General features: G+C 32.1%; 254 protein-coding genes, 8 tRNA genes and 2 rRNA genes (2 of these 264 only partly in view). 116 read left to right on the forward strand and 148 right to left on the reverse strand.

Features of this window, described 5'->3' with window-relative positions; all coding sequences use genetic code 11:
* Positions 1 to 122 carry the 3' portion of a high light inducible protein gene (locus EW14_RS00545; RefSeq protein ID WP_012006908.1) on the forward strand. The gene continues 25 nt to the left of window position 1, outside the view, so only the last 122 of its 147 coding nucleotides appear in the window; its start codon lies off the left edge, out of view; its stop codon occupies positions 120 to 122.
* A gap of 4 nt (positions 123 to 126) precedes the next feature.
* Here EW14_RS00545 and EW14_RS00550 read toward each other — a convergent pair whose 3' ends face one another.
* The 5 genes from EW14_RS00550 to EW14_RS00570 all read right to left on the reverse strand — a co-directional run bounded on the left by EW14_RS00550 (position 127) and on the right by EW14_RS00570 (position 5,121).
* Positions 127 to 468: a hypothetical protein gene (locus tag EW14_RS00550; RefSeq protein ID WP_042849581.1), complete on the reverse strand. Its 342-nt coding sequence runs from the start codon at positions 466 to 468 to the stop codon at positions 127 to 129.
* Positions 469 to 479: 11 nt separating this feature from the next.
* Positions 480 to 1,394 (reverse strand): YihY/virulence factor BrkB family protein, encoded by a 915-nt coding sequence (locus EW14_RS00555; protein WP_042849582.1) that lies wholly within the window; start codon positions 1,392 to 1,394, stop codon positions 480 to 482.
* A gap of 91 nt (positions 1,395 to 1,485) precedes the next feature.
* A complete protein-coding gene (locus EW14_RS00560) occupies positions 1,486 to 2,286 on the reverse strand; it encodes an inositol monophosphatase family protein (protein ID WP_042849583.1) in 801 nt (266 codons plus the stop codon).
* A gap of 2 nt (positions 2,287 to 2,288) precedes the next feature.
* Complete coding sequence (locus tag EW14_RS00565; RefSeq protein ID WP_042849584.1) at positions 2,289 to 3,716, reverse strand: TolC family protein; 1,428 nt, start codon at positions 3,714 to 3,716, stop codon at positions 2,289 to 2,291.
* A 25-nt stretch (positions 3,717 to 3,741) separates the two neighbouring features.
* Complete coding sequence (locus EW14_RS00570) at positions 3,742 to 5,121, reverse strand: TIGR03279 family radical SAM protein (RefSeq protein ID WP_042849585.1); 1,380 nt, start codon at positions 5,119 to 5,121, stop codon at positions 3,742 to 3,744.
* 178 nt (positions 5,122 to 5,299) lie between these two features.
* On the opposite strand from EW14_RS00570, the gene EW14_RS00575 reads away from it, so the two are divergent.
* Both EW14_RS00575 and nadB read left to right on the forward strand, forming a co-directional pair.
* Positions 5,300 to 6,067, forward strand: coding sequence for a DUF3120 domain-containing protein (locus tag EW14_RS00575; protein ID WP_042849586.1), 768 nt, complete (start codon positions 5,300 to 5,302; stop codon positions 6,065 to 6,067).
* Positions 6,067 to 7,734 (forward strand): L-aspartate oxidase, encoded by a 1,668-nt coding sequence (nadB, locus tag EW14_RS00580; RefSeq protein WP_042849587.1) that lies wholly within the window; start codon positions 6,067 to 6,069, stop codon positions 7,732 to 7,734. The genes EW14_RS00575 and nadB overlap by 1 nt, the downstream gene beginning before the upstream one ends.
* On the opposite strand, the gene EW14_RS00585 is transcribed toward nadB, so the two are convergent.
* Positions 7,724 to 8,659 carry a vitamin K epoxide reductase family protein gene (locus tag EW14_RS00585; RefSeq protein WP_042849588.1) on the reverse strand — a complete coding sequence of 312 codons (936 nt, stop codon included), beginning with the start codon at positions 8,657 to 8,659 and terminating at the stop codon, positions 7,724 to 7,726. The genes nadB and EW14_RS00585 overlap by 11 nt on opposite strands.
* A gap of 105 nt (positions 8,660 to 8,764) precedes the next feature.
* Here EW14_RS00585 and rimO point away from each other — a divergent pair, with 105 nt between their 5' ends.
* Entirely contained in the window at positions 8,765 to 10,120 is a 1,356-nt protein-coding gene (gene rimO / locus EW14_RS00590) for a 30S ribosomal protein S12 methylthiotransferase RimO (RefSeq protein ID WP_042849589.1), read from the forward strand.
* Positions 10,121 to 10,655: 535 nt separating this feature from the next.
* On the opposite strand, the gene EW14_RS00600 is transcribed toward rimO, so the two are convergent.
* The 4 genes from EW14_RS00600 to EW14_RS00615 form a co-directional block, all read right to left on the reverse strand.
* Entirely contained in the window at positions 10,656 to 11,042 is a 387-nt protein-coding gene (locus EW14_RS00600; RefSeq protein ID WP_042849590.1) for a DUF4346 domain-containing protein, read from the reverse strand.
* 61 nt (positions 11,043 to 11,103) lie between these two features.
* Positions 11,104 to 12,258 (reverse strand): GNAT family N-acetyltransferase, encoded by a 1,155-nt coding sequence (locus EW14_RS00605; RefSeq protein ID WP_042849591.1) that lies wholly within the window; start codon positions 12,256 to 12,258, stop codon positions 11,104 to 11,106.
* A gap of 17 nt (positions 12,259 to 12,275) precedes the next feature.
* Positions 12,276 to 12,926 (reverse strand): dihydrofolate reductase family protein, encoded by a 651-nt coding sequence (locus tag EW14_RS00610; RefSeq protein ID WP_042849592.1) that lies wholly within the window; start codon positions 12,924 to 12,926, stop codon positions 12,276 to 12,278.
* A complete protein-coding gene (locus EW14_RS00615) occupies positions 12,923 to 13,849 on the reverse strand; it encodes a 6-carboxytetrahydropterin synthase (RefSeq protein WP_042849594.1) in 927 nt (308 codons plus the stop codon). Before EW14_RS00615 ends, EW14_RS00610 begins: the two co-directional genes overlap by 4 nt.
* 50 nt (positions 13,850 to 13,899) lie before the next feature.
* On the opposite strand from EW14_RS00615, the gene EW14_RS00620 reads away from it, so the two are divergent.
* Entirely contained in the window at positions 13,900 to 14,457 is a 558-nt protein-coding gene (locus tag EW14_RS00620) for a shikimate kinase (protein ID WP_042849595.1), read from the forward strand.
* On the opposite strand, the gene EW14_RS00625 is transcribed toward EW14_RS00620, so the two are convergent.
* Positions 14,454 to 14,711, reverse strand: coding sequence for a chlororespiratory reduction protein 7 (locus EW14_RS00625; protein ID WP_042849597.1), 258 nt, complete (start codon positions 14,709 to 14,711; stop codon positions 14,454 to 14,456). The genes EW14_RS00620 and EW14_RS00625 overlap by 4 nt on opposite strands.
* A gap of 1 nt (position 14,712) precedes the next feature.
* Here EW14_RS00625 and EW14_RS00630 point away from each other — a divergent pair, with 1 nt between their 5' ends.
* Positions 14,713 to 15,426, forward strand: a complete 714-nt coding sequence (locus tag EW14_RS00630; RefSeq protein ID WP_042849598.1) for a DUF6816 family protein — start codon at positions 14,713 to 14,715, stop codon at positions 15,424 to 15,426.
* Here the strand turns inward: EW14_RS00630 and EW14_RS00635 are convergent.
* Positions 15,407 to 16,132 (reverse strand): glutathione S-transferase family protein, encoded by a 726-nt coding sequence (locus EW14_RS00635; protein WP_042849600.1) that lies wholly within the window; start codon positions 16,130 to 16,132, stop codon positions 15,407 to 15,409. The genes EW14_RS00630 and EW14_RS00635 overlap by 20 nt on opposite strands.
* A gap of 54 nt (positions 16,133 to 16,186) precedes the next feature.
* Here EW14_RS00635 and EW14_RS00640 point away from each other — a divergent pair, with 54 nt between their 5' ends.
* The 3 genes from EW14_RS00640 to EW14_RS00650 are packed head-to-tail and all read left to right on the forward strand — an operon-like array spanning position 16,187 to position 17,572.
* On the forward strand, positions 16,187 to 16,396 hold the full coding sequence (locus EW14_RS00640) for a DUF751 family protein (RefSeq protein ID WP_002806502.1): 210 nt from the start codon (positions 16,187 to 16,189) through the stop codon (positions 16,394 to 16,396).
* The gene (gene rbfA, locus EW14_RS00645) at positions 16,396 to 16,788 is read left to right on the forward strand and encodes a 30S ribosome-binding factor RbfA (RefSeq protein WP_042849601.1); all 393 of its coding nucleotides are present in this window, start codon (positions 16,396 to 16,398) and stop codon (positions 16,786 to 16,788) included. The genes EW14_RS00640 and rbfA overlap by 1 nt, the downstream gene beginning before the upstream one ends.
* Positions 16,775 to 17,572, forward strand: a complete 798-nt coding sequence (locus EW14_RS00650) for a uroporphyrinogen-III synthase (protein WP_042849602.1) — start codon at positions 16,775 to 16,777, stop codon at positions 17,570 to 17,572. Before rbfA ends, EW14_RS00650 begins: the two co-directional genes overlap by 14 nt.
* Here EW14_RS00650 and EW14_RS00655 read toward each other — a convergent pair.
* Positions 17,565 to 18,035: an SRPBCC family protein gene (locus EW14_RS00655; RefSeq protein ID WP_042849603.1), complete on the reverse strand. Its 471-nt coding sequence runs from the start codon at positions 18,033 to 18,035 to the stop codon at positions 17,565 to 17,567. The genes EW14_RS00650 and EW14_RS00655 overlap by 8 nt on opposite strands.
* A 3-nt stretch (positions 18,036 to 18,038) precedes the next feature.
* Entirely contained in the window at positions 18,039 to 19,493 is a 1,455-nt protein-coding gene (zds, locus tag EW14_RS00660; protein WP_042849604.1) for a 9,9'-di-cis-zeta-carotene desaturase, read from the reverse strand.
* A gap of 99 nt (positions 19,494 to 19,592) precedes the next feature.
* On the opposite strand from zds, the gene EW14_RS00665 reads away from it, so the two are divergent.
* The 4 genes from EW14_RS00665 to EW14_RS10540 are packed head-to-tail and all read left to right on the forward strand — an operon-like array spanning position 19,593 to position 21,886.
* On the forward strand, positions 19,593 to 19,985 hold the full coding sequence (locus EW14_RS00665) for an iron-sulfur cluster assembly accessory protein (protein ID WP_025941176.1): 393 nt from the start codon (positions 19,593 to 19,595) through the stop codon (positions 19,983 to 19,985).
* A gap of 6 nt (positions 19,986 to 19,991) precedes the next feature.
* Entirely contained in the window at positions 19,992 to 20,420 is a 429-nt protein-coding gene (locus tag EW14_RS00670) for a tetratricopeptide repeat protein (protein WP_042849605.1), read from the forward strand.
* Position 20,421: 1 nt separating this feature from the next.
* On the forward strand, positions 20,422 to 21,624 hold the full coding sequence (locus EW14_RS00675) for a lipid-A-disaccharide synthase-related protein (RefSeq protein ID WP_042849606.1): 1,203 nt from the start codon (positions 20,422 to 20,424) through the stop codon (positions 21,622 to 21,624).
* Positions 21,617 to 21,886, forward strand: a complete 270-nt coding sequence (locus EW14_RS10540; protein WP_025890277.1) for a hypothetical protein — start codon at positions 21,617 to 21,619, stop codon at positions 21,884 to 21,886. The genes EW14_RS00675 and EW14_RS10540 overlap by 8 nt, the downstream gene beginning before the upstream one ends.
* Here the strand turns inward: EW14_RS10540 and EW14_RS00685 are convergent.
* Positions 21,837 to 22,763, reverse strand: coding sequence for a TIGR01777 family oxidoreductase (locus EW14_RS00685; protein WP_042849607.1), 927 nt, complete (start codon positions 22,761 to 22,763; stop codon positions 21,837 to 21,839). The genes EW14_RS10540 and EW14_RS00685 overlap by 50 nt on opposite strands.
* 136 nt (positions 22,764 to 22,899) lie before the next feature.
* Here EW14_RS00685 and EW14_RS00690 point away from each other — a divergent pair, with 136 nt between their 5' ends.
* Positions 22,900 to 23,136 carry an NAD(P)H-quinone oxidoreductase subunit O gene (locus EW14_RS00690; RefSeq protein WP_025890279.1) on the forward strand — a complete coding sequence of 79 codons (237 nt, stop codon included), beginning with the start codon at positions 22,900 to 22,902 and terminating at the stop codon, positions 23,134 to 23,136.
* An 11-nt stretch (positions 23,137 to 23,147) separates the two neighbouring features.
* Here EW14_RS00690 and EW14_RS00695 read toward each other — a convergent pair whose 3' ends face one another.
* Together EW14_RS00695 and cysK are read right to left on the reverse strand one after the other, a co-directional pair.
* Positions 23,148 to 23,825 (reverse strand): DnaJ domain-containing protein, encoded by a 678-nt coding sequence (locus EW14_RS00695; protein WP_042849608.1) that lies wholly within the window; start codon positions 23,823 to 23,825, stop codon positions 23,148 to 23,150.
* A 16-nt stretch (positions 23,826 to 23,841) separates the two neighbouring features.
* Positions 23,842 to 24,810 (reverse strand): cysteine synthase A, encoded by a 969-nt coding sequence (cysK, locus tag EW14_RS00700; protein ID WP_042851269.1) that lies wholly within the window; start codon positions 24,808 to 24,810, stop codon positions 23,842 to 23,844.
* Between the two features lie 150 nt (positions 24,811 to 24,960).
* On the opposite strand from cysK, the gene EW14_RS00705 reads away from it, so the two are divergent.
* From EW14_RS00705 to EW14_RS00715, 3 genes are all read left to right on the forward strand, one after another.
* Positions 24,961 to 25,233 (forward strand): hypothetical protein, encoded by a 273-nt coding sequence (locus tag EW14_RS00705; RefSeq protein ID WP_042849609.1) that lies wholly within the window; start codon positions 24,961 to 24,963, stop codon positions 25,231 to 25,233.
* An 8-nt stretch (positions 25,234 to 25,241) separates the two neighbouring features.
* Positions 25,242 to 25,916, forward strand: a complete 675-nt coding sequence (locus EW14_RS00710) for an ABC transporter ATP-binding protein (RefSeq protein ID WP_042851270.1) — start codon at positions 25,242 to 25,244, stop codon at positions 25,914 to 25,916.
* Between the two features lie 49 nt (positions 25,917 to 25,965).
* Positions 25,966 to 26,037 (forward strand) — tRNA-Asn (locus tag EW14_RS00715).
* Between the two features lie 179 nt (positions 26,038 to 26,216).
* On the opposite strand, the gene EW14_RS09995 is transcribed toward EW14_RS00715, so the two are convergent.
* From EW14_RS09995 to EW14_RS00760, 10 genes are all read right to left on the reverse strand, one after another.
* Entirely contained in the window at positions 26,217 to 26,372 is a 156-nt protein-coding gene (locus tag EW14_RS09995) for a hypothetical protein (RefSeq protein ID WP_156095650.1), read from the reverse strand.
* Positions 26,369 to 26,548 (reverse strand): hypothetical protein, encoded by a 180-nt coding sequence (locus EW14_RS00720; RefSeq protein ID WP_042849610.1) that lies wholly within the window; start codon positions 26,546 to 26,548, stop codon positions 26,369 to 26,371. Before EW14_RS00720 ends, EW14_RS09995 begins: the two co-directional genes overlap by 4 nt.
* The gene (locus EW14_RS00725) at positions 26,545 to 26,748 is read right to left on the reverse strand and encodes a hypothetical protein (protein ID WP_042849612.1); all 204 of its coding nucleotides are present in this window, start codon (positions 26,746 to 26,748) and stop codon (positions 26,545 to 26,547) included. The genes EW14_RS00720 and EW14_RS00725 overlap by 4 nt, the downstream gene beginning before the upstream one ends.
* The gene (locus EW14_RS00730; protein ID WP_042849613.1) at positions 26,745 to 27,362 is read right to left on the reverse strand and encodes a recombinase family protein; all 618 of its coding nucleotides are present in this window, start codon (positions 27,360 to 27,362) and stop codon (positions 26,745 to 26,747) included. Before EW14_RS00730 ends, EW14_RS00725 begins: the two co-directional genes overlap by 4 nt.
* 132 nt (positions 27,363 to 27,494) lie before the next feature.
* Entirely contained in the window at positions 27,495 to 27,962 is a 468-nt protein-coding gene (locus tag EW14_RS00735; protein ID WP_042849614.1) for a hypothetical protein, read from the reverse strand.
* 82 nt (positions 27,963 to 28,044) lie between these two features.
* Positions 28,045 to 28,305 (reverse strand): hypothetical protein, encoded by a 261-nt coding sequence (locus tag EW14_RS00740; RefSeq protein ID WP_042849615.1) that lies wholly within the window; start codon positions 28,303 to 28,305, stop codon positions 28,045 to 28,047.
* Between the two features lie 48 nt (positions 28,306 to 28,353).
* Positions 28,354 to 28,830: a hypothetical protein gene (locus EW14_RS00745; protein ID WP_042849616.1), complete on the reverse strand. Its 477-nt coding sequence runs from the start codon at positions 28,828 to 28,830 to the stop codon at positions 28,354 to 28,356.
* Positions 28,831 to 28,849: 19 nt separating this feature from the next.
* Positions 28,850 to 29,452: a hypothetical protein gene (locus EW14_RS00750; protein WP_042849617.1), complete on the reverse strand. Its 603-nt coding sequence runs from the start codon at positions 29,450 to 29,452 to the stop codon at positions 28,850 to 28,852.
* Positions 29,453 to 29,698 carry a hypothetical protein gene (locus tag EW14_RS00755; RefSeq protein ID WP_042849618.1) on the reverse strand — a complete coding sequence of 82 codons (246 nt, stop codon included), beginning with the start codon at positions 29,696 to 29,698 and terminating at the stop codon, positions 29,453 to 29,455.
* A gap of 131 nt (positions 29,699 to 29,829) precedes the next feature.
* Entirely contained in the window at positions 29,830 to 30,297 is a 468-nt protein-coding gene (locus EW14_RS00760) for a hypothetical protein (RefSeq protein WP_071840788.1), read from the reverse strand.
* Between the two features lie 263 nt (positions 30,298 to 30,560).
* On the opposite strand from EW14_RS00760, the gene EW14_RS10000 reads away from it, so the two are divergent.
* Together EW14_RS10000 and EW14_RS00765 are read left to right on the forward strand one after the other, a co-directional pair.
* Positions 30,561 to 30,740 carry a hypothetical protein gene (locus EW14_RS10000; protein WP_156095651.1) on the forward strand — a complete coding sequence of 60 codons (180 nt, stop codon included), beginning with the start codon at positions 30,561 to 30,563 and terminating at the stop codon, positions 30,738 to 30,740.
* Positions 30,737 to 30,982 carry a hypothetical protein gene (locus tag EW14_RS00765; RefSeq protein WP_042849619.1) on the forward strand — a complete coding sequence of 82 codons (246 nt, stop codon included), beginning with the start codon at positions 30,737 to 30,739 and terminating at the stop codon, positions 30,980 to 30,982. Before EW14_RS10000 ends, EW14_RS00765 begins: the two co-directional genes overlap by 4 nt.
* 319 nt (positions 30,983 to 31,301) lie before the next feature.
* Here the strand turns inward: EW14_RS00765 and EW14_RS00770 are convergent, their stop codons facing one another.
* The 4 genes from EW14_RS00770 to EW14_RS10590 form a co-directional block, all read right to left on the reverse strand.
* On the reverse strand, positions 31,302 to 32,588 hold the full coding sequence (locus EW14_RS00770) for a hypothetical protein (RefSeq protein WP_197049599.1): 1,287 nt from the start codon (positions 32,586 to 32,588) through the stop codon (positions 31,302 to 31,304).
* Positions 32,588 to 32,800: an AlpA family transcriptional regulator gene (locus EW14_RS10170; protein ID WP_197049600.1), complete on the reverse strand. Its 213-nt coding sequence runs from the start codon at positions 32,798 to 32,800 to the stop codon at positions 32,588 to 32,590. Before EW14_RS10170 ends, EW14_RS00770 begins: the two co-directional genes overlap by 1 nt.
* 520 nt (positions 32,801 to 33,320) lie before the next feature.
* The gene (locus tag EW14_RS00780) at positions 33,321 to 33,563 is read right to left on the reverse strand and encodes a hypothetical protein (protein ID WP_042849623.1); all 243 of its coding nucleotides are present in this window, start codon (positions 33,561 to 33,563) and stop codon (positions 33,321 to 33,323) included.
* A gap of 379 nt (positions 33,564 to 33,942) precedes the next feature.
* A complete protein-coding gene (locus tag EW14_RS10590; RefSeq protein ID WP_255347396.1) occupies positions 33,943 to 34,071 on the reverse strand; it encodes a hypothetical protein in 129 nt (42 codons plus the stop codon).
* 113 nt (positions 34,072 to 34,184) lie between these two features.
* Between EW14_RS10590 and EW14_RS00785 the strand changes: the two genes are divergently transcribed.
* A complete protein-coding gene (locus tag EW14_RS00785; RefSeq protein WP_042849624.1) occupies positions 34,185 to 35,054 on the forward strand; it encodes an SHOCT domain-containing protein in 870 nt (289 codons plus the stop codon).
* A 534-nt stretch (positions 35,055 to 35,588) separates the two neighbouring features.
* Here the strand turns inward: EW14_RS00785 and EW14_RS00790 are convergent.
* Positions 35,589 to 35,948: a hypothetical protein gene (locus tag EW14_RS00790; protein WP_042849625.1), complete on the reverse strand. Its 360-nt coding sequence runs from the start codon at positions 35,946 to 35,948 to the stop codon at positions 35,589 to 35,591.
* Between the two features lie 403 nt (positions 35,949 to 36,351).
* On the opposite strand from EW14_RS00790, the gene EW14_RS00795 reads away from it, so the two are divergent.
* Complete coding sequence (locus EW14_RS00795) at positions 36,352 to 37,134, forward strand: response regulator transcription factor (RefSeq protein ID WP_042849626.1); 783 nt, start codon at positions 36,352 to 36,354, stop codon at positions 37,132 to 37,134.
* A gap of 2 nt (positions 37,135 to 37,136) precedes the next feature.
* Here the strand turns inward: EW14_RS00795 and EW14_RS00800 are convergent, their stop codons facing one another.
* The 3 genes from EW14_RS00800 to EW14_RS00810 are packed head-to-tail and all read right to left on the reverse strand — an operon-like array spanning position 37,137 to position 41,029.
* Entirely contained in the window at positions 37,137 to 38,099 is a 963-nt protein-coding gene (locus EW14_RS00800; RefSeq protein ID WP_042849627.1) for a DNA polymerase III subunit delta', read from the reverse strand.
* Complete coding sequence (gene tmk, locus EW14_RS00805; RefSeq protein ID WP_042849628.1) at positions 38,096 to 38,734, reverse strand: dTMP kinase; 639 nt, start codon at positions 38,732 to 38,734, stop codon at positions 38,096 to 38,098. The genes EW14_RS00800 and tmk overlap by 4 nt, the downstream gene beginning before the upstream one ends.
* The gene (locus tag EW14_RS00810; RefSeq protein WP_042849629.1) at positions 38,735 to 41,029 is read right to left on the reverse strand and encodes a cation-translocating P-type ATPase; all 2,295 of its coding nucleotides are present in this window, start codon (positions 41,027 to 41,029) and stop codon (positions 38,735 to 38,737) included.
* A gap of 118 nt (positions 41,030 to 41,147) precedes the next feature.
* Between EW14_RS00810 and EW14_RS00815 the strand changes: the two genes are divergently transcribed.
* On the forward strand, positions 41,148 to 41,669 hold the full coding sequence (locus EW14_RS00815; RefSeq protein ID WP_042849631.1) for a photosystem I assembly protein Ycf3: 522 nt from the start codon (positions 41,148 to 41,150) through the stop codon (positions 41,667 to 41,669).
* 5 nt (positions 41,670 to 41,674) lie between these two features.
* Here the strand turns inward: EW14_RS00815 and radA are convergent, their stop codons facing one another.
* Entirely contained in the window at positions 41,675 to 43,036 is a 1,362-nt protein-coding gene (gene radA / locus EW14_RS00820) for a DNA repair protein RadA (protein WP_042849632.1), read from the reverse strand.
* Between the two features lie 107 nt (positions 43,037 to 43,143).
* On the opposite strand from radA, the gene rpaB reads away from it, so the two are divergent.
* Genes rpaB through EW14_RS00845 form a run of 5 tightly spaced genes read left to right on the forward strand, consistent with a single transcriptional unit; the run spans position 43,144 to position 47,908 of the window.
* The gene (gene rpaB, locus EW14_RS00825) at positions 43,144 to 43,890 is read left to right on the forward strand and encodes a response regulator transcription factor RpaB (RefSeq protein WP_042849633.1); all 747 of its coding nucleotides are present in this window, start codon (positions 43,144 to 43,146) and stop codon (positions 43,888 to 43,890) included.
* Positions 43,891 to 45,309 carry a phosphate acyltransferase PlsX gene (gene plsX / locus EW14_RS00830; protein ID WP_042849634.1) on the forward strand — a complete coding sequence of 473 codons (1,419 nt, stop codon included), beginning with the start codon at positions 43,891 to 43,893 and terminating at the stop codon, positions 45,307 to 45,309.
* 53 nt (positions 45,310 to 45,362) lie between these two features.
* The gene (locus tag EW14_RS00835; protein WP_042849635.1) at positions 45,363 to 46,370 is read left to right on the forward strand and encodes a beta-ketoacyl-ACP synthase III; all 1,008 of its coding nucleotides are present in this window, start codon (positions 45,363 to 45,365) and stop codon (positions 46,368 to 46,370) included.
* A 15-nt stretch (positions 46,371 to 46,385) separates the two neighbouring features.
* On the forward strand, positions 46,386 to 47,282 hold the full coding sequence (gene fabD / locus EW14_RS00840; protein ID WP_042849636.1) for an ACP S-malonyltransferase: 897 nt from the start codon (positions 46,386 to 46,388) through the stop codon (positions 47,280 to 47,282).
* A gap of 5 nt (positions 47,283 to 47,287) precedes the next feature.
* Positions 47,288 to 47,908 (forward strand): 1-acyl-sn-glycerol-3-phosphate acyltransferase, encoded by a 621-nt coding sequence (locus EW14_RS00845; protein WP_042849637.1) that lies wholly within the window; start codon positions 47,288 to 47,290, stop codon positions 47,906 to 47,908.
* 4 nt (positions 47,909 to 47,912) lie between these two features.
* Here EW14_RS00845 and EW14_RS00850 read toward each other — a convergent pair whose 3' ends face one another.
* Positions 47,913 to 48,566 carry a molecular chaperone gene (locus tag EW14_RS00850; protein ID WP_042849638.1) on the reverse strand — a complete coding sequence of 218 codons (654 nt, stop codon included), beginning with the start codon at positions 48,564 to 48,566 and terminating at the stop codon, positions 47,913 to 47,915.
* Between the two features lie 9 nt (positions 48,567 to 48,575).
* Positions 48,576 to 48,827, reverse strand: coding sequence for a Ycf34 family protein (locus EW14_RS00855; RefSeq protein WP_042849639.1), 252 nt, complete (start codon positions 48,825 to 48,827; stop codon positions 48,576 to 48,578).
* 13 nt (positions 48,828 to 48,840) lie between these two features.
* Here EW14_RS00855 and EW14_RS00860 point away from each other — a divergent pair, with 13 nt between their 5' ends.
* Together EW14_RS00860 and EW14_RS00865 are read left to right on the forward strand one after the other, a co-directional pair.
* Positions 48,841 to 50,058, forward strand: coding sequence for a CCA tRNA nucleotidyltransferase (locus tag EW14_RS00860; RefSeq protein WP_042849640.1), 1,218 nt, complete (start codon positions 48,841 to 48,843; stop codon positions 50,056 to 50,058).
* A 58-nt stretch (positions 50,059 to 50,116) separates the two neighbouring features.
* Complete coding sequence (locus tag EW14_RS00865) at positions 50,117 to 50,536, forward strand: RNA-binding protein (protein WP_042849641.1); 420 nt, start codon at positions 50,117 to 50,119, stop codon at positions 50,534 to 50,536.
* Here EW14_RS00865 and EW14_RS00870 read toward each other — a convergent pair whose 3' ends face one another.
* Together EW14_RS00870 and pds are read right to left on the reverse strand one after the other, a co-directional pair.
* Complete coding sequence (locus EW14_RS00870) at positions 50,537 to 51,445, reverse strand: phytoene synthase (protein WP_042849642.1); 909 nt, start codon at positions 51,443 to 51,445, stop codon at positions 50,537 to 50,539.
* A 38-nt stretch (positions 51,446 to 51,483) separates the two neighbouring features.
* On the reverse strand, positions 51,484 to 52,881 hold the full coding sequence (pds, locus tag EW14_RS00875) for a 15-cis-phytoene desaturase (RefSeq protein ID WP_042849643.1): 1,398 nt from the start codon (positions 52,879 to 52,881) through the stop codon (positions 51,484 to 51,486).
* 90 nt (positions 52,882 to 52,971) lie between these two features.
* Here pds and ndhM point away from each other — a divergent pair, with 90 nt between their 5' ends.
* Both ndhM and EW14_RS00885 read left to right on the forward strand, forming a co-directional pair.
* Positions 52,972 to 53,319: an NAD(P)H-quinone oxidoreductase subunit M gene (gene ndhM / locus EW14_RS00880; protein WP_042849644.1), complete on the forward strand. Its 348-nt coding sequence runs from the start codon at positions 52,972 to 52,974 to the stop codon at positions 53,317 to 53,319.
* Positions 53,320 to 53,390: 71 nt separating this feature from the next.
* A complete protein-coding gene (locus tag EW14_RS00885) occupies positions 53,391 to 53,939 on the forward strand; it encodes a DUF3172 domain-containing protein (RefSeq protein ID WP_225866649.1) in 549 nt (182 codons plus the stop codon).
* 5 nt (positions 53,940 to 53,944) lie between these two features.
* On the opposite strand, the gene EW14_RS00890 is transcribed toward EW14_RS00885, so the two are convergent.
* Positions 53,945 to 54,889, reverse strand: coding sequence for a LysR family transcriptional regulator (locus EW14_RS00890; protein WP_042849647.1), 945 nt, complete (start codon positions 54,887 to 54,889; stop codon positions 53,945 to 53,947).
* An 83-nt stretch (positions 54,890 to 54,972) separates the two neighbouring features.
* On the opposite strand from EW14_RS00890, the gene EW14_RS00895 reads away from it, so the two are divergent.
* The 5 genes from EW14_RS00895 (at position 54,973) to EW14_RS00915 (ending at position 61,653) form a co-directional block, all read left to right on the forward strand.
* Positions 54,973 to 55,701 carry an NnrU family protein gene (locus tag EW14_RS00895; RefSeq protein WP_042849648.1) on the forward strand — a complete coding sequence of 243 codons (729 nt, stop codon included), beginning with the start codon at positions 54,973 to 54,975 and terminating at the stop codon, positions 55,699 to 55,701.
* 33 nt (positions 55,702 to 55,734) lie between these two features.
* A complete protein-coding gene (locus EW14_RS00900) occupies positions 55,735 to 57,756 on the forward strand; it encodes an NAD(P)H-quinone oxidoreductase subunit 5 (RefSeq protein ID WP_042849649.1) in 2,022 nt (673 codons plus the stop codon).
* Positions 57,757 to 57,877: 121 nt separating this feature from the next.
* Positions 57,878 to 59,482, forward strand: a complete 1,605-nt coding sequence (locus tag EW14_RS00905; RefSeq protein ID WP_042849650.1) for an NAD(P)H-quinone oxidoreductase subunit 4 — start codon at positions 57,878 to 57,880, stop codon at positions 59,480 to 59,482.
* Positions 59,483 to 59,605: 123 nt separating this feature from the next.
* A complete protein-coding gene (locus EW14_RS00910) occupies positions 59,606 to 60,430 on the forward strand; it encodes a segregation/condensation protein A (protein WP_042849651.1) in 825 nt (274 codons plus the stop codon).
* 44 nt (positions 60,431 to 60,474) lie between these two features.
* The gene (locus EW14_RS00915; protein WP_042849652.1) at positions 60,475 to 61,653 is read left to right on the forward strand and encodes an NDP-sugar synthase; all 1,179 of its coding nucleotides are present in this window, start codon (positions 60,475 to 60,477) and stop codon (positions 61,651 to 61,653) included.
* Here the strand turns inward: EW14_RS00915 and EW14_RS00920 are convergent.
* The gene (locus EW14_RS00920) at positions 61,637 to 62,527 is read right to left on the reverse strand and encodes a methylenetetrahydrofolate reductase (protein ID WP_042849653.1); all 891 of its coding nucleotides are present in this window, start codon (positions 62,525 to 62,527) and stop codon (positions 61,637 to 61,639) included. The genes EW14_RS00915 and EW14_RS00920 overlap by 17 nt on opposite strands.
* A 77-nt stretch (positions 62,528 to 62,604) precedes the next feature.
* Here EW14_RS00920 and EW14_RS00925 point away from each other — a divergent pair, with 77 nt between their 5' ends.
* On the forward strand, positions 62,605 to 62,883 hold the full coding sequence (locus EW14_RS00925; RefSeq protein ID WP_025922768.1) for a helix-turn-helix transcriptional regulator: 279 nt from the start codon (positions 62,605 to 62,607) through the stop codon (positions 62,881 to 62,883).
* A gap of 241 nt (positions 62,884 to 63,124) precedes the next feature.
* Here the strand turns inward: EW14_RS00925 and EW14_RS00930 are convergent, their stop codons facing one another.
* The 8 genes from EW14_RS00930 to EW14_RS00965 all read right to left on the reverse strand — a co-directional run bounded on the left by EW14_RS00930 (position 63,125) and on the right by EW14_RS00965 (position 70,091).
* Positions 63,125 to 63,598, reverse strand: a complete 474-nt coding sequence (locus EW14_RS00930; protein ID WP_042849655.1) for a CYTH domain-containing protein — start codon at positions 63,596 to 63,598, stop codon at positions 63,125 to 63,127.
* Entirely contained in the window at positions 63,599 to 64,510 is a 912-nt protein-coding gene (locus EW14_RS00935; protein ID WP_042849656.1) for an NAD(+) kinase, read from the reverse strand.
* 9 nt (positions 64,511 to 64,519) lie between these two features.
* Positions 64,520 to 64,840, reverse strand: a complete 321-nt coding sequence (gene nuoK, locus EW14_RS00940) for an NADH-quinone oxidoreductase subunit NuoK (protein WP_032567656.1) — start codon at positions 64,838 to 64,840, stop codon at positions 64,520 to 64,522.
* A gap of 18 nt (positions 64,841 to 64,858) precedes the next feature.
* Positions 64,859 to 65,458: an NADH-quinone oxidoreductase subunit J gene (locus EW14_RS00945; RefSeq protein ID WP_042849659.1), complete on the reverse strand. Its 600-nt coding sequence runs from the start codon at positions 65,456 to 65,458 to the stop codon at positions 64,859 to 64,861.
* A 13-nt stretch (positions 65,459 to 65,471) separates the two neighbouring features.
* Positions 65,472 to 66,098 carry an NAD(P)H-quinone oxidoreductase subunit I gene (gene ndhI / locus EW14_RS00950; RefSeq protein ID WP_042849660.1) on the reverse strand — a complete coding sequence of 209 codons (627 nt, stop codon included), beginning with the start codon at positions 66,096 to 66,098 and terminating at the stop codon, positions 65,472 to 65,474.
* Between the two features lie 68 nt (positions 66,099 to 66,166).
* Positions 66,167 to 67,285 carry an NADH-quinone oxidoreductase subunit NuoH gene (nuoH, locus tag EW14_RS00955; RefSeq protein ID WP_042849661.1) on the reverse strand — a complete coding sequence of 373 codons (1,119 nt, stop codon included), beginning with the start codon at positions 67,283 to 67,285 and terminating at the stop codon, positions 66,167 to 66,169.
* Between the two features lie 75 nt (positions 67,286 to 67,360).
* Positions 67,361 to 68,506 carry a citrate synthase gene (locus tag EW14_RS00960; RefSeq protein ID WP_042849662.1) on the reverse strand — a complete coding sequence of 382 codons (1,146 nt, stop codon included), beginning with the start codon at positions 68,504 to 68,506 and terminating at the stop codon, positions 67,361 to 67,363.
* Between the two features lie 124 nt (positions 68,507 to 68,630).
* A complete protein-coding gene (locus EW14_RS00965; RefSeq protein ID WP_042849663.1) occupies positions 68,631 to 70,091 on the reverse strand; it encodes a hypothetical protein in 1,461 nt (486 codons plus the stop codon).
* 89 nt (positions 70,092 to 70,180) lie between these two features.
* Between EW14_RS00965 and EW14_RS00970 the strand changes: the two genes are divergently transcribed.
* Positions 70,181 to 70,531, forward strand: coding sequence for a rhodanese-like domain-containing protein (locus tag EW14_RS00970; RefSeq protein ID WP_042849664.1), 351 nt, complete (start codon positions 70,181 to 70,183; stop codon positions 70,529 to 70,531).
* On the opposite strand, the gene trpB is transcribed toward EW14_RS00970, so the two are convergent.
* Entirely contained in the window at positions 70,532 to 71,776 is a 1,245-nt protein-coding gene (trpB, locus tag EW14_RS00975; RefSeq protein ID WP_042849666.1) for a tryptophan synthase subunit beta, read from the reverse strand.
* A gap of 48 nt (positions 71,777 to 71,824) precedes the next feature.
* Between trpB and EW14_RS00980 the strand changes: the two genes are divergently transcribed.
* The gene (locus tag EW14_RS00980) at positions 71,825 to 72,136 is read left to right on the forward strand and encodes a translation initiation factor SUI1 (RefSeq protein WP_042849667.1); all 312 of its coding nucleotides are present in this window, start codon (positions 71,825 to 71,827) and stop codon (positions 72,134 to 72,136) included.
* A gap of 42 nt (positions 72,137 to 72,178) precedes the next feature.
* Entirely contained in the window at positions 72,179 to 72,802 is a 624-nt protein-coding gene (gene cysC / locus EW14_RS00985) for an adenylyl-sulfate kinase (protein WP_042849668.1), read from the forward strand.
* Positions 72,803 to 72,817: 15 nt separating this feature from the next.
* Here the strand turns inward: cysC and purE are convergent, their stop codons facing one another.
* On the reverse strand, positions 72,818 to 73,354 hold the full coding sequence (gene purE, locus EW14_RS00990) for a 5-(carboxyamino)imidazole ribonucleotide mutase (RefSeq protein ID WP_042849669.1): 537 nt from the start codon (positions 73,352 to 73,354) through the stop codon (positions 72,818 to 72,820).
* Between the two features lie 89 nt (positions 73,355 to 73,443).
* Between purE and bchM the strand changes: the two genes are divergently transcribed.
* Positions 73,444 to 74,145 (forward strand): magnesium protoporphyrin IX methyltransferase, encoded by a 702-nt coding sequence (gene bchM / locus EW14_RS00995; RefSeq protein ID WP_042849670.1) that lies wholly within the window; start codon positions 73,444 to 73,446, stop codon positions 74,143 to 74,145.
* Position 74,146: 1 nt separating this feature from the next.
* Here the strand turns inward: bchM and EW14_RS01000 are convergent, their stop codons facing one another.
* Positions 74,147 to 74,875: a response regulator transcription factor gene (locus EW14_RS01000; protein ID WP_042849671.1), complete on the reverse strand. Its 729-nt coding sequence runs from the start codon at positions 74,873 to 74,875 to the stop codon at positions 74,147 to 74,149.
* A 59-nt stretch (positions 74,876 to 74,934) separates the two neighbouring features.
* On the opposite strand from EW14_RS01000, the gene EW14_RS01005 reads away from it, so the two are divergent.
* Positions 74,935 to 76,080 (forward strand): cysteine desulfurase family protein, encoded by a 1,146-nt coding sequence (locus EW14_RS01005; protein WP_042849672.1) that lies wholly within the window; start codon positions 74,935 to 74,937, stop codon positions 76,078 to 76,080.
* A gap of 13 nt (positions 76,081 to 76,093) precedes the next feature.
* Here EW14_RS01005 and rsmH read toward each other — a convergent pair whose 3' ends face one another.
* Positions 76,094 to 76,996, reverse strand: coding sequence for a 16S rRNA (cytosine(1402)-N(4))-methyltransferase RsmH (gene rsmH / locus EW14_RS01010; protein ID WP_042849673.1), 903 nt, complete (start codon positions 76,994 to 76,996; stop codon positions 76,094 to 76,096).
* A 38-nt stretch (positions 76,997 to 77,034) separates the two neighbouring features.
* Here rsmH and EW14_RS01015 point away from each other — a divergent pair, with 38 nt between their 5' ends.
* Entirely contained in the window at positions 77,035 to 78,222 is a 1,188-nt protein-coding gene (locus tag EW14_RS01015) for an NAD(P)H-quinone oxidoreductase subunit H (protein ID WP_042849674.1), read from the forward strand.
* A 9-nt stretch (positions 78,223 to 78,231) separates the two neighbouring features.
* Positions 78,232 to 78,684, forward strand: a complete 453-nt coding sequence (locus EW14_RS01020) for a thioesterase family protein (RefSeq protein WP_042849675.1) — start codon at positions 78,232 to 78,234, stop codon at positions 78,682 to 78,684.
* 3 nt (positions 78,685 to 78,687) lie between these two features.
* Here the strand turns inward: EW14_RS01020 and EW14_RS01025 are convergent, their stop codons facing one another.
* From EW14_RS01025 to menA, 3 genes are read right to left on the reverse strand one after another with little or no spacing between them, the layout of a single operon-like run.
* Complete coding sequence (locus EW14_RS01025; RefSeq protein ID WP_042849676.1) at positions 78,688 to 79,890, reverse strand: AMP-binding protein; 1,203 nt, start codon at positions 79,888 to 79,890, stop codon at positions 78,688 to 78,690.
* Positions 79,887 to 80,849: an o-succinylbenzoate synthase gene (locus EW14_RS01030; RefSeq protein ID WP_042849677.1), complete on the reverse strand. Its 963-nt coding sequence runs from the start codon at positions 80,847 to 80,849 to the stop codon at positions 79,887 to 79,889. The genes EW14_RS01025 and EW14_RS01030 overlap by 4 nt, the downstream gene beginning before the upstream one ends.
* A complete protein-coding gene (gene menA / locus EW14_RS01035) occupies positions 80,846 to 81,763 on the reverse strand; it encodes a 2-carboxy-1,4-naphthoquinone phytyltransferase (RefSeq protein WP_042849678.1) in 918 nt (305 codons plus the stop codon). Before menA ends, EW14_RS01030 begins: the two co-directional genes overlap by 4 nt.
* Positions 81,764 to 81,864: 101 nt before the next feature.
* On the opposite strand from menA, the gene EW14_RS01040 reads away from it, so the two are divergent.
* Positions 81,865 to 83,277, forward strand: a complete 1,413-nt coding sequence (locus tag EW14_RS01040) for a chorismate-binding protein (RefSeq protein WP_042849679.1) — start codon at positions 81,865 to 81,867, stop codon at positions 83,275 to 83,277.
* Here the strand turns inward: EW14_RS01040 and gshB are convergent.
* A complete protein-coding gene (gene gshB, locus EW14_RS01045; protein WP_042849680.1) occupies positions 83,270 to 84,193 on the reverse strand; it encodes a glutathione synthase in 924 nt (307 codons plus the stop codon). The genes EW14_RS01040 and gshB overlap by 8 nt on opposite strands.
* A gap of 5 nt (positions 84,194 to 84,198) precedes the next feature.
* On the reverse strand, positions 84,199 to 84,453 hold the full coding sequence (gene grxC / locus EW14_RS01050) for a glutaredoxin 3 (protein WP_011817672.1): 255 nt from the start codon (positions 84,451 to 84,453) through the stop codon (positions 84,199 to 84,201).
* A gap of 76 nt (positions 84,454 to 84,529) precedes the next feature.
* Between grxC and prfB the strand changes: the two genes are divergently transcribed.
* The 6 genes from prfB (at position 84,530) to EW14_RS01080 (ending at position 88,157) form a co-directional block, all read left to right on the forward strand.
* Positions 84,530 to 85,652, forward strand: a protein-coding gene (gene prfB / locus EW14_RS01055; RefSeq protein ID WP_156095652.1) for a peptide chain release factor 2 whose coding sequence is annotated in 2 segments (ribosomal slippage) — positions 84,530 to 84,604 and positions 84,606 to 85,652 — 1,122 coding nt in all. Because the reading frame shifts where the segments join, the coding sequence is not laid out codon by codon here.
* Between the two features lie 3 nt (positions 85,653 to 85,655).
* Positions 85,656 to 85,838 carry a DUF3285 domain-containing protein gene (locus EW14_RS01060; protein WP_042849682.1) on the forward strand — a complete coding sequence of 61 codons (183 nt, stop codon included), beginning with the start codon at positions 85,656 to 85,658 and terminating at the stop codon, positions 85,836 to 85,838.
* Positions 85,839 to 85,844: 6 nt separating this feature from the next.
* A complete protein-coding gene (gene ybeY / locus EW14_RS01065) occupies positions 85,845 to 86,384 on the forward strand; it encodes an rRNA maturation RNase YbeY (RefSeq protein ID WP_042849683.1) in 540 nt (179 codons plus the stop codon).
* A 6-nt stretch (positions 86,385 to 86,390) separates the two neighbouring features.
* A complete protein-coding gene (locus EW14_RS01070) occupies positions 86,391 to 86,801 on the forward strand; it encodes a diacylglycerol kinase family protein (RefSeq protein WP_042849684.1) in 411 nt (136 codons plus the stop codon).
* Positions 86,802 to 86,813: 12 nt separating this feature from the next.
* Positions 86,814 to 87,410: an aminodeoxychorismate/anthranilate synthase component II gene (locus EW14_RS01075; protein WP_042849685.1), complete on the forward strand. Its 597-nt coding sequence runs from the start codon at positions 86,814 to 86,816 to the stop codon at positions 87,408 to 87,410.
* Positions 87,411 to 87,431: 21 nt separating this feature from the next.
* A complete protein-coding gene (locus tag EW14_RS01080; RefSeq protein WP_042849686.1) occupies positions 87,432 to 88,157 on the forward strand; it encodes an MBL fold metallo-hydrolase in 726 nt (241 codons plus the stop codon).
* Here EW14_RS01080 and EW14_RS01085 read toward each other — a convergent pair.
* The 4 genes from EW14_RS01085 to mnmE form a co-directional block, all read right to left on the reverse strand.
* Positions 88,154 to 89,263 (reverse strand): histidinol-phosphate transaminase, encoded by a 1,110-nt coding sequence (locus tag EW14_RS01085; protein ID WP_042849687.1) that lies wholly within the window; start codon positions 89,261 to 89,263, stop codon positions 88,154 to 88,156. The genes EW14_RS01080 and EW14_RS01085 overlap by 4 nt on opposite strands.
* Entirely contained in the window at positions 89,263 to 91,077 is a 1,815-nt protein-coding gene (gene argS / locus EW14_RS01090) for an arginine--tRNA ligase (RefSeq protein WP_042849688.1), read from the reverse strand. Before argS ends, EW14_RS01085 begins: the two co-directional genes overlap by 1 nt.
* 27 nt (positions 91,078 to 91,104) lie before the next feature.
* On the reverse strand, positions 91,105 to 91,971 hold the full coding sequence (gene nadC, locus EW14_RS01095) for a carboxylating nicotinate-nucleotide diphosphorylase (protein WP_042849689.1): 867 nt from the start codon (positions 91,969 to 91,971) through the stop codon (positions 91,105 to 91,107).
* Between the two features lie 82 nt (positions 91,972 to 92,053).
* Positions 92,054 to 93,436 (reverse strand): tRNA uridine-5-carboxymethylaminomethyl(34) synthesis GTPase MnmE, encoded by a 1,383-nt coding sequence (gene mnmE / locus EW14_RS01100; protein WP_042849690.1) that lies wholly within the window; start codon positions 93,434 to 93,436, stop codon positions 92,054 to 92,056.
* Between the two features lie 66 nt (positions 93,437 to 93,502).
* Here mnmE and EW14_RS01105 point away from each other — a divergent pair, with 66 nt between their 5' ends.
* Entirely contained in the window at positions 93,503 to 93,946 is a 444-nt protein-coding gene (locus EW14_RS01105; RefSeq protein WP_042849691.1) for a DUF2062 domain-containing protein, read from the forward strand.
* Positions 93,947 to 93,964: 18 nt separating this feature from the next.
* Here the strand turns inward: EW14_RS01105 and EW14_RS01110 are convergent, their stop codons facing one another.
* The gene (locus EW14_RS01110; RefSeq protein WP_042849692.1) at positions 93,965 to 96,274 is read right to left on the reverse strand and encodes a bifunctional (p)ppGpp synthetase/guanosine-3',5'-bis(diphosphate) 3'-pyrophosphohydrolase; all 2,310 of its coding nucleotides are present in this window, start codon (positions 96,272 to 96,274) and stop codon (positions 93,965 to 93,967) included.
* A 54-nt stretch (positions 96,275 to 96,328) separates the two neighbouring features.
* Between EW14_RS01110 and EW14_RS01115 the strand changes: the two genes are divergently transcribed.
* Positions 96,329 to 97,927, forward strand: a complete 1,599-nt coding sequence (locus EW14_RS01115; RefSeq protein ID WP_042849693.1) for an ABC transporter ATP-binding protein — start codon at positions 96,329 to 96,331, stop codon at positions 97,925 to 97,927.
* Here the strand turns inward: EW14_RS01115 and EW14_RS01120 are convergent.
* Together EW14_RS01120 and ylqF are read right to left on the reverse strand one after the other, a co-directional pair.
* Positions 97,920 to 98,879, reverse strand: coding sequence for an RluA family pseudouridine synthase (locus EW14_RS01120; RefSeq protein ID WP_042849694.1), 960 nt, complete (start codon positions 98,877 to 98,879; stop codon positions 97,920 to 97,922). The genes EW14_RS01115 and EW14_RS01120 overlap by 8 nt on opposite strands.
* Entirely contained in the window at positions 98,870 to 99,742 is an 873-nt protein-coding gene (gene ylqF, locus EW14_RS01125; RefSeq protein WP_042849695.1) for a ribosome biogenesis GTPase YlqF, read from the reverse strand. The genes EW14_RS01120 and ylqF overlap by 10 nt, the downstream gene beginning before the upstream one ends.
* A 213-nt stretch (positions 99,743 to 99,955) precedes the next feature.
* Between ylqF and pgk the strand changes: the two genes are divergently transcribed.
* Positions 99,956 to 101,164 carry a phosphoglycerate kinase gene (gene pgk, locus EW14_RS01130; RefSeq protein WP_042849696.1) on the forward strand — a complete coding sequence of 403 codons (1,209 nt, stop codon included), beginning with the start codon at positions 99,956 to 99,958 and terminating at the stop codon, positions 101,162 to 101,164.
* A 1-nt stretch (position 101,165) separates the two neighbouring features.
* On the opposite strand, the gene EW14_RS01135 is transcribed toward pgk, so the two are convergent.
* Positions 101,166 to 101,891, reverse strand: coding sequence for a hypothetical protein (locus EW14_RS01135; RefSeq protein WP_042849697.1), 726 nt, complete (start codon positions 101,889 to 101,891; stop codon positions 101,166 to 101,168).
* 40 nt (positions 101,892 to 101,931) lie between these two features.
* On the opposite strand from EW14_RS01135, the gene EW14_RS01140 reads away from it, so the two are divergent.
* The gene (locus tag EW14_RS01140) at positions 101,932 to 103,023 is read left to right on the forward strand and encodes a glycosyltransferase (protein WP_042849698.1); all 1,092 of its coding nucleotides are present in this window, start codon (positions 101,932 to 101,934) and stop codon (positions 103,021 to 103,023) included.
* On the opposite strand, the gene EW14_RS01145 is transcribed toward EW14_RS01140, so the two are convergent.
* The 10 genes from EW14_RS01145 to EW14_RS01190 form a co-directional block, all read right to left on the reverse strand.
* Positions 103,002 to 104,087: a histidinol-phosphate transaminase gene (locus EW14_RS01145; RefSeq protein WP_369794284.1), complete on the reverse strand. Its 1,086-nt coding sequence runs from the start codon at positions 104,085 to 104,087 to the stop codon at positions 103,002 to 103,004. The genes EW14_RS01140 and EW14_RS01145 overlap by 22 nt on opposite strands.
* Before the next feature lie 45 nt (positions 104,088 to 104,132).
* Positions 104,133 to 105,302: a quinone-dependent dihydroorotate dehydrogenase gene (locus tag EW14_RS01150; RefSeq protein WP_042849700.1), complete on the reverse strand. Its 1,170-nt coding sequence runs from the start codon at positions 105,300 to 105,302 to the stop codon at positions 104,133 to 104,135.
* Positions 105,303 to 105,308: 6 nt separating this feature from the next.
* The gene (gene rnhA / locus EW14_RS01155) at positions 105,309 to 106,028 is read right to left on the reverse strand and encodes a ribonuclease HI (protein WP_042849701.1); all 720 of its coding nucleotides are present in this window, start codon (positions 106,026 to 106,028) and stop codon (positions 105,309 to 105,311) included.
* Between the two features lie 48 nt (positions 106,029 to 106,076).
* Positions 106,077 to 106,472: a 50S ribosomal protein L7/L12 gene (gene rplL / locus EW14_RS01160; RefSeq protein ID WP_011817694.1), complete on the reverse strand. Its 396-nt coding sequence runs from the start codon at positions 106,470 to 106,472 to the stop codon at positions 106,077 to 106,079.
* 28 nt (positions 106,473 to 106,500) lie between these two features.
* The gene (gene rplJ / locus EW14_RS01165) at positions 106,501 to 107,028 is read right to left on the reverse strand and encodes a 50S ribosomal protein L10 (protein ID WP_042849702.1); all 528 of its coding nucleotides are present in this window, start codon (positions 107,026 to 107,028) and stop codon (positions 106,501 to 106,503) included.
* Between the two features lie 192 nt (positions 107,029 to 107,220).
* Positions 107,221 to 107,928 carry a 50S ribosomal protein L1 gene (gene rplA / locus EW14_RS01170; protein WP_042849703.1) on the reverse strand — a complete coding sequence of 236 codons (708 nt, stop codon included), beginning with the start codon at positions 107,926 to 107,928 and terminating at the stop codon, positions 107,221 to 107,223.
* 66 nt (positions 107,929 to 107,994) lie between these two features.
* Positions 107,995 to 108,420 (reverse strand): 50S ribosomal protein L11, encoded by a 426-nt coding sequence (gene rplK, locus EW14_RS01175; RefSeq protein WP_002805232.1) that lies wholly within the window; start codon positions 108,418 to 108,420, stop codon positions 107,995 to 107,997.
* A gap of 67 nt (positions 108,421 to 108,487) precedes the next feature.
* Positions 108,488 to 109,099 (reverse strand): transcription termination/antitermination protein NusG, encoded by a 612-nt coding sequence (nusG, locus tag EW14_RS01180; protein WP_042849704.1) that lies wholly within the window; start codon positions 109,097 to 109,099, stop codon positions 108,488 to 108,490.
* Positions 109,100 to 109,156: 57 nt separating this feature from the next.
* Positions 109,157 to 109,399, reverse strand: coding sequence for a preprotein translocase subunit SecE (secE, locus tag EW14_RS01185; RefSeq protein ID WP_042849705.1), 243 nt, complete (start codon positions 109,397 to 109,399; stop codon positions 109,157 to 109,159).
* A 59-nt stretch (positions 109,400 to 109,458) separates the two neighbouring features.
* A complete protein-coding gene (locus EW14_RS01190) occupies positions 109,459 to 112,215 on the reverse strand; it encodes an ATP-dependent Clp protease ATP-binding subunit (protein WP_042849706.1) in 2,757 nt (918 codons plus the stop codon).
* A gap of 261 nt (positions 112,216 to 112,476) precedes the next feature.
* On the opposite strand from EW14_RS01190, the gene eno reads away from it, so the two are divergent.
* Entirely contained in the window at positions 112,477 to 113,769 is a 1,293-nt protein-coding gene (eno, locus tag EW14_RS01195; protein ID WP_042849707.1) for a phosphopyruvate hydratase, read from the forward strand.
* Positions 113,770 to 113,773: 4 nt separating this feature from the next.
* Here the strand turns inward: eno and EW14_RS01200 are convergent, their stop codons facing one another.
* Positions 113,774 to 115,441, reverse strand: a complete 1,668-nt coding sequence (locus EW14_RS01200; protein WP_042849708.1) for an AarF/ABC1/UbiB kinase family protein — start codon at positions 115,439 to 115,441, stop codon at positions 113,774 to 113,776.
* Positions 115,438 to 115,755: a hypothetical protein gene (locus EW14_RS01205; RefSeq protein WP_042849709.1), complete on the reverse strand. Its 318-nt coding sequence runs from the start codon at positions 115,753 to 115,755 to the stop codon at positions 115,438 to 115,440. Before EW14_RS01205 ends, EW14_RS01200 begins: the two co-directional genes overlap by 4 nt.
* 255 nt (positions 115,756 to 116,010) lie before the next feature.
* On the opposite strand from EW14_RS01205, the gene EW14_RS01210 reads away from it, so the two are divergent.
* On the forward strand, positions 116,011 to 116,967 hold the full coding sequence (locus EW14_RS01210; RefSeq protein ID WP_042849710.1) for an NAD(P)/FAD-dependent oxidoreductase: 957 nt from the start codon (positions 116,011 to 116,013) through the stop codon (positions 116,965 to 116,967).
* A 22-nt stretch (positions 116,968 to 116,989) separates the two neighbouring features.
* Here EW14_RS01210 and EW14_RS01215 read toward each other — a convergent pair whose 3' ends face one another.
* Genes EW14_RS01215 through EW14_RS01225 form a run of 3 tightly spaced genes read right to left on the reverse strand, consistent with a single transcriptional unit; the run spans position 116,990 to position 119,931 of the window.
* A complete protein-coding gene (locus EW14_RS01215) occupies positions 116,990 to 117,271 on the reverse strand; it encodes a nitrogen regulatory protein P-II (GlnB, GlnK) (RefSeq protein WP_002805886.1) in 282 nt (93 codons plus the stop codon).
* 2 nt (positions 117,272 to 117,273) lie between these two features.
* The gene (locus EW14_RS01220) at positions 117,274 to 118,272 is read right to left on the reverse strand and encodes a sodium-dependent bicarbonate transport family permease (protein WP_042849711.1); all 999 of its coding nucleotides are present in this window, start codon (positions 118,270 to 118,272) and stop codon (positions 117,274 to 117,276) included.
* Between the two features lie 6 nt (positions 118,273 to 118,278).
* Positions 118,279 to 119,931: a SulP family inorganic anion transporter gene (locus tag EW14_RS01225; RefSeq protein WP_042849712.1), complete on the reverse strand. Its 1,653-nt coding sequence runs from the start codon at positions 119,929 to 119,931 to the stop codon at positions 118,279 to 118,281.
* A 222-nt stretch (positions 119,932 to 120,153) separates the two neighbouring features.
* On the opposite strand from EW14_RS01225, the gene hemB reads away from it, so the two are divergent.
* The 5 genes from hemB to EW14_RS01250 all read left to right on the forward strand — a co-directional run bounded on the left by hemB (position 120,154) and on the right by EW14_RS01250 (position 125,323).
* On the forward strand, positions 120,154 to 121,155 hold the full coding sequence (gene hemB, locus EW14_RS01230; protein WP_042849713.1) for a porphobilinogen synthase: 1,002 nt from the start codon (positions 120,154 to 120,156) through the stop codon (positions 121,153 to 121,155).
* 62 nt (positions 121,156 to 121,217) lie between these two features.
* On the forward strand, positions 121,218 to 121,604 hold the full coding sequence (locus tag EW14_RS01235; protein ID WP_042849715.1) for a VOC family protein: 387 nt from the start codon (positions 121,218 to 121,220) through the stop codon (positions 121,602 to 121,604).
* A gap of 14 nt (positions 121,605 to 121,618) precedes the next feature.
* Positions 121,619 to 124,030 (forward strand): endonuclease MutS2, encoded by a 2,412-nt coding sequence (locus EW14_RS01240; RefSeq protein WP_042849716.1) that lies wholly within the window; start codon positions 121,619 to 121,621, stop codon positions 124,028 to 124,030.
* 40 nt (positions 124,031 to 124,070) lie between these two features.
* Positions 124,071 to 125,054: an Obg family GTPase CgtA gene (gene cgtA, locus EW14_RS01245; RefSeq protein ID WP_042849717.1), complete on the forward strand. Its 984-nt coding sequence runs from the start codon at positions 124,071 to 124,073 to the stop codon at positions 125,052 to 125,054.
* Positions 125,055 to 125,140: 86 nt separating this feature from the next.
* The gene (locus EW14_RS01250; protein WP_042849718.1) at positions 125,141 to 125,323 is read left to right on the forward strand and encodes a hypothetical protein; all 183 of its coding nucleotides are present in this window, start codon (positions 125,141 to 125,143) and stop codon (positions 125,321 to 125,323) included.
* Positions 125,324 to 125,393: 70 nt separating this feature from the next.
* On the opposite strand, the gene EW14_RS01255 is transcribed toward EW14_RS01250, so the two are convergent.
* Entirely contained in the window at positions 125,394 to 125,612 is a 219-nt protein-coding gene (locus tag EW14_RS01255) for a CP12 domain-containing protein (RefSeq protein ID WP_011817713.1), read from the reverse strand.
* 120 nt (positions 125,613 to 125,732) lie between these two features.
* Positions 125,733 to 126,686: a glutathione S-transferase family protein gene (locus tag EW14_RS01260; RefSeq protein WP_042849719.1), complete on the reverse strand. Its 954-nt coding sequence runs from the start codon at positions 126,684 to 126,686 to the stop codon at positions 125,733 to 125,735.
* A 23-nt stretch (positions 126,687 to 126,709) separates the two neighbouring features.
* Here EW14_RS01260 and EW14_RS01265 point away from each other — a divergent pair, with 23 nt between their 5' ends.
* Complete coding sequence (locus EW14_RS01265; protein ID WP_042849720.1) at positions 126,710 to 127,615, forward strand: aspartoacylase; 906 nt, start codon at positions 126,710 to 126,712, stop codon at positions 127,613 to 127,615.
* Between the two features lie 117 nt (positions 127,616 to 127,732).
* Here EW14_RS01265 and EW14_RS10595 read toward each other — a convergent pair whose 3' ends face one another.
* Positions 127,733 to 127,861, reverse strand: a complete 129-nt coding sequence (locus tag EW14_RS10595; protein WP_011817716.1) for a hypothetical protein — start codon at positions 127,859 to 127,861, stop codon at positions 127,733 to 127,735.
* A gap of 189 nt (positions 127,862 to 128,050) precedes the next feature.
* Between EW14_RS10595 and psbA the strand changes: the two genes are divergently transcribed.
* Both psbA and aroC read left to right on the forward strand, forming a co-directional pair.
* Positions 128,051 to 129,133, forward strand: a complete 1,083-nt coding sequence (psbA, locus tag EW14_RS01270; RefSeq protein ID WP_002805533.1) for a photosystem II q(b) protein — start codon at positions 128,051 to 128,053, stop codon at positions 129,131 to 129,133.
* 108 nt (positions 129,134 to 129,241) lie between these two features.
* Entirely contained in the window at positions 129,242 to 130,339 is a 1,098-nt protein-coding gene (gene aroC / locus EW14_RS01275) for a chorismate synthase (RefSeq protein ID WP_042849721.1), read from the forward strand.
* A gap of 33 nt (positions 130,340 to 130,372) precedes the next feature.
* Here aroC and EW14_RS01280 read toward each other — a convergent pair whose 3' ends face one another.
* The 6 genes from EW14_RS01280 to EW14_RS01305 all read right to left on the reverse strand — a co-directional run bounded on the left by EW14_RS01280 (position 130,373) and on the right by EW14_RS01305 (position 136,644).
* Complete coding sequence (locus EW14_RS01280) at positions 130,373 to 130,999, reverse strand: bifunctional 4-hydroxy-2-oxoglutarate aldolase/2-dehydro-3-deoxy-phosphogluconate aldolase (protein WP_042849722.1); 627 nt, start codon at positions 130,997 to 130,999, stop codon at positions 130,373 to 130,375.
* A gap of 18 nt (positions 131,000 to 131,017) precedes the next feature.
* Entirely contained in the window at positions 131,018 to 132,871 is a 1,854-nt protein-coding gene (gene ftsH, locus EW14_RS01285) for an ATP-dependent zinc metalloprotease FtsH (protein ID WP_042849723.1), read from the reverse strand.
* A 46-nt stretch (positions 132,872 to 132,917) separates the two neighbouring features.
* Complete coding sequence (gene sat / locus EW14_RS01290; protein WP_042849724.1) at positions 132,918 to 134,093, reverse strand: sulfate adenylyltransferase; 1,176 nt, start codon at positions 134,091 to 134,093, stop codon at positions 132,918 to 132,920.
* 71 nt (positions 134,094 to 134,164) lie between these two features.
* Positions 134,165 to 134,959 carry a photosystem II manganese-stabilizing polypeptide gene (locus EW14_RS01295; RefSeq protein ID WP_042849726.1) on the reverse strand — a complete coding sequence of 265 codons (795 nt, stop codon included), beginning with the start codon at positions 134,957 to 134,959 and terminating at the stop codon, positions 134,165 to 134,167.
* Positions 134,960 to 135,185: 226 nt separating this feature from the next.
* Positions 135,186 to 136,433 (reverse strand): bifunctional phosphopantothenoylcysteine decarboxylase/phosphopantothenate--cysteine ligase CoaBC, encoded by a 1,248-nt coding sequence (gene coaBC / locus EW14_RS01300; RefSeq protein WP_042849727.1) that lies wholly within the window; start codon positions 136,431 to 136,433, stop codon positions 135,186 to 135,188.
* Entirely contained in the window at positions 136,423 to 136,644 is a 222-nt protein-coding gene (locus EW14_RS01305; protein WP_042849729.1) for a DUF2555 domain-containing protein, read from the reverse strand. Before EW14_RS01305 ends, coaBC begins: the two co-directional genes overlap by 11 nt.
* A 219-nt stretch (positions 136,645 to 136,863) precedes the next feature.
* Here EW14_RS01305 and EW14_RS01310 point away from each other — a divergent pair, with 219 nt between their 5' ends.
* Together EW14_RS01310 and EW14_RS01315 are read left to right on the forward strand one after the other, a co-directional pair.
* Positions 136,864 to 137,064, forward strand: coding sequence for a hypothetical protein (locus tag EW14_RS01310; protein ID WP_042849730.1), 201 nt, complete (start codon positions 136,864 to 136,866; stop codon positions 137,062 to 137,064).
* Positions 137,065 to 137,075: 11 nt separating this feature from the next.
* The gene (locus EW14_RS01315; protein ID WP_042849731.1) at positions 137,076 to 137,417 is read left to right on the forward strand and encodes a DUF565 domain-containing protein; all 342 of its coding nucleotides are present in this window, start codon (positions 137,076 to 137,078) and stop codon (positions 137,415 to 137,417) included.
* Here EW14_RS01315 and EW14_RS01320 read toward each other — a convergent pair.
* Both EW14_RS01320 and EW14_RS01325 read right to left on the reverse strand, forming a co-directional pair.
* A complete protein-coding gene (locus EW14_RS01320) occupies positions 137,412 to 138,434 on the reverse strand; it encodes an aspartate carbamoyltransferase catalytic subunit (RefSeq protein ID WP_042849732.1) in 1,023 nt (340 codons plus the stop codon). The two genes, EW14_RS01315 and EW14_RS01320, sit on opposite strands and share 6 nt — an antisense overlap.
* A gap of 21 nt (positions 138,435 to 138,455) precedes the next feature.
* A complete protein-coding gene (locus EW14_RS01325; RefSeq protein WP_071840791.1) occupies positions 138,456 to 139,040 on the reverse strand; it encodes a DNA-3-methyladenine glycosylase in 585 nt (194 codons plus the stop codon).
* Between the two features lie 172 nt (positions 139,041 to 139,212).
* Between EW14_RS01325 and gatC the strand changes: the two genes are divergently transcribed.
* Complete coding sequence (gene gatC / locus EW14_RS01330; RefSeq protein ID WP_042849734.1) at positions 139,213 to 139,506, forward strand: Asp-tRNA(Asn)/Glu-tRNA(Gln) amidotransferase subunit GatC; 294 nt, start codon at positions 139,213 to 139,215, stop codon at positions 139,504 to 139,506.
* A 1-nt stretch (position 139,507) separates the two neighbouring features.
* Here the strand turns inward: gatC and EW14_RS01335 are convergent, their stop codons facing one another.
* A complete protein-coding gene (locus EW14_RS01335; protein ID WP_225866636.1) occupies positions 139,508 to 140,458 on the reverse strand; it encodes a fatty acid desaturase in 951 nt (316 codons plus the stop codon).
* Positions 140,459 to 140,695: 237 nt separating this feature from the next.
* On the opposite strand from EW14_RS01335, the gene EW14_RS01340 reads away from it, so the two are divergent.
* The 3 genes from EW14_RS01340 to ileS all read left to right on the forward strand — a co-directional run bounded on the left by EW14_RS01340 (position 140,696) and on the right by ileS (position 144,323).
* Positions 140,696 to 140,777 (forward strand) — tRNA-Leu (locus EW14_RS01340).
* A 72-nt stretch (positions 140,778 to 140,849) separates the two neighbouring features.
* A complete protein-coding gene (locus tag EW14_RS01345; protein ID WP_042849736.1) occupies positions 140,850 to 141,299 on the forward strand; it encodes a hypothetical protein in 450 nt (149 codons plus the stop codon).
* 117 nt (positions 141,300 to 141,416) lie between these two features.
* Positions 141,417 to 144,323: an isoleucine--tRNA ligase gene (gene ileS, locus EW14_RS01350; protein WP_042849737.1), complete on the forward strand. Its 2,907-nt coding sequence runs from the start codon at positions 141,417 to 141,419 to the stop codon at positions 144,321 to 144,323.
* Here the strand turns inward: ileS and EW14_RS01355 are convergent.
* Positions 144,320 to 144,655, reverse strand: coding sequence for a hypothetical protein (locus tag EW14_RS01355; RefSeq protein WP_042849738.1), 336 nt, complete (start codon positions 144,653 to 144,655; stop codon positions 144,320 to 144,322). The two genes, ileS and EW14_RS01355, sit on opposite strands and share 4 nt — an antisense overlap.
* Positions 144,615 to 145,238 carry a DUF3177 family protein gene (locus EW14_RS01360; RefSeq protein WP_042849739.1) on the reverse strand — a complete coding sequence of 208 codons (624 nt, stop codon included), beginning with the start codon at positions 145,236 to 145,238 and terminating at the stop codon, positions 144,615 to 144,617. The genes EW14_RS01355 and EW14_RS01360 overlap by 41 nt, the downstream gene beginning before the upstream one ends.
* 118 nt (positions 145,239 to 145,356) lie before the next feature.
* On the opposite strand from EW14_RS01360, the gene trmB reads away from it, so the two are divergent.
* On the forward strand, positions 145,357 to 145,986 hold the full coding sequence (trmB, locus tag EW14_RS01365) for a tRNA (guanosine(46)-N7)-methyltransferase TrmB (RefSeq protein WP_042849741.1): 630 nt from the start codon (positions 145,357 to 145,359) through the stop codon (positions 145,984 to 145,986).
* Between the two features lie 7 nt (positions 145,987 to 145,993).
* Here the strand turns inward: trmB and EW14_RS01370 are convergent, their stop codons facing one another.
* Complete coding sequence (locus tag EW14_RS01370; protein ID WP_042849742.1) at positions 145,994 to 147,346, reverse strand: phosphoglucosamine mutase; 1,353 nt, start codon at positions 147,344 to 147,346, stop codon at positions 145,994 to 145,996.
* 133 nt (positions 147,347 to 147,479) lie between these two features.
* Between EW14_RS01370 and EW14_RS01375 the strand changes: the two genes are divergently transcribed.
* The gene (locus tag EW14_RS01375; RefSeq protein WP_042849743.1) at positions 147,480 to 148,025 is read left to right on the forward strand and encodes a thioredoxin domain-containing protein; all 546 of its coding nucleotides are present in this window, start codon (positions 147,480 to 147,482) and stop codon (positions 148,023 to 148,025) included.
* Between the two features lie 3 nt (positions 148,026 to 148,028).
* Here EW14_RS01375 and thyX read toward each other — a convergent pair whose 3' ends face one another.
* The 3 genes from thyX to EW14_RS01390 are packed head-to-tail and all read right to left on the reverse strand — an operon-like array spanning position 148,029 to position 149,842.
* Positions 148,029 to 148,661, reverse strand: a complete 633-nt coding sequence (gene thyX / locus EW14_RS01380; protein WP_042849744.1) for an FAD-dependent thymidylate synthase — start codon at positions 148,659 to 148,661, stop codon at positions 148,029 to 148,031.
* 1 nt (position 148,662) lies between these two features.
* Entirely contained in the window at positions 148,663 to 149,256 is a 594-nt protein-coding gene (gene dcd, locus EW14_RS01385) for a dCTP deaminase (RefSeq protein WP_042849745.1), read from the reverse strand.
* Positions 149,257 to 149,260: 4 nt separating this feature from the next.
* Entirely contained in the window at positions 149,261 to 149,842 is a 582-nt protein-coding gene (locus EW14_RS01390) for a cob(I)yrinic acid a,c-diamide adenosyltransferase (RefSeq protein ID WP_042851273.1), read from the reverse strand.
* A gap of 198 nt (positions 149,843 to 150,040) precedes the next feature.
* On the opposite strand from EW14_RS01390, the gene ntcA reads away from it, so the two are divergent.
* The 3 genes from ntcA to EW14_RS01405 are packed head-to-tail and all read left to right on the forward strand — an operon-like array spanning position 150,041 to position 152,218.
* Complete coding sequence (ntcA, locus tag EW14_RS01395; protein WP_042849746.1) at positions 150,041 to 150,775, forward strand: global nitrogen regulator NtcA; 735 nt, start codon at positions 150,041 to 150,043, stop codon at positions 150,773 to 150,775.
* A 39-nt stretch (positions 150,776 to 150,814) separates the two neighbouring features.
* The gene (locus EW14_RS01400; RefSeq protein WP_042849747.1) at positions 150,815 to 151,780 is read left to right on the forward strand and encodes a DUF3084 domain-containing protein; all 966 of its coding nucleotides are present in this window, start codon (positions 150,815 to 150,817) and stop codon (positions 151,778 to 151,780) included.
* Positions 151,781 to 152,218, forward strand: a complete 438-nt coding sequence (locus tag EW14_RS01405; protein ID WP_042849748.1) for a hypothetical protein — start codon at positions 151,781 to 151,783, stop codon at positions 152,216 to 152,218. It begins immediately after the preceding gene.
* Here EW14_RS01405 and EW14_RS01410 read toward each other — a convergent pair.
* From EW14_RS01410 to psbH, 3 genes are all read right to left on the reverse strand, one after another.
* The gene (locus tag EW14_RS01410; protein ID WP_042849749.1) at positions 152,199 to 152,456 is read right to left on the reverse strand and encodes a DUF3146 family protein; all 258 of its coding nucleotides are present in this window, start codon (positions 152,454 to 152,456) and stop codon (positions 152,199 to 152,201) included. The genes EW14_RS01405 and EW14_RS01410 overlap by 20 nt on opposite strands.
* Positions 152,457 to 152,459: 3 nt before the next feature.
* A complete protein-coding gene (pth, locus tag EW14_RS01415) occupies positions 152,460 to 153,062 on the reverse strand; it encodes an aminoacyl-tRNA hydrolase (protein WP_042849750.1) in 603 nt (200 codons plus the stop codon).
* A 142-nt stretch (positions 153,063 to 153,204) separates the two neighbouring features.
* The gene (gene psbH / locus EW14_RS01420; protein ID WP_002805661.1) at positions 153,205 to 153,405 is read right to left on the reverse strand and encodes a photosystem II reaction center phosphoprotein PsbH; all 201 of its coding nucleotides are present in this window, start codon (positions 153,403 to 153,405) and stop codon (positions 153,205 to 153,207) included.
* Positions 153,406 to 153,485: 80 nt separating this feature from the next.
* Here psbH and psbN point away from each other — a divergent pair, with 80 nt between their 5' ends.
* The 3 genes from psbN (at position 153,486) to EW14_RS01435 (ending at position 155,897) form a co-directional block, all read left to right on the forward strand.
* Complete coding sequence (psbN, locus tag EW14_RS01425; RefSeq protein WP_011817745.1) at positions 153,486 to 153,638, forward strand: photosystem II reaction center protein PsbN; 153 nt, start codon at positions 153,486 to 153,488, stop codon at positions 153,636 to 153,638.
* Positions 153,639 to 153,746: 108 nt separating this feature from the next.
* Positions 153,747 to 153,875, forward strand: coding sequence for a photosystem II reaction center protein I (locus EW14_RS01430; RefSeq protein WP_002805124.1), 129 nt, complete (start codon positions 153,747 to 153,749; stop codon positions 153,873 to 153,875).
* A 21-nt stretch (positions 153,876 to 153,896) separates the two neighbouring features.
* On the forward strand, positions 153,897 to 155,897 hold the full coding sequence (locus EW14_RS01435; protein ID WP_042849751.1) for a DUF3769 domain-containing protein: 2,001 nt from the start codon (positions 153,897 to 153,899) through the stop codon (positions 155,895 to 155,897).
* On the opposite strand, the gene leuD is transcribed toward EW14_RS01435, so the two are convergent.
* The 5 genes from leuD to EW14_RS01460 all read right to left on the reverse strand — a co-directional run bounded on the left by leuD (position 155,898) and on the right by EW14_RS01460 (position 160,634).
* Positions 155,898 to 156,521 (reverse strand): 3-isopropylmalate dehydratase small subunit, encoded by a 624-nt coding sequence (gene leuD / locus EW14_RS01440; protein WP_042849753.1) that lies wholly within the window; start codon positions 156,519 to 156,521, stop codon positions 155,898 to 155,900. It abuts the gene before it with no gap.
* Complete coding sequence (gene leuC / locus EW14_RS01445; RefSeq protein WP_042849754.1) at positions 156,521 to 157,927, reverse strand: 3-isopropylmalate dehydratase large subunit; 1,407 nt, start codon at positions 157,925 to 157,927, stop codon at positions 156,521 to 156,523. The genes leuD and leuC overlap by 1 nt, the downstream gene beginning before the upstream one ends.
* Before the next feature lie 13 nt (positions 157,928 to 157,940).
* On the reverse strand, positions 157,941 to 159,215 hold the full coding sequence (locus tag EW14_RS01450; protein ID WP_042849755.1) for a competence/damage-inducible protein A: 1,275 nt from the start codon (positions 159,213 to 159,215) through the stop codon (positions 157,941 to 157,943).
* Positions 159,212 to 160,483 (reverse strand): serine hydroxymethyltransferase, encoded by a 1,272-nt coding sequence (gene glyA / locus EW14_RS01455; RefSeq protein ID WP_042849756.1) that lies wholly within the window; start codon positions 160,481 to 160,483, stop codon positions 159,212 to 159,214. Before glyA ends, EW14_RS01450 begins: the two co-directional genes overlap by 4 nt.
* A gap of 77 nt (positions 160,484 to 160,560) precedes the next feature.
* Positions 160,561 to 160,634: transfer RNA gene (locus EW14_RS01460), tRNA-Arg, on the reverse strand.
* An 86-nt stretch (positions 160,635 to 160,720) separates the two neighbouring features.
* Between EW14_RS01460 and EW14_RS01465 the strand changes: the two genes are divergently transcribed.
* Both EW14_RS01465 and EW14_RS01470 read left to right on the forward strand, forming a co-directional pair.
* The gene (locus EW14_RS01465; protein WP_042849757.1) at positions 160,721 to 160,972 is read left to right on the forward strand and encodes a hypothetical protein; all 252 of its coding nucleotides are present in this window, start codon (positions 160,721 to 160,723) and stop codon (positions 160,970 to 160,972) included.
* Positions 160,973 to 160,986: 14 nt separating this feature from the next.
* Positions 160,987 to 161,277 (forward strand): DUF3181 family protein, encoded by a 291-nt coding sequence (locus tag EW14_RS01470; protein ID WP_042849758.1) that lies wholly within the window; start codon positions 160,987 to 160,989, stop codon positions 161,275 to 161,277.
* On the opposite strand, the gene murJ is transcribed toward EW14_RS01470, so the two are convergent.
* Positions 161,274 to 162,857, reverse strand: coding sequence for a murein biosynthesis integral membrane protein MurJ (gene murJ / locus EW14_RS01475; protein ID WP_042851274.1), 1,584 nt, complete (start codon positions 162,855 to 162,857; stop codon positions 161,274 to 161,276). The two genes, EW14_RS01470 and murJ, sit on opposite strands and share 4 nt — an antisense overlap.
* 70 nt (positions 162,858 to 162,927) lie before the next feature.
* On the opposite strand from murJ, the gene sfsA reads away from it, so the two are divergent.
* The 4 genes from sfsA (at position 162,928) to EW14_RS01495 (ending at position 167,259) form a co-directional block, all read left to right on the forward strand.
* Complete coding sequence (gene sfsA / locus EW14_RS01480; protein ID WP_042849759.1) at positions 162,928 to 163,668, forward strand: DNA/RNA nuclease SfsA; 741 nt, start codon at positions 162,928 to 162,930, stop codon at positions 163,666 to 163,668.
* A gap of 179 nt (positions 163,669 to 163,847) precedes the next feature.
* Positions 163,848 to 165,308: an ammonium transporter gene (locus EW14_RS01485; protein WP_011862304.1), complete on the forward strand. Its 1,461-nt coding sequence runs from the start codon at positions 163,848 to 163,850 to the stop codon at positions 165,306 to 165,308.
* An 89-nt stretch (positions 165,309 to 165,397) separates the two neighbouring features.
* Positions 165,398 to 166,594 (forward strand): 4-hydroxy-3-methylbut-2-enyl diphosphate reductase, encoded by a 1,197-nt coding sequence (locus EW14_RS01490; protein ID WP_042849761.1) that lies wholly within the window; start codon positions 165,398 to 165,400, stop codon positions 166,592 to 166,594.
* A 104-nt stretch (positions 166,595 to 166,698) separates the two neighbouring features.
* Positions 166,699 to 167,259, forward strand: coding sequence for a DoxX family protein (locus EW14_RS01495; protein ID WP_042849762.1), 561 nt, complete (start codon positions 166,699 to 166,701; stop codon positions 167,257 to 167,259).
* A gap of 1 nt (position 167,260) precedes the next feature.
* On the opposite strand, the gene purH is transcribed toward EW14_RS01495, so the two are convergent.
* On the reverse strand, positions 167,261 to 168,814 hold the full coding sequence (gene purH / locus EW14_RS01500) for a bifunctional phosphoribosylaminoimidazolecarboxamide formyltransferase/IMP cyclohydrolase (RefSeq protein ID WP_042849763.1): 1,554 nt from the start codon (positions 168,812 to 168,814) through the stop codon (positions 167,261 to 167,263).
* Positions 168,815 to 168,847: 33 nt separating this feature from the next.
* Between purH and EW14_RS01505 the strand changes: the two genes are divergently transcribed.
* Positions 168,848 to 169,465 carry an alpha/beta hydrolase gene (locus EW14_RS01505; protein ID WP_042849764.1) on the forward strand — a complete coding sequence of 206 codons (618 nt, stop codon included), beginning with the start codon at positions 168,848 to 168,850 and terminating at the stop codon, positions 169,463 to 169,465.
* Here EW14_RS01505 and EW14_RS01510 read toward each other — a convergent pair.
* Entirely contained in the window at positions 169,462 to 169,830 is a 369-nt protein-coding gene (locus EW14_RS01510) for a DUF3155 domain-containing protein (protein ID WP_011817760.1), read from the reverse strand. The genes EW14_RS01505 and EW14_RS01510 overlap by 4 nt on opposite strands.
* Before the next feature lie 252 nt (positions 169,831 to 170,082).
* Between EW14_RS01510 and EW14_RS01515 the strand changes: the two genes are divergently transcribed.
* Positions 170,083 to 171,219 carry a sensor histidine kinase KdpD gene (locus EW14_RS01515; protein WP_042849765.1) on the forward strand — a complete coding sequence of 379 codons (1,137 nt, stop codon included), beginning with the start codon at positions 170,083 to 170,085 and terminating at the stop codon, positions 171,217 to 171,219.
* Here the strand turns inward: EW14_RS01515 and EW14_RS01520 are convergent.
* Positions 171,197 to 171,937: an adenosylcobinamide-GDP ribazoletransferase gene (locus EW14_RS01520; RefSeq protein ID WP_042849767.1), complete on the reverse strand. Its 741-nt coding sequence runs from the start codon at positions 171,935 to 171,937 to the stop codon at positions 171,197 to 171,199. The genes EW14_RS01515 and EW14_RS01520 overlap by 23 nt on opposite strands.
* Positions 171,938 to 172,041: 104 nt before the next feature.
* On the opposite strand from EW14_RS01520, the gene tgt reads away from it, so the two are divergent.
* Both tgt and EW14_RS01530 read left to right on the forward strand, forming a co-directional pair.
* Positions 172,042 to 173,160, forward strand: a complete 1,119-nt coding sequence (gene tgt / locus EW14_RS01525) for a tRNA guanosine(34) transglycosylase Tgt (RefSeq protein WP_042849768.1) — start codon at positions 172,042 to 172,044, stop codon at positions 173,158 to 173,160.
* A 33-nt stretch (positions 173,161 to 173,193) separates the two neighbouring features.
* Positions 173,194 to 173,334 carry a photosystem II reaction center protein K gene (locus tag EW14_RS01530; protein WP_011375837.1) on the forward strand — a complete coding sequence of 47 codons (141 nt, stop codon included), beginning with the start codon at positions 173,194 to 173,196 and terminating at the stop codon, positions 173,332 to 173,334.
* 26 nt (positions 173,335 to 173,360) lie between these two features.
* Here the strand turns inward: EW14_RS01530 and EW14_RS01535 are convergent, their stop codons facing one another.
* The 3 genes from EW14_RS01535 to EW14_RS01545 form a co-directional block, all read right to left on the reverse strand.
* Positions 173,361 to 174,365: a Gfo/Idh/MocA family protein gene (locus EW14_RS01535; RefSeq protein WP_042849769.1), complete on the reverse strand. Its 1,005-nt coding sequence runs from the start codon at positions 174,363 to 174,365 to the stop codon at positions 173,361 to 173,363.
* Positions 174,366 to 174,415: 50 nt separating this feature from the next.
* The gene (locus EW14_RS01540) at positions 174,416 to 175,684 is read right to left on the reverse strand and encodes a hemolysin family protein (protein WP_042849770.1); all 1,269 of its coding nucleotides are present in this window, start codon (positions 175,682 to 175,684) and stop codon (positions 174,416 to 174,418) included.
* 18 nt (positions 175,685 to 175,702) lie between these two features.
* Positions 175,703 to 175,775: transfer RNA gene (locus EW14_RS01545), tRNA-Ile, on the reverse strand.
* Positions 175,776 to 175,916: 141 nt separating this feature from the next.
* On the opposite strand from EW14_RS01545, the gene pyrE reads away from it, so the two are divergent.
* Together pyrE and EW14_RS01555 are read left to right on the forward strand one after the other, a co-directional pair.
* Positions 175,917 to 176,477, forward strand: coding sequence for an orotate phosphoribosyltransferase (pyrE, locus tag EW14_RS01550; protein ID WP_042849771.1), 561 nt, complete (start codon positions 175,917 to 175,919; stop codon positions 176,475 to 176,477).
* Between the two features lie 10 nt (positions 176,478 to 176,487).
* A complete protein-coding gene (locus EW14_RS01555) occupies positions 176,488 to 177,324 on the forward strand; it encodes a folate-binding protein YgfZ (RefSeq protein WP_042849772.1) in 837 nt (278 codons plus the stop codon).
* Here EW14_RS01555 and EW14_RS01560 read toward each other — a convergent pair.
* Positions 177,310 to 178,728: a TM0106 family RecB-like putative nuclease gene (locus EW14_RS01560; protein ID WP_042849773.1), complete on the reverse strand. Its 1,419-nt coding sequence runs from the start codon at positions 178,726 to 178,728 to the stop codon at positions 177,310 to 177,312. The two genes, EW14_RS01555 and EW14_RS01560, sit on opposite strands and share 15 nt — an antisense overlap.
* Before the next feature lie 80 nt (positions 178,729 to 178,808).
* Between EW14_RS01560 and EW14_RS01565 the strand changes: the two genes are divergently transcribed.
* Both EW14_RS01565 and rdgB read left to right on the forward strand, forming a co-directional pair.
* Positions 178,809 to 180,263, forward strand: coding sequence for a phosphoglucomutase/phosphomannomutase family protein (locus EW14_RS01565; protein WP_042849774.1), 1,455 nt, complete (start codon positions 178,809 to 178,811; stop codon positions 180,261 to 180,263).
* Positions 180,264 to 180,265: 2 nt separating this feature from the next.
* Entirely contained in the window at positions 180,266 to 180,841 is a 576-nt protein-coding gene (gene rdgB / locus EW14_RS01570; protein ID WP_042849775.1) for an RdgB/HAM1 family non-canonical purine NTP pyrophosphatase, read from the forward strand.
* A gap of 2 nt (positions 180,842 to 180,843) precedes the next feature.
* Here rdgB and EW14_RS01575 read toward each other — a convergent pair whose 3' ends face one another.
* From EW14_RS01575 to fabI, 3 genes are all read right to left on the reverse strand, one after another.
* The gene (locus EW14_RS01575) at positions 180,844 to 182,328 is read right to left on the reverse strand and encodes a carotenoid oxygenase family protein (RefSeq protein WP_042849776.1); all 1,485 of its coding nucleotides are present in this window, start codon (positions 182,326 to 182,328) and stop codon (positions 180,844 to 180,846) included.
* Between the two features lie 72 nt (positions 182,329 to 182,400).
* Entirely contained in the window at positions 182,401 to 183,006 is a 606-nt protein-coding gene (gene hisB, locus EW14_RS01580) for an imidazoleglycerol-phosphate dehydratase HisB (protein ID WP_042849777.1), read from the reverse strand.
* A 20-nt stretch (positions 183,007 to 183,026) separates the two neighbouring features.
* Positions 183,027 to 183,809 carry an enoyl-ACP reductase FabI gene (gene fabI / locus EW14_RS01585; protein ID WP_042849778.1) on the reverse strand — a complete coding sequence of 261 codons (783 nt, stop codon included), beginning with the start codon at positions 183,807 to 183,809 and terminating at the stop codon, positions 183,027 to 183,029.
* 105 nt (positions 183,810 to 183,914) lie between these two features.
* Between fabI and EW14_RS01590 the strand changes: the two genes are divergently transcribed.
* Together EW14_RS01590 and EW14_RS01595 are read left to right on the forward strand one after the other, a co-directional pair.
* A complete protein-coding gene (locus EW14_RS01590; RefSeq protein ID WP_042849779.1) occupies positions 183,915 to 184,508 on the forward strand; it encodes a thioredoxin family protein in 594 nt (197 codons plus the stop codon).
* Between the two features lie 53 nt (positions 184,509 to 184,561).
* Positions 184,562 to 185,767, forward strand: coding sequence for a DegT/DnrJ/EryC1/StrS aminotransferase family protein (locus EW14_RS01595; protein WP_042849780.1), 1,206 nt, complete (start codon positions 184,562 to 184,564; stop codon positions 185,765 to 185,767).
* Here EW14_RS01595 and EW14_RS01600 read toward each other — a convergent pair.
* The 3 genes from EW14_RS01600 to folK are packed head-to-tail and all read right to left on the reverse strand — an operon-like array spanning position 185,752 to position 188,362.
* Positions 185,752 to 187,188, reverse strand: a complete 1,437-nt coding sequence (locus tag EW14_RS01600) for a deoxyribodipyrimidine photo-lyase (protein WP_042849782.1) — start codon at positions 187,186 to 187,188, stop codon at positions 185,752 to 185,754. The genes EW14_RS01595 and EW14_RS01600 overlap by 16 nt on opposite strands.
* A complete protein-coding gene (locus EW14_RS01605) occupies positions 187,185 to 187,748 on the reverse strand; it encodes an NUDIX hydrolase (RefSeq protein WP_042849783.1) in 564 nt (187 codons plus the stop codon). The genes EW14_RS01600 and EW14_RS01605 overlap by 4 nt, the downstream gene beginning before the upstream one ends.
* 47 nt (positions 187,749 to 187,795) lie before the next feature.
* Positions 187,796 to 188,362, reverse strand: a complete 567-nt coding sequence (gene folK / locus EW14_RS01610) for a 2-amino-4-hydroxy-6-hydroxymethyldihydropteridine diphosphokinase (protein ID WP_042851276.1) — start codon at positions 188,360 to 188,362, stop codon at positions 187,796 to 187,798.
* 48 nt (positions 188,363 to 188,410) lie between these two features.
* Between folK and bchD the strand changes: the two genes are divergently transcribed.
* Positions 188,411 to 190,582 (forward strand): magnesium chelatase ATPase subunit D, encoded by a 2,172-nt coding sequence (bchD, locus tag EW14_RS01615; RefSeq protein WP_042849785.1) that lies wholly within the window; start codon positions 188,411 to 188,413, stop codon positions 190,580 to 190,582.
* A 7-nt stretch (positions 190,583 to 190,589) separates the two neighbouring features.
* On the opposite strand, the gene EW14_RS01620 is transcribed toward bchD, so the two are convergent.
* Positions 190,590 to 191,435: an MlaD family protein gene (locus EW14_RS01620; protein WP_042849786.1), complete on the reverse strand. Its 846-nt coding sequence runs from the start codon at positions 191,433 to 191,435 to the stop codon at positions 190,590 to 190,592.
* Between the two features lie 5 nt (positions 191,436 to 191,440).
* Positions 191,441 to 192,226 (reverse strand): ABC transporter ATP-binding protein, encoded by a 786-nt coding sequence (locus EW14_RS01625; protein WP_071840792.1) that lies wholly within the window; start codon positions 192,224 to 192,226, stop codon positions 191,441 to 191,443.
* 130 nt (positions 192,227 to 192,356) lie between these two features.
* On the opposite strand from EW14_RS01625, the gene yvcK reads away from it, so the two are divergent.
* Positions 192,357 to 193,742: a gluconeogenesis factor YvcK family protein gene (gene yvcK / locus EW14_RS01630; RefSeq protein ID WP_042849789.1), complete on the forward strand. Its 1,386-nt coding sequence runs from the start codon at positions 192,357 to 192,359 to the stop codon at positions 193,740 to 193,742.
* Here the strand turns inward: yvcK and EW14_RS01635 are convergent.
* Genes EW14_RS01635 through EW14_RS01645 form a run of 3 tightly spaced genes read right to left on the reverse strand, consistent with a single transcriptional unit; the run spans position 193,739 to position 195,370 of the window.
* Entirely contained in the window at positions 193,739 to 194,269 is a 531-nt protein-coding gene (locus EW14_RS01635) for an NAD(P)H-quinone oxidoreductase subunit J (RefSeq protein WP_042849790.1), read from the reverse strand. The genes yvcK and EW14_RS01635 overlap by 4 nt on opposite strands.
* Positions 194,269 to 195,003, reverse strand: a complete 735-nt coding sequence (locus EW14_RS01640) for an NADH dehydrogenase subunit K (RefSeq protein WP_042849791.1) — start codon at positions 195,001 to 195,003, stop codon at positions 194,269 to 194,271. Before EW14_RS01640 ends, EW14_RS01635 begins: the two co-directional genes overlap by 1 nt.
* Positions 195,004 to 195,007: 4 nt before the next feature.
* Complete coding sequence (locus tag EW14_RS01645; protein WP_011375859.1) at positions 195,008 to 195,370, reverse strand: NAD(P)H-quinone oxidoreductase subunit 3; 363 nt, start codon at positions 195,368 to 195,370, stop codon at positions 195,008 to 195,010.
* Positions 195,371 to 195,446: 76 nt separating this feature from the next.
* Between EW14_RS01645 and EW14_RS01650 the strand changes: the two genes are divergently transcribed.
* From EW14_RS01650 to EW14_RS01670, 6 genes are all read left to right on the forward strand, one after another.
* Entirely contained in the window at positions 195,447 to 195,875 is a 429-nt protein-coding gene (locus EW14_RS01650) for a rubredoxin (RefSeq protein WP_042849792.1), read from the forward strand.
* 9 nt (positions 195,876 to 195,884) lie between these two features.
* A complete protein-coding gene (locus EW14_RS01655) occupies positions 195,885 to 196,898 on the forward strand; it encodes a photosynthesis system II assembly factor Ycf48 (RefSeq protein ID WP_042849793.1) in 1,014 nt (337 codons plus the stop codon).
* Positions 196,899 to 197,034: 136 nt separating this feature from the next.
* Positions 197,035 to 197,283 (forward strand): cytochrome b559 subunit alpha, encoded by a 249-nt coding sequence (gene psbE, locus EW14_RS01660; protein ID WP_002806020.1) that lies wholly within the window; start codon positions 197,035 to 197,037, stop codon positions 197,281 to 197,283.
* A gap of 2 nt (positions 197,284 to 197,285) precedes the next feature.
* Positions 197,286 to 197,432, forward strand: a complete 147-nt coding sequence (gene psbF, locus EW14_RS01665) for a cytochrome b559 subunit beta (RefSeq protein WP_011375863.1) — start codon at positions 197,286 to 197,288, stop codon at positions 197,430 to 197,432.
* An 11-nt stretch (positions 197,433 to 197,443) separates the two neighbouring features.
* On the forward strand, positions 197,444 to 197,563 hold the full coding sequence (locus tag EW14_RS09795; protein WP_002806119.1) for a photosystem II reaction center protein L: 120 nt from the start codon (positions 197,444 to 197,446) through the stop codon (positions 197,561 to 197,563).
* 9 nt (positions 197,564 to 197,572) lie between these two features.
* On the forward strand, positions 197,573 to 197,770 hold the full coding sequence (locus tag EW14_RS01670; RefSeq protein WP_011375864.1) for a photosystem II reaction center protein J: 198 nt from the start codon (positions 197,573 to 197,575) through the stop codon (positions 197,768 to 197,770).
* 43 nt (positions 197,771 to 197,813) lie between these two features.
* Here the strand turns inward: EW14_RS01670 and mtnP are convergent, their stop codons facing one another.
* Complete coding sequence (mtnP, locus tag EW14_RS01675) at positions 197,814 to 198,707, reverse strand: S-methyl-5'-thioadenosine phosphorylase (RefSeq protein WP_042849795.1); 894 nt, start codon at positions 198,705 to 198,707, stop codon at positions 197,814 to 197,816.
* Positions 198,708 to 198,717: 10 nt separating this feature from the next.
* On the opposite strand from mtnP, the gene EW14_RS01680 reads away from it, so the two are divergent.
* Positions 198,718 to 200,889 (forward strand): selenide, water dikinase, encoded by a 2,172-nt coding sequence (locus tag EW14_RS01680; protein ID WP_042849796.1) that lies wholly within the window; start codon positions 198,718 to 198,720, stop codon positions 200,887 to 200,889.
* Here the strand turns inward: EW14_RS01680 and EW14_RS01685 are convergent, their stop codons facing one another.
* The 3 genes from EW14_RS01685 to EW14_RS01695 are packed head-to-tail and all read right to left on the reverse strand — an operon-like array spanning position 200,890 to position 204,780.
* Entirely contained in the window at positions 200,890 to 202,137 is a 1,248-nt protein-coding gene (locus tag EW14_RS01685) for a CCA tRNA nucleotidyltransferase (RefSeq protein WP_042849797.1), read from the reverse strand. It abuts the gene before it with no gap.
* A gap of 5 nt (positions 202,138 to 202,142) precedes the next feature.
* Entirely contained in the window at positions 202,143 to 204,551 is a 2,409-nt protein-coding gene (locus tag EW14_RS01690) for a UvrD-helicase domain-containing protein (RefSeq protein ID WP_042849798.1), read from the reverse strand.
* A gap of 22 nt (positions 204,552 to 204,573) precedes the next feature.
* Positions 204,574 to 204,780, reverse strand: a complete 207-nt coding sequence (locus EW14_RS01695; RefSeq protein ID WP_025955192.1) for a hypothetical protein — start codon at positions 204,778 to 204,780, stop codon at positions 204,574 to 204,576.
* A 179-nt stretch (positions 204,781 to 204,959) separates the two neighbouring features.
* Here EW14_RS01695 and EW14_RS01700 point away from each other — a divergent pair, with 179 nt between their 5' ends.
* Positions 204,960 to 205,472, forward strand: a complete 513-nt coding sequence (locus EW14_RS01700) for an R-phycoerythrin subunit beta (protein WP_042849801.1) — start codon at positions 204,960 to 204,962, stop codon at positions 205,470 to 205,472.
* Here EW14_RS01700 and EW14_RS01705 read toward each other — a convergent pair.
* The 3 genes from EW14_RS01705 to EW14_RS01715 all read right to left on the reverse strand — a co-directional run bounded on the left by EW14_RS01705 (position 205,456) and on the right by EW14_RS01715 (position 206,914).
* The gene (locus tag EW14_RS01705; protein ID WP_042849802.1) at positions 205,456 to 206,007 is read right to left on the reverse strand and encodes a phycobiliprotein lyase; all 552 of its coding nucleotides are present in this window, start codon (positions 206,005 to 206,007) and stop codon (positions 205,456 to 205,458) included. The genes EW14_RS01700 and EW14_RS01705 overlap by 17 nt on opposite strands.
* Positions 205,982 to 206,161 (reverse strand): hypothetical protein, encoded by a 180-nt coding sequence (locus EW14_RS01710; protein WP_042849803.1) that lies wholly within the window; start codon positions 206,159 to 206,161, stop codon positions 205,982 to 205,984. The genes EW14_RS01705 and EW14_RS01710 overlap by 26 nt, the downstream gene beginning before the upstream one ends.
* A gap of 117 nt (positions 206,162 to 206,278) precedes the next feature.
* Positions 206,279 to 206,914 carry a TVP38/TMEM64 family protein gene (locus tag EW14_RS01715; RefSeq protein ID WP_025880420.1) on the reverse strand — a complete coding sequence of 212 codons (636 nt, stop codon included), beginning with the start codon at positions 206,912 to 206,914 and terminating at the stop codon, positions 206,279 to 206,281.
* A 146-nt stretch (positions 206,915 to 207,060) separates the two neighbouring features.
* On the opposite strand from EW14_RS01715, the gene EW14_RS01720 reads away from it, so the two are divergent.
* The gene (locus tag EW14_RS01720; protein WP_042849804.1) at positions 207,061 to 207,480 is read left to right on the forward strand and encodes a hypothetical protein; all 420 of its coding nucleotides are present in this window, start codon (positions 207,061 to 207,063) and stop codon (positions 207,478 to 207,480) included.
* A 90-nt stretch (positions 207,481 to 207,570) separates the two neighbouring features.
* Here EW14_RS01720 and EW14_RS01725 read toward each other — a convergent pair.
* From EW14_RS01725 to psbB, 7 genes are all read right to left on the reverse strand, one after another.
* A tRNA-Phe gene (locus EW14_RS01725) sits at positions 207,571 to 207,643 on the reverse strand.
* 90 nt (positions 207,644 to 207,733) lie between these two features.
* The gene (locus EW14_RS01730; protein WP_042849805.1) at positions 207,734 to 208,963 is read right to left on the reverse strand and encodes an FGGY-family carbohydrate kinase; all 1,230 of its coding nucleotides are present in this window, start codon (positions 208,961 to 208,963) and stop codon (positions 207,734 to 207,736) included.
* Between the two features lie 14 nt (positions 208,964 to 208,977).
* Entirely contained in the window at positions 208,978 to 210,216 is a 1,239-nt protein-coding gene (gene metK / locus EW14_RS01735) for a methionine adenosyltransferase (protein WP_042849806.1), read from the reverse strand.
* Positions 210,217 to 210,350: 134 nt separating this feature from the next.
* Positions 210,351 to 211,442, reverse strand: a complete 1,092-nt coding sequence (locus EW14_RS01740; RefSeq protein WP_042849807.1) for a 30S ribosomal protein S1 — start codon at positions 211,440 to 211,442, stop codon at positions 210,351 to 210,353.
* A 109-nt stretch (positions 211,443 to 211,551) separates the two neighbouring features.
* Positions 211,552 to 212,031, reverse strand: coding sequence for a transcriptional regulator NrdR (gene nrdR / locus EW14_RS01745; RefSeq protein WP_025922898.1), 480 nt, complete (start codon positions 212,029 to 212,031; stop codon positions 211,552 to 211,554).
* A gap of 96 nt (positions 212,032 to 212,127) precedes the next feature.
* A complete protein-coding gene (locus EW14_RS01750; protein ID WP_032527597.1) occupies positions 212,128 to 212,226 on the reverse strand; it encodes a photosystem II reaction center protein T in 99 nt (32 codons plus the stop codon).
* A gap of 23 nt (positions 212,227 to 212,249) precedes the next feature.
* A complete protein-coding gene (psbB, locus tag EW14_RS01755) occupies positions 212,250 to 213,773 on the reverse strand; it encodes a photosystem II chlorophyll-binding protein CP47 (protein ID WP_042849808.1) in 1,524 nt (507 codons plus the stop codon).
* A 222-nt stretch (positions 213,774 to 213,995) separates the two neighbouring features.
* Between psbB and EW14_RS01760 the strand changes: the two genes are divergently transcribed.
* From EW14_RS01760 to EW14_RS01775, 4 genes are all read left to right on the forward strand, one after another.
* The gene (locus tag EW14_RS01760) at positions 213,996 to 214,358 is read left to right on the forward strand and encodes a 2Fe-2S iron-sulfur cluster-binding protein (protein ID WP_042849811.1); all 363 of its coding nucleotides are present in this window, start codon (positions 213,996 to 213,998) and stop codon (positions 214,356 to 214,358) included.
* A gap of 102 nt (positions 214,359 to 214,460) precedes the next feature.
* Complete coding sequence (gene psbM, locus EW14_RS01765; protein ID WP_042849813.1) at positions 214,461 to 214,613, forward strand: photosystem II reaction center protein PsbM; 153 nt, start codon at positions 214,461 to 214,463, stop codon at positions 214,611 to 214,613.
* Positions 214,614 to 214,624: 11 nt separating this feature from the next.
* Entirely contained in the window at positions 214,625 to 215,494 is an 870-nt protein-coding gene (prmC, locus tag EW14_RS01770) for a peptide chain release factor N(5)-glutamine methyltransferase (RefSeq protein ID WP_042849814.1), read from the forward strand.
* A gap of 22 nt (positions 215,495 to 215,516) precedes the next feature.
* Positions 215,517 to 216,098 carry an L-threonylcarbamoyladenylate synthase gene (locus EW14_RS01775; RefSeq protein ID WP_042851278.1) on the forward strand — a complete coding sequence of 194 codons (582 nt, stop codon included), beginning with the start codon at positions 215,517 to 215,519 and terminating at the stop codon, positions 216,096 to 216,098.
* A 178-nt stretch (positions 216,099 to 216,276) separates the two neighbouring features.
* On the opposite strand, the gene EW14_RS01780 is transcribed toward EW14_RS01775, so the two are convergent.
* The 6 genes from EW14_RS01780 to ctpZ all read right to left on the reverse strand — a co-directional run bounded on the left by EW14_RS01780 (position 216,277) and on the right by ctpZ (position 220,930).
* Positions 216,277 to 216,348: transfer RNA gene (locus tag EW14_RS01780), tRNA-Thr, on the reverse strand.
* 65 nt (positions 216,349 to 216,413) lie between these two features.
* Positions 216,414 to 216,749, reverse strand: a complete 336-nt coding sequence (gene minE, locus EW14_RS01785; RefSeq protein ID WP_042849815.1) for a cell division topological specificity factor MinE — start codon at positions 216,747 to 216,749, stop codon at positions 216,414 to 216,416.
* A gap of 1 nt (position 216,750) precedes the next feature.
* Positions 216,751 to 217,566 carry a septum site-determining protein MinD gene (gene minD / locus EW14_RS01790; RefSeq protein ID WP_042849816.1) on the reverse strand — a complete coding sequence of 272 codons (816 nt, stop codon included), beginning with the start codon at positions 217,564 to 217,566 and terminating at the stop codon, positions 216,751 to 216,753.
* 111 nt (positions 217,567 to 217,677) lie between these two features.
* Positions 217,678 to 218,340 (reverse strand): septum site-determining protein MinC, encoded by a 663-nt coding sequence (locus tag EW14_RS01795; protein ID WP_042849817.1) that lies wholly within the window; start codon positions 218,338 to 218,340, stop codon positions 217,678 to 217,680.
* A gap of 10 nt (positions 218,341 to 218,350) precedes the next feature.
* Positions 218,351 to 219,607, reverse strand: a complete 1,257-nt coding sequence (locus EW14_RS01800; RefSeq protein ID WP_042851279.1) for an HD domain-containing protein — start codon at positions 219,605 to 219,607, stop codon at positions 218,351 to 218,353.
* 27 nt (positions 219,608 to 219,634) lie between these two features.
* A complete protein-coding gene (ctpZ, locus tag EW14_RS01805; protein ID WP_042849818.1) occupies positions 219,635 to 220,930 on the reverse strand; it encodes a carboxyl-terminal processing protease CtpZ in 1,296 nt (431 codons plus the stop codon).
* A gap of 71 nt (positions 220,931 to 221,001) precedes the next feature.
* On the opposite strand from ctpZ, the gene petB reads away from it, so the two are divergent.
* Positions 221,002 to 221,658, forward strand: a complete 657-nt coding sequence (petB, locus tag EW14_RS01810; RefSeq protein WP_012007118.1) for a cytochrome b6 — start codon at positions 221,002 to 221,004, stop codon at positions 221,656 to 221,658.
* 33 nt (positions 221,659 to 221,691) lie between these two features.
* A complete protein-coding gene (petD, locus tag EW14_RS01815) occupies positions 221,692 to 222,174 on the forward strand; it encodes a cytochrome b6-f complex subunit IV (protein ID WP_002808353.1) in 483 nt (160 codons plus the stop codon).
* A gap of 2 nt (positions 222,175 to 222,176) precedes the next feature.
* Here the strand turns inward: petD and EW14_RS01820 are convergent, their stop codons facing one another.
* Complete coding sequence (locus EW14_RS01820) at positions 222,177 to 223,616, reverse strand: glycoside hydrolase 100 family protein (RefSeq protein WP_011817813.1); 1,440 nt, start codon at positions 223,614 to 223,616, stop codon at positions 222,177 to 222,179.
* A gap of 599 nt (positions 223,617 to 224,215) precedes the next feature.
* Between EW14_RS01820 and EW14_RS01825 the strand changes: the two genes are divergently transcribed.
* From EW14_RS01825 to EW14_RS01840, 4 genes are all read left to right on the forward strand, one after another.
* Positions 224,216 to 225,700 (forward strand): 16S ribosomal RNA (locus EW14_RS01825).
* 125 nt (positions 225,701 to 225,825) lie between these two features.
* Positions 225,826 to 225,899 (forward strand) — tRNA-Ile (locus tag EW14_RS01830).
* Positions 225,900 to 225,911: 12 nt separating this feature from the next.
* Positions 225,912 to 225,984 (forward strand) — tRNA-Ala (locus EW14_RS01835).
* A 254-nt stretch (positions 225,985 to 226,238) separates the two neighbouring features.
* A 23S ribosomal RNA gene (locus EW14_RS01840) occupies positions 226,239 to 226,252 on the forward strand; it runs 2,862 nt beyond the window's last position.
* The 16S and 23S rRNA genes sit together here with 2 tRNA genes alongside, the layout of an rRNA operon.

A 226,252-nucleotide genomic window follows, 5' to 3' on the forward strand; every position in this document is an offset into this window, starting at 1 on the left:
TTGGCTTTGTAAATTTTGCAGAGACTTGGAATGGTCGTATGGCAATGATGGGTATTTTGATTGGTCTTGGTACTGAATTAATTACAGGACAAAGTATTCTTCGACAAATTGGAATCGGTTAATATTTTACTTTACTTCTTCTGCTTTCACTTCAATGGTACTTTCACTAGGCTTTTTATCTAATTGATTAATCCTACTTATATTTTCTAAATTTGCACCACAATTCATGCAGGTTTCACTCAAACCTAATGATATTGCACCACAATTACTACATGTATTAATTTTAGATTTATATGAGTTAAAACCTATAAACACTAAAACTAATAATAAAAGAGGAATTAAAAATAAAAGAAGTAGAATATTTCCAACAAAGCTAATGAAAAAGTTAAATCCAAAAATCGGAATAACGATAAGTATGATTAATGAGTAGGTCAGAAGATTTTTATTAGCTTTAAGAAAATAATTCATCTTGGTTATTCTTATTTATATTTTCTTTTTTTGTTTACTAAGGTCATACTAGCAATAACGACGCTCCAACACTGTCCAAAATATAAAATAACTCCCAATAGCCATACCCACAAAGTAAGTACAAGGAAACCTCCAATAAAACCATATGCTTGAAATCTTACTCCAAGTGAGAGAATACTTTTACTCACTGCTAGGTTCAAAGTGGTTAGGCCAATCCCAATAAGAAAAGATCCTGGTAAAAGTGGTTTCAATGGAACTTTTCTACTCGGTAAAAGTGCTTGCAATAATAGAGCCATTAAAGAAAAGCCAATTAGTGGTATTGCAAATTGACCAACTTGTAATAGCGGCAGCTTTAATAATAAATCAGAAATAAGATTATTAGATTGTGAAAGATTTTCTAAAACGTTACTTGGGATCATTCTAAGATTTGCACTAATTTGATCTAGTACCATTAAGAAACCAATAAAGAATACTATTAAGAAGGCTTCAACTCTATTTCGGAGAAACTTCGAAGCTTGTACTCTCCATGCAGCATTTACCTTTTTAGAAGGAATTTCGTCTTCCCAAAGCCTATCCGAACCTCTTTGAAGAGATAGATATGCATTTCCTGCTGTGAAAAGCAAAAACATAGCTCCTAAAATACCTGCCCCAAAACCTTGATCTATCAGATTAAATAATGTTGTTTCTACTAACTCAACTACTGAAGGAGGTAAAAGCTGAGCAGCAATAGCAATTATTTGTTGGTCTAATCCTTCTTGTTTTCCTAGAAACCATGAAGCTATTGAAAGAGAAATTAGAAGGATAGGAAAAAATGATTGAAGTGTGTAATATGCAAATGCAGCGCTTAAATCAACACAATCAGATTTGCTCCATCGCTCACAAGCTCCCCATAAACTTTTTAGTATCCATTTTGAACTTCTCTGCATATTAATTTTATTCAAATATTTTGTTTATTTACTTAATTTTTATTGTATCTGATTAAGAAATTTTTCAAGTAATTTTTTATTTATGATGCAACTATTTTGCTAATAATAAATTGCCCCATGGCTTTAAAATTTCAAATTTTTCAATAGATCTACAAGCGATTAACGGAAAATTAACATCGCTCAAGTCTTCTCCTGAAACTAAATTTAAAGGATCCGTTTCTAACCACTCTATAGAACAATTGAGTTCTTCTAATAACAGCCAGGCGGCTGCAATATCCCATATCTTAGGCGTTGATTCTATTGCTCCGAAAGTTTGTCCCATCGCTACACTCGTAAGATTTAAACTCGATACACCTAAGAGTCTGATTTTGCCAGGAAATACTGAGTTTGGTTTTTTTTGTAAAATTTTTATTGATCTACTACACAAAGAAATGCATTCACTTTGACGATTATTTTGGCTAGGATCAATTTTCTTGTTATTTAACCAAACCCCTTTCCCTTTAATGGATAAAAACTTTTTTTTCAATGTAGGAATTATTAAAAAAGAAGATTGTGGTTTACCATCAACGAACCTTGCTACAGATATAGACCAGTAAGGAATACCGGCAGCAAAATTTGTTGTCCCATCGAGTGGATCGACCACCCAATAAGCTTTTGAATTTGGAATTAACTTTTGCCCTTCTTCACTAAGGACGCCTTCACCTGGAGCTATTGAAGCTAAGCCATCTACGATTGTTTTGTCACTCCATAAATCACAACTTGTTAATAATGATCCATCTGCTTTATTGCTGGCGCTAATATTTCCAAAATCTTTTGTTTGACGTTGACTAACCAATTCAAATAAGGAATATAATTCACGTAGTTGCTTATTAGTTAAATTTGCTGGATTCATCTTTATATATTGCAAATAGAGTTTTTATCCTTAATTCTAGTATTATTACTACTCAAACAATTTTTACTTTTATCAAGGAAAGTTAATCTTTCTAATTCATCTATATTCAGATTGTAATTATATATTGCATTAATATTTTTTGATTTTGCATTACTTAATTCACTTTGCCTAACAAGAACATCTTTTAGAGTTGATATTCCGACATCATATCTAAGCCTGGAAAGCCTTACAGACTCTATGCTAGATTCAATTTCTTTAAGAGAAGAGATTATTTTTTCTTCATTTAATTTAAGATTTAAATAGGCTTTACTAATACTTGTGGTTAAAACATTTTTTAGATTTTCATAGGCATATTTTTCGGATTCTGCATCTGCAATTTTTGATTTATAGGAGTTTTTATTTTGTCCGCCATCAAAAATACTCCATGCAAAATTTAGACTTATGGTATTCGTATAATTAGATCCAGATTTTTCAGAGTCGATATTAGTTGCTAGAGAGTCACCCTTTGAAAATGTACTAGATAATGAATTACTGATATAGATATTTGGCTTATTTTGAGCTAAAAATCTCTCTGCTTGGCTCTTTTTGCTTGATTTTTGAAGAATAAGGTTTTGTAAGGAAAGATTTTTATCCAAACCCTCATTAATATTCTTATTCAATTTATGATTCCAAAACCCTATAAGATTTTGCTCTTTATTAGTTTCGAAATCTTCCTTAACATTAAGAATCTCTTTAAGAGAAATTTTATTAATTTCATGTTCTATTTTCTTTTCATTAAGTGATTGTTGATCTCGAGATAATTGAGCTTCTGCTTCAAGAACTTCAAATTTTGTACCAATTCCTGCATCTAGCTTCGCTTTAGCATTTTCTAAACTTGTAATTGATAAATCAAGTGTGAATTTTTTATTTTGAATATCTTGATATGACTTTTTGTATTTGTGATATCTGATTCTTGCTTCTTGAATTAAATCTTTTTTCTTAATCTCATAATTATTTTCTGCAATTTTGTAATTTGTTTTGGCAATTTTAATTTCAGATCCTCTTAGCGGGGCAATTACATCCCATTTAATATTCAGGGAGGGATTAGCCGTAAATTGTGATGTTTTTAAAGTAGGCGAATTGCTATTGTACTTTTTACCTGCGACATATTTTGGTAACCCATTGACTTGAAAATCCAAGGATGGGTATCTTTTGGCAATTTGACTGGAAAGATTAAAGCTTGCAGAGGCTACTAGGTTTTGTAATGATTTTAATTCTTGATTATTTAATACAAGGTTTTCTATTTCTTGATAATCAACAAAAGTAATATTTGATTTTTCTTCTAAAACATTATCAATGTTATTTTTTGTTTCGCTCGATAGAACATTAAAGGTATTCATACTAAGAGTAAGCGGTAAAAATAAGAAAGGATTTATTACTCTTCTAAGCATGTTTTATAGTTTCGAAAATATTCGATTAGCCAATCAAAGTATTAATAATATCATTTGAATCATCAAGAACGTGAATTTTAGTATTTATTTGATTCTCAACTTCTTGAATATTTTTATCATCTAAAAATAAATCAGTATTAATTTTTAACATAATAGATGGTATGTAAACAGCTTCTCCTAAATCCTTATTTTTCAGCCCGTAAATTAGATCTTCTCCAGTAAGAAGGCCTGTAACAACTTGATCTTGACCCCAATAAATACTTGGCAAACCATATAAATTAATTGTTAATCCATTAATTAAGTTTAATTTCTTAACTGTAGGAATTAGGGCTTCATAAACTAACTTACCAACAATCCAACTAACTTTTTTTGGCTTTTTTACTTTTTGGGGTAGGTTTTGAGTCTTCTCTCTTAATACTTCTAGAAAGTTTCTAATAGTCCCAACTCCATTAGATTCTTGTGGCATATTTTCGTAGGTTTTGTAACTAGGCAAATTTGTACCAGCAATTAAATACCATTCGTCTGCTAGCCAACAAAAACGAGTTCCAAGAGTATTTTGTAGAGAGGCTTGAATTCTCTCTACTTGTTTAATAGTTTTTTTTGCGTATTCTGGGCTTATTGATCGCAATCCATCATTTTCAGGTCTAAATTTTGTAAGTCCTACAGGAACTATTGCGACTGAAAGTACTGTTTGAGAGGTTTTTTTATAGAATTCAGCAAGTTCCAAAATTGATTTCTCAAGAATATTCCCATCATTTATATCTGGACAAACAACAATTTGAGCATGTATTTGAATAGAGTTTTTTTCAAACCACGAAATTTGATCAAGTATCACTCCTGCTTTTTTATTTTTTAATAATTTTTCTCTTGTATCGGGATCAGTAGCATGAACTGAAATAAAAAGTGGGGATAGTTTTTGCATAGCAATTCTTTCCCAGTCTTCTTTTTTTAAATTCGTAAGAGTTAAATAAGAGCCATATAGGAAACTTAATCTATAATCATCATCTTTTATATAAAGGCTTTTTCTTTTACCACTCGGCTGTTGATCAATAAAACAAAATGGACATCTATTATTGCATTGCTTTATTGAATCAAATAATGCATCTTTAAAATTTATACCTAAATTAACGTCTTGATCTTTTTCAATATTTATATTGTGAATCTCATGATTTTTATCTAAAACTGATATGTCTAAAATTTCTTCACTAATCAGAATCTGATAATCAATTAAATCTCTTGGTTTTTTCCCATTAATGCTAATAATTGAATCACCGGATTCAAATCCTATTTCTTCAGCAATAGAATTAGCTTCAACACTTTCAATTTCTGCGGGGTTTATTTTATAAGTAATATTAGGAACCAAAAGATCAGTGAGATCTTCCGTGTAATTAATTTCTTGCCACACAATTTAAGGCCAAATACTCTTATTTATATTTATTCTAAACTTATATATGACTCAAAGTGTATTAAATTCTTTTAAAAAACTAAATATAGGTGTGAAATTATGGCCCTTTGATTTATTAAAATATGGCATTCGCAGTTTTCTAAAACACGATTTAGATTAATTAAAATAAAATTTTTCATTGAAAGAATTAATTACAAAAAATTTAGAAGTAAAAGATAAATTCAACTATGAATCCCATAAGACAGTTGATTCATACGAAAATAGTTTTTTCTCAAATCCTATATCTTTAAGATTGTGGTCTTCTTTTTTTGTAATTTTACCTATTTTTGTTCAAGCCCCTTGGGTTAGATTAGAACCAATAAGTGCTCTTTGTTTTACTTTTGTTATTGTCTTAGTGGCAATTGTTTTGAATCAGAAAGGATCAAATAAGTGGTTTATTGTCAGTTCATTATTACTTGGAATATCAGGTAGTTGGCTTGGTGGATGTTTGTTCTGGGGATGGTTAAGCCCATTTCCTATCCTACACATACCTGTTGAAGCTGTAGTCCTCCCATTAGCTTTAATTGGATTAGGTACTAATTGGAAAATAGGTTCAAGTTTTTATATCTCTTCTTTATTTGGAACTGCAGTTACCGACATTACAATATTTTTGATCGGAATCATGGATCAATGGAAGCAGGTAATTACAGCAGATTCTGAAAATGCACCCATGATTCTTCAAAAAACTTCAGAGAGTCTTATTCAAATAAAATCATTATCTATTATCATTTTTGTTGCTCTTATACTTTGGTTTATTTCAAAAGAAATTTTAGATTCTGGCACAATTAATACTACTAGTGGTAAAGCACTCTTAGTTTCTGGTTACGTAATTCAAACTACATTAATTGTTGATGGTATTTTTATTCTTTTAGCAATTCTGCAACCAACTCTAAGTGGATTGGTTTAATGTTAAGACCTCCATTTTCGCAAGAACCGATACCTATAAATAATTGGGATGTAATCGTTATAGGTGCTGGAGCTGCTGGCCTTATGACTTGTCTTGAATTGCCCTCAAATTTAAAAGTGCTTCTTTTAAATAGAAATACTAGTAAGGTATCTTCCAGTAGATGGGCTCAAGGTGGAATTGCATCTGTTGTTAGACAAGATGATTCATTTGATCTGCATGCTGAGGATACTTTAAAAGCAGGTGATGGACTATGTGATTTTCAGGCTGTAGAAATGCTAGTTAAAGAAGCTCCAGGTTGTGTAGAAAGGTTGCAGAATTTAGGGATGATTTTTGATCAAAGTTCTGATCAACTAGCTACTACCTTGGAAGCAGCCCATTCACGAAGAAGAGTCTTACATGTTAAAGATCGTACTGGACGAGCATTAGTTGAAGTTCTAGAAGATCATATTGAGAATCAAAAAAATATTCTTCACTGCAGGGGTGTAAGAGTAACTGAACTTCTCATTCAAAATAAAGAATGTAGAGGAGTTCAGGTTCTTGATGGAGCAAATTTATATTGGATTAAATCTAGAGCTGTAGTTTTGGCTACAGGTGGGGGTGGGCACTTATTTACAAATACAACTAATCCTGCTCAATCCTCTGGTGAAGGGATTGCTCTTGCATGGAAAGCAGGAGCTGCTATCGAAGATTTAGAGTTCGTGCAATTTCATCCAACAGCTTTAAAATTTTATGGTGCACCTTGCTTCTTAATATCTGAGGCACTTAGAGGGGAAGGAGCGATCTTAGTTGATAAAAATGGTGAAAGTCCAGTTAAAAATCTTGAAAATCGTGATCTAGCTACTAGAGATCAGGTAAGTAGAGCAATTATGAAAAATATGCATGATAATAATGTAGACCATGTTGGCTTAGATCTTCGGTATATTGACCCAGAAAAAATTGTAGAGCGCTTCCCCACGATATTAAGTCGATGTCAGGATTATGGCGTTAACCCTTTAAATGAGGTTATCCCCGTAGCTCCTGCAGCTCATTATTGGATGGGAGGTGTTAAAACTGATTTAAATGCATCTTCAACAAGAAAAGGATTATATGCCGTTGGAGAAGTTGCTTCTACAGGTGTGCATGGTGCTAATAGACTGGCAAGTAATTCACTGATGGAGTGTCTTGTTTTCGCAAGAAAAATGTCTTCAATTGTTTTAAATGACCTTTCTAACTTTGAAAAATTTGATAGATCATTTCAAGAGTTTGATATTGAAGATCCTAAAGAAGATCAAATTTCTATAATTGCTGAAAAAATTGATGAACTAAGAAAACTATGTTGGTTAAATTTAGGTGTATCTCGAAATAAGGTAAATATGAGTAAATTTTTAAATTACATTCAAAATGATGTAGATAAATTAAATAAAAATGATTTACTAAATAGTCTTGAAAAAATAAAATTTGATCAAAAAATAAAACTCAGTGAACGTAATAGAAGAGCATTAAATCTTTTACTTGATTTAAAGAATAGACAAATAACCACCATAACTTTATTAAAAGCTTGTTTATTTAGAGAAGAAAGTAGAGGAGGGCATTATAGAGATGATTTTCCTGATAAAGATAAAAATTGGGAATGCCATACTAGACAACAGTTAGATCAAAAAATTCAAAAAAGATTTATTAAAAATTAAGATCTCCCTGATAGTCGGTTTTTGTTGCTAACTCATTTAAGTCACGCGTACCACTAATAATTTCTCCATTTATTTCCCAAGAAGGAAATCCACTGATTCCTTTATTTTGGCATAGCTCATACTCATTATCTTTACCATCTTTAGCACACTCAACTATTTTTAATTCTTTAACTGCTTCCTTACCAAATAATTGTTTTTGATCGTGGCAATGCGGGCACCAGTATGCACTATACATAACAATATTGTTTTCATTTAAAAATTTTGCAAACTTTACCTTCTGGGGAGAGCTTGAAGTGGTAATTATTGGCGATACATTATCAGTGGGATTTGCAACATCAATAGCATTAGAGGGGTCAACGTTTGTTGACCAAATTAGCCCCCCCAGCAGGACACTAATGGCTACAATGAAACCTCTAAAAATCATAGTTTCTCTACTTTCGAACTTTGCTCCAATCATAGAAATTATAAAGATAGAAAACGATAAAATTGCTGAAAGTATACAAAAAAAACAATATGCTTGAATCTTAAAAAACATTATGTTAATCAATAAAAAGCTAAATGTTGATGACGCACAAGAAATTAGAAATACTAACCACCATAAAAACTTATTTAGTTTTTCTTTTGGGGAAATTAAATTAAGCGAAAGTATTAGTGTGATACCTAATATTGATAAATATGTTATAAATCCAGCTAATGATAGAGGTATATTAACTTGATTATTTTCAAATAAAGTACCCCAAGGACTATTTAAAACTGTTTCACAACCATTTTTTATCCCTGGGCATGAAAGTGAAGTAAATAATCCCAAGTTTTTTAAAGTAATCGAACCTGTGTCAACTATGCCTATAGTGCTAAGAATTGCGATTATGATTTTTGGCCATTTCAAATCTTTTTTATTTCTTCTGTTTAAAGTCTTAAGGGCCATACAAAATGAAAGTTTGTTATTTACATTATCTATCCTAATATTATCTTGGCATGAGAGTTATATACGAAATGCTGTGTAAATCTTTTAATTCTTATTTTTCAAATTGTGAAACAAAATACTCTCAAAGTAAAAGAAAAAAAACTACCTAAGATTGCATTTAGTCATGTTGGTTGCGAGAAAAATCTTGTTGATACTGAACATATGCAAGGCTTATTAGATAATGAGGGTTATGAAGTTGACAGCAATATAAATGATGCAAATGTTGTTGTTGTAAATACTTGCAGTTTTATTGAAACAGCTAGAGAAGAATCTATTAGAAAAATTCTAGAATATACCAATCAAGGAAAGGAAGTAATAGTTGCAGGCTGTATGGCTCAGCATTTTAAAGATGAACTTCTAAAAGAAATACCTGAAATAAAAGCTTTGGTTGGAACAGGAGATTATCAAAAGATAGCAAAGGTTTTAGACAGAGTTAAAAAAGGTGAAATCGTTAATGAAGTTTCAAAAATACCGGAATTCATTGCAGATGAGGAAATACCTCGTTTTGTAGATAAAAACAAATTTGTTGCTTATCTTCGTATTGCCGAAGGCTGCAACTATAATTGCGCTTTTTGTATTATTCCTAAGTTGAGAGGTCCGCAAAGAAGTAGAACAATAGAATCTATAGTTTCAGAAGCAAAAAGTCTTGCAAAACAGGGTATTCAAGAAATTATATTAATTAGTCAAATAACAACTAATTATGGTCAAGATATTTATGGAAAACCATCATTAGCCAAACTTTTGAATGAGCTTTCTAAAGTTCCAATTCCTTGGATAAGGATACATTATGCTTATCCAACGGGTTTAACTAATGAAGTTATTAGAGCTTTTAAAGATTCAAAGAATATTGTGCCTTACTTTGATTTACCACTTCAGCATAGTCATCCAGATGTGTTGAAGAGTATGAATAGACCTTGGCAGGCTTCTCTGAATGAATCAATTTTGGAGAAAATTAGAGAAGAAATTCCATCTGCTGTATTAAGAACTAGTCTCATTGTTGGTTTCCCTGGAGAAAAGAAAGAACATTTTGAACATCTTCTCGATTTTTTGGATAGGCACAAATTTGATCATGTGGGAGTGTTTATTTTTTCTCCTGAGGAAGGAACTGCAGCTTTTCATTTGCCAAATAAAGTTTCCCTCGAGGTTGCAGAGGCAAGAAAAGATAACGTTATTTCAGTTCAACAAAATATCTCCAAAGATAAAAATCAGTCATATGTTGGTTCAAAAATGAAGATTTTGGTAGAAAAAATATCAGATAATAACGAATTAATAGGTCGGTCCTATAATTTTGCCCCTGAAATTGACGGAACAGTAATTTTATCTGTTAAGGATAAAATTGATTTGAAAAATTATATTGGTAAATTTGTTGAAGCAAATATTTCCTTTGCGGATGAATATGATTTATACGGCGAAATAGTATAATTTAGCCTAGATACATTTTAGAAATAAATCTATAACTGGCTTATTTACAATTAAAACTAGCGATCCGTAAGCAGATTAGATAAATTTATAGGATCGATAATATACATCCGTGCGGATGTCATTATTTTTGATTCTAATAGTTTTCAATGTACTGGAGAGTTTTAAATAAAACGCCTACTACGCCCACTACTAGCTAACTAAAAACTTTTGATTTATAAATATATACCGTGAAATAAAAAAACAAATAATTATTGTTTTCTCAAAATCCGTTTAGTAAATTTATATTTAAATCTTAAAAAGCATTGCAACTTCTATATTTATATTGTGATACTAATAAATATGATTTGTATGAGGAGACTATTAAAATTTTATAGTTTTTTAAATTAATTTAACCGCTCTTAAGAGCTTATCTAATGCGAAAGCAGCTCCAAACCCAAAACCAATAAATGCAAAATAGAAAATGATGTTCATTAATTTTTTTACTTTTATTTAATTTAACATCAGATGAAAAGATTAGATTTTTTCGTTTAATTTCTTAATCTTGGATATATGGTAATTTTTTGTATAAACATTCTTCTGCTTTTTGCAGTTCCCGGCCTAAATATAGAGCATGATCGAATCTGGTTATTAAGTCATTTCTTTCTTCAGTGATCAATATTCCAAGTTGTTTCGCACTAATACCTTTAAAAACTTCATTGCTAACTCTTTTATTTTGAGAGTCGCATTTAATTGGTTCATTTGTTTCTGGGTCAAGCGCATATCCGTCATCATTAATATTATTTAGAAAGTGCTCTAAAATTATTTTATTTTCTTCTAAATCTACTTTGATAATAAAATATCCGTTTGGATCTAAGTCTATATATCGGTTGGATAGATTATTATCAATCTTAATTTTTTCATCTAAACTTTTACTAGATTTCATTCTGAGAAGTTAATGGAAAACTATATTACTAATATAATCATTGTTAAAGCCGAATAATTTTTTATTTAAAGGGTATAGATTTATTTTCAAAAACAATCTCTATCTCGGTTTGTTTATTCACTTCATTTAGCCAAGGACTAATTATATTTTCCATATTTTTGTCAAACCACTTATGCATGCTAACGGTGCTTTTTGCAAAAAAACCTCTTCGTCTTTTATGTTTACCACCTGCTCCAGGATCAAACAAATGGATACTATTTTTTATTGCCCATTCAATTGGCTGGTAATAGCATAATTCAAAATGTAAATTAGATATTTCTTCTTGACTACCCCAATATCTACCCCATAAGTTACTTTGATTTTTAACGCACATAGACATAGCAAAAATTTCATTTGAATCATGTTTTGATGCACTAAAAAGTAAAAGATTTTTTTTATTATCAACCAGTGTTTCGAAAAATGTAGATGTTAGATATTTACTTCCCCAAACTCCCCACCTTGAACAATGCTGTTCATAAAAATTATGCATTTTTTTGAGGATTTCTTGGTTGATATTATCATCATTAAAAATTTCTACTTTAATATCTTGTTTAGTAATTGATTTCCTCTCTTTTTTTATATTTTTTCTCTGATTAGAGTTAAATCTAGAAAGAAAATCATCAAATGTTTTTTCTCCATTACTCCTCCATTCACTGCTAGAATTTATCCATTCATAGTATCCCAAAGATTTAAGATGGTTGCCCCAGCTTTCATCAATATATAAAAAATTACAACTTAGAATTTTATTTGTAATCGCAAAGCTTTCGATATGGTTTATAAGTAAATTTGTAATTTCTTTCTTGTCTTTATTTTTTTTATAAAGAAATTGATATCCATTTACAGGACTATAAGGACTCATTCCAATTAATTTAGGGTAATAATTTAAATTCAGCTCTTGTGCCAATCTTGCAAATGATTGGTCAAAAATGAATTCTCCATAGCTATGATTTTTTAAAAAAAGTGGGGCAATTCCTAATATCTCTTCATTTTTAGACGCAACAAAATATAGTGGTTGCCAGCCAGTTTCTCTTGAAACACTTTTTGATATCTCAAGGTTTTTAATCCAAGTCCATTCATAAAATGGATTATTAATTTCATTTGCTAATTCATTCCATATCTCCTTGGAGATTTCCTTAATTGACAATTTGACTTCAACTTTATGTATTGTTTGGTTCATTTATTATTGAATATATTTTAAATTTTTTTGTAATGAATATGGATTTCATTATTCATTAAATTTTTCATTGATTTTATTTCCCATAGTCTTTCGAGATTAAAAATAGCATTCGTTTGTTCTAGAGGGATCCATGTATATCTCCCTCCAATAATTCGTGGAATTATTGTAATTTTTATATCTGTTATAAGATCCTCTTTTATAAATGAATTTATAAGTTTTGCACCTCCTAAAAGAGCTAAATCATTTATCCCTTGTTTTTTGAGTGAAATTAAAGTTTTTTTCCATGAATCTTCGAAAAAGAGTTCTTTTTCGAATTGATTATTCGACGAATTATCAACTTTACTTGAGCTTATTAGCCATCTTCTAATTGGTTGACGAAAGTATTTCCAATTACTATTAAATTTTTTGCTATTTGATGCAACTATAGAAATTGGTTGGCTTTTTGATATATTTACTTCGTCATTATCAATGACATTTTTAACTAGGTAAGTTGATTGATGAGCTATTAAAGTACCTAAACCAAAAATGGTGGCGTCAACCATTGATAAGTTTTGATTTAATATTTTTTTATCTTCATCGCTTCCAAGATGAGATTCTCCACCTCCAGGAAATGCAATTCTCCCATCAAGACTTGATGCTATAACAATTATTACTCTTGGGATACTCAAGTTTGCGTGACTAAACTATTTTCAAATTTCAACTTCAATGAATTGGTTAACTTTTGATCAACATAAATTTCTGCAGCATTATTTGGGCTCTCCTGGAGTCTTATTTTGTGTAATGTTGCACCAAGTTGATGTATTGGTTTTTTAAGAATATCAGAAATATATAAAGCTATATTTTCAGCAGTTGGAACACAATTATGGAAAAATTCGATGTCTTTATTAAGAAAAGTATGATCTAGTTGTTCAACAACTAAATCGTTAATTATCTCTTGGAGGGCAGATAAGTCGCAAACCATTCCTGTTCTTTTATCAATGTCTCCTTTTACAGTTATATCGACAAGATAGTTATGACCATGTCCATTGACTCTGGCACATTTTCCATAGATTTTTTTATTTTCATCAAAGGATATCTCTTCTTTTGCAAGTCTATGAGCGGCTGCAAAATGAGTTTGTACTGTTAAAAATGCTTCCATGTTTTTTCCAAAATAATCTGCCCATAAATTTGGGTTTTCATAAAGTCTTAGACTTGTAAGAGGTAAATCATCCTTTAGACGACTCCAAATGACCTTTACCAATGCTTCAGTTGTGGGAAGTATACCCTCTTGATTATTAACATTAAATTCAGGCCAGACATCATTTAAAAAACGAAAATCTAATTGTCCAGTAACCTTATCTTTAATAGAGTGTTTTACATCAGAGAGATTAAGCACCATTCCATCAGAGTCTAGTTCTCCACCCATTGAAACAATAAGTTCATAATTATGACCATGACCTGGTGCAATACTGCACTTTCCAAAAAGAGATAAATTTTCTTTTGGGCTTTTTTCAGGAAGCCAATAACGGTGACTAGAACTAAAGCAGGCACGTCGAGTTATGACGCATTCACGTCCTTTTCCATGTAATGGTTTGGATTGTGTAGAAGTCATACCTGTCTGCGATAATACTATCTTAAGGTTTTAAACACGCTTTTGTCTTTATGGACCAATCCATTATCGAAAAAACACTTCATACTATTAAGGGCAGAAGCATATTTTTAATAGGAATGATGGGTTGTGGTAAGTCACAAACAGGTTTGAAGCTAGCTGAATTATTGAAGTATAAATACATTGATTTAGATTCTTTAATAGAGAAGTTGGCACAAAAATCTATCAATCAAATTTTTAATGATGAAGGAGAAGATAATTTTCGTGAATTAGAAGCAAACTGCCTTAAAGAAACTATCAAAATTCCTTCATTAGTAATCTCAACTGGGGGAGGAATAGTTACCAAATCGGAAAATTGGGGAATCTTAAGACAGGGAATAATTGCTTGGATAGATCTCGACAAAGATATAGCAATTGAAAGATTGAAAAATGAAATTGAAAATAGGCCACTTCTTCAGGGAAAGAATCTAAATGATATATATATGAGCATTTTTCAATCTAGAGAAAATTTGTATTCTCAAGCAGATTTAAGAATTCAAGTAAAAAAAGAAAATATTGAAGAAGTTGCTATGAAAATAATTAATGCAATTCATAAAGAAATAATTAGTTAATCTGGTTCAATTCTTACTGCAAACCATTTGATAACGTATCCTAATTTTATTTCTAATTCATAAGTGCTTTCCAAAAATTCTTCAAAAAATTCCTGATCAGGATCTTCTATATTTTGATATATTGTTTGTGTTTCTGTCTTACTAAGCCAATTCTTCAACCATAAAATTGCTTCTTGCTTTGATACAATTTTTTCTTTTGAATCTGGCTCTAATAATACATAATGATCTGAAGCTCTTATTAGTGGATTTGACATAATGAAAATTCTTCTTGGATTAATTCTTTGCTTGATTATTCAAGTAATTTTTATAGAAAGTTCTTTTTCTCTAGTAAATTCTAACGTACGAGAGTTTTTGGAAAATCGTGTAAATAAATGGCCAGAATTATATTTGCCAAATTTTAAATTATCTGATACTTCTAAGGATTTAATTTATCCTAAATGGTTTGAGGGGAATTGGCTTGTCACTTCTCAAGATATAGTTAATGATTCAGAAGAGCCAGTTATTTATAAAGTAAATTTCTTTAAAAATGATTCAGATTTAATTGTTGGAAATCGTGCAAAAAATTCTGAATCTATTGGAAAAGCAATATTTGGTGAAACCTTAATCAAGGTTGTAAATGATCCTCAATCTATTAATAATCAAATTATTTATTTAAAAGATGATTTTTATATCGATTCAAGAATTACAGGGCGAAATCAGATCCAAGATGATGATATTTTTTTCGCAGATGAACTTGTTATACAAACAGCACATAAACCAGGAGCTTCAAGGATTAATCAGGTAGAGACCATTAGTAAATTTCAAAAATGTTCCGAAGAAATATTGGAAGTTGATAATTCAATAAAACCATCAATTTGTGGCGTGCAATATGTTGCTTCTTATGGTTCAAAAGTTGGTGATACTTCTATTCATGCTATAAAAACAAATAAATATAAATTGAAGTTTGAATTTATTGAGAGTGAGCACTAAAAAGATACTCTTCTAAGTTGTTCCTCCAAATGAAAAGATTTTCTAAATAAGGGTTGTTTATGTATTCTTGGCTCCCCTCTCCTGAAAGAATTGGTCCTGCAGACTTTGGAAATTTAAGAAGGGATAATTGAGCAGCAATTGAAATATCTGCAATTGATAAACTATCTCCAACTAAATATTTCTTGTTGATCAAGGATTTTGATAAAGCTTCCAGTAATTTTTGGAGTTCTAAATTATCTTTAGAAGACAAAACTACATTAGAAATTTTACTAAGATTTTCAAAAGGTAATTTATCAACAATACTTTTAACTGAAGAAGGTATTTCATCTGGAAGTAATGCAGTTCTTAGCCGTGGATTTTCTATCGCAGATTTTATTAAAGCTTTTCTACAAGTTGTAGCCATTGTAGTATCTGCCCAGTCTTCAATAAGTTTGGATTGTGCAAATAATATTGGATCCTCCGGAAAAAGTGGATTGTGTTCATTTTTTTTATCTATATATTCGCAAATAGTTGAAGAGTCATTAATAACTTGATCATTACTATCGACTATTACAGGTACTTGTTTTTGACCTGATAATTTAAAGATTTCAAATTGGCCAATTCCAGGTGTTACTTCTTCAACTCGATATTGTAGTTTTTTTGCATGAAGAGCCATTCTTGTTTTTAAACAAAAAGCACTATGCCTAAATTGATATAATGTAATCATGCTGTTTAATGTTTGTTAAAACTTAGCTAAAAAAGTAATCTATTTGTGGAGCTGATGGGCGAATTTTTCTCTAATGTTGCGAGATATCCAAAGTATTTGATATCTATCATTGTTGGGGGACTTGTTGCTTTGCTTGAACCTTTATTCAAGAATAGATCAAATCCACTCACAATAGTAGGTTTGATATCCTCTGTCTTAAGTGCTTTCATAACTGTTTATTTTGTCTTGCAAGCGATGACAAACCCAATAAATTTACAACCATAATGCCAAATAATTACCGTCTTGCAAAAGTTTCTTCTCTTTTGAAGAAAGAAATAACCCTTATTTTGCAGAATGATTTAGAAAATGATCTTATTAGAGATTATTTCGTCAATATTTCTAAGATTGATTTATCAGGTGATTTGCAACACTGTAAAATTTACATAAATTCAACTGCTCAAGAGAAAGTGAGGAAAGAGATTGTTGAAAACTTGAATACTGCTAAAAGCTCTATAAGGCATAGTTTAGGAAAAAGAATTGAGATGAGAAGAGTTCCAGAGATAATTTTTAAAGACGACGTTGTTCTTGATAAAGGATTATCAGTCTTGAAACTTCTCGATGAATTAAAAAATCAAAATCAAAATCACAATGTTGAGGATAAGGATGCCAAAAGTTGATCTACCTCTTGATCAAAGAAATATAATTATTACTCGATCAAAAGAAGGGATATTGGATATAAAAAAGATATTCACAAGCAAGGGTGCTAATGTATTTGATTTACCTGCAATAAGTATTGCTGATCCTGATGATTTGAATCCTCTTGACGAAGCATTAAATCAAATAAATGATTTTCATTGGATTATTTTTTCCAGTAGTAATGGGATCAAATTTGTGGATAAAAGACTTAGATACTTTAATAGTTCATTAAAAGAATGTTCTAAAAAAACAAAAATCGCCGTAGTCGGAGAAAAAACCTCAAAAACTCTTGAAGATTTTGGGATTAAGGCTGATTTCATACCTCCAGAATTTGTTGCGGAAAGTTTAATTGATAATTTCCCAGTATCTGGTTACGGACTTCGAGTTTTTGTACCAAGAGTTCAAACAGGTGGTAGGGATTTAATTGCAGATCAATTTAGAAAGGCTGGTTCTCGTGTATTTGAGGTTGCTGCATATGAAACTAGATGTCCTGAATCAATTCCAGAAGAAACAATTGATATTATTTCTAATCGAAAAGTCGATGCAATTATTTTCTCAAGCGGTAAAACCGTAGTAAATGCTGCTTTTTTACTAGAAAAAAAACTTGGTAAACAATGGTTAGAATATTTTGATCAAATTAAGTTACTAACTATTGGACCTCAGACAACAAAAATATGTAACAAGATTTTTGGAAGAGTTGATAGTCAGGCAAAAAAATATACTTTTGAAGGACTACTAGATGTAGCAATTAATATTTTTAATTAGAAAAATTTTTTGTATAGTTCTTTTCAACTAAATCTTTGAACCTATCAATATTGGCCTGTAATTCGTTTGTAACCATTTTGCCTAAAATATTTTCTTCCATAAACCGAGCAATCATTTTTGGTAGTTCATAAGTTATTGCTAAATTTACCGTTGTTATTTCATCAGTTTTACTTTCGAAAACTACTGATCCCTCAGTTGGTAAACCTCCTATTGATTTCCATTTAAGTTTGCTTTTTTCAACCCTTTCAGTAATTTGAGCTTTCCATTTAAACCTAAAGCCATTTGCAGCTAAAGTCCATTCTGTTAAATCTGGTAACGTATTAGTTTCTTCGTCAACTGTTTTTACAGATTCAATCCAGCTCATCCAAAGTGACATAGAGTCCAAATCGCTCCATGTGTCCCATACATTTTCAAGAGGCGCATTAACAACTGTTATTACGTCATGTTTTAACCAAGTACCCATTGATTAACTTACTGCAAGATTTTTTGCTAATTCGACTTTCTTCTCTAAAATTGCGGCGGCAGCTAAATGACCACTCATTGTAGCTCCCTCCATAGAATCTATATAATCTTGTTTTGTATAACTACCAGCCATGAAGAAATTAGATATAGATGTTTTCTGATCTGGTCTGAAAGGTTCCATACCAGGAGCTTCTCTATAGAGTGATTGTGGAATTTGTACCACGTTACTCCAAAGCAATTTAAGGTTTTTTGAGGATGGGAATAGACGGCGAACCTCTTTATCAATTTCTTTTGTAATTCTTTCTGTGGATCTTCCCATCCATCTATCACCAGGAGTTAAAACACATTGGAGAAGCGATCCCATATCTTTTTTTCTATAGTCAGCTGGACTTGCTAGTGCTAAATCTGCAAAACAACTGAAAGAGGCATCAGCAGAATAAAGAAGGTTATCTAGTCCAATTGGTTCGTTTCCAGTATTATCTTTTTGTAATTCAGTAACCCAACCGTCATATCTTAATTGGATTGTGGCAACTGCTACAGCTCTAAGTTTTTTTAAACCTTCAAATTCTTTAAATTGATACCATTCTTTTGGAATTATTTTTTTTATTCCAGGAACATCACAGGCAGCTAGAAATTTATCTGCAAACACTGCCTTAATTCCTTCAGGAGAAGATATTTTTAATTGATTTACTGAATAAGAGGAAGATTCCTTTTCATAAATGATTTCTTCTACCTTATGGTTAAGATGTATTTTTGCTCCTTTGTTTGTGATGTAGTCGACGATAGGTTGCGTTAACCACTTATGTGGGGAACCTTTTAAAAGATTAAGTTTTGAGGCTTCTGTTTTTGAAGCAAACATCATGAATATTGTTAGCATGCATCTTGCTGAAATATCTTTGCAATTAATAAAACCTAAAGCATATGCAATAGGATCCCACATTCTTTCTAAACTTTTTTCACTTCCACCATGGCTTAAAAACCATTCTTTAAAACTAATTCTATCTAGATCTCTAATTATTTTCATTGCTCCTTCATAGTCTATCAATCCTCTAACGATTGGACTTGTCCCTAAAGCCAAGGCATTTCTGAATTTATCTACCCAAGTAAGTTGTTCGGTGGTAAAAAAAGCTTTAAGTCCGTTAAATGGAGCACCTAAAGGGAATCTGAAATCTAACGATTTTAAATTACCACCATTATTGATAAATAGATGAGTATGGTCTTTCGGGAGTAAATTGTCTAGAGCTCCCACTTTTTTCATTAATTTAAAAAGATTTGCATAATTGTAAAAAAATACATGTAAACCCATTTCTATGTGGTTGCCATCCTTATCTTCCCAACTTCCTACTTTACCTCCCCAAAATGACCTGCTCTCGTAAATTTCTACTTCGTGACCTTCATCAACTAAATTGACTGCTGCTGTAAGACCAGCTAATCCAGAACCAACTATTGCAATTTTCACTTTTTCTTAGAATTATAACAAATCAAGTTTGGATAACGTTTGTTCTATGCATCCTATTGATTAAGTTTTTATATTATAAATAGTAGAAATCCCTTGTTTATGGAAAATGTAGAAGTTAAACAGGAAATTAAAAATTCTGATGATGGCAAAGGTATCTTAATTACGAATGATGCTATAGAACAAATTTCAAATTTATTGAAGGGCCAAAGTGATAAAAAAGCACTAAGGGTAGGAGTAAGATCTGGCGGTTGTAGTGGGATGAGTTATACGATGGATTTTATAGGTACTGATGAAATAAATCCTGATGATAAAGTTTATGATTATTCATTAAAAGCTGATCAAAGCTTTCAAGTTGTTTGTGATCCTAAAAGTCTTTTGTATATTTATGGAATGCAGCTAGATTTTAGTAAGGAATTAATTGGAGGTGGCTTTAATTTTGTAAATCCCAATGCCTCTCAAACTTGCGGCTGTGGAAGTTCTTTTGCAGTTTAATAAATAATGAATAACGAAATTAATCCCATCGAAGAGGATTTTAATGCTGCTTTATCAAGATATAAAGCAGGGCAAGATTTAATTCCAATCGTTCAAGATTTTCAAAAAATCATACAGCAAATACCAAATCATTTTGCTGCTTGGACTTGTCTATCATGGCTTCAATTACTGTTGAAAAATAATGAAGAAGCCTTGGCGGCTGCAAGACAAGCTGTTCGATTAAATCAGCAAGATCCACAAGCAAGAATGAATTTGTCTTTAGCTCTTTTGGCTACCAATAATAAAGGTGTTAGGGATCATATTGAATTAATAAAAAAAATGTCTATTATGATGCCTGATGTGAAAAGTGAGTTGAAAGAATCTGTTGAAGACGGATTAAGTAGATATCCAGATTGGCCTGAGTTAACTAAAGTTAAAAAATGGTTGGAATTTTAAATTGTTTAAAATTTTAATATTAAGTAATGGGCATGGAGAAGATCTATCTGGGAGTTTAATAGCTAGGCAATTAGCAAAAAGTGGTTATACTGTTCATGCTTTGCCAATTGTTGGTAAAGGAAACCATTACGCAAAAGAAAAAATTAAGGTTATTGGAAAAACCAAAGAATTTAGTACTGGAGGAATTGGTTATAATACTTTCAAGGGAAGACTAACTGAGATATTTGGAGGGGAATTATTTTATCTTATAAAAAGATTATATTTAACTTATAAAATAAGAAAAAAATATGATTACTTTTTTGTAGTTGGAGATATTGTGTCAGTTTTTTTTGCATGGATTTGTAAGAAAGATTTTTTTACATATCTAGTTGCTTACTCTAGTCATTATGAAGGGAAGTTAAAATTGCCATGGCCCTCTAAATTTTTCTTGCTCTCCAAGAAGTCAAAAAAAATATATACCAGAGATTTAATGACAGCGAATGATTTAACTTTTCAATTAAAGAAAAAAGTATCTTTTTTGGGAAATCCATTTATGGATAAGTTTTTTTCGAGAGATAAAAAACAAATGGAATCTGAATTTAGTATTGGATTATTTCCAGGAAGTAGATTCCCTGAGATTTTAGATAATTTTGTTTTGATTTTGGAGGTACTAGAGAAATTGTCAGATTTGAGATATTTCCAAAAAATTCAGTTTAATTTTGCAATAGTTAATGCTCTATCTTCATCAAAAATAAAGGAGATATTTCAAAAAAGAGGATGGTTAAAAATAGAAAATATAAAAGATAATAATCTCTTGAAATTTCAATATAAATTTTTAGAAGTGAATATATATTGGAATAATTTTGACAAAATATTATTGAAAAGTAGATGCTGTATTAGCATGGCAGGAACAGCAGCAGAGCAAGCGATTGGATTAGGAAAACCGGTTATTCAGATTGAAGGTAAAGGTCCACAATTTACAAAAACTTTTGCAGAAGCGCAAAGACGTTTGCTTGGAAAATATGTTTTTTGTGCCAGTAATTATAAAGACAAAAATGATCAAATCAATCAAACAATTAAATTGATCATAAAAATAATATACCTTATACAGCTAAATAAGAAGTTTATGATCTCATGTAATGAAAATGCTAAAAAAAGACTGGGTGAAAACAAAGCTTGTCTTAAAATGGTTGATGATATGAATGTTGTTATAAAAAATGACTAAGGAGAATAATCAAAATAAGTTAAAACAAATTATCGATAATTTGTTATTAATAAATTTATTTACAGTCATTTTTTTTGCAATATTTTTTATTTTTGCAATCATCATGCAATTTAATGGGATATTTATTTTTATTAATTTTATTCAGATAGTTTGGAATCCTCTTGTAGTTCCATTGATAACAATTCTTATTATTGGTGCTTTAGTAAACGGTATTAATTCTTGGTGGAGGCGTAAATTGCTTTCTCAAGAAGAGGATATTTAAAATTATAATTTTTGATTTTACTGCTAATTACTTTTTGTCCTTCTAAAACAACTTTCGCTCCATCTCCTAACAATATTTTCAAAACAGCTCCAGGCACTGGAAGTAAATTAGGTCTATTCAGACATTTGCCTAAAGTCTGAGAAAATTCTCTCATTAATACTGGATTTGGTGCAACAGCATTAAATACTCCCGAATATTTTTTATCAACTAATGCTTGAATAATTAATGCACATAAATCAGTTCTATGAATCCAACTCATCCATTGCTTCCCATCTCCAATTGGCCCACCTAATCCAACTTTAAATATAGGGAGCATTTTTCCTAATGCACCTCCGTCTTTCTCTAGAACAATTCCAATTCTAAAAATAACTAACCTTGAGAAAAATGGTTTTTCAGCAGCGACCGCTTCCCATTTTTTGCAAAGATTAGATAAAAAGTCTTTTCCTCCAGGACTATTTTCAGTGAATTCACTAGACAAACTTGTACCGTAATAACCTATAGCTGATCCATTTATAATGACTTTTGGGTTTATTTTTAAATTTTTAAGGGTCTTCATCATAAATTTCGTGGTCTTAATACGACTATTTTCAATCTCCTGTTTTTGTTCAGAAGTCCATTTTTTTTCTGCTATTGGTTCTCCCATCAAGTTAATAATTCCATCTGTTTCTCTTAAAATATTTATAAGATTTTCGTTATTCCAGTTTTTTTCTTTTGATAAATCTATTTGAAAAAATTTAAACTTATTGAAATCTAAATCAAGCTTTAATTTACTAATGGGTTTTCTACTTACAATGTATATTTCGTGATTTTCATTGAGTAGTGTTGGTACTAATTCTTTACCAACAAATCCAGTGCAGCCAAGTAGTAAAAGACGCATATTTTATAGATGTTTATCATTTAAGGCTATTAAATTTTTTAGACGTTTGTAATTATTATTCCGGTATAAATTTTTTTCAATAGTTTTCAAACAAGTTTTTGTATAATGGATTTCAAATAACTTTCTTGAATTTATTATGACAGATTCTATTCCAAAGAAACCTCTCAAGAAAGGCAGCTTAGTTTTTGTCGATAGAGAAAATTATATAAAAAGTATCGAAGCGCTAGCCAGTGATGATGATCTACCTAATTACGTCTTTGAAGGTCCTGGAGAGATTCTTTCAGTCAAAGACGAATATGCCCAAGTTCGATGGCGCAGACCTGTTCCAGATGTTTGGTTGAAATTAGATCAACTTAAAGAATATACTCAATAAAATTTTTATATCTAAAAGTTTTTATTTTTTTTCTCTATAGACATCTTTGATTGTATTCTTTTTGCTTCTTTTATCATTTCTTTGCCATCAAATAAATAATTATCTACGTATCCTTGTGTATATCTATCAAATTCTGATAGCGCATCTTTAACTTGTGAAAAACAATGATAAAGATCGAGGCCTAAAGCTGAAATAGACTTTGGAACTATTTTTTTGTTATAAATTTTTTCAACTTTTTCTATTTTCTTTTGTGAAAGACTTATGTAAATGCAAAAATTTTCCATTAGTTTGTCATCATATGGGTCCGCAGATAGTTCTTTTATTTCGGTTTTCAAAGGTTTAATTATTTGACTAATTAATCTATTGATTGGAGTGTAAATTTCTTTAATCCATGTTTCAATTTCTTTATCTTTGATTGAAGAATTATATTTTTTTGAATTAAATTTCTCTTCCCAATTTTCATTTAATGAATCAAAAGATGTATTAGAAGAGAAGAAACTGCTATCATAATGTTTTTTTTTGATAGGGTCGTTTAGAATTTCCCAGGCATTTTGTATTGCAAGAAATCGTTCTTTTTCGCCTCCTGCATCAGGATGATGTTGCTTAACTAAAGAGCGATATGAAGATTTGATTTCAATTTTGGTTGCATTTTTTTTGAGACCTAATATTTCATATAAATTTTTTTCCATTTTTATAAATTATGCATTAGAGATAACCATCTTTTCTGGCTTGAATTGAGGTATTCGATTCAAACATTGCTGTTGATAAATATCTTTCTCCAAAACTTGGAAGAATAACTATTAATCTCTTATTCATTAGTTCTTTTCTTTTGCCAATCTTAATGGTTGCTGCTAAAGCAGCACCGCTGCTGATGCCAGATAAAAGACCTTCCAATCGAGCTAATAAACGGCCATAATAAAATGCTTCATCGTCATCTATTTTTATGATTTCATCAATTAATTTAGTATTAAGTACTTTCGGTATGAAACCTGCTCCTATTCCTTGAATCGAATGAGATCCTGCTTTTTCTCCTGAAATCACAGCACTTTGTTTGGGCTCTACAGCATAAATTTTGCAATCTGGATTAACTTTTTTCAAAAAACGTGCGCAACCAGTAATTGTTCCTCCCGTGCCTACTCCTGTAACTAGTCCATCTAAATTGTTATTGGATTGAGACCATATTTCTTGAGCAGTTGTTTTTTCATGAATATCTGGATTAGCAAAGTTTTCAAACTGATTAAATTGATAGCTATATTCGATGGTTGAAGATAACTCATTAGCTAAATCCAAAGCTCCTTTCATTCCGTCTTTACCTGGCGTTAGCTGTAATTCAGCTCCATATGCTCTCAACATTGCCCTTCTCTCAATACTCATCGTATCAGGCATAGTTAATATCAATTTATAGCCTTTTGCTGCAGCAACCATTGCTAATGCGATGCCAGTATTCCCACTTGTTGCTTCAATTAACGTTGTTTTATCTGGTGTTATTAATCCTTCCTTTTCAGCTTTACATAACATCGAATAAGCGATCCGATCCTTAACGGAAGCTGATGGATTGAAACTTTCTAGTTTAGCTATTATTTCTGGATAACAATCAAAATACTTTCTGATTCGATTTAATTTAACTAACGGTGTATTTCCAACTAGAGAAGTTATATCATTTGCTATTTCCATGAAATTATTTTTTAAATGCAAAATACAATCTCCTATATTCATAATAATTGTATTTAAAGATCTTTTATATAATTTTCTCAAAAGAATTTAATTTAAATAACTTCGTATGTAAAAACATTTATTATTATATTAAGTAGTCACATAATTATTATGTATTCGCTGGAACTAAGTCTGAGATATTCACCTTTTCCAATTTCAATTCAGAAGAAAGAATTTGACGATGTGAAACAAATTTATGATGAAATAAAAAGTTCTATGAATGAAACTTTAGAAGCCTCAAACTTGATCGAACTAAGATGTGACAAAGTACAAGATAAATTAATTGCTGTTAGAGCTAACGAAATCATTTCTGTTCAGATATATGAAAAATCTTCAGTAGCAGGAGGAGCTAAAAGACCAGGTTTTTCTCTCAACATAGATTGATAGAATTAATGCGAAATGCCCTTGAAAATGAAATAGCTCATATAAAATTTAAAGATGTTTCTTTTTCATATCCTGGGAAAAAAGAAAATTTAATTTTTAAATGTAACTTCTCAATAAAAAAACCTGGATTTTGGATGGTCGTAGGTAAAAACGGAAGCGGCAAAAGTACTCTTTTAAAATTAATCAATGGAATAATCAAACCCCAAAATGGTGTCATTGATTTGAATGCAAATATTGGCATGGTGTTTCAAAACCCTGATCATCAAATATTGATGCCAAATTGCAGGAGTGAACTTCTGATAAACATTAATCAAAATATAAGTCAAAATGAAATTAATAAAAAAATTGCATATGTACTTGATCAGGTAGGAATGAATGGTTTTGAAAAAAGGCCAGTTCATACTTTGAGCGGTGGACAAAAACAACGCTTAACTATTGCATGCGCTCTTATTAGTAACAGAAATTTTATTCTTTTAGATGAGCCTACAGCATTACTTGATCAAACTAGCCAATTAAAAGTTTTACAAACTATTAAAAATCTTACAAGTGACCCAGAAAAACCCTTATCAGCTTTGTGGATTACTCATCGTTATGAAGAATTAACTTATGCTGATGCAGTAGCAGAGTTGAAAGATGGTTTTTTATCTAGCTGGCATGAACCATCAAAATTTCAATATAATTAACCTTTGTACTTGTCATAAGGTACTTTAAAGAGCTAAATTCATCTTATATTCCTCGGTAGCTCAGCGGTAGAGCGATCGACTGTTAATCGATTGGTCGCAGGTTCGAATCCCGCCCGGGGAGTTTCTTTCGGTTGAATCTTATCTATGGTAGACATCATGTGATTTCATATGATGTCTTTTTTAGTGCTGATCTGGCTTTTGTAGAAAAAGGATAAATCATACGTTTTCAGGTTACACCATATTCTCCTTTTTAATGGTCGGGAAATGGTCGGGAAATGACTTTTCATGGTCGGGAAGATCTCAACTTCTAATCTTTTTCCATCTATGGTACATATAACCCATATAGATTCCTTGCATATAATTCTTTGCACCATTTTCTAATATATTCTTTGAAAATTTATTATTGAACTTTCTACTTTCTAGTAGTTCTTTTTTCCAATCTATTTCTTCTTTCATTGCTGTTGCTGCTCTTGTGCTTTCTTCAATCTTTCGTATTCAACATGTAGAACACCTAAACGCCAAGCATCTTTTAATCCTTTAACACCACCCATTAAGAGTTTTGCATCTGAAGGCGAATGAGATTTCATATTCAAGAACTCTTTCTGCCAAGATTTGTCATTCCATTTAGTCATGCTTTTTCTCCATATTTTTTAAACTCATCCAAAGAATTCACAACTATGCTCTTGTAATCCTCTGGGAACCTTGACTTCATTATTGCAGGAATTTCCAAGCAATCTGGATAGGGATTATGCAAATAAAAGATCACTTCCTTCTCTTCTTTCAAAACAATGTAATTAGATAATCCACCTGCATAATTATGTTCTTTCTTCATTTCCTTAATGCCTCAACTTGTTCTGATTGTTCAAGTAATGCATCTCTATCGGCAATAATTCTTCTTATAGTTGCTAATCCTAAACCAGTTTGCTCTCTTATACCTCTATAACTTTCTCCTTCATCTCTTAATCTAAGAACTAATTTTTCTTTTTTCTCACTTGTTTTTGGTCTACCTCCAAGATCTCCTCCTGTTTTTCTTCTGAACTCTACTGAAGCATTGACTCTCTCAGTTATTAAATCTCTCTCTACCTCATTTAATCCTGTTAATAACCCAATCAAGATAGGTGCGAACTTACCAAGTGCTTCAGTATTAACTAAACCATCAAGCGTAACTAAGTTAATACCCTCTGCCTGTAAGTCATTTAATCTGTTTATGACCTCTCTTTGGGTTCTCCCGATTCTGCTGAGAGTTGCAATTTTCAAGGTATCTCCCTTTCTAAGTGATGCTAGGCATTTCATTAGTTCTGGTCTTTCTTGTTCCGCCTTCCTAGTGCTTATTGTTTCAGAAAAGATAAGATCACATCCACTCTCTTTTAGTTTCTCAACTTGAGCATCTACTGTCTGAGTTCCACTCGCAGAACTAACTCTTGCATAACCTATTACTTTGTTCATTTGTTTCAGTTACCATTACTGTTACTGAAATTATAACATATAAGCAACCGAACACCCTTTCTGAACATTAAATTAATCACAAAAGTGTAATAATGCCATGTTTTAGGAATAGTAAATTCTGTTTCCATTACCTTAAGGTTGTTGAAACAGAATTTCCCAGTTGTCTTTTCTTTCTTCTTTGAACTTTTCGCTTGGTTCAAAATGTCTTATACCTTTATCTATTCTTTGACCTCCATCTTTCTTGGGAGTATTCATATATTCTTTTAATGTTTCTTTTATACAATTACTCACTTCAGAACTTTTAAAAATAAAAAAGTTAGGCAATACATCATTTGCTCCTATTTCTACTACTACATACCAAAGATTCTTATGTATTTGCTCATTTTTTCTTCCCATCATCCAAGAACTTTTCCTACCATCAATTGTTCTTGTTTTAACTTGTATATTTACTGTGCTTAGATTCTCTGGATTAGTTGCTATGACATCTATTAATGTTGTCCCATCATCTGTTTTACCTGCGATATAACCCCTCTGTGCTAACTGTGCTAATACATAAAATTCACCTGCATTTCCTAGATTCTTATTTTTATTTGCTTCCATAAAAAAAGGAGCTAGTTGCCCCTTATTTTAGATCGACTGTCAATCGTATTTAATATAGCGGTGCAAGTAATAAGCGTTTCATTTATTCAACAAGCTCAATTGAATATACAGTATCCTTACAATTATTTTTTTTATCCCATTCTTTCGCTTCATCTGATGACATTTCAGTACAAAGTGCATCCATATCTAAGACGTTCATAAGTAAATGAGATTTATGCTCGCCAGCTTGGACGAACTCATATTCTGACACTACTTCCTTACCCATAGCTGTTATAAATCCAGTAACGTCGGTTTTAAATTCTTCAAATGTGCAGCTAAAAGTTGAAATTATGAGTGTGTTCATAAAAATAGAGGGTTTTATCCCTCTAATTTTAGATCGACTGTCAATTAATTAATTAATTAATTTATCTACTTCTGCTCGAATCTCATCAAACCTAATACCTTCTCCATAAAGTTTTTTAAAAGGGATTAGAGAAATAGATTCGCTCTCAGGAAGGTCTTTAGTAGCGACAACCCAGAAAATCCATTCAGACATATCAAGTGGATCAGGTTCTCTTCTTGTGATCCAATCATCTTCTTGACCTAACAAACAGAAAACAAATCCAGCTCCATTTCTTTGTTTCTTAGGTGTAGGAAAAACAATTGAAGGTTTCTTTTGTTCCCATCTTTGAAAATAAGCAGCTGCCTTAACTTCTAATCCTGTGTTTTTGTATGAGACATCAAACTCAGCCCAAGGATAACGATGCTCTCCTGTATCGATTCCTAAAGCATGATGAATTAACCACTCAGCGTATGGACCACGAACAATATTCTGAAGAACATCTCCAGAGTTCCAATGGCTAAATTCACTTATTTTAAGTTTGGTCATTCAAGTAGTAAGCGTTTCATTAATTACATCTAGGTTTATTTTTCCAAACAGGAGAATCGCAATTAATATTTCCTATCTTCCCTTTTTTCTCATTAGTAGTTTTTTTCATAAAATCGATAATCAAGGGGTTTTCATATGGGTTCAAACCTCCATCTCTACCTTGAGTATCTTGAGGTCCTTGACTGTTAGGTAATTTATAATTTGGAATAGGTCTGCCATCTTGATCTACCCATCTCATCAAAGCTCTTGAGAAATCTTTTTGAGCTTTGCTATTAGCAAAAAGGAACAATGCTTCTCTTTTGATGCCATTCTTAGAGGTATAGGTAATGTAGTTATAGTGTTCACCACTGCCAAATAAAGCTTGATTTGGTCGATCAGTATCATATCGGTAGTTCGTAAATTGATCTAAATATATACCTCCAACTCCTTCTACCCACATAGCGTTTCCCTGAAATCTTATTCTACATTCGTTATTTAGAAACCTACACCACCCATCGTGATAGCTTTTTGGACCATCTAGAAAATAATTCTCGGGAAAACTAGCTTCTCCAAAATCAGCTTTTACCAAATTACCCAAAGGGGAAAATAAAGCTAAGCTTGCAAGAAGAATAAAACGCTTCATTTATTTTCCTTTAACGCAAACGTAACCTCTTGCCTTTGTACCGATTGTATTTGGATATTGACCATTTAAAAACTTCTGACCAGCAAATTCACATTCTTGTTCTGAATTTGTTGGAATAGCCCAATTATGTGCAGTAGAACCAGCTGCTTGATTGAATTTACCTGCAGCCATTAACCACCAAGTTTCAGCATTAACAGCAGTAGGTAAAGCAAGACCAGCTAATAAAGGTATTAATAATTTACGCATTAAATAAAGAGTGTCTTATCCCTCCAATTTTAGATCGACTGTCAATTAAGTTAAAGGTTTCAGTTCTGAGGTTCTATAAATATTAATCCCGCAAAATTATTACGGAAAAGATAATCACTATTGCGGAGCAGTTACGGATTAGTTGGTCGGCATCCTAAATCAGGACTCTCACCAGTGACTCTTATGAATGAAGTTTGCGTCTTTACATCCAACTTATCTTCAAAGGTTCTTCTTTTTTTGGGTTTTCTATCTTCATAAGGCACTCTGTTTTTAATGCCTTTCCATTTATCGGTATAAGTTGTTTGCCATCTTGCTTGCCTCCATCTATCAAATATGTCCCCTCCTCCATACCTTTTAATTACTTCGTGAAGGACTAAACCTCCTTTGTTGTCACATATATCAACTGGACAAAGTAAAACAAAGGTATCTCTATCCCTTGAACGTCCAAATATTGCCTTCTTCTTTTGACAGCAAGGGCATTGAACGAGGTATGCAGAGTAATTATTAACCTCTCTTACCCTCTTACCATTGAATTGTTGAACCATTTCAAGGAAGAATGGTTCTTCTATTGATTGTTCTGTGTGAAACTTGTATCCCATAATAATGATTAATTGTTAGCGTTTGTAAACGAGATCTGATATTTGATGTGCAATTTATATAGATAGAGTGGGTTGATATAACACACTCAATTCCCTTAAAGAACAGAACACCTGAGAGTACCTATTGGGGAAATACTCAAGAAACATATAAATAAAGGTAATTAAATACATTTAAAACTAGGAACTGTTTTGTTGTCTTAGAGCGTTATGACTAGATAGTGGTTCTTTCAGGTTTTTCTTTATCACCAATTAAGGAGTAATTTATGGACACCGTATTAGATAAACCAATCTATTCCAAGAGACATATATCCATACCTCAAAGAGAGGTAGAACTTATAGACAAGATGAGTTCTAAATTGATGAACTACTACGGATACACCTATTCACAGTTACATCGGTCATTAGTCAGAGATGAGTACAAAAGGAGAATGGAACTTCTATGACAATTAAAGTGAATATAGAAAATGGAGTTCTGGAACAGAAACTCAATAAGGCAATTACTGAGATACCAAAGAGTAAGAGACCAAATCCATTTAATGAAACTACGGCTAAGAGAAGGTTTATTGAACTGGCGATTGAGAATTACATTAAAATCAATTATTCAGGATTAACAATCATTGAACAGGCAGAAAGAGAAGTTGCTGCTCAATGGGAAGCAATGCTTAGAAGAAGTGCAGTTACCTAGTACGTCCTCCCTTAAAACTGCACGAACAATTAATTAAAAGAGGCAATTCTTATTCCTTATGATTCATAGGATAAGTAAAGACAAGGTTGGGAGAGGAGCGTCATGCAGAAACCATACTTGCTATTGCCTTTTAAACTCTCCTTTAAAACTGGCATGAACAATACATGAACACCGTTTTAACATCCATAATCAGATCTAAACTATAAAGTGTTACCCAAAGGTGCAATAAATAAAAGGGGTACTCCTGATTAATCTGTTTCAAAAATAATCCCCAGAATAAAATTGGGGTAGAGGTTTTTATCCCTCTACCTCATTTTTTTTAAATAATTAATCCCTCCTGAATAAGGGATTTAGACCACCATTTCATAAACTCCTTTCTCTTTTCTAGAAGTGTTGAACGATCATAATGACCCCTAGTTCCATTTAGATGACCTTTTCTTCCTAATTGACGATCAATTACTTCATAATCAAGATCTGATCTTTCAATTCCTAATGTTGTAATCACACTTCTCCATTGATGAGCAGTTTGTTTACCTTTCCAACCTAGATTTCTGAAATGGTTGTTGATAGTTGATTCTCCTAAGTGAGGATTCTTTTGCCCACCCAATGAAGGAAAGCAATACTTTTGCCATCCAGTTTCTGCTTTTAGTTTCTTCATCAGTTGATTGATTTCAGGTGTCGAAGGAATAATGTGTTTTTCACAAGATCCACTTTCAAGTTGTTCTCTCTTATTCTTCAATCCTTTACATTCAGGAGGAATGACCCATTGATCTTCTTCAGGGTCATACCAATCCCATTCCAAACACACAATTACCGCTGATCGGATACACATAAGAAGATGTGCTTTAGTTGCTAAGTCAGTAACTACAGATCCATTACATTCGTTTGCATTAACTGTCTTAAGGAACTTAGGAAGCATCCCCCAGGATTTTGATGTGATTGTATCAGCGAATGTTTTTTCTGAAACTCTCCTTTTAGTACCTGTTTCCCAATCAAATTTAATGTATAGAGGATTTTGGTCTTGTTGGATGTATTCTTCCCTTTCTGCGTAACCAAAAATCCAACTCATTAGTTGTCTAACCCTTGTCAGTTGGACAGGTGCATGAGGGAAAACAGTTTTCAGCATCTTTTTGCAGTATGGTCTTCCTCTTCTATCTCGCTGCAAATCTGCAATTAACATTTCATCTCCGATATATCTCAATACTTGATTTATTTTGTTCTTTCTATCGTTGAATGTTTCTTCTTTTACTCGATGTACATAAACCTCATCCATATATTCATTAGCAACTTCTTTGAAGGTTTTTCCACTTGCATTTTGTACTTTCCCAAATAACTTTGGATTCTTATTGTTGTTTTTGCTCCATACTTTTATTTCATTCCATTTGTGAATAGCATCCTCTACTAATATTTCTTTTTCAAATACTCCAATTTTGACTGATTCTTTTTTACCAGAAGCATTAAATGGAAATCTCATTCTGCCTTCAAAATATTTTGAAGTTCCCCTTTTAACTAACGAAAGTCCACTTTTAGGTTGAACAGGATATGACTTATTATTCTTTAACTTTCTAATTTTAGGATTTGAATCTGCGAAGAATATAGAAGTCATTATTTCCAACCTCCTCTTGCTCCTTGTAACCATTGCTCAATTTGATAAACAAGAAAAGCAATCCTCTTTTCAGATAGTTTTACTTTTGGAGGATATGTTCCTTGCTCTACCATTCTGTTAATAGTTGATATTGAAATTCCACACTCTGCACTAGCACCAGAAATGGACAAATGATGACGACCTAAATCGCCTTCTACGTTGAAGTTATTCATAATAAATTTTTGTAATCTACGAGTAAATAAACGGGTAAATATATTCGTTTTAAATTTGAGCGTATCTAATAGATGAGGAAATATATTTGAGCAATAAATTGCTCTTGACGAATCCTGATTTTGCCTTCGTTTATACCTTGTTATTATACCACAATTCTTCAATGATGTCAAGGGATTACGAGGAATTTGAACCTCAAAAATGACCCCTAAAAAGGGTCTATCTAATAAAATTTTCATGGTCGGGAAATGGTCGGGAAATTTATGAAAATCATCCATTTCCTACATCAGATTCAATCAGTAACTTCCACTTAATATCGATCTAAATTCCGCCCGGGGAGTTTCTAATCACTTTACAAACTTGCAGGGACTTTCATAAGTCTCTTTTTTGTGTCTATGAATAGTTCTTTCACAAAATGCTTTTCAGAACGTATCAAAAATATTCACTATTTTTTCAAAAATGTTCGGGTAATGTTCTGGTTTAAATTTAATTATGTTCGGGTAAAAACTTAATATGTTCTACTTACTCTCCAACACATGGTGCTGATTCATATTCCTTGATGTATTTAAATAATCTAGTTTGTCTTTTTACTAAAAGTATTATTAAAGGAATGAATCCAATAATAACAAAACAAAGAAGGACAGAAATAATTAACCAAAGTGCTTCTATAAGTGCTGCTTTATCTTTCCCTAAATAAGAAAGATCTAAAAAAAAGAAAAATAATATGATTTTTATAATTGCTTTTTTTTCTTCTCTTTGAAACATTAGAAAATTTGATAATTAATTTAAATTATCCTTTATTTGAAAATATGCAAATATAATGTTGTTAAAAATATAGTTGCAAATTTTTCGATTAAAAAAGTTCGGGTAATGTTCGGGTAAGGGTCGTTATATGTAAAGAAATACCTTTCAAATCCTTTCATACCATTGCATTTAGCACTTGTTCGGAACTCGCCCGGGGAGTTCAATAACGGGTTCACAAGACTTCAGGTTTTATCACTTGAAGTCTTTTTCATTGATGTGAATTAACTCTTGAGAAAGTGAGAGAATCAGAAAAAATCAGGATATCCCAGATTATTCTTTTTTGTGCAGGTGATTTGAAGGTGAAGATCTATTTTTCGTGCAGGTGAAAGAAGATTTAATTCTAATAGTGTGGTGGTTCTGACTCTTCTGGTGGAAAATATGTCTCATCATCTCTGCTTTTTTCTTTTTTTCTAAAATATTCTTCTGATGGATCTAAACCATCATTGTCATAGTCTTTTTCTCTTTCCATTTCTTGATTTTATCCTTTTATTTTTTATATGGGACAGGGAGTTCACCTTTTATAAATTCTTATATTGACAGTTAATTTAAAATAAGAAGCAATTAACTTCTTTTTTTGAAGAAATGGATAAACCTGATTTTGATGAATATGGTGTCCAAAGAGAAAATACTAAACTAGATAATTTCTTAAAAAGAGATTCAAATCAATATATGAGGTTGCAAGGTTCCGAAAAAACTTTGTTTAAGGATTCACAAGCAACAACAATGTTTGAAAAGCAAGCAAATGGTAAGTATAAAGTTATAAAAAGAGAAGGTACTTTAGTTTTAACTTCAAGGCGATTAACTTTTTCAGTATATTCTCCAAAAGGAGTGGCAATGGGTTTTATTCCTGGAGTTGGTTATTCCAATTACAGATATCGATGGAAAGAAAAAGATTATATTATTTTCTCTTACCCAACATTTTTATTGCTTGGAAAATTAATTAATAGAACAAATGAGACCTTTTGGACAGCAAAAGGAGGGGATATTCAATGGATAGTTGAAGATGAAAATATTAAGTTTGAAATTCCTTGTATGCAAGAGGATACTGTTAATCAGATTAATGATCTATTAAGTTTGGAACTGGATCGTTTTGTTTATAAAATGATGTTTAGTTTTAAAGATTCAGAACTATATCCAAAATGGTCAGAGTTTTACGAAACAGATGATAAAGCATTACTTTTCAATAATTTATTAAAAGAGAATAGTCATTTTAAATTTAAAAAACCAACAGTTACCTGGACAGGAATTTCGCTCAAAGATGATGCAAGATCAAATCAGGACGCGGATGAAATTAAAAGTCAAAAAAATATTGAAAAATTAGAACATAATACTGAATCCAAAAACCAACTTAGTATTTCAGATGAACTTGAGAAACTTGCAACTTTAAAAGAAAAAGGATTACTTACTGAAGAAGAATTTACTGCTGCTAAAGTTAAACTTTTAAATTCATAAAGCGAAGATACTTATTTACTTATAAAGAGAGTGAGGGTCTTGAAAATCACTTTTTATGTTCCTCATGAAGAGTTTGCAGGGTTTCTCAAAAATTAAAAACATGTGCAGGTGATATGCAGGTGAAAATATCGTTTTTTCCTTATTTTCTCTATCAGATGCTGTCAGACGCTATCATTTTTGCTTGACCCGACAGTCGCCCGGGGAGTTTATAAATTTCAAAAAGTCATCCAAAGTTACCCTAATAAAGGTGACTTTTTTTATTGTGACTTCTTTTTGTTAAATAGTGGTTAGCCAAGCTATAATCGAGTAATTTTGATATGTTATTAAACATAGTATATAGAACATTTAAAATAATAAGTATATATTATTTTTACAATACTTTAAAATAAAAAAAGTATTAATTTTAAGAACAGTAATTAGAACAGTTACTGACTCTCAAACAAATGAAAATATAATCAGTTCTTTGATTGATTTTTACGTTTTTATAATCGATGTATTTTGTATCGTTTGAATTACTAACCCATTTACGAAATTCTAGTCATCCCACATATCCTTTTTATCTTGATCGAAATTATTCCTTTCAAGTAATTCTATTCTTTGTTTCTGAGAGTCTATTTCTGTTTCAATTACGTTTTTATCGTCGATGTATTTTGTTTGTATTTCTAAGATAATTGTTTCAAATTGTTCTCCAAAAAAATCTGACATTTCCTTCCATGCTTCCATTTCCTCTTCTTTGCCAATAGTATCGTTTATCTGATGGGAAATAATTTCTAGTACATATTGTTTAAGTTCCTTATGACTCATCGATTCAACTTTTTTTTGAATGTAAAGTTCTTTAAGATTTTCTAGTTGTTTTTTTGATAAATCTGAATAGATAATAGACTTCTTTTTCATAGATACTTAAATTTTATTTAATATAAACAAAATTATTAGTTTAAACATTCTGGAGAAATTAAAAATTGTAAACTAAGTGATTTCCTATTTGATAAATCAAAATCTCCATTGAATTTAATTTTTAAATAACTTAAATGAAAATATGGGATTTGATATTCTTTCAAATTTAACTATTATTTGCCTCTAGTAATCCTTTGATTATTAAGAAAAAGTAAATAGAATCGAAAGAAATTCTAAAATTTCAACTTTTTAAAAATTTGTAATTTCTATCTAATCCTCTGCTATCACTTTGTTGTTTAGTAAATCTAATTGATAAAATTGTTTACACTAATTCAGCAATCTTTATAAATTCTTGAGAGAATCATAATACTAAAACTTAATTTTAATTTAATAGTTCATAAATATGAAAATTTCCATCCTTTTAATTGAAGACGATCGTGATATGCGTGATTTGGTGGCTAGGCATTTAGAACATTCTGGTTTCGATGTCCAAAAAGCTCAAGATGGAATTAAAGGACAAGCATTAGCTCTTCAATATTCCCCAGATTTAATACTCTTAGATTTAATGCTACCAAGTGTTGATGGATTAACTTTATGCCAGCGATTGAGAAGAGATGAAAGAACATCAAATATACCAATTTTAATGATAACTGCATTAGGAGGCCTTAAAGATAAAGTTACCGGGTTTAATTCTGGAGCAGATGATTACATTACTAAACCATTTGATCTAGAAGAATTACATGTACGCATAAAAGCTTTATTAAGAAGAACCAACAGAGCACAATTAAATTCTAGTAACCAGCAAGAAATATTAAATTATGGTCCCTTAACCCTTGTTCCGGAAAGATTTGAAGCTATATGGTTTGAATCTCCTGTTAGATTAACCCATCTTGAATTTGAACTGCTTCATTGTCTTTTGCAGAGGCATGGTCAAACTGTATCTCCAGCATTAATTCTTAAAGAAGTATGGGGATATGAACCTGATGATGATATTGAGACAATAAGAGTCCATATTAGACACTTACGCACTAAACTCGAACCCGATCCACGTAAACCTATTTATATAAAAACTGTATACGGTGCTGGATATTGTCTTGAGTTACCTATTGGTTCTCAAGTAGAAACTGCTAGGCAAGAATTTATTCAAGCAAGAAATCCTGACTTGATAAATTCAGCATTAGATTAATTTCATATATTTTCCATTGCAATTTTTAAAAAAGTCATTTCCCATGCCAGCCTTGGTTGAATGTTTTTTCTTAAAAGGTATTTTAAACGTTCAAGTTTTTTAACTAAACCGATATTTTTTGTTTTTCTCCACCAAATAGTTTGAATTAAATTTACTAAACAAATCTGTTGAGAAATTTCTAATTTTTCAGATATTGATTTAGATATTTCTAATATTTCCAGACTTTTTTTTATTGGAGAATCCAATTTACTTAAAATTTCATCTGAGTAATCATTCCAAATTTCAATATTTTTTAATAATTGACTTGGAGATCCATTTGCAGAGTTTATTAAATCTTCAAATTTTAATTTTGTATGAGTATTTAATTTAGAAGTATCTAAATATTCTGTCAAAATAGATTTTATTTGTTTACGAGAAAAAGAATGAAATCTGACGATTTGACATCTTGATATGATCGTATCTAAAAGAAGGTTTAATTTAGATGTTATTAAAATAAAAATGCCGTTACTAGGTTCTTCTAAGGTTTTTAAAAGGCAATTTGAGGCTGCTTCGTTTAAGAGGTGTGCATCAATAATTAAAACAATTTTTTTTTCTGAGTTAATTGATTTTTGACTAAGAAAAGTTTTGATATTACGTATTTGAGCAATTTTAATAATCTCAGATCCACTTTTCATTGTTTTTTCAAGATCGGCACCTCCTGAACTTTTAGTTGCTAAAAGAGAATCTGGTTCAATAATTAAAAAATCAGGGTGGTTATTGTTTGTAATTCTCTCTTCAACATTTTCGCTTGTTGAAGACTGTTTGAAAATTTCTTTTATAAATTGAAGAGCAGTTTGCTTTTTTCCTACTCCTTCAGCACCATAAAATATATAACCATTAGCAAATGATTTGTTTTTAATTATGTTTTTAAGGCTGGTATTGACTTCTTCATTCAAGAAAAAATTATTTTTTTTAATCTCAATCATTTTTTGTTAGAAAAAGTGTTTAGCAAAGTCTCTTTAATTTGATTTGAGATAGTTTTAATATTTTGTGAAGCAGATATTATTTTCCAGTTTTTTTGTTTGGCAATTAGTTTAAAGCCTTCATTTACTTTTTCTAAAAATCTAATACCTTCTGATTCTATTCTGTCTGGAATTTCATTTTTTCTTCGAAATATACTCTCTTCTGGAGAAATTTCTAAGAAGATAGTGAGATCAGGAGATTCTCCTTGACACACAATAGATTCAATATTTTTAATTATTTCTAAATTTATATTTCTCCCATAGCCTTGATAAGCCAGGGTGGAATCGCAAAATCTATCACTTATTACCCAATCATTGTTATTTAAAGCAGGTGAAATAATTTTGGAAACGTGTTCGGCTCTATCTGCTGAATAAAGTAATAATTCTGCAAGAGATGAAGGCTTGTTATTTTCATTATTATCAAGAATCAATCTTCTAAGTTTTTTCCCTAAAAGACTGCCTCCTGGCTCTCTAGTTGTGATTAATTTAGACCCTGTCTGTATTAGACCACTATTAGGCAGCCATTTAGATAGTTCATCTATTTGGGTAGTTTTACCACATCCATCAATACCCTCAATAACGATAAATTTCCCTTTCATTTAATCCAAAGATAAAGCATTAATTACAACTGTAATAGAGCTAATAGCCATCAATAATGCTGCTATTGAGGGAGTAAGAAGAATACCGTATTTAGGGAATAGAATGCCTGCGGCTAAAGGGATAGCTAATAAGTTGTAACCAAAAGCCCATGTCAGATTTTGCTTTATTTTTCTTATAGTTTTTTTTGCAAGATTAAAGGCGTAGGGTAATCCATTTAGCTGATCTCCCATCAATACTATATCTGCATTTGCCTTGGCTATTTGGGTCCCTGATCCCACCGCAATTCCTAAGTCTGAAGATGCTAAGGCTGGGACATCATTAATACCATCACCAATCATTGCTACTTTATTATTAATTTTAAAATTTTCTATAGTCTTTAGCTTCATTTCAGGAAGAAGATCCCATTTTACTTCTGTTTCTTTACAACCAATTTTTTTTGCTAAGGCTAAAACTGTTTGTTTCCTATCTCCACTTAAAATATTAATTTTAAATTTGTTTTCTCTTAATTTTTTAACTGTTTTAATTGAATCATCTCTGAGCGAATCTCCTAGGAAGATAAAGCCCAATAACTTATCTTGGATACTTACTCCAATGATAGTGTTCGTTTTTGTTTCTTCATTTTCGATGACTTTGTTTGCATCACTATCAATAATTATTCCTTGACTTAGTAGCCATTCAATATTTCCAATATTCACAAGTCCATCAATTGACTCTAGTTCTCCAGAAATACCTCGACCTGAATGAGTGAAAATTTTTTTTATTGGAAATAAACTTAAATTTTGTTTTTTTGCCTCTTGAATTAAGGCATCTGCGATTGGATGTCTGCTTTCCTTTTCTAAACTGGCAGCTATTCTTAATAAAAATGAATGATTATCATTATTTTTATAATCAACAATGAAAGGTTTACCTTTTGTTAAGGTACCTGTCTTGTCAAAAATAATGTGATTTATTTTTGAAGCCATCTCTATTTTGTCCCCGCCTTTAAATAAAACTCCTTTTTTTGCAGCTTTCCCTGACGCGACAGTTATTACAGTTGGGGTAGCTAAACCTAATGCACAAGGACAAGCTATTACTAAAACAGCAATTGACAATTGAATGGCTAAACTAAGGAAATTCTCAGCATTACTTCCAAGCGAACTATGAAGTGTATGGCTTGAGTGAGTGATGAATTGATTATTATGACTCAATAAATCTGGCCAAATATTTCTTGCTCCCTTCCACCAAAAGAAGAAGGTTAAAGTAGCAAAAATAAGTACAAAGTAAGTAAATTTGCCTGCAATTTCATCAGCAATTCTTTGAATGCGAGGTTTTCTAGAGTTTACAGACTCAATAAGATTTACTAGTTTTGCTAGAGAAGAATCCCCTCCAACCTTTTGTACTTTAAGTCTAAGAGTTGAATTAAGATTTAAAGAACCACTAGATATATTTTCACCTTTTTTTACCTCGATAGGTTTGGATTCTCCAGTAATATGCGAAACATCAACATATGAATTACCTTGATTAACAATGCAGTCAGCAGGTACTCTGTCGCCTGCCAAAACTTGAATCTCTTGATCAGGTCTTAAAGTGTTTACTCTTATAGATTTTATTTGATTATCTTCTGTGTAGATATTTGCCATTTCAGGTTGAAGATCTAATAGCTCTCCAATAGATGAACCAGTTTGGTATCTTGCTCTTTCTTCTAAGAAACGCCCAATCAATATAAAGCCTAACAGCATAACTGGTTCATTAAAAAAACAAGGAAAACCAGTGGCAGGAAATATTAAAGATAGGAGACTTGTTGTATATGCGCTAGTTACGCCAAGAGCTACAAGAGAATCCATATCCGGACGGTTCTTAATAAACGATTTAAATCCATTAATAATTATTCCTCTGCCAGGAAATAATAGAGCCAATGTTGCTAATGAAGCGTGAAAAAATATATCTCCTAATATTGGAAAATTTATATAACTTCCTTCTGCGAGATGACCTAAACCTGAAAATAATAAAAGTAATAAAGCAAAAGTTAGTTTTTTCCATTGATTATTCCACTTCTTTTTTTTTTCTAATTCTGCCCTATTTATTTTTTTTGAAAAATCATTTATGTAAATCTTTGATGGGAAACCATTTTCTTTTAGGTTTTTGAGAATTGTTTCTATTTCTATACGTTTATGGGTAATTTCAAAATATGCACTTTCAGTTAGTAAGTTAACAGAAACATTTTCAATACCATCAGAATTATTTAAAATTTTCTCAACAGTACTAACACAACCTCCGCACTTCATTCCTGTAATGCTTAATTGAATGCTGTCCATTTTTTAACTATTGAAGCAAATTAATGCTTGACCTTTTTTTAACTATAATAATAAATGTAATAGAATTTTTAAATATTAATTTTTAAATTTATTATATACAATTTATTAGTTTAAAGCGGTGCCTAGTAACCAAAACAGAGACAATTTTATCGATAAAGCTTTTACTGTAATTGCTGAATCAATTGTAAAAATAATGCCTATTGCAGAGAAAGAAAAAAAAGCATACATTTATTACAGAGATGGGCTAGCTGCACAAAATAATGGGGATTATTCGGAAGCATTAGAGTATTACAAAGAGAGTTTACTCCTTGAAGAAAATAAAATTGATAGAGGTGAGACTTTAAAAAATATGGCCATAATATATATGAGTAATGGTGAAGAGGATCTTTCTATTGAGACTTATGAAAAAGCATTAGAAGAAAATCCCAAACAGCCATCATGCCTTAAAAATATAGGTTTGATTTATGAAAAAAGGGGAAGATATGCTGAGCAAAATGGTGATTTAGATCAGAGAGATATTTGGTTTGATAAAGCTGCTGAAGTCTGGTCTAAAGCAGTGAGATTATATCCAGGTGGTTATTTAGATATTGAGAATTGGTTGAAAAACTCAGGAAGAAGTTCAATCGATATGTATCTCTAATTTTTTTAATCTGATAAAGAATAGTCAACTGCTTCTTTGATATTTGATATTTCTTTGATATTTATTAAATTTTGAAAATTATTATTTAGTTCTTCCTCTAGTTTTGGCACTACGATATTTTTGATCCCTAGTCTTACAGCTTCTTCTATCTTTGTTCGAAGATTATTCGATTTTCTAACCTGACCGCTCAAACCCAATTCCCCAATAAATGAGCTATTTGCTAAAGGGGGAATATTTTTCAAACTTGATAAAATTGATATTGCTACACCTAAGTCAGATGATGGATCATTGATCTCAAAACCGCCACCGGTAGCTATATAACAATCAAATTCAGATAATTTTATACCTACGTGTTTTTCAATAACAGCTAGAATTTGATGCAATCTATTTATGCTTATTCCAGTTGTAGTTCGTCTTGGGTTACTGTAAAAAGTTTTATTTACCAATGCTTGTATATCCACGGCTAATGGTCGAGTGCCTTCATTTGTAATCGTAGTTGTTACACCTGAAATATTTTCTTTATTTGTAAAAATTGAACTTGGGTTTGTTATCTCTCGTAAACCCTCTTCTAGCATTTCAAAAATTCCAATCTCGAAGGTCGAACCAAATCGATTTTTTATACTTCTTAGTAATCTATGTGAGGAAATATTATCTCCTTCAAAGTTTATTACGGTGTCAACTAAATGCTCTAGAGTTTTAGGGCCCGCTAAAGCACCATCTTTAGTTACATGACCAATTATTAGAAGCGCAATATTATTGTCTTTGGCAAGATTTTGCAATTCAGATGAACATGCTCTAACTTGAGAAACCGATCCTGGAGAACTTTGCATTTCATGATTATGGATGGCTTGAATACTATCAATAATTGCGAAACTTGGATTGACACGTTTGATCTCTTCAATAATTATGGACAAATTAGTTTCTGCAAAAATTTTTAAATCAATGCTGTTTTGATTTAATCTTTCCCATCTAATTTTTACTTGTTCTAAAGATTCTTCTGCAGTTATATATAAAACTTTCTCATTAATAGATATTTTTCCTGCTGATTGAAGAACTATTGTACTTTTACCTATACCTGGTTCTCCTCCCAGTAAAACAACAGATCCAGGTACTATTCCACCTCCAAGAACTCGATCAAATTCCCTAAAACCACTTGTGAATCTTGATATTTTTTTTGATGAGATCTCATTAAATGGTATAGATTGTTTACTTTTTTTTATATCTTTTATTTCTTGATATTTAGAGCTCTTACTTTTTATTTCTTCAACAATGGAATTCCATGAATTACAGTTAAGACATTTACCAAAGTATTGAGTAGTTTCAGATCCACAATTCTGACAAATAAAAGTTGATAATTTGCTAGACATTAAGTTTCTTAATGAAGTAATGGAACTAGAATGTTTGGGATATTGCCCCTCTACAAGTTAGATTAGGTTAATAATAAATTCTCTTACTGATTAGCTAATAGAAACAAATGACTCTATCTAGTCAAACTAAAGAAACTATACTTGTCGCAGATGACGAGGCAAGTATCAGAAGAATTCTGGAGACACGTCTCTCCATGATTGGCTACAAAGTTGTAACTGCAAGTGATGGTAAAGAAGCACTAAAGTTATTTAAGGATTATGACCCAGATTTAGTAGTGCTTGACGTCATGATGCCAAAGCTAGATGGTTATGGAGTTTGTCAAGAATTAAGGAAGGATTCTGATGTTCCAATAGTTATGTTAACTGCACTAGGAGATGTTGCAGATAGGATAACAGGTTTAGAATTAGGGGCTGATGATTATGTAGTGAAACCATTCAGCCCAAAGGAGTTAGAAGCTAGAATTAGGTGCGTTCTCAGAAGAATCGACAAAGAACAAATTCCTGGAATGCCAAATTCAGGATTAATTTTGGTAACGGACATAAAAATTGATACAAATCGAAGACAAGTTTTTAAAAGCGATGAGAGAATAAGATTAACTGGAATGGAATTTAGTCTCCTAGAGCTTTTGGTAAGTAGGTCTGGAGAGCCATTTAGTAGAGGAGAGATCTTGAAAGAAGTTTGGGGATATACCCCCGAGAGACATGTAGATACAAGAGTCGTGGATGTTCATATATCAAGATTAAGATCAAAACTTGAGGCTGATCCAGCAAATCCTGAATTAATTTTGACAGCAAGGGGTACAGGATATCTATTTCAACGGATTGTTGATATTTCTCCTTTTGATGGTAAGTAAATGGGGAAAGAAACAGCGCAAAAAATTAACAAGTCCAGAGCTATTAGAAGATTAGTTATTTGGTATAAAAGAAATTCGGCAGTAACCTCCTTAGTTGATACAGCTGCTAGTTCTGCAGCAACGGCTAGTAATGTTGCGGGTAATATGGTTTCTGGTGCTGGTTCTGTTGTGAGCACAGCTAGTAATGTTGCGAGTAATGTAGCAGGTAATGTTGCTGGTAATGTAGTTTCAAGCGCTGAATCTGTTGTGAATACTGCCAGCAGTGTTGTTTCAAATGCTAGTTCAATAGCAAAAAATACATTACAACCATTAGTTTTTGACCCATTAAAAAGATTACAAAATAACGATAATATTTTAGATAGGGTAGAGGAATCTCAATCTAATAGAATTTGGATCGCTGTTGATGGGATGGGTGGAGATCATGCTCCTGGTCCAATTCTTGAGGGTTGTCTCGAAGCAATAAGCAGATTTCCAATAAATATAAAGTTTGTCGGCAATATTGAAAAAGTTAAAGATACAGCAGAAAAAACTGGTTTAGCAGAATTATTAGAAAATGAAATTGATAATCATCGTCTTGAATTAATTGATAGTGGAGAGCCTATTGGGATGAATGAAGAAGCTACTGCAGTTAGAAAAAGGAAAAATGCAAGTATTAACGTTGCAATGGATTTAGTTAGAAATAATAAAGCTGAAGCTGTCTACTCAGCTGGTAATTCAGGTGCCATGATGGCTTCCGCCATATTTAGAATTGGAAGATTGAAAGGGATAGATAGACCAGCTATAGGAGCATTATTCCCAACAAGGGATCAAACTCGCCCGGTATTGGTTTTAGATGTTGGTGCAAATACTGATTGCAAGCCATCTTATCTGCATCAATTTGCTCTTCTAGGTAACATTTATGCAAAAGATGTTTTACAAGTAAAAAAACCAAGAATTGGCCTACTAAATATTGGAGAAGAAGAATGCAAAGGTAATGATTTATCCCTAAAGACATTTGAATTATTATCTTCTGAAAAAAGTTTTGATTTTGGGGGTAATTGTGAAGGACGAGATGTATTATCAGGAAGTTTCGACGTAGTAGTCTGTGATGGATTTACTGGAAATATATTATTGAAATTTCTTGAATCTGTGGGAGGAGTTTTATTAGATATTTTGAGATCTGAGCTGCCACGAGGAAGACGGGGAAAAGTCGGTTCAGCTTTTTTAAAAAGTAATCTACTCAGAATTAAGAAAAGGTTAGATCATGCCGAACATGGAGGAGCTTTATTACTTGGGGTAAATGGAATTTGCGTTATTGGTCATGGAAGTAGCAAATCTTTATCAGTGGTTAGTGCTCTTCGCTTGGCTCACTCCGCAGTTAATCATGGTGTTATGGATAATTTAAATCAACTGCAAAAGCTTCAAGTTTTAAATTCATAAAACATATTGAGTCAAATTTATGTTTGACTAATATAAGTAACTAAAAAACTCTTTTGGAAGGAATAAATTTTAATCAGATTGGAGTATCATTTAAGGGGAGCGGAAGTTATGTACCTGATCAAATTCTGACTAATGAAAAAATTAGTCAAAAGGTTGATACGAGCAATGAATGGATAAAATCTAGAACGGGCATTTCTGAGAGAAGGATCTCTAGCCTCGGAGATAATGTTACTGAGATGGGTTATAAGGCGGCTCTAGCAGCTATAGAAATGGCTAATTGGGATATTAAAACGATTGATTTGATTGTTTTAGCTACTTCTACTCCGCATGATTTATTTGGATCAGCGCCCTCTATACAAGCTAAATTAGGGGCAGCTAATGCTGTGGCTTTCGATTTAACTGCAGCATGCAGTGGTTTCTTATTTGCCTTAATTACAGCCTCACAATTTTTAAAAGGCGGTAGTTTTAAAAGGGCTATTGTTATAGGGGCAGATCAATTATCAAGCTTTGTTGACTGGAATGATAGAAGAAGTTGCATTCTCTTTGGAGATGGTTCAGGTGCATTAGCAATTGAAGCCACCAATGAATATGATAATTTAATCGGTTTTGATATCAGAACTGACGGAGAAAGAGGCTCTTTTCTCAATCTCCCATCAAAAAATAATAAGGATTCAATAATTGATAACATTGATTTTTTAAGTGGAGCTTTTTCTCCAATTCAGATGAATGGTCAGGAAGTGTATAAATTTGCAGTTAGAGAAGTTCCTATAATTCTTGAAAAGTTGTTCAAAAAAATGAATTATAATTCCTATGAAGTTGATTGGCTTGTATTGCATCAAGCTAATCAAAGAATATTGGATTCTGTAGGAGACAGGTTAAAAATTCCTGGAGAAAAAATTCTTAGCAATTTAGAAAAATATGGTAATACTTCAGCAGCAACAATTCCACTAGTGATGGATGAGGCTATTAGAAATAATAGAATTAAACAAAATGATATTATTGCTACAAGTGGTTTTGGTGCTGGGTTAAGTTGGGGTGCAGCCCTAATTAAATGGGGTTAAAAAAAAAGGAGCATTATGACAGTTGCATGGGTATTCCCTGGACAGGGTTCGCAAAAAATTGGAATGGCAAAACAAATTGAAAATTTGCCCAACACAAAAGAGAGGTTTAGTTATGCATCTGAAATATTTGAGAGGAATTTATTTGAAATTTGTGAGTTAAATACTGAACCTACAAATCCTAATATTGACTTAAATAACACAAGAAATACACAAATTTGTCTTTTTTTAGTTGAATCAATTTTATTAGATGCATTAAAGGAAAATGGATTTAAACCAACTTATGTTGCTGGGCACAGTCTAGGAGAAATCACTGCACTATATTGTGCGGATGTTTTTTCATTCGAAGATTGTGTTTCTCTAATAAAAGAAAGGTCTCAATTAATGGTAAATGCTGGGAAAGGGTCTATGGCTGCAGTAATTGGTTTTGATAGAAATCAACTTGATTTATTAGTACAAAAAATTGATGATGTTGTAATTGCTAATGATAATAGCTCTTCCCAAGTTGTCTTATCAGGATCTTCTGAAGCATTAGATAATTTATCGAGAGAAATTTCTTGTAAAAGATTCTTGAAATTAAATGTTTCAGGTGCATTTCATTCGCCATTTATGAATGAACCTTCATCAAAATTTTCTGAGTATTTGAAAAAGATTAAATTCAATAATCCCTCTTTCCCTGTCATAAGCAATTATGAACCTTCAATTTGTAGTGACCCAAGTGAGCTTAAAATCAGATTAGAAAAGCAAATGTGTAATGGAGTGAGGTGGCGAGAAACTATGGACTTAATGGCAAAAGATAGTGATCTTCAGGTTGTTGAAATTGGCCCTTCTAATGTACTAAGCGGTTTAGTAAAAAGACATATTAAAAATGTAAAAATTTCTCAAGTTTCATCTTCTGATCAAATATCTTATTAATTTGAATGAACAATCATACTATTCAAAAAATAATCTATGAATTAGTTAGTAAGCTTTTTGTATTTCCTATTTATAAATTTGTATTTAAAGGCCAATTAATAGGTAGAGATAATATTCCGCAAAAAGATTCCTTTATCATGGTCTCTAATCATGGTTCTTTACTTGACCCTCCTCTATTAGGACATGCTCTTGGACGTAACATATCTTTTATGGCCAAAGCAGAGCTTTTTAAAATTCCTCTTCTCGGCTTTATTATCAATGCTTGTGGAGCGTATCCTGTAAAAAGAGGTATTGCGGATAAAAATACTATTAAAACAGCATGTAAAAAATTATCAAATAATAATTGTATTGGAATTTTTATTGATGGCACGCGTCAAAAAAATGGTCGAGTGAATAAGCCTAAACAAGGTGCAGCATTATTAGCCTTTAAAAATCAAAAATTATTATTGCCTGTTGCAATAGTTAATTCACATAGGTTAATAAGATTTAAATTCTTTATTCCTTTGTTTTCAAAAATAGTTATTAAAGTGGGAAAACCTGTTCATCCTCCACAAAGTTCATCAAAAGATGATCTGAATTTTGTAACAATGCACCTTCAAGATAAGATTAATAATTTGATTGGATGATTTTTTAGTTAATTGGAGAAATAGGGTAAAGAGGTAAAACTTTTCTCCAAGAATCTGGATTTAAATTTAATAAATTTTTATTTGATAAATCTAATAGTTCTTTTAAATCTTTTTTATCATCGTAAGCTGCTTCAAAAGAAAGTTCTTTAAAATCAAGTGCTTTGACAATTTTTGGTAAAACTGTTTCTTGAATGACTAGATCCGAGGAGTTGTTTTCGTTATGACAAATTTCATATTTACCTGCAATCAAACCCTTCCTTTTCAATTTTTTGTAAATCCAGAATGATTTTTTGTTTGTAAAGATATTATTTTTTGATGCAATTCTTTTTGCCATTATTTCAAATGAACTAAAACTATCTAAAGGACAATTTATTTGTTGTGAGATAGTTCTTGCTAAAACTACAATTAGTCGTGAAGCATTAAAATTTGCTGGCCCTATGCTGACAGATAACTTATTTATTTTTTGTAAATTTTCTTTGGAAATGAATTTGTTAAGATCATTAATTAAGTTATTGCAGAGGTCATTATCAAATTTTTTGATAAATAATTCATCAGATTCATTATTATTGTTTTTTCTATACCCAAACCCAAAAGAATTGTCTGTGCTATGAATCACTAATGTAGAGTAATTTTCTCTTTTTTTGAGTTTATTTGTCATCTATTACCTTTAAACAGGTAATTCCATTCCTGGATTACACTTAGACCATTTACCAAATTCGTTTGCAAAACTCTCACAAGATTGAACATCCCAATCAGTTTTATAATCACCATTATTATCTTGAACTATATTGACATGAATGAATGGTTTTTTTGCTTTAAAATCAGGTAGATCACAAATATGATCAACACCATGATTATCTTCAACATCATGATATGTGATACATCTATCAACCCATTTACAGTTGATGCAAATGCACATAATAAATAAAAAAATGAAAAATAGCTTTCTCAAAGATCATACACTAATAATTGATGAATTAGAAAAAAGTATTAAATTTCATAATTTGGATTTTATATTAGGTTTTTTACCTAAAAGATCATATTTGGTTGGTGGTTATATAAGGGATATTATTTTGGGAAGAGAGAGTGAAAAGGTAGATGTTGATATTGTGGTACCTTTAAATGCAATTGAGATTGGGAAAAAGATTGCAGATAATACTGGATCAAAATTTATAATTCTAGATGAAAACAGAGAAGTAGTAAGAGTTATACTTAATCATATTTATATTGATATTACTAATCAGATTTGTTCCACGATCGAGGGCGATCTAGTAAGTAGGGACTTTTCGATAAATTCAATTGCTTTTTTATTTGATAAGAAGATTTTGTTTGATCCATTAAATGGTCTTAAAGATCTAGAGATTTCTTTGCTTAGAACTCATTCTGAAAACAATTTAATAAATGATCCGTTACGAATTTTAAGAAGTTTTCGGTTTGTTTCAGAGTTGAATTTCAAAGTCGATCTAAAATTGGTTGAATTTATAAAAAACAATAAAGGGAAATTATATCTTGTTGCTAAAGAGAGGATTAATTATGAAATACGGAGAATAGTGCATGGAGCAAATGCTCTTGATGCAGTTTTGTTGATAAAAAAACTAAATATATTTGATATTAATAATTTATGTGAAGATTCTTTTTTTTTGGATTTAGAGAAAATTAATTATGCAGAACTGGATCAGGAAGAGAAAGAAAATTTTTTACCATTATTTTTTATTACTCAAATTTTAGATGTTGTTTCTTTAGAGAAACTTGAATTTAGTAAAGCTGTAATTGCAAAAACTAAGTTATTAAGAAAATGGCACTTTTTTTTGAAGAAAAAAAATACCGCTCAGTTAGATGAATTAGATAGATTCAAATTGCATCAAGAATTAGAGATGTTTCTTCCAGCTTTTATTTTTTACTTACCTCAAAACTTACAAATAGATTGGCTTCATAGATGGCGTGACAAAGATGATAAATTATTTCATCCTTCAAACTTAGTTAATGGTGATGTAATTAAAAAAAATTTGAAAATAAAGGAAGGGCCTATCTTAGGCGAGCTTTTACAGTATCTTTCTAAGGAACTTGCATATAAAAGATTGAATAATTTTGATGAAGCTATTTATAAAGCAAAGCGATGGATTGAACAAAATGCGCCAAAATGTGATTAAATACACATAGCTTAGTTTTGTTTAGAAGTTCAGACTTCAAAATCATTTTTAAAAATTTATGAGTATTCGCATTTACATTGGCAACTTACCTCAAGGATTTAATCCGAAAGAATTTGATACACTCTTAAAGTCAGTTTCTGATTCGATTAGATTTAAAGCAGTTCTAGATAAAGAAACTAAGGAATGTAGGGGGTTTGGTTTTGCGACAACTAATAATGAAGATAATGCTAATTTATTAATTCAAAAGTTAAACGGTTTTGAATTTAATGGTTCTAAATTAAGAGTAGAGCTATCAGAAAAGAAAGATTCTGCTTCAAATAAAAAAAATAGTGGAAAATTAAATAAGAATAAGAAGAGGAAAGACTTTAAGAAAATTGTTCACAGTGATGCTCCTAACTTAGAAGCTCCTGATCCAAGATGGGCTGGAGAACTATCTAAATTAAAAGATTTGCTAGCTAATCAAAAAACTCCTGCATAGTTATTTAATTCGAGAAATTAAAAAAGATATTGGAATCTCGATAGCTTTTACTGAATTTTTTACAAAAGCCCTGTTATTAAAAACATCATAGTCTAACCTTTCAATAGAATCTAATATTCCTCTGTAAAGACGTAAGGATGTCCATACTGGCCATCTCGCGTCAGAAGATAGCCACTTAATACCATCCTCAGACTTATGGAACCATTCACGAGCCCTTATTAATTGAAAGTTCATCAGTGCTTTCCACTGCTTATTTATTTTTCCTTTTAGAAGTTCTTCTTCAGAATAATTAAATTTTTCAATATCCTCTTGTGGGAGATAAATTCTTCCTCTGTGTCTATCTTCTCCCACATCCCTTAAAATGTTTGTTAATTGATTTGCGATACCTAAAGCTACTGCTGCTTCAGAAGGGTCAGGTAAAGCACTCCAAGGGGCTGATGTATAAGCGCTATCAATCCCCATAACATTCTGAGTCATTAAACCAACAGTCCCTGCGACTCTATAACAATAAAGTTTTAATTCATCAAAATTCTTGTATCTAAATTTATTCAGATCCATTCTCTGGCCCTCTATCATGTCTAGGTAAGGTTGAATACTTTGTGGATATTTCTCGATGGTATCTAATAAAACTGAATCTAATTCAGATTTAATATTCCCTTTAAATACGTTTTTAGTATTTTCTTCCCATTCATCTAGATTATCTGAAAGCTCATCTTGAGATTTAGTTGAGGCTTCTACGCTATCCATTATTTCATCAGTTCTTCTACACCATACATAGATAGCCCAAATAGCTTTTCTCTTTTCGTGAGGTAATAGAAGAGTTCCCAAATAAAAGGTTTTAGCCCATTGTTGAGTTTCTTTTCGGCATATCTCATATGCTTGATCTAGTTGAGAAATAGAATTTTTCAAAAAGTTTTAGCTGAATTTAATAAATTTTGTAAATGTTATCAAGAAACATTTTGAGGCTTTTTGGAATACTCTTTATTAATTGATTCCGCGCATAATTTACCACTTAAAACAGCTCCTTCCATAGATGCTAAATATTTTTGCATTGTATAATCACCAGCTAAGAAGAAGTTTTTTATGGGGGATTTTTGACTAGGTCTAAAAGCTTGACAACCAGGAACAGCCTTATAGACAGATCTTGGAGTTTTAACAACTTTGTATTTTCTTAATTTTGTCTTATCTTCACCCATGAAATGTGTTGGGAATAACTTCTTCAGCTCTTCCATAGTCGCATCAACGATGTCTTGATCGCTTTTGTTTATCCAATCTTTTGCTGGTGCGAAAACCAATTCAAGCATTGATCTATTTGGATCTTCGTATTCTTTACATGTAATACTCATATCTGCATAAACACTGAGAAGTGGCGATCTGCTAAATAGTAGATGGTCAATATCTGTCAATTTTTTGTCAAACCATAAGTGGATATTGATGACTGGCACACCATTTAAGCCATCTAATTTAGAAAAGGCGTCTAACCCTTTCCATTGATTGGGGATCATTAATTTAAAAAGATCTACAGGCATTGCACTGACATAAGCATCGGCAGTAAGCTCTTTCTTTTCGTTTTCATCTAAAGAGGCAATAGTAAAACTTTTAACACTGCTGTCTTCATTAAGGTTGATTTGCCTCAATGGACTATTCATGTGAACTTCTCCACCACGAGCAGTTATATAATCAACCATAGGTTGGCACAGTCTTTCTGGAGGAGCTCCATCGAGGAATGCCATTTTAGAACCATTTTTTTCTTGTAAAAATCTGTTTAGTGCTGTTAATAAAACTGTAGATGATATTTCATCCGGCCCAATGAAATTTAGTGCTTTACTCATAGCTATAAACACTTCATCATTAACTCTTTCTGGAATATTGTGTTCCTTTAGCCAATCTGTCCATGATTTCGTATCACATTTATCTAAGTACTTTTGGCCTCTCAACATTGCAGGAACTAAACCTAATCCAAATAGAATCTTTTCGTTCCATGAAAGCATATCATTATTGCTAAGTATTGCCGAAACTCCATTTACAGGAGCAGGTATATCGGGAAAGTCAAATCTACTGTAAGTACCCGGCTCTGATGGCTGATTAAAAATCATTGAATGACTTTTCCATTGGAGTCTATCTTCAATATCTAATTCCTTAAAAAGTTGCAACATATTTGGGTAGGCTCCAAAAAATATATGCAAACCAGTTTCATACCAATCTCCATCTTCATCTTTCCATGCGGCAACTTTACCACCAAGAACATCTCTAGCTTCGAGTACGATAGGAATGTGTCCATTATCGACTAAATATTTAGCACAAGATAAACCTGCTAAACCTGCACCAGCAATAACAACACGCATTATTAAATCAAGAAATAAATTAACACTTACTAATAAGCTACATTAAAGTTAGAACATAATAGTTTTTTTCGTTGATTATTTTGTAAAATTATGGAAAAAATGCTTTTAAAATCAACTACAAGACATGTAAGAATTTTTACTGCTGAAGTAGTTGATAATGAATTACAGTTTCATCCCAACAAACTGACTCTTGATCTAGATCCCGATAACGAATTTATTTGGAACGAAGATTCTCTAGACAAAATTAATGAAAAATTCAATGAATTAATAAAAGAGAGATCAGGAAAGGATCTAGATGATTATGAACTTCGAAAAATAGGATCTGAAATCGAAGGTTTAATCAAATTCTTGCTTCAGAAAGGTCAACTAAGTTACAACCCTGATTGTAGAGTAATGAATTATTCAATGGGTTTACCAAAGACAAATGAATTGCTGTGAATAGACAACCCCCTAATGGAAGGCCAAGGAGAGGCTCAAATAGAAGTTATTATCCTCCAAATCCAAGAGACATGGATTCGTATGGAGAAAGAAACGGGAGATTACCTGGTTCTTCTGAACAAAAGATCAATATTAATACAGGAACTATTGCCATACTTGCTGGAGTCTTAATTTTAGGAGTTGGTATTGGGAGTGCTATTACTAGTACAACAGATGGCGGACAGGGAAATATAGCAAGTCAACAACAATTGGATATGGCTGTTCCAGACCCTGAATTTTGTAGACAATGGGGAGCTAGTGCTTTCGTAATAGATGTTGAAATGTATACAACTCTGAATCCATCTACGAGTTTTGTTACGCAACCAGCTCTTCAGCCAGGTTGTGTAATCAGAAGAGAAAATTGGACTGTTTTACAAAAACAGGGAGCGATTAGTAACGAAGATGTAAGAGAATGTAAGCAAAGGATGAATACTTTTGCTTATATTGGTTCTATAAGAGATAAGCCAATAGTTAAGTGCGTTTATCAGACTGATGTAAACGAGAATAAATTTATAATAAAAGGCGATGGACAAGCTGAAGACGGCGGAGTAGGTATAAACAAAGAAGCAATTCAGTTTTGATAAAATTATATTCTTCTTAAAGGGCTTGCTAAACTTGCAAATTGAGGAAGAATATTTTTCTTGAAGACTTCTGATGCTCTTGATGTATATCTTGACGGATTAGTAATTAATTTAAGTTCTCTTTTAACCTCCAAGTCAGCAACGAATGCTTTGTGGATTGTTCCAGCGGATAATTCTCTTTCAATAGAAACAACAGGCAAAAAAGAAGCCCCTAAACCTGATTGAACTGCATTTTTGATCGCTTCAAGAGAGTTTAATTCCATCTCTATTTTTAATCTTTGAACATCAAGCCCAGAATCTCGAAGAAGTTTATCTACCACTTTTCTTGTTGTAGATTGAGAGTCTAATGTTACAAAATTTAATTTGTATAAGTCTTCTTTTAGAAGCTCTTTTTTGGCGGAAAGTGGGTGTTTAGAAGGTAAAATTAATGCCAACTCATCTGTTGCATATGGAATTACTTGTAGCAAATTTTCTAAATCTCCAGGTAATTGTCCGCCAATAATAGCTAAGTCAATTTGTCCATTGGCGACACTCCAACCAGTCCTTCTAGTACTATGAACCTGAAGTTGAACAGATACATCAGGGTATTTTTGTCTGAATAGGCCTATCATTCTAGGCATTAAATAGGTCCCAGTTGTTTGGCTGGCTCCAATCACAAGGGTTCCACCTTTTAAGCTATTTAAATCTTCAATAGCTTTACAAGCTTCGTCGCATTGATTCAAAATTCGTTCGCAATAATCAAGCAATAGTCTCCCTGCTTCAGTCAATAGAGCCTTCCTACCACCTCTGTCGAAAATTGTGATTTCAAGTTGTTTTTCTAGATTTTGTATTTGTAAACTTACTGCAGGTTGGGTCACATATAAGAGGTCTGCAGCTTTTTTAAAACTTCCTTGAGCTGCAATAGCTTTTAATATTCTTAATTGGTCGAGTGTAAATGGTAATTCTGGCATCTATTATGCCTACAATTACTTATAATTCTAATGCTTAGAAGCATTCTTGTTAAGAACAAAAGTTTTTTGAATAATTTAAATGTATGGAGACTCATAAAACTTCTCTAATAATCTTATTTTTGATTTTGATTTTTGCTGTAATTCATAGTGGTGGAGCTGCCTTAAGAATCAAGGCAGAATCTATTATGGGCCCGAGGTTATGGCGGTTATGTTTTGTTTTTTTAAGTTTGCCATCTGCAGTAATCTTGATTAGTTATTTTTTGGCTCATAGATATGACGGAATCAGATTATGGAATTTTCAAGGTAATAATTTCGTGTTTATGGTGGTTTGGATCTTAACTGCAATAAGTTTTTTATTTTTATATCCCGCTACTTACAATTTGTTAGAAATTCCGTCGCTTTTAAAACCTAAAGTACGAATTTATGGAACTGGGATAATGAGAATCACAAGACACCCACAAGCATTTGGTCAGATAATTTGGTGTTTTGCTCATACTTTATGGATTGGAACATCATTTACATTAATAACTTCTATTGGCTTAATTTTGCATCATCTTTTTGCAATTTGGCATGGGGATAAGAGATTATCAAATAGATTTGGAGAAGAATTTGAAAAGTTTAAAAAAAATACTTCCATAATTCCTTTTATGGCAATACTTGAAGGTAGGCAAGAATTTAAGATTAGAGAATTCTTTAGGTTTTCTCAACTTGGTATATTGATTGCAATAGGAGTACTTTGGTGGTCTCATAAGTACATAAATATTGCTGTAAAAACATTTAATTCATCATTTTTGTCTGAATTTTTCAATTGACAGTTTAAAATCAAACTACAAGCCCTTTAAAACATGCCTCAAGCTTCAGAAATTGCCTGGTTAATTCCTGTTTTTCCACTTATTGGAGCAGTGCTTTCTGGCTTAGGACTAATAAGCATCAACAAGAAAATTAATAATTCAAGAGAAATAGTTTCTGTAGGTCTTATTTCTTTAGTTGGGATTTCTGCAGTAATTAGTTATAAAGCTCTAATTGAACAAGTTAGTGGTTATCAACCAGTTGAAAAATTATTTGTATGGGCAAATGCTGGCGATTTCACAATTCCAATGGGATTTGTTCTTGATCCTTTGGGTAGTGTAATGCTTGCGTTAGTAACTACAATAACTTTGCTGGTAATGATTTACTCTCATGGTTATATGGCTCATGACAAAGGTTATGTGAGATTTTTTACATATTTAGCATTATTCAGTAGTTCCATGATGGGATTAATAGTTAGTCCAAATTTATTAGAAATTTATGTTTTTTGGGAATTAGTCGGGATGTGTTCTTACTTATTGGTTGGTTTTTGGTATGACAGGGATGGCGCTGCACACGCTGCACAAAAAGCATTTGTTGTTAATAGAGTTGGAGATTTTGGATTATTACTAGGAATTCTTGGCCTGTTTTGGGCAACAAATAGTTTTGATTTTAATGAAATAGCTACTGGAATTTCGCAATCAATATCTGATAATTCGATACCCATTTGGGCTGCTTTACTACTTTGTTTTTTAGTTTTTTTAGGGCCAATGGCAAAATCTGCTCAGTTTCCTCTTCATGTGTGGTTGCCTGATGCGATGGAAGGCCCTACACCTATTTCTGCTCTTATTCATGCTGCAACAATGGTTGCTGCAGGAATATTTCTTGTAGCGAGGCTACAACCTTTGTACTCAATATTCCCCTCTATTCAATTTATTATCGCTTTAGTTGGAACCATTACTTGTTTCTTAGGAGCCTCTATAGCTTTGACCCAAATGGATTTAAAAAAAGGTTTAGCGTACAGCACAGTTTCTCAGCTTGGTTATATGATGCTTGCAATGGGTTGTGGAGCACCAGTAGCAGGAATTTTTCATTTAGTTACTCATGCTTGCTTTAAAGCAATGTTATTTTTGGGATCTGGTTCAGTAATACATGCTATGGAGGAAGTAGTTGGACATCAGCCTGTATTGGCTCAAGATATGAGATTGATGGGCGGTTTAAGAAAAAAAATGCCATATACATCAGTAACATTTTTAATAGGTTGTGTAGCAATTAGTGGAATTCCCCCATTGGCAGGTTTTTGGAGTAAAGACGAGATACTCGGAAATGCTTTTATATCATTTCCAGCTTTTTGGTTCGTAGGACTTCTAACAGCTGGTATGACTGCTTTTTATATGTTTAGGCTTTATTTCTTGACATTTGAAGGAGATTTCAGAGGAGAGAATAAAGAATTGCAAAAAGAGCTTCTAATAGCCTCTAAAACAAGCATAGATGAAGAAAATGAGGAAGAGCATGAAGAGCATGGCTCTATTCATGAGTCACCATGGTCGATGACATTTCCCTTAGTATTTCTAGCTGTACCGTCTTTAATTATCGGTTTTATGGGACTTCCATGGGATAGCAAAATTGCAAATTTACTAGATCCTGAAGAGGCAGAGATTGCAGCAAAAGCCTTCGAATTAAAAGAATTTTTGCCTTTAGCAATTGCGTCAGTACTTATTGCATTAGCTGGAATCATTATTGCTTATCAGGCATATTTTGTGAAAAAAATTAATTTATCAGTTTTATTTGCCGAAAGGTTTCCTAGTATTAACCAATTTTTAGTAAATAAATGGTATCTAGATGATATTAATGAAAAACTTTTTGTTAAGGGTAGTAGAAAACTTGCTAAAGAAGTCTTAGAGGTTGATTCTAAGGTTGTTGATGGAGTCGTAAATCTTACTGGACTTGTAACTTTAGGCAGTGGAGAAGGTTTAAAATATTTTGAGACTGGCAGGGCTCAATTTTATGCTCTTATTGTTTTTGGTGGTGTAATTCTACTAGTTGCTATATTTGGTTTTCAATCTCCACAAGTATCTTAATTACAATTGTGTGTCTTCACTGTCCATTGGGGTGAAAAAATACAGAAAATTTCTAGACTTTATTTAAGATAAATTTCTTATTAAATTGAGTACTTATTTTTATACACATTTTGCGACACAAATGTTGGGAACATTGGGAGCTGGATTGTCTAATTTCCCTTGGTTATCTGCTTCAATTTTATTCCCAATTGCTAGTGCATTTGTGATACCTTTTTTCCCAGATAAAGGGGATGGCAAAGAGGTGAGATGGTTTGCATTGTCTATTGCATTAATAACTTTTTTAATAACTGTAGGTTCATATATAAATGGCTTTGATATTAGTAATGAAAATGTTCAACTGAAAGAAAATATTAGTTGGCTCCCTGATTTAGGTCTTACCTGGTCTGTTGGCGCTGATGGCATGTCTATGCCCTTAATATTATTAACTAGTTTTATAACTGCTTTAGCAGTTCTTGCTGCATGGCCAGTCAAGTTCAAACCAAAGTTATTTTTCTTTTTGATATTGGTTATGGATGGTGGGCAAATTGCTGTGTTTGCCGTTCAAGATATGCTTTTATTCTTTCTAACTTGGGAACTTGAGCTGATTCCCGTTTATTTATTACTGGCTATATGGGGTGGCAAAAATCGACAATATGCAGCAACAAAATTCATTATTTATACCGCTGGCAGTTCTATCTTCATTCTTCTGGCAGCGTTAGCAATGGGTTTCTATGGTACAGAAATTCCTAACTTTGAGTTTTCTCACTTGGCAGCTCAAGATTTTAGTCAAAAATTCCAAATATTATGCTATGTCGGGCTTCTAATAGCATTTGGAGTAAAATTACCAATCGTACCTCTTCATACTTGGCTTCCAGATGCTCATGGAGAGGCTACAGCTCCTGTTCATATGCTTCTAGCAGGAATTTTATTAAAGATGGGAGGATATGCTCTTTTAAGATTTAATGCACAATTATTACCCGTTGCTCATGCACAATTTGCCCCATTATTAATAGTTCTAGGGGTAGTCAATATAATTTATGCTGCATTAACTTCTTTTGCTCAAAGAAATCTTAAAAGAAAAATTGCATATAGTTCGATAAGTCATATGGGTTTCGTTCTTATTGGTATAGGGAGCTTTAGTAGCCTTGGAACAAGCGGAGCTATGCTGCAAATGGTTAGTCATGGATTAATCGGTGCAAGTTTATTTTTTCTTGTTGGTGCCACCTATGACAGAACAAAGACTCTTAAACTTGATGAAATGAGTGGTGTAGGACAAAAAATGAGGATCATGTTTGCCCTATGGACTGCTTGCTCCCTGGCGTCCCTAGCTTTGCCTGGTATGAGTGGATTTGTTTCTGAATTGATGGTATTTACAGGATTTGTTACTGATGAAGTGTATACCCTTCCGTTTAGGGTAGTGATGGCTTCTTTAGCTGCTATAGGTGTAATACTTACTCCTATTTATCTACTGTCAATGTTACGAGAAATTTTCTTTGGTAAAGAAAATCCTAAATTAATAGAAGAACGTAAACTTATAGATGCAGAGCCAAGGGAAGTTTATATAATCGCTTGTTTACTTTTACCGATTATTGGAATAGGTTTGTACCCAAGATTAGTTACTGAAAGTTATATTGCATCTATCAATAACTTGGTTGATCGAGATTTGATTGCTGTTAAAGGAGCTATGAAAACAAATATTTTTTCAGGAACTAAATCAAATGAAATCCTAAAAGCTCCAACAATATAATTTTTTAAATTAATGCAATATTGTTTGGCATTAAATAAATTAAAAGATATCTTGTGAGTAGATTTTATCAATTTTAAAATATCCTATTTCAATCCTATTGATAGGCAACAATTAGGTCCTAGATTGTTGATTAAGTTTCTTCAAGACGCCGCAGGTAAAGGTGAGCTTGATCCATGGGATATTGATGTAATAAGTGTAATTGATAGTTTTTTAGAGCAATATACACATACTTTTAATCAATCTTCAAATAATCAAATCTCATATCATAAGGATTTGGCTGAGACCAGCGAAGCATTTTTTGCGGCTTCCGTACTAGTTAATCTTAAGGCTCAGGTTTTGGAATCTGATGTTTTCAAAGAAAATTCTTCAGATTTTGAAGATGAATTTGATTTGGATGATCAAGATTGGATTGATAAAGAATTTGATATTCCAAAATATCCTGAAAAATATCTAAGGAGAAGATCAATTGCACAACCAATTCTTAAACGTACAACAACATTGGGAGAACTTGTAAGTCAGTTAGAGTCCATAGCAGAAGTTATAGAAACCCAAGATCTTCTACTTATGAAGAGAAAAAGAAATAAAAAATATTCTGATAAGGCTTTAATTTCTCAAGTAAAATCTTTAGCACATCGCGAGAAACTTCCAGAAACCACTAAAGCATTAGGAAAATTTATTGAAGGATGGGAAAAAGCATTGCAATGGACAGATTTTGAATATTTAGTCAAAAAATGGCAAACAGTTGTAAAAAATGATTTAGATAAAGATCGTTTGGGCGTTTTTTGGGCTCTGTTATTTTTATCATCTGAAAACAAAATTGAAATTAAACAAATTAATTCCTTATATGGTCCTATTCAAATTAAAAGAATAATACCTGATGGTGGCTTAGCTCAATTACCTATAGAAAATCTTGATGTAAGCAATGTCTCTACCTCGGCTGCTTATTAGCTTAATAGTGATAACGTATAATTTTAAAAAATGGTTTTGAATTTATGAAGGCAATGATACTTGCTGCAGGTAAAGGCACACGTGTTCAGCCTATTACGCATGTAATTCCAAAACCGATGATTCCGATTTTGCAAAAACCTGTTATGGAGTTTCTCTTGGAACTTTTAAGAGAACACAACTTTAAGGAAATAATGGTAAACGTTTCTCATCTGGCTGAAGAAATTGAAAATTATTTTAGAGATGGGCAAAGATTTGGAGTAGAAATTGCTTATAGTTTTGAGGGAAGAATTGAAGATGGAGAATTAATAGGTGATGCTTTGGGATCCGCAGGAGGATTAAAGAAAATTCAGGATTTTCAAAGTTTCTTTGATGAAACTTTTGTTGTTTTATGTGGTGATGCTTTAGTTGATTTAGATTTAACTCAAGCTGTTAAAAAACATAAGCAGAAAGGTGCTATTGCGAGCTTAATAACGAAGAAGGTAACTAAAGATCAAGTATCAAGTTATGGTGTCGTAGTTTCTGATGAAAATGGCCGAATAAAGGCTTTTCAGGAGAAGCCAAAAGTTGATCAAGCTTTAAGTGACTCTATAAATACAGGAATTTATCTTTTCGAACCCGAAATTTTTAATTACATACCTTCAGCAGAGAAATTTGATATTGGAGCTGATCTTTTCCCTAAACTTGTTGCAATGGATTTACCATTTTTTGCATTACCAATGGATTTTGAATGGGTAGATATTGGAAAAGTTCCTGATTATTGGAGTGCTATTAGAAATGTATTGCAAGGTAAGGTAAGACAAGTGCAAATACCAGGAAAGGAAATAAAACCAGGAGTTTTTACAGGTTTAAATGTAGCGGCTAACTGGGAAAAGGTTAATATTACTGGCCCGGTATATATAGGAGGCATGACTAGGATCGAGGATGGAGCAACTATTATTGGCCCTTCAATGATTGGACCAAGTTGTTGCATTTGCGAGGGAGCAACTATAGATAACTCAATTATTTTTGATTATTCTAAGATTGGTAAAGGTGTAAGACTTATGGATAAGTTAGTTTTTGGTAAATATTGTGTAGGGAAAAATGGAGATCATTTTGATTTGCAAGATGCATCTTTAGATTGGTTAATAGCAGATTCAAGAAGATCTGATTTAACTGAGCCATCGCCTCAGCAGAAAGCTATGGCAGAATTATTAGGTACTGATTTGATTAATATTCCAGACTAAGATCAGCTTTTTCAATAATCTCAGGAATTAAATGCTCTGCTTTTACGGCCATTAGATGAACACCATTTGCGATATTAATAAAATCATTAGCTTGTTCAGCTGCAATTTTAATACCCTCTTGTAAAGGGTCTTTAGCATCTTTAAGACGATTTAAGATATGTTCAGGGATGTTTGCGCCTGGAACGTATTTGTTGATAAAGAGAGCGTTTTTGTAAGACTTTAAAAGGAATACACCTGCAATTACAGGAATTTCAAGAGGATTGCTAATTTTTTCACAAAACTCTATCAAATTTTCTTTTTCCATAACCATTTGAGTTTGTATAAATCCAGCTCCAGCTTCTTTTTTTTTCCTCATTCTATTTTCTAAACTTCTTTGATTTCTGCAACTTGGATCAGCTGCAGCACCTGCAAAAATAAATGTTTTTTTATCGGAAAGTTCTCCTAGCGTAGGATCAATTCCTTTATTGAAAGCCTGAATTTGTTGAAGCAGTCTAACTGACTCAAACTCATGAACGGCCTTGGCATCTTGTTGATCCCCAGCTTTTACTGAATCACCGGTAATGCATAAGATGTTTCTAATTCCTAAAGCATTTGCTCCCAAGATGTCTGATTGTAAAGCAATTTTATTACGATCTCTGCAAGAAATTTGCATTACTGGTTCTATCCCATTTTCCAGTAATAGTTTGGACATTGCTAAGCTACACATTCTCATTACAGCTCTGCTTCCATCAGTAATGTTAACAGCATGTACCTTATCTTTCAAAAGTTGTGCTATCTTAAGAGATCTTATGGGGCTTCCACCTCTTGGCGGCATTAATTCTGCCGTAATTACCTTAGATCTTTTTTCTAAGGTCTGCTGAAGTTTTGATTTCAATTGCTTTTGTTTCCTAGTTAGTTAACAAGTGTACTGAGATTGCTAAACTTAATTAATATAAAAAAGGAACTGTTTAAATGCAAATGGTTGAAGAAGAAGTAAACAACATTGATATGATGGGTCTCTCAGCCAGAGAGATGGAAATCATTGATCTCGTAGCTGATGGACTTACAAATCAAGAAATTGCGGTAAAACTAACTATTAGTAAAAGAACTGTTGATAATCATGTTAGTAATATGTTTACAAAAACTGGTTCTAAAAACAGAGTAGCACTTTTGAATTGGGCAATGGACAACGGCAAAATTTGTAGAGATGGATTTAATTGTTGTGCACTCCCAGACTCTGATCAAGATTAGTGTTAACCTCTACCTTGTTTGTACCATTAGCAAAATCAATTAGACAATAATTTGTCGAACCTAGTTCGAAGAGTTCAGCATATGCAATACATGCGTCCTTGTCTGAATCAATAAATCTCAATATTCCTTCTTTGTCGTAAAGACCATACATCTGAAGAAAATAAAAATTACTTAGCTTAAATATAAAGAAAATATAAAGGATGAATGACTCCTTTGACTAGTTATTTTTGAAAGTTGTTATTTAGTCTTCTTTCCACTCTGAAAAAGGATTATTAGCGAGACTGAAATTGGAGTAATGGGTCAGCCCAGTAATTTCTTTTGAAATGAAAGATGGAAGAAATAAATCTTCCTCTTCATTAGAAAGTTCAATTTCTGCGATTTCTAGTGGATAATTATTTTCTTTAAAGCAATCTACAATCCAAGATTTTTTTTCAATTTCTAAAAAGAATCTGTCTTTTTTAAGTGTATGTGAAAGATTTGACATTATTGTTTCAGCATCGCTTCTTGGAATGGAGTATTCATATTCAAAGTTGGTAAAGCCCTTGATATGTTTTTTTAGTGCAATTTTAGAATTTTTGCCTATAAGTCTTACCCTGATAATCCAACCATCTAAACTATTGGATAAATATCCTTGTTCAATATAAATTTTTTTGTTTATGAATTCTTTCCAATTATCATTTTTTATGAGAAATCTTCTTTCTATCTCTAAGGCCATTTAATTTTTGAGATTTTTTTGAGATAAATCACCTTTCCAATCTAGTTTTTTTATTAGTGTATTATAATAACTCGTGCTTTTTTTAAACTTTATTATTTTGCAGGGTGATTGCCCTTTTTTGATCTCACAATAATAATTTTCCTTAATGGTCATACATTTTGAACCATCTCTCCATAATTTAATTTCCCCTTTACTTTTTTTTACGGGTTTAATTATTACCTTACTTGTATTAGGTATAACTATTGGTCTACTAGCCAAACTCATCGGACATATAGGGTTAATTATCATTGCATCAAGATTTGGGTGCACTATTGGCCCCCCTGCAGCCATTGAGTAGGCTGTTGAACCAGTAGATGTAGATATGATTAATCCGTCACCTTTGTATTCATTAACCTTTTCGTTATCTATTTCAATTTGTATTTGGTTGGTTGGAGAAATGTCTTCTTCAACAGATTTAAAATAAAAATCATTTAAGGCACCGTAGCTTTTTATAATCTTTTTCTCAGAACTTGTTCCATTAATACAAACATTACAATTTAATCTATTACGAAAGTCAATTTTATATTCTTCTTTTTCAAGGATTTCAATAAAAGATTGGTCAAATAAAAAATCTTTTTCTTGCGTAAGGAAACCCAGATTACCACCGATATTAATGCTCAACAAAGGAATATCATAATCAGCTAAAGCATTTGCACATTTTAAGAAGGTTCCATCTCCACCAAGAACTATGCCAATATTTGGTTGTAATTCTTGATTACAAAAATATGTTTCAATTTCATTTTTATAAAAATCACTTTCAAGTCTGTGTGATTTTATATTTTTAGCTTTGAGAACTTTTTCACAGAATTTAGAAGCCTCTTGAGCTATAGAACTATCTGAACGATATACAATAAGCACTAATGAAAGTTTCATTTAGTGGTTTTACCATTTTAATAAATTAAAACTTTCCATATCTACAGTCACCCTATTCCTATAAAGAGATAATAAAATAGCTAATCCAACTGCTGCTTCTGCTGCAGCGACAGTAATCACAAAAATTGTAAAAACTTGTCCTTGAATCAAATTATTATCAACATAGGAAGAAAATGCCATTAAGTTTATATTTACTGCATTGAGCATTAACTCAATGCTCATAAGAACTCTTACTGCATTTCTGCTATTTAATAATCCCCAAATCCCAATACAGAATAGTGCTGAAGATACTATTAAAAATGCTTGAATAGGAATTGATTCTAAACTCATCATAAGAAAGAGGAAAGGTTAATTTTTATTTGTAAGTAATGGTTCTGATGATTTTTCAATTAATTCTTGATCAACAGGTAATCCAGTGGAAATATCCTTGCTCATTACATCTCTTCTAGCTAAAACAATAGCTCCAATCATTGCCATTAACAGTAAAACTGATGCTACTTCGAATGGTAGTAAGTAATCACTAAATAGATGTTCACCAATTCTGATAGTTGATTCTTCTCCTATAGAGTTTTGAGGACTTGAGAGGCTCCATACATTTGTCAAATCAACTCTTATTAAAAGGCTTAGCAGGGTTAAACATATTGATGTTGATATGATTCTTCTCGATTTAATGTCATTGATAGGCTTTAGATCTTCTTTTTTATTGACTAACATTATTGCAAAGATTATTAATACATTAACTGCACCCACATAAACTAAAACTTGTGCAGCAGCAACAAAACTTGCATTTAAAAGAAGATATAATCCTGCTACACTCATGAAAACTCCCCCTAGAAGAAAGGCAGAATAGACAATACTTTCGAGCAATACAACACCAAGTGCTCCAATAAGGATAACTAAAGATAAAATTGTAAAACAAATAATTTGAGTTGTTATTGCAATGGACATAAATTAAAGGAAATTAATTGTTTGGATTAGAAACTTTATCTTTATTTTCGTTGGATTCTGGTCTCATCCAATCATAGACTTCTTCAGGTAATTTACCAACTCTAGTATCTGAAGATGGGATTTCATGAGGGTCCATTACACCTTTAGGAAGATAGGCAAGTTCTCTTAGAGGTTTAACTGAAGGATCTGTAGTGACGTTTGTAGGTAACCTACCAAGTGCAACATTATCAAAATTTAGATTGTGTCTGTCAAAAGTAGCTAATTCATATTCTTCAGTCATTGAAAGGCAATTCGTTGGACAATATTCAACACAATTTCCGCAAAATATACAAACTCCAAAGTCTATAGAATAATTTCTAAGTTCCTTTTTTTTGGTTTCTTTATTCATTACCCAATCAACTACTGGTAAATTTATGGGGCATACCCTCACGCAAACTTCACAAGCAATACATTTATCAAATTCATAATGTATTCTCCCTCTATACCTTTCAGAGGGTATTAATTTTTCATATGGATATTGGACAGTAACAGGTCTTCTTCGAAGATGATCAAAAGTAACTGATAGGCCATTATATAAATATTTGCCAGCATTAAATGCTTCTTTGATATAGCTATTTATTTGTTGAAGGAAATTTTTCATTTTGAAGAATTTACTTAGTTATTTTATTTTAGTGGATTAATTTTAAATTTAAGTATTTTTACTTAAGTTTAACCACCAAAGAATTGTGGAAAAGCAAGTTTTAATCCTGCAGTTATCAAAAGATTAGCAAGAGAAATTGGAAGAAGAAACTTCCATCCTAGATCTAATAGTTGATCTATTCTTACTCTAGGAGTTGTCCATCGCAATAAAATTGCAATGAAAACTAAAAGATAAGCTTTCAATACAGTCATTACAATTCCTATTGATGCAGTGAAAACTTGTATGAAGGGTGCATTAATTGGCAAATTTAGAAACTTAGCTATTAATTCAACTGGAATAGGAAAACCCCATCCTCCTAGATAAAGTATTGATACCAATAAAGCTGAAAGGATTAAATTAATGTAACTACCAAGGTAGAACAATGCGAATTTCATTCCTGCATATTCAGTTTGATATCCTGCAACTAATTCTTCTTCAGCTTCAGGCAAGTCAAAAGGAAGTCTCTCACATTCTGCAAGAGCACAAATCCAAAAGACTATAAAACCAACTGGTTGTCGCCATATATTCCAACTTAGGATTCCTGCACCACTTTGTTGGTTGACAATGTCAATAGTGCTTAGAGAATTTGTCATTAGTACTATAGCCAGTACAGATAAAGCTAAAGGAATTTCATAACTTATTGATTGAGCTGCTGCTCTTAAACCTCCTAATAAAGAATACTTATTATTTGATGCATATCCGCTCATGAGAAGTCCAATTGGCTGGATACTGCTTAAAGCGATCCATAGGAAAATTCCAATACCAACGTTGCTTATTAAAAGGTTTTGTCCAAAAGGAACAATTAGCCAGGACAGAATTACTGGAATTAGAACTAATATAGGTCCTGCAGTGAACAGAATTCCATCTGCTTTAGCAGGAATAATATCTTCTTTTACAAGTAACTTAAGACCATCTGCAATTGGTTGAAGGACACCAAGCGCTCCCGCATATTCAGGACCTATTCTTTGTTGAGCAGCAGCAGATATTTTTCTTTCAAGCCAAACTGTTACTAACACTCCAACTACTGCCGCCACCAAAACCAAAAGCATAGGGAGAGGGAGCCAGATTATATGAGCGATTTCGCTGGAAAGGCCAAAACCCTTTAAGAATTCATTAAAACTATATTCGAGATCTAATCCGTATTCCAAAATTTTTATGTTATTTACTTAATAGATTAACTCTTCACAAACAATATGTGTGTTTTTTATGAAAAGCTGCAAATATTATTCTCTGTTTTCTAGACTGATCCAATCTCTTGGTGCTGAACCTGTGTAGATTTGCGATGGTCTGAAAATTCTATTTGCTCCAAGTTGCTCTCTCCAATGAGCTAACCAACCAGCCACTCTAGATATGGCAAAAATTGGAGTAAATAAATCACGAGGAATACCAAGTTTTCTATAAACAAGACCAGAATAAAAGTCCACGTTAGGGAATATACCCTTAGGACCGAGTCTTGGTATTGCCTCTGCCTCAAGTGATTTAGCAACTTCATACATCTCATCTGCTCCAAATCTAATGAAAAGCTCTTCTGCCAGTTTTTGAAGAATTATTGCTCTTGGATCTTTGACTTTATACTCTCTGTGGCCGAAGCCCATTATCTTACTTTTATTTTTTATTGCGTTATCTAAAAAAGAACCAGCATTTTCTGGGGTTTTAATCTCTTCTAACATTGCAATCACATCCTCATTTGCTCCTCCATGCAATGGGCCAGCAAGGGTTCCTACTGCAGAGGCGATGACGGCATATGGGTCTGTAAGAGTGCTTGCAGTAACTCTAGCGCTAAATGTACTGGCGTTTAAACTATGTTCGGCATGTAGAATTAAACACCTATCAAAAACTTTTGCAGCTATAGGATCTTGTTCTTTTTCAGTCAGCATGTAAAGAAAATTTGATGAGTAAGTTAGATCATCTCTAGGTTGAATTGGGTCTTGTCCTTTTCTAATAAGTTGAAACGCAGCAATCATTGTGGGTATTTTTGCTATTAGCCTTATGACTGCGTTGTAGATGTAATTAGGATCATCTATTGCCCTTCGCGAATAGAAGAGCCCCAAAGAAGCAGCGCTAGATTGAAGAGCATCCATAGGATGACCTGTTGCAGGGAAACATTTCATCATATCTCTGACTCTAAAACTTAACCTTCGATGCATCTGAACTTCTTGTTCAAAATCTCTAAGTTGAATAGCTGTGGGCAATTCACCCCAAATCAATAGGTATGCAGTTTCTAAAAAACTGCTTTTTTTGGATAGTTCCTCAATTGAGTAGCCTCTGTACAATAATTTACCTTTGTTGCCGTCAATATCACAGATAGATGAATTAGTAACTGGGACACCCTCTAATCCTGGTTTTAAAATTAGTTTTTTATTGTCCAATTGCTTAATTCAATATCAAATACTTATAGATTAAAGATAGTCAAATAATTTTTAATTAACCACAAGTTATTAACTTCACAAAAATTTCAAATAATTGTCTTTGTATCTTATTTGAATAACCTTATTAAGGTATTTTAAAACTTGTTTCTGTATAAAGAATTGGATTTTTTTCTGGAATAGATTGACTTATGATTTCTAGATATTCTTCATTTGATATTTTTAAAATATTTCTAATGAGAAAATTAAGATCCTCCAAATCAGGTAAATAATTAATTTTATTGGAATTTTCATCTTTGATATCAACTTTGGCAAAAAGAAAAGTAGATTTATCTTTATAACTTTTTAGGTTGAAAAATTTTTTTGAGATCGTTTCTAGTTTTTTACTATCTATTAAAAAATTACTTATGAATTGCAAACCTCCTGATTCTATTGAATAGATATTTTCAAAAGTTAATTCTTTTATTGAATTGTTTTTTTCTTCAAGAATATCTTTGGAGTATATTGAGTAAATATCTTCATTTTGTTTTAAAGTATATTTGTTGAAATCTTTTAGTTTTTTCAAAGCACTTAAATCAAATTGATTTTCAGTATTTTTTTCAAATGTAAAAAGCCAATCTTTTTTTGAATTGAGAATTAAGATGTTTTGATTTGTTTTTTGGTTAAAATCTTCAAAAAAACTATTTTCAAAATTATTTATAAAAGGTTTTAGATATTTTTCAAAATTTTTAATTTCAGTAAAAATTGAAACTTGAGGATTATCTTTATGCGTATTTTCTTTATTTATAAACTTATCATAAGCAAGAATATCAATATTTTTTTTATTATTTAGTAAATATGATTTTAAAATTAAATGTTTATTTTTTAAATCAAATGTAGTAGCTACAATATCCTCATTTTTATTAGTAAAAATTTCTCTATCAAAAAATATACTTTCCCCAAATTTTTTTGTAAATAATATATTTTTTTGATTTTTGAGTCCAAAAAGTTCTCCTTCATATTGAAATTTTTTTTCTTTAAAATCATTACTTGAGTTAATACTATTTTCGATCAATTTTTTATCTGATGAAGCAATTATATAATTATCGTCGGTTCGGTATATATAGTTAAGGAAATTTATTTTGTTTTCTCTATTAATTGAAATTATCTCATCAATTTGATCAATTTCATTAGGCAAATTTAATAAATCGTCTATTGTTTTTTCTGGCTTAATTTTAAAAATAATCAAAATATCATCTTTAAGTTTTTTATTATTTTCAAAAAATGAGATTATAAGTTCATTATTATAGATATCTTCTAATTTATTGTTGCCTAGATCTATACCTAAGTAATCTAATATAGAGTCTTTTATTAAAACAAAGTCATCTTGTTTTGTTGGATTTTTATCTTTTTCATTATTATTAAAAATATGAAAACTATCTAAATTTGAAATAAATAATAATTTATTGTTTTTAGGTACATACCTTAAAATATTTAGTTGCTCAATATTTGTACTTTGCACCTTATTTTTATTAGCAGAAACTTTTTTAAAACCAAACAAAATTAATAAAGATAATAATAGTATTATTGCTACTAACCTAAGTTTCATTATCAATGTTTATTTTTATTTTTAACAATAAACTTCTTACTGCAACTTAATTTATTAAATTGTAAATAACACACAATTTATCCTATAAATTGGAAAGTTATCCAAAATCTATAAATGCTTCTACTCTCAATGATTGGTATAATTCCGAGAAAGAAGATCCAGTTTTGATTGATGTAAGAGAACAGACAGAGCTTGAAATAGCTCGTTTCTCAAAAGAATTTTTACATATACCAATTAGTAAAGTCACATCTGAAAATGTTGAAGAAATATTCGCTGGTTTATTAGACAGAGAAATTGTAGTTACCTGTCATGCAGGAATAAGAAGTTATAACTTTTGTCAGTGGTGCTTAGATAAAAATATTGTGAGCGAAATATGGAATTTAGAGGAGGGTATTGATGGATGGAGTAGATATGTTGACCCATCAATTCCTAGGTATTGATTAAATATCTAATGAAGATGCAACAGTATTAACATCTTTGTCGCCTCTACCAGAGCAATTGATAACTATGTGAGTATCTTTTTCAAGACTAGGGCATAATTTATCTAGCCAAGCAAAGGCATGGGAAGTTTCAAGTGCAGGTATAATTCCTTCTAGTTCACTAACAAGTTTTAAAGCGTCTAAAGCTTCTTGATCTGTGACTGATCCATATTCTGCTCTACCTATATCTTTTAAATGGCTATGTTCAGGTCCCACTCCAGGGTAATCTAAACCTGCACTTATTGAGTGAGCCTCTTGTACTTGGCCATTATCATCTTGCAAGAGAAGACTCATTGATCCATGCAAAATTCCAACTGACCCTTTAGTGATAGTGGCAGCATGTTTATCAGTATCAACTCCGCTTCCTGCGGCTTCAACTCCAATAAGACGCACAGAAGTTTCTTTAACAAAAGGATGGAAAAGCCCCATTGCATTTGATCCCCCACCTACACAAGCAAGCAAAATATCGGGCAAAGACCCAAATGATTCCAAACATTGTTTTTTAGTTTCTTCACCTATAACTGCATGAAAATCTCGCACAATCTTTGGGAAAGGGTGTGGGCCTGCAACAGATCCTAAAATGTAGTGTGTGGTTTCGACATTAGAAACCCAATCTCTAATGGCTTCACTAGTAGCATCCTTAAGTGTTGCAGTTCCAGAATTTACAACTTTAACTTCAGCTCCTAAAAGTTTCATTCTGAAAACGTTGAGGGATTGCCTTTTTATGTCTTCAGCACCCATGTAGATAATACATTTCAAGCCAAATCTCGCACAAACAGTAGCAGTAGCAACCCCATGCTGACCTGCTCCAGTTTCTGCAATTATTCTTTTTTTGCCCATTCTTATTGCCAATAAAGCTTGTCCAAGAGCATTATTAATTTTGTGAGCCCCAGTATGATTTAAATCTTCTCTTTTAAGCCATATTCTAGGAGTTGCTTGTTTATTTTTGTAATGTTCAGTAAGTCTTTTGGCTTCATAAAGTGGTGTTTCTCTTCCTACATAAGTCTTAAGTAGATGATTTAATTCTTCTACAAAAAGTTTATCTTTCCATGCATTAGATGCAGCGTCTTCAAGCTCAAAAAGAGCGGGCATTAGCGTTTCAGGAACATATTGACCACCATATTTTCCAAATCTTCCCTCTTTGGAGGGTTGATTTAAATCGTCATTTCTATAGTTTTGATCTTTGCGAGAAAATGTACTTACCACTTTTTCTATAGAATAAGTATTAACTAACTATAGATTATTTTGAAAATAATGGGAAAAAAGAATTGGATTGAATTTGATAATCAAGAAAAGAAATCTGAAGAAACAGCTAAGGTAGATACTTTTAATAAAAGATCAAAAATAAATATTTCAAAACAAAAAAAAGGTAAAAAGGGCAAGACTATAACTTTAATTAGAGGTTTAGGCACTGATGATGAAATCTTATTAAAAGAATTACTAAAAAAAATCAAAGTTTTTTGTGGGACTGGAGGAACATTAATTGATAGAAATATCCAGTTACAAGGCGATATGGTATCGAAATCAATTGAGTTTCTTCGTAAAGAGGGATTTCATAATTTATGAAGCAAGGGTTAGGATAGGTTTTTAATTTTGATGAAGTAAAAAATGAAAGAACAAAATCAAACAAAGTCAACCAATATAAAGTGGCACAACTTAACTATTGATAGAGAAAAGTTAGAGCAAATGAGAGGTCATAAAGGTATGGTTATCTGGTTTACAGGTTTATCTGGTTCTGGGAAAAGTACTTTGGCCAACGCTTTAAATGAAGTTTTACACTTAGATGGTTTTTCGACTTATGTGTTGGATGGAGATAATATTAGACACGGTTTATGTAAAGATCTTGGTTTTTCGGATGAAGATAGAGAAGAAAATATAAGAAGAATTGGCGAAGTTGCCAATTTATTTATGAATGCTGGGATAATAACTATTACAGCATTCGTTTCGCCATTTATTAGTGATAGAGATAAGGTGAGAAAAATTATTGGATCTAAAGATTTTATTGAAGTTTATTGTGCTGCTGATATCACAGTTTGCGAAAATAGGGATACTAAAGGTCTTTATAAGAAAGCTCGCTTGGGTGAAATTAAGGAATTCACAGGAATTTCTAGTCCATATGAAGCTCCTCTTAATCCCGAAATTGTTGTTGAAACAGGTTCGTTAGATTTAAATGATTCCGTTGAAAAAATTATTAACTACCTTAAAAAAGAAAACTTTCTTAACAAGGCCTAATAGAAAAATATTAGTTCAATTATTTTGAAGATAATTGTTAGGTCCAATATTTGATAACTTACTATTTTTAGTTCTTACCTGTGAATGTAGATTTTCTCTGAATTCTTTCAAATTTTTCTTTATGGATTCATCAAATAAACTGATCATCTCTATTGCCAATAATCCAGCATTCTGACCTCCATTAATTGCAACTGTTGCAACTGGAATTCCAGCGGGCATTTGAACGATTGATAAAAGAGAGTCAATCCCCTTAAGTGTCTTACTCTCTACTGGCACGCCAATTACAGGAATGCACGTTATGGATGCCAGCATTCCTGGAAGATGAGCAGCACCCCCAGCTCCGGCAATTATTACTTTTATGTTTTCTGATTCTGCATTTTTTGCATATTCCATCATTTCAATAGGTGTTCGATGTGCAGAAAGTATAGAAACTTCAGTTTTTATTCCAAATTCTCTTAAAATATCAATGGCTGGTTTCAATGTTTTTAGATCTGAATCACTACCCATTACGACAGCAATTTTATAAATATCTTTAGAATTCAATTCTGACAAAATAACAAATCAATTCTTTCCTATAATGGCGTGCAATTAATTTGGCGCCAGTTAGTTAGTATAAAAAGAATAAATTTTCATAGAATATTATGACGTCAAATAAGATTATCGAAAAAAGTGAAGTAAGAGAGTATTTTAATGGTACTGGCTTTGAAAGATGGAATAAAATTTATAGCAAATCTGATGAAATTAATACAGTTCAGAAAAATATTAGGAAAGGACATCAAAAAACTGTAGATGATGTAGTCTCATATATCAAAAATTATCCTGAACTAACAAAAAAAAGTTATTGTGATGCAGGCTGTGGTGTAGGAAGTCTTTCCATACCTTTATTAAGACTTGGTATAAAAGAACTACAGGTGAGCGATATTTCTTCTGAAATGATTAAAGAAACAAAAAAACGCATTCATGAATTAGGTTTGAGTCAAGGTAAAATTAAATATGAAGTCTGTGATCTGGAAAAATTAAAAGGATTATTTGATGTTGTAGTTTGTTTGGATGTATTTATTCATTATCCTCAACCGGTCGCAGAAGAAATGGTCCAACATCTATGCGATTTAAGCAAAGAAAAACTAATCGTTAGCTTTGCTCCTTATACTCCAGTTCTTGCTATTCTAAAAAATATTGGAAAATTATTTCCTGGGCCAAGTAAAACTACAAGGGCATATACATTGAAAGAAAAGGGTATTATTAATGCTGCTAAAGAAAGAGGATTTAAAGTTGTTAAAAAGAAATTAAATCAAGCTCCTTTTTATTTTTCAAAACTAATTGAATTCGAAAAAATTAAATAATCTATTTTACTAAATGATTTTCAAGTGCATAACGAACTAGTTCTGTTCTGCTAGATGTACCTGTCTTGATAAAAAGTCTACTTACATATTTTTCAACATTTCTAATAGATGTTTCAAGCTGTCTTGCAATTTCCTTGTTCATCAGACCCTCTGCTACTAGTTGAAGTACACTTGCTTCTCTTGGAGTAAAATTAGGAATATTTATTTTATTTTCTGAATCAGTCGAATTTTGGTCTGTGAGCATAGATTTTATTTCAGTAATTTGCTTCGCCATTTTGCTTACGTCAATATCTGCGAATCGTGCTGCTTCTTTCAGTAAACGTTCTTGTCTGTTGATTACATTTTTAACTCTTGCAGCTAATTCATCGGGATCGAAAGGTTTGGAAATATAATCATCAACTCCTGCAAGATAACCTTCTGTTCTGTCTAGGGTCATTCCTTTTGCAGTTAGAAAAATTACTGGAGTTCCTCCTAATTTTTCATCCTCTCTAATTTTTTCTAATAAATCATAACCGTTGGCTCGTGGCATCATAACATCGCTAATTATCAAATCGGGGAAAATTGTTTGAGCTTTTTCCCAACCATCCTCGCCATCAACTGCAATAAATATTTCAAAGCCTTCATCTTCTAGAAATGTTTTAACAGCTGTTCTTAAACCAGGCTCATCATCAACTAATAAAATTCTTGATTTTCTTGGCAGTTCATTATTTATTTGATTAATTTCATTCATTTTTTAAATTCTTAAATTTGTTTTTCTAGTAATAAACAGAATTTTATATACTAAACATTATGCTATCAACTCCCATACTACTAGATTATCAATCTTCGACTCCTTGCTCTAAAGATGTTGTTGATTCTATGAAACCTTTTTGGAGTGAGATATTTTCTAACCCTGCAAGCAAATCTAATTTGGCGGGGATTAAAGCAAGCGCTATATTGGAAGCCTCAAGAGAAAAAATAGAACAAAATTTATTTCTTAAGAATAAAAAAGTTATTTTTACAAGCGGGGCAACTGAATCTAATAACTTAGCCTTATTAGGTTTTGCTAGAAATTTCTATAAAAAAACAGGAAATTATGGACATATTATTACCTTAAAAACAGAGCATAAGGCCGTTTTGGAGCCCCTAAACCAACTAAAAAAAGAGGGATTTATGGTTACAGAAATTAATCCTGGGAAAGATGGCTTAATTTCAGAAGAAAAATTCAAAAAAAATATAAGAGAAGATACATTTCTGGTGAGTATTATGTTGGCAAATAACGAAATAGGAGTCATCCAGCCTGTAGAGAATATTTCAAAGATATGTAAATCGCGAGGAATAACTTTTCACTCTGATTTTGCACAATGTTTAGGTTATATCGACTTAGACAATCTTTTATCAGATGTAAATATGATAACGATGAGTTCTCACAAAATATATGGTCCTAAAGGGATAGGACTTCTTTTGATTGATAAAGAAATGCATCTTGAACCTTTAATTGTTGGAGGAGGTCAGGAATATGGTCTCAGGTCTGGTACATTACCTCTTCCTTTAGTAGTTGGCTTTGCTAAAGCAATAGAGATAGCAGTTTTTAATCAAAAAAATAATTCTGAGAAATTACTTTTCCATAGAAATACCCTTTTAGAGGGTTTGTTAGAAAATAATTCTGGTTTATTAATTAATGGCTCAATAGAAAAAAGATTACCTCACAATTTAAATTTGACTGTATTGGATCTAAAAGGAGCAAACTTTCATAAACTTTTAAAATCTAAAATAATTTGTTCTAGTGGATCTGCATGTAGTAATGGTGAACCATCTCATGTTTTACTAGCCTTAGGTAGATCTTTCAAAGAAGCAGAATCTTCAATAAGGTTAAGTATTGGATTAAGCACTAATTCAAAAGATATAAAAAAAGCAATTCATATTCTTACAAATACGATCAGATCATTACGCTAGAAATTATTGGCTCTTATTTTAATTGAGCAATTCTTAATTTTCCACTTCTAGCTCTTTTATTAAGTTCGACTTCTTGTTCTGAAGGAGTTATTGGCTTTTTTGTCAGGTTTTTTAGTCTTTGATCATTCTTAAAAGAATTTTTAACTAACCTATCCTCCAGGGAATGAAAACTAATAATAGAAATAATACCTCCTGGCAAAATCCATTCAGGGACAACTTGCAAAAATTTTTCTAATACTTCAATTTCTTTATTTACAGCAATTCTTAGTGCTTGAAATGTTCTTGTTGCTGGGTGTATTTTTTTATATCTTTGTTTTGGTGGAAAGCAGCCTGCAATAGAATAGGCTAATTCTTTTGTCCCAGAATATTTCCCATTTTCTTTCAAATCCATTTTAATTTTCCGAGCAATCTTTCTTGATAATCTCTCTTCTCCATATTTATAAATTAGGTTAGCTAGATCTTTTTCATTTAAAGCCTCAATTAATTTCTCTGCATCAACCTCAAGAAAAGGATTCATGCGCATATCAAGCGGACCATCTTTTTGAAAACTAAATCCTCTTTTAGGGTCATCAATTTGGTTGCTATTTACTCCAAGATCTGCAATCACAAAAGAAACTTTTTCTTTTGGCATAAAATCCGCAAAATTTGTAGACCTAATATCAAGCCTATTTTTAAATTCATCAAGTTTTTTTGATGCTGATTTTCTTGCGAATGGATCTTGATCAAGTCCAATTATATTTAAATCCGTATATTTTCTTAATAAATGATAAGAGTGCCCGCCTCCGCCTAAAGTTGCGTCTATTCCTTTAAGTTGGTTGTTATGGATTAATGGGTAATGCTCTAATGAGGCCATAATCTCATCTGTCATAACTGATTTATGATTGAAAAAAGATGAATCAGATAGGTCAGTTTGCATAACTTTCGACTAAGATTTATTTAGAAGTTAAATTTCGAATGGCTCAGCTAGAGACTAGAACAGAACCAATGGTGGTCAATTTTGGCCCTCACCATCCCTCAATGCATGGTGTTTTAAGGTTAGTTGTAACTCTTGATGGTGAGAATGTCATTGATTGTGAGCCAGTAATTGGATATTTACATAGAGGAATGGAAAAGATAGCTGAAAATAGGACAAATGTAATGTATGTACCTTATGTAAGCAGAATGGATTATGCAGCAGGAATGTTTTATGAAGCTATTGTAGTAAATGCTCCTGAAAGATTAGCTAGCATTCCAGTTCCTAAAAGAGCTAGTTACATCAGAGTTCTAATGCTAGAACTCAATCGTATTGCTAATCATCTTTTGTGGCTCGGTCCCTTTTTAGCAGACGTAGGAGCTCAAACTCCATTTTTCTATATTTTTAGAGAAAGAGAAATGATATATGATCTCTGGGAAGCTGCTACTGGGCAGAGGCTGATAAATAATAATTTCTTTAGGATAGGCGGTGTTGCATGTGATCTTCCATACGGATGGTTAGAAAAATGTATAGACTTTTGTGATTGGTTTGGACCAAAGATCGATGAATATGAAAAATTAATCACAAATAATCCAATTTTTAGAAAAAGAATAGAAGGTCTGGGAACTATACAAAGAGAACAGGCAATTAATTGGTCTTTGTCTGGGCCAATGCTTAGAGCTTCTGGAGTCTCCTGGGATTTAAGGAAAGTCGATAGTTATGAATGTTATGACGATTTTGATTGGCAGATTGCTTCAGAAAAAGAAGGTGATTGTTACGCGAGATATCGAGTAAGAGTTGAGGAGATGAGACAATCATTAAGCATCATTCGCCAAGCCTGCAAAATGATTCCAGGAGGTCCAACAGAAAATTTAGAGGCTCAAAGAATGGCGACTGAAGATAAGAAAAGTGAAATATTTGGTATTGACTATCAATATGTAGCTAAGAAGGTTGCTCCAACTTTTAAAATTCCTAATGGAGAATTGTATACAAGATTAGAGTCCGGTAAAGGGGAAATAGGTGTATTTATTCAAGGAAATAATGAAGTTACCCCATGGAGATTTAAAATCAGAGCAGCTGATTTAAATAATCTGCAAATATTGCCTCATATTCTTAAAGGTGCCAAAATTGCCGATATTATGGCAATACTTGGCTCAATAGATGTAATTATGGGATCTGTTGATAGATAAGTTCTTTAAATGAAACCTGCTGATTGGTTAATATTGCAGAAGAAGGTGAGATTTGGCGATTGTGATTCTGCAGGTGTAATTCATTTTCATAACTTATTAAAATGGTCGCACGAAGCTTGGGAAGAGAGTATTGAAATTTATGGGATTCCTTATCAAGATATTTTTCCAGATTTTTCTATAAGTAAAAGTCAAATTATTTTTCCCATAGTAAATTGTGAAGCAAACTTTCTTGCGCCTATAAAAATTGGAGATTTCTTAAAAGTAAAAATTGCCCCTCATAAAATTAATACTCATTTGTTCCAAGTAAATAGCTTTTTTATAAAAAATGGAAATAAAGTAGCAGAAGGTAAAATAATACATTGTTCTTTAGATGTTGATTCAAGAAAGAAAATAGAACTTCCAGATCAGTTAGAAAGATGGATAGAGGCTTCAAATGTAAGTACAAATTTAAAAGAATGCTAATTATTATTTTTTAAATTTATAGTTTATTTTTTCTGTATTGGTATTTTTGTTTTTAACAATCCACTTTTCAGGTTTTTCATGATTAGGCCAACTTTGAGAAAATTTTTTTAATAAACTTAATGAATTTTCAATATTTTCACGATTTGTATGTTCTTTATATTCAACAATTATCTTAATTCTATTTCCCCATAATTTGTCGGATAATTTTGAAATATTGAATTTATCAATTGGGATATTTTCTTTCATAATGAAATCATTTAATCGAGTTTCAATTAATTTTGGAAAAACGATTTCTCCTCCTGAATCAAAAGCGTTATCACCTCTTCCAAGAAAATTTAAATATAAAGTATTATTGATTTGATTAATTTCACCTAAATCTCCGGTTTGCCACCATCCTTTTTTATTTTTGAAATTTTCAGTTTTTGAAGAGCCTATTATTTCGATTCCAATTCTGGCTGATTTAATCTCGATTAATCCTTGTGCGTTAATTCTTATTTTTGAATCAGGTAGTATTTCACCAACATTTTCAAAACCCATTAAGAATTCTTTTGGTTTTAAACTCGTAACCATTGCTGCTGTTTCAGTTGATCCGTAACAAGGTGCTAATTTTATTTTTTCTTCTATACATTGCTTTGCAGTTTCGCTTGAAATTGAAGCTCCACCTACCCAAATTAGATCAAAAATTTTCAGCCAACTAATGCCATCTTTTTGAGTTAGAAGTCTTTGCAACTGGGTAGGGACTAATGACGTAATTAAGTGTTTTTTGTTTTTTTTTGATTTAATTGTAAAAAGTAAAAGTTCACGAGTTTTTTTTATTAAATTCGGAGAAATATTGATACAATCACATCCCCAAGTTTGACTTCTAAAAATTGGCATTAATCCACTTATATGGTTTAGGGGTAAAGTATTTAAAATTAAGCAGTTTTGCAATTCAAATCCTTGATCTATTAGCCATTGACCAGATGTAGCTGCAGATAATTGAAGATTATCTAAATGGTGAAAACATTTTCTCGGTTTCCCAGAACTCCCACTACTGTTTAAGATAATTGCTGGACCATTTTCAGTAATTGAATCTAATACATCTTCATCTTTATAAAATTTGTTTTTTACATAAATAATTTTATTCTCTCTAATTTTTTCAAAAATTTTCTCTATAGATTGAGTTTCGTTATTTTCAACTTCAATAGTATGAATTTTATTTTTCATAGTTGATCCCAAATCTTGTTTGCGTCATTTAAAAATAGAAATGAATTAGGGAAATTATTAATTGCTAAACCAGGTACTTTTGGAGTGGGTCCTTGTAATTGTAGAGAAGATAAATGATAGAGCCATCTCTTACCTATTCCAGTTTCAAATGAGGTACTTATAGATATTAAAGCTTTTTTATTTTCTAACTCTCTTAAAAGCTTAACAGGATTATTTTCTTGAGAAGGCCTTCGAATTTGCCAACCCTTCCACTCATCAATCAAAGCTGGAAATTTTAAAAGTGATTCGTCTAAGGCTATTGGGATTTTTTTGTTGAGTTCTTTCATTCCTTCAATATCATCAACACAGAGAGGTTGTTCTAACCAATCTATATTTTTGTTATCTTTCAAAATATCAGCCCATCTATTCGCTATTTTTCTCCCCCAAGATCCATTAGCATCTATTCTTAACTTAATATTATTGCCTATTTGGCTTAAAATTTCTTCTAAATTTGCTTCTTCCTCATGGTTATCTCTTAATGCTACTTTCCATTTTACGGTTACTGATTGTCTAATATTAGATAGTCTTTTTTTAATTTCATTTAGCTCTGAAATTACTCTTTCAGAATTTAAAAGTATCGCTGTTTTATCAATTTCATCAAAGGCATAGTTTTCTTTAAAAATTATTTTTCCATTTATCTCAGCTAATGCAGAATTTATTGCAGATTGAATGCATGGGTGAAAACTATTTATTTGCTCAGATAAATTAAATACTTCTACATTCTCAGGGATCATATTTAATTGTTTTGAACATTTTTTTAAGTCTTCTTCTTGAAGTGGTGAAACTTCTCCAAACCCAATTTTTTCATTTCTTGTTAATTTAATTATCCACCCCAGTTTTGTAAGATACGTGGTTTTAGAATTTTTTACTTTTGTAGATAACTTAAAGCTGTAAGATTTTTTTTTAAATATTAAGTTCATTTATTAAGCAAGTAATTAAATATTAATCCTGTGATTAAGCCAACTCCATTAAGAGTTTGAAATTTTATTGCAATGAATTTGGAATTTTTTATTGCAGAAGGTTTTTTATATGAAGATTTTAATAAATTTATAAGTCTTATTGCTTGAGGAAAACTAATTAAATAAAGGATACAAAACACTGGAATAAAGCCAGTAAATATAGTTAAAAGTTGAAAAATATATATTGTAAAAATTATCCAAGGTACAAATTGAGAACCTTTTTTTGCTCCTAGGCGAACTAGAGGTGAATTTTTCCCATGCTTTTTATCCTCAGAAATTTGATGAAAATGAGAACAAAATAATACAAGAGTTGTTGCTAATGAAGGTCCTGAACCAAGTAATAAAGAAACTTTCCAGGGAATATCTTCGAAGTAAATATTAGAAGGATTTAACGCAATTAAGACTGCAGAGTAGGCAAAAGGTCCAAATGCAAGCCAGCATAATGGTTCTCCTAAACCTTTATAGCCAAATCTAAAAGGAGGTCCTTGATATAAATATCCTAAAAAGCAGCAAGCTGCCACCAAAATCAAAATGTTTATACTTGCTGATACTGAAATAATTGAAATTATTAATAAACCAATAACTAAAGATGAATATGCAATAAATGAAATTATTTTTTTATTTTTTACAAGATTTACAATTGAATGGAATTTAAATTCATCGATTCCTGTTTCTGCGTCGAATAAATCATTAGTTAGATTTTCCCAAAGTAATATCAAAATTGCAGCTAAAGTAAATGCAATCAAATTATAAATTTTTACCTTTTCATATTGATTTAGCAAATAAGCCCCTGTTATTAAAACTGGAAGTATTGCAACAGAATAAAGAGGCCATTTTATTGCTTGTTTCCATAATTTTTTTTTATCTTCGTCCATTTTTAATTAACATACAAAATTAGATAATTATTCAATGTAGTTTATAAATTGAGTTACATTTTTTACTTTATTGCATGATTTTTAGTTATTTTCAATAAGTAATGAAAAATGATTTAAACTTAACAGATTTCTTAAAAGATGTATTTTCCTCTTTCGACAAGAAAGTTGAAAATTCTGGATTAGTAAGTATTTGTGTTGAGATTCCTTGTATTGATTTATTTCAAGTTTATGAATTGTTAATCAATAAATATCCTTTTTCTTCATTTTGGGAGGAATCTGATGGCATTTCATATATAGCTTTAGATAAGTGTAAATATGTTACTCTTGATGGTCCAAAAAGATTTGAGGTAGCAAAAGAGTTTAATTCTGAGAATTTTAAAAATTTAATTAACTTAACTAATGAATCACATAATTCTGCACTTTCAAAAATAATTTATCTATTTTCTTTCTCTGAAAATTTGAATAATAAGAATTTACCTTCAGATATACCTAGTTTGGAAGCCATCTTGCCAAAAATATTAATTACTAAAAGTGATAATAATTGCTGGTTAAGAATCAATGGTCATGTTGAAGGTAAATCATCATTAAGAACATTAATTGAAGAAATATGGACAATTAGAAATCAAGTTATTAATTCTGAGCCAAAATTAATAAAATCATCCGACTTAAAAACTAGTTTTGATTCCCCTTTTATTGACGATTTCTCACGCTCCTTAGAAACTTCTAAAACAATTATGAATAAAGTAGTAAATAGAGGAATTCAATTAGTAGAAAAAGGTATCCTCGAAAAGATAGTTTTAGCGAATAGGATTAAAATAAAATTTAAAAATAAATTAGATTTAGTAGGAATTTTAAAAAGATTTAAAAAGAAGCAACCAAATACATGTAGATATGTTTGGAAAAGGAATAGTAAGGATATTTTGTTTGGAGCATCTCCAGAAAAATTATTTTCTTTTTCTAAACCTAATTTAACTTTAGAGGCTCTTGCTGGAACGATCTCTACTAATTCAAATTTTAAGAAACTCTTAAAAAGTACTAAAGAATTAAAGGAACATAATTATGTAATACAGTATTTGATTAAATCTTTAGAAGTTTCAAAAATAACAAACTTTAAAAAAAGTGATATCAAGGTAAATTCATTTGGAGATATTTCTCATTTACAAACACTTATTTTCTCTAAAGTTGAAAATATTTGTCCTTTTGAATTGCTTAAAAACCTACATCCATCTCCGGCTGTTTGTGGATACCCAAAAAATGCAGCATTGGATTGGATAAACACTCTTGAGTCTTTCCCTAGAGGAAATTATGCTTCTCCAATGGGTTGGGTTGATTCATCAGGCAATGCTTCATTTCTTTTGGCAATAAGAGGAGCAAGATGTATTGAAGAAAATATTGAATTTACTGCAGGTTCAGGTATAGTTTCAGGCTCCGTTTTAGAGAAAGAAATAGATGAGATTAAATTAAAATTTGAATCTATAGTAAAACAGATATTTTGCTCTAAAAATCCTAGATAATTTTTACTAATTTTTCAATAACTTCCGCTGAAACATTTTTATTGGATAAATTTTCTATTTCTCTTAAACCTGTTGGACTGGTTACATTAATCTCGCTAAGCATTCCATTTATTACATCAATACCTACAAAAAACAAACCCTCATCTTTGAAGTGTTGAGATAATTCTGAGCAGATACTTTTTTCTTTTTCTGTTAATAATGTGGGTTCAGCCTTGCCTCCCATCGCTAAATTACTCCTAAAATCGCCTCCTTGAGGAATCCTATTTATTGATCCAATTGCTTCTCCGTTTACGATAATTATTCTTTTATCACCCTCTATTACTTCAGGAATAAATTTTTGCATCATAACGGGTAATTCTTCTTGAGAAGTGATTAATTCAATGATTGATTTAATTCCTGGAGAATTTTTATTTATCCTTATAACACCTTGACCACCTTTTCCTCCAAGAGGTTTTATGACTACTTCATTATTTATATTTGCAAAATTAATAAGATCTTTTACCTTACTCGCAACTATTGTAGGTGCCATTAAGTGGCTGTATCTTAAAGCACCTAGCTTTTCATTCCACGCTCTTAACGATGAGGGTTTGTTAATTACTTTTACTCCTTTTCTTTCGGCAACTTCTAAAAGATGGGTTGCATATAAATAAGCCTCATTTACAGGAGGATCTTTTCTCATCCAAATGCAATTAAATTCGGCGAGAGGTATGCAATCATTCTCTTTGAAAGAAATCCACGGAATTACTTCAACTTTTACGGAAGATGCCCATACTTCATCACCTCTAGCTTCCAGGTCTTGAGGAGTACAACTCCAGATTTCAATATTTTTTTTTGATGATGCTTGCATTAAAGCAGCAGTTGAATCTTTTAAGGGATTTATATTTTTAATTGGATCTATTACGAATAGAAATTTCATAAGATCTAGTTTAATAATGCTTCTAATTTATTTTCATTTTCTAATGCGTAGAGATCATCGCAGCCTCCGATACCCTCATTATCTATAAATATTTGTGGTAATGTTCTTCTACCATCAGCTCTTTCAATCATCAATGCTCTGGCATCTTCGTCGCCATCTATTTTATATTCTGTAAAATTTACATTTTTTTTCTTGAGTAGTGATTTTGCTCGAATACAGAATGGGCAATATTGCCAAGTATAAATTTCAACTTTGGACATTTTTTTAAAATAATACTTAGTTTATACTATTAAACAAAAGTGCTTGTTAGATTATAAATAACGATTAAATTCTATTTTGATAGATATTACAGATTTCAAAAAAGATCTTTCGGAACTAACAGAGCGCCTGGGTAATGCTCAGGATTGTCTTTGACGTTCCGAGATTAAAAGCGAAAAAGAAAGAGTTAGAGCAAATTTCTGCTCAGCCTGAATTTTGGGAAAATAAAGAAGAAGCTAAAAAGCAAATGTTAATCCTTGATGATGTCAAAGCACAACTCGAATTGTTAGATAAATGGAAAACTTTTATTTCTGATGCTAATGCCTCTCTTGAGCTTTATTCTCTAGAACCCGAAGAGGAAATGATTTTAGAATCGCAGCTGGGATTAAAGAAATTAAGAGAGAATTTGGATAAATGGGAATTTGAAAGATTGTTATGTGGTGAATACGATAAGGAAGGAGCAGTAGTTTCTATTAACGCAGGTGCGGGTGGAACAGATGCGCAGGATTGGGTAGAGATATTATTAAGAATGTACTCAAGATGGGCCGATAATAATCAAATGAGCCTTGTCATTAATGAATTATCTCAAGGAGAAGAAGCAGGTATTAAAAGTGTAACGTTCGAAATTGATGGAAAATATGCATATGGCTATCTGCAACATGAAAAAGGAACTCATAGATTAGTAAGAATTTCTCCTTTTAATGCCAATGGCAAAAGACAAACCAGCTTTGCTGGGGTGGAGGTTATGCCAAAATTAGATGATAATATTTCACTTGATATACCTGAAAAAGATTTAGAAATTACAACGAGTAGATCCGGTGGAGCTGGAGGACAAAATGTTAATAAAGTAGAAACAGCAGTGAGAATTGTTCATTTGCCTTCAGGGATTTCAGTAAGATGTACTCAAGAAAGATCTCAATTACAAAATAAAGAAAAAGCTATGTTACTTCTAAAGTCTAAACTATTAGTGATTGCTAAAGAACAACGAGCTGCTGAAGTCGCTGATATTAAAGGTGATATTGTGGAAGCTGCATGGGGCAATCAAATAAGAAATTATGTTTTCCATCCCTATCAAATGGTAAAAGATCTTAGGACTATGCAGGAGACTAACGAGTTAGATAGTGTTTTAGATGGTGGACTTGAACCATTTATTCATGAATTATTACGTATGAATATTTCTTCTAATGAATCTATTGAATAACTAATGGAAAATAACAACGAAATTTTAGAAAAAAAAGTTTCTCCTCCAAGCTTTATAAAGCTTGCTATGCGAAATATGGTAAGGAAAGGCTCAAAAAGTATTTCTCATTTTTCAATAACCTTTCTAGTTTTAATTGGGATATTAATACTTGTGGCCACAATAGGTAAGCCCAATATTCCAGTTTAAGAATGTATGAAAGAAAAAATTATTTCTGAAATAAATTTAGATTTGGTTTTTCAATGTAATGATTTCTCTCAATTTTCAAATAAGTTAAAAGATACTAAAACTCATCTTATTTTTGAATCTATTTTTTGGGAGAAAGTTTTTTTATCTTGGATAAATACAATATTAAAAAAAGAGGATTATGAATTACCAAATTATATTTTTGAAAAAAAATCTTTTTCATTAGGCTTACAGATAATATCTAATCAAGAAATTGCTTCTTTGAATAAGAAATGGATGCAAAAAAATGGTCCAACTGATGTTCTATCTTTTCCAATTATTTCTGATGAATCTCTAAATAATTTAGATCATATAGAGTTGGGAGATATTTTTATATCATTAGAGATGGCACTTGAGCAATCTTATGAATATAAACATTCAATCTATAGAGAGATGATCTGGTTGGCTAGTCATGGATTTTTACATCTTTTGGGATGGGAACATAATAATGAGCATGATTTAGAAAATATGTTAAATTTCCAAGAATATTTAATTACTAGTTTAGATTAAAAATCAATGGAAAAAAAATTAAACTATTTAGAAAATAGAAAAGAATCATACAAAACTTCTAGTAATGTATTTATAAGTTTTAAGTATGCTTTCAGTGGTATTAGTTATGTATTAAAAACTTCAAGAAATTTTAAAATTCAATTAATTTTTGCAGTTACAAGTTTAATAATTGGTTTTTTACTCAAAATTAGTCTAAGTAATTATGTTATTTTGATTGCAACAATAATGTCTGTTTTAATATTAGAAATATTGAACACATCTATTGAATCAATCGTTGATTTAGTAGTGAAAAAAGAATTTAGTATTTTGGCTAAAATTTCAAAAGATACTTCTGCCGGCGCAGTATTATTAGCTTCCATTAATTCTGTTATTATTGCTGTATATATCTTTGTTCCTAAAATAAAGTTGTTATTTTAAATCCATATAAATATGTTTCTTGTTATTGATAATTACGATAGTTTTACTTATAACCTTGTTCAATATTTAGGAGAACTTTCAGTTGAGCATGAAATAACTAAAGAATTAATAGTTAAAAGAAATGATGAAATTACTCTAGAAGAAATTATCAAACTAAATCCTGTTGGAATTCTCTTATCTCCAGGTCCAGGTAATCCAGATCAATCTGGAATTTGTCTGCCAATTCTAAAAAAATTATCTAAAAATATTCCGACCTTGGGAGTTTGTTTAGGTCATCAAGCTTTGGCCCAAGCTTTTGGAGGTAAGGTTATAGTTGGGAAAGAACTTATGCATGGTAAGACGTCCAAAATATTTCATAATCAAAAAGGATTGTTTAAAGATATCGAGACTCCATTTGTGGCTACTAGATACCATAGTCTTATAGTTGATTCAAGTTCTTTACCATCTTGTTTCGACATAACTGCGACTTTAGAAGACTCAACAATTATGGCTATCTCTCATAAAGAATATAAACATTTACATGGGGTACAGTTCCATCCTGAAAGTGTGTTGACGCAATTTGGTCATAAATTAATTAGTAATTTTCTAAAAATGGCTGAACAAAAGTAAAATAAAAAAAAAATTAATATTATGATTTCTCAAATTAAAAACTTTTTATTTTTGATATTAGTTAGCTCTTTTTTACCTACCTCATTATTGGCAAGGAACTTAGGAATAAAAAGTTTGGGACATAGTAGTTTTTTAATTACTAGTGCAGATAAATCTATTCTTATAAATCCCTTTAAAGCAATAGGTTGTGCAAGTAATTTAAAGGAGCCAAAAGAAGTCAACATAGATTTTATTTTGGCTAGTTCTAGGCTTCCAGATGAAGGATATAACCCTAATGATCAATTAATGTTCGTTGAGCCAGGAATCTATCAATTTGAGGATATTATATTAAATGGAATTTCTGTACCACATGACAGAGTAGATGGAAGAAGATTTGGGATGGCAACTGTTTGGAGTTGGGAGCAGAATGATCTTAAAATTGTTCATATGGGAGGAGCTGCTGGTGATATTGATATAAACAGTCAAATTATTTTGTCTAGTCCAGATATATTGTTTATTTCAATTGGAGGAGGAATAAAATCTTACAATGGTAAAGAAGCCTCAAAAATAGTTAAGCTTCTAAAACCTAATGTAGTTATTCCTGTTCACTTTGAACGCGGCAAAAAAATTAATAAAGAATGTGATTTCTCAAATGCTGATTTATTTATCGAAAATATGAAAGATTTTAAAGTAAAATATGTTGGAAAAGATTTTCAAATAAAACCTAAAAGAATCGATCAAAATACAATTTATATTTTCAGTAATTAATTTTTTAAATCTAATATCTTGTAAGTGTCCCAGAAAAAAATCATTTGTTCTTTAGTTCCAATACTAACCCTTATAGAATTACCGATATCTTTTTTGTTTTCCATACTTCTAATAAGAATACCTTTTTCTCTCATCTGTTTTATTAAGATTTTAGGATCTTTTTTTGGCCAAATTAAAAAATAATTACCTCCACTAAAGTGAGTTCTGATGTTTGTTGATTTAAATTTATTTAAAATCCATTCCCTCGCCTTTTTTACTTCTAAAACATAATTATCAATATATGATTTGTCTTTAAGTGCTGCTAATGCAGCTGTTATAGCAAAGCTGTTTACTTCATATGGTCCTGTAACTTTATTAATGTACTGAATTAAACTTTTATTGCCAAAAGTAAAACCAATTCTTAAACCAGCTAGTCCTGCAGTTTTTGAAAGAGATTGGATTATTAGTATATTTTTATTCTTTTCAAAATCTATCGATTCAAGAAGACTATCTCCATTAAATTTTTCATATAGTTCATCAACAACTATTAATGAATCGTTATTGATATTGGCTAAATTAATTATTTCATGAGAGCTTAGAACAGTTCCTGTTGGATTATTTGGATTGCAAATAAATATTAACTTTGGATTATGCTTTATCATTTTTTCCTTAAATTCTTCGATGGGGAATAGAAAATTTTCTCCAATATAAGAACAACTTATTTTTTTCATTCCTCGGATTTCTGCACAAGGAGAATAGTAACCAAAAGTTGGATTTGTGGTTAGAAATATCTGATCTTTTTCTCCAAAGCAACTGAAAATTGCATTTATTGCTGCATCTGCTCCATTGAAAATTCCGATTTCATCATTACCAAATTTTCTTGAATCAAGATATTTATCACATAAAAATTTTTTTAAAAAATTATATTCTGGATAAATTGAAATCTCATCTAATTTTATAGCTTGTAATGCCTCTAAAACCTTGGGACTTGGACCTAAAGTATTTTCATTAAAGTCTAAGCGGAGTAAATTTCTTCTATTTTCTAAAGGTGCAGAGTAAGACTGCATATTTATTATTTCTTCTCTTGGTTTTGGGAAAAGATTATTTAATGGATTAAAATCATTCATTACATTCTTTCTAAAGTTTCAATTCCTAAAAGCTCTAAGCTTAATTTTAGTGTTTTTGCAGTTAGGTCACATAAATTAAGCCTAGAGATTTTTGTATTTTTTTCTTCTTTGAGGATTGGAACTTGATCATAGAATCTATTAAAAGTCTGACATAGCTCAAATAGATAATTGCATAATCTATTTGGCATTAAGTCTTTTTCAATAGAAATTATGACTTCATCGAACCTATGTAATTTTCTGATAAGTTTCCACTCAGATTTATGTTCATAATTTACGTACTGAAAATCTTTAGATTCATAAACAAAATCATTTTTTCTTTTAATTCCTAAAATTCTTACAAGTGTATATAACAAATAAGGAGCAGTATTACCATTAAGGGAAAGCATTTTATCAAAACTAAATTGATAATTAGTAATCCTATTTTGACTTAAATCTGCATACTTAACAGCTCCTAATCCAATAATTCTTGAAGTATTTGCTATAAACTCTTCCGTCTCATAACGATCTTCATCTTCTAATCTTTTCAATAAATCTTCTTTTGCTCTTCTAACTGCTTCATTTAATAAATCTTTTAGGCGTATTGTTTCACCTTCTCTTGTCTTTAGTTTTTTGCCATCAATTCCTTGAACTAAACCAAAAGGGACATGGTCTACTTGACAATTTTCTGGGATCCATTTTGCTTTTTTTGCAACTTGAAAAACTCCAGCAAAATGATTTGCTTGCCCATGATCAGTTACATAAATAATTCTTGAAGCATCATCGCCATTAGGAGGTTTATTAAATCTGTATCTTATAGCAGCAAGATCTGTGGTGGCATAATTAAAACCTCCATCTTTTTTTTGAATAATTAGCGGTAAAGGTTTGCCTTCTTTATTAGTCATACCATCTAAAAATACACATTTTGCTCCTTGATCTTCTACTAATATTTTTTCTAAATTCAAATCATCAATAACTGATTTTAAGAAGGGATTATAAAAAGATTCACCTCTTTCTTCTATTTTTATTTTTAAATTTTTATAGATTTCATCAAATTCTTTCCTTGATTGATCACATAATAATTTCCAAGCTTTAATCGATTTAATATCTCCACTTTGTAACTTAACTACTTCCTCTCTAGATCTTTTTTGGAATTCAGATTCGTTATCAAATCTTTTTTTTGATTCTTTATAAAATTCAACTAAATCACTTATCTTGATCTTTCCTATTTCTTCTAGATCATTTGAATATAAATCTTTAAGCTGAGTAATAAGCATGCCAAATTGTGTTCCCCAATCACCAACATGATTGAGTCTTAATACTTCATAACCTCTTAACTCGAAAATTCTAGATATTGAGTCACCTATTATTGTTGATCTTAAATGCCCTACATGCATTTCTTTAGCAATATTAGGGCTAGAAAAATCTACAATAACTTTATTGGACAAACCACTATCTAAATCTTTTCTAATTAGAGGTATGCCAGCCCTATTGCATTGAATATTTGACTTAATTTCATTTATTAGAACCTCATCTTTTAATTTTATATTTATAAATCCAGGTCCAGCTATTTCTAGACTCTTACATAATTTTGCTATGCTTTTATTTTTATTTAAAAGGTTAATAAAATCATTAGAAATATCTCTTGGGTTCTTTTTATATATTTTAGATAAACTTAAACAAACATTACATTGATAATCACCAAATTCCTCTTTTGATGATTGTGTAATTAAATTCTTGCTAAGAATTGCGAATTCTCCTTTTTTATCATTTTTTTTGAGACTTTCTAAAAGAGATTGTTCAAATTGTTTTGTTAATTCTTTAAAAATGATTAGCATTAATTATTCAATTATTTATCTATATGATTAATTAATATAACGCATACTCAAATCAATCCAATTACTTTTGGTGATTGAAGAACTTGTTGAAATCAAATCAATACCTTTTATTAGATATTTACTAATTTCTTGAGGGTTTATTCCAGAAACTTCTATTATCAAATTTTTATTGACTTCTTTTTGGAGACTATTAATTGATAACTCTCTTAATTCTTGAACGTTTTTTTTGATTATTTCAGGACTAAGTTCATCTAATAAGACACTATCCGCTCCTGCTAATACTGCTTCTTTTGCCTGGTCGATATTTTCAGCTTCAATTATGATATGAGTTGTAAAAGGCGAATTTAGGCGAATATTTTGTACTGCATTCTTAAGATTATCTGTCCATGCAATATGATTTTCTTTGATCATAGCAGCATCGTATAATCCCATTCTATGATTCACCCCACCTCCGCATTTGAATGCATATTTTTCAAATATTCTTAAGCCAGGAGTCGTTTTCCTAGTATCTGCTAATTTTATATTTGTGCCTTCTAATTTATCTGTAAGATTCTTTGTATATGTTGATATTCCAGATAAATGCATTGCTATATTTAAGCTGATCCTTTCACTAGCGAGTAAACTTTTTGAAGGCCCATATATTTCTAAGAGTTTTTGATCTTTAACAAATTTATCTCCATCAGAGATATTAAATTTTGGACTGATTTTTAAATCAATTTTTCTAAAAATTTCTTTTATAATTTCAACCCCGCAGAATATACCCTCTTCTTTTGCAATCCAATATGCATGACCATTCTCTTCTGTAATAGAGGAACTTGTAAGATCTCCCCTACCTATATCTTCATCGATCCAATTATCAATGATTTTACTTATTATTGGAGTATTTAAATCCACTAAACTAAGAAATAATTAATTAATAAAAATTAAACTGAAGTTAGAGAATCAACTATATATCACTATGTAATTTAACTCAAATTTATTTACCAATACAAAACTTAGAAAAAATATTATCTAGAAGTTCCTCTGTTAATTCTTGACCAGTTATTTTAGATAAGTTTTGAATTCCATCTCTCAGTTCAATTGATAACAAATCAAATGGCAATTTATGTTCAATTATTTCATCAGTATCATTTAAATTAGATAAGCAAGCAGACAAATTTGTTAGATGTCTTTCGTTTAAAAATATATTGATATTTTCTACTTGTTTTAATCCGCATTTTTTTATAATTGTGTCTATTAATAATCTTTCACCATCATTATTCTTAATACTCATAAGAATTGTGTTTTTTAACTCATTTGAATTAATATTTTTGCAATCAATTAAATCTTTTTTATTACCCAAAATAGTAATTAATTTTTCTTTGGGAATTTCTTGTATTATTTTTTTGTCTTCTTCATTAAATCCTTCTTCAAGACTATAAATATAAATTATAAAATCTGACTCTTTTATTTTCCCAAAACTTTTTTTAATTCCAATACTTTCAATTTGTTCATGAGTTTCTCTTATGCCAGCAGTATCAATTATTTTCATTGGAATATCATTAATAGTTAAATTAACTTCAATAACATCTCTAGTTGTTCCATGAATATTAGTTACGATTGCTTTCTCTTTTTTTGCAAGCAAATTTAATAAAGAGCTTTTACCAACATTTGTTTTACCTATAAGCGCAATGGATATTCCATTGTGAATATATGAATTTCTTTTTGCATTTTCTATTAGTAATTCTATTTTTTCTTTGACTTTTATAATGTTTTTTAGATATTTGGTGTAATCAAAATCTGTGAAGTCTTCTTCAAAATCAACTCTTGCTTCTATTTCGCAAAGTTGATTAATAAGGTCATTTTTAATATCATCAATTTTTTTCTTTATTTCTCCTTGAACCCCGCTAAAGGCTAACTCTGCTGATCTGGTATTGCTTGCATTAATTAATTGATTAATCGACTCGGCTTGAGTAAGGTCTATTTTCCCATTAAGAAAAGCTCTTTGACTAAATTCTCCTGGGTTTGCAAGTCTAACTCTAGAATTACTAGATAATAATATCTTTAAAACTTTATTTACTATGATAATTCCGCCATGGCAATGAAGTTCAACTACATCCTCTCCTGTGAAGCTATTTGGGGATTTCATCACTAAAATTAAAACCTCATCTATAAATTTATTTTGTTTATTTTCCTGAATAAAACCACGAAAAACCCTATGTGATTCCCATGCATATTTAGATTTAGTTTGAACAATCTTTTTGCAAGAATTTATTGCGTCTTTCCCTGATACTCTTATTATCGCAACTCCTCCCTTCCCAATACTTATAGCTGAAGCAATTGCGGCTATCGTATCTTCTGTAGTAACTATCGAATCCATCTCTCGCTTTGTTATGGATAATTAAGTAAGATTATCAAGAATTTAATTTTGAAATTTTCTTTCTGAATGAGATTTAAAAGAGATATTACCTATAAGAAAATTCTATCATTATTTAGGAGCCAGAATGGAAGTCCTTTCTTTAATGCTAAAGGTTTAGCTATAGGTGTATTTAGTGGTTGCTTTCCTTTTTTTGGTTTTCAGACTTTAATCGGAGTATTTTTTGCGAAAATAGCTAAGGGAAATATTGTTCTAGCTGCAATTGGTACCTGGATCAGCAACCCTTTTACTTATATTCCACTTTATTATTTTAACTATAAAGTTGGTTCGATTTTTTTAAATAATCCTTCTAATAAAATTCTTGAAAAAAGTTTAGTTACTGATGACTTATGGAAACAAGGTAGAATTTTTTCCCTAAAATTACTCTTAGGTTCATCTTGTGTAGGTATTTTATTAGCTTTTATTTGCGGCAGTATTGTTTTCTTTATCTACAAGATAAAAAGTAAAAGATAGATTGATCTGATTTTAAAATTAACTTTGTCCAACTCTGGCAATATCTAAAACATCTGCCATGGATTTAATTTGTTCAATTGTTTTGTGAAGTTGATTATAACTTTCAAGACCTACACAAAGATTTATAATAGCTGGTTTACCATAAGCAGTTTTAACATTGGCATCACTAACGTTTATACCTTTATCAGATAACCGCATAAGAATATCTTTAAGAACTCCAACTCGATCAATTACTTCTATTCGTAGCTGAATTGGAAACTTATTATCGCCAGTTTTATTATCTTGATTCCAACCGACAGGTAATCTTCTTTCTATTGGAATTGGTATTACATTTTCACAATCTTCCCTATGTATAGTTATCCCATGGTTGCCGAGCGACACAGTTCCGATAATATCCTCGCCTGGGAGTGGGGAACAGCATTTACCTATTCTGTAATCAAGACCTTCTATCCCGGAAATTGGTGATTTAGCTGCTGTATTAGATTGATTAGTGGATAAATTATTATTACTTTTAAGAGATTTTGCTATTTCAAAGTCAGAATCATTTTTTACATCTTCTGTCTGTAATTTTATTTCTTCTCTTAGTCTGTTTAATACTTGATGCAAAGTTAAACCACCAAAACCAAGAGATGCAAGAAGGTCTTCAGTAGTTTTTAAATTGCATCGATTTGCAACTTTTTTCATGGCTTCACTAGAAAGTAATGCTTCAAAACCGTTTCTACCTACTTCTTTTTCAAGTAAATCTCTACCTCTTTTAATCGTTTCATCACGATGGCTTTTCTTATACCATTGGCGAATTCTATTTTTAGCAGTTGGCGTAACTACAAAGTTCAGCCAATCCAAGCTTGGAGTAGCATTATTACTTGTCAAAATTTCTATGAAGTCACCATTTTGAAGTGCTGTAGATAATGGAGAAAGCTTTTCATTAATTCTTATTCCATTACAGTGATTTCCAACTTCAGAATGGATTCTGTAGGCGAAATCTATCGCGGTAGATCCTTTCCTTAAACCAACAACATCTCCTTTTGGAGTGATTACAAATACTTCTTCATCAAATAAATCTTCTTTAATTGAAGCTAAATAATCATTATGATCCCTTTCATTACCTTCTTGTTGCCATTCTACTAATTGTCTTAGCCAATTAAATCTCTCGGCATTACTTTTAGCAGGAGAACCACCCTCTTTATATTGCCAATGAGCGGCAATACCATATTCGGCAATTTGATGCATCGAAGTAGTTCTAATTTGAACTTCAATAGGTCGATGTCTTCCAATCACAGAAGTGTGTAAGGATTGATATCCATTGGGTTTTGGTAATCCTATATAGTCTTTAAATCTACCTGGAATTGGTTTGAAAGTATCATGAACAACTGCTAAAGCTCTATAACAACTATCTGAATTGTCCACGATAATTCTTAGGGCAGCAACATCATAAATCTCGTGAAAATGCTTTTGTTGTCTTTCCATTTTGCTCCAGATTCCATAAAGATGTTTTGGCCTTCCTGTTATTTCAAAATTTTTCAAACCTGCTGAAATTAAGTTTTCCTTCATAAGATTCAAAGTTACTTTTAATCTTTTTTCTCTATCACTTCTTTTAACGGCGATTTGATCTTTAAGATCTAGATATTCTTTAGGCTCTAGGAATTTAAAAGCTAAATCTTCTAATTCCCATTTAAATCTGTTTATTCCTAGTCGATTAGCTAATGGTGCATAAATCTCTCTTGTTTCTCTCGCTATTCTTAGTTTTTTCTCATCATTTAGCCATTCAATTGTTCTCATGTTATGAAGTCGGTCTGCAAGTTTAACTAAGACAACTCTGATATCGCTGGCCATAGCCAAAAACATTTTCCTAAGATTTTCAGCTTGTGCTTCAGTCCTGTTGTTAAAGTGAATGCCTCCTAATTTTGTTACACCCTCTACAAGTATTTTTACTTCTAATCCAAAATTTGTTTCTATTTCGGATAAATCAATGCCAGTATCTTCAACTACATCATGTAAAAGGCCTGCAGCAATAACAGATGAACTAGCACCTATTTCTTTAAGGAGATTTGCAACAGCAACCGGGTGGATAATGTATGGCTCGCCGCTCGCACGGAATTGTCCATCATGAGCTTTATAAGCATGTTTAAAAGCCTTTACTATAAGGTTTTGATTCTCTTCATTTTCTTTATTTGATTTTTCAAAATTCTGAATATCTTTAAGAAGCCAATCGGGAATGTTTATTTGATAATTCAAAGATTCACTTTCATATTTTTTATTTTTAGGCAAAATAGTTTTGGAAACTTCAATTTCGTTTTTTTCTTTTGAATTTGCAGCTGCCTCGGACATTTTATATTGCTTTAGATGTATTTTATTTATGTCTAGAAAAATTTGCTATAAATCATGGAAAAAAATAAAGAAAAAATTATTGTAGTTAAAAATCTTACTGTTAAATATGGTCTAAAACAGCAACCTATTATCAAAAATTTTAATTTGGAAATAGATAGTGGAGATCATTTGGCCATAATAGGGCCTTCTGGATGTGGAAAGACCACTTTTGCAAAAACATTAGTAAATATATTGCCTGCAAAGGCCACTTCCAAAGGGTATCTATCGATTTCTAATGTAGACCCTAGGACAATAAACAACAAAGATGCACAATTATTTAGAAGAAAGAATTTTGGATTTATTTATCAAGACTCTATAAAAAAACTTAATCCGCTAATGAGAGTTGGGGATCATTTATATGAATTATTTAAAACACATGATCAAACTAAATCATCTTTAGCTATTAAAAAATTAGTAAGAGAGGTTTTTCAAAAAGTCGGAATTGAAGAAAGTAGACTTGATTCTTTCCCACATCAATTTAGCGGCGGAATGAGACAGAGAGTTTCTATAGCAATGGCACTTGCTTTGAAACCTAAATTATTAATAGCTGATGAACCTACAACAAGCTTAGATACCAAAACAAGTTTTGAAATTATGCAAGAAATAATTCATCTATGTAATGAATTTGATACAACTTTAATTTTAATTAGTCATGATATTAATCTTGCAGCAAAGTGGTGTAAAAAAGTTGCAATAATTGAAAAGGGATCGATTGTTGAAAAAGGGAATATATTAGATATTTTTCAATCACCAAAATCAGATATCGGGAAAAAGTTAGTAAATGCTTCAAAAATAGTATTAGAACCAAATACTAAAAATAATGCTCGAGATGAGGTCGTTCTAGAGGTAAATAACCTTAGACATTGGTATAAATTTAATTCTTCAATTTTCATTAATAAATGGAATAAGGCTTTAAATGAAGTTAGTTTCAAGTTGTATGAGAATGAGACTCTTGGAATAGTTGGTTCTTCAGGGAGTGGTAAAAGTACATTATGTAGGGCTTTAATTGGACTTCTTAAAGTAAGAGGTGGTGAAATCAAAATTTATGATAAAAATCATGCATCGAAAAAAAATAAATCTTTTAAGAAGAACAATAAAGTGCAAATTATTTTTCAAGATCCTTTTTCAAGTTTGAACCCTAAAATGACAATTAAAAGTATTTTGGAAGATATATTTTTTATTCAAAAAATTTCAGATAAAAGAAAAATCGAAAAAGAAATAAGATTAATGTTAAGAAATTTAAATCTTCCCTTAAATAATGATTTTTTAACTTCTTATCCTAACCAATTATCTGGTGGTCAATTGCAAAGAATTTCATTAGCCAAGGCGCTATTGTTGAAGCCAAAAATTTTAATTTGTGATGAGAGTGTAAATATGTTGGATGCTTCAGTAAAAATAGAGATTCTTGAATTACTAAGAGTCTTTCAAGAAAAAATGAATTTAACGATTATTTTTATTACCCATGATTTAGGCATTGCTAAAAGATTTTGTAATAGGTTGCTAGTTATGAATCATGGAAAGATAGTTGATGAAGGAGAAAGTTCTAAAATATTCACTAAAACTCAAAACCCGTATACAAAATCGCTTCTAAATTCCTCTTTAAATCTCATTTAACTTTCAGAACACTTAGTAATTTTTGAAAATCTAATGGTAATTCTGATTCAAATATCATTTCTTTACCATTTATTGGATGTATAAGTCCAAGCTTGATGGCATGTAAAGCTTGGCCATCTAATTTACAGGGTAGTTTTTTACATCTTCCATATAATGGATCACCCACAATTGGGTGATTAATGTGAGCGCAATGAACTCTTATTTGATGCGTTCGACCCGTATCTAGTTTGAAACTCATTAATGAGTAATTGCCAAATCTTTCTTCTAATTTCCAATACGTACAGGCATACCTTCCTGAAGTTTCTTCAACTACTTTATATTTCAACCTATTTAATTTATCTCTGCCAATGTGTCCCACTATTTGGCCTTCTTCAGAATTAGGTGCTCCATGAATTACTGCAATATATTCGCGTGATGCTATTTTTTCTTTAATTTGTTTCTGGAGATTTACTAATGCCTCTTGGCTTTTTGCAACCACCATACATCCGGAGGTGTCTTTATCTAATCTGTGAACAATCCCAGGTCTTAATTTCCCATTAATTCCAGGCAGATCTTTACAGTGAAAAAGTAAGCCATTCACTAAAGTTCCAGATTTGTGTCCAGGAGCTGGATGAACTATTAGACCTGATTGTTTATTGATCACTATGATATGCTCGTCTTCAAAAAGGATATTTAAATCCATTTTTTCAGGTTTCAAATAAATAAGAGGTTCTGGAGGAGGCATCCATATTTGAACATTGTCGCCATTTTTTAATGGGGTCTTTGCTTTTGCGGTCTTATAGTTCACAAGTACTAAACCTGAATTTATAAAATGTTGAATTCTTGCTCTACTTTGTTCTGGCCTTTTACTTACCAACCATCTATCTAGCCTCATAGGAAGAGGGAGCTCATAAATAATTTCTATAAGCTCACCTTCTCCAATGCCGAAAGAACTTTGATTATTTAATTCCATAGAGGTACTTCTAAAGCAATTTTACCCAGCATTTGATTTCTAAAATCTTCCAATAACTTATGAGACATTCTCCTTTTATCGCCTGAGGTATGTTTTGAAGCTGCTTCGTCGATCCAAGCAGAAGGACTCTTAAAGCCTTTGGAAATATCAACTCCATATCTATTAGATATTTGTTTAACTGAGATATTCGCATTCTTATCTTTGTTGAGAGTGGATATAATTTTGATAAATCCAATTGCGACACTCTCTATTTCATAAGCAGCTTCACCAATATCGTCACACAGTGCAAGATTAAGTGCTGATTTTTGATCTTCTAAATTTGGAGGTATAACACCAGGAGCATCTAGCAGATCTATACCACTTTCTAATTTTATCCATCTTAAATTACGAGTCACGCCTGCTTTCCTAGCGCTATCTACAACTCTTTTTTTTGCAATTCTATTGATTAATGCTGACTTTCCTACGTTTGGAAAACCAAGTGTAAGGGCTCTAATTGGCCTAATTCGCATTCCTCTAGAGAGTCTTCTATCGTCGATTGAAGACCTAGAATCTTTAGCTGACTTACAAATTTCTTTAATTCCTATTCCTCTTTTAGCATCACACCAAAGAGGATATTGATCTCTAGCATTAAACCATTTATTCCAACTATTGATTGTATTAGGGGAGATCATGTCTGATCTGTTTATAACAAGAATATGTTTTTTATTATTTATCCATTTATTTAGGTGTGGATGTCCTGTTGACAAAGGAATTCGTGCATCTCTGACTTCTATAACTAAATCTACTTTATTGATAACTTCAGATAATTTCTTTTCTGCTTTTGCGATATGGCCTGGGTACCATTGGATTTTGGGTATGTCCACTTCAATAAATCAAATAAAATTTTGTATTTCTTTTAGTTTTTATAAGTTTCAAAAGTATTTACTTCTAAATTTTAGTATAAATTTAATGACTAAAAAATTTTTATAATCGTTAATTTTTAAAATTTATTAAGGCATAGGTAACAGTAACTACTTTTTAACCCAATAAGCCCAAATTAACGTTAGGGTCTTGAGATTATAAATATAGCTTGTTTAATGCCAAAATTATCTCTTTCCAGTCTTGATAAGACACATTTAGAAGGAAAAAAAGTTCTTGTAAGAGTAGATTTTAATGTTCCATTAAATGAAGATGGTCAAATAACCGACGATACGCGTATTCGTGCAGCGATCCCAACTATTGAATATCTTATTAATCATTCCGCAAAAGTTATTTTATCGGCTCATTTTGGTAGACCAAAGGGTCAGGTAAATGAAAAAATGAGATTAACTCCAGTAGCAGCAAGATTAGGTGAATTGTTAGGGCAAAGTGTTGCTCTTACTAACAGTTGTATTGGTGATGAAGCAGTTGCACAATCAAATAGCTTATCTAATGGAGATGTTCTTTTACTTGAAAATGTTCGTTTTTTTGGTGAAGAGGAAAAGAACGACCAAGAGTTTGCTAAAAAATTAGCATCACATGCAGATATGTATGTAAATGATGCTTTCGGTGCTGCTCATAGAGCGCATGCTTCAACTCAGGGTGTTACAAATTATTTAAGTCCCTCAGTAGCTGGATTCCTTTTAGAAAAAGAATTGAAATACCTACAAGGAGCTGTAGATTCCCCAAATCGTCCATTGGCAGCAATAGTTGGAGGATCAAAGGTTAGTAGCAAAATAGGAGTACTTGATTCTTTACTAGATAAGTGTGACAAAATTATGATTGGTGGAGGTATGATTTTTACTTTTTATAAAGCTAGAGGTTTAGATGTCGGAAAGAGCCTTGTAGAAGAAGATAAACTCGAGCTTGCTAAAGATTTAGAAGCAAAAGCAAAAGCAAAAGGAGTAGAATTGCTATTACCCACTGATGTTGTTTTGGCTGATGAATTTTCTCCTGACGCCAATAGTAAAATATCTCAAATTGATGCAATTAGTGGGAATTGGATGGGTCTAGATATTGGTCCAGATTCCATTAAAGTTTTTCAGAATGCTCTTGCAGAATGTAAGACAATTATTTGGAACGGTCCAATGGGAGTTTTTGAATTTGATAAATTTGCAGACGGTACAAATGCAATAGCTACGACTCTTGCGGACTTAAGTGCTTTTTCTGAAGTTTGTACAATAATTGGTGGTGGAGATTCAGTTGCAGCAGTTGAAAAAGCAGGATTAGCTGAGAAAATGTCTCATATATCTACTGGAGGTGGGGCTAGTTTGGAACTTTTAGAAGGTAAAACTTTACCAGGTGTGGCTGCGTTAAACGACGCTTAGGCTATATCTTATCAACAATATCAATGCTCTTTGTGAAAGTAATCATTCCTTCAGGATGAGCAATGATTCCTGACCAAATTTGTATCCCTGGTTTTAAAGGAGCTCTTGTTATTTTAAAAATCCCTCCAGACGCCAATGGCTCCAATAATATTTCTTGTTCAAACAATGAATTAACTTGATGAGGTTTTATAGCTCCAGCAATAATTACTTCTTCAAGAGGCTTATTTAGAATTATATCGATATCGTATTTTGAACCAGTAAGAACTCTATCAGGAATATTAAAACTAATATCTATTTTTTTATTATCGTTTCTTATAGTGGTGAATAAATTTTTGATAATCCCTTCATCTATTTTCTCATTTACGATTGAAAATAAATAATCAAATTTGGATTCGAGTATATATATTTCTCCATTAACTATTTTTTCCCCAAAAACTTTTATTCGCAAAATCTCTTCATCTGGAAGATTAGATTTTAATCTTTTGATCTTCCATTTGCTTTTAGGGAAATCATTAATGATCTTTGAAAATTGTTTTGGTATATTTTGGTTTTCTTCATTTCTAAAATTTTTTCTAATGAATTCTAAATCTTTTGCATTTAAGGAGTTTTCTAGATTTCTTATAAAATCAACTTTCAAAGTTTGCGTTATTGCTGAATAGGGAAAAATAAGATAAATAAATAAGTAGAGAAGAAATCCTATATTTTTGAATAAGTTTAAATTAAACATATTAATCATTGGTTATTTTATTCTACTATTTTAGGTTTTTATGTCTAAAAAAAATAATTTATTAGTTGCAGCAAGTGGGACAGGGGGGCATATTTTCCCAGCCTTAGCAGTTTCAAAAGAGGTGGAAGATGAATGGAATATTCATTGGTTGGGTGTTAGTCAAAGACTTGATGCAAATTTTATTCCCGAAAAATATAATTTGAGGACTTTGAATATAAAGACACCAAGAAAAAATATTTTTTTGTTTTATCAATATTTAGAAATTTTAATGTCAACTTTTCAAATAATTAGGATCTTAAAAGAAAAAAAAATTCACTTAGTTTTTGCGACTGGAGGTTATATATCAGCACCTACAATTGTTGCTTCAAAACTTCTAAGGATACCTATCATTATTCATGAATCAAATGTAATTCCAGGAATGGTCACGAAATATTTTGGTTTTTTATGTAACTATGTTCTTTTAGGATTTAAAGAAACAAATTCTTATTTAAAAAATTGTAAAACTATTTTCACTGGAACACCTTTAAGAGAGCAATTCTATAAATTTAATTTTTTGCCAGAATGGGTTCCAAAAGGAAATGGCCCTCTTTTGATTGTTATGGGAGGTAGTCAAGGATCAAAAGCTATAAATCAAATTCTTTATGAATCTCTAGAATTTTTAATAAAAAAACAATTTCGGATAGTTCATATTGTTGGCGAATCTAATCTAAACCCTTTGCATGTAAAAAACTCCAAAAATTATATTCAAAAGAAATTTACTAATGAAATAGCAGCTTTAATTCAAAACTGTGATCTTGTAATATCGAGATCTGGTGCAGGAACGATCAATGAATTAATGGAGGCTGAAAAACCTTCAATTTTAATTCCATATCCAGATTCTAAAAATAATCATCAGGAGAAAAATGCAATGATTCTTGCTGCAAGTGGAGGCTCAGTTTTAATCAATCAGAATAAAATGTCCAAAGAAGTTTTTGAAGAAACTCTAGAAAGAATTTTTAAAATAAAACCAAAAAAGGGGAAAAATCATTATGAAATATTAGATCTAATGAAGAAGAATATGGAAAATAATAATAAAATTGAATCTAAAAATGAGATTAAAAAGTATATTAATTATTTTTTAAAGGAATTCTGAATTTCTGCACATAAAAGAGTGTTATTTTTTCTGTTCTGTAGACTTATTCTTGCCCACTTTTCATTAAGAAATTTAAATGAAGTGCATTCTCTAAGCAATATTCCCTTACTTTCTAAGTATTTTATATTTGGCGACAAGGATGTTTCACTTTCTATTAAAAAAAAGTTGGTTGAAGAGTTATGAATTTTAAGGTTCTCTATTTTTAATAATTTTTCAAATACTCTCTTTTTTTCAATATTTATCCAGCTGTGAATCTGTTTTGTCCACTGTTCATAGAATTTCTTATTACTTAATAGATCAATTCCGGCTTTAATAGAAAATGAATTTAAAGGCCAAGGATCTCTATTTATTTCCCATTGTTTAAGTTTTTTGGATGAGCCAATAACGTAACCTAATCTAAGACCAGGAATATTGAAGATTTTGGTCAAGCTTCTCAAGACTAATAAATTATCAAATCTTTTGGTTAATGGTATTAAAGATTCTTTGTCTCCATTAGGTGTTATCGATAAGAAAGCTTCATCGCAAATAACTAATTTATATTTTTTCACAATTTCCTCCAATGAATTCTTTTCCCATAATTGGCCGGTAGGGTTATGTGGATTTGTTATCCAAATAACATCACCTTTTGGATGAAGCGGAAATGATTGAGGAAAAATATCATTCCAGTTTTTTGGTAATTCGCAATGTATAAAATTGCTATTCCAACAATTTAAAGATCTTTCATAATCAACAAATGATGGAGAAGGAATACAACTTATTCCGAATTTGGATGCTTCATAACCTGCCCAGGTTATTAATTCAGAAGCTCCATTTCCAGGCAATATATTGTCTGGATTTATCCCATGAAATTTGCCGATTATTTCTTTCAGATCACTCAAGTTTCTTTCTGGGTAATATCTAAAGCCAAGATTCTTAATTTCCGCATTTATTGAATCTATTAGTATTTGAGGGGGATCAAAGGGTACCAATGATGCACTTGCATCAATGATTTCGGAGGGTAATAAATTTAATTTTTTCGCAGTTTCATATACATTTCCACCGTGCTTCAAGTTTGATCCTTGCATGGCTAACTTTGAGTAATCATGAGGTTCATTATTCATTCTCTAATTTTATTCAACCCATTTTAAATCTGATCCAATTGCATCTTTTATACTAGATAATTGATGGTTATTAAGTTGCTTTATAATTCCCTCAAGTATATCTGGTACTAATTGTGGACCCTTATATATCCATCCTGTATAAAGTTGAATTAATGATGCTCCAGAACAAATTCTTTCCCAAGCTGACTCAGGACTATCTATTCCACCAACGCCAATTAAAATAATCTTTTTATCAATATTATGTATATGTTTTATTATTTGATTTGCTTTTTTTTGGAGAGGCCTTCCACTTAATCCTCCATTCTCTTGAGAAAGTAATAATCCGGTTTGCATGATCTTTCTATTTTCAAGACCTAATCTATCTATGCTGGTGTTAGTAGCAATTATTCCATCGATGTTTTCCTCGATTATTAACTGGCAAATATCTTCAATATCTTTAAAGCTTAGATCTGGTGCAATTTTGACAAATAATGGTGGACAACTGGGTAAGTTTTTAATTTCTTTAATAAGTTCTCTTAGAAGAATTGGATCTTGTAACTTTCTTAGTCCTTCAGTATTTGGAGAACTTACGTTTATTGCTGCATAATCACAATATGGAATTAATAATTTTAGAGAAGTTAAATAGTCATCTTTTGCTTGAGATAAATCTGTAATTTTAGACTTACCAAAATTGATCCCTAAACAAATATTCTTTCTATTTTTTTTAAACTCAATTCTTTGTTCGACAAAGTTTTTAACTAGATTTTCAGCACCATTGTTATTGAAACCCATTCTATTTAATGCCGCCTCTTCTTCTGCTAATCTAAATAACCTTGGTTTGGGATTTCCATTCTGAGCAAATTTAGTTACTGTACCAAGTTCAGCAAATCCAAAACCAAAATCTTTCCATATATTTGCGGCATTTCCATTTTTGTCAAAACCTGCAGCTAAACCAATTGGATTACAAAAATTTATTCCACATATGTTCTGAGTTAACCTTTTATCAACTACAGAAAATTCTTTATTTAGATTTTTTAAGATAGAAGAAACTACAGGCCAATTATATTTTCTTGAACTGAATGATAGGAGGCTAAGAGATAAATTTGTTAAGTATTCTGCATCAATCCCAGAGTCTTTTTTTAATACAGGCGTAATCAAGTTTTTATAAAGATTTTTAAATACCCCCTTCTGTTCATTCATAAAAAATTAGGCTTCTTTTTTTTCTATTATCCAATATTTTTTATCTTTAGGAATCAATCTCCAATTACGCCATTCAAAAAGTGAATATTGTTTTATCTTTAAGTGGTTTTCTTCACCTAATAAGGTGTTGAGTTCAGGTGAACTTAAAAGGTACTTTTGTTCTGCAAATTTTTTAATTAATTCATTGCGGGAAAATAATTCCTGAATTTCTATAGGTGCATTTTTTTCAAAAAAATCAACAGAGGATTCTGCTTTTTTTAAGTTACTTTCTATAGAGATACCTTTGCTGTAATTAGTTGCAATTTTATCAACTCTATCATTTTGTTTATCCCCGCTATGACCTTTAACATATTCCATTATTAGGCCATTAATCCTTAATTGATCAATTTTCTGCCATAGATCAAGATTTTGAACTGGTTTTCCTGCACTTGTTTTCCATCCATTTTTCTTCCAATTTATAATCCATTTTGTATAACCCTCTATGACATATTTACTATCAGTTCTTAGTTTAAAGTTCTCTTTTAATTGGTAGTTTTTTAATTTCTCAAGAGTTTTTATAGCTGCAGTGAGTTCCATTCTATTATTAGTAGTATTTTGCTCGGAACCACCTATTTCTAATTCGCTGTTATCGTCAAAAATTATTAAACCACCCCAGCCACCTGGGCCTGGATTACCACTGCAGGCTCCATCTGTTGCGGCTTCAATCGCAATACTATCACTATTCATAATTTTTGAAGCCGATATTAAAGGTTATCGGCTTGAAAAAATGTACTCTTACTTAAGTGTAACTTTACCGCCAGCTTCTTCAATCTCTTTCTTTAAAGATTCAGCATCTGCTTTAGCAATTCCTTCTTTTACTGTTTTTGGTGCAGATTCAACAAGTGCTTTTGCATCGCCAAGTCCTAGACCAGTTGCATTTCTTACAACCTTAAGGACTTTGATTTTTGCAGCTGCATCAAAGCTTTCTAGAACTACATCAAATTCAGTTTTTTCTTCAGCAGCGCCACCATCTGCGTCACCGCCAGCTGCTCCTGGAGCTGCCATTACTACACCTGCAGAAGCTGCAGCAGATACACCAAAAGCCTCTTCAATTTGCTTTACAAGCTCAGATGCTTCTAAAAGTGATAGGGATTTTAATGATTCAAGAATTTCTTCAGTTTTTGCGGACATTTTCTTAAAAGTTAATTAGGGTTTGAATTTAAGATTCTGATTTTTCAGAATGTTGTTTAAGTGATCTAGCAAGTCCAGAAGGCACTTCATTGATAGAGATCGCAATTTTTGTTGCTATGCCATTTAGAGCACCAGCAATTTTTGCCATCAATACTTCTTTAGATGGAAGACTTGCAATTTCTTTTATTTCAGAATCGCTAAGAAGTCTGCCTTCAAATAAAGCTCCTTTGGTTTCGGATTTTTTGGTGTCTTTTTGAAAAGATTGGATCGCTTTTACAGCACCACCAACATCTTCTTTAATTAAGACAAAAGCATTTGTTCCGGTCAGTAAAGATTCAAGATCGTTCCAATTACTATCTCCATCAATAGCTTTACGCATTAATGAATTTTTAGTAACTTTGCAGATGCCATTAGTTGTTTGCAATCTAGATCGCAAATCTGACATCTCTTTGATAGTTAAACCTTTATAGTCAAGAACTACAGCCATTTCCGAGTCGTCTAAAAGAGATTTAATCTCAGTAACGATTTGTTGCTTATTCTCTAGTGTTCGGCCCATCGTTGTTTTTGGATCGTAGTTTAGGGAGAGCAGGAAATGCGGCAAAGTCCTTTTAAATAGAGGCCGCTTTTATTAGATCCAAAAAAAGAAATAATTAAGACGAGTCCTCGGTAGGGATTTAAAATTTAGAACAACTAAATAAACCTACTTTCTTTGGCCGTATTATTGCAATTTAAATTATACTACAAAGAGTTAACCTTCAGGTTGGTAATCTTGTATAGCATTTATGTCTACTTGAACTGAAGGTCCCATTGTTGAAGTTACATAAAAAGTTTTCCAATATTTTCCCTTTGCTCCACTTGGTTTATTTTTATCGATTGATTCTTGCAAAGTTTTTAAGTTGTCAAATAGAGCCTCTTTTGCGAAACTTGCTTTTCCAAAGCGGACATGAACGATACCAGCCTTATCTGCTCTAAATTCGAGCTTACCAGCTTTGAATTCTTTTATTGCATTAGCAATATCATTTGTTACTGTCCCAGCTTTAGGGTTAGGCATTAAACCTCTAGGTCCTAAAACTCTTCCTAATTTTGCAACCTTAGGCATCATATCTGGAGTCGCAATAAGTAGATCGAACTCCATATTCCCTTTGTTTATGCTTTCTACAAGATCTTCTTCGCCAAATAAATCTGCACCAGCAGATTTAGCTTTCGATACATTCTCACCGCTTGTAATTACTGCAATTTTTATGCTTTGGCCAGTACCATGTGGTAATGCAACAGTAGTCCTTAATTGTTGATCAGTATATTTTGGATCAATACCTAAACGTATATGTGCTTCAATGGTTTCATCAAATTTTGCATTAGCATTTTCCTTGATAATACTAAGAGCTTCAAGTGGGGCGTAAATGCGATCTTCTATCTTTGTTGATAGAGCCGCCATTCTTTTTGATAGTTTTTTCATAATATTTTTGGGTGCAAACGGTTATTAGGTAACCTCCCCTATGTAGTGAACGATTTTGTCTTGAACTTAATCAGTAATAGAGACGCCCATATTACGAGCTGTGCCTTCAATTACTTTCATAGCTGATTCAACACTTGAACAGTTTAGATCAGGAAGCTTAGTTTTGGCTATTTCTTCTAGTTGAGCTTTACTTATATTCCCAACAGAGCCTTTTGCAGATTCACCTGATCCTTTCTCTATGCCAGCTGCTTTTGTTATTAAGACAGAAGCAGGAGGTGTTTTTGTTATAAAAGTAAAGCTTCTATCTTCAAAAACAGAAATCTCAACTGGAATTACAAAACCTGCTTTATCTTGGGTCCTTGCATTATATTCTTTACAAAATGCCATTATATTGACACCATGTTGTCCTAAAGCTGGCCCTACAGGAGGAGCAGGGTTCGCTTTGCCCGCTTGTAGAGCAAGCTTGATAACTGCAACAATTTTTTTTGCCATTAGATTAGAGAATTTTTGCTGAGGTAGAAAATCATTATTTTACTCGATAAACAAGAACATTTAGAAATTAGTTTTGTTTATTGATTTGGGAGAACTCTAATTCTACAGGAGTCTCGCGCCCAAATATTGAAAGTAATGCTTTTAATTTATTTCTTTCCCCAGAAACTTCTATAACTTCTCCCTGGAAATCTTTAAATGGCCCACTAGTTACTACGATTCTATCTTTTTCTTCAATATCTAACTTGATTACCGCTTTTTTCTCTGATGCGCGCTTAAAGATCCTATTAACTTCTTGTCTGGATAATGGTCTAGGTTTAATATGACCTCGTGATCTACCGCTCCCTCTACCGTCTTCAGCACCAACAAAGTTAATTACATTTGGAGTACTTTTTACAGCCATCATTGTATCTTCATCCAAAATCATTCTTACGAGGACATAACCTGGAAAAACTTTTTCTTCAGTAGTTTGTCTACTTCCATCTTTTTTTAATTTAATTCCAGGAGTCTGGGGAATTTCAATTTCAATAATTCGATTATTAACACCTAAAGTTACTGATCTCTGCTCAAGAGTCGCTTTTACTTTTTTTTCACAGCTTGATGCTACTTGAACTGCATACCATCTTGCGATGCTAGTATTTGCTCTTGAAGAAGAAAGGTTTGTAGTCAATTCATTACTCATTTTTTGTTCCTTGAGGCTTAATTAAGATCTTGATAAAAATAGATATTCAGGGATAATTCAACCAAAAATTTGCGAGGCAGCCCATCCATAGAATCTACTGACAGATGCTATGGCTGCCGCAGAAAAGGTTACCATAACTATAACCGCTACAGATTCGCTAAAAAGTTGTTGTTTGTTCGGCCAGACGACAAGTTTAAGCTCATCGTAGGTAGATCTAAAAAAATTATTATTTTTTTTAGGCTCTTCAATTTGAGGTGAATCCTTTTTAGGAGGTTCTTTATTAGTAGTAGGACTTGTCACAAGATTTGTTGGAATTAAGCTTTTCGCTTTAATTATATTTTAGCTTATCGATTTACTCCTCAGCTAGGTCTGAAAACAATCTCATCCTTATTAGCGGGATTAAGTTTAATTGTGATATTTTTTGTATTTTTGAAGTTAACCTCTAGAAGTTTTCCTGCTAATGGATTTTCTATCTGTCTTCTCAGTTCCCTGCTAAGCGGCCTAGCACCATATTCAGGTTCAAAAGAATCGTTTGCGATTTTATTAATAACTTTTTTGTCTATAGTGATATTTATTTTCTGTTCAAGAAGTAGGTTTTTTAAATCTTCTGTTTGAAGAATAATAATTTTTTGAAGCTCATTAATAGATAATGGATCAAACTTTACTACTTCATCAATTCTATTTAAAAATTCTGGTCTAAAAAAAGAAGACAATGTATTACTAATAGAATCATTTAGAGATTGTTTATCTTTTTCTGACTTTTCCTCACTTTTGGAAATCTTTTGTGAATACTCCAGTATAGATTTACCAGCTAGGTTACTTGTCATAATGATTACGGTATTTTTGAAGTCTACTGTCCTTCCTTGAGAGTCAGTTAATCTTCCTTCATCTAAGACTTGTAAAAGGATATTAAAAACTTCTGTATGTGCTTTTTCTATCTCATCAAGAAGTATTACTGAATAGGGTTTACGTCTTACAGCTTCAGTTAATTGACCGCCCTCTTCATAACCAACGTAACCTGGAGGAGCACCTAAAAGTCTTGCTACTGCATTTTTCTCCATATATTCACTCATATCTAATCTTAAGAGTGCGTCTTCTTCATCAAATAAAGCTGTTGCAAGAGATTTTGCTAATTCTGTTTTGCCAACACCTGTAGGACCCATAAATAAAAAAGATCCAATAGGTCTTTTAGGGCTTTTCATGCCAACGCGAGCTCTTCTAATTGCAGCAGAAACAGCTTCTATAGCTTTTTCTTGTCCAATAACTTTTTCACTTAGTTCTGTTTCTAGATTCACTAATTTTTTACGTTCATTTGAGACAACTTTAGAAATTGGAATACCTGTAATTTTTGATACAACATCAGCAATATCATCAGGCTCAACTTGATATTTAAAAGGAAAATTTCTATTTTTCTTTATTTTTTTAAAGTTCCCTTCAACTTTTTGTATTTCATTCTTAATTTCACTTAATTCTTCTTGAAGTTTTTCTAAAAAATCTAGATCATTTTCAATCTCGCGATTTGATTTATCTTTAATTTGTTTGGTTAGTTTATCTTCTTCTTTCATCAAAATAGATAATTGTTCCATTTCCTTGCGTAAATTATTCCAATTATCGAAAAGAACGTTCAATTTTTCCTCTGATTGTTGTCTCATATTCAAAAGTTTTTCTTGAGCTTCGATATTTTCTCCTTGCAAATTATTCAGTTTTGCATCAATAGTATAGAGTTTGTTTTCTTGTTGGAGAATTATTTGAGGCTTATTATTAGAATCGATTTTTAACTGTGCAGCTGCTTCATCAATTAAATCTATGGCTTTATCAGGAAGACATTTATCGCTGATGTATCTGTCGGCCAATTTTGCGGAATAGTTTACAGCCTCTTCAGAAATTCTTATGCCATGATGTGATTCATATTTCTTTTTGATACCTTGAAGTATTTTTGCGCTCAATTCTACTGAAGGTTCATTAACAGCTATCTTTTGAAAGCAATTGTTTAATGCCTGATCTTTTTCAATATTTTCACGAAATTTCTCAGGTGTTGTTGTCCCAATACATCTAAGTTCGCCTTCAGCTAATAAAGGTTTTAAGATATTACTAATGTCCGTAGAAGATCTGTCAGAACTTAATATTGAGTGAATTTCATCAACAAATAGAATCATTCCTTGGCTTGGATTGTTTAGTTCCTGCATTATTAAGCTTAGTCGTTCCTCTAGTTGGCCTCTAAATTTTGTTCCAGAAACTAAAGCACCTAAGTCAAGTGAAATAATTTTTAAGTCTTTTAAAGAATCAGGAACTTTTTTGTCTACGATTAATTGAGCAAGTAATTTTGCAATTGAGGTTTTACCAACTCCAGGATTGCCGATAAGTATAGGATTATTTTTGTTTCTTCTGCAGAGTACCCTCATTAGATTATTGATCTCATTTTCTCTTCCTATAACTGGATCTAGTAAGCCTTTTTTTGCTGATTCTGTTAAATCTTTTCCATAAATTGAAAGAGCATTATCATCTTTCCCAACTTGTTTCTTGGTTTCAATTTGAAGTTCACTTTTAGGTAATGTGACAATAGCTTTTTCAAATTTTTCTTCTTTGACTAAAGTCTCTTTGTTTGATTCAAAATTAGATTGATTATTGATCTCTATTACGTTCTTATAATCATAAGAATCTTGTGATTGATTAATAATTGGGTAAAACTTTAATTCTTCCTCTAATTTTTCCATAGAAAGATTCCCTTCTTCAAAAACATAATTTCCAATTCTTAAATCTCTTCCAAGAGCAATTAGTAAATGAGGGATTTCTATTAATCTCGATCCCCATTGGATTTTAATTTGATTCGCATTATCTAATAAAATTTCTAAATCTTCTCCGATAGTAAAAATATCTGACTCATTTGTTGGTGTTTCTTCTAAGAAATCTTCTGTTATGTCTAAAACTGTATCTTGGTCGATTGATAATTTTTCTATGAAAGCAAAGAACTCACTTGATGAGAACAATGTATGAATTATGTGTTCAATATTAAATTCGCTATGATCCCATTTTTTTGCGGTTTCTTCCCCTAATAAAAGAAGATTCCAACTGATATCGCTAAAAAGTTCAGGACTGGATGTAAGTGTTTCTCTCATAAACTATAAAAACTATAGTTGCTTAATAATTAATATTCTAAATAGGAACTGCCTTAATAAACATCCAATAATTTTCAAATTGTAAGATCAATTTGGAAATTATGTTTATGAGAGAGGTTGCGGGATATTTGAAAAATAATAAAAGCGTTTACTAATATCTAAGTTGTTATGAGAATAAAATTATATTTGGTTAAAATATAATTTCAGATATTAGCCAAATAGTTCAGCTATTAATAGGATTTAAATAGTAATAATTAAATTGTGAAAGAAACTATTGATTTTCTTATTGACACTGTTGAATCAAGGCAAGTCCTTGATTCAAGAGGTAATCCAACTGTAGAAGCAGAAGTCTTTTTGGAATGTGGTGCGAGTGGTAGAGCAATTGTTCCCAGCGGAGCCAGCACTGGTGCTCATGAGGCACATGAATTAAGGGATGGTGGTTCAAAATATATGGGGAAAGGCGTTTTGAATGCTGTTAATAAAATTCATGAAACAATATCCCCGGCTTTATGCGGTTTGTCAGCTTTAGATCAAACTGCAGTAGATACATTAATGATTGAAATTGATGGAACTCCTAATAAGTCTAACCTTGGAGCAAATTCAATCCTTGCAGTAAGTCTTGCAACTGCCAGAGCATCAGCAAATGCTCTAGACATTCCCTTATATAGGTATCTTGGAGATCCATTATCCAATCTTCTTCCAGTCCCATTAATGAATGTAATAAATGGTGGTGCTCATGCACCAAATAGTCTTGATTTTCAGGAATTTATGCTTGTCCCACATGGAGTTAATAATTTCAGTGAATCATTAAGAATGGGTACTGAAATTTTTCACTCATTAAAATCATTACTTGACCAAAAAGGTCTATCTACTGCTGTAGGCGATGAGGGTGGATTTGCACCTAATTTGTCATCAAGCGAAGAAGCAGGGGACTTATTATTAGAAGCAATTCAAAAAGCGGGATTTAAGCCTGGTGAGCAGGTATCTTTAGCTTTAGATGCTGCTAGCACTGAATTTTATAGTGATGGTATTTATAAATATGAAGGTAAAAGTTTAAATAGTTCTGAAATGATTTCATATCTTTCAAGATTAGTTTCTAACTACCCAATAGTTTCAATAGAGGACGGTTTAGCTGAGGATGATTGGGAGGGTTGGTCAGAATTAAACAAAGAATTAGGAAATAAAGTTCAGCTTGTAGGTGATGATTTATTCGTTACTAATACAGAAAGATTAAGGAAAGGGATTATGGAAAAATCTGCCAATTCAATCCTAATAAAGGTAAATCAAATTGGAACATTAACTGAAACTTTGGAAGCTATTGAGTTAGCTAAAATGTCCGGTTTCACAAGTGTTATAAGTCATAGAAGTGGTGAGACTGAAGATACAACAATTGCAGATTTATCTGTCGCTACAAGATCGGGTCAGATCAAGACAGGCTCTTTGAGCAGAAGTGAAAGGATTGCAAAATACAATAGGCTTTTAAGAATTGAGGAGGAATTGGGAAATCAAGCAAGATTCGCTGGAGCTTTAGGTTTAGGCCCCAAAAATATATAGTTTTTTAGCGCTTAAGTTTTTCTAAACGTGAGCCTTTTCTCATACTTAATTGGCACTTTATCCAATCAATACTTATTGGTAGTGCAAAAAAAAGTGGCAACAATGCAAGATTATTTTGTTTATTGGTTACAAGTAAAGCAGATGCAATTGATAAACTTCCTATAAGAATTGAATGCCCTAAAGTTTTTTGTGCAGTAAACATTTTTTTGAATTGCCTATCAGACTCTCCCATTCTTATTTGCAATTGTAAATCGCCCTGCTCCAATCTTTCTAAACTCTCATCTATTCTTTTTGGAATGCCAACAGCTTTCGATCCTAGTTCGCCTACTTGCCTTCCAAATTGGTTAATTAAATCGTTGGGAGTTTGATTATTTGAAGTCATAAGTTCTATTAAATAAGGCTTGGTAACTGATACAAGGTTAAACCCTGGATCAAGCATTCTACCAACTCCTTCAAAAGTTGATAAAGCTCGCATCACAAAGATTAAATCTACTGGTAGTTGAAATGGTGTTTCATAGACAAGTTCGTATAAATCTCCAGATAATTTTTCAATAATATTTGAACTAAATGGTGGAGTTAAGGCTTCTTTAAGCATTAATCTGACTAATCTTCTGACTGGTCCTACATCAATATCTTTTGAAATTAGCCCAGCTAGTTGTAATTGACTGACAAGTGATGAGGCGTCTCTTAAAGCAGCAGCCTTAACCATCCCCCCTAATCTTGTTTGAAGATTATTTGAGATATTGCCCATCATTCCAAAATCATAAAAAATCAATTTACCTTCATTTGAAACTGCTAGATTCCCTGGATGAGGGTCGGCATGAAAAAAACCGTAATTTACTAATTGTTTTAAATAACTGATGGCGCCTATTTCTGCGATTTTAGGCAAATCAATTTCTTGTGATTGTAATTTTTCTAAATCACTTATTTTTGTCCCTTCTAGATAACTTAAACAAAGAACTTTTTCACTGCTCATATCCCAAATTACTTCAGGAACATCAACATTTTCATCATCAAGAAATTGCTGTCTAAATCTTGCTGCATATTGTGCTTCACAATTAAAATCAAGCTCCTTCATGAGAACTTTCCTACACTCTTTAGCAATCTCAACCCAGTTTCTACCCCGACTCCAATTCTTATTTTTCTGCAATAATCCTGCTATTTGCTGCATTATGCCCAAATCTATAATAAACAATTCTTTTAAATTAGGTCTTTGAACTTTAAATACTACTTTCTTCTCATCTTTTAAAGTCGCCCTATGGACCTGAGCTAGTGATGCTGATCCAACCGGATTACATATTATTTGATCTATTTCATTAAACTTAGATCCTAGTTCTTCTCTTATAGTTTCTTCAACTTGCGCAAATGAAAAATTAGGAACTTGATCCTGCAATTTAGACAATTCCTGTATCCAGGTATTAGGAATTAAATCTGGTCTTGCTGATAATAATTGTCCAATTTTAATAAATGCTGATCCAAGCTTTATTAATTGATTAGTAAACCACCTTGCTCTTTTAATTTGGACCCTAATTTTTTCATTATTCTTAGTTTGGAAAATTGTAAATCTAATATTATCTATCCATAAATTCATTAAAAGCGAAATCAGAGTTATCCAAATAAGAAAGGCCCTCTTCAATTTTTTTAAACGATAATGAAGAATGTGATAACTCATTTAATTTGATTATTTATAGTTTTATTAAAGAAATCAATTTGCTTATCTATACCTTCAATTTCATTTAAAGCTTTTTTTATTTTGGAATCTTGATCAGTATTTTTAGACTCATTTTCTTGCATATTTTCGGCTTTTTCCAGTCTTGATGCCTCTTCGATTATGGATTCTTTTAAACTATCAAATTCTTTTTTGAGAATTTCTGGAGCATCCTGAGCAATATTTGTTGCTTCTTCAATTTTTTCAACCAATATTTCGTTTAATTTTTCGGTTACTTTCTTAATGGCAGCTTTTAAAAGGTAATCAGAGTTGGTCATGAAAAATATAATGTTTCAAAGGCAATTGATTTTTCGATATGACTTAATAATAGATCAATACAGAACATTTCACGTAACTGAACATTTTGATAATTAATTTTTTATATTTTTCCTATGTAAGTTTGTTTCTATATTAAGCTTTTTTCTCTTTTTTCTTTTAACTTATATCTATATAACGGTTCAGGTATTTACTTTCAAAATATCTTCTAACCAAGAACTCATCTAATTAACTACTAAAAAAGGAGTTTTAAAAAATTGGAAATCATTGAGTCAGATGTAGTTATTATCGGAGGAGGCCCGGCCGGATGTACTTGCGCACTTTATACATCTCGTTCAAACTTAAAGACAGTAATTTTAGATAAAAATCCATCTGTTGGCGCCTTAGCAATAACTCATCAAATAGCTAATTATCCAGGTGTTCCGGTTGATATAAGTGGAGAGAAATTACTTACTCTAATGAGAGAACAGGCTGTGCAATACGGTACAGATTACAGAAGAGCGCAAGTGTTTGGAATAGACGCTAGTGGAGAATGGAAAATGGTTTATACGCCCGAAGGCACTTTCAAAGCTAAAGCACTTGTACTTGCAAGTGGAGCCATGGGTAGGCCTGCATCATTTAAGGGCGAAGCGGATTTTCTTGGCAAAGGAGTAAGTTATTGTGCTACATGTGATGGGGCTTTTTATAAAAATAGAGAAGTTGCAGTTATTGGAGTGAACAAGGAGGCAATTGAAGAGGCAACAGTTCTAACTAAATTTGCATCAACTGTGCATTGGATTACATCAAGTGATCCTAAATCAGATAATGTAGAAGCTATGGAATTGATGGATAATTCAAATATAAAACATTGGAGTAGAACAAGATTATTGGAAATATTGGGCGATGATATGGGTGTGAATGGGGTTGTTGTAAAAAATAAACAAGAAGAAAATCCTATCAATTTAAATTTAGATGGAGTGTTTGTCTATATGAGTGGTTCAAAGCCGATTACTGATTTTTTAGGGGACCAAATTGCTTTAAAAGAAGACGGAGGGGTTATTGTTGATGACTTTATGTCTACAAACTCTGATGGAGTATGGGCTATTGGAGATATAAGAAATACACCATTTAAGCAAGCCGTAGTTGCAGCTTCTGATGGATGTATTGCTGCAATGTCAATTGATAGGTACTTAAATAGTCGAAAAAATATAAGAGTAGATTGGATTCATTCTTAAAAATAAATATTGCTTCTTTAATTTAAAGGGGTGTTGCTTCAGAAATATAAGCGACTCCTCCATAGTAGCTTAAATCGTCCCTGATGTTATCTCTCATTTTATCTATTAATTCTTGCTCACAAAAAACAATTACATGAGCATTTGCTCCTAATCCTGTAAATTCCATATCTTCAGTAACAACTCTTTCAGGCCCTCTGCCTGTGGCGTGTTTCATAACTGTATATCCAGGAACATTTGCTTTTTCTAATGTTTTAATGATTGCATCTAGTTCTCTTTCACTAAATATCAAGTCTAATCTTTTCATTTTTATAAGGAGGATAATGGGATAATGGTATTTACTAAACTCATATATATGGGAATGCCAAGAACTATATTGAATGGGAAAGTTAGACCTAGTGTAGTTGAAATATAATAACTAGATTTAGCTTCTGGAACTGTCATCCTCATCGCTGCGGGGACTGCTAAATAAGAAGCGCTTGCACATAAAACCACAAATAACAGCGCGTTGCCAGGTCCTAAAGATAAAAATCTTGCGACGAAAACACCAATAAATGCATTAAATAAAGGCATAAAAATGGCAAAGCCAATCAAGAATGAACCCGCATTCTTCAGTCTCGGTAATCTTTGAGCAGCGACTATTCCCATATCTAACAAGAAGAAGCATTCTGCTCCATAGAATAATTGTCCAGTAAAAGGCTCCATTTTCGCAATCCCTGAGGGATTACTAGAAGCAGTGAGAAATCCTACAATTAAGCTTGAGAGCAATAAATAAACTGATCCATTCAAAAGTGATTCGTGTAATATTGCGCTTAGATGCATTTTTCTTGATTTTGGTCTATTTTTTGGGGCTGCAAATTTCACAAGTAATAATCCAACAATTATTGCAGGAGATTCCATTAAAGCTAAGGCGCCAACCATAAACCCATCAAAGGCTATTTTTTGACTTTCCAAAAAACTTTCTGCAGAAATAAATGTAACAGCACTAATTGAACCGTATGCTGCTGCTATTGCGGCTGAATTAAAGACATCAAACTTATATCTTAAAATTAAAAATCCAATAAGCGGGATTACAAGTGACATCAGTATTGCAGCACTTAAAGTAGGCAATACTTGATCTGTAAACCCACTTTTCTGTATCTCTATACCTCCTTTAAAACCAATAGCTAGTAACAGATATAAGGAGAAAAGTTTAGGTAATGGAGCTGGTATTTCTAAATCAGATTTAAAGAGTACTGATATTGCTCCAATCAAAAAGAAAAGAACTGGCGGGGCTAATACATTTTGCAGAATTGGATTTATTTCCATAAATTACTAGGTTATTTCATTTAGAGCAGTTTCTAAAGCTTCTTTTCTTGTTTCAATAATGCCTTCAACACCAAACTTAGCTAATCTATCTTTTACTTTTTCGTTAGCACCAGCAACAAATGCTTTTCTGGAATTATTTTTTGCTTCTTGCATCATATCCTCTATTGCCAGAGTCGCAGTAACTCCAAGTCGTGGTACATCAGTGATATCTAATATCAAAACTTTGTAGTTTCTTACAAGCATCATTCTCTCAGATATTCCTTTGGCTGCTCCAAAACTAAGTGGTCCTTTAAGTCTAAATAGCATTACCTCGCCTGAGCATCTATCTAGAAGTGCTTTTTCATCAGCAGGCAAAGCATTTTTTCCTTGCTCATCTTCTGATAAAGGATTATCCTCGTCCATACCTTCTAGTTGAGTTTCGGTTATTGAATCAATAGTGAGCATATTTGCTATGAATACACCTACTAAAACTGCCCAAATTAAATCCCAAAAAACAGTCATTAATAGTACTCCGTACATTACTACTGATGTTTTTAAAGATAATTTGTGAGCCCTCCTTAAGAATCCCCAATCAATAATATCTAGGCCTACTTTTATAAGAATTCCTGCTAGCAATGCAGTTGGTATTTGCTCAGCTAAAGGTCCTGCACCAACTAAAACTATCAACAACACAACCGAGTGAACCATACCAGAAAGTGGAGTTGATCCTCCAGATTTAACATTTATAACAGTTCTCATTGTTGCTCCTGCTCCAGGTAAACCTGAAAATAGACCTGCAACAGCATTTCCTATGCCTTGACCTATAAGTTCTCTATCAGAATTATGTTTTGTTTGAGAAATATTGTCTGCTACTAGAGATGTCAGTAAGGAGTCAATTGCGCCAAGTACTGCTAGGACCAATCCTGCTTTGAAAATAATCGGGAAATATTGATTAAAACTTGGGAAATTTAAAGATGGAACTCCCCTAGGGATTTCTCCAATTCTATCAATAGCTCCATCTCCAAAAATTAATATTGATATTGGGGTAACTATCAATAGGGCCAAGAGAGGAGAAGGAACCCACTGACTTATTTTTCTAGGAGTAAGAAATACTATACCTAGTGTCATTATTGCTACTCCAATAGCAGCACCATTGGGCTGGAAATTTGAAAATACAGTAGTTAAAGATTCTACAACTCCACCTCGAGTGCTAATTCCGAGTAATGGACCAATCTGAAGCGCAATGATTATTACTCCAATACCAGACATAAATCCTGAAACAACAGAATATGGAACTAAAGTAATGTATTTACCTAATTTTAAAATTCCGAATAATATTTGCAGCAACCCGCCAATGACCACCGCTGCCATAACTAAAGGTAAAATTTGTCCTGCAGAAAGATCTCTTGGAACCCCTACTGCTGCTAAGCCTGCTACTACACCTGCAACAGTTACACTCATGGGACCGGTAGGTCCACTAACTTGAGCAGGTGTTCCGCCGAATAATGCTGCTAAAAAACCAACTACTACTGCTCCATATAGTCCATAAATTGCTCCGCCCGGTCCTAACGCAGCATTACCAAAAGCAAGAGCGAGAGGTAAAGCAACCACAGCGGCTGTGATGCCTCCAAGAATATCGCCTCTTACATTTTTTAGATGAAATCCATTAATTATTTTCAAAGATGCTCTCCTTAAAAGAAATACTTAACTAAAAGATATTATCTCTTAATGACGTAAATTTGTGAAAAATGAAGTTTGAGCAAAATATTTTTGTAACTTTTTATTTTAGATACAGTGGAATTAAGTTAATTTTCCTGAACAAAATGAGTCTCTGATTGATTTAAGTGTGAGATGAGCGATTAATGTATTAGATAAATATTTTTTAATTTAAATAATATTCAAATGAAATCGATTATTCGTCCAAGAAGATTAAGAAGGTCTGAGGCAATTAGAGAAATGGTAAGAGAAAACCATCTAAAAGCTTCGGACTTTATATATCCATTATTTATTCATGAAAAAGATTTTAAAGAGGAAATTTCGGCAATGCCAGGAACTTTTAGATGGGATATGAATGGCTTAATAAAGGAGGTCACTAGGGCATGGGAATTGGGAATAAGGTGTATTGTTCTTTTTCCAAAAATAAACGATAGCTTAAAAACTGAAGATGGAGCAGAGTGTTTTAACGAAGATGGTTTAATTCCTAAAGCTATTCAAATATTAAAAAAAGAGATTCCAGAAATGGCAATAATGACAGATGTTGCCTTAGACCCTTACTCGTGTGATGGACATGATGGGTTAGTTGATGAAACTGGAAAAATATTGAATGATGAAACGATTGAAATTTTAAAAAAACAAGCTTTAACACAAGCAAGAGCTGGAGCAGATTTTATTGGTCCTAGTGACATGATGGATGGGAGAGTTGGAGCAATCAGAGCTTCTCTTGATACTCAAGGATTTACTGATGTAGGTATTATTAGTTACACAGCAAAATATTCATCTGCTTATTACGGTCCATTTAGAACTGCTTTAGATTCTGCTCCTAGAGAAAATAGTAAGAAAATAATTCCAGATAATAAATCTGGATATCAAATGGACCCTGCCAATTCAAAAGAGGCTTTAATTGAATCTGCATTGGATCAGTATGAAGGAGCTGATATTTTGATGGTAAAACCAGGAATTTCATACTTGGATATTGTTTATAGATTAAGCACTTTTTCAAATAAACCTATAGCTGCATACAACGTTAGTGGGGAGTATTCCATGGTAAAGTCCGCTGCTATGAAGAACTGGATTAATGAAAAAGATATTGTATTAGAAACATTGCTTAGTTTTAAAAGAGCAGGAGCAAAATTAATACTCACTTATCATGCTTGTGATGCATCTCAATGGTTGCAGGATACTTAAAAACTCATTATTAACTAAAATTTGGTTTATTCTTAGATAAGTAATAAATTAACTGCTTTGTTTTGAAGTTTTCACAAGGAGTAAATAGGATTGGTCACATTGCACTTAGAGTAGAGAATCTCGAAAGGGCGAAATCTTTTTATATTAAGCTTGGAATGAAGTTGGTTTGGGATGATAAAGATTGGTCTTATTTAGAAGCTGGTAAAGGGAGGGATGGCCTTGCGTTGTTAGGCCCTAGTTACAAAGCTGCAGGACCTCACTTTGCTTTTCATTTTGAAAATAAAAAAGAAGTGGAAAATATTCAAAATGATTTAAAAAATTCTGGTGTAAAAGTTGGTCCTTTACATGAGCATAGAGATGGAACAGCATCTTTTTATATGAAGGATACTGAAGGAAACTGGCTTGAGATGCTTTATGTTCCTCCTGAAGGGATTCAATCGAATGTTTGATTCTTTTTTTTTGTATGCAAGAGAAAAGTTTTTCTAAAAAATTATATTCAGATAACACCTTAGAAGAAGAATCTATAAACCTTTTAGAGTGGGATTCATTAAAAACGCATTTATCTTCATTTGCCTCAACGAAAATGGGTAAAAGATCGATTTTAGGTTTTGGCATTCCTTCAGAATATGAATCATCTAAAAGACTTTTGAAGGAAACTGTTGAAATAAATGAGCTAGAAAATAATTTAGATAAATCAATTAGTTTTTCTGGTGTTTTTGATATTAGTAGAAATATTGAAATTTGTTCCAAGGGAGGTGTAATTTCATCTTCTGAATTGTTAGAAATAGCGAAAACAATTGCTGCAGCAAGAATTTTAAAAAAAATCTTATTAGATTTTGAACAAAGGCCTTATATTTCATCATTTACAAAAAATTTAATTGACCATCAGAATATCGAAAGGATTTTTAAAAAAGGCATTGAATCCAATGGAAGGATTTCAGACAATGCTAGTAATGAGCTATCTATTCTGAGAAAAGAATTATTATCTAAGAAACTCGAAAGAAAAATATTAGTTGAGAAATTTATTCAAAAGAATTTAGCTTATTTACAAGATACTACTATTGGAGATAGATATGGTAGACCAGTTTTAGCAGTAAAAGTTAATTATGTAGATAGATTCAAAGGCATCATTCATGACTCTTCCTCTTCAGGAAATACAGTATATTTTGAACCCGATAGTGTAGTCACAAAAGGGAATAAGATTGCTTCTTTAGAGGCTAGGATCACAGCAGAAGAATTTAAATTACTTAAGAAATGGTCTCAAGTTGTTAGTGATAATTCAGAAAATCTTATCGAAATGGCATCCATTTTATTGAGATTAGAAAATGCTCAAACTCGTTCAAGATATTCGAAATGGATTGGAGGTAAAACTCCTACATTTGAGAAAAATCCTATTATTTCTTTAATTGGTTTTTCTCATCCGTTATTGATTTGGGAACATAAGAAAAAAGGAGCTCCTCCCCCGGTGGCTGTCGATTTTCATATAAATAGAAATGTTAAGGTTGTAGCTATTACGGGTCCAAATACTGGAGGTAAAACGGCAGCTTTAAAAGGTTTGGGTTTGTCTTTACTTATGGCTAGAGCAGGATTATTGATACCCTCAACTAATAATCCTATTATCCCTTTTTGTCCAAATATATATGTGGATATAGGAGATAATCAATCATTAGAAGAAAATTTATCTACCTTCAGTGGGCATATATCCCGCATAAAAGAGATATTAGATTCACTTGATAATAAGAAAGGATTATCAGTTGTTTTGTTAGATGAAATTGGATCTGGTACAGACCCTCTTGAAGGAAGTGCTCTTGCGATGGCTTTATTAAAAGAATTTGCAAATAAATCTGATATCACTTTAGCAACTACACATTATGGAGATATTAAGGCTTTAAAATATAATGACTCGAGATTTGAAAACGTATCGGTTGCCTTTGATGAGGATTCTTTGAAGCCTAAATATATACTCAACTGGGGTATTCCTGGGAGAAGTAATGCTTTATCAATTTCAAAGAGAATTGGTCTCGATGAAAAAATACTCAATGAAGCTGCAAATTATCTAAAGCCAAAAGAAGTTGATAATATTAACAGTATTATTAAAGGACTTGAGGAAGAGAGGATTAAACAACAAAATTCTGCAGAAGCTGCTGCAGAACTGATTGCAAGGACTGAAATATTACATGATGAACTGAAGAAAAATTATGAATTTCAAAAAATAAATGCTGAAAAAATCCAGGAAATTGAAAGGTCAAAATTATCAAAACATATTGTATCGGCTAAAAAAGAGGTAATAGATTTGATTAAAAAATTAAGAGATAAAAATGTTAATGGAGAGGATACAAGAATTATTGGAGAAAGATTAAAGGAAATTGAGACAGAACATTTAACCCAAAAAAAATTTGAAAAGTCAATATCATGGAATCCTCAGGTAGGCGATTTTGTAAAAATTAAAAGCCTAAATAGTACTGGACAAATTGTAGATTTAGATAAAAAGGGTGGTTTTTACGAAGTTAAGTGTGGTTCATTCAGAAGCATATTATCTGTAAATGACTTTGAAGGTATCAATGGAGAAAAGCCTAATTTTCAAAGGTCAAAAATTGAGATTAAGTCTACAAGAGAAGACTTTTCTTTTTCTAAAATTAGAACGAGTAAAAATACAATTGACGTAAGAGGGTTAAGAGTTCATGAAGCCGAAATAATTATTGAGGAGAAAATTAGAAAATTTCATGGACCGCTATGGATTGTTCATGGAATTGGAACAGGGAAATTAAAAAAAGGACTAAGAAATTGGTTATCAGGTTTAAATTATGTTGATAAGATTGAAGATGCAGCCAACAACGAGGGTGGACCTGGTTGCAGTATTGCGTGGATAAAATAAAATTTAAAATATCTAGAAAACAATTTAATAAGCGTATTAAGTGCAATTTATTGATCAAGCAAACATTATTCTTAAAGCTGGAAAAGGTGGAAATGGAATAGTTTCATTTAGAAGAGAAAAGTTCGTTCCTGCTGGAGGACCTTCGGGGGGGAATGGTGGCAGAGGGGGTTCAGTTATTTTGATGGCTGATAATAATCTTCAAACATTATTAGATTTCAAATTCAAACGTGAAATAATTGCTGAAGATGGATTCAAAGGAGGTCCTAATAAGAGATCAGGTGCTTCAGGTGAGGATAGAATCCTTAAAGTTCCCTGCGGTACTGAAATAAAGGATATTAAAACCGGCATTATTTTAGGAGACTTAACTAAAGATAAACAAAGTTTAACTATTGCCATTGGAGGAAGAGGTGGTCATGGTAATGCTTACTATTTAAGTAATCAAAATAGAGCCCCAGAATCATTCACTGAAGGAAAAGATGGTGAGATATGGGAGGTTCAATTAGAGCTAAAACTTCTTGCAGAGGTTGGGATTATAGGCCTTCCAAATGCGGGGAAAAGCACTTTGATTTCCGTTGTGTCATCTGCTCGTCCAAAAATCGCAAATTATCCTTTCACGACTCTAATACCCAACTTAGGTGTAGTAAGAAAAAGTGATGGAAATGGTTGCCTTTTTGCGGATATTCCTGGATTAATATCAGGTGCAGCTGATGGAGTAGGTTTAGGTCATGATTTTTTAAGACACATCCAAAGAACGAAGATACTTGTTCACTTAATTGATGTAATTGCAGAAAATCCTTTACATGATTTTGAGATTATTGAGCAGGAATTAAAAAAATATGGGAAAGGTCTTTTAGATAAAGAGAGGATAATAGTGTTAAATAAGATGGAGCTGGTAGGTGATGATTATTTGAAAACAATTACAAAAAAGTTAGAAGATTTATCAAAAAAGAAAGTTTTAGTTATTTCTTCATCTTTAAAAAAAGGTTTATCCTCACTGCTTTCTGAAGTTTGGAAGAGGATCTAACTTAAATTAAAAATTTTTTTGTAAATAAATACACTTGATTTAATAATGAAAATTAGCCATAAATAAGATAATTCTTTAAAGTAAATATGAATTTCTACAGTTGTTTTGATAAACAAGGAAAAATAATAGCTAGATGTCAAACCATGCAAGATATTGAGGTTCTTAAGAAAATGGGAAGACCGATTGTAGAAGTTAAGGAAATGAAAAACGAAGAGTCTGTGGTATGTTCTCTCACAGGTAGCCCATCAGATTTTAATATGGATTACTAAAAGAATTCAAAAACTAAAAAAAGGGCTCAAAAAGCCCTTTTTTTATGCTTTATCTAATAATTAAGAAAATTTAATCATCATAAACAAGGCATTCTGGTTCGTCTGGGTTGGCGTCACAAAATAATTCCAAAGCATTAGGGTCATGTTTATCTTCTGGATGATGATCCTTATATTCTTCGAGTTCTTTTAGCTCTTCAGTTAAATGTCTGACCTTTGGAAGATTGCCCTCTGCTTTTGCAGATTCGATTTCCGATTGATCTTTTTGGATGTGTTCGTCAATGGATTTCATTTTAAGCTTTTCGTACTTTAGTAGACATACATAACATAGTTAATTTCTTATGGAATTGCATTATCTATGAACTAAATAAGTGTTCATTACAACATCATTTTTTTTTTTGGGAAATTGGTTTTATATTTTTTTGGACTCTAATCTCATTATTTCCTCTAGCGATGGTAAAACTGGGATTAGTTGATTTGGGTTTAAAGGGAATAAAGCTTTGTAGTAATCTTTTTTCCATTCATTGTCGAAACATGTCCTATTAACGTTAGATAATTTAAAGAATCTCAATCTCCATTCAATAATCTTTTCAAAACTTGATAGTTCTTGTTCAGTACATTTGAAAAGTTTGCTATATATCAATTCCCATCTTATAAGCGTTGGAAAAAGGTAAATATCTGCGTAGGTTAACTCTTCTCCAAAAATCCAATCTCCTTTATTTTTCTGTAGTAAATTTTCAATTTCATTTATAGCTGCGAAAAGATTTTGACTTGCTTTTTCATAAGCTGACTGGTTTCTGGCGAAACCACATTTATATACGCCATCATTAATGCTGTTATTAACTAAATCTAAAAATTTTTGATTACAGTCTTTAATAGTTAATATCTGATATTTTGATTGAATTTTTATTGAATTGAGTAGTCTTATAATCTGTGAACTTTCATTAGACAGAATATTTACTTCATCTTTTGCAAAGCTAATTAAAAGAGGTAATGTCGCTCTAAAAATAATCTTTTTATTAGCTTTTTTGTAAAGATCTGAAAGTCTAATGCATCCCTTAATCTTTGTATTTAAAATCCATTCGCCATGCTCAACATCTGCTTTTAAAAAAATAACTTTAACTTTTTTAGACAGATGTTTTATTTCGTGGACGAGTAAAGTTCTTTGACACCATGGACAAGAATTCCCTACCAATAAATAAATTTGTCCACTCTCATTATTAATATCGTATTCACTATCAATTGTTATACCTCTAGGCCTTTTATAATTACCATGTAAATCTGATGGAGCGAAGCCATTCATTAATTGGGTCCAAAACCAAAACCAGAATTTTCTGGAGGCCTTTATAAGGTATTTATTTTGCATTAAATTTTATTTTTAAAGAAAAAATGACTGTTCAAAGAATACTTATCGTTTCAGGCACCCATGGGAATGAAATTAATCCTGTGTGGGCGGTTAAGCAATTTAATAGAAGGGAAAATAGGCTAAATTATGGTATTGAGTATGAGTACATCATAGGTAATCCTGTTGCCTATGAAAAAGGTTGCAGATATATAGATGTAGATTTAAATAGATCTTTTAAAGAAAGTGAAAATTTTGATCAAAATAAGAATAGCTTTTATGAGACTAATAGAGCTAATTTTTTAGTAGATGAATTTGGAATTAACGGATCTAAACCCTGTCAAATTGCAATCGATTTGCACACTACTACTGCAAATATGGGAACAAGCATTGTTTTGTATGGGAGGAGATTCAAAGATTTTTGTTTAGCTGCATTACTGCAGAACAAATTTGGATTGCCTATTTATTTGCATGAAAAAGATAAAGTCCAAACAGGCTTTCTTGTAGAAGCTTGGCCATGTGGTTTAGTTATTGAAATAGGAGCTGTCGCACAAAATTTTTATGATCCAAACATCGTGAATAGATTCTCTCTAATAATTAGCTCCTTAAGGGAAGAGATAGATAAATTAAAAAATAACCTTATAGAACTTCCAAAGGAATTGGTTGTTCACGTTCATCAAGGGAGTATAGATTATCCAAGAGATGCAAAAGGAGATATTGATGGCCTAATTCATCCTGAGAGAATAAACCAAGATTGGAAAATGATTAAAAAAGGAGATCCATTATTTATTGATAGCCAAGGAATAATTCGCAAGTATGACCGAGACCAATTGATTTGGCCTGTTTTTATTGGAGAAGCCGCTTATAAGGAAAAAAAAATTGCGATGAGCTACACAAAAAAAGAATTGATTTGTTCTAGAAAACAATGGGTTCAAGAGTTTGAAAGTCTTTAAATTAAGAAACCAGAACAATAAACTACTGTTAATAAATAAGGATTTATTATTTATTAGATAAGTTTATTTAATATTTAGTACTTTATATTTTTTTTATCAACTTTAATCTTGTTAAACCTAAATCCTTTCGCTCCAATAAATAACAGCTCCAAAACCCTCTAATTGCAGTCTTCTAAACCTAGCCTCTTTCAAGGAAACTACTTCTTTCGATCTTTTTCCATTAAGAAGCCATTCGATTATTACCAAGTTAAATCACCAATAACAAAGAAAATATTAAGACAATAAGTCTCTTTTTCTTATATTTCTCAAAAATAACTTTACCTACAGAAAAATAATTTACACATTTTTAGCGATTTTGGTCTAAAATCATCGAAGCGGAAATTTTTTTCCGTTTATATTTACACGTCTCAATTAAGAGACATACTTTACGAACTCATGACAACTATTCAGCAGCAGCGTTCTTCGCTGTTAAAAGGTTGGCCACAGTTTTGTGAGTGGGTAACATCAACTAACAACAGAATCTATGTTGGTTGGTTCGGCGTCTTAATGATCCCATGCCTACTTACAGCAGCGGCTTGCTTCATCGTTGCATTCATCGCAGCACCACCAGTAGACATCGACGGAATTAGAGAGCCAGTTGCTGGTTCATTCCTATACGGAAACAACATCATCTCAGGTGCAGTTGTTCCTTCATCTAACGCTATTGGTCTACACTTCTACCCAATTTGGGAAGCAGCTACTGTAGATGAGTGGTTATACAACGGTGGTCCTTACCAGCTTGTAATTTTCCACTTCCTAATTGGTATCTCAGCATACATGGGAAGACAGTGGGAGCTTTCATACCGTTTAGGTATGCGTCCTTGGATCTGTGTTGCATATTCTGCACCAGTTTCAGCAGCTTTCGCAGTATTTCTTGTATACCCATTCGGTCAAGGTTCATTCTCTGACGGAATGCCTCTAGGTATCTCTGGAACATTCAACTTCATGTTTGTATTCCAGGCAGAGCACAACATTCTTATGCACCCATTCCACATGGCTGGTGTTGCTGGTATGTTCGGAGGATCTTTATTCTCAGCTATGCACGGTTCACTTGTTACTTCATCTCTAATCAGAGAAACAACTGAGACAGAATCTCAGAACTATGGTTACAAGTTCGGACAAGAAGAAGAAACATATAACATCGTTGCAGCTCATGGCTACTTCGGTCGTTTGATCTTCCAATATGCAAGTTTCAACAACAGCAGAAGTCTTCACTTCTTCCTAGCTGTATTCCCAGTTGTTTGTGTATGGTTAACTTCAATGGGTATCTGCACAATGGCATTCAACCTTAACGGTTTCAACTTCAACCAGTCAGTTGTTGATGCAAACGGTAAGATTGTTCCTACATGGGGCGATGTTCTCAACAGAGCAAACCTAGGTATGGAAGTAATGCACGAGCGTAATGCTCACAACTTCCCACTTGATCTAGCAGCAGCTGAGTCTACAACAGTAGCTCTTTCAGCTCCAGCTATCGGTTAAGCTTAAAGTTCTTAAATTTACAAGCCCCCTTTAGGGGGCTTTTTTTTTGTTTAATTTTCAATTGGTTTCATATAATGTTTATATATAGATAAAACATTTGATATTTCTATGAGTAGTAGTTTTGGAAAAATTTTTCGTGTTAGTACTTTTGGAGAATCACATGGTGGTGCAGTAGGAGTTATCCTTGATGGATGTCCCCCTAAGTTAAAAGTAGATATAGATGTTATACAAAATGAATTAGATAGGCGCAGACCTGGCCAAAGTGACATTACAACACCCAGAAATGAAGAAGATAAAATTGAAATATTAAGTGGGATAAAGGAAGGGTTAACACTTGGAACCCCAATAGCGATGTTGGTAAGAAACAATGATCAAAGACCAAGAGATTATGATAATTTGGAGCAAGTATTTAGACCTTCTCATGCAGATGGTACATACCATCTGAAATATGGAATTCAAGCAAGTTCTGGCGGTGGAAGAGCTTCTGCAAGAGAAACGATTGGGCGAGTAGCTGCTGGTGCTGTGGCAAAACAATTATTAAAAAACTTCTGTAACACTGAAATACTATCTTGGGTAAAGCGTATACATGATATTGATTCTGATATAAATAAAGAAAAGATTTCTCTTAATAAAATAGATTCTAATATTGTTAGATGTCCCGATGAACAGGTATCAGCAGAAATGATAGAGAGAATTAAGCAATTAAAGCGTCAAGGAGACTCTTGTGGGGGTGTTATTGAATGTCTAGTAAGAAATGTCCCCTCAGGTCTTGGAATGCCTGTTTTTGATAAATTAGAAGCTGATTTAGCGAAGGCTTTGATGTCTTTGCCTGCTACGAAAGGCTTTGAAATAGGTTCAGGTTTCTCTGGAACTTATTTAAAAGGAAGCGAACATAATGATGCCTTTATTAAATCTGATGATTTTAGGAAGTTAAGAACAATATCTAATAATTCAGGCGGTATACAGGGAGGAATAAGTAATGGCGAAAATATTGAGATGAAGATAGCTTTTAAACCTACAGCAACTATTGGGAAAGAACAGAAAACAGTGAATGCTGAAGGGAAAGAAGTTTTGATGAAAGCAAAAGGGAGACATGATCCATGCGTTCTACCAAGAGCTGTTCCTATGGTTGATGCTATGGTGGCTTTAGTACTTGCTGATCATTTACTACTCAATCAAGCTCAATGTGGCTTAATCAATAATTAGTATTTTTGTTAAATAATTATATTTATCTTTGATTTAATTATTTTTGAGCCATTCAAATATTTTTGGGTCAAATTTTTTTTTAATAATACCTTTATCTCCAATCACGATTGCTTTATATCCTAAAGATTTATAAGTTTTTACATCATTGATTGATAGGCCTCCAGCAGCAATGAAATCAATACTTTTAAAGTTGAGTATATCTATAGAACTAGATTTACTTCTTATTGGATAAATTTTGATTATGTTGCAATTTAAATTTATCGCTTCCTCAAGATCTTTAAAATTTTTAATTCCTGGAATTAATAAATAATTTTTTGACTTCGAATAATTGAAAAGATCTTTATCCCAAAATTTCATCATAGAAAAATTTAATCCAATTTTTAACGAATCTTCTATTGATTGCTTATTAACTATGGAGGCAGAGCCTAAATTAATTCTTGGAAAATTGAGTTTGATTTCGGATACAAAATCCGACCACTTTTCGTTATTTGACCAACTTATTTCTATGTTCTTTAATCCTAATTTTACTAAGCTTCCTAATTCTTCAAAAAATGAATTTCTTATAGAAATATTTGAGTAAATATTATCTTCTGGTTTTATGAGTAAAAAAAAAGATTCTTTTAGTAGCAAATCAGAAAAAGAATCTTCTTTAAAATTCATAGAATATTTATTTTTTAACTAGATATAATTCGCCACTTTAACTTCTGATCGGTTTAGCAAATCTTGGATATCTTCAGTGTCTATAGTTTCTCTTTCAATTAGCATTTGAGCCATTTCGTCAAGAACAGTTCTATTATCTGACAAAACTTTTGTAGCTCTTTTATAGGCAACGTCAACAAGTTCTGAAACCTCTACATCAATTGTTGCGGCTGTGTCTTCAGAGAAGTCTCTTGTAGAACTCATATCTCTTCCGAGAAACATTCCACCTTGAGATTGACCTAAAGCAACTGGACCTATTTTGTCACTCATACCAAATTTAGTGATCATTTGTCTTGCTACATTGGCAACTTGCTGTAAATCATTTGAAGCTCCGGTTGTTACCTCTTCTTCGCCATAGACTATTTCTTCAGCGACTCTTCCACCAAGAGCCACAGCCATTTGGTTTTGAAGGTAAGAACGAGAGTAAAGTCCAGATTCCATTCTTTCTTCACTTGGAGTAAAGAAGGTTAAACCTCCAGCTTGACCTCTAGGAATTATTGAAACTTTTGCTACAGGATCATAATCAGGCATTAATGCTCCAACGAGTGCATGACCAGCTTCGTGATAAGCAACTAATTCTTTTTTCTTATCACTTATGACTCTATCTTTCTTTTCAGGACCCGCCATAACTCTTTCAATGGCATCACCAACTTCATCATTACTTACTTTATCTAAATCTTTTCTAGCTGCTAATATTGCTGCTTCATTCAAAAGATTAGCTAAATCTGCACCAGTAAATCCTGGTGTTCTTCTAGCAACTTTATCTAAATCAACATCTTTTGAAAGAGTTTTATCTTTCGCATGAACATTTAATATTTGTAATCTTCCAGCGTAATCAGGTCTGTCTACTGTCACCTGTCTATCGAATCTTCCGGGACGCATTAAAGCTGAATCTAAGACATCAGGTCTGTTGGTGGCAGCAACTATTATTATTCCTGAATTACCTTCGAAACCATCCATTTCGGTAAGAAGTTGATTTAATGTTTGTTCTCTTTCATCATTTCCACCGCCCATACCAGCACCTCTTTGTCTTCCAACTGCATCAATTTCGTCTATGAAAACAATACAAGGAGCATTCTTTTTAGCTTGTTCAAAAAGATCTCTAACTCTGCTAGCTCCAACTCCTACAAACATCTCTACAAATTCTGAACCAGATATTGAGAAAAAAGGTACACCTGCTTCACCAGCTACTGCTTTTGCTAACAATGTTTTTCCTGTACCAGGAGGGCCAACTAGAAGCACTCCTTTTGGAATTTTTGCTCCCACTGCGGTAAATCTATCTGGGCTCTTGAGAAAATCTACAACTTCTGTGAGTTCTAATTTTGCACCTTCAACACCTGCAACATCTGAAAAGGTTACTTGTGTAGATGGTTCCATTTGAAGTCTAGCTTTGCTTTTGCCAAAACTCATGGCAGGGTTACCACCTCCAGCATTCCCACTTTGGGATCTTCTGAAAAGAAAAAATAAGCCTCCAATCAAAAGTACTGGGAATATCAAGCTACTTACAGCCTGTTGCCAAGGATTGGCTAATTTTGTGGGAGTTACAGCTATATCTACATTATTCTCAGTCAGTATTTTTAATAAATCTTTGTCAGGGGCTAAATTGACCTCAGATCTGCTTCCATCATTTTCAACAACTTGAGCTGTGGCATTATCTGGAGATATTAGTACTCTACTGATTTCTTTATCTTGGACTGCCTCTATAAAATCACTATATCTCAAGGTCTTTGTAGAACTTTCAGTACTAGGTTTATCAAAAACTGAAGTACCAATGAAAATTACAGTAATCACGGCTAGAACATAAAGTCCTACGTTTCTCCAACGTTTGTTCACGATAAAAAATCTTTAATAAATATATAATACTAATAATAAAACAATATTAAGAGCGTCTTAGAACATCTACTACACTTTTAAATGCAAACCATTCAGGAATTTGTTCGCCATTCCTCAATTTCTTTCTGAATTCAGTTCCACTAAGTTTCATAATTTCATAATTAAATTCTTTAGCTTCTTCAGCTGTTATATATCCTTTTTCCTTCGTATAAACTAAATTTTTTGAAGGAACAGTTTGCATCATCAATTCATCTGCACACTTATTCGCAAAATTCTGGGCGTCATATGGGCCATAAAAATCTTCACCAGTTGATGATGACTTACAACCAGCCATATCTCTACCAATAATAAAATGAGTGCAGCCATAATTTCTTCTGATTATCATATGTTGAAGAGCTTCTCTTGGCCCTGCCATATGCATTGAATAAGGTAAAAAAGCCCATTTTATTCTTTCATCAGATATTTCCTCTTCTAATTCTTTATAGGTTAAATATCTAACTTTTCCAGGGATATCATCTTGTTGAGTTGGCCCACAAGTTGGGTGAACTAAAACAACTGAGTTAGAGGAGACATTATCTGAGCGTAAGGCATTAGTAAATAATTCATAATGTGCTCTATGAATTGGATTTCTGCATTGAAATGCAACTACATCATGATTTGATGGCAATGTAGATCTAACTTCTTCTGGGGTTTTGCAGGGGAATTCTCTAATTGGCAGTTCGAAACCATAAACCCTTCCTCCTATATAAAATCTCCCTCTCTCGTTAAAAATCATCTTAACAGCAGGGTGATCTAAAGAATTAGTGCCATAACAAAGTTCAGCTTCGAGGGATTTATCAGGCTCCCATTTAGAGCTAACTTCTAAAACTGCTATTTTTTGTTTTTTATAAGTAAGTAATATTGTATCTCCTGCTTTTACTTTTTCATTATTTGAATCAAATACGATAGGCAAGCCAAAAAGCAACCCGTTTGTATCTCTATTATTTTTAATTACCGAATTGTAGTTATGTTCATCCATAAAACCTTCTAATGGAGAAAAAGCTCCAACCATCAAAAGTTCTACATCGCATGCATTTCTCTCGCTACATTCAAACTCATAAGTAGCTTTAGAGATAAAATCAATTTTAAGGTTTTTATCTTTGATAATTAAATTTTTTAGTTCCCCTCCATAAGGCGGTATTAGTCCATTAGTATCTTTCTTAGTTTTTTGTTGTAATTCCATTTTTTAAATTGTTAAAGAAAAATTTTGAAAAAAAAAGAGGGGTTTAACCCCCTTTTTTTCTTAGGTAGGATTTATGCCTTTCTTCCGTAAAGCTCCCCAATTATTTTTACATCAAGTGGATCTTTTGAACCCATATCTGTATCTGAAGGTTGGATAGCTTCAAAAGTACCAGCAAATTCGTCTGTGTCAGAATCTACGCTGTTGATTGAAAGAGTAATAACGCCAGTACCGTTTACATCAACTTTAATATTTTCTTTTGCAAGTTCTTCGTCATCTCCTCCTAATGCAACTAAACCTTGAGCATATTCAACACCAGTATTTTTAGCTCTTGCCTTAGGATCTAGAAAATCACCAGTTCTGTAGTTAGGTGTAAATGTTGAACCACTAACCTCAGTGCCTGGCTCAATAGATGAAGGTAAATCAGCTGTAAGATCTTTCGCTGAGAATGCAAATGGCACTTCCAAACCACCAGGAGTTAATACAGTAATAAGTTGAAAATCAATACCACCTTTTTCGGTGAAAGTTCCTGAATCTATATCTCCATAAACTTCTGTCACTGTTGTGTTATTTCTAGGGCTAATAATTTTTGTAGAAACAAATTCTGCAGCTTTGCGTTTAGTTCCTGGCACTTTCACATAAACTTCTGTTGGATGCATACATATTCCTTTAAGGCTATCTCCATTCCCTAGAGATATTGATCCCACAAGAGATGAGTCTAATGTAGGGCAATCATTGGCTTTACCTGTGTTAACAACATCTGTGAATTGTGCATTTCCTCTTTCAGAAAAAGCAAATGTTTTAACAGGTACGAAAGCAAAAGTTATACAAATTGAAATAACAAAAGCTAAGAAAGAACGAATTCTCATAATTAAAGTTGCTGTAAAGTTCTGTGACGGTAGATTAAAGGTCATTTAAATAGTTCAGTAGGGATATTACAAGGGAAAGGACCATAAAAGATAGGACTTTTAAATCATCGAAACAACCCGTAGCTTTTTAGAATTTAAAAAAACTGAAATAATTTTAAGCTATCACATTATTTTTAATGATTAAGATTACAAAAAAATACAAATTAAAAATTTTTTTTTATTTTCTTTATGAAATAATTTGGGTTATTAATTTATTTGCTAGATCAATTTTTGATGTTTTGTTAATGTAGTGTTCCCTATTGTTCGTATCGAACAGCCAACCTTCATTTTGTGCCAAAAAGCCAAATCCTTGGCCTTCAAGATCAATTGGATTTGCGAATAGATAGTCGCAACCCTTCTGGAAAATCTTTTCTTTAATTGTTATTCGTGCTTCTTCAATAGATCCTGTAAAAGCACAAAAGCCCACAAAAACTTGGTTATCTTTTTTTGATTTACTAATTGTTTTTAAAATATCTGGTACTAGCTCAAAGTTTTTATTCAAATGATCATTAATTTTATTTTTTGGAATTTTAGCTGAAGTATCAGAGGTTATCTTGAAATCAGATACTGCTGCATTCATGAAAAAATAATCACAATTTGATATTTCCTTATTAAGTGCCCTAATTAAATCAATACTAGTTTCGATTTCATATCTTTTTATTCCATCAGTGAGATTCTTATCGAATTCTAGAGGACCATGGACATATTTTACTTTTGCTCCTCTGAACCTTGCTACTTGAGAAAGAAGAAGGCCCATAGCTCCTGAACTTTTGTTAGTAATGTGTCTTGCCGCATCAATTTTCTCCGAGGTAGACCCTCCAGTTATTAAAATTTGTTTATTAAGTAAATCTTTGCGATATTTATTTTCTTTGTGTGAAGCTATAAATTCAAGAGCTAATTGAATTAGATCATTTGGAGGTATTTTACCGATTCCAACAGCATCACACGCTAAGAGGCCTTCACTTGGTTGCAAAGACAAAACATTTTCGTAATTCTGTAAATTCTCATAATTTTTTTGGACAGCTTTATTTAGCCACATTTGTGTATTCATTGCTGGTGCAACAATAATTGGCTTTATATTTGCTATTAATATGCTTGGAATCAATCCCTCTGCATTACCAGTTACCCATTTTGCTAATGTTGTTGCTGTTAAAGGGGCAATGATTAAAATATCAGCCCAATTGCTTAGTTCTATATGAAGAGGTGTTGATTGACTATTTGACCATTGATCATTTTCTAAAATGCAAGGGTTTCTACTTAAGATAGAAAGAGGAAGCGGCTTTATTAATTTTTCTGCATTTTTGGATAAAACGCATCTTATTTCATAATTTTCTTTCGCTAATTGGCTAACTAATAATGGAATTCTTACTGCCGCAATACTCCCTGTTATTAATAAAAGAACCCTTATTTTGGAGTCCTTATTTTTAGTTTTCATCGAAAGGTTCCTGATCGAGGAGATGGATATAATTAGTAGTTAATTCAGGTCTATTGATTGCAAGAGCTCTCAGTAAGTGCCAGTCTTTTAAACCATCAAATGGAGTATTGTAGTTATCTTCTTCTAACCTTTTAGCGAGTTCAAGGGTCATTTCTTCATCAAAAGAATTAACTAGTTCCTCACTTATTTTATTTTCAGAAATAAATTTCATATTGAGTAGAGTCAATATATTTTAATAATAAAGCCTTAAGTAATTATTTAAGATTGATATAAGTATTAAGTATATAATTTCAAGGAAATGACAATTTTCAATATCCACAAACTTTTCAAATTGTTGTTAGTTCATTTATGTTCATTCTCAGTCATAAATAGGCAAACTCTCCTTTTCAAAAATATTCTTTCATAAAATGTTAATGTCAAAATTCACATTATGTCTCAAACCAAAAGAGAACAAGTCATTAGTCACATACGCTATTTAAGACAAGAGTTCAGAGAAATGCATTTAGGAATAAAAGAAGATGACCTTTTCCCTGACCCAGGCGAATTAAGAGGATTAATGGCTCAGTTGGAAGCATTACTTGAATTAATAGAAGGAAATACTAAAATTCAATCAAATTCTGAAGCAGCTTAGTTGAATGCAAAATGGTTGTTAAAGCTCAAAAGACAAAATTTCAGCTAAAAATTGTGGAAAATATTAAGACATTAAGTTTTTGGGCTAATAATCCATGGCGAAGATATTCATTATCATTGATTACAATTTTAATTGGATACTTTTTTGGGAGTTCTCTTGGCATGGTAAGTGCCGTTGTAGAAATTATGGATCCGGTGGCTGCTTTCTTGTCAGTAGTTTTTATCGAGACTTTAATAGTTCTAAGAAGAAATTTTAGATTTGAAAGGAAAAAGAAATTTTTAGTACTTTTATTAGATTCTCTAAGATTAGGATTATTTTATGGTTTCTTTACTGAAAGTCTTAAGTTGCTATAAATTGATTTTGTATTTCTGTAATAGATAAAGCAAAGCCATTCTTATAGGGATACCATTTGTAACTTGATTGTTTATTAAACAATTAGGATAATGGTCTACCACTTTGCTACTTATTTCAATATCTCTGTTAATGGGGCCAGGATGGAGAATTGGAATTTCTTTATTATTCAAAGATAATTTCTCTGGGGTTAAGCCATAATCCAAACTATATGAATCAATGCTACTGAGTAAATTCTCCATCATTCTCTCTTTCTGTAGTCTTAAAACAATAATCGCATCTGCAATTTTTATTGATTCTTCTAAAGATCTAGAAATTGTTATGGAACCTCTTGATTTCACAGGATCTTCTATTTGATTTGGCGCGGATGTTTTTAGAAAATTGATAAATTCATCAGGTATTAATGTCTCAGGACCACATAAGATTATGTCTGCGCCGAATGCACTCAAAGCCCAAAGATTTGATCTGGCAACCCGTGAATGATTAACATCTCCAATTATTAAAATTTTTCTGGAATTTAAAACCTCTGGATTAAGTGTTTTTTTGGAAAAGAATTTTATCAATGTATAGATGTCAAGCAATCCTTGGCTAGGGTGACTATGTAATCCATCTCCCGCATTAAGAACCGAAGTCTTGGAATTTATTGCATCAAGTTTTTTAGCAATCTCAAAGGTTATGTAACTTGATGAGTGCCTTATAACTAAGGTATCCGCTCCCATAGCAGAATAAGTTATAGCTGTATCAATTATTGTTTCGCCTTTTGTTAAAGAACTAGAGGATGGCGCAAAAGTTTGGACATCAGCAGAAAGCCTTTTTGCTGCAAGCTCAAAACTATTTTTTGTTCTTGTACTAGCTTCAAAAAATAAAGACGTTACCAAAGTTCCTTGTAGGGCAGGTATCTTTTTCGTCCCTGCATTCTTTAGTGCATCAAATCTATTAGCTAATTCAAATACTGACTCATAATCCTTAATTGAAAAATTAGCTAGTGTGTGGATATGTTTATGAGGCCAAATTTGCATTACGCTTAAAAAGATGAATGATTATTGAAATTTAGGTGTTTTGTCACCTTTTAATCTTTTACTTACACTCCTACTATTTTTGAGATACCAACGCCATTTTATATTTTTTGCCTTTGATATGCCAATTCTCGTAGTTTGAATAAGATCTTTATCTTCTAGTGTGGAGTCTCTTGGAGCAATCCATAAAGATATTTTATTAAGAACTTCCAGTGAGTTAAATGAAATATCTACATTAAATGCTTTAGTAACTAGGCCAGGTCCAGAAGCTAATCTTTCATTCTGTTTGGAGATAAAAACTGATCTTATTAATACACCACTAGCAAAATCTTCTTTATCAGTAACTATATTTAAACAATGATGAATGCCATAAGATTTGTAAATATAAAATGTTCCAGGTTTGCCAAATAATGATTTATTTGATTTAGTCATGTTGCGGTAGCCATTACAGGCTTCCTCTTCCTGTGAATAGGCTTCAGTTTCAACAATTACCCCCTTAACTTGATTTATCTCACTATTTTTTTTTATGAGGTAACAGCCAATTAAATCAGGTGCAACAAGTTTAGAGTGCCGATAAAAAAAATTTTTTGGAAATAATTCTTCTTCTATTTTTCAATAGTCATCTAGTAACATATTAAGCTTATAAAAATGATTAAAGCTATTAATTGATATTGATTTTCAAAAAGATGTGATTATTTTTTTTATTTATTTGAAATTCAAAGGATATATAAATTAAAATGTTCTTAATGAACTATTATTTAATAATAAAGATATTAAAGGTATGACAAAAATAACTAAAGAGGAAGTAAAAAAAGTTGCTCATTTAGCGAGATTAGAGCTTAATGAGAATGAAATTAATAATCATGCAGCACAATTAGAAAAGATATTGGATTATGTAAGACAACTTGAAAAAATTGATACAGATGATGTCACTTGTACAACTAGAGCTATAGAGGTTATTAATGTATTTAGAAAAGACGAACAGAAAAATTCAGATTGCAATGAAGAGATTTTAGAATTGAGTCCATCAAGAGAAGAAAAATACTTTAAAGTCCCAAAAATTATTAATGAATGAGTTAGTTGCTTCCTATAAATGTTTTATTGACTATCTTTAACAAAATTTTTTTTATTTTATAACTTGGGTATAGATTTATGATTTTTCTTATTTTCCCTCTCTTTTTGCTATGACTCCTTATACCTATTAATAAGTCATAAATGAAGTTGAAAATGTCATCTTTACTTTCAAAAATCCCAACCCTTTGAGGGGAACCTTTTTTATCCAATAACGGCTTAGTTTTTTCATAAGCTATTTTGTATTCAAACCAAGGAATCGAAGGCCAAAGATGATGAATGAGATGGTAATTTTGACCCATTATTAATAAATTCATAAATCTGCTTGGATAAACTCGAGAATTTATCCATTTATTTCTTGATCGAAAAGGTCTATGAGGTAAATAATCAAAAAATATTCCCAAAGTGACTCCCACCATAAGTGCTGGACCGAACCATAGATTATAAATTAAATTCATGAAGTCAAATTTCAGACCTGCCAAGATAATTGTAATGAATATGGATCTTTCAATTCCCCATTGGAGTAATTCATATTTTCGCCAAAGTTTTCTTTGAAAGAAAAATACCTCATGATAAAAAAATCTTGGTGCAATTAGCCATATTGGACCAAAAGTACTGACTATATGATCTGGATCATTTTTGGGGTGATTTACGTGTATATGATGTTGTAAATGAACTCTTGTAAAAACTGGGAAGCTAAACCCTAATAGAATTGCTGAGCCATGCCCCATAGCTTGATTTATCCAAGGAACTGGATGAGCAGCTTTATGACAAGCATCATGAATTACAGTACCTTCAATGTGTAAAGCTAAAAAAGCGGTGGCTATAAGTAAAGGTAAAGGCCAAACACCTCTATACCATTGCCATATACTAAGAAAAGCGAGAAAATAACCGCCAAAAAATAAACCTAATGTTGGATTCCAAAAACTTGGCGGATCTACGTAATTTTTAATCACTTTTTGCCAATTAAATGTTTTTGAGGAATTAGTATGGTTTGTTGTATTTTTACTGGTTAAGTTTGTAATTGTTCCTTATATTCTTTAAATAATATAACTAATATTTTAATATGATTGCATCCTCAAAAATAAAAAATTTCTTTTAAGAGAAATTTAATTTAATTTAATGTGTCAAAATAATCATCTTAAGAAAAAAAATTTTTAAAACAAACCTCTTTCAATTATTATTTTATTTGAGCGGTCGTGGCGGAATTGGTAGACGCGCGAGTTTTAGGTACTCGTATCTTCGGGTGTGGGAGTTCAAGTCTCCCCGACCGCACTTAAGGGAATTCTGATAGATAGTTTGTTTATCTATATCAACTTCTTATAATTTAATTATGTAGTTAATTTGATGAATACTTTTATATTTTATTTGGGAATTTTTTATTTCGTTGTTGGGATCATTTTTTTATTTGTACCGATAATTTATCTTGAGCTAGGCAAGCCAAAAGACTTAATTAAAGCTTTTTTAAATTTGTTAGTAGGTTTGATATTAATAATTAAAAATAAAATAATAGATGAATCATTTTTTGTAATTTTCCTCTTATTAACACTACTAGTTATTTTTTATCTAGTAGAGCTTTTTTTATCTAGATGGTATATATTGACAGAAAACGAAAAGAAAAAATTAACTACCTTTGTTGAATTTAAAAATAAATTTTCGAAAATATTAGAAGCTATTAAGCTGGGATTTGGTCATTTTAAGAAACCTTTAAATTTTTTTAATTTTGGGAGAAATAATAAAAATACAATCCAAAAAAAGTGGGTAAGAAATGATAAAAATGATAATATAAAAGTCTGAAATCTAATTAATTGTTTATTTGAAACACCCCAAAAAAACTACAGGTCAATAAAGAAAGAATATAATGAATTAGATTTATTTAAATAATTCTTTTGATCACAATATTTCTTATGTCGTATGAAATCTCAAAATAGCAAAGAACAAAAATCAGACTTTTCTTATAAAGAAACTTTAAATTTACTTAAAACTGATTTCTCAATGCGTGCTAACTCAGTTGTAAGAGAACCTGAGATTCAGGATTTTTGGTCTAAAAATAATATTGATTTCGAATTAGGTTCAAAGAACTCAGGCAAAACATTTACATTACATGATGGGCCTCCCTATGCAAATGGAGCTCTTCATATGGGTCATGCTCTGAATAAAGTTTTAAAAGACATAATAAATAAGTACAAAACATTGAAAGGATTTAAAGTTCACTATGTTCCTGGCTGGGACTGTCATGGATTACCGATTGAATTGAAAGTACTTCAGAATTTAAAATCTGATGAAAGAAAGAATTTAGACACTCTAAGTCTTAGAAAAAAAGCGACAGATTATGCTCATATACAAATTGATAATCAAATGGAGGGTTTTAAAAGGTGGGGCATATGGGGAGATTGGGATAACCCTTACTTAACTCTTAGGAAAAGTTATGAATCTGCTCAGATTGGAGTATTTGGGAAAATGTTTTTAAATGGTTATATATATAGAGGTCTTAAACCTGTTCATTGGAGTCCAAGTTCGAGGACTGCACTCGCAGAAGCAGAATTAGAATATCCTGACGAACATTATTCAAAAAGTATTTATGTTTCCTTAAAAATCACTAAAGTACCTGAAAAGAACCTATTGAAATTTTGTCAAGAAAATCCCAATATCAAAAAGGATTCTTTTCTCGGCGATTCTTTTATAACGATTTGGACGACAACACCCTGGACTATACCGGCGAATGAAGCAGTCGCAGTAAATCCAAAAATAAACTACGTTTTTGCGATTGATGAAGATAAACGAATATATCTTTATGCAAAAAATTTATTTTCTGAAATTAGCAAGAAATTTAATAAAATTTTCAAGATACTTCTAGAGGTTAAAGGCTCTTCGTTAGAAAATATCGAATATCAACATCCTACTAAAAATAAAAATTGCAGAATCGTGATTGGCGGAGATTACATTACAACAGAATCAGGTACTGGAATTGTTCATACTGCACCCGGTCATGGGATAGATGACTTTAATGTGGGGCAAAAATACGATTTACCTATTACATGTGTTGTTGACGAAAAAGGTAACTTAAATGAATATTCTGGTCAATTTAAAGGATCGAATGTCCTTAAAGATGCAAATGATTTAATTATTGAACATTTAAAGGAAAATAATTTGCTCCTATTACAAGAAAACTATAAGCATAGATATCCTTATGATTGGAGAACTAAAAAACCAACTATTTTTAGAGCAACAGAACAATGGTTTGCTTCTGTTAATGGCTTTAGATCATCTGCATTAAAGGCAATCGAAGATGTTGAATGGATGCCAGCTACTGGTAAGAAAAGAATCTACTCTATGGTTGTTGGTAGAGGGGATTGGTGTATTTCGAGGCAAAGGTCTTGGGGAGTCCCAATCCCAGTTTTCTATAAGAAAACTGGTACTGAAATTCTCCTAAATAGCGAGACAATTAATCATATTCAAGAACTTTTTAGTGAACACGGAGCAGATATTTGGTGGGATTGGGACGTTAAGAATCTATTGCCAAAAAATTATTTAAAAGAAGCTGATCTTTGGAAAAAAGGAACGGATACAATGGATGTTTGGTTTGATTCAGGATCTAGCTGGGCAGCAGTTTGTGAACAGAGAAGTGAATTAAAGTACCCTGCCGATCTTTATTTAGAGGGTTCAGATCAGCATCGAGGTTGGTTCCAGTCGTCTTTGCTTACATCTGTTGCAGTTAACAATAAACCTCCATATAAGAAAGTTTTAACTCATGGTTTTGCACTTGATGAAAACGGAAGAAAAATGAGCAAATCATTAGGCAACGTAGTTGATCCAAATATAATTATTAATGGAGGTAATAATAAAAAAGCTGAACCTGCTTATGGTGCTGATGTTCTAAGGCTATGGGTAAGCTCTGTAGATTATTCAGTAGATGTTCCCATTGGTTCAAATATACTCAAACAACTATCAGACGTCTATAGAAAAGTTCGTAATACTGCAAGATATCTTCTAGGAAATATTCATGATTATGATCCTAATGTTGATGGTTTTGAACTTGATCAGTTGCCGCTCTTAGATCAATGGATGTTAGGTAGATTAGTTGAGGTTACAGATCAAATATCAAATGCTTATGAAAGTTATGAATTCTCAAAATTTTTTCAAATCTTACAAAGTTTTTGCGTTGTAGATCTATCAAATTTCTATTTGGATATTGCGAAGGATAGGTTATATGTAAGTTCCAAATCACAATTTAGGAGAAGATCATGTCAGTTCGTAATGTCAAAAGTTGTTGAAAATTTAGCTGTTCTTATTTCTCCAGTGCTTTGTCATATGGCTGAAGATATTTGGCAAAATATTCCATATCCAACTGAAGAAAAATCAGTTTTTCAAAGAGGATGGCCAATTTTTGCGCAGTCATGGAAAAACGAAAGTCTTAATCAGCACATTGCAAATTTAAGAAATTTGAGAGTGGAGATTAATAAAGCTATAGAAGGATGTAGAAACAAACAAATAATTGGAGCCGCTTTAGAAACAGAAGTTAATTATTTACCTGAAGATAAATTTGTTAAAGATTCTCTAACTTGGCTTAAAAAATTTGGGAATCATGATGTTGATTTATTTAGGGATTGGCTTATAGTTTCAGATTTTCAAGTCGTATCTGATTTGGCAGAGAATTCCTTGATTCTTGAAAATAATGAACTTGGGAAAATTCAAATTCTTAAAGCACATGGTCAAAAATGTGATAGATGTTGGCACTACCAAAAAGAAATTTTTAGTGGAATCCAAAATACAAAATTATGCAAAAGATGTTCGAATATTATTAATCTTCACTTTACTTAAATCCAGTTTTTTTGATTTAAAAAGAAAACTATGTTTTGATTTTCTCTAATGAATTTATCCTTGGTTTCTCTTAAAGGTGCTTTATAAAGTTTAAAATTTGTAAGTTCATATCGAAATTCTATAACTTTCTTTTCTAAATCTATCTCAATTGGATGCGTAGTAGAGCTACTAAAACCTTTGAAAATAAGTATTTCTAATTGTTCTTTGTGACCTCCTTTTAGAATGAAACCTTCTAGTTTAAGTATCCTATTAGGTATGTCGGAACTTATTTTCTCAAGATTTTTTATTAAATCAATTTCTGCCATTTTCGGAGAAAAAAGAGTTTCTTCCATTTTTTGGTAATTTGATTATTGACCATTGAATAAGCCCTAAAGTGTAAATTAGTAATGCAAATAATCCTGTAAATTTTGCTATCGGTTCAGTAAAGTTTGCCCCGAATAAAAAATTAAATAAATTTTTTATAGAAATATATAAATTTGAAGAAGGCTGAAGCCATATTGCACATGCATCCGAATTAATAATAGAAAAACAGTTAAAGCTTTGTATACTCTGAATTAAAAAATTGAGAGATATAAAAGTTACCGCCCATCTCCATATCTTTGTCGTAGTGGTAAGGGAGTAAGAAAAATCATATTCTCTCAATTCATCATTAATATCGTTCCAAAACCAAACTGAGACTGTCATTAATAATGTTGAAATATTTGTTATGACAAGAGCATAGTTGAACTTACCTATTAAAAGCAGAAGGCTTATAAAAAATAAAAGGGATATTTTCCAATAAATTGATAGAAGTTTATTTACTGCTTTATTTCTTTTTTGAATTGACCAGAAGAATAGAGTAACAGGAATTCCAATAAGGAAAATTATTGATAGCTGAAAGGATAGCCAAATAGAAAGTTGATTAAAAACGTTCAAAACTTTTTTTGAAATACATAATAATTAAACATTAAACTGTTACTTTTGGAATTACTATTGTCATAGTTATGAATATTATGCATCCTTATATTATTGCCTAGAAATAAATTAATATTTTATGAGACAGCATGTTAATCCGCTTAGTATTAATTTCAATCAAATTGAGAAAATACCTTCTTTGAGTGAAATGTTTGGTGATCCTAAATTGAATTTTCATTTGGATATAGGTTCTGCTGCTGGTGAGTTTCTATTTGATTTAGCATTAGTTAATACCAGTTGGAATTATTTGGGAATTGAAATCCGAGAGAAATTAGTAAAAAATGCCCAATTAAAAGTTTTGAAAAGGGAAATCAAAAATCTATATTTTTTGTTTGGTAATGCTAATAATATTTTTAATGATGTTCAAAATAAATTTATTTTCAAAAATCTAAAAAGTATTTCTTTTAATTTTCCTGATCCTTGGTTTAAAAAGAGACATTATAAAAGGCGTGTAATTCAGCCAGAATTTATTAATATGCTCTCAAATAAATTGCAAAAAGGGACTCTAATTTTTATAAAAACAGATGTTAAGGATTTATTCGATTATATGGACTGCACTATATTAAGTAATTTTCGTTTTAAAAGAATAGATAAAAAAGATTTTAATTATTCCGAAAGTTTTAATCCCATTAAAGTTAAAACTAATCGGGAAAAGTATGTGATTGTTAATCAACTTGATATTTATGAAATGATCTATATAAAAATTTGATTTGTCGTTAATTTATTATTTTATTAATTTCTAAAGAGAGTTTGTTTGTGATTTCGCTTGATAGAGAATGAACTTTTTTATGATTTTTAGCCTCAACAAGAACTCTTAATACCGGTTCTGTGCCGCTAGGCCTTATATAAACTCTACAATTATCTGAATAAATTGCATGAAATTTTTCTATAGACTGATCAATTAAAAGTTTGTTTTTTGGGTTTAATTTATTAATATTAAAATCTAAATTAATATTAGTTAGTATTTGAGGAAAAGGATCGAAACTACTTTTAAGCCAATCATTTAAATTAATATTTTTCTTTTTACAATATTTAGAAATTTGAAGTGCAGTCAATATCCCATCTCCAGAAAAGTTATTAATTTTTGAAAGTATATGACCTGACTGCTCACCTCCTAGAATAGCTCTTTTTTGTTTAATTGCCTCATGAACATATTTATCTCCTACATCAGTTCTATAAAAGATTCCTCCTATTTTCTTCCAGGCCTTTTCAAAACCTAAGTTTGCCATTTGCGTTGATATTAGCAAATTATTTGTGAGGGTTTTTTGTTCCATAAGTTCTCTACCCCAAAGAAAAAGAATATGATCTCCATCTAACACATTTCCTTTTGAATCTATTCCAATTACTCTATCGGCATCTCCATCGAAGCTAAATCCCATATCTGCAGGACACTCTCTTAATGCTTTTTTTAATGCTTCGAGGTTAGTAGAACCACAATTCATATTAATCTTCAAACCATTTTTAGAGTTATTGATAACTCTTACATCAGCACCAAGAGACTGAAAAATTTTTTCTGCGCAAGTTGTTGCTGATCCATAGCATGTGTCTAAAATAATTCTCAACCCGCTTAAATTTTCTCCATCCATTGTTTGGATTAGGCTTTTAAAATAAATCTCCATAAGATCTTTATTTATTTTTTGGGGGGCCACTTTTCTAGGTACTGATATATATTGTTTTGACTCTTCAATTAATTTTTGAATTTTATTTTCAAAACTTTTATTAATTTTTTGACCATTATGATCAAAAATCTTTATGCCATTATATTCTGGCGGATTATGACTTGCAGATATCATGATTCCACTGCTGAGGTTTTGTTGTTTGATTAAAAAAGGTATAGCTGGGGTTGGACAAATTCCAAGATTGATAAATTTTTTGCCACTTTCACTAATACCTTGTGTTACGGCCTGAAGTAGAATATTTCCACTAATTCTCGTATCTCTTCCAATTAATATTGGATTTTTCTTTTTTAAAGTCGAGCCTAGAGCATAACCTACTTTGTAGGCTAGAGAATAAGTTATCTCTTCATTAAATCTTCCTCTTATTCCATCAGTTCCAAAGATTGATTGCATAATTAAATATAAGGAATCAAAGAAATTTTTGATAACTATTCATTGTTATTTTATCAGTTGATTAAAAGCTTATAGATTTCAATTCTCTTTATTTGTTTAATTTATTTAAGATGCTCTTAGTTACACCATAATAGTGCAATCTGAAAGCCGAGAGCCAATCTTAAAGACAAATTTAAAAACTATACTTATTTTAATTATATCTATTGTTTTTATTTCACTGCTTTTGTTTAGAAGTCTATTTTTTAAATCAACTTATCTTCTAAAGAGTTTTGGCGAATTATCTATTGACCCTGAAATAGCTTTTACAAATAATAAGCCTACATTTCTTGAATTTTATGCAGAGTGGTGTGAAGTTTGCAAAGAAATGGCTCCACAAGTTTCTGCTTTTAAAGATGAATACGAAAAAGATATTAATTTTGTTTTTTTAAATGTTGATAATCAAAAATGGGGAAATTACATCCAAAAGTTTGCTGTAAATGGGATTCCTCAGGTTAATCTTTTTGATAAAAAGGGTAATCTAATATCTACTTTTATTGGTAAACAAGATGAAATAAAAATAAGAGAATCTATTAATAATTTAGAAAAAGAAGAGAAACCCTATGAGGAAATTATTAATGCTGAATTTTCAACAATTCAAGAAAATAAAAATAATAAAGTTAGTCCACGTAGTCATGGATAATTTTTACCACTCTAAAGATTTTGATACAATAGGAAAGCATTGTTTAAAAATAGACTTGCAATTTTTGGCGATAGACTTGTGTTCTTTTTGGGTACCATGAGCTGATCTTAAATGAATGTAATGTATCCAAGACCTGCATGATCCAGACATATAGATTCGTGTTGGAGTTGCTAATGGTAAAACAAATCTTGCACATTCTTTGGCTACCCCTTCAGCAAGTAAATCTTCATATAATTTTGAAGCAGCCTGAAAATGTAAATCAATTTTTTCATTGAATCTTTTTTTTAACTCATCAGGAAGGTCGGGGATTGAATTTTGCCTATTTTTAGAATCTTGACGCCTCAACTCTGGTAAGGGAATATTGCCCAATTGAGAACTATCTGCATATCTCTGTGAAAATTCCTGAAAAGTAAAAGATCTATGTCTTAAAATTTGAGCAGCGATTCCTCTGTTAGTTTCTATTTGTAAGGTCATAAATGACTGTTCAAAAACACTCCAATGTTCATTTTTTATGCAATAACTTAGTAATTTTGAATAATCCTCATTTTCCTGATTTTTTGGATTACTTACTCTTGCAATGTAAGCCATTGTTTTTTCTGCATCGGGAGTTAGCGAAATTAGCTCAACTTTACTCATTTTAGATTTTTGCTAGAGTCACTTTTTCTGGTTGGTTTTGATATTTTCCTTTTCTATCTTCATAGGTTGTAGAACATGGATCACCTTCAAAAAATAGTAGTTGGCAAATACCCTCTTCAGCATAAATTCTGCAATCTGCACCTGAACTATTACTAAATTCTAAGGTTAGATGACCTTCCCACCCTGCTTCGGCGGGTGTTGTATTAACAATTATTCCTAGTCGTGCATAAGTACTTTTGCCTATACAGATTACAGTTATATTTTCTGGTACTTTCATCTTTTCTAAAGCCACTCCTAAACCATAGGAGTGAGCAGGGAGAATAAAGAAGTCTCCATCATTATCATGGTGAAGTTCAGTTTTTTCTAAATTATTAGGATTAAACTTTTTGGGATTCATAACGGTACCAGGGACATGTCTGAAAATTAGGAATTCTTTTGATGAAAGTCTTAAATCATAGCCATAAGATGAGCATCCGTAACTCAAAACTGGCTTTTGTTTATTATCAGGCTCAAGATGCCTCACTAAATTTGACTGAAAGGGCTTTATCATTCCTTCCGAGGCCTGTTGATTTATCCAGAGATCATTTTTTAGCATTGTTTTATGAGCGAAGTTCGGTAATTTGGTTGGCCATTAATAATAGATCTTTAGGAATATCTGTACCAGTAAGAATTACATCTCCTGATATAAATCGGTTTTCAAGTGTTGAAATCAAATCATCTTTATCGATAATTTTCATCTCAATAGCTAAAAAAATTTCATCAAGTATGATTTGGTCGTTCTCGTCAGATTGTAGTTCTTTTTTACAAAAGTTCCATAATTCAACAGTAGATTCATGAATAGATTTTTTTAAATTATTATTATTTTCAATTTCTTCTGAATTATATTGATCAAATGAATGTGATGATCTTATCCAGGTTAAGTTACCGCAAAGCTTTACTGCATTATCAACTCCTTGTTTTACGCCTCCCTTCATAAATTGTATTAAGAGCACTTTTCTACCAAGAGCAGCATTTCTTAGAGAATCTCTAATAATAGATGGGTAGCTTCCTCGATATGAAGAATGATAGATTTGAATTTGCCCGTTTTGTGTAAATCTTTTTACGTTAACTTTGTTAGCAGTATTTATGTTTACAACATCAAGATTATTTCTGGAACAAATATGGGATGAACTATTTACCATTATTAAATTCTTTCTACATGCAGTATAATTAGAATCTACCGACACTGCATATAGTGTAATTTTACTTAAAAAAGTCTTAATCAAGTGGAAACTGGCAGAAAAAGCCTTATTTGTAAATTAATAAGAATTGAAAATTGTTACTGTTGATACAAGATATTTTAGGACGTCTCCTTAAATTTTTTAATAGTTAAGATATTTATGATACCTGCTTCACGAGGATTCAACCGCTTTAGTTCGCAACATTCCGGACAAAGTAAAATTAACTCTATTGGAGAACGTTTTCCAATCAATAGAACTTTAATGGAAGTTATTAAAGGTCTTGATGGTGCAAGCACAGAAATGGTTGAGAGATCTAAAACTATATTTTTCCCTGGGGATCCTGCAGAAAGGGTTTATCTTATAAGAAGAGGAGCAGTAAGATTATCAAGGGTTTATGAGTCAGGTGAAGAAATAACAGTTGCTCTTTTAAGAGAGAATAGTCTCTTTGGTGTTTTATCTCTTCTAACAGGACATAGATCTGATCGTTTTTACCATGCTATAGCATTTACAAGGGTTGAGATGATAACAGCACCTGCCAATTCTGTTTTAAGAGCTATAGAGGAAGATGCATCAGTAGGACTATTACTTTTGCAAGGGCTTTCAAGTAGGATCCTGCAAACTGAAACCATGATAGAAACTCTTACACACAGGGATATGTCTTCTCGTTTAGTAAGTTTCTTAATGGTTCTTTGTAGAGACTTTGGAGTTGCAGGTGAAAAAGGTATCACAATAGATCTAAGGCTTTCACATCAAGCAATTGCTGAAGCTATTGGTTCTACAAGAGTAACCATTACAAGATTATTGGGAGATTTAAAGGATTCAGGGCTTCTTAATATTGAAAGAAAAAAGATCACAGTGTTCGATCCAATTGCTCTTGCAAAAAGATTTAATTGATTCATCATAAATTATGATGTATTGAGGGTATGCAAACGTGTGGCTTGGATTTTAATTGTTTTTTTAATATTCCTGGGAGGATTAATTGCACCATTTGGGGATATTCTTGGAACAAAGATTGGTAAAGCAAGATTTAGTATCTTAAAATTAAGACCGAAAAAAACAGCAACTATAATAACAATAATTACTGGTGGTTTTATTAGTTCAATATCAATAGGATTGTTGATTTTAGTAAGTGAAGAATTCAGACAAAGGCTTTTTGTTGATATTCCTTTTTTGCAAAAAACTTTAGATGAAAGTAAAAAGGCTTTAATCCCTTTACAGGAAGAACGAAAGGAACTTGAAGGTAAAATTATGCAAAAAGAAAAGGAGTTAAATCAATTAAAAAATAATATTAAAGAATTTAGGAGAGGAAATATTGTTATTAAAAGGGGGCAAACTTTATTTATTGCTGAGATCAATTCCAGCTCAAATATAAAACTAGACTTAACAAAAATCTTTAATGAAGCTGATAAATTTGTCAGGAAAATTGTTATCCCAATTAATAAAGAAGCAAAAAATATTCTTTTATGGAGACCTAATGATATTTCAAGAATTGAGAAAATAGCAGCTAGAGGTGGTAATAAGATTTTATTAATCAAATCAGCCACAAATGTTTTAAAAGGGGATAATTATGTTTTTGTATCTCCTGATTTATTAGAGAATAAATTTATAGTCAAAAAAGGGGATGTTATTACAAGTTCAATTCTTAAAGAAACTGATTTAAATCTTAAATCAATAAATACTAAAATTAAAGCATTGCTTAGAGAAACAAGGGATGAAATTAAGTCAAAAGGATCACAAGTTAGTGAAATTAATACAAATGGAAATTTTGTAAAAAAAATTAGAGACTTTCTTCAAGAAAATCAAAATATTAAATTTAAGTTAGAAGTAGTATCTTTAAGAGATAGTAAAACTTTAGAACCCATAGTCGTTGAAATAAATATTTTAAAAATTGCATCTTAAATGCCTAGAGTAATAACTATAGATCCTGGAAAAAGTAAATGCGGCTTAGTCTTAGCTGAAATTAGTGAAAAAAAAGTTTATCAAGCCATCATTGTTAAAAGTGAATTAATTGAGAATTATGTCAGCAATTTAATTGCCGCTGAGGATATATCACAAATTATTATTGGCAATGGTACAACCAGTAAAGCAATCAAAGAAAAGCTGTATTTTTTTAAAAAAGAAATAATAACTTTTGAGGAAAAAAATACTACTTACAGGGCTAAAGCAAGATATTTCGAACTTTTTCCAATTAGTGGTCTGAAGTTTTTAATGCCTCGAGAGGTTTTTATTTTTAATAAAAATCTTGATGCCATATCAGCTTTAATAATTTTAGAAGACTATTGCAAAATGAAGTTTACTTTGAATCAAAATGTAGATTTTAAAACTTGGCTGAAATAGTGAATTTATATTCATTCCCTGCTTCTAATTCATAATCTTTTTTTAATAAAAATCTCAACAAGGCATTCTCAATTAATGCTCTTCCCAAAGGTGGATTTACTGTTAATAAACCTTTATGAAAAGACCATGTAAAAGTCCATTTAAATTGACTAGCTTCCACAACTCCCTGAATTTGCTTTTTTGAGAAGCAATATTCCTTAACACTTAACTTGGCAATCGTTTCAGGTTTTGAACGCATTTCTTAAGGTTGGTCTTTGCCAAAAGAATTTAGTTCATTAATTATATATTCTTCTTTTTTTGTATTTAGTTGTTCGAGGGATTCTATTACTCTCTTGTAAACTTTATCCAATATCAATTTTTCTTCTAGAGAAATATTTCCTAATACATGTGAAATGGTATTGAAATTATTTTTTCCTTCTATTAGAGGAGGTGACCCAATACCAATTCTTATTCTCTTAAAGTTTTGTGTGTGCAATTGTTCAATGATGCTTTTAAGCCCGTTGTGTCCCCCTGAACTTCCTTTTCTTCTAAATCTTATTTTTCCAAGCGGAAGATCTTTATCATCGACTATTATAAAAATCTGATCTAAATTGATTTTGTACCAATCAACTATTGCTCTGACCGCATCACCACTCTTATTCATAAATGTGTTTGGTAAAAATAATCTGAAAGTAGAATCATTGATTTGAAATTCTGAGCAGGAACTTTTGAGCTTATCTTTAAATAAAAAATTTGAATTATATTTTTTTGAGAGATTTTCTAGCAGTGAAAAACCTATATTATGTCTACTTTTTGAGTATTTTTTCCCAGGATTTCCTAACCCAATTAAAAATATTTCTTTCATGGTTTTATTTCTCAATCTTTTTTCATTGAGAATAATTATATATATGCAAACTATAACCCAGTAAATTAAAACAAAAGTTCTAAAAAGAGATTATTTAGTAATTTAAATTATTGGTATAACTTCTTGATAGTTTTTTTGAAATCTAGTTTCCGTTCCAATCTACTGAGAAACCTTGTAATAAAAGTGATTGGTTATAAATTTGTAGAAGAATAACTAAAAAAACTAAAAGAAGTAGGCCAATTACTGTCATGACAGGAACTGCTCCCCAACCAGGTACAACTTTTCCTTGACCTGAATTACCAATTGCTTTTAAAAGGCTTCCTAAGGCTGTTTTTTGACCCATGTTAAAATCACTAAATCGAATATTATTTCGCTATTGTATAAGAACTTATACATAAATTGTTTACAAACTTAGCAAAATTGATGCAAACTTTATCATCTGCACCAGATCCAGCAGTTTCCATAGCTGTAACAATTCTGGCATTACTTCTAGCTTTAACTGGTTTTGGTCTTTGGACTGCCTTTGGACCTAAAGCCGCAAAGCTTACAGATCCATGGGATGATCATGATGATTAATCACTTTTAAAGTATTTCAAAATTTTCCAAAAATACAAAAAGTAAACTTTTGATCATAGTTTAATTATAAATTTAATAAAATATAAATCTGTCAGCTAACCTAACCTCATGCTTGCCTTAAAAATTTCTGTATACACTATTGTTTTTTTCTTCGTAGGAATTTTTCTTTTTGGATTTTTAGCAAGTGATCCAACAAGAACACCAAATAGAAAAGACTTAGAAAGTCCTCAAGATTAATCTATTAAATAAATTTTTCAATTGATTTCAGGTATTTCAAAAAAAGTTATATTTTCTTCTTTTTTATTTATTAATTGTATACAACCATCAATTTCCGCTTATCTTCTAGAAGATAATGGAAACAGTGATAACTCTATATCGCAAATTAATTTTTCAAAAATAACAAACAGGAAAATCCTATCAAACACATCAAGATTATCTTTTAATAATTCTGATCAATTATCAGTTAATAAAACATTTTTAAAGAAAAATTCAAAAACTCTTTTGGCCTACATTAGTGGAAATCAAAATGAGTTAGTAATCCAATCTGATAAACAGTCAGAAATCGATGATGTTATTTATGCGGAAGGCAATGTAGAGGTGAAGTATAAAGGCAAAATCCTTAAAGCTGATAATTTAATATACGATAAGTTCAATAAAAAAATTAGTGCTAAAGGCAATATAGTTTTAATATTAGGTGAACAACTTTTTAAAGTTTCTCAACTAGAGTACAGTTTCATATCCAAAAAAGGATATCTATTAGATGTTAAGGGATCTATAAATACGGATACTTTGATGAATGATTTATCCTCAAATTTCAGCTTATCAGATATAAATAAGCTAGAAAATTTGCTTGAATTAAAAAACAAGGAAGTCGTACATACTCCAAGTAAGCTTGAGAGTTGGTTACTTTTTACAAAGAAAATGACTATAGATGGTAAAAATTGGAAAAGTACGAAGGCAGTGTTGAGTAATGATTTACTTGAATCGAAACAATCTAAGTTAGTAATTAATTTATTAGAAGTTTATCCTAGTAATGAAAAATTAAGATTCAAGTCTGCATTAAATTACATAATATTTGAAGAGAAAATTTCAATACCTTTTTGGTTAGGTGATAGGGCGTTTGATTTGGATAATTCTCAAATTGATAATAGATGGAATATTGGATATGAAAATTTAGATAAGGATGGGTATTTTATTGGTAGGAAATTTAATTCCGTAAAAATTTCTGATGATTTTGTTCTTGATTTAGAGCCTCAATTTTTAATTCAGAGGTTATTCAAAGGGTATTCTAAAAGTTTTGTAAAGAAGGACGAATCAATCACTTCAGATAGGGTTAAGAGAAATTCAATTATTGAGGATTATTTTGCTCTAAATGCCCAGATAAGGGGCACAATAAAAAATTGGGATTTAGAAATAGACAAGAATTTAAATTCTCTTGATTTTAATAAATTTTCAGATGCATTTAGATTTAAAACTGAATTGAGTAAAGAAGTTAATTTATTAGACTCAAAATGGGAAAAAAGTTTTTATGGAATTTATAGAGAGAGGGTCTGGAATGGTTCATTGGGTGAAGCAGAAATTTTCTCAGGTTATGGTTCAAAATTACAAAAAGAAAATACTTGGATTGTTGATGGTATTAAAAAGTCAGAATTTTTATCTTTAGGTTTGGCCAACATAACAGCAGAGGCTTTAAATAATAAAAAATTATTAACTAACTTAAAAGGTAATTTGTTTTATTCTCTTGATCAGAAATTTCCAATTAGCATTGTAGAACCTAAAAAGAAATCTATTGATATTTCATATAAGTACATTCCTGAACCAATCAATAAAGGCTTAAGTCTTAATACAAAATTTGAAGCCTCATATTCTTTCTATGAAAATGGAAATCATCAAGGATATTTAGGGTTAGGATTAGGTCCAGAATTAATATTTGGTAATTTTAAAAATAAAACTTTTGACTATACTCGTATAAGTTTTTTACCTTTTTATAAATTTGATAGTGGCGAAAGTGTTTTTAAGTTTGATCAGAATTATGAGGACTTCACTTTAGATATTTCTCTTGATCAGCAATTATATGGACCAATAATCCTTAAAAGTATCGGGACTTTGAACTTAACAAATAATTCAAATGATTATGGTGAATTTATAGATTCTAAAATTTCTTTAAATTGGAAAAAAAGATCGTATGAAGTTGGTATTTTTTATCAACCTCATAATCAAGGAGGAGGTATTTCTTTTAGTCTTTATGGATTTCAATAGCTATAACAAGTTATTGTTTAATTGTATATAAGGTAATTGATTAAATTTATTTTCTATTAAATTTTCATTCTTAAGTAGTGTTGAAGTGGCATCCCATTCTCCTGATAAAAACATTTTTCTTGAGCTTTCCTTAATCTCAAGATTGAGATTTAAATCTTTTGATTTTGCTAGGGAGTTTTTCAGATCAATTTCTAAAAATAAAAATTGATTATCGCAATATTTTTGCATTTCTTCTATGGATTTTTTAGATAGCGTAAAACATGGAATTCCTATCGCAATACAATTACTATAAAAAATGTCGGCGAAACTCTCTCCTATTATTGCTTTTATACCCCATCTCATAAGCGCTTGGGGGGCATGTTCTCTGCTGGAACCACAGCCAAAATTGCTATTAACAATTAGTATCGAGGAATTTTTGTTTTCCTCTAGATCAAATGGATGCCTTCCTTTTAAAGTTTTTCTATCATCTTCAAACACTGATTCACCCAATGAATCAAAGTTAACACACTTCAAAAAACGCGCTGGAATTATTCGATCTGTATCAATGTCGTTACCAATCAAGGAGAAACACTGCCCGATTATTTGTGTAATTTTTCCCATTGGTGGGGTAAACTCTGATTTCATCAGTTGATAAATTCTCTAACATCACTGACTTTGCCATTAATTGCAGCAGCAGCAACCATTGCTGGACTCATAAGGAGTGTTCTTCCACTGGGAGATCCTTGCCTGCCCTTAAAATTTCTATTACTTGAGCTAGCACTAACCTGATTACCTATTAGCTTATCTGAATTCATTGCTAAACACATTGAGCAGCCAGGCTCTCTCCATTGAAATCCAGAATCCTTAAAAATCTGATCTATACCTTCTCGTTTCGCTTCACTGGCTACTTTTTCTGAACCTGGAACAGCAAATGCTTTGACATTCTTGGATACTTTTTTGCCTTTTAATACTTTAGCTGCAACCCTTAAGTCACTGATTCTGCCATTAGTGCAACTACCTATGAAACAAACGTCAATAGGAGTATCTTTTATTAATTGTCCTGGCTTGAAACTCATATATTCATAAGCCTCTTTTGCAACTAATTTATCATTTGGGGATAAGTCATCTAAAAGAGGGATTTGTTGATTAATGCTTATACTTTGGCCGGGAGTGATACCCCAAGTTACGGTTGGCTCTACTTTAGAAGCATCTAATTTAATTACATCATCATAAATTGAATTTTCATCGCTTTTTAACGTTTTCCACCATCCGAGCGCTTCATCCCAATGCTCATTTTTTGGAGCACATAATTTATTTTTAATGTAACTAAAGGTTTTTTCATCAGGGTTTATGTAGCCGCATCTTGCTCCTCCTTCAATAGACATATTGCATATCGTCATCCTTTCTTCCATTGATAATTCATGTATCGCAGGCCCTGCGAATTCATATGCGAAACCTACTCCAGCCTTTACACCAAGTTTATTAATGATATGAAGGACTAAATCCTTAGCATAAACACCCTTGGATAATTTATTGTCACACCAAATCTGCCTCACTTTTAATTTGTTCATGGCTAAGGTTTGGGTAGCAAGAACATCTCTTACTTGACTTGTACCTATCCCAAAAGCAATTGACCCAAAAGCTCCATGAGTTGAAGTATGAGAATCTCCGCAAGCGATTGTCATTCCTGGCTGAGTTAGGCCTAATTCCGGGGCTACTACATGAACTATTCCTTGATTACCACTACCAATATTAAAAAACCTTATTTTATGTTCTAAGCAATTCTTCTCAAGTGTTTCGATCATCTGCTCAGCTAGATTATCTTTGAAAGGCCTGCTCTGATTATCTGTTGGCACAATATGATCAACAGTAGCAAAAGTTCTTTCAGGGAATTTTACTTTTAATTTTTTGTCCTTTAAAGCACCAAATGCTTGAGGACTCGTCACTTCATGGATAAGATGAAGACCAATAAATATTTGATCAGATCCTCCAGGAAGACTTGAAACTTTATGTAAATCCCAAACCTTATCAAACAGGGTATCTTGACTCAATTTGTAAAAATAGTTACTTACTATTCGATAATAGGATTAATCGGAGGCTGTTCAAACACACATTTACACTTAGTCTTTGAATTTCTATTCGATTTCGTGTTGAGTTAAATAGTTTTTTAATATTAGTTATATGATTATTGGGTCCTGAAATTGAGATATAGACTAATCCAACTGGTTTTTCTTGACTGCCTCCGTTAGGACCAGCTATTCCACTAATTGCTATTGCCCAATCTGCGCCTAACTTCTCCTTTACATTAATTGCCATGGCCTCACAAACTTCTTTAGAAACAGCTCCATATTTTGTAAGCTTATCTTCCGAAATATTTAATAATGAATTTTTTAGCGCATTACTATAGGAAACAATACTACCCTGAAAAACTTGAGATGAGCCTGATATTGATGTCAGTGATGAAGATAGAAGGCCTCCTGTGCAGGATTCAGCAAAAACAATAGTTTGGTTCCTCTTAGTTAACTCTTTTATTAAAATGCTTGGCAAAGTATCATTATCTTCTCCAAAAATAAACTTTGAAAAATCTTTTTTTAATTTGTCTTTTACTGGCTTAATTATTTTTTTTGCTTCTAGGTCATTCTTTGCTCGCGCGGTGATTCTGAGTTTAAACTCTCCTAAGTTTGCATATGGAGCAACCGTTGGATTTTTAAGATTTAATAGATCATTAATTTTTTCTGCAACGCTAGATTCTCCAATTCCTGCAAATTTAAGAGTATTTGAAAAAAAGGAATAACTATCTGAGAATTTGGTTTTAATGAAATCATACGCAGTCTCTTCCCACATACTTTTCATTTCACTAGGTACTCCTGGGAAAGTAAGAATAGTAAATCCTTTTATTGGTTCCCATATCATTCCTGGAGCAGTGCCCCTAGGGTTATTAATTATTTGAGCATTTTTTGGGAAGAAACATTGCTTCCTTAAGCTTGAGGAATGGTCTTTGAGCTTTGAGTTTGGAAGTTTTTGTTTAATTTCATCCCATATATGCTGTCTTTCAAAAAGAGAAACATTAAAAGATTTGGCTATTGCTTCAGTGGTTAAGTCATCTGGGGTGGGTCCCAATCCACCCGTTGTAATTAGAAGATTACTTCTTTTCGATATTTCTTGAATTACTTTAATAATTCGATCACAATTATCACCTACAGTTGATTGCCTAAAGTGATTTAAGCCTAATAGAGACAACTGTTCAGAAATCCATTGTGCATTTGTGTTTATGATATTTCCTAAAAGTAGCTCTGTTCCAATAGAAAGAATTTCAACCCCCTTGGAATTAGGACTCATTTAATTGATGCTTCAAGTTTGCCTTCATAAAGAGGAAAACGATTACATAAGGTTAATACTCTTTCTTTACATTGACTTTCAATCAGTGAATCGTTTGGGTTAAGTAATCTATCAGCAATAATTTCGCCAACTTCAGCAAAAGCATTCTCATTGAATCCCCTAGTAGTTAGAGCAGCAGTACCCAACCTTAGCCCGCTGGTTACAAAAGGTGATTCGGGGTCAAATGGAACAGTATTTTTATTTGCAGTGATGTTGACTTCACTTACGAGCAAGTCAGCAATTTTACCAGTCATATTGATACTTCTTAGATCGAGTAAAACAATATGATTATCAGTGCCTCCACTAACGATATCAATACCTCTATTAATTAAAGTTGAAGCTAGAACTTTGGAATTTTTTATTACTTGTTGGGAATAATTAACAAAATCTGGCTGTAAGGCTTCTCCAAATGCAACTGCTTTAGCTGCAATAATGTGTTCTAGGGGCCCCCCCTGAGTTCCTGGGAAAACAGATTTATCAAATTTCTTTCCAAATTCTGCATCTTTACACAAGATAAGTCCTCCTCTAGGACCTCTTAATGTTTTATGAGTAGTTGTAGTTACTACATCACAATAGGGAATTGGATTTGGATGAAGTTTACTTGCTACAAGACCTGCGATGTGTGCAATATCAGCCATTAAGAATGCACCAACTTCATCTGCAATTTTTCTAAACGATTCAAAATCGATTGTTCTTGGATAAGCTGAATATCCGCATATGATCAATTTTGGTTTTGTTTCAAGTGCTATCTCTCTTATTTCATCAAAATTTAATTCACTAGTTTCTTTGTTTACACCATAGTGAACTGCATTAAACCACTTACCACTCATATTTACTGGAGATCCATGAGTTAGGTGTCCACCATGAGATAAATCCATCCCCAGGATTGTGTCACCAGGTTTTAGTAAACTTAAGAAAACAGCAGCATTTGCCTGTGCTCCACTATGGGGTTGCACATTAGCCCAATTTGCATTAAATAATTTTTTTGCTCTTTGAATAGCTAATTCTTCGATTTCATCAACAAATTCACATCCCCCGTAATATCTTTTTTGAGGTAATCCCTCTGCGTATTTATTTGTAAGGACTGATCCTTGAGCCTGCATGACGGCAATTGATGCAAAATTTTCACTTGCTATTAACTCAAGATGAGTTTCCTGTCTATTTTTTTCAGAGTTGATAAAATTTGATATTACTGGATCACTTTCTTTAAGATTTTGAAGAATATTCATTGAATTTGATAAGTAATACCCATAATATAGACGATATTTTTTAGAAAAATATAAAAAGAATATTTCATAATTTTAAACGCGCCTGGAGAGATTCGAACTCCCGACACCCTGATCCGTAGTCAGGTGCTCTAATCCACTGAGCTACAGGCGCATAATTATGTAATATCTCTGTTTCAGGGTCTCTTAGTCAACTAGATTTCAGGTAAAATATCTATTATTAACAATCTAATTATTAATATGCCTATAAAGTGGTACGGAAATGGTGATTTAGAAGATCCCATCTATAAACATTTTTCTCGAATAGTAAATTTTGTTATTCACTGCATGATATTTACTGCGATAGTAAGTGGCACTTGGCTTTTAAAAGAAATTAAATATGAAATCGCTTTTTTTAATAATTTTGCAATTTTCTGGTCAATTCTTTTAGCCTCCCATTTACTATTCGTAATTATGAAAAAACCTAAAGATACTTCAAAACAATCAACTTAATTAATTTTGAATTTATGGACTCTCAGGTACAAATAAGTGATCTAGAAAATATTATTTCAGAAAAGATTTTTATAAAAATAGAAAAGTGGAATTTATATCTTGGAGACGCTGGCCTAGCTAGAAATCTTGCTATTGAATGTATAAGCAATAAAAATCAAGGCCCATTGGATGCTGCGAAAATAAGTTTGAAAGCAATAAATGTAAAAGTAGGGGATGGTATTAAAAGTATGCCACTGATTAATTTAATAACTAACTCACAAATTCTAGAATTAGAGGAGATTTTGGAAAGTTTTTTTGAAAACTAAACCTTTTTTTTATAAACTTTAAATTTATTTACTTTCAGGCATTTTGTAAGAAAAAAATAGATTACAAAAAAAGTTAAAGATCCAAATATTAATATTAAAAATTCTCCGAGATTTGAATTGAAGTTATTTGTAGTTTTAAGAATAGTAAAACAAAGGGTGCTATCTATAAATGCCGCTAATGACATGAGAATAATTTTCCTTAATAAATCGAAGTTAGGCAAGTGGATATTTTCATTTCTCAGATTAAAAGAAAGCAAAACACAAACTACAAAGTTGACTATTACTGAAGATAAAATTATCCCTACTACTCCAAAATTATATGGAGAAAGATTCCCAAAATTATTAATTGGGGCACCAATTAACAACCAATCAAAAAAAATATTTAATATTATCCCTGCAAATGATGCCTTGAAAGGGAAGGTTGTTTTTTCTATTGAATAGTAAGTTCTTACTAATAAATCTCTATAAAGATAAAAAGGTATGCCAACTCCATAAGCAATTAATATATTCTTCACTTTTAAAGCCGCTGAATAATCAAAAGATCCTCTCTGAAAAACTAACTGCACTATTTGATTATTAAATGTTGTGAAAAATGCAGCTAAAAAAATAGTTGTCAAGAAACAGTACTCTATTCCAGAGATCAATTTTTTTTGGAGGCCTATATAGTCTTTATCACTTCTAAATTTAGAGAATTTTGGAAGTAATGGCAAAATCAAAGAGTTAGATAATATGCCTAATGGAGCTTGTATCAGAAAGTTTCCGTAAGCTAGTCCCGATGCTGCTCCTTGAAAACTTGAAGCGAAAAACATATCGATAAAAACATTAATTTGACTGAGACCTGATGAGATAGATGCTGGAATAATTAGTTTGAAAATCCTCCTCTCTTCATCATTAAATAATTGGAAGTTTGATTTTAATCTCAAGAGACCGATTTTATTTATTTCCAAAATTTGAACAACAAACTGAATTAAAGTTCCGGTCAAAGTTGCAAAAGCTAGTAATCCCGTATAAGTAAAGAAATGAGAATATGCATTTTCTTGGTTGATGATCCAACTTAATAAAATAAAAAAAATAGTAGTTAGGCTTGTTATGGCTGGACTTATACTTGATAAAAAAAATTTTCTTTGGGAATTTAAGGCCCCAAAGCTTAAGCCTATGAATCCGGATAAAGGGATACAAGGTGTAAGTATTTTTAATTGGTAAGTGGCGATTGATTTAGCTTCGTAACTTAAATTGGGGGCTAATAATTGAATTAATAAACTGGAATTAAAGTATATCAATATAGCTAAACCAATTAATAGTATTGAAAGTTTTATGCTGACTTGAGTAAAAACAATTCCTCCATTTTTTTTGTTAAGGGGAGTTAGAACTGCAACGACTGCGTTATGTAAGGGACCATTAATCCCTCCAATGATTATTATCAAAAAACCTGGAATTATATAGGCATAATTAAATGCGTCGTATGTTACCCCAACTCCAAAAGCAGCAGCTATAAATATTTGTCTTATACATCCAGCTAATTTACTAAGACTAGTACCAAATGAAATTGAAAAAACATTATTTTTTAAAAATGAATGCATTTGGATTTGTCTAAATTTTTCAAGAAGTTTAAGTTTCAATTATATTTGATTTTTAACTAACGACATATTTATGAATGATCGGATAATTGAATTTGATCCATTAATTGAAGGTGTTTTAATCAAGAGGTATAAAAGGTTTCTTGCAGATATCAAATTAGAGAGCGGTGAGGTAGTAACAGCTCATTGTGCCAACACTGGACCAATGAAGGGACTTTTGAGTGAGGGAGCAAAGGTAAGAATAAGTGTTTCCCCATCTCCAAAAAGAAAATTACCTTTTACTTGGGAACAGATATGTGTTTTAGATGCAAAAAATGAGGAAGTTTGGGTTGGTATTAATACTCTATTTGCAAATAAGTTAATCAAAAAGGTTATCGAGAAAAATTTGCTTGACGAAATAATAGGAGAAATAGAGACAATCAAATCTGAAGTCCCTTATGGAAAAGATAAAAAAAGCAGAATTGACTTTTTATTAACTCCAAAATCTTCAAATCCTGATAAACGTAACATTTACATAGAGGTTAAAAATACGACTTGGATTAGAGAAAATGTTGCTCTATTCCCTGATACAGTAACGAAAAGAGGCCAAAAACACCTCATAGAATTAAAGAAATTAATTCCTGGAAGTAAAAGTGTATTAGTACTATGTATTACAAGAAAAGACGCTTGTTTTTTTGCCCCCGGAGATGACGCAGATCCCTTGTACGGCAATCTTTTTAGAGAATCTTTAAGTGCAGGAATGATAACGATTCCTTGTTCCTTTGAATTTCATAAAGACCACGTATCATGGAGAGGAATTAAACCTTTGAAATAAATAAAATCTTGATATTTTGAAACTTCTAAAAATCAAATTTTTAAACTTAACAAATAATTTTTTAAGGTGCAACTATAAAAATGGTATCAACAACTACTAGACACTGATAAGTTTTTTGAATAAATTTAAATTTGAAAGGAAACAGTAAAACTGTTTTTTTGCAGATCTAATTTTTTTTTATGACCACTGCTTTGCAAACGCCCCAAAGGCGCTCTAGGTCCAAATTACAAGATGCAAGTCTTGTTAATGGACCTATGCTCCTTTTGAGGAGTATTCGAGGATTTAGTTCAAACCGCTCTATGTTGTGGCTTGCAACAGTTCCTTTAGCTTTGTTTGGTTTAGGTATTTTTAATCTTTCAGCTCACGCAGCTGATTTACCTGAGTTGAATGCAGCTTTTCTTGCTAACAATTTATGGCTTTTGATCGCTACTATTCTAGTGATCTTTATGAACGCCGGTTTCGCTATGGTTGAGGCAGGTATGTGCCGTTCTAAGAACGCAGTTAACATTCTTGCTAAAAACCTCTTTGTATTTGCTCTAGCTGTAACTTCTTATTGGTTTATCGGCTATTCATTAATGTACGGAGGAAGTGTAGCCGACGGTTGGCTTTATTTTGGCGGCTTATTTTTTGATCCTACAGTTACTGCAGATATGGTAACTGATGCTGGATTAGTCCCAACTGTTGATTTCTTGTTCCAGTCTGCTTTTGCAGGAACTGCGGCAACTATCGTTTCCGGTCTTGTTGCTGAAAGAGTTAAATTTGGAGAATTTGTTGTTTTTGCTGTTGTATTAACTGCATTTATATATCCAATTGCTGGTAGCTGGAAATGGAATGGTGGTTGGCTTGATTCTTTGGGTTTTGTTGATTTTGCTGGTTCTTCAATTGTTCACTCAGTTGGGGCATGGGCCGGTCTTGTAGGAGCTATGCTCCTTGGGCCAAGAATTGGCAAATACTCTGATGGTAAGCCACAGGCTATGCCAGGACACAATATGGCTATAGCTACTCTAGGTGCATTAGTCCTATGGATAGGTTGGTACGGATTTAACCCCGGTTCTCAACTTGCTATGGATCAATGGGTTCCATATGTTGCTGTAACAACTACTTTAGCAGCAGCAGCTGGAGCTATTGGTGCAACTATTGTTTCAACATTAACTTCTGGTAAGCCTGACCTTACAATGATAATTAACGGTATCCTTGCTGGTTTGGTTAGTATCACTGCTGGTTGTGGTGATATGACTCTTGCTGGAGCCTGGTTCGCAGGACTAGTAGGCGGAATTATCGTTGTATTTTCTGTTGCAGCACTTGATGCCGCTGAGATTGATGATCCTGTAGGTGCATTCTCTGTTCACGGAGTTTGTGGTGTATGGGGTACTGTAGTTATCGGTCTTTGGGGTACAGCTGTACAAGGTGATGGAGCAGGTATGGGATTGTTCAATGGCGGAGGTATTACCCTCCTTCTAGTTCAAGCTCTTGGTGCCGCAGCTTATGCTATTTGGACACTAGTTACTTGCTGGATTGCTTGGTCTGTAATTGGAGGATTATTCGGAGGAATCCGAGTTTCTGAAGAGGAAGAGACCCAAGGCTTAGATATAGGAGAGCATGGAATGGAAGCATATCCAGACTTTGCCTCTGCTAAATAATCTAACTGAAAATTGATTTAAGAAACCTGACTTATGTCAGGTTTCTTTTTTTTTACGAAAAATTATTTAAAACGTTGTAATATAAAAAGATGGATACTCAAGCTTTTAGAAGATCTCTTCATCATTCTGATAGATACAATAGAAGGGGTTTCGATTCTCCAACAAAAAGAGCTCAAGCTTTAGAAGAAGCTTACCAAAGTGATTTGATAAGTTCTATTAGGGATAATGGTTTTACTTATACCAAAGGTAGACTAAATATTAAGTTGGCCCAAGCCTTCGGTTTCTGTTGGGGAGTTGAAAGAGCTGTAGCAATGGCTTATGAAACTAGAAGACATTACCCAAATGAGAATATTTGGATAACAAACGAAATAATTCATAATCCCTCGGTTAATGATCATTTAAGAAAAATGAATGTAAAATTCATTTCAGCTAAAAATGGAATTAAAGATTTTTCTTTAGTTTCTAATGGAGATGTTGTTATACTCCCTGCTTTCGGAGCTACTGTTCAAGAAATGAAACTATTACATGAGAAAGGTTGTCATATCATTGATACGACTTGTCCATGGGTTTCTAAGGTTTGGCATACAGTTGAAAAACATAAAAAACATGTTTTTACATCTATTATTCATGGGAAATTTAAGCATGAAGAGACTCTCGCTACAAGTTCATTCGCAGGCAAATATTTAGTTGTACTTGATCTAGAAGAAGCAAACTACGTATCTGAATATATTCTGGGGAGAGGTAATAGAAATGAGTTTATGAACAAATTTGCTAAAGCTTTTTCAAATGGATTTGATCCTGATAAAGATTTAGATAGAGTGGGAGTTGCAAATCAGACAACTATGCTCAAAAGCGAGACTGAAGAAATTGGAAAGGTTTTTGAACGGACGATGTTAAAAAAATTTGGACCAGAAAACTTAAATAGTCACTTTTTAGCTTTTAATACTATTTGTGATGCAACTGAAGAAAGACAAGATGCAATGTTCTCTTTGGTTGATGAAGACCTTGATATTCTTGTAGTTATTGGAGGCTTCAATTCTTCTAATACTACTCACCTACAAGAAATAGCAATTACTAAAAATATTTCCTCTTTTCACATTGATACGCCAGAGAGGATATCAGTTAAAGGAAATTCAATATTACATAAGCCACTTGGATCAGAATTAGAACTTAAAAATAATTTTCTACCTAGTGGAAAAATTAATGTTGGAATTACCTCAGGTGCATCCACTCCTGATAAGGTCGTTGCAGATGTTATTGAAAAGTTGATAGATATAGCTTCTTGAATTTGAAATATCATTTATAACTTTGCTTAGTTTTTTTAATTTATTAGTCAGATAATGCCAAAATATCTACTTTATTAACTAGAATAATGAAAAATTAAAGAAGTATGGAAGACAAAGCACAAACTAATCAGGTTCAAACTGCAAGTATGAATAGAACTAAAGCGCCCCAAAAAGTTGAAGTTGTTGTTGCTAATTCATCTTCAGGGTCAGAAGTAAATATCCTTGGAGAATTATCAATTTTTGTTTTAAGAATAGGTTTTTGTGCTTTAATGATTCATCATGGGCTTGAAAAACTTCAGGATCCCCAGGGTTTTGCTGAGTTTGTAGTTGGAAAGTACTTTCCATTTTTACCAGGTGATCCTGTTATTTGGACTTTTGGTGCAGCAATTACTCAATTGGTATGCCCATTAGGATTGGCTTTAGGGATTTTTGCGAGACTTTCTTCTCTTGGTCTATTCTCCACGATGGCATTTGCAGTTTATTTTCATCTCCTTGATACTGGACTAGAAGGTTTTCCTCTGGCAGTGGTTGAAGGTCATAATTATGCTTTCGAATTGTCTTTTATATATGGTGCTATTTCTCTATACTTTCTATGTGCAGGCCCAGGCAGGCTTTCTTTATTCAGAAAAACTAATAAGATTACATATTATCCAAAATCATCATAATTTAATGTAAAAAGTGCCTTTGTTTTGTAAATACCATTGAGATTCCTTTCAAATTACACATATCAATACTTTCTTGGTCTCTTAGACTACCACCAGGTTGAATAATAGCTTTTATTCCATATTCATTTGCTAGTTTTACAGTATCTGCAAATGGTAAAAAACCATCGCTGGCCAAGACAGCATCAGAACATAATTTTCCAGCTGATTCCAATGCAATTTTTGCTGCTCCAACTCTGTTCATTTGTCCAGCTCCAATACCAATAGTTTTTTGGTCTTTTGCAATAACAATGGCATTAGATTTAACGTGTTTACAAATTTTCCATGCAAAATTTAGATCTAAGTTTATTTGATTACTCGGATTTTCATTAGTTACTGAAATCCAATTTTCAGCTTTTTCTTCGTTATCATCAGTATCTTGAACTAGTAATCCGCCCATTATTGATTTTGTAGAAATTTGATTCTTTTTTGGAAGTTGATCTTTTGAAAACTTTAAAATTCTTAAATTCTTTTTAACTTTTAAAATTTCTAAAGCTTCATTATCAAAAGATGGAGCGATGACACACTCTAAGAAAATATCTTTGAGGTGAATTGCAGTCTTACTATCAACATTTGAATTAAAAGCAACTATTCCTCCAAATGCACTAACAGAGTCGCATTCCAAAGCATTCAAAAATGCTTGAGAAGCTGAATTACTTACAGAGGCACCACAAGGATTATTATGTTTTAGGATAACGGAAGCAAAAATGTCGGTTGTAATTTCATCTTTTTCTGCGTAGCCAAATTCTAAAACTGTTGAAAGTGCTGACTCTAGATCCAACAGATTATTATAACTTAAGTCTTTACCTTGTAATTGTTCTGCTGAGTTCCATCCAATGTTACTTAAACCATACCAAAAAGCTTTTTGATGAGGATTCTCCCCATATCTTAAGGTTTTGATTAGTGGATAAGATTCAATATATTTGGAAGATTGTAAACCTCTTTCTTTTTTTATCCAATTAGATATTGCGGTGTCATAGTCTGCTGTATGTTGAAAAGCTTCAAGGGCTAATTTTGCTTTATATGAGTCTTTTAATTCACCTTTTTTACTTTCTTCAAGAAAATTTTCATACTGATTAGGATCCACTAAAACGGAAACGTCTTTATGATTTTTAGCTGCAGAACGAATCATTGATGGCCCTCCGATATCGATATTTTCAATAGTATCTTCCCATTTGGCTCCCTGTTCTACAGTTGTTTTAAAAGGATATAAATTGACAACTACCAAGTCAATTAACTCAAGATTGTTAGCTTCTATATCTTTTTCATGTTCTTCGTCAGACCTTTTAGCTAATATTCCCCCGTGTATTTTTGGATGTAAAGTTTTAACTCTTCCTCCAAGAATTTCTGGAGAATTAGTAAAATCTGCAACTTTAATAACTGGTATTTTTGCTTCTATAAGATGTTTGGCAGTTCCTCCACTTGATAGAATTTTATAATTGAATTGCTCGACCAATTCCTTACAAAATGGGATTATATTTTTTTTATCAGAAACACTTACTAAAGCTAATGGTGACATTATGGGAAAGTTTACTTACTTAAGAATATAAACATGAAATATGCTATCAATCATGAATTTGTCTCGATTAGCTCTCAAACTGCAACTCATAGAATTATTTTGATGCATGGATGGGGAGCTGATTCAGATGACCTTTTAACATTTGGAAAGGAGATGAATGAAAAAATAAATCTTGATTTTGAGGTGATTTCTTTGAGTGCCCCTGGATTGCATCCAAGTGGTCAGGGAAGACAGTGGTATGGATTATATCCACATGATTGGAATGGAGCTGAGGTTGAAGTAAATAAACTTTTAGTTACATTAAAAAAATTTGATACTGATCAGATTCCACTAAAAAAAACAATTTTGTTGGGGTTCTCTCAGGGGGCGGCAATGGCAATTGATGCAGGATTACAATTAGATTTTGGATTAATTGTTGCTTGTAGTGGTTATCCTCACCCCAACTGGACACCGGGAGAGAAATGCTCGCCATTGATTATTAGTCATGGTTTATTTGATGATGTCGTGCCTATAGATGCTTCTAGGACTATTTATGAAAAGGTAAAGAGTATATCTTCTAAATTTTGTGAATTATTAGAATTCGATGGATTTCATCAAATTGATTCAAATTTAATTGATTTTATAAGTTCAAATATAAGTAATATTTTTTAAACAAAAGCATATTCGTATTCTTCAATCTCTTCCCAATCATCTGCAGTAAGTTCTAGACCCTCAAATATTTTTTCTTCACCAATTCCTTCAACTACAACTTTTAGTGATGGAAATAGAAAATGATTTTCTTCAGCATATTGGGCACTAAATAACCCTTTTTCACCCCAAAAAAACCTATCAGTGGTATGTTCATTTCTTCTGACATTGAAAACTGAAGGCGCAGAGAGACCATTTTCAGCTATGAATCTTCTTGCTGCTGTAACTGGTTTATGTTTGCCAGTTTCGATATGATAAATAGGTACATGAGCCATTACTCTTTGGCCAGCCAATCTTCTTCTGCTGATTCTTTTTCTTTTTTTTGACATTGATTGGTACTCCTGAAATTATTAATGAGATTAGTCTTATTTATTTTTACTAATCTTATCTATGTGTTTTTAAATTCACTTCAAATTACATAGAGGACCCATCAACCCCGATGTAGCTTAAAATATGATTAAATATTCATATTTAAGGCTGGCTAAAGTCAGACCTCTTTATATATCTTAATACTTTTTTCATATTTTACAAGCCTTTTTTCAAGTTTTTTTTAAAAAAAAATTCTCAAAATTTCATTAATTATGAATCTTTCAAAAAAATTTGAAGAACTAATTTCAAAACAGCTAGAGGGTTTTGGTTGCTCAATGGGCGTGACTAATTTAGTTATGTATCTTGCTTCAGCTAAGCAAGGCACTAAAGCATCTTTTGAAATGATTGGTCAATGGCCACAAATTGATAGGCTACTTACATCAATAGAAGATGATCCTTCACTAAAAGTTTCATCTCCTAATAGAAGATGGTACCCGCTTCAAGAAAATGACATTCTTCTTGGTGTCCTTAGGGTAGAAACTGATTTGAAAGACGGAAATTGGCCAGTATCTCTTGATTCCAGATTAAAAGCGCTTTCAATATCATTAGCTAAATGCGTCTCAATCGAATTAGAACGTCAAAATAAAAATGAAGAAATTAATTATTTAAAAAATCAGGTCAATATCATAATCCATCAATTAAGGAATCCATTGGCTGCTATAAGGACATATGCAAAGTTGCTAATAAAAAGACTTGGTTCAGATGATGACTCTATTGAAATAGTCGAACGCATGATAATTGAGCAAAAACAAATTAATCAATATATGGATTCTTTTGCGCAATTAAATTCACCTATTCAACTTCCCCTAGAAATTGGAGAGGAAAGATTATTATTACCACCAAATTTAGACAATAAAAAGGTAATAACTGTTCAGAGTTTATTGAGGCCAATATTAGAAAGGGGTAAAGCTAATGCATACTTAGAGAATAGAGATTGGAATGAACCTTCTTTTTGGCCAGATTGGTCTTTATCGCCGTTAAAGGCAAAATATGCTGTAATCGCTGAAATTGTGGCCAATTTATTAGAAAATGCTTTTAAATATGCCCAAAAAGATGCTGAAATTGGACTCGCAATTACGAGTAATGGACTTTGTATATTTGATGATGGTAAAAAAATAACCAAAAATGAAAACGAGAAAATTTTTGAAAAAGGTTTTAGAGGATCTGCTGCTAAGAAGAAAGAGGGCACTGGTGTGGGACTTTTTTTGGCGAGGAAATTAGCAAAACAAATTGGAGGAGATTTGAGATTGCTGGAAAATAACTCGATTGATAATACTGAGAAATTAAAAAATCTTAAGAAGAAAAATATTTTCTATCTAGAACTACCTATAAAAGAATTGCATGCATAAACAACATTGCAGTTTCAACTAATACAACACTTGCACCGCAGGCATCTCCATTGAAGCCTCCAATTTTATTACCCAGTATGTTTGGTATAAAATAGCTTAGAAAAATACCAATTAAAATAAGAACTAAAAATTTGATTAATATTGCTTGGGATGTAATTGAAACTAATTGGTATACGATGAAAATTAAAAGAAAAATAATGGAGATTAAAGATTCTTTTTTAAATCCATTCCAAAACTTTTTGTGACTAATAGATTTTTTCTTATAACTCATATATTTAAACTTTTCTATAAAAAATAAATTTGAAAATCTTCCCCAAAATAAGCAAATAGGTAAAACAAAAATTATTAGGTTTTGAATTTTCAGTATGCACGCAATTTGAATTAAAGTTATAAAAACTAAAGCTTGAACGCCAAAGGACCCAACTTTACTATCTTTCATTGCTTTTAAACGTTTCTTTTTACCCGCAAAAATACCATCAAAAGTATCCATTAAACCATCAATGTGTAGACCACCAGTAATTAAATATCCTGAAGCCAAACAAATTAATGTAGAAGCATAAATTGACCAAGAGTTTGTTCTCAAAAAAAGAAAAATACAACCCTGTATTGTTCCAATAAAGAGTCCTAAAGGCGGCGCAAATTGTGCAATATTTTTAAATTCGGGATGAATTAAAGGTATCTTTGGAAATGTCGTATAGAAAATCCAAGATCCTGCCAAATTTTTTATTAAATATTTTTTGATGAGATAAAAATAGATTCAATATTAAATATAAATAATAGGCTAAATTAATAAAAAAGGATCAAAAAATTTTATAAATTATCGTGTTTGAATTTGAAATTACATCGAATTGCAGTAATACAAAGGCAAGAACTGGTATATTTCATACACCAAATGGTCAAGTAAACACGCCAAAATTTATGCCTGTGGGTACTTTGGCAACTGTTAAAGGAATTTCATCAAAGCAGTTAACCTCTACTGGTTCAGAAATGATTCTCTCAAATACCTTTCATCTTCATTTACAACCCGGAGAAAAACTAATTAAAGAATCTGGCGGAATACATAATTTCATGAATTGGCCTAAGCCTATCCTTACTGATTCAGGCGGATATCAAGTTTTTAGTTTGGCCAAATTAAATAATATTTCTGATAAAGGTGTGGAATTTAAAAATCCAAGAGATGGTAGTCATGTATTTTTATCACCTGAAAAAGTAATGCAGATTCAAATGGATCTTGGATCGGATGTTGCGATGGCTTTTGATCATTGTCCTCCGCATACAGCTAATGAAAATGATATTGAGGACTCTTTACAAAGAACGCATTCATGGTTGCAAAAATGTGTTGAGACTCATCAGAAATCCAATCAAGCATTATTCGGCATAGTTCAAGGTGGTAAGTATCCTAGATTGAGAGAATATAGTGCAAGATATACAAGTTCTTTTGATCTACCTGGAATAGCAGTGGGAGGTGTAAGTGTTGGCGAGGCAGTTGAAGAAATACATAGTGTAATTAATTACGTCCCGAAATTCTTACCAATAAATAAACCAAGATATTTAATGGGAATTGGCTCATTAAGAGAAATTTCTTTAGCTGTAGCTAAAGGATTCGACATATTTGACTGTGTTTTACCCACAAGACTAGGAAGACATGGGACTGCATTTTTTAATGATGAAAGATTGAATTTGCGAAATGCACGATTTAAAAATGACTTTTCTCCAATTGACAAAACTTGTAAATGCGAGACATGTAAATCCTATTCTCGAGCATATTTGCATCATTTAATTAGAAATGACGAAATATTAGGCCTAACCCTTATAAGTTTGCATAATATTGCTCACTTAATAAGATTTACTAATGCAATTTCTACGGCAATTAAAGATAATTGTTTTACAAATGATTTCGCTCCTTGGAAAACATCCTCTATTGCTCACCATACGTGGTAACGTCTTATCATAATTAATTAAATTATCAAAAAGGTGCTCATTCTATTTAATACATTCGCTGAATTGCCCGAGGCTTATAAGGCCTTTGCTCCAACTGTTGATGTTCTTCCACTGATTCCTTTATTTTTCTTTTTATTAGTGTTTGTTTGGCAAGCTGCAGTTGGATTTAAATAAAATTCTTTTAGTTTAGATTGTCTTTATCAGAAGGGATTTTCAAGTAAAATCGCATCTCCAGAATTTTCTACAGCACTTTCTATAAAATCAGCAATTTTTAATGCTCTTGAGGCTTGCTCACCATCTACCTCGGGTATTTCTTTGCCCTGAACGCACTTAAGAAAATGCTCCAGTTCTGCATAGAGAGGTTCAATGGAGGTTGTGCTAACTTCTTCGACATATCCATCATTTCTATAAACTAATTCTCCATGCTCTGCTGTGTATGATTCATTAGATTTTCGATGGATTTGTAAAGAGTGATTTAAAAAATCAGTTTCTACTAGTCCATTTTGGCAGTGAGCACTTAAACTTCTAATTTTTTTGTGACTCATTTTGCTTGCAGTTAGACTTGCAATAACATTATTTTTAAAAACCAAAGTAGCATTGACATAATCTATTAAGCCTTCGCTATTTCTTCCTCCAACTGCTGCTAATTTTTGTATTTTTGAGTTTACAAGCTCCAAAATAAGATCAATGTCATGAATCATTAAATCCATTACTACAGATACATCATTTGCTCTGTCTGCATGAGGACTGTGCCTCCTTGCTTCTAAAACAACAATTTCTTCATTATTTACTATTTTATTTAATTCTCTAAAAGCAGGATTAAATCTTTCAATATGCCCTACTTGTAATAGAGAGTTACTTGCATTAGCAGCCTCGATTAGAGATTTTGCTTCCAACTCGTTAGCTGCAATTGGTTTTTCAATGAGAACGTTAGCACCTCCATTAAGACAATCTAGTCCTACTTTTTGATGAAGTAGTGTAGGGACAGCAATACAGATAGCATCAACTTTTGGAATTAGGTCTTTATAATCCTTGAACCATTCACATTGAAATTGCTCAATAGCTAATTTACCTCTTTCCTCATTTGGATCTGCGACTCCAATGAGATTTGCATCTTTGAGTAAACTTAGTACTCGAGCATGATGCCAGCCCATATTTCCTATACCTATGACTCCAACCTTTACGGGTGATGAGGTTGGTTGCATAATTTCAAATTCATATATTAATTATCATTATCCTCTATGGGGAGTCACATTTAGCTTTTTGGAAGAATTATTTTAACACGATCAATTTTTGGCCCTGACATAGAAATAACTTCAAATTTAATATTATTAAAATCTAAAACGTCGCCAATTTTTGGAACCATTTGAAATTTTTCTAACATAAATCCAGCAAGAGTATGATAATCAGTACCTTCTGGAATAGAACATCCTATTTTTTTATTGATTTCAACAATTTCTGATTTTCCAGCTATTGACCATTTTTTAGAGAAATTATCTAACATTCTCATATCTGAATAAATTCTATTATTGAGCATTTCCTCTCCAACTATTTCGCCATTTAGATCAGCTGCAGTTATAAGTCCTTCTGTTCCACCGTGTTCATCAACTACTAGTAAGAACGGATTATAGTCTCTTACTATTGGAAATATTTCTGCTAGTGAACATGTTTCTATTATTTTTGTTACTGGTAAAAGGAATGGCTCTAATAATGTATCGGCTTCCATTTCACCTTTTGATATTGGCTTAGCTAGATAACGTAAATCTAATACACCTAATACATCATCTAAAGACTCACCAATCACAAAGAAGCGAGCATGTCGAGTTTTATCTACTTGTTTCATTAGTTCTGAAAAGGTTATATTTTTTGGCAAAGTTACCATTTCAGATCTTGGAATCATCACTTCTTTAACCTGTGTATCTTTTAAAGCAAAAACTCCTTCAAGAATATTCTTCTCATCTGGTTTTAAACCTGTTACGTTATCTGTTTCTATAAGAGTTTCTAATTCTCCAGCAGATAAACCCGAGTTTAAAGAATCCCATTTGTTATTTAAATTGAACAAGCCTAAACAAGCGCTAGCAAAAAATTCTATTGTTTTCACTATAGGATTCATAGCTTTTCTAACGGCATCGAATATTGTGGTCAACCTTAAAGCAGCGGATTCTGGATTGTTAATTACTAAAGCTTTTGGAATTAGTCCAGAAACAAGAGTAACAACTAAAACAATAAATAAAAATAATAGAAGATCATAAAATCTATTTGATAAAATATTGCTTTTCCAATAATCATTAGCCAAGTTATTGCTGAGCCATCCAATTGCAATTAATGAAATTGTTACACCAAATTGAGAAGCAATTAGTGAAGATCTAAAGCGTTTTTGAATTTTTAAAATTGAAAATGCTCCTTTCTTTTTTTCTTCTATTAACCTTAAAACTTTACTTGGCCTTATTAATAAAAAAGAGAGTTCACTTGCTGCGAAAAAAGCTGGTAGAAATAAAAGAAATAAAAGTAGAGTTATTTTCATTCAATGACAAATGAATAATGGGGGTGGCGAGGATCGAACTCGCCTTAGCCAAATTATGAGTTTGGTGCATTCACCAGATTGCTACACCCCCAAGGGAATTAATGTAATTTTAATTACATTAAATTTCAATATACAATATAAAAATAATATTTCAAAAAACACCTCATTAGGAAGTTTTTGTGAGATTTCTTTTTTTTCTTCTAATCTTTAAATATAAATCAAACTTTTACTAATGGGCAAATTTTCGGATAAATATAATTTAAATAAAGAAAAATTGTTAAAACAGTTAATTGAAAAATCTTACAAGAAAGGAAACTTCACTTTATCTTCAGGAAAAAAAAGCAGTCATTACTTGAACTGTAAACCAGTATCATTAAATGGCGAAGGCTTAAACTTAATAAGTGAATTATTTTTAGATTTAAAGGACTCAAGGTCAAAAGCTGTAGCAGGATTGACATTAGGTGCAGACCCTATAGTAAGTGGATTAATTGTTAAAGCAGCTTTGAATGGACTAGACCTTGATGGTTTAATAATTAGGAAAGAAATCAAAAAATACGGTACCAAAGCTGGAATAGAGGGCCCTATATTAGAAGAAGGAACTTTGGTAACTGTCTTAGAGGATGTGGTTACAACTGCTGGTTCAGTAATAAAAGCTATAAAAAAATTACGAGAAAATAATTATGTTGTTGAGGAAGTTTTGTCTATAGTTGATAGGCAAGAAGGGGGATTAAAAGCCCTTGAAGATGAAAATGTTAAATTAAAGAGTCTTTTTACAATAAAAGACTTTTTATGATTATTTCAAAATGCAAGATATAAAAAAAAAGTTTTGGCTTGAAAAATTTGATTGTTTTTCAATTACTGGAAAAGATGCCAGAAAATTTTTAAATGGAATAACAACTGGTAATATTCTTAATTCAGAAAATAAAGTTATCAAAACTTGTTGGTTAACTCCAAATGGAGTTCTAAGGTCATTAATTGAAATTATTTTTTTAGAAAGAAGATTAGAAGTAATTATCTTGGCCGGTAATACAAATGAAATAATTGATTACTTTAATCAAATTATATTCCCAGCGGACGATGTACTTCTGAGTGAACCTTCCTTGATAAATAGAATTCAGGAAATTGATGAATCTAGTTCATGGAGAAATCACCAGCCTGTTTTCTTCAAAACAGAAGATAAAGAATTTGAAATATATAAAAATAAAATAAATTTACTAAATCCCAATGATTTAAAACTTTGGAAGATTAATCAGGCAATACCCTCATTAGAAATGGAAATAAACGGAAAAAATAATCCTCTTGAGCTTGGATTACAAGATCTTATAGATTTTAATAAAGGTTGTTATTTAGGACAAGAAACAATGTCAAAAATAAAAAATGTTTCTTCTTTAAAACAGGAAATAAGAATTTGGAAATCAATTGAATCTAATTTCAATTTAGACTTAGAAGATAAAAATTTATATACAAATTCTGCCAAGGATATTTCTGTAGGTAAAATCACTAGTTTTTTTAAATCAGATTGTCAAATAAAAGGTTTAGCTATGATAAAAAGAAAATATTTAGAGGAAGAAAGTTATTTTTTTTCAGAAATTTTTGGAAAAATTAGTATAAATAAATCTGTAGGATCAATTTTTCTTTAATCGATCTTTGATTAAATATTCTGCAATTTGTAGAGTAGCAAAACAATCATCTTTATTATATTGGATAATTTTCTTTAAAAATATTTGGTTTTCTGTAATTTGATATTGAATCCACCAATAAAGTGCTTTAGAGCCACTTACATTTTTCTGCGCCCATTCAAATCCAAGCCAATTAGAAACATTTTTTAAGCCATATTTTTTTAGTGGTAATATCCAAGACTTTCTTATTAAGGTATGTAAGTCAATAAATCTGGAGGAAAGTGAATCAATTTCTTCAAAACTAAAATTTAGTTCTTTAGCAATATTAATTATTGATATTCTTTCAGTTTCTCCGTAATGCAAAACTGGCCATTCCTTGTTTGAAAAAAGTACTTCAATAATTTGCCTGTAAGATTCTCCTTTATTGTTTTTAAGATTTAAGATTGGTTCATAAATAAGATCTTCTTTTTTTATAGACAAATTATTTACTTTTAAAAACCCATATAAAAAATCATGCTTTTCATCTGGATTTGACTCAATATCAAATATATAAAATCCCGAACATATTTTTTCTAATAGATCTTCCGTATTATTTTTATTAGAAATGAAATATGGTTCTCCAGAGATATATGCTTGCGCTTGCTTTACAAATATGGATGCTTTTTCATATTTCTGATCTTTGAATTTATATAATTTCTCTCCAAGTTGTTTTTCGCTGTAAGAAGCTAATGTTTGGGTATTAGTTATTCCATTTGCTTTGAGTAACGAGGCCGTTTTGGAACCTATTCCATCTATATCTGTTAGATATCCTTTTTCTTTTGCTTCTTTATCACAAAATTTTTGCCAAGAACAAATAGTACATTTTTTTCTATCTTGAGTTATTTCTGGTATAGATCCCTCCAAGCATTCATTCAAATTTAATAAAACATTTAAAACTTTTTTTCTTAATTTTTTATTTAAATAAATTTCTTCAACTTTAACTTTTTTATAAAAACTTGAAAGTACTAATCCTTTCTCAATTTTAGATTCTTGAAAAGATTCCAAAAACATAGAACAAAAAGCTAAGTCGAATAAATGTTCCTTAGTTGTTTTGTGGCCTAACTTATAAACAGCAGGTAAATATTTATATTGTCCCCATTTACTTTTACCTTTAGTCTTTAAAAGTAATTGTGGAAGTATCTCTACGTTTATATTTTGGAAAAGATTTCCTTTGATTTTTAATCCAATTACCCCTTGATAACCATTTTCACAGGCTTTTAATCCTGTATATATTTCACCATTACAAAATTCAGAGAAAATTTGAAACTGATTAATTTTATCTATTGCTTTATGGGGAGACCAAACTTCATAAGATTTTTTACCCTTAAAATCGAGCCATGCTTTTCTTTTGCATCTTGTAAAACTTTTTAAATGAAGTGAATTCAAATTATTTTTTAAGGGCGGTTTTAAAATTTACTCATATAAATTAGTATAGATAATTAGAAGAAATCAAGGAAATTTGAAATTTGACACCTGATAAATTAGATAAGATAAAATTTGGAACTGATGGTTGGAGAGGCATTATTGGTTTTGATTTTAACCTTTCCAATCTTTCAAGGGTTGTTGTCGCTGCATGTCAGGAGTTGCATTATCAATACTATAAAGAAGTTAATTCAAAGAAAATTATTATTGGATATGATCGTAGATTTATGGCTTGTGAATTCGCAAAGCAAATAGTGCCTTTTGTAAGAGGATGCGGTTTCGAACCGATCTTATCTGATAGCTTTGTTACAACACCCTCTTGTAGTTTCTATGCCAAAGAAGTCGGTTGTCTTGGAGCGTTAGTAATTACAGCAAGTCATAATCCATATAATTGGCTAGGTCTGAAAATAAAGAGCTTTAATGGATGTTCTGTTGACGAATCTTTTACAAGTGAAGTTGAAAAAAGATTAATGCTTGGAAATTCAATTGAAAAAATAGATGGTATTAATCAATTGGTAGATATTAAGAAATTTCATTTAGATAGAATTAAATCCCTTTTTGATATTGACTTTATTTCTAAGAGATTAAAAAAAATGAAATTGCGAATTTTTGTAGATTCTATGCATGGTTCAGCTGCAAATTGTATGGCTGAGATTTTTGCTGCTAATGATTTAGAAGTTATTTCAGAAATCAGGAAAGATGCTGATCCTTTTTTTGGAGGAAAACCTCCTGAACCTCTTTTGAATTATGCAGATGATCTAAAACAAATACTAATGAAAAATTCAACAAATGAAGTGAAAACTTTAGGAATTATATTTGATGGTGATGGTGATAGAATTGCGGCAATTGATGAAAAAGGAAGATACTCTAGTACTCAAGATTTACTCCCATATTTTATTTGCTATTTGGGCGAAATTAAAAATAATTCTTATCCAGTTTTAAAGACTGTTAGTGGTTCAGATATTATTAAAAATATATCAGAGAGTCAAAATAGAGATGTTTTTGAACTTCCAGTTGGCTTTAAATATATTGCTGAAAAAATGATTAAAGAAAAAATATTTATTGGAGGAGAGGAATCTGGGGGCGTTGGTTTTGGTGACTTTATGCCTGAAAGAGATGCTCTATATGCAGCGATGGTTTTATTAAATGGAATTGCTGAAAAATCTCAATATTTATATGAAACTTTAGATGAAATACAAGAAGATTTTGGGCCAAGTTTTTATAAAAGAATTGATATTAAATTTCCAAATCAGTCAGAAAAAAATAACGTAAAAGAATTTATCATAGATAATATTCCAGAGAATATTAATAATCACAAGTTAAAAAGTATCTCAAAGATCGATGGAATAAAGTTGAGAATTGATAAAAATTTTTGGCTTCTGTTTAGGTTTTCAGGAACGGAACCTCTTTTAAGGTTATATTGTGAAGCACCAAAAGAATCTTATCTAATTGAGGTATTAGAGTGGGGTCAAGAATTTATAAATTTGACAGGAAAATAAGGATGAAAAATTTATTTTTGGCGAGTAAGAATAAAGGTAAAATTGAAGAATATAAGAAATTGCTTGCTGGAGTTAATTGTAAATTGTTACTCCAGCCAGAATCATTAGAAGTTGAAGAGGATGGACTGACATTTAGAGATAATGCAATTAAAAAAGCGAGTGAAGTTTCGAGAATAACGAATAATTTTTCAATAGCAGATGATTCAGGAATTTGTATTGAATCACTAGGTGGTAAGCCTGGCATTTACTCATCTAGATATGCAGAAAATGATCAGAAGAGAATTGAACGAGTTTTAAGAGAACTTGATGGAGTTCAAAATAGAAGTGCTTTCTTTATTGCTAATATTTGTGTTTGTTCCCCAAATGGTGAAGTGATTATTGAATCTGAGGCTAAATGTCATGGCAAAATTATTTTAAACCCCAGAGGAAAAAGTGGTTTTGGGTATGACCCAATTTTTGAGGAGAGTTCTACCAGATTAACTTTCGCAGAAATGAATAATGATATTAAAGAATCTTGTAGTCATAGAGGTAAAGCATTAAAAAAAATTATTCCAGATTTAATTGAAATTTTTTCTTAAATTCAATTAACCCAAGATCCATGAAGGCCATGAGGAATTGAAATGGGTAATTCATAAACAGCTAATTCTTTTAAGTCTTTTGCGTCTAGTATCACTAAATCGCTTCCTCTTCTTTCTCCGTTCCATAGAAGTATAAATAAAAATCCCTCATCTTCTTTTAAAGAGTTTTCTGATGGAACCATAATTGGTTCACTAACAAATCCACTTGGACCTGCTGACCAGAAAATCTCTTCCTTAGAAGTTAAATTTATTTTTTTTATTGCTTGAAGTGGAGCGTTCCCCAGCTTTTGAGATGTGCTTGCCATCCAACTAAAAGTTGCTTTTAATCCTAAGTTTTTAGGATTAACAACAGCAAATTCACAACATTGTTCACTGAAAGTTTCAAGTTCACAAGTTTTTTTCTTTAGATCGATAATTGATCTTTTCAGTTTTCCTTCTGGATATTTATCAAAGTCAATATCCCTGAAATTCTCGTCTGGACCAACTGATGGGAAATCATCATAAAAAATACTATCTAATACGATTTTGGAATCTTTTTCAAATGCGTTTATATGATGAAAAACGAATCCTTCTGGAGCATCTATTGTTAAAGGAGCCTGTCCTCTAAATAATCCACTTTCTCTGGGGATGATAAAAAACTTTGACTTTTTATTTGGGTTTGACTTTAGACATTGTGCTGCTCCTCTTTGGCCCATTACAAATGGAAGAGGATTGAAATCAATAGCATTCTGTAAAAATATTGCCCAATTAGTTGTAATGGCGAAGTCATGAAGGAATGCAAAGCCATTAAAGGTATCTTTCCTATCAAAAATGAGCTCTCCAGAATTTGTACCAGCATTATTAAACTCCATTAATCTAATGGTACTTTTTGGCCCTGTTTGTACTCCAAAAGTGACTAAAAGTTCTGAAGATGCATTTGAGTTTAGGTCTGTTTTGGGATGAGCACTGAATGCTTCGTTAGGCTTGAGTACTCCTTTTAATGTTGTTAAACCAATAGTTTCAAGACTATCAGGATCCATTGCATGTGGACCCGCTGCTTCCCATAATGCGAGAATTTCATCTCCTAATTTAATGACATGTGTATTAGCGATATTCTTGAAATTTAGATCTAACACATTGTTTAAGATTCCTCCATTTTTTTGTGTTCCAAAAACACCTCTATAAATAAATTTATCTATTTTTTCTTCTTCCAAATAGCCTTTAGTCTTAACAAATCTATTTGTTAAGAATGGCTGACCATTTTCGAATTTTATGGATGTTATCATCCCATCACCATCAAATGGATGATGAACCCATTGTCCACCTCTCTCTAATATTCCTGGTCCATTTCTTAATAGTGTTCCATTTAAATTTTTAATATTATTACCTTTGCTAATTTTTAGAGGCTCTTTAGTTAGCTCCTTTTCTACATTTTGATAAGCACTTGACCAATCTTCTTTTTTAAAAATATTAAATTTATCAATTTTTTTATCTTGTAAATTAGTCACAACAAAATAATTACTTTATCTATTTTCGCCAAAAATCAACTGAATTGTGGATGATTAGAAAAAATTCCTATTTTATTGTTTTTCTAACATTCCTTTACTGCTTGGAATTGAATCAGATCTTCTTGGATCTCTCTCAGTAGCCATTCTCATTGCTCTTGAAAAAGCTTTAAAGCATGCCTCAACTATGTGATGTGAATTACTTCCTCGTATTTGATTAATATGCAGAGTAATACCGCTGTTATTTACAAAGGCAATAAAAAACTCTCTTACTAGTTCAGTATCATAATTTCCTATTCTAGGGGCTTTTAATTGAAGATCATAAGATAGATGCGGTCTACCAGAGCAGTCTAAAGTGACTTGAACTAATGCTTCATCTAATGGGGCAAAGAAATGTCCAAATCTGCTTATTCCTTTTCTTTCTCCCAAGGCTTTTGAAAATGCTTTGCCTAATGCAATTCCTACATCTTCATTTGTATGATGATCATCAATATGGGTATCTCCAATTGCTTTTATTTTTAAATCGAACAAACCATGACTGGATATTTGATGAAGCATATGATCTAAGAATGGTATCCCGGTATCAATCTCACAAATTCCATTTCCGTCTAAGTTTATAAATACAGAAATATCTGTTTCATTCGTTTTTCTTTTTATTTTAGATTGCCTTAGAGCTGACATTTTTATGCAAAAAACTTAGTTTACATTCCATTAATGCAGTAACCCGCATCAACATAAATTGTTTGGCCTGAAATGCCGCTAGAGAGATCACTTAATAAAAAAGCAGCTGTATTTCCTACTTCTGTTTGAGTGACTGTTCTGCGTAAAGGTGCCTTTTCTTCAACATTGTGAATCATATCTAAAATGCCACCTATAGCAGAACTCGCAAGTGTTCTTATCGGCCCAGCACTTATTGCGTTAACTCTGACTTGTTTTTCGGGACCAAGTTCTGCAGAAAGATATCTTACTGAAGCTTCTAAAGCTGCTTTAGCAACTCCCATCACGTTATAGTTAGGAATCGCCCTTTCTGAACCTAAATAAGTTAATGAGACAACTCCAGCACCATCACTAAAAAGTGGTTTTGCTGCTTTACATAAAGGTGCTAACGAATACGCACTTATATTAAGAGCCCTATCAAAACCCTCTGAAGTGGTAGCACTATAATCTCCAATCAATTCATCGCGTCCTGCAAATGCTAGGCAGTGAACTAATCCGTCAATTTTTCCCCAATTGTCTTTTATATTTTTAAAGATTTCTTCAATTTGAGCTGGATTTTGAACATCAAGAGGCAAAAATAAAGATGGGTTTAAAGGTTTAGTTAGTTCTCTAACTTTAGACTCGAATCTTCCCTTATCATCAGGCAAATATGTGATTCCAAGTTCTGCGCCAGCTTTTGAAAGTTGTTGAGCGATACCCCATGCTATTGAACGATTGTTAGCAATTCCTGTAACAAGAATTTTTTTGCCAGTTAGATTTAGAAGCATTTTGTTTATTATTTCTATTATTCTCCTATATAAAAGTACCTATCTTTGCGGATTACTGCAAAATATACAATAATTTTCAAATATCAAAGAATTTTTAAATTGAACATGGTAAGAACAAATTCTATGGTTTTGGAATTAGGTTTTCAATTACCGAATTTCGAAATGTTAAATGCTAATTCTTTAAAAAATGAATATTTTAATTCTCATAATCTAGATAATCGGCATTTACTTTTAATGTTTATTTGTGCCCATTGTCCATTTGTTAAATATATTGAGAATCAAATTTTCACCTTAAGTAAAGAAATTGAAAATACAGTTCAAACAGTTGCAATTTCTAGTAATGATATTGTTACTCATCCTTCAGATTCTCCTAAAAATTTGAGATTACAAGCACAAACACAGGGATGGAGTTTTCCTTATCTATATGATGAAAATCAAAGTTTTGCTAAGAAATTAAAAGCGGCTTGCACCCCAGATTTTTATCTTTTTTCAAATGAAGGAGATGGTGATTTTTTCTTGTATTATCATGGCCAATTAGACGATAGTAGACCAGGTAATAATATCCCTCTATCTGGAAAAGATTTGGGCTCTGCCGTAGAAGATTTGAATCAAGATAATTCTTATCCTTCAAATCAAATGCCTTCTTTAGGTTGCAATATAAAATGGACTCCTGGTAAAGAACCAAGTTGGTTTAAATGAATTAAAAATTTTTTTTACCCATAGAAATATGGTTTAGGGTTAATATACTTATTATGCAGATACCTCCATTTACTTTAGAAAGGCAGTTCCAAGAAATTGGCTCTGAAATTGAGAGTGAGGTTTTTAAAGTTTTAAAAGGGGGCCAGTATATTGGTGGACAAGAAATTGCCAAATTTGAGGAGAGTTTTTCAAATCTGATTGGTGTTGAAAATACTATTGGATGTAATAGTGGAACTGATGCTTTAGTCTTAGCTTTGCGCGCATTAGATATTGGTGTTGGTGATGAAGTTATTACCTCATCTTTTAGCTTTTTTGCAACTGCAGAGGCTATTAGTGCAGTTGGTGCTAATCCTGTTTTGGTAGATATAGATCCAGAAACTTATCTTATTAATACTGAACTAATAGAACAAGAAATAAATTCTAATACCAAAGCAATTATGCCAGTTCATCTATTTGGTAATGCAGTGAATATGACATTAATAAAATCTTTGGCCAAGAAATATGACTTAAAAGTAATCGAAGATTGTGCTCAGGCAACATGCACAATGTGGGAAACTTCCAAAGTTGGTAGTATCGGTGATATAGGCTGTTTTAGCTTTTTCCCTACTAAAAATTTAGGAGCTGCTGGAGATGGTGGAGCAGTAACAACTTCAGATCAGAAGATTGCAAAAAAAATTAGAGAACTGGCTGTTCATGGCAGCCCAATAAGATATCATCATACCCAAATTGGATACAACAGCAGACTTGATACCATTCAAGCTGCCATATTAAATATTAAAATTAAATATATTTCTGAGTGGATTAGTAATCGCCAAAAAATTGCTAAAAATTACCTTGATTTATTAGAAAAAAATCCCTTTATTAGTTTTCCAAAAATTAACTCTGATTCAATTTCCCATTCTTGGAATCAATTTGTAATCAAATTAAGAAACGATAAATATTTTTTAAATGAAGATTTTTCAAATTTATTTGATACTGATTGCAAAAAATACTATTCCTTAAGAAATTTAGTAAAACAACAACTTTTTGAAAAAGGTATTAATTCAATTATTTATTATCCAATTCCAATACACGCACAAATAGCTTACAAAAATAAAAATTTTTCTAGAACAAAACTCATTAATACAGAGAGAATTTGTACAGAAGTTCTTAGTCTTCCAATGTTTCCTGAAATTTCTTATGAAGAGCAAGTTTATGTAGCAGAAAATTTAAATAAAGTTTTAAAAAATTGTATAGAGGAAATTCAAATTTCAGCATAAAGTGATTTAAATAATCTTTGTTGTATGTTGTGATTGACAATAGGGCTTGAATAATTATTTTTTTCTAAATTAGATATCTCCCCATTTAATAATTCTGAATTTGACACTTTAGATAATTCAGGAATCCAATATTTTATATATTCGCAAATAGGATCAAATTTTTTTGCTTGGGTATACGGATTAAATATTCTAAGTGGTTTTGGATCCATACCGCTACTGGCGCTCCACTGCCATCCCCCATTATTTGCAGCTAAGTCTCCATCAACCAAAGTTTCCATAAATTTTTTCTCGCCCATTTGCCAATTGCATATAAGATCTTTTACCAGAAATGAAGCGACTATCATCCTACATCTGTTATGCATCCAGCCAGTACTATTTAGTTGACGCATTGCAGCATCAACTATAGGTACTCCGGTCTCTCCGTGGCTCCAATGCTGAAACCATTCATTATTATTTTGCCATGGAAAGTGATCCCATTTTTTTCTATATGGACCTTTCTCTAGCTCTGGGAAATGAAATAAGCAATGTTGATAAAATTCACGCCAAACAATTTCTTTTTGCCAAGTTTCAATTGATAGGTAATTTCCTTGATTTGTAAAATCTGAATTTAAATTTAATGTGGCGTTCCAAATTTTTCTAATGCTAATGGTGCCGAATCTGAGAGATGCACTTAGAAAAGATGTCCCATTATGGGAAGGAAAATCTCGTGCAGAATTATAAGAATATATTTTTTTTTCGTTAATGAAGTTTTCTAATAATGTTTCTGCAGCATTCTCTCCAGGTCTACATGGACAAATATTCGAACCAGGAAATTTGATATTTTTGATAAATTTCTCTAGAACCGAATCAGATGAATTTATTGTCTTATTTTCTTTGAGTTTATTATCTATATCTTTAAACTCAAAAAAAACTTTATCTTGTTCATATGGACCTAATAAATCCATTTTTGATTTAAGGTTTTTATAAAAAGGCCCATAAACAGAATAAGGTTTATTATTTCCGGAAAATATTTTTAAAGGTTCTACTAATAAGTGATCCCAAGTTTCAATAACTTGAATATTTTGTTCTTCTAAATTTTTTTTTATTTTTAAATCGCGATTAATCTCATAAGGTTCCATTGATCTATTCCAAAAAACAAATTTAGCATCTATTTTCTTTGCTAATTGAGGAATTATTAATACAGGATCTCCTTCTTCCATGATTAATCTACTACCCATTTTTTTCCAATTATTTCCTAATTCTTGAAGCGAATTTCCTAGAAACCAAGCTCTTGAACTTGCATTGAAATCGTGTGGGTAATTTTTATCAAAAATGTAAGTTGAAGTAATAGCATTTGATAATGAAAATGCTTTGATTAAAGCTTGATTGTCAAATATTCTTAAATCCCTTCTATGCCAAAAAAGTATTCTAGGTTTGTTCATAATTTATCTAAAAATTGTTTAGCTCTAAACCAAGCTGTCACAGTTTTTGCGTCAAGAATCTCATCCCCACTAGAAATAAGATTATCTAGTTCGTTCGGATCTAAAATTAATACTTCTATATCTTCATCTAAATCTCCTTTAACCTCGGAATTTGGTTTGCTCAAATCACGAGCTAAAAATAAATAGATTTCTTCATCTGCATAACCAGGAGCAGGGACAAGAGTTCCTAGTTCATCCCATTTGTTTGCACTGAATCCAGTCTCTTCTTGTATTTCTCTTTGAATTGAATTAATAGGTGTTTCACCTATTTCTAATGTACCCGCTGGAAATTCTAATAAATACCTTGAAACAGCAAATCTATATTGCCGAAGAATGATAACTTTATTGTCTTTTGTAATAGGTACGGCTAATGCTGCCCCAGGATGCTTAATGTATCCATATTCACCTTCATGTCCATTTGGAAGCTCAATTCTATTTATTTCGAAACTAAATTTTTTTGACTTTAACTCAGATATTTTTTCTTTAAAAATGGATCTTTTTACAAAATTTTTGTTGCCCATAATTTTTAAATAAAATCAGCTTAACAATTATTTTTTGGTTTTGTAGATTATTTAATAGACCATTTTGCGTCATCAAACTTTGTGATTTTTTGGCTTCTACTTAAGATTTCAGATAGTGGTGTAATAACGAAATTCCGATTCATGAATCTAGGGTGAGGTAATGTTAATTCCTCGTCAAACGTATGCAAATCTTCCCACCAAAGAATATCTAAATCTAGGCATCTTGATAGCCATTTCTTACCCTTTGGCGTTTCTTCTCGTCCAAAAAATCTCTCTAATTTTTTTAGCTCTCTTAAAAGTAATTTCGCGTGTTTACTCGATGGTTTAGGGAAAGAATTACTTTTTATAAGTAATAGAGTATTTAAATAATTTGGCTGCTCATTTTCAACACCATAGGGTAATGTCTCATAAATTGAAGACCAAAAAAAGTTTGCATGAAATTTGATTTTCTCTTCTTTTTCTTTGTTGGAACTATCTCCCCACTCATTTATTATTTCCTCTATTTTTGGTTTGCAAATTAATAGTGACTCAAGAGGGCTTCCGAATTTACTATCAATATTTGCTCCGAGGGATATACATAGTCCATTTTTGATATTAAGATTTGATAATTCCACTACAAAAAACAAAGTTATTGGATAAATTCTATATCAGGCATTTTTAAATTGATTTTGAACCCCGAGTTAAAAGAAAAAGGAGAAATCAAAGATTTAATGAATTCAAAGGATTCTTTTAGAGCTTTCCCTTTGGCAGCAATTACAGGTCATAGCTTATTGAAATTATCTTTACTTTTGGCAGCAGTTGATCCTAGTTTAGGGGGAGTGATTATTGCTGGCGGGAGAGGTACTGGTAAGTCAGTATTAGCAAGGGGTTTACATACTTTACTTCCTCCTATAGAGGTATTAGATAATGAAATAATACTGGAAAAGCAAACTGAGAAAAATAGTGGAACTTCATTAAGACCTATTGGTAGGAACCTAGATCCAGATAAACCAGAGGAATGGGATATTAGTACTAATAAATTGTTGGAGGAAGTAATTGGAAGTGATTATTTGAATCAAATTGAAGAAATTCCGAAAAAAGTAAGAGAGGCTCCATTTATTCAAGTTCCCATTGGCATAACTGAAGACAGGCTTGTTGGATCAATTGACGTCGCTGCATCATTAAGTACTGGGGAACAAGTTTTTCAACCTGGAATTTTAGCAGAGGCTCATAGAGGTGTTCTTTATGTAGACGATATAAATTTATTGGATGATGGCATTGTAAATTTAATTCTTGAAGCCACTGGAAGAGAGAAAAATAATATTGAAAGAGATGGTTTAAGTCTTTCTCATCCTTGTAAGTCACTTTTAATAGCAACTTATAATCCTGAAGAAGGTGCTCTAAGAGATCATGTTTTAGATCGTTTTGCCATTGTGCTTTCCGCAGATCAATCTATTGATAATGCTCAAAGAGTTGAGATTACAAAATCTGTTTTATCGCACGCAAAAAATAATATTAAATTTGCAGAAAAATGGTCTGAAGAATCTGATAATTTATCCACTCAATTAATCTTAGCAAGGCAATGGTTAAAGGATGTCAAGATAACAAAAGAGCAAATAACCTATTTAGTGAATGAAGCTCTTAGAGGAGGAGTAGAAGGGCATAGGTCAGAATTATTTGCAGTAAAAGTAGCAAAAGCTAATGCAGCTCTTCGCGGCGATGAGAATGTAAATTCTGAAGACCTAAAAGTCGCAGTTAGGTTAGTTATTCTCCCACGATCAATGCAAATTCCTCCAGAAGATGATGATATTCAACCCCCCCCTCCAGAGGATCAGAGTCCCCCCCCTCCACCTCAATCAAACAATGACGAGTCTGAACCTGAGGCTAATGAAAATGATAATGAGCAAGACCAAGAACAAGATAATTCTGATGGAGAAGAAGACTCTACCCCCGAAATACCTGAAGAATTTATTTTAGATCCTGAGGCATGTATGGTTGATCCTGATTTATTACTTTTTTCATCAGCTAAAGCAAAAGCCGGAAATAGTGGAAGTAGATCAGTAATATTCAGTGATAGTAGAGGAAGGTATGTGAAACCTATAATTCCAAGAGGTAAAGTAAAAAGAATTGCGGTAGATGCGACTTTGCGAGCTGCAGCTCCTTATCAAAAATCACGAAGATTGAGGAATCCTAATAAATCAATAGTTATTGAAGAGAATGATTTTAGGGCAAAGCTTCTTCAAAAAAAGGCGGGTGCTTTAGTCATTTTTCTTGTTGATGCTAGTGGGTCTATGGCTCTTAATAGAATGCAAAGTGCTAAGGGTGCAGTTATCAGGCTTTTAACAGAGGCATATGAGAATAGAGATGAAGTTGCCTTAATACCCTTTAGAGGTAATCAGGCAGAAGTTCTTTTACCTCCAACAAGATCAATAACTGCAGCGAAGAGAAGGCTAGAAACAATGCCTTGCGGAGGTGGTTCGCCTTTAGCTCATGGACTAACGCAATCAGCAAAAGTTGCAAAAAATGCTCTTTCTACTGGAGATATAGGTCAAGTTATTGTTGTTGGAATTACCGATGGGAGAGGAAATGTTCCATTAGGATTATCTTTAGGACAAAATGAGGTTGAGGGAAAAGATAATGAAAATGTCAATTTAAAACAGGAGGTTTTGGATATCGCTGCAAAATATCCCATGCTCGGGATAAAACTCTTGGTAATTGATACAGAGAGAAAATTTATAGCAAGTGGATTTGGTAAAGAGTTAGCAGAGGCTGCTCAAGGGAAATACGTCCAATTGCCAAAAGCTACGGATAAAGCAATCGCTGCTATGGCTTTAAATGCTATCAATGAATTCTAAATATTTCTTATGGATAAATTTCGTTAAGGAATTTTGAAAGTCCAATCGTTAAATCTCTTATAGATTTAGTTAATTCTTTATCTTGTGTTAATTTTTCAAAATCATCGCTCATATCATCTATTTTGGTTGCAATAGACCTAGCAGCATTAATAGTCAATTTAATATCTTTAAGGGTTTCTTGATCATCAATAGTAGATAAAATGTTATTTAAATGATTAGCAGCGATTGTAATTTCTTTTATTAGGGGTTCAACTCTTTGTAGTTCTTGTTTCGATAAAAAAATTAATTCATCAAGATTTTCTTGTGTCCTGTCAAATTGGTCAATTGAGTTAACAATGTTTTCAATTAAGTTTTCTTGATTTGTGTCTTTTAAAAGTTGACTGATTTTATTAGTTATATTTGAGAGACTTGATAGTTGTTTACCTGTGATAGTGTCTCCCTGGCAAATAATTAATTTGGTATCGCATTTTTCGGAAATAGGCTTTGCAATGTTTTTAGGAATTGTCTTGTCACTAGTTTCTAAAGCAACTTGTACATCTCCTCCAAGGAAAGAATTTGTAACTACCCTTGCAAATGCTGGCCTTGGAAGAATAATTTCAGGATTATTTAAAACTATTTTTGCTTTAATTGATTCATTCGTGAACAAGATATCTTCTATCGATCCAACTAAGATTCCTCTGTAAGTAACTGGAGATTTTTTTGATAAACCACTTGCGTTATTGAATTCAGCAAAGAGGTACCAATTTTTTGAAGATAATCTCATTCCTCTTAGCCAAAAAGAAAAAAATGTGAATATTAAAATTCCTCCTAATAAGGAAAAACCAACTATTGAATCTCGTAAGCTTCTACGCATAGTTTCTAAATGTCTTTCGGTTGCATTGGACCATCAAGTTTCCCATTCCTAAATTGAAATACATAGGGATCTTTACTTTTTTTAAATTCATCAATCGAGCCTGCCCATCTGAATTTACCTCCATAAAGCATTAAAACTTTATCTGAAGTTCTTTCTATAGTACTAAGAACATGGCTAACTACAATAGATGATCCGCGAGCTTTATGATTTGTCTTATTAATTAAATCTTCAATTCTTGATGAGGCAATGGGATCAAGGCCGGCAGTTGGTTCATCAAAAAGTAATAAAGGTTTAGACTTCGCATTAAGAGTTTGATCAGTAATTAATGCCCTCGCAAAACTTACTCTTTTTTGCATGCCTCCACTTAATTCATTTGGAAGTTTATTCTCAACATTAAATAATCCTACCTCAGCTAAGCATTCACATACTATTTCATGAATTGACTTTTTCGATAGATTTTTATTTCTCTTGAGGAGAAAACCTACATTTTCTTCAATAGTTAGAGATCCTAATAAAGCCGGGTTCTGAAAAACTAGTCTTACATCAGGAGGATTATTTTGATCTAATCTCAAATATGTTTGTTTCTCACCAAATATTCTTAGTTCTCCTTTGGTAGGTAAAATTAGTCCTGCTAAGATTTTTAATATGGTTGATTTACCAGAACCTGAAGGGCCAACTATAGCTAATTTCTCTCCATCATTAAGTTCAAAATTTATTTGATTAAGCACATTAACTTCCCCCCAGCTTATTGAGAGGTTTTTTGTTTCAACTGCATGCTTTGTTTTTTTCAAAACTTATATAAAAAACATCTATTTATTTCATTTTGCCTATTTTTAGAAATAAAAAAAGGATGTATGAATTTGATTTATAATGATTTTATATAGTTTTTAAATTTGAGAAAAATAATTAAAGAGGTTTTTAATGAATAAGCGTAAAAAAAGGGTAAGGAGATATTATAAAAATTTTAAAAAGTCTAATTTTGACTTATTGAAAAAAATCTTAAGAATTTTGAGTTGGCTTTTGCCAGGATTGTTAATAAAAAGGTGGATGCTTACATCTGCGATAGGTTTTTTGACTACATTACTAGGCGTGGCAATTTGGACAAATTTAAGACCGCTCTATTGGCTTATTGAAATCTTTTTTTCGGTAATGACAGGTTTAACTAGTATTTTGCCTGTTTCATTTATGGGTCCATTGATTTTTGTTTTTGGAATATTATTAATTGGGATTGGGCAAAATAGAAGCATTAACTCTATTCAAAAAGCGCTTGTTCCAGAAAAAGATACATTTTTAGTTGATGCATTAAGAGTCAAAAGTAAATTAAACAGAGGCCCAAATATTGTTGCAATTGGCGGCGGTACAGGCTTATCTACTTTATTGAAAGGCTTAAAAAATTACAGTGGTAATATTACAGCAATCGTAACTGTATCCGATGATGGTGGAAGTAGTGGAATTCTCAGAAAACAATTAGGTGTGCAACCTCCAGGAGATATTAGAAATTGTTTAGCAGCCTTATCAAACGAAGAACCTACCTTAACAAGATTATTTCAGTACAGATTTTCAGGGGGAAGTGGTCTGGAAGGTCATAGTTTTGGAAATCTATTCTTGTCAGCTTTAACAACAATTACTGGCAGTTTAGAAAAAGCAGTTCAAGCGTCTAGTAAGGTTTTGGCGGTACAAGGACAAGTTTTACCTGCAACAAACATTGATGTTATGTTATGGGCCGAATTAGAAGATGGTGAAAAAATTTTTGGAGAAAGCAAAATTAGTAAATCTAAGAAATTAATTTCGAGGATTGGTTACCTACCAGAAAATCCTTCAGCTCTTCCGAGTGCTCTTGAATCTATAAAAGAAGCTGATTTAATTGTTCTTGGCCCAGGTAGTCTATACACTTCTTTATTGCCTAATCTGTTAGTACCAGAGATAGTAGATGCCTTATTGCAAAGTAATGCTCCTAAAATTTATATAAGTAATTTGATGACTCAGCCTGGAGAAACAGATGGACTTGATGTCTATCAACATATCAAAGCAATAGAAAAACAATTATCAAATTTTGGAGTTAATACTAGAATTTTTAACTCAATCTTATCTCAGATTCAATTTGAAAAGTCTCCATTAGTAGACTATTACGAAAGTAGAGGGGCAGAGCCTGTTCGATGTAATAAAGAAAAACTATTATCTGAGGGTTATTATGTTTTGCAAGCACCATTGTATTCAAAGAGAATAACTCCAACTCTTAGACATGATCCAAGAAGACTGGCAAGAGCAGTTATGTTTATTTACCGCAAATTAAAAAAATTAAACTAATATGCATCTTGAAGTTCATAGAAATCTGGCTGAATATAATCTTTTCTCAATGGCCATCCTCTCCAATCTTCAGGCATTAATAGTCTTTTAGGATTAGGATGATCAATAAAATTTATTCCATACATATCAAAAGTTTCTCTTTCTTGCCAATCACTTCCTTTAAAAATTTTATACAAACTAGGGATTGATAAATCAGAATCTCTTTTTAAGAAAACTTTTAATCGGACTTCTTTAATTTTTTTGATTTTTTGTAAATCATCAACAGTTATAAAATGGTAGAAACTAACAAGATTTTTGCCTGGTCCCTCATCATATCCTCCTTGACATTGGAGATAGTTGAAACCGTAATTTTTCAAGGCAGATACTGCTTCATATAATTTGTTAGGTTCAACAGAAATGTTTTCTATTCCTATGTGATCATCAGATAAAGATTGATTTGGTATTCCATCTTTAGACAAAGATTGGCTTATAAACCCTTCTTTTTCTATTGAACTATCTGAGGATTTGGCTAAACCGTCTTTTTCCATTAATCTTCTGCAGTATCAATAATTTGAGTTTTTTCGTAGTTTTCAGGCAGTTCAGTTATTTTTTCTTTATTAGAGGAGGGAATGGCATTAGCTGAAGTTTTGTTTAGATATTCACCTGTATTTTCTGAGAAAACAAGATTCATCTCGTGGTTAGATGTTATGTATCTGTGAGTTTGCTCTGTTTTTGTGCGCTCTAAAATTGATTCATTACCAACTTTTTTTCTTAATTTAATAACTGCATCAAAAATTGCCTCTGGTCTTGGTGGACATCCTGGAAGGTATAAATCAACAGGTATCAATTTATCAACTCCTCTTACAGCGGTTGTAGAATCTGCGCTGAACATTCCTCCTGTAATTGTACAAGCACCCATGGCAATCACATATTTTGGCTCAGGCATTTGTTCATAAAGTCTTACTAGGGCTGGAGCCATCTTCATCGTTACTGTTCCTGCAACTATTAATAAATCTGCTTGTCTTGGCGAGCTTCTAGGTACTAATCCAAATCTATCAAAATCAAATCTAGATCCTATTAAGGCAGCAAATTCTATAAAACAACAAGCTGTTCCATACAAAAGAGGCCAAAGACTGCTTAATCTAGCCCAATTATGAAGGTCGTCTAAGCTAGTCAATATAATATTTTCGCTTAAGTCTGTAGTGACTTGGGGTGCACCTAGAGGATTACAAGTTCCTTCTCGGATTTCTCTTATTGCTTTTGGGGATAATTGTGGATTCAATTTTTTAACTCCATTCTAAAGCTCCTTTTCTCCAAGCGTATGCCAGAGCGATAACAAGTATTGCAATGAAAATTAAAGCCTCAATAAAAGCTAGTAAACCTAATCTATTGAAGGCAACCGCCCAAGGATAAAGGAAAACAGTCTCAACATCAAATATAACGAAAACCAAGGCAAACATGTAATAACGAATATTAAATTGAATCCATGCTCCCCCTATGGGCTCCATTCCAGATTCATATGTAAGTTTTCTTTCCCCTGTTCTGCCCTTTGGGGCAACGATGAGATTAGTAACAAGAGCTAATATTGGTACAGCAGCTGCAATTAGAAGGAAACCTAAAAAATATTCATAGCCAGTTAATAAAAACATCTTAAAAATTAATTTTGAATAAAAGTCGCTTAATTAAGCAAAATCTTTTAAAGTTCTTAAAGAACAATAATAAACCGTGAGTGAAAACATTCAACCAGCCTCTGAGGAAAACAAAATAGTCGAAGATTTTGAGAAAGAAAAACTTTCTGAAAACTCCTCAGGAGTAAATGTTGAACAACCTGTACCTAATTTAGAACAAAATAGATTCGAATGTAGAAGTTGTGGATACATTTATGATCCATCTGAAGGAAATAAAAAATTAAATATACCTAAAAATACTCCTTTTTCAGAGTTAGATGGGAATACCTTCGCTTGCCCTGTTTGTCGAGCTGGTAAAAATTTTTATAAGGATATAGGTCCTAAATCTAAACCTAGTGGTTTTGAAGAAAATTTAGTTTATGGATTTGGATTTAATAGTTTACCTCCTGGACAAAAAAACATATTGATTTTTGGAGGTCTAGCTTTTGCTGCTGCTATGTTCCTTTCTTTGTACTCTTTGCATTAATATATACAAATGAAAAAAATTATTACTAGTATTCCCAATCTTCTTTTATCAGTTCTTCTTTGTTTTGTATTGAGCAGTTGTTCATCTACAGGAGTAAAGATGAATGATAGCAGCCCTTGGAAAACAATTCAGTTTGAGGACCAGGCTAATGCTTTAGATGTTGATTTTATAAATGATAAAAATGGATTTTTAGTAGGTTCTAATAGACTTATTATGGAATCCAATGATGGGGGAGAAACTTGGGAAAAAAGAAATTTAGATTTACCAAGTGAAGAGAACTTTCGTCTCCTAGATATAGATTTTAAAGGGGAAGAGGGATGGTTAATAGGTCAGCCTTCATTAGTTATGCATACACTTGATGCAGGAAAGAATTGGACACGTTTATCTCTAGGTAAATTACCAGGCCAGCCATTTCTAATAACAACTGTCGATGCTGGTGTTGCAGAATTGGCTACCACTGCAGGTGCTATTTATGAAACATCAGATAGTGGTGAATCATGGAATGCAAAAGTTGTAGATGCATCTGGTTCTGGAGGCGTAAGAGACTTAAGAAGAACTAATAAAGGAGATTATGTCAGTGTAAGTAGTCTAGGTAATTTCTTTTCTACTTTGGAAAAGGATAGTGATGCATGGATAGCTCATCAAAGAGCCAGTAGTAAAAGAGTTCAAAGTATTGGTTTTAATCCAGAAGGAAGTTTATGGATGCTTTCTAGAGGAGCAGAAATTAGATTTAATGAAGATACTAATGACCTAGAAAATTGGTCAAAGCCTGTTATACCAATTCTAAATGGATACAATTATCTAGACATGGGATGGGATCCAAATGGTGATATATGGGCTGGCGGGGGGAATGGAACTTTAATAGTAAGTAAAGATCAAGGTAAAACTTGGAATAAAGATCCTATTGCTTCTGAATTGCCAACAAACTACATTAAAATAGTTTTTCTTGATAAAGAGGCTTTAGATAATCAAAAAGGATTTGTACTTGGCGAGCGTGGTTATATCCTTAAATGGAATAGCTAACTTTAAATAACTCGAGTTAATAGTAAAAAAAAAATTAATTTTTGAAAGATTTAGCAACTGTCTGTAACCAACCTGTTAATTTCTTCGCGAACTTATGATTTTACACTGTAAGATCATAGGGTAAACATTTGTGATTATGGCCGCAGGTTCAACGGGTGAACGCCCATTCTTTGAAATAATCACCAGTATTAGATACTGGATTATTCATGCAGTAACATTACCAGCTATCTTTATAGCAGGCTTCTTATTTGTATATACAGGTTTAGCTTACGATGCTTTCGGAACTCCTCGTCCAGATAGTTATTTCCAATCATCTGAATCTAAAGCACCTGTCGTGACACAAAGATATGAAGCTAAATCTCAACTAGATTTAAGAACAAAATAACAATGACTAATTCTCAAGCTCCAATGCAGGCTGCGGAAGTCCGCGTTTATCCTATATTTACTGTCCGTTGGCTAGCAGTTCACGCTCTAGCTATCCCTTCAGTATTCTTTTTAGGTTCAATTGCTGCTATGCAATTCGTAGCCCGATAAATTTAACTATCATGCAAGTAAACGAAAATCCTAACAAAGTTCCAGTTGAACTTAATCGTACAAGCCTTTATTTAGGCTTATTATCAGTCTTTGTATTGGGAATTTTATTTTCCAGTTACTTTTTCAACTAAATTAAAATCATGAGTAAATTAAAAGGACCTGATGGAAGAATTCCAGATAGACTTCCCGACGGTAGACCAGCAGTTGCATGGGAAAGAAGATGGACTGAAGGAACTCTTCCTTTATGGCTTGTTGCTACAGCAGGTGGAATTGCAGTTATCTTCGTTTTAGGAATATTCTTCTATGGTTCATACCAAGGAGTAGGAGCTGGAGGCTAACAAATCCTCACCCTGTCCTGATAATCACTAATATCAAAAAAGTCTAATAAGAATCAGTAAATATCCTTAGTTTCTCTTTTGTAGAGCTTGGGATATTTTCTTTTTGGGTTATCAATCCATCTTTTAATGAAAAATGAGATTTACTTTTTGGTCTTTCTTTTTCAATTAATTTAGCTACTTCAAATATTATTTTATTGGCCACTTCAGTATTTGATCTAAGATTATCTAAAACCATCTCTACAGAAACTTCTTGATGAGTTTGATGCCAGCAATCATAATCAGTAACCATAGATAATGAGGCGTAAGCTATTTCAGCTTCTTTCGCTAATCTTGCTTCTGTGTGGTTCGTCATTCCAATTATTGAACATCCCCAACTCCTATATAAATTAGATTCTGCTCTAGTTGAGAAAGCGGGCCCCTCCATGGCTAGATAGGTACCCCCTCTATGCAATTGTCTACCGCCAGGAATATTTTTTTCTCCGATTTCACTTAATATACGTGATAAATTTGTGCAGAAGGGATCTCCCATAGTTACGTGAGCAACAGCTCCCTCTTTAAAAAAGGTTGCAGGTCTATTTTTTGTCCGGTCTATAAATTGATCTGGAACCACTATATCAAGTGGCCTTATCTGTTCTTGTAATGAACCAACCGCTGATGGAGCAATAATCCATCTTACTCCTATTGATCTTAGAGCCCAAATATTAGCTTTGTAAGGAATTTCAGAAGGATTTAAACTATGTGTTCTGCCATGTCTAGGAATGAATGCTATCTCTAGGTTTCCAAGTTTATATACTTTAATTGAATCAGAGGGTTTACCATAGGGGGTATTGATTTCAAGTTCTCTTGAGTACTCTATTTGATCCATTGAATAAAATCCACTTCCACCAATCACTCCTAATCTTGATTTTTCAATTGGTAATAAATGTTCTTTATTCATAATGAAGTAAATGACTTTTAATCATCTGGTACTAATTGGAGGAGGACACTCAAATGTTTCTTTACTGAAGAAATGGTTGATGTTTCCGAAATTAATGCCAGAAATTCCTGTTTCAATTATATCTAGAGATTCTCATTTGGTTTATTCGGCGATATTCCCATCGGTGATTTCAAAATCAATCACTTTAGAAGAGAGTTTAATTGATATAAAATCTTTAGCAAAAAATGCAAAGGTATCTTTTATAGAAGAAGAAGTAAAGGATATTGATTTCAATTTAAAGAAAATTGTTTTAAGTAATAGACCTTCAGTTAATTATTCGAAGTTGGTGCTTAATTATGGAAGTCAAACAATAATTCCAAAAGAATTTGAATTATTAGTTAAAAATCGAAATGCTTTTACAATTAAACCTTTTTTGAGGGCTTATGAATTAATAAAAAAAGAGGACATTTTTGATTCAATTAATGAACTTCCATTTGTAATAGTTGGGAGTGGTCTTGCTGCAATTGAATTATCATATGCTTTGAGAAAAAGATGGAGAAATAGATCTTTAAAATTATTATGTGATTCTAGAAAAATTAATAATACAATTCTTAAAAGTTTACGGAATTTCAATATTGATTTAGTTGAAAAACTTAATTTTGATTATGGCAAGATTCTTTTGTGTACTGGAAATACATCTCCGTTATGGGCACAAAAAAAATTATTAGATTCGGATTCTGATGGCAGAATAATCACTAATCAGAATTTGCAGATAAAAAGTTTCTCTGGAATCTTTGCTGTCGGTGATTGCGCAGTTGTATGCTCATCAAAAAGACCAGCATCGGGAGTTTTTGCAGTAAAAGTTGTAAATACATTAGTCCAAAATCTAAAAAAAGATATAGAAGGGAGATCATTACAAAAGTGGTTTCCTCAAAAGATTGGATTGCAAATAGTAAATATATTTCCAAGTCATCATTCAAAGGCTTTTGCTATTTATCGCAATTTTGTTTTTGGCCCTTCTTTTCTTTTTTGGATTTTAAAGTATAAGATTGATCTCAACTTTATTAATAAGTTCAGATCAAAAAGGCTAGTTATGAAAAGTAGTGAAAAAAATATTTCATTGAATGATTGCAGAGGATGTGCAGCTAAAATTCCTCAGTTTGTTTTGAATAAATCATTAATAAATTCTAATTTAAATTCTTTTGCCTCATCACCTGAAGATTCAGTTGAGATATATCAAAATGGTCAAGATATTATCTTGCAAAGTGTAGATGGATTTCCTGCTTTGGTAAGTGATCCTTGGCTTAATGCAAAAATTACTACTTTGCATGCTTGCTCAGATTTATGGGCATGCGGAGCGAAACTTTCATCCGCGCAGGCTTTAATTTCATTACCAAAAGTTGAAAGGGAATTTCAGAGTTACCTCTTTTCTCAATCACTTCAAGGTATAAAATCAACAGTTAAGGATCATGAAGGTGAATTACTTGGAGGCCATACTTTCGAGGCAAGAAGTTTAGTAAATAAACCTTATTCATTAGGAATAGATATTTCTTTAACAGTTCAAGGTATCTTAAAAAATGGAGCAAAACCATGGCTTAAATCTAGAATGAATATTGGAGATATTCTCATGATGTCTAGACCTCTGGGCATTGGGATTTACTTTGCCGGTCAAATGCAAAATATTAATATGCTAGGTAGTTCTTCTGAAATAATTAATAATTTAGTAAAGAGTCAGCAATATTTGATTGATGAAATTTATCTTTTTCAAAATCAATTTAAAGAATCATTAGTCAATGCTGCCACTGATATTACTGGGTATGGATTTATTGGACATCTTAAAGAAATGATTGAATCATCTAATTTATATAGACAAAGAAATAATCTTGAGCCACTAAAAGTTTTATTAGATTTATTTGCATTTAAAGCTTATCCTGGAGTATTTGATTTAATAAGAAAAGATGTTAAGAGCACTTTGTTTGAATCTAATAAAGAAATTTTTGACAAAATTTATAAAGTAAATAAGCAAAAAAGAATTATTAATTTTTTAAACGAAAATTCATTAGATCAAGAGACTTTTAACGAGAGAATATCATTACTATTAGATCCTCAAACATGTGGACCCTTGTTGATTAGTTGCAATCGTAAATATGAAAATGTTCTAAAGGATAAATGGTACAAAGTTGGAGAAGTTGTAGAAATGTAATTATTTTCTATTTAATTTGTCAATTTCCAAATATCTTAATCTTTTGATTTCCTTTCCCATCTCCTTCCCTGGATCCCATCCTTCTTTTTTTAATGTTTCCCCATCTTTTTTTGATTTTATGAATTTGTAAATAAATAACCACTTAAACAATTTATGCCAGTAAGGTCCTCCATCACAAATAAGTAATTTGACTGTCTCATCATTAAGGTTTCTGTCCTCAATAAATTCTGTCCAACTTGATGGAGAAAAATGATTGAAATTTTTTTGATTTGTATTTAATATCTTTTTGATATTTAAATAATCTTCTAATATTTTTATCTCACTATTATTTACCAAAAATCTTTGACATGCTTTTTCTAAATCTTCTGAATCTTTTAATAAGTAAAGCATATGATTTCCCTTTAACTTCTTAATCCAATTTAGTCCTCTTAAAAAACTTTTATCGACTTTAATATTTTCATCTAAGATTGAGATGATTTCCCATTTATGAATTATCGAAATTACATTAGTCAAATTATCGTGTTTGCATATTTCAGCTAGTTCCATCCTTATTCGTATGCCTAGTGCAGGAGGGTAAATCATTTTCTGATGAGTTTCTGAACTTTTCCATGGCCATTGTCTAACTGTTTCTTGAGATTGTTTAAGGGAATTATTTGAAATATTGAAATCTAACCTTGAAGCATATTTTGCACATCTAATTAATCTACTTGGATCATCTGAAATACTATTACTGTGAAGTAAGGTTAATCTTTTACTTTTTATATCAGAAATTCCACCATAAAGATCATAGATTTTCCTTGTCGAGACCTCGAAAGCTATTGAATTTATCGTGAAATCTCTCCTCTTAAGATCCTCTTCAATAGTACTTTTATTTACTGTGGGATTTAAGCCAGGAGCAGAATAAATTTCTTTTCTTGCAGAAGCAATATCAATTTTATAGTCATTAATATTTATTTCTACTGTGTTGTATAGATTAAATTCCTTGATTAAACATAAATCAACATTTAGGATATTTTTTTTGATAAATTTTGCCAGAGAAAGAGAGGATCCTTCAATAACAAGATCAATATCTACAGGTTTAGAAAACGATTTTTTGTGGAATTTACTAATTAATAAATCTCTTAAATAACCGCCAACAAAAGCTACTTTAGTATTGTTATTAGATTCTATGTATTTAACAATTAGGTTATATAGATTAAATGGAGTTTTGATTAATTCCCCTTGAATGTAATCAGAGATATCGTTCATGAGTTTTAACTTACATAACGAATTGGAGCTAATCTGGGATCTAGAATTTTACTTCCTTTATCACCAAATTTTACTGCTAAAGATATTTTTTCCCCACTCCCAAAAATATGTATGATTTCACCTTTCCCAAACTTTGAGTGAATTAGCTTATCTCCAACTATCCAGCTTTTTCCTTTACTAGGACCTGAATATAATTTCCTTACTGCATTTATTGGTTTGTTAACAAATTCATTTGGATTGTTTCGATCAACTCTGGTTAAACGATCAAGATGCCAATCTCTTCTAATTGAAGCACCACCAGTTTGTGGTAATTCGCCATCCATTAAATCTTCAGGTATTTCTGAAAGAAATATTGAAGGAATTGTTGCTTCACGCATTCCACCCCATAATCTTCTTTCTCTGGCATGACTTAAGAAAACTCTATCTTTAGCTCTAGTAATACCTACATAGCATAATCTTCTTTCCTCTTCAAGAAGTGAGGGAGTATCTATTGATCTATGGCTAGGGAAGAGACCTTGTTCTAGACCTGTGATAAAAACATTTTGAAATTCTAAACCTTTACTATTATGCAGAGTCATGAGAGTTACAGAGTTAGGATTATTTTTCTTCGTATCATTATCAGTTGTTAAGGCTGCTGTAGAAAGAAATCCCTCTACATCTCCACTTTCTGTTTCTTCTTCATATTGAGTAGCTGCATTAATTAGTTCTTGTAAGTTATTTCTTCTATCTTCAGATTCTTCAGTCCCACTGGATAGCAAGTCACTTAAATAACCACTTTTTTCTAATATAAGTTGTAGTAGTTGAGCGGGACCAGAATTTTCTAGGTAACACAGTAGATCATTCATAATTTCAGTAAATTTATTAATTCCTTTTGATGATCGGCCTATTGTTTCTTCAAGACTTTGCTTATCATTAAGAACCTCCCATAATGGGATATTTAACCTATTAGATAGTTCATTCAGTTTTTGAATAGTAGTCTTACCAATCCCTCTTCTAGGAACATTTATGATGCGTAAAAGACTAACGTTATCTGAAGAATTAACCAAGACTTTCAAATATGCTATTGCATCTTTAATTTCTCTTCTATCATAAAAACGCAATCCTCCAAAAATTGTATAAGGAATGCGCCACCTTACAAGAGATTCTTCTAATACTCTCGACTGAGCTCTGGTTCGATATAAAATTGCAAAATTTTTCCAAATTGGGTTTTGATTATAGTTATTGAGTGATTTTATTTTATTGGTAATTGCTTCTGCCTCGGAAATTTCATCATCACAGCTGAGTAACGTTAAAAGTTCCCCTTTTTCTTTTGTAGCCTTTAAAACTTTGTCAATTCTTTCAGAGTTGTTTTCAATTAATGAGTTTGCAGCATCAAGGATATTGGAAGATGACCTATAATTTTCTTCTAATTTAATTAAAGATGATTTTCTATCGTCGTTGATTGATGTTTTAAAATCTTCTTGAAAACCAATTAAAATTCTGAAGTCAGCTGCTCTGAAACTATAAATACTTTGATCAGCATCCCCAACTACAAAAATTGACCGATCTTCCCAATTGAAGAATTTTTTTGGTTCAGTATTCCCAGCCGTAATTAATTTTATAAGTTCATATTGTGTTCTATTTGTATCCTGATATTCGTCAACTAAAATATGTTTAAATCTTTTGTGCCAGTAATCTCTGACTATATCATTTTGTCTCAATAAGAAAACGGGCAAAAGCAGAAGATCATCAAAGTCTAAAGAATTATTTTTTGAGAGCGAAATCCTATATCTCTTGTAGGCTTCTGCAACTGTTTTATCAAAATTATTTTCTGCTTTTTCTAAAAGATCATTAGAAGTTAAGCATTGATTTTTAGCATTACTTATTAATCTTTTAATCTTTTTGGGATCATATCTTTTTGGGTCAAGATTCATATCTTGACTGATAATTTCTTTTACTAATGTTTGAGAATCTGTTTCATCATAAATTGAAAATTGTCTTGTCCATTTTAGGCCTTCCGGATCAGTATATTTTTCAATATCATATCTCAGAAGTCTTGAAAATAAGGAATGGAAAGTACCGATCCAAAGGTTCTGAAGCCTCTCTTGGTGAACGTTTGCTCTTAATTGATTTTGATCAATTTCTTTGAGAGTTGTCCAAGGCTGACCAAATTGATTAGAAGCTAATTCTTGGGCTAAAAGAACCTCTAATCTTGCTTTCATTTCTTTAGCAGCTTTGTTAGTGAAAGTGACAGCGAGAATGTTGTACGGATCTATAGAGTTATTTTCAATAAGGTTTGCAATTCTGTGAGTAAGAGCCTTAGTTTTTCCGCTACCTGCACCTGCTACAACTAATAGTGGTCCATAAACATGTTTTACTGCTTGAAGTTGTTGATTGTTTAGGGACTTAAAAAGGAAATTGTTGGTTTGAGGCACTTTTGGAAGGGTTTTTCAAAAATCAGACTTTACTATGAGATTCAGATTCCGTTTCTAGATCTTCTAACGCTTTTTTTAAATTTATAAGTTCATTATTGTTATTAATTATTTCTTCAAATTTATTTTGAGGCATCTTTAATTTCATACTTCTGTCTAGGATTTCTTTTTCCAATCTCTTTTTATATGAGGAAATAAGTTTCTTTGATAATTTTAAATCCTGTTGATCCAAAACTTTTTTTAAAAATGTAGTTACATATTAGCGGAAAAAAATTTTTTATTTGAATTATTTCAACTATCACTTTGGAATGAAGTTATTAATTAAAAAGCGTTGCGTTAAGTTTGAAAATGTATTGTTTTTACTAGCTTTGTATTATTCTTAAGGTCTGTCTTTAAATTTTTACTTCAGGAATGTCAGTTTCAAAGAATAATCAACTATTGTCAGCCGATAAGAAATTAAATGATTTAAGCAATATAAAAGAATTTATTAATATTGCAAACTCAAGATTAGATGCAATAACCTCAATAACCAATAATTCACATGCAATTGCAGCAGATGCTGTAACAGCAATGATTTGCGAAAATCAAGATTCACTTAATTCAAAAATATCTTTAAATACAACTAACAAGATGTCCGTTTGTTTAAGAGATGGAGAAATAATCCTAAGGATTGTTGCTTATCTTTTAATTTCTAATGACGAATCAGTTTTAGAAAAAAGTTGTTTGAAAGATCTTAAAAATACTTATCTTGCTCTTGGGGTACCTTTAAGAAATGCAAGAAGGGTTTTTCAATTAATGCGAGATGCAACAATCTCTGATTTGAATTCAACAGTACATAATATGCCTGGAAATAAAGGCTTTCTTCCTAAATTAATATCTGAAACAGAGTTTCAATTTGAAAGGATAATTAATCTTTTAAACTAGCTAAATTCCTTATCTCTGAAGTATGAGAAGTCTGTATAACTGAGTTATTTTCCAGATTTCTTATAGTAGAAAATCTGGATCTTACATGAGTGGATAAAAAGGAAATTCTTTCTTCGGAAACTGTTGATTTATAAATAGTTTTAATGTGTAAATTATTTTGTTCATCAACAAAATAATTTGATGATGAAATAAAGGATTCTGTATAACCTTTATTTCTTAAAACAATTCCTGAATTTTCATCTTTGGGTAAAAAAATCAGAATAGTTTCATCTCCCTCACTGATATCATCATTGTCCCAATCACTAATAGCTTGCCAGTTTATAGAAATGGCTATGCTCTCAAGGTTTAAACTAAATTTATAATTTTTAAAAACTTCAACGACTTTTTTATTTTTTTTCTTGATGTGTTTTATGTATATTTTACTAGTTGAGTTTTCAAATTCCTGAAAAGCTAAAGTGTGAGTACTTCTAATAGATTTCCACTCTCCTATACTTTTATCAATGAATTGATTAATTATTGTTAGATTCTTCGTCAAGTTTATCTTCTACGGAATGATTTTCTGCTTTTTGTATCATTCTTACCATTGAATCCACCATTAATCTCTTTGCAGAAGTTACTTTTATTCCAGAAGGAGTAGTTGATATTTGTTCTCCAGGGCGATCATATGAAGTTGGTCTAAATGGAGTCATCTAATAACTTTAAAAATTAATCGATTTCTATTCTTGCATGAATCATTATTTATATAGTTATTGTTTGCGAAAATGTCATATCTTTCTTCTTTGATAACAGAATTATCAACTGTTTTGTTATTTAGGCATTTTATTTTTTGCTAATCCTGAAATAGTCGCTAAAGCAAACATTCCCAATAGAGCAATCCCTAGAAATAATCCTGCTCCCTGGCTCACTCCAGCTCCTACTGCTACTAGAATAGAGTCACTGATTAGAAGACTTATTAATAATGCAGGAGTAAATATTTTCCAGCGAGTTCCTCCAATACCAATTGCGTAGCTTAGAAAATCAAAAAGGCCAGTCATTAGTAGACCTGTCATAAGAAAGAAATTTTCTTCTAGCTGGTTTTGATTGAAACTTTCAATTTTTTGCATTGCTTTCGGGCCTACTAAATTACGTACAGGAACCCGACCATAATTTCTTGCGATAAAGAAAGCAGCTTGGCAAAAAACGATATCAGAAAAGATTATTGTCATGTAACCTTTTTGAAATCCTAGTAATGAACCAGCTAGCAGAGAATAAGCTGAACTTGGAAGGGCAGGTAAAATAATACTTACTCCTCTGAGTATGAATATTCCAAAAGGAGCCCAAATCCCCATACTTTCTATTTTGTTCCTTAGAGGTTCAATCCCATAATTTTGGATTAAATAAATCAATACTACAAATATTGCTATAAAAAAAACTACTGAGAGAAATTTCTGTATTTTATTCATTATTTTTCTAATAAATTTATTGGAAGTAAATTCTTAATTTAATATTTGATTCTATCTATAATAGAAATACTAATCAATAAAAATTTTTACAAATTTTTAATCTTATATTTCCTACTAATAAAAAAATTTGTATTCCATAAGTAGTCATGATTAATTCTAAGAAAAAAGTTAATTCAATATTTTTTAGAAATATCATTAATTTAGTCCTTTCTACTATCGTTTTCTTTTGTGTTTCAATAAAAAAATCAGAAGCTTTGCCTCATGAATGGGTTGGAGTCCCTAAAAGTGAATACGGAGAGCAGTTATGGGATAGGCAAAGTATAAAAAGGAATGAGGATGGTTCTGTAAGAGTATTGAGTAAATTTATTCCCAAAACAAAAAGTGAAATTACTAAAGATATTCTCTATACAATGGATATAAATTGTTTTGAAAAATCATTTAGAGATGTTGATGTCGCAATAGATGAAGCAAATAGTAATTTCAATGATTTAGCTAATTGGCAAGATCCTAATGGAGATAAACTGATTTTGGGTGTTATTGGTCAAGTCTGCAGAGTCGAAAACTAAAAATTTTAAGTTATAAAAAAAATACAAAAAAATAACGAGTTCTCAATGATTTGAAAGTATAAAACCCCTTCATAGAAGGGGTTTTAAAGGTGCCAGGACCCAGATTTGAACTGGGGACACGGCGATTTTCAGTCGCCTGCTCTACCAACTGAGCTATCCCGGCTCTAACCTATATACTCTAAATTACGATGTGTAGTTTGTGAAACCCTTTTCATTAAAAATTTTATATCTTCATCAAATATCCCAAAAAATATTATTTTGCATTAATCGCTAATAAGGCAGTGCCAAATGAAGTAGTTTTTTTACATGAAACTATTGGTATATTGATAATTTTTTCTCTTATTTGCCTCCATTGTGGGTTTTTTGAACCTCCACCAATAGTAATAATTTTTTTTGGAAGCGAACCTGTTAGTTCACCTAGTTTTTCCCATCCTTTCAGTTCGATCTTGGCTAGCCCCTCGAATAATGCATGTAAATAAAGTGAGTCGCTTACTGGCCTTGGATCAAGTATCGGCTTTAAATTAGCATTGTTAACAGGAAATCTCTCTCCTTTACTATTAAGAGGTAAAAGATTTAAAGAAGTATTTTTTGATGGATTAATTTGCCGACTGAGCTCCTTTATTTCTAAATCAGAAAAGAACTGAGACAAGATACCGCATCCTGAATTTGATGCTCCTCCACATATCCAATCGCCGTTTACTCTATGAATTGTAATTCCTTGTTTTTTTATAGGGTTATCAATAATTTTTTTAACTACAATAGTCGTTCCTAAAACAGTGAGACCATCTTTTTTGCCTAAACCTGCAGCTATTAAACCTGCATTAGAGTCAGTGGTTCCTGAGATTAATATTAATTTTTTATTCAAGTTTAATCTCTCTGCTAAATCAAAATTCACTTGCCCAAGAATTTTTCCACTTTTTATTATTTGCGGTAAGCATTTTTGCCATGAAGTATTGAGATAGCTTTTTGGCCATGATTCTTTTTTTAGATCCCAACCAAGTTTTAGATTATTTCCTTCTTCTCCATGAGTCCAATCTTTTAAAAACCAACCAGTGATCCAATCAGATTGATGACGTAAAAGTATATTTGCCCCATATTTATCTATTAGTTTTAATGCTTTAGCAAGACTACTGTATGGAGTTCGTAGATGATCTTCTCCAGAAGTTAAGGATTCAAGAAGGATCTTATTGTCGCTACATGCTTGGTCATAAGGTATTGCTTCTCCTAAAGGATCTCCTTGAAAATTTGATGCTGTCAAAGTCCCTGACGTGCCTGAGATAGCCAATTTATGAAGGTTAATTTTCACTTCAATAGGTAAACTAGCTAAGAGATTCTCACAAGAATTGATCCAAGAATTTGGATTTTTAAAGCTGTTTGAATAAGGAACTGAATTTGAATATACTAATTTCTTATGAAAGTTAATTATTGATATTCTTGCACCACTGGTTCCAAAATCTAACCCTCCATAAAAATTTTCAGGCATAGAAAAATATTTTGTTAAAAGATCTTGGAAGCCTTTGCTAATTGGGCTGATTTGGCTTCTACATTTTCCCATGGAAGATCAAGATCTCTTCTGCCAAAATGTCCATAGGATGCAGTCTTTCTAAAAAAATTGCCTCCCATTTTTTTTGGTAGATTTCTTAAGTTAAATTCTTTTATTATTGCTGCGGGTCTTAAATCAAAGTGCTCTTTAATTAGCTCAGTCAAATTAGCTTGTGAAATAACACCTGTATCAAAAGTTTCCACGAGAATGGAAATTGGTTTTGCTACTCCAATTGCATAACTTAATTGTACTTCTGCTTTTTTTGCCAATTTCGCCTTAACTATGCTTTTAGCTACATAACGTGCTGCATAAGCGGCTGATCTATCTACTTTTGTGGGATCTTTGCCAGAAAATGCCCCTCCTCCGTGTCTTGCGTATCCACCATAAGTATCTACAATAATTTTTCTGCCAGTGAGCCCCGCATCTCCTTGTGGACCGCCTACGACAAATTTTCCCGTGGGGTTTACTAGAAACCTTGTTTTGCTAATGTTTGGTTTGATTTGTAAATCTTCAGTAGCAGGAATTACAACATGCGTCCATAAATCTTCTTTTATTCTTTGACGAATTTCTTCTTCATTCGTTATTCCATCAATCTCAGGATTATGTTGAGTTGAAATTAAAATCGTATTAATTGAGACTGGTAACCCTTTTTCGTAATCAATGCTTACTTGAGTTTTTCCATCAGGGAGAAGGTAATTAATAACATTTTCATGCCTCACTTTGGCAAGTTGAATGGCTAATCTATGAGCTAGGCTAATCGGTAAGGGCATTAATTCAGGCGTCTCATCGCACGCATAGCCGAACATTATGCCTTGGTCACCAGCTCCGGTATTATTTTCCAAATCATCGTTAACATCATCTGCTTCGTTTACTCCTTGTGAAATATCTGGCGATTGCTCGTCAAGGGCTACTAAAACAGCACAACTATTGGCATCAAACCCACCCGCTCTATAACCTTCATATCCGATTTCTTTAATTACATTTCTAACAAGTTTTATATAATCAACTTTTGCTTTGGAAGTGATTTCTCCAGTAAGTAAACAAAGACCTGTATTAACTACAGTTTCGCATGCAACTCTGCTTTCTGGATCTTCTGTCAACAAAGCATCTAAAACAGCGTCACTAATTTGATCACATATTTTGTCGGGATGACCTTCAGTTACGGATTCAGAAGTGAAAATGAAATCACTCATTAATAAAAATTCAAATTAGACTTTATCCTAAATTAAAATATCGTTACAAATCAATCATTGTAAATTAAAAAATATCCGTAAAAAATAGTTAGGCTTAGGTTCCGCTTATTCTTGCACCAAATAAATAAGCGAATTTATAATTTTTCAGATGAAGATGTCGAGCTCTCTTCGTTATCGTCAGTCTGTTCAAATAACATTTGTTTGTATTTGGCAGCCATTTCTTCAGCTTTATTAAAAACTTTTTGAGGGTCGGTTAGCATATCGCCTGGTTCAGGTTCAAGTGCTTTAGTAGATAATGAAATTCGTCCTCTTTCTGAATCAAGGTCAATTATCATGACTTTCATTTGGTCACTCACATTTAAAACATTATGAGGAGTCTCGATATGTTCATGACTAATCTCAGAAATGTGCAATAGACCACTAACTCCACCAATATCAATAAAGGCTCCATAAGGTTTAATACCTTTTACCGAGCCAACAACAACTTCGCCTACCTCGAGTCGGTTCATTTTTTTCTCTACCAAGGCTCTCCTATGACTTAGTACTAATCTATTTCTCTCTTCATCAACTTCAAGAAATTTTAAAGGTAAATATTCACCTTCTAAGTCATCTTTAATTTTTCGAGCACTTATATGAGAGCCTGGGATAAAACCTCTCAATCCTTCTACTCTGACAAGAGCTCCGCCTCTGTTAGTTGCAAAAACTTCAGAATATATAGTTGCATCTTCTTTTTGAAGTTGTCTAACCCTTTCCCATGCTCTTTGATATTCAATTCTTCTGATGGAGAGGGCTAATTGGCCATCTTCATTTTCTTCACTCATTATAAAAAATTCTCTACTTTCTGAAGGTTGTAAAACTTCAGAAAGTCCCTCAACTCTATTAATTGAAACCTCCTGAACAGGCATAAAAGCAGCGGTTTTTGCCCCTATATCTATCATGGCTCCTTTAGGCTCTAGAGCAAAAACGGTACCCTTAACAAGATCGCCAGGCTTAAAGTTATAGTCATATTTTCCTAAAAGTGATGCAAATTCTTCTTGTGTGAATCCTGCGTTGTCAAAATCCGTATTTGTTCTGCTAGAGGAAGAATCTGCTGAGGGAATTTCGCTCTTCTCGAATGATAAATCTTCCTCATTTTGGGATGCTGAATCATTATTTAATTCAGATGAATTTTTAATTTCCTGTTCTTCAGAAAGTTCTTTAATGGTTTGGGAAGAATTTTCGTTCATTTGTTATGTCGCAGACTACCTAAGGTAGTTAGAAAGGAATGCTATTAGCCTGCAAACCAATAGCAAAAAACATTTGTGTTATGTATTCTACACTTTAAGATGCTGAATTTTATGAAATTGAAGCTAATTGGTTTTTTGAACTTCCTTTTAGAGATTCAAGAGTAGAAATAAAATCTTTTACACCATTAAATTTTCTATAAACTGAGGCATATCTTATATAGGCGACTTCGTTTTCTTTCCTAAGATTTTTAAGGATTAATTCTCCGATTTGTGAAGATTTAATATCTTTATTAGAGTCTTGAACGATTTGTGATTCAATTCCATCTACGAAATTAATAATTGCTTCACTACTGAAGTTAGTTTTTTCGCATGCCCTTGATATGCCAGTAAATAATTTTTGTTTATCAAATAATTCTCTGCCACCGTCTTTCTTTATAACTGAAACTGGCATTGTTTCGACTCTTTCATAAGTTGTAAATCTAAAGCTGCAATTTAAGCACTCTCTTCTTCTTCTAACACTTTTACCACTATCAGCAGATCTTGATTCCAAAACTCTGCTATCTGTGTTTTGACAGGTTGGACACTGCATGTGGTGAAATAAGGTGAACTGTAACTCTAATAGTAGAGTAACATCCTGATTATGAAAAGTAAAAAACCTCTTGTTAAAGAGGTTTTTTTAATAACATCATTTTTTATCGAATTTAGGGGGATCTCTAAAGGCGACAGCAAAGAATAAGGTAACAACTGCGAGAGTTAAAATAAGAACGTAAGCGAAAGCTTCCATAAGATTAAGTAATAAAGTTTAGTTTAAACCCTTCCTGGGATTCTTCTTGTGGATTCGTCACCAAGCTTCTTGAATAAACCAAATTCAACTTGGTCACCAATCTCAGCGTCAATTCCAGCGAAGGAATTTCTGTAAAGAGTTCTTGAAGCGTGCCACCAGTGGCCAAACAAGAATAGCAATCCGAAACATAGATGTGCATATGTAAACCATGCTCTTGGGGAGCTTCGGAATACACCATCAGATTTATAAGTTTCTCTGTCGAACTTGAATGCTTCTCCAAGCTGCGCCTTTCTAGCTAACCTTTTAACTACCGCAGGATCAGTAAATGTTTGTCCATTTAAATCTCCTCCATAGATAGTTGCAGTTATGCCAGTTTGTTCAAATGAATACTTTGCTTCAGCTCTTCTAAATGGAATATCTGCTCTAACGTTACCTTCTTTATCTTCAAGTATAACTGGGAAGTTTTCAAAGAAATTAGGTATTCTTCTAACTTCTAATTCATTACCTTCTTTGTCTTGGAAAGAAATGTGACCTTGCCAACCAGTTGGTAAACCATCACCATTAACAAGAGCTCCAACTCTGAATAATCCCCCTTTAGCAGGACTATTTCCTACGTAATCGTAGAAGGCTAACTTCTCTGGAATTGATGCATATGCCTCAGCTTTGGTGGCACCATCATCAATAGCAGCTTGAACCCTTCTGTTAATTTCAGTTTTGAAATAGCCTGAGTCCCATTGATATCGGGTAGGTCCAAATAACTCAACTGGAGTTGTCGCTGAACCGTACCACATTGTTCCAGAAACAACGAAAGATACAAATAGTACAGCAGCTAGAGCACTAGCAAGAACTCCTTCAAGACTTCCAAGTTTTAATGCTCTATACAGTCTTTCTCCAGGTCTATTGGTTATGTGAAAAATACCTCCAATAATACCCATTAGTCCAGCAGCAATATGATTAGCAACTATTCCTCCAGGATTAAAAGGATTAAATCCTTCTACTCCCCAGGAAGGGGCCACAGGCTCTACATGACCAGTTAAACCATAAGGATCTGAAACCCAAATCCCGACGTTTGCGCAATGAAAAGCTCCAAAACCAAAGCATGTTAGTCCAGCTAGAAGAAGGTGTATTCCGAATATTCTTGGCAAATCAAGAGCAGGCTCGCCAGTTCTTGAATCTTCCCATAGATCCAAATCCCAGTATGTCCAGTGCCAAATAGAGGCGAGCATCAATAGTCCACTAAATACTATGTGTGCCGCTGCAACCCCTTCAAAACTCCAGAATCCAGGATCAACGCCTGTAGCACCCGTAATATCCCATCCGTTCCAACTACTTGTGATGCCTAGTCTTGCCATGAAAGGCATAACGTACATTCCCTGTCTCCACATTGGATTAAGAACAGCATCAGAAGGATCAAAAATGGCTAATTCGTAAAGAGCCATAGAACCGGCCCAGCCGGCTAATAATGCAGTATGCATAAGATGCACAGCAAGTAGTCGACCTGGGTCATTGATGACTACTGTGTGAACTCGATACCAAGGCAATCCCATCGGTTAATTTCTAGTAACTATGCTGAATAAACAGCTAAACATCACGATAGTAAGGGTTTTTTAGTCTTTGAGGGATTTTTGTAAATAAATTTATTTTCTTGCAAAAAATGGGCAAATCGCTTTGCTGAAATGAATTTACAAGGAATTTTATGCTAAAAATTGTTAATATTTTGGTCACAATTCTCAAAGTAAAACGCCAAAATAAGAAAAATAACTAAAAAAATGGCAACTATCAGATTTATCCGTGAGGATTTAGAGGTTCAATGTAATCCTGGTGAGAATTTAAGAGAATTAGTAATGAAAGAGAACTTACAACTTTATGGATTAAAAGGAATTTTAGGAAATTGTGGAGGCGCAGGGCAATGCAGTACTTGTTTTATTTCAGTTGAAGGAGGAAGCAAAAATTCTTTAAGCCCTCTTACATCAGTTGAAGAAGAAAAACTCAAAAATAGACCTGAGAATTGGCGACTTGCATGCCAAACATTAATAAAATCATCTACAGTCATTTTAACGAAACCACAATCTCCACCTTCAAATTTGGAAGAACTTAAAAAAAATAGCGAAAATAAAAAATTACCTCGCTAATTGTTTAAGACTGTTAATTAGTTGATAAAAATTTGTTTATTTTTCCACTTTATTTCAAGTTATATGTCTATAGTCTTAATACCTAATAGAACTGTCATCTAAATGGAAACAACTAATTTCGGATTCGTAGCTAGCCTTTTATTTGTAGGGGTGCCAACAATATTCCTTATAGGTTTATTTATTTCTACTCAAGATGGAGAAAAATCAAGCTTCTACTCAGAATCTGGTAAAGGAAAGCTTGGCCCAAAACGCTAAAGCTTTTATAAATGCTTAGCATTTCTGTAAAAGAATTTTTATTTTGGAAAAAAAAGCAACTTTCTAAGGGGGGAGATCATCAATCTCTATCTCTTTTACTAGATTCTTTAGGCGGTATATCAACTAGTGATCTAAACTCGTTTAATATAAATCCTGAAGGAAACTTATATTTAAAAAAAAACCTAGAATTTTTAGAATCTGTTTGGGATGATCATTTACTAAAATCTTGCCCAATTCAATATCTCTGCGGAATAACTTTTTGGAGAAATTTAAAATTAAAAGTTACAAATAAAGTACTTATTCCCAGACCAGAGACAGAGCTCATAGTAGATATTGTCTTCAATATATTTCGAAGGAAGTCAGAGAAATTATTTTTTGCTGAATTAGGAACTGGATCTGGCGCTATAAGTATTGCGTTGGCATTGGCTTATCCATTGAGCGAAGGAGTGGCAACTGACATAGATCAAGACGCATTAGAAATAGCCATTAAAAATTATATAAATTCTTCTAAACAATCAAATTTGAAATTTTATTGTGGAAATTGGTGGTCACCTCTTGAAACTTTTAAAAGAAAAATAGACCTTGCTATTTCAAACCCGCCATATATTCCTAAAGATACTTATGAAAAATTACCCAAAGAAGTTAAAAATTTCGAACCTAAAGTTGCTTTATTAGGCGGCGAAGATGGTTTAAAACATATTAGGGAAATAATACAAAAAGCACCATTATATTTAAAAGACAAGGGCTGGCTAATTTTGGAGAATCATTTTGATCAAGGTGAAAAAGTAAAACAACTACTTATTAAAAATAAATTTACATCAATAGAAATTGTGAAAGATCTTTCAGGTATTGGTAGGTTTACCATTGGAAGATATAAATAAATTATTATTGGTAATATTCTTAATGAATTTAATAAACTGTAAATCAGCTTTAAATACTCTTCAAAGTGGGTTACCTATAATTTTCCCTACCGACACCTTACCAGCAATTGGATGCTTACCAAAATTTTCAAATATTATTTATGAGTTTAAAAAAAGAGATAGAAACAAACCCTTAATTCTTATGGGATCAGAACATGAACATTTAATTGATTATGTTCATGAATCAGCTAAAGAAGATTATGAAAATATAGCTTCAAAATATTGGCCTGGAGCTCTTACAATTGTTATTCCTGCTTCAGAAAAGCAGACTGTAAACCTAACTAGCAATGATCTTACTATTGGGTTGAGGATTCCAAATTCATATATGGCACAATCTCTTTTAAGAGTTACAGGCCCATTGTTAACTTCAAGTGCAAATATTTCAGGTTTCAAAGGATCAATTACAGCTGAAGGTGTTGGATTAGACTTCCCTTCTGTAGACATTCTGGGGCCTATTCCATGGGAAAAAAGTAGTGAAAAAGCAAGTACTATAATATTCTGGAAGAAACGTGGAGATTGGAGACTGATTAGAGAAGGAGAAGTATTAGTTGGGGAATTGTATTAATGTTTTTATTATTATTTTTTGTTTTATTAATCCAATTTTTAACTTATTGGATATTTGAACCTTTTGCATTTTTTTTAGAGTATGTTCTCGAAATAAAATTGTTTCCTATCATTGCTCTTATGGGTTTAATCTTTTTATTCTCAGCAAATAATATCGAACAGAATTAATTAAATCAAAATGCCGGCTAACAGATTTGAACTGATGACCTTCGCTTTACAAAAGCGCTGCTCTACCGCTGAGCTAAGCCGGCAATCACTTCATCTTACAATTAGGGAGGGTCAATTATCAGTATTTTTTTAGCATTTTTTAAATTTATTACTTTTTGATATCTTTATTAGCTTTATCAGATTTATCAGTTTTTTTGAATTTTATTTCTCCTGAAATGGTTCTTTTTATTGGTAAATTGGCAACTAATGCGGTCATTCTATCCTCAGTCTCTAAACTTACTGCAACCTCTTCAAAATCAATTTCAACATATTTAGCAACAACATCAAGAATCTCTTTCCTCATTTTATCTAAAAGATCAGTTGTTAAGGAACTCATATCAACCCTGTCATGAGCAAGTACAAGTTGTAATCTTTCTCTTGCTGTATTTGCACTAGAAGTTTCTCTGCCTAGTAATTTATTTATAAGATCTCTGAGAGTCATCATTTTAAAAAACCTTTGTTTGCATTAATCTGATGAATTTATCTTTAAGACTTTTGCCTTCTTTTTTGGGATCGATAATTGGTACATCTTTATTTGTAAGTCTTTGAGAAACATTCAAATAACATTTTTTTGCAGGAGATCTTCCATCTGTTAGTGTCAGTGGCTCTCCTCTATTTGTACTTATTATTACCTGTTCATCTTCTAAAACAATACCTAACAAAGGCAAAGAAAGGATTCCTTGAACATCTTCGATAGATAACATTTCTTGACTAGCCATCATGTTTGGGCGAACTCTATTGATTACGAGTTGGATAGGCTCTATATCTGATGTATTAAGAATCCCTATTACTCTATCCGCATCCCGCACTGCGGATAATTCTGGGTTAGTAACAACAATAGCTTCTTTACAGGCTGCAAGAGCATTTTTAAAGCCATCTTCTACACCTGCGGGACAATCTACTAACACAAAATCAAAGTTCTCACTTAGTAGCTCACTAATTTTTTTCATATCCTCGGGCTTCATCCAATCCAACATCCTTGGATCTCCAGCAGGTAGAAGAGCAAGATTAGGTTCTTTTTTATGTCTAACCAATGCTTGGTCAAGACGACAATTCTTATCTAGAACATCTTGAGCCGTATAAATAATGCGATTTTCTAATCCTAGAAGGAGATCTAAATTTCTTAAGCCAAAATCAGCATCTAAAACAGCAGTTGTTGCTCCGCTATTGGCAAGTGCTATCCCTAGGTTTGCAGTTAAAGTTGTTTTACCAACCCCTCCTTTGCCTGAACAAATTAAGATTGTGCGAGTATTTTTCCCCACGATTTTATGGATTTTCCAAATAATAAAGCCACTTGTAGAAAGTTAAATATTTTAAATATTAAGTAATTCTTAAATTTATCTAGTTTGAATTAATTTATTGCAAATGATTGATTAATTTTTACTTTCGATTAGATGTGGTTTGATAATTATCGTTTGTTTATATATGACAGCAATTTCTGGATAACAATTTTTAGGCTTATCCTTTGGCCCAATAGCTATCACATCAGCAATTCTTAACTGTAAAGGGTTTAGATAAAGTGATGCAATAGAGGCATTTTTATTGCCACTTTTCCCTGCGAATGCGATCCCTAGTAATTTGCCCCAAACGTAAATATTTTTATTAGCTGAAACTATTGCTCCTGGATTAACATCTCCAATAATGCATAGGTTTCCATTTGAAGATATTCTTTCACCCGATCGTACTGTTCCTTTGTGAAGAATATCGTCTTTCTTTTGTGAATTGAATAATAGTAACTTATTTTTAATCTCTTGCTCTTTTTTAAAGACTGAATCTATTTTTAAGTACTTTCCACTTAGTATCGTATCTCTATTATTTGAGTAAATGCATAAGGAACAAATATTTATTTTGTCAAAATGATTTTTTAATTTTGATAATTGATGAGAACTTATTGATTCATTGATTGCAATAATTTTTGCTTCTAAAGGCCCCTTGATGGAAGAAAATCTTTTGAAAGTTTCATTGATATTATCTTTATCTAACAAAGAAAAAATTTCTAAATATTTACTTTTAGTGTTTTCTAAAACGATTTCCATTGAATTAAATCTAGGAATTGTTTTTTATTAATGAAATTTCATTTTTTATTTCATTTTTGATCATACCTGGATAAATAATAAAGGAGCTTTCCTCAGATCTCATTAAAGTTTTTATCAATGCAGAACTATTTTCTAATGAGCTTTGATAAGTGCCGTCCCATATTTTTAGTGCATTGTTAGATTCAAAACCTTTAAAAGACCTTTCCTTAATCCCGCAAAATATTTCTGAATCATAACCATTCTTTTCACATAATTTTGTGGCAAATGCAAGGATTTTTAATCTATTTATCTTGCTTAAAAAACTTATATCTGATGCCTTTAATAAGTCTCTATCAATAAACATTTTACATAGTGTAGAAAGTGGCTCAAAAGGTTCATCTTTCCATCTCATCAAATGATAATAAAAGGTTATATCATCATTCCTTATGAAATCATTAAAATCAATCTTTGAAGGTGAAAAAATCCATTTATTTAGAGAATTATCTAACCAAATTTTTTTGTCGTAATTATGTTTTATTGTGTATAAAATTTTCTCCAGAATCCATGTTGATATTTCGTTTATCCTGTGATTGTAGATTGTTCTATACATCAAGTTTCTAAGTACAAGGAAATGCTCAATAGCAATAACTCCTTTTGGTTTGATTCCGATATTCCCATCAGGTGAAAAGGTAAGAGCTGAAATTATTCTCTCTAAATCTACTAAGCCATAATTAGTACCTGTATTGTAACTATCGCGTAAAAGATAATCGAGGCGATCGCAATCTATCTCACTACTTATCAATGTTTTTAGAGGTTTTGAAAATAGTTGTTTTGATTGAAATAATTCACTAATTTTTCTGGGTAATTCGTTGTCATATTTTTTGAGGATTGAATTTATTGGAGAATAATTTTTAACTAAGTTTTCAGACCATTGTTCGTGATCATGCTTGAATATTGTTTCACTGGTATGGCTTAAAGGTCCATGACCTAGATCATGTAGTAGAGCTGCTCCATAAAGAACAAATTTATTTTCACAAAATGAAGATTTACTTTCAATTAATCTCTTATAAATTTTTCTTGCTATACAAAAAACACCAATTGAGTGAGTAAATCTACTCGATTCTGCACCATGAAAAAGTAATGATGCCGCTCCCAGTTGTTTTATTCTTCTCAGTCTTTGAAAAGCAACTGTATCAATTAATTCCATAATCATTAATTCTTCTGGCTTTCCTCCATCAAAAACTATCTCTTTATGAATCGGGTCATGAAAAATTCTTTTAATACTCATATTTTTAGGATTTTTTATTTTCAATCTTTAGCCATTTAAAGATTTGATTTCTTCATTGTTTAATTCAATTGTTTGAACTGAAACTTCTCCTTTTTCTAAAAGCGAACCCAGAAATAATTCTGCATTCCTCACCCATTTATCTTCAGTACTTCCATAATCACTTGCATCCGGCAGATCAAGTAATTTGTCAGGAGTAATACCTTGGCCTTGAATATTATTACCTTTGGGAGTTAAGTAACTAGCCACTGTTATGGCAATACCACTATCTTCTCCCAAGCTTTTTAGGGATTGAATTAAGCCTTTCCCATAAGTTTGTTCGCCCATAAGAATTGATCTCTCATTATCTTTTAAAGAACCAGCAAGTATTTCACTGGCACTTGCAGTACCTTTATTTACTAAAGTCACCATTGGTCCATCAAATGATGTCTCTTTTTGAGAGATAATTGCATCTTTGATTCCATTTCTATCTTTTGTCTCGACTACAGGTTTCTCACTCAATAATGAGTCTGCAACTGCTATACCTGAGCTTACTAGTCCCCCTGAATTATTTCTAAGATCCAGGATTAAGCCCTCAACCTCTTTCTCTTTTAATTCTTGAAGTGCCTCTTCAACTTTTTTGGGTACGCTTTCGCTGAATTGAGTTATCCTTAGGTATCCTATTGTGTGAGAATCGTCTCTTAATCTTTTTGTTCTAACAGGTCTGAGATCGACTGATCTCCTCTCTAGATCGACTTCTCTAATTTCTCCTGATTCCGAAGATACTTCAATTAAAACTTTTGTCCCTGATTCACCTCTTAACTTAGAGGCTGTACTTGCAAGCCCTAATTTTTCTGATGAGATTCCGTCCACTGTCTCTATCAAGTCCCCGCTTACTATTCCAGCTTCTTCAGCTGGTGAACCCCCTAGTGTAGAAATAACTTTAACTTTATTGTCATCATCTTCACCTAATTGAAGCCCAACACCATTAATTTCACTCCCGAAATTACTTGATTTAAGTAGTTCATAATCTTTTGGACGTAAAACTCTCGTGTAGGGATCTTCTAGAGGTCTTAACATGTCTTCAATTGCGGAATAAGCCTCTTCACTTGTTTCAATTTGTTTCTGTAATGTTTTTTGTCTAATTCTTTTCCATTGGATTTCATCAAACTTTTCTGGATCATAAAAACCTTCGTTGACCAAGGTCCAAGCGTCAAGTACTAATTGCCTGCTATCACTGAGAGCATCCACTCTTTCTATCAACAAAATATTTATAGAAATAATGATGATCATTGATGCAGTGATCACAGTTTTGAATGTTAAAAGTTTGTTAAAAGATGAATTCATTGGGTTAAGTGTTAACACCAAGTATAAGAATTTTAAGTAAGCTCTTTATATCAAAGCTAATTTTTTTTTGGATGGCGAATTCTTCATCTGTTTATGACTGGTTTCAAGAAAGGCTTGAAATTCAAGACATAACTGACGACGTAACTTCCAAGTACGTACCCCCTCACGTAAATATTTTCTATTGTTTAGGAGGCATAACTTTAGTATGCTTCCTAATTCAATTTGCAACAGGTTTTGCAATGACTTTTTACTATAAGCCAACAGTTACACAAGCTTATAGTTCAGTCAGTTATCTAATGACCGATGTAAGTTTTGGATGGTTAATTAGATCTGTGCATAGGTGGAGTGCATCAATGATGGTTTTGATGTTAATTCTTCATGTCTTTAGGGTTTACCTTACCGGAGGTTTTAAGAGGCCAAGAGAATTAACTTGGGTTACAGGTGTTGTAATGGCAGTTATAACTGTTGCTTTTGGAGTAACGGGATACTCCCTGCCTTGGGATCAGGTAGGTTATTGGGCAGTTAAGATTGTTTCAGGCGTCCCAGCTGCAATACCAATAATTGGTGACTTTATGGTTGAACTACTTAGAGGTGGAGAAAGTGTTGGACAATCCACTTTAACCAGATTTTACAGTCTCCATACTTTTGTATTGCCATGGTCATTAGCAGTTTTCATGTTGATGCACTTTTTAATGATTCGTAAACAGGGTATTTCAGGTCCTTTATAAACTCTTATACTTAAATTATTATTAGTTTTCCATATGTCTACGTTAAAAAAGCCAGATCTATCTGATCCAAAATTAAGAGCAAAATTAGCTAAAGGTATGGGCCATAATTATTATGGTGAACCAGCTTGGCCAAATGATCTATTATATATCTTCCCGGTAGTTATCTTAGGAACTATTGCCTGTGTAGTTGGTTTAGCAGTTCTTGATCCTGCAATGTTGGGAGACAAAGCTAATCCCTTCGCAACACCCTTGGAAATACTTCCTGAATGGTACCTCTATCCAGTTTTCCAAATACTTAGGGTTGTTCCTAATAAACTTTTGGGTATTGCACTTCAAACATTAATCCCACTCGGATTAATGATTTTACCTTTTATCGAAAACGTTAATAAATTTTCTAATCCATTTAGAAGACCAATAGCAATGTCCGTCTTCTTATTCGGAACTTTTCTAACAATATATCTTGGTATTGGGGCATGTTTACCAATTGATAAATCACTAACCTTAGGCCTATTTTAGACTCAAATTTTAAACATATCTAGATCGTTATATTCATTTCTTAAGAAATGATTCATTAATAAAAATCCAACAATTGTCCAAGTTTGATATGTTCTTGATTGTTGCCCAACCCAAGTACCTGTAGGTCCATCAAAATATTCTGCCCATTCTTGCTTAGGTAATTGATTAAGTTGACACCAGTATGATTCCTCTATTAAAGATTTCATTTCTTCCATAAGAATCACATCGTCAGAACCATAATGTTTTTGATGTAATAAGACAGCTGTACCAAAAAACCAAAGTAAGCTGGGCCAATGACCACCGTTATGGTAACTCCAAGGCCAATTCTTTGGATCAGATCCAGTTTTATTTTGCCATTCTTCAACGTCCATATGAGGATGACAAATTCTCATAGGCATTTGAGCCATCAAATGCTGTCTGTTATGTAAAACTAATCTAAATAAAGCTCTTTGTTCTTCAGGAGGCAGTACTCCGAACATACATGCTAAAGAATTGCCTAAACTGTAAAATCGAAAGTCAGGCCTTCCTGTCCTTATATTTCCAATTAAGTAACCACCTCTATTCTCTAACCAATCTTGTAGCCATGAGGGAACCACTTGAGGTTGAACATTAAATTCATTGAAGTGTTGATCATCTCCATACTGCTCAGTTGGCCTTCTTCTTAAAATTTGCATTGTTTGGCTAGTAACCCAATAATGTTTTAAAAGAAAACTTCCTAAATCCTTAACCCATTGATTTGTAAGAATAAGTCTTTGATCTAGAAGTCTACTAACATGATCCGCTCTACTTAATTCCATTAAGTTAATACAACTTTTTAAACATCCATGAAGTAAAACTTCAACTTCTAGAGGTGCTCCCCATACATCCATAGGTCTATCAATCATAAATGCGCAATCTGGAACAAAAAGTACTGGAGTACCCTCAAATGTTGGATGTAGAACTAGATCTAGTAGAAGTTGAATACCTCTTTGAACGCTTTGACTTTTTCCGAAGGCATAATCACCACTTTTGTTGACATAATACCAACATAAAATGGGCCACCATAAACTTGCATCAGCTGAAGTAATCCTCCCTATTGATCTCTGACCATAGTCTCCAATAAGCTGTCCATTTTCTTCAACGAAACTAGTAGGAAATACGCCACGTGTTTGGTAATTAGAGCTTTGTAACTCAAGGCATACACTTAGGAACTTTTTGACAATTTCGTAACGTTTTTGGGTAATGAGATAAATCATTACGGGAACATTGTCTCTTAAAAATATTTCTCCATAATTTAATTTTTTATTTTTTGTTGGGTGTTCTAGTGCAGCAACGCTTCCCACTAATTCGCCTGATATTTCAACCAAAGTCTTTTCGAAGTGTTTTTTTGCATTTGTTACAATTTTCTCTTCATCAGAACTTGGTCTTACTCTTAAATTTTTTTGACTAAATCTTTCTGCCATTTCATTTATAACCCTTTATTTAAGCCTAGTTGTTTAATGAGACTTTGAACAAATAAAAAATTAATAAAAAAATTTTGTATAAAAGGTTGCACAATTACAGTCGGATGGTTTAGTATTTTCTTCTGGGCAGAAATATAATTTTTGCACTATTCAAGAAATTACCTTAAATCTGATTTTTGGTAAATGAATGAATTTTTTGGAGATTTGATTTCGATCATTATTTTCAGCCAGAAGAAGGGTTTTACCTTCGAAATGAGTTACTCACTTGTTGTTTAACTCTGCACCTAGAAAATTTAAAAACTTAGGAACTGATGCTTTTATTGCGTCAAGAATAACTAAATTTTTTTGGTTATTTCAAGATGTACATGCAATAAAGGTGTGAGGTCCCGTCAAGAGTATATAAAAATGTCATCAATTGCTAACTTATGGCTTTGATGCAAACGGATCTGAGATCTTGGAAAGTCACTTTATAAATATTTAATGTGCACTCAATGTAATCCTTAAAATTTAAGGAGGCTGAAACTAAATACAAATACTGAAGTTTTTATTTGGATAAAGCAATTCAAATTGAGTAGATTTATCTACAAAAGGATTTGAACACAACGGAGAGTTTGATCCTGGCTCAGGATGAACGCTGGCGGCGTGCTTAACACATGCAAGTCGAACGAACCTTCGGGTTAGTGGCGGACGGGTGAGTAACGCGTGAGAATCTGCCCTCAGGAGGGGGATAACGGTTGGAAACGACCGCTAATACCCCATATGCCTACTGGTGAAATGAATTTCGCCTGAGGATGAGCTCGCGTCTGATTAGCTAGTTGGTGAGGTAATGGCTCACCAAGGCTTCGATCAGTAGCTGGTCTGAGAGGATGATCAGCCACACTGGGACTGAGACACGGCCCAGACTCCTACGGGAGGCAGCAGTGGGGAATTTTCCGCAATGGGCGAAAGCCTGACGGAGCAACGCCGCGTGAGGGACGAAGGCCTCTGGGCTGTAAACCTCTTTTCTCAAGGAAGAAGATATGACGGTACTTGAGGAATAAGCCACGGCTAATTCCGTGCCAGCAGCCGCGGTAATACGGGAGTGGCAAGCGTTATCCGGAATTATTGGGCGTAAAGCGTCCGCAGGCGGCTTTTCAAGTCTGCTGTTAAAGCGTGGAGCTTAACTCCATCATGGCAGTGGAAACTGAAAGGCTTGAGTATGGTAGGGGCAGAGGGAATTCCCGGTGTAGCGGTGAAATGCGTAGATATCGGGAAGAACACCAGTGGCGAAGGCGCTCTGCTGGGCCATTACTGACGCTCATGGACGAAAGCCAGGGGAGCGAAAGGGATTAGATACCCCTGTAGTCCTGGCCGTAAACGATGAACACTAGGTGTCGGGGGAATCGACCCCTTCGGTGTCGTAGCTAACGCGTTAAGTGTTCCGCCTGGGGAGTACGCACGCAAGTGTGAAACTCAAAGGAATTGACGGGGGCCCGCACAAGCGGTGGAGTATGTGGTTTAATTCGATGCAACGCGAAGAACCTTACCAGGGTTTGACATCCTGCGAACCTCTTAGAAATTTGAGGGTGCCTTCGGGAATGCAGTGACAGGTGGTGCATGGCTGTCGTCAGCTCGTGTCGTGAGATGTTGGGTTAAGTCCCGCAACGAGCGCAACCCACGTTTTTAGTTGCCAGCATTTAGTTGGGCACTCTAGAAAGACCGCCGGTGATAAACCGGAGGAAGGTGTGGATGACGTCAAGTCATCATGCCTCTTACACCCTGGGCTACACACGTACTACAATGCTACGGACAAAGGGCAGCAAACTCGCGAGAGCTAGCAAATCCCATAAACCGTGGCTCAGTTCAGATCGTAGGCTGCAACTCGCCTACGTGAAGTAGGAATCGCTAGTAATCGCAGGTCAGCATACTGCGGTGAATACGTTCCCGGGCCTTGTACACACCGCCCGTCACACCATGGAAGTTGGCCATGCCCGAAGTCGTTACTCCAACCCTTGTGGAGGAGGACGCCGAAGGTGGGGCTAATGACTGGGGTGAAGTCGTAACAAGGTAGCCGTACCGGAAGGTGCGGCTGGATCACCTCCTAACAGGGAGACAACAAAATGTTTAAAATTATTATTTTGTCACCTTAGGTCGATCGGTATCTCACATTCTTAATTTATTAAGATTTTCATTTCCTAAGTTTTTCTAGGTCACACCCATTATTTTTCCTGGGCCATTAGCTCAGGTGGTTAGAGCGCACCCCTGATAAGGGTGAGGTCCCTGGTTCAAGTCCAGGATGGCCCATATCTCTATGTTGGGGGTATAGCTCAGTTGGTAGAGCGCCTGCTTTGCAAGCAGGATGTCAGCGGTTCGAGTCCGCTTACCTCCACTGATTACCACCTCTGCCATAATTTGTAATAGGAAACATTTTGAGTTGTGATCAAATTCTGAACGAATCTAGCTTCCTAATGAAATCATTAAGATGCTGGACTCATTGAATTTATTTCATTGTTTTCAGAGAACCTTGACAACTGCATAGATTATTTTAAAGACAATAAGCATCTTTAATGATGCAGATTTTTTATTTGTGCGAATGCATTAATAACAATTCTATTAAGCTGATGCTTCAATTTTGAAGTTATTGGTCAAGCTACAAA

It is taken from the genome of Prochlorococcus sp. MIT 0604, assembly GCF_000757845.1.
Classification (GTDB): Bacteria; Cyanobacteriota; Cyanobacteriia; order PCC-6307; family Cyanobiaceae; genus Prochlorococcus_A.

What these genes read in the sequence shown, in the direction of transcription:
- grxC (WP_011817672.1), bottom strand. Translation starts at nt 84,453, where the DNA reads ATGTCCAAAGTTGAAATTTATACTTGGCAATATTGCCCATTCTGTATT.
- rnhA (WP_042849701.1), bottom strand. Translation starts at nt 106,028, where the DNA reads ATGAATAGTGATAGTATTGCGATTGAAGCCGCAACAGATGGAGCCTGC.
- EW14_RS00760 (WP_071840788.1), bottom strand. Translation starts at nt 30,297, where the DNA reads ATGGGATACAAGTTTCACACAGAACAATCAATAGAAGAACCATTCTTC.
- EW14_RS01240 (WP_042849716.1), top strand. Translation starts at nt 121,619, where the DNA reads ATGCAAGAGAAAAGTTTTTCTAAAAAATTATATTCAGATAACACCTTA.
- ndhM (WP_042849644.1), top strand. Translation starts at nt 52,972, where the DNA reads ATGGAAAAAATGCTTTTAAAATCAACTACAAGACATGTAAGAATTTTT.
- EW14_RS01795 (WP_042849817.1), bottom strand. Translation starts at nt 218,340, where the DNA reads ATGGAAATCGTTTTAGAAAACACTAAAAGTAAATATTTAGAAATTTTT.
- EW14_RS01015 (WP_042849674.1), top strand. Translation starts at nt 77,035, where the DNA reads ATGGCTCAGCTAGAGACTAGAACAGAACCAATGGTGGTCAATTTTGGC.
- EW14_RS00905 (WP_042849650.1), top strand. Translation starts at nt 57,878, where the DNA reads ATGTTGGGAACATTGGGAGCTGGATTGTCTAATTTCCCTTGGTTATCT.
- EW14_RS01715 (WP_025880420.1), bottom strand. Translation starts at nt 206,914, where the DNA reads ATGAATAAAATACAGAAATTTCTCTCAGTAGTTTTTTTTATAGCAATA.
- EW14_RS00855 (WP_042849639.1), bottom strand. Translation starts at nt 48,827, where the DNA reads ATGTGCATTTGCATCAACTGTAAATGGGTTGATAGATGTATCACATAT.
- EW14_RS01645 (WP_011375859.1), bottom strand. Translation starts at nt 195,370, where the DNA reads ATGTTTTTATTAACTGGCTATGAATATTTTTTAGGTTTCCTTCTAATT.
- EW14_RS00730 (WP_042849613.1), bottom strand. Translation starts at nt 27,362, where the DNA reads ATGAACAAAGTAATAGGTTATGCAAGAGTTAGTTCTGCGAGTGGAACT.
- trmB (WP_042849741.1), top strand. Translation starts at nt 145,357, where the DNA reads ATGAGACAGCATGTTAATCCGCTTAGTATTAATTTCAATCAAATTGAG.
- fabI (WP_042849778.1), bottom strand. Translation starts at nt 183,809, where the DNA reads ATGCTTCTAAATCTAACTGGCAAAAAAATTCTTGTTACAGGAATTGCT.
- ntcA (WP_042849746.1), top strand. Translation starts at nt 150,041, where the DNA reads ATGATACCTGCTTCACGAGGATTCAACCGCTTTAGTTCGCAACATTCC.
- EW14_RS01305 (WP_042849729.1), bottom strand. Translation starts at nt 136,644, where the DNA reads ATGAAATTTATTTCTGAAAATAAAATAAGTGAGGAACTAGTTAATTCT.
- EW14_RS01720 (WP_042849804.1), top strand. Translation starts at nt 207,061, where the DNA reads ATGATTAATTCTAAGAAAAAAGTTAATTCAATATTTTTTAGAAATATC.
- EW14_RS01800 (WP_042851279.1), bottom strand. Translation starts at nt 219,607, where the DNA reads ATGAGTATTAAAAGAATTTTTCATGACCCGATTCATAAAGAGATAGTT.
- pgk (WP_042849696.1), top strand. Translation starts at nt 99,956, where the DNA reads ATGCCAAAATTATCTCTTTCCAGTCTTGATAAGACACATTTAGAAGGA.
- EW14_RS01495 (WP_042849762.1), top strand. Translation starts at nt 166,699, where the DNA reads ATGGAAGACAAAGCACAAACTAATCAGGTTCAAACTGCAAGTATGAAT.
- psbE (WP_002806020.1), top strand. Translation starts at nt 197,035, where the DNA reads ATGGCCGCAGGTTCAACGGGTGAACGCCCATTCTTTGAAATAATCACC.
- EW14_RS01135 (WP_042849697.1), bottom strand. Translation starts at nt 101,891, where the DNA reads ATGTTTAATTTAAACTTATTCAAAAATATAGGATTTCTTCTCTACTTA.
- EW14_RS00945 (WP_042849659.1), bottom strand. Translation starts at nt 65,458, where the DNA reads ATGTCCATTGCAATAACAACTCAAATTATTTGTTTTACAATTTTATCT.
- EW14_RS01685 (WP_042849797.1), bottom strand. Translation starts at nt 202,137, where the DNA reads ATGAACGATATCTCTGATTACATTCAAGGGGAATTAATCAAAACTCCA.
- EW14_RS01430 (WP_002805124.1), top strand. Translation starts at nt 153,747, where the DNA reads ATGCTTGCCTTAAAAATTTCTGTATACACTATTGTTTTTTTCTTCGTA.
- EW14_RS01205 (WP_042849709.1), bottom strand. Translation starts at nt 115,755, where the DNA reads ATGACCAACTCTGATTACCTTTTAAAAGCTGCCATTAAGAAAGTAACC.
- EW14_RS00720 (WP_042849610.1), bottom strand. Translation starts at nt 26,548, where the DNA reads ATGACTAAATGGAATGACAAATCTTGGCAGAAAGAGTTCTTGAATATG.
- EW14_RS01025 (WP_042849676.1), bottom strand. Translation starts at nt 79,890, where the DNA reads ATGAAAAATAAAATTCATACTATTGAAGTTGAAAATAACGAAACTCAA.
- rpaB (WP_042849633.1), top strand. Translation starts at nt 43,144, where the DNA reads ATGACTCTATCTAGTCAAACTAAAGAAACTATACTTGTCGCAGATGAC.
- EW14_RS00565 (WP_042849584.1), bottom strand. Translation starts at nt 3,716, where the DNA reads ATGCTTAGAAGAGTAATAAATCCTTTCTTATTTTTACCGCTTACTCTT.
- EW14_RS00885 (WP_225866649.1), top strand. Translation starts at nt 53,391, where the DNA reads ATGGATTCGTATGGAGAAAGAAACGGGAGATTACCTGGTTCTTCTGAA.
- EW14_RS01370 (WP_042849742.1), bottom strand. Translation starts at nt 147,346, where the DNA reads ATGCAATCAATCTTTGGAACTGATGGAATAAGAGGAAGATTTAATGAA.
- EW14_RS00555 (WP_042849582.1), bottom strand. Translation starts at nt 1,394, where the DNA reads ATGCAGAGAAGTTCAAAATGGATACTAAAAAGTTTATGGGGAGCTTGT.
- EW14_RS01470 (WP_042849758.1), top strand. Translation starts at nt 160,987, where the DNA reads ATGGACTCTCAGGTACAAATAAGTGATCTAGAAAATATTATTTCAGAA.
- EW14_RS01295 (WP_042849726.1), bottom strand. Translation starts at nt 134,959, where the DNA reads ATGAGAATTCGTTCTTTCTTAGCTTTTGTTATTTCAATTTGTATAACT.
- plsX (WP_042849634.1), top strand. Translation starts at nt 43,891, where the DNA reads ATGGGGAAAGAAACAGCGCAAAAAATTAACAAGTCCAGAGCTATTAGA.
- rplJ (WP_042849702.1), bottom strand. Translation starts at nt 107,028, where the DNA reads ATGGGCCGAACACTAGAGAATAAGCAACAAATCGTTACTGAGATTAAA.
- rbfA (WP_042849601.1), top strand. Translation starts at nt 16,396, where the DNA reads ATGCCAAATAATTACCGTCTTGCAAAAGTTTCTTCTCTTTTGAAGAAA.
- EW14_RS00750 (WP_042849617.1), bottom strand. Translation starts at nt 29,452, where the DNA reads ATGAAGCGTTTTATTCTTCTTGCAAGCTTAGCTTTATTTTCCCCTTTG.
- EW14_RS00860 (WP_042849640.1), top strand. Translation starts at nt 48,841, where the DNA reads ATGAAAAATAGCTTTCTCAAAGATCATACACTAATAATTGATGAATTA.
- EW14_RS00600 (WP_042849590.1), bottom strand. Translation starts at nt 11,042, where the DNA reads ATGAAATCTAGTAAAAGTTTAGATGAAAAAATTAAGATTGATAATAAT.
- EW14_RS01220 (WP_042849711.1), bottom strand. Translation starts at nt 118,272, where the DNA reads ATGGAAATAAATCCAATTCTGCAAAATGTATTAGCCCCGCCAGTTCTT.
- bchM (WP_042849670.1), top strand. Translation starts at nt 73,444, where the DNA reads ATGACGTCAAATAAGATTATCGAAAAAAGTGAAGTAAGAGAGTATTTT.
- ndhI (WP_042849660.1), bottom strand. Translation starts at nt 66,098, where the DNA reads ATGAAAAATTTCCTTCAACAAATAAATAGCTATATCAAAGAAGCATTT.
- EW14_RS00800 (WP_042849627.1), bottom strand. Translation starts at nt 38,099, where the DNA reads ATGATTGAGATTAAAAAAAATAATTTTTTCTTGAATGAAGAAGTCAAT.
- EW14_RS01710 (WP_042849803.1), bottom strand. Translation starts at nt 206,161, where the DNA reads ATGACTCCATTTAGACCAACTTCATATGATCGCCCTGGAGAACAAATA.
- EW14_RS00705 (WP_042849609.1), top strand. Translation starts at nt 24,961, where the DNA reads ATGTATTCGCTGGAACTAAGTCTGAGATATTCACCTTTTCCAATTTCA.
- EW14_RS00650 (WP_042849602.1), top strand. Translation starts at nt 16,775, where the DNA reads ATGCCAAAAGTTGATCTACCTCTTGATCAAAGAAATATAATTATTACT.
- EW14_RS00765 (WP_042849619.1), top strand. Translation starts at nt 30,737, where the DNA reads ATGACAATTAAAGTGAATATAGAAAATGGAGTTCTGGAACAGAAACTC.
- psbH (WP_002805661.1), bottom strand. Translation starts at nt 153,405, where the DNA reads ATGGGTCAAAAAACAGCCTTAGGAAGCCTTTTAAAAGCAATTGGTAAT.
- EW14_RS00640 (WP_002806502.1), top strand. Translation starts at nt 16,187, where the DNA reads ATGGGCGAATTTTTCTCTAATGTTGCGAGATATCCAAAGTATTTGATA.
- leuD (WP_042849753.1), bottom strand. Translation starts at nt 156,521, where the DNA reads ATGAAATCAGAGTTTACCCCACCAATGGGAAAAATTACACAAATAATC.
- EW14_RS00620 (WP_042849595.1), top strand. Translation starts at nt 13,900, where the DNA reads ATGGACCAATCCATTATCGAAAAAACACTTCATACTATTAAGGGCAGA.
- ileS (WP_042849737.1), top strand. Translation starts at nt 141,417, where the DNA reads ATGAAATCTCAAAATAGCAAAGAACAAAAATCAGACTTTTCTTATAAA.
- psbM (WP_042849813.1), top strand. Translation starts at nt 214,461, where the DNA reads ATGGAAACAACTAATTTCGGATTCGTAGCTAGCCTTTTATTTGTAGGG.
- EW14_RS01535 (WP_042849769.1), bottom strand. Translation starts at nt 174,365, where the DNA reads ATGCAACCAACCTCATCACCCGTAAAGGTTGGAGTCATAGGTATAGGA.
- fabD (WP_042849636.1), top strand. Translation starts at nt 46,386, where the DNA reads ATGACAGTTGCATGGGTATTCCCTGGACAGGGTTCGCAAAAAATTGGA.
- EW14_RS00670 (WP_042849605.1), top strand. Translation starts at nt 19,992, where the DNA reads ATGAATAACGAAATTAATCCCATCGAAGAGGATTTTAATGCTGCTTTA.
- EW14_RS01505 (WP_042849764.1), top strand. Translation starts at nt 168,848, where the DNA reads ATGAAATATGCTATCAATCATGAATTTGTCTCGATTAGCTCTCAAACT.
- EW14_RS01200 (WP_042849708.1), bottom strand. Translation starts at nt 115,441, where the DNA reads ATGAGTTATCACATTCTTCATTATCGTTTAAAAAAATTGAAGAGGGCC.
- mnmE (WP_042849690.1), bottom strand. Translation starts at nt 93,436, where the DNA reads ATGGATTCGATAGTTACTACAGAAGATACGATAGCCGCAATTGCTTCA.
- EW14_RS01590 (WP_042849779.1), top strand. Translation starts at nt 183,915, where the DNA reads ATGGTAAGAACAAATTCTATGGTTTTGGAATTAGGTTTTCAATTACCG.
- thyX (WP_042849744.1), bottom strand. Translation starts at nt 148,661, where the DNA reads ATGAGTAAAGTTGAGCTAATTTCGCTAACTCCCGATGCAGAAAAAACA.
- EW14_RS01265 (WP_042849720.1), top strand. Translation starts at nt 126,710, where the DNA reads ATGACTGTTCAAAGAATACTTATCGTTTCAGGCACCCATGGGAATGAA.
- EW14_RS00710 (WP_042851270.1), top strand. Translation starts at nt 25,242, where the DNA reads ATGCGAAATGCCCTTGAAAATGAAATAGCTCATATAAAATTTAAAGAT.
- EW14_RS00845 (WP_042849637.1), top strand. Translation starts at nt 47,288, where the DNA reads ATGAACAATCATACTATTCAAAAAATAATCTATGAATTAGTTAGTAAG.
- EW14_RS01760 (WP_042849811.1), top strand. Translation starts at nt 213,996, where the DNA reads ATGGCAACTATCAGATTTATCCGTGAGGATTTAGAGGTTCAATGTAAT.
- EW14_RS00690 (WP_025890279.1), top strand. Translation starts at nt 22,900, where the DNA reads ATGACAGATTCTATTCCAAAGAAACCTCTCAAGAAAGGCAGCTTAGTT.
- EW14_RS01250 (WP_042849718.1), top strand. Translation starts at nt 125,141, where the DNA reads ATGAATTTCTACAGTTGTTTTGATAAACAAGGAAAAATAATAGCTAGA.
- nadB (WP_042849587.1), top strand. Translation starts at nt 6,067, where the DNA reads ATGTTAAGACCTCCATTTTCGCAAGAACCGATACCTATAAATAATTGG.
- psbF (WP_011375863.1), top strand. Translation starts at nt 197,286, where the DNA reads ATGACTAATTCTCAAGCTCCAATGCAGGCTGCGGAAGTCCGCGTTTAT.
- EW14_RS01005 (WP_042849672.1), top strand. Translation starts at nt 74,935, where the DNA reads ATGCTATCAACTCCCATACTACTAGATTATCAATCTTCGACTCCTTGC.
- EW14_RS01260 (WP_042849719.1), bottom strand. Translation starts at nt 126,686, where the DNA reads ATGCAAAATAAATACCTTATAAAGGCCTCCAGAAAATTCTGGTTTTGG.
- rplK (WP_002805232.1), bottom strand. Translation starts at nt 108,420, where the DNA reads ATGGCAAAAAAAATTGTTGCAGTTATCAAGCTTGCTCTACAAGCGGGC.
- EW14_RS00915 (WP_042849652.1), top strand. Translation starts at nt 60,475, where the DNA reads ATGAAGGCAATGATACTTGCTGCAGGTAAAGGCACACGTGTTCAGCCT.
- EW14_RS01075 (WP_042849685.1), top strand. Translation starts at nt 86,814, where the DNA reads ATGTTTCTTGTTATTGATAATTACGATAGTTTTACTTATAACCTTGTT.
- EW14_RS00560 (WP_042849583.1), bottom strand. Translation starts at nt 2,286, where the DNA reads ATGAATCCAGCAAATTTAACTAATAAGCAACTACGTGAATTATATTCC.
- EW14_RS01750 (WP_032527597.1), bottom strand. Translation starts at nt 212,226, where the DNA reads ATGGAAGCTTTCGCTTACGTTCTTATTTTAACTCTCGCAGTTGTTACC.
- EW14_RS01700 (WP_042849801.1), top strand. Translation starts at nt 204,960, where the DNA reads ATGTCAGTTTCAAAGAATAATCAACTATTGTCAGCCGATAAGAAATTA.
- EW14_RS01555 (WP_042849772.1), top strand. Translation starts at nt 176,488, where the DNA reads ATGCAAGATATAAAAAAAAAGTTTTGGCTTGAAAAATTTGATTGTTTT.
- ybeY (WP_042849683.1), top strand. Translation starts at nt 85,845, where the DNA reads ATGAAAGAAAAAATTATTTCTGAAATAAATTTAGATTTGGTTTTTCAA.
- EW14_RS01080 (WP_042849686.1), top strand. Translation starts at nt 87,432, where the DNA reads ATGATTTCTCAAATTAAAAACTTTTTATTTTTGATATTAGTTAGCTCT.
- tmk (WP_042849628.1), bottom strand. Translation starts at nt 38,734, where the DNA reads ATGAAAGGGAAATTTATCGTTATTGAGGGTATTGATGGATGTGGTAAA.
- EW14_RS00965 (WP_042849663.1), bottom strand. Translation starts at nt 70,091, where the DNA reads ATGAAACTTAGGTTAGTAGCAATAATACTATTATTATCTTTATTAATT.
- EW14_RS00740 (WP_042849615.1), bottom strand. Translation starts at nt 28,305, where the DNA reads ATGAACACACTCATAATTTCAACTTTTAGCTGCACATTTGAAGAATTT.
- EW14_RS00895 (WP_042849648.1), top strand. Translation starts at nt 54,973, where the DNA reads ATGGAGACTCATAAAACTTCTCTAATAATCTTATTTTTGATTTTGATT.
- EW14_RS00665 (WP_025941176.1), top strand. Translation starts at nt 19,593, where the DNA reads ATGGAAAATGTAGAAGTTAAACAGGAAATTAAAAATTCTGATGATGGC.
- EW14_RS01320 (WP_042849732.1), bottom strand. Translation starts at nt 138,434, where the DNA reads ATGCAAATTTGGCCTCATAAACATATCCACACACTAGCTAATTTTTCA.
- EW14_RS01680 (WP_042849796.1), top strand. Translation starts at nt 198,718, where the DNA reads ATGACTTTTAATCATCTGGTACTAATTGGAGGAGGACACTCAAATGTT.
- metK (WP_042849806.1), bottom strand. Translation starts at nt 210,216, where the DNA reads ATGAGTGATTTCATTTTCACTTCTGAATCCGTAACTGAAGGTCATCCC.
- EW14_RS00930 (WP_042849655.1), bottom strand. Translation starts at nt 63,598, where the DNA reads ATGGCCTTAGAGATAGAAAGAAGATTTCTCATAAAAAATGATAATTGG.
- rplL (WP_011817694.1), bottom strand. Translation starts at nt 106,472, where the DNA reads ATGTCCGCAAAAACTGAAGAAATTCTTGAATCATTAAAATCCCTATCA.
- sat (WP_042849724.1), bottom strand. Translation starts at nt 134,093, where the DNA reads ATGGAATTACAACAAAAAACTAAGAAAGATACTAATGGACTAATACCG.
- rsmH (WP_042849673.1), bottom strand. Translation starts at nt 76,996, where the DNA reads ATGCAAACTGACCTATCTGATTCATCTTTTTTCAATCATAAATCAGTT.
- EW14_RS01345 (WP_042849736.1), top strand. Translation starts at nt 140,850, where the DNA reads ATGAATACTTTTATATTTTATTTGGGAATTTTTTATTTCGTTGTTGGG.
- EW14_RS01105 (WP_042849691.1), top strand. Translation starts at nt 93,503, where the DNA reads ATGAGATTTAAAAGAGATATTACCTATAAGAAAATTCTATCATTATTT.
- EW14_RS00550 (WP_042849581.1), bottom strand. Translation starts at nt 468, where the DNA reads ATGAATTATTTTCTTAAAGCTAATAAAAATCTTCTGACCTACTCATTA.
- EW14_RS00770 (WP_197049599.1), bottom strand. Translation starts at nt 32,588, where the DNA reads ATGACTTCTATATTCTTCGCAGATTCAAATCCTAAAATTAGAAAGTTA.
- EW14_RS00625 (WP_042849597.1), bottom strand. Translation starts at nt 14,711, where the DNA reads ATGTCAAATCCACTAATAAGAGCTTCAGATCATTATGTATTATTAGAG.
- EW14_RS01490 (WP_042849761.1), top strand. Translation starts at nt 165,398, where the DNA reads ATGGATACTCAAGCTTTTAGAAGATCTCTTCATCATTCTGATAGATAC.
- EW14_RS01315 (WP_042849731.1), top strand. Translation starts at nt 137,076, where the DNA reads ATGGTTGTTAAAGCTCAAAAGACAAAATTTCAGCTAAAAATTGTGGAA.
- cysC (WP_042849668.1), top strand. Translation starts at nt 72,179, where the DNA reads ATGAAAGAACAAAATCAAACAAAGTCAACCAATATAAAGTGGCACAAC.
- gshB (WP_042849680.1), bottom strand. Translation starts at nt 84,193, where the DNA reads ATGAAATTTCTATTCGTAATAGATCCAATTAAAAATATAAATCCCTTA.
- EW14_RS01190 (WP_042849706.1), bottom strand. Translation starts at nt 112,215, where the DNA reads ATGAGAGAAACACTTACATCCAGTCCTGAACTTTTTAGCGATATCAGT.
- EW14_RS01020 (WP_042849675.1), top strand. Translation starts at nt 78,232, where the DNA reads ATGAAACCTGCTGATTGGTTAATATTGCAGAAGAAGGTGAGATTTGGC.
- EW14_RS01600 (WP_042849782.1), bottom strand. Translation starts at nt 187,188, where the DNA reads ATGAACAAACCTAGAATACTTTTTTGGCATAGAAGGGATTTAAGAATA.
- EW14_RS01085 (WP_042849687.1), bottom strand. Translation starts at nt 89,263, where the DNA reads ATGAATGATTTTAATCCATTAAATAATCTTTTCCCAAAACCAAGAGAA.
- EW14_RS01510 (WP_011817760.1), bottom strand. Translation starts at nt 169,830, where the DNA reads ATGTCAAAAAAAAGAAAAAGAATCAGCAGAAGAAGATTGGCTGGCCAA.
- rdgB (WP_042849775.1), top strand. Translation starts at nt 180,266, where the DNA reads ATGAAAAATTTATTTTTGGCGAGTAAGAATAAAGGTAAAATTGAAGAA.
- EW14_RS00810 (WP_042849629.1), bottom strand. Translation starts at nt 41,029, where the DNA reads ATGGACAGCATTCAATTAAGCATTACAGGAATGAAGTGCGGAGGTTGT.
- EW14_RS00735 (WP_042849614.1), bottom strand. Translation starts at nt 27,962, where the DNA reads ATGGAAGCAAATAAAAATAAGAATCTAGGAAATGCAGGTGAATTTTAT.
- EW14_RS01280 (WP_042849722.1), bottom strand. Translation starts at nt 130,999, where the DNA reads ATGAATTTTAAAGAAGATTCTTTTTCTGATTTGCTACTAAAAGAATCT.
- EW14_RS01635 (WP_042849790.1), bottom strand. Translation starts at nt 194,269, where the DNA reads ATGGAAAAAGACGGTTTAGCCAAATCCTCAGATAGTTCAATAGAAAAA.
- gatC (WP_042849734.1), top strand. Translation starts at nt 139,213, where the DNA reads ATGACAAAAATAACTAAAGAGGAAGTAAAAAAAGTTGCTCATTTAGCG.
- EW14_RS00790 (WP_042849625.1), bottom strand. Translation starts at nt 35,948, where the DNA reads ATGAAAAAGAAGTCTATTATCTATTCAGATTTATCAAAAAAACAACTA.
- hemB (WP_042849713.1), top strand. Translation starts at nt 120,154, where the DNA reads ATGAAATCGATTATTCGTCCAAGAAGATTAAGAAGGTCTGAGGCAATT.
- EW14_RS01405 (WP_042849748.1), top strand. Translation starts at nt 151,781, where the DNA reads ATGCCTAGAGTAATAACTATAGATCCTGGAAAAAGTAAATGCGGCTTA.
- EW14_RS01000 (WP_042849671.1), bottom strand. Translation starts at nt 74,875, where the DNA reads ATGAATGAAATTAATCAAATAAATAATGAACTGCCAAGAAAATCAAGA.
- glyA (WP_042849756.1), bottom strand. Translation starts at nt 160,483, where the DNA reads ATGAATATTCTTCAAAATCTTAAAGAAAGTGATCCAGTAATATCAAAT.
- EW14_RS09995 (WP_156095650.1), bottom strand. Translation starts at nt 26,372, where the DNA reads ATGAAAGAAGAAATAGATTGGAAAAAAGAACTACTAGAAAGTAGAAAG.
- nrdR (WP_025922898.1), bottom strand. Translation starts at nt 212,031, where the DNA reads ATGCAGTGTCCAACCTGTCAAAACACAGATAGCAGAGTTTTGGAATCA.
- EW14_RS01410 (WP_042849749.1), bottom strand. Translation starts at nt 152,456, where the DNA reads ATGCGTTCAAAACCTGAAACGATTGCCAAGTTAAGTGTTAAGGAATAT.
- EW14_RS09795 (WP_002806119.1), top strand. Translation starts at nt 197,444, where the DNA reads ATGCAAGTAAACGAAAATCCTAACAAAGTTCCAGTTGAACTTAATCGT.
- EW14_RS01740 (WP_042849807.1), bottom strand. Translation starts at nt 211,442, where the DNA reads ATGAACGAAAATTCTTCCCAAACCATTAAAGAACTTTCTGAAGAACAG.
- EW14_RS01355 (WP_042849738.1), bottom strand. Translation starts at nt 144,655, where the DNA reads ATGGAAGAAACTCTTTTTTCTCCGAAAATGGCAGAAATTGATTTAATA.
- murJ (WP_042851274.1), bottom strand. Translation starts at nt 162,857, where the DNA reads ATGCATTCATTTTTAAAAAATAATGTTTTTTCAATTTCATTTGGTACT.
- EW14_RS01655 (WP_042849793.1), top strand. Translation starts at nt 195,885, where the DNA reads ATGAAAAAAATTATTACTAGTATTCCCAATCTTCTTTTATCAGTTCTT.
- petB (WP_012007118.1), top strand. Translation starts at nt 221,002, where the DNA reads ATGGCGAATTCTTCATCTGTTTATGACTGGTTTCAAGAAAGGCTTGAA.
- cysK (WP_042851269.1), bottom strand. Translation starts at nt 24,810, where the DNA reads ATGGAAATAGCAAATGATATAACTTCTCTAGTTGGAAATACACCGTTA.
- psbA (WP_002805533.1), top strand. Translation starts at nt 128,051, where the DNA reads ATGACAACTATTCAGCAGCAGCGTTCTTCGCTGTTAAAAGGTTGGCCA.
- mtnP (WP_042849795.1), bottom strand. Translation starts at nt 198,707, where the DNA reads ATGAATAAAGAACATTTATTACCAATTGAAAAATCAAGATTAGGAGTG.
- EW14_RS01115 (WP_042849693.1), top strand. Translation starts at nt 96,329, where the DNA reads ATGGAAAAAAATAAAGAAAAAATTATTGTAGTTAAAAATCTTACTGTT.
- EW14_RS00755 (WP_042849618.1), bottom strand. Translation starts at nt 29,698, where the DNA reads ATGCGTAAATTATTAATACCTTTATTAGCTGGTCTTGCTTTACCTACT.
- EW14_RS00865 (WP_042849641.1), top strand. Translation starts at nt 50,117, where the DNA reads ATGAGTATTCGCATTTACATTGGCAACTTACCTCAAGGATTTAATCCG.
- EW14_RS00695 (WP_042849608.1), bottom strand. Translation starts at nt 23,825, where the DNA reads ATGGAAAAAAATTTATATGAAATATTAGGTCTCAAAAAAAATGCAACC.
- psbN (WP_011817745.1), top strand. Translation starts at nt 153,486, where the DNA reads ATGCAAACTTTATCATCTGCACCAGATCCAGCAGTTTCCATAGCTGTA.
- EW14_RS01145 (WP_369794284.1), bottom strand. Translation starts at nt 104,087, where the DNA reads ATGCAAGGATCAAACTTGAAGCACGGTGGAAATGTATATGAAACTGCG.
- EW14_RS00605 (WP_042849591.1), bottom strand. Translation starts at nt 12,258, where the DNA reads ATGAACCAAACAATACATAAAGTTGAAGTCAAATTGTCAATTAAGGAA.
- hisB (WP_042849777.1), bottom strand. Translation starts at nt 183,006, where the DNA reads ATGTCAGCTCTAAGGCAATCTAAAATAAAAAGAAAAACGAATGAAACA.
- prmC (WP_042849814.1), top strand. Translation starts at nt 214,625, where the DNA reads ATGCTTAGCATTTCTGTAAAAGAATTTTTATTTTGGAAAAAAAAGCAA.
- EW14_RS00685 (WP_042849607.1), bottom strand. Translation starts at nt 22,763, where the DNA reads ATGCGTCTTTTACTACTTGGCTGCACTGGATTTGTTGGTAAAGAATTA.
- EW14_RS01620 (WP_042849786.1), bottom strand. Translation starts at nt 191,435, where the DNA reads ATGCGTAGAAGCTTACGAGATTCAATAGTTGGTTTTTCCTTATTAGGA.
- coaBC (WP_042849727.1), bottom strand. Translation starts at nt 136,433, where the DNA reads ATGAAAACTAAAAATAAGGACTCCAAAATAAGGGTTCTTTTATTAATA.
- EW14_RS00785 (WP_042849624.1), top strand. Translation starts at nt 34,185, where the DNA reads ATGGATAAACCTGATTTTGATGAATATGGTGTCCAAAGAGAAAATACT.
- petD (WP_002808353.1), top strand. Translation starts at nt 221,692, where the DNA reads ATGTCTACGTTAAAAAAGCCAGATCTATCTGATCCAAAATTAAGAGCA.
- EW14_RS01310 (WP_042849730.1), top strand. Translation starts at nt 136,864, where the DNA reads ATGTCTCAAACCAAAAGAGAACAAGTCATTAGTCACATACGCTATTTA.
- EW14_RS01390 (WP_042851273.1), bottom strand. Translation starts at nt 149,842, where the DNA reads ATGGTAAATAGTTCATCCCATATTTGTTCCAGAAATAATCTTGATGTT.
- EW14_RS01605 (WP_042849783.1), bottom strand. Translation starts at nt 187,748, where the DNA reads ATGGGCAACAAAAATTTTGTAAAAAGATCCATTTTTAAAGAAAAAATA.
- EW14_RS00615 (WP_042849594.1), bottom strand. Translation starts at nt 13,849, where the DNA reads ATGACTTCTACACAATCCAAACCATTACATGGAAAAGGACGTGAATGC.
- aroC (WP_042849721.1), top strand. Translation starts at nt 129,242, where the DNA reads ATGAGTAGTAGTTTTGGAAAAATTTTTCGTGTTAGTACTTTTGGAGAA.
- EW14_RS01465 (WP_042849757.1), top strand. Translation starts at nt 160,721, where the DNA reads ATGCCTATAAAGTGGTACGGAAATGGTGATTTAGAAGATCCCATCTAT.
- EW14_RS10000 (WP_156095651.1), top strand. Translation starts at nt 30,561, where the DNA reads ATGGACACCGTATTAGATAAACCAATCTATTCCAAGAGACATATATCC.
- EW14_RS01110 (WP_042849692.1), bottom strand. Translation starts at nt 96,274, where the DNA reads ATGTCCGAGGCAGCTGCAAATTCAAAAGAAAAAAACGAAATTGAAGTT.
- EW14_RS00795 (WP_042849626.1), top strand. Translation starts at nt 36,352, where the DNA reads ATGAAAATTTCCATCCTTTTAATTGAAGACGATCGTGATATGCGTGAT.
- EW14_RS01515 (WP_042849765.1), top strand. Translation starts at nt 170,083, where the DNA reads ATGAATCTTTCAAAAAAATTTGAAGAACTAATTTCAAAACAGCTAGAG.
- EW14_RS00585 (WP_042849588.1), bottom strand. Translation starts at nt 8,659, where the DNA reads ATGGCCCTTAAGACTTTAAACAGAAGAAATAAAAAAGATTTGAAATGG.
- EW14_RS01030 (WP_042849677.1), bottom strand. Translation starts at nt 80,849, where the DNA reads ATGAACTTAATATTTAAAAAAAAATCTTACAGCTTTAAGTTATCTACA.
- EW14_RS10170 (WP_197049600.1), bottom strand. Translation starts at nt 32,800, where the DNA reads ATGAATAACTTCAACGTAGAAGGCGATTTAGGTCGTCATCATTTGTCC.
- EW14_RS00890 (WP_042849647.1), bottom strand. Translation starts at nt 54,889, where the DNA reads ATGCCAGAATTACCATTTACACTCGACCAATTAAGAATATTAAAAGCT.
- EW14_RS01730 (WP_042849805.1), bottom strand. Translation starts at nt 208,963, where the DNA reads ATGCCTGAAAATTTTTATGGAGGGTTAGATTTTGGAACCAGTGGTGCA.
- EW14_RS00630 (WP_042849598.1), top strand. Translation starts at nt 14,713, where the DNA reads ATGAAAATTCTTCTTGGATTAATTCTTTGCTTGATTATTCAAGTAATT.
- nuoK (WP_032567656.1), bottom strand. Translation starts at nt 64,840, where the DNA reads ATGAGTTTAGAATCAATTCCTATTCAAGCATTTTTAATAGTATCTTCA.
- EW14_RS01670 (WP_011375864.1), top strand. Translation starts at nt 197,573, where the DNA reads ATGAGTAAATTAAAAGGACCTGATGGAAGAATTCCAGATAGACTTCCC.
- nusG (WP_042849704.1), bottom strand. Translation starts at nt 109,099, where the DNA reads ATGAGTAATGAATTGACTACAAACCTTTCTTCTTCAAGAGCAAATACT.
- EW14_RS01450 (WP_042849755.1), bottom strand. Translation starts at nt 159,215, where the DNA reads ATGAGTCCTAATTCCAAGGGGGTTGAAATTCTTTCTATTGGAACAGAG.
- purH (WP_042849763.1), bottom strand. Translation starts at nt 168,814, where the DNA reads ATGTCACCATTAGCTTTAGTAAGTGTTTCTGATAAAAAAAATATAATC.
- radA (WP_042849632.1), bottom strand. Translation starts at nt 43,036, where the DNA reads ATGTCTAGCAAATTATCAACTTTTATTTGTCAGAATTGTGGATCTGAA.
- psbB (WP_042849808.1), bottom strand. Translation starts at nt 213,773, where the DNA reads ATGGGATTGCCTTGGTATCGAGTTCACACAGTAGTCATCAATGACCCA.
- EW14_RS01255 (WP_011817713.1), bottom strand. Translation starts at nt 125,612, where the DNA reads ATGAAATCCATTGACGAACACATCCAAAAAGATCAATCGGAAATCGAA.
- EW14_RS01540 (WP_042849770.1), bottom strand. Translation starts at nt 175,684, where the DNA reads ATGAAAATAACTCTACTTTTATTTCTTTTATTTCTACCAGCTTTTTTC.
- EW14_RS01595 (WP_042849780.1), top strand. Translation starts at nt 184,562, where the DNA reads ATGCAGATACCTCCATTTACTTTAGAAAGGCAGTTCCAAGAAATTGGC.
- EW14_RS10540 (WP_025890277.1), top strand. Translation starts at nt 21,617, where the DNA reads ATGACTAAGGAGAATAATCAAAATAAGTTAAAACAAATTATCGATAAT.
- EW14_RS00850 (WP_042849638.1), bottom strand. Translation starts at nt 48,566, where the DNA reads ATGACAAATAAACTCAAAAAAAGAGAAAATTACTCTACATTAGTGATT.
- pds (WP_042849643.1), bottom strand. Translation starts at nt 52,881, where the DNA reads ATGCGTGTTGTTATTGCTGGTGCAGGTTTAGCAGGTTTATCTTGTGCT.
- EW14_RS00900 (WP_042849649.1), top strand. Translation starts at nt 55,735, where the DNA reads ATGCCTCAAGCTTCAGAAATTGCCTGGTTAATTCCTGTTTTTCCACTT.
- EW14_RS01820 (WP_011817813.1), bottom strand. Translation starts at nt 223,616, where the DNA reads ATGGCAGAAAGATTTAGTCAAAAAAATTTAAGAGTAAGACCAAGTTCT.
- EW14_RS00780 (WP_042849623.1), bottom strand. Translation starts at nt 33,563, where the DNA reads ATGTTTCAAAGAGAAGAAAAAAAAGCAATTATAAAAATCATATTATTT.
- dcd (WP_042849745.1), bottom strand. Translation starts at nt 149,256, where the DNA reads ATGCTAAAAAATGATCTCTGGATAAATCAACAGGCCTCGGAAGGAATG.
- EW14_RS00745 (WP_042849616.1), bottom strand. Translation starts at nt 28,830, where the DNA reads ATGACCAAACTTAAAATAAGTGAATTTAGCCATTGGAACTCTGGAGAT.
- yvcK (WP_042849789.1), top strand. Translation starts at nt 192,357, where the DNA reads ATGAATAAGCGTAAAAAAAGGGTAAGGAGATATTATAAAAATTTTAAA.
- EW14_RS01060 (WP_042849682.1), top strand. Translation starts at nt 85,656, where the DNA reads ATGGAAAATAACAACGAAATTTTAGAAAAAAAAGTTTCTCCTCCAAGC.
- EW14_RS01775 (WP_042851278.1), top strand. Translation starts at nt 215,517, where the DNA reads ATGAATTTAATAAACTGTAAATCAGCTTTAAATACTCTTCAAAGTGGG.
- EW14_RS00925 (WP_025922768.1), top strand. Translation starts at nt 62,605, where the DNA reads ATGCAAATGGTTGAAGAAGAAGTAAACAACATTGATATGATGGGTCTC.
- EW14_RS00725 (WP_042849612.1), bottom strand. Translation starts at nt 26,748, where the DNA reads ATGAAGAAAGAACATAATTATGCAGGTGGATTATCTAATTACATTGTT.
- EW14_RS01040 (WP_042849679.1), top strand. Translation starts at nt 81,865, where the DNA reads ATGAAAAATGATTTAAACTTAACAGATTTCTTAAAAGATGTATTTTCC.
- EW14_RS01120 (WP_042849694.1), bottom strand. Translation starts at nt 98,879, where the DNA reads ATGGAATTAAATAATCAAAGTTCTTTCGGCATTGGAGAAGGTGAGCTT.
- EW14_RS01215 (WP_002805886.1), bottom strand. Translation starts at nt 117,271, where the DNA reads ATGAAAAGATTAGACTTGATATTTAGTGAAAGAGAACTAGATGCAATC.
- pyrE (WP_042849771.1), top strand. Translation starts at nt 175,917, where the DNA reads ATGGGCAAATTTTCGGATAAATATAATTTAAATAAAGAAAAATTGTTA.
- EW14_RS00635 (WP_042849600.1), bottom strand. Translation starts at nt 16,132, where the DNA reads ATGATTACATTATATCAATTTAGGCATAGTGCTTTTTGTTTAAAAACA.
- EW14_RS10590 (WP_255347396.1), bottom strand. Translation starts at nt 34,071, where the DNA reads ATGGAAAGAGAAAAAGACTATGACAATGATGGTTTAGATCCATCAGAA.
- ctpZ (WP_042849818.1), bottom strand. Translation starts at nt 220,930, where the DNA reads ATGAATTCATCTTTTAACAAACTTTTAACATTCAAAACTGTGATCACT.
- EW14_RS00655 (WP_042849603.1), bottom strand. Translation starts at nt 18,035, where the DNA reads ATGGGTACTTGGTTAAAACATGACGTAATAACAGTTGTTAATGCGCCT.
- pth (WP_042849750.1), bottom strand. Translation starts at nt 153,062, where the DNA reads ATGAAAGAAATATTTTTAATTGGGTTAGGAAATCCTGGGAAAAAATAC.
- minE (WP_042849815.1), bottom strand. Translation starts at nt 216,749, where the DNA reads ATGATGACTCTCAGAGATCTTATAAATAAATTACTAGGCAGAGAAACT.
- EW14_RS00980 (WP_042849667.1), top strand. Translation starts at nt 71,825, where the DNA reads ATGGGAAAAAAGAATTGGATTGAATTTGATAATCAAGAAAAGAAATCT.
- EW14_RS00935 (WP_042849656.1), bottom strand. Translation starts at nt 64,510, where the DNA reads ATGAAACTTTCATTAGTGCTTATTGTATATCGTTCAGATAGTTCTATA.
- EW14_RS01150 (WP_042849700.1), bottom strand. Translation starts at nt 105,302, where the DNA reads ATGAATGAACAGAAGGGGGTATTTAAAAATCTTTATAAAAACTTGATT.
- argS (WP_042849688.1), bottom strand. Translation starts at nt 91,077, where the DNA reads ATGCTAATCATTTTTAAAGAATTAACAAAACAATTTGAACAATCTCTT.
- EW14_RS01485 (WP_011862304.1), top strand. Translation starts at nt 163,848, where the DNA reads ATGACCACTGCTTTGCAAACGCCCCAAAGGCGCTCTAGGTCCAAATTA.
- rplA (WP_042849703.1), bottom strand. Translation starts at nt 107,928, where the DNA reads ATGAAAAAACTATCAAAAAGAATGGCGGCTCTATCAACAAAGATAGAA.
- EW14_RS01140 (WP_042849698.1), top strand. Translation starts at nt 101,932, where the DNA reads ATGTCTAAAAAAAATAATTTATTAGTTGCAGCAAGTGGGACAGGGGGG.
- EW14_RS01070 (WP_042849684.1), top strand. Translation starts at nt 86,391, where the DNA reads ATGGAAAAAAAATTAAACTATTTAGAAAATAGAAAAGAATCATACAAA.
- sfsA (WP_042849759.1), top strand. Translation starts at nt 162,928, where the DNA reads ATGAATGATCGGATAATTGAATTTGATCCATTAATTGAAGGTGTTTTA.
- menA (WP_042849678.1), bottom strand. Translation starts at nt 81,763, where the DNA reads ATGGACGAAGATAAAAAAAAATTATGGAAACAAGCAATAAAATGGCCT.